At 56.7% G+C, this 202,672-nt stretch carries 197 protein-coding genes, 4 tRNA genes and 7 pseudogenes; 84 read left to right on the top strand and 124 right to left on the bottom strand.

Translation table 11 applies throughout. From position 1 onward, the window contains the following. The 11 genes and pseudogenes from H9646_RS14365 to H9646_RS14315 form a co-directional block, all read right to left on the bottom strand. The coding region (locus H9646_RS14365) for an autotransporter-associated beta strand repeat-containing protein (RefSeq protein WP_191724043.1) at nucleotides 1-3,341 on the bottom strand (3,341 nt) is incomplete at its 3' end. Between the two features lie 318 nt (nucleotides 3,342-3,659). Continuing rightward, nucleotides 3,660-4,109 carry a hypothetical protein gene (locus H9646_RS14360; protein ID WP_191724042.1) on the bottom strand — a complete coding sequence of 150 codons (450 nt, stop codon included), beginning with the start codon at nucleotides 4,107-4,109 and terminating at the stop codon, nucleotides 3,660-3,662. Continuing rightward, complete coding sequence (locus H9646_RS14355) at nucleotides 4,106-4,576, bottom strand: lysozyme (RefSeq protein ID WP_191724041.1); 471 nt, start codon at nucleotides 4,574-4,576, stop codon at nucleotides 4,106-4,108. The genes H9646_RS14360 and H9646_RS14355 overlap by 4 nt, the downstream gene beginning before the upstream one ends. A 92-nt stretch (nucleotides 4,577-4,668) precedes the next feature. Further along, nucleotides 4,669-4,791: a hypothetical protein gene (locus H9646_RS18595; RefSeq protein WP_263598956.1), complete on the bottom strand. Its 123-nt coding sequence runs from the start codon at nucleotides 4,789-4,791 to the stop codon at nucleotides 4,669-4,671. A gap of 216 nt (nucleotides 4,792-5,007) precedes the next feature. Beyond that, on the bottom strand, nucleotides 5,008-7,029 hold the full coding sequence (locus tag H9646_RS14345; protein ID WP_225214209.1) for an acyltransferase family protein: 2,022 nt from the start codon (nucleotides 7,027-7,029) through the stop codon (nucleotides 5,008-5,010). Nucleotides 7,030-7,104: 75 nt separating this feature from the next. Beyond that, nucleotides 7,105-8,232, bottom strand: a complete 1,128-nt coding sequence (locus tag H9646_RS14340) for a right-handed parallel beta-helix repeat-containing protein (RefSeq protein ID WP_191724039.1) — start codon at nucleotides 8,230-8,232, stop codon at nucleotides 7,105-7,107. A 236-nt stretch (nucleotides 8,233-8,468) separates the two neighbouring features. Continuing rightward, nucleotides 8,469-8,729, bottom strand: a pseudogene (locus H9646_RS14335) (hypothetical protein); the annotation flags it as partial. A 211-nt stretch (nucleotides 8,730-8,940) separates the two neighbouring features. Continuing rightward, nucleotides 8,941-10,128 (bottom strand): c-type cytochrome, encoded by a 1,188-nt coding sequence (locus H9646_RS14330; RefSeq protein WP_191724038.1) that lies wholly within the window; start codon nucleotides 10,126-10,128, stop codon nucleotides 8,941-8,943. Continuing rightward, the gene (locus H9646_RS14325) at nucleotides 10,128-11,000 is read right to left on the bottom strand and encodes an ABC transporter ATP-binding protein (RefSeq protein WP_191724037.1); all 873 of its coding nucleotides are present in this window, start codon (nucleotides 10,998-11,000) and stop codon (nucleotides 10,128-10,130) included. Before H9646_RS14325 ends, H9646_RS14330 begins: the two co-directional genes overlap by 1 nt. Then, nucleotides 10,994-11,998 carry an ABC transporter permease gene (locus H9646_RS14320; protein WP_191724036.1) on the bottom strand — a complete coding sequence of 335 codons (1,005 nt, stop codon included), beginning with the start codon at nucleotides 11,996-11,998 and terminating at the stop codon, nucleotides 10,994-10,996. The genes H9646_RS14325 and H9646_RS14320 overlap by 7 nt, the downstream gene beginning before the upstream one ends. Next, nucleotides 11,995-13,020, bottom strand: coding sequence for an ABC transporter substrate-binding protein (locus H9646_RS14315; RefSeq protein ID WP_191724035.1), 1,026 nt, complete (start codon nucleotides 13,018-13,020; stop codon nucleotides 11,995-11,997). The genes H9646_RS14320 and H9646_RS14315 overlap by 4 nt, the downstream gene beginning before the upstream one ends. Before the next feature lie 227 nt (nucleotides 13,021-13,247). Between H9646_RS14315 and H9646_RS14310 the strand changes: the two genes are divergently transcribed. From H9646_RS14310 to H9646_RS14300, 3 genes are read left to right on the top strand one after another with little or no spacing between them, the layout of a single operon-like run. Beyond that, nucleotides 13,248-13,829, top strand: coding sequence for an OsmC family protein (locus H9646_RS14310; RefSeq protein WP_191724034.1), 582 nt, complete (start codon nucleotides 13,248-13,250; stop codon nucleotides 13,827-13,829). Next, nucleotides 13,826-15,181, top strand: coding sequence for an O-acetylhomoserine aminocarboxypropyltransferase/cysteine synthase family protein (locus H9646_RS14305; protein WP_191724033.1), 1,356 nt, complete (start codon nucleotides 13,826-13,828; stop codon nucleotides 15,179-15,181). The genes H9646_RS14310 and H9646_RS14305 overlap by 4 nt, the downstream gene beginning before the upstream one ends. After that, complete coding sequence (locus H9646_RS14300) at nucleotides 15,178-16,278, top strand: isopenicillin N synthase family dioxygenase (RefSeq protein ID WP_191724032.1); 1,101 nt, start codon at nucleotides 15,178-15,180, stop codon at nucleotides 16,276-16,278. Before H9646_RS14305 ends, H9646_RS14300 begins: the two co-directional genes overlap by 4 nt. Nucleotides 16,279-16,595: 317 nt before the next feature. On the opposite strand, the gene H9646_RS18665 is transcribed toward H9646_RS14300, so the two are convergent. The 8 genes and pseudogenes from H9646_RS18665 to H9646_RS14265 all read right to left on the bottom strand — a co-directional run bounded on the left by H9646_RS18665 (nucleotide 16,596) and on the right by H9646_RS14265 (nucleotide 25,880). Next, on the bottom strand, nucleotides 16,596-17,198 hold the full coding sequence (locus tag H9646_RS18665; RefSeq protein WP_318244928.1) for an alkylhydroperoxidase domain protein: 603 nt from the start codon (nucleotides 17,196-17,198) through the stop codon (nucleotides 16,596-16,598). 72 nt (nucleotides 17,199-17,270) lie between these two features. Further along, nucleotides 17,271-17,888, bottom strand: a pseudogene (locus H9646_RS18660) (CMD domain protein); the annotation flags it as partial. Between the two features lie 15 nt (nucleotides 17,889-17,903). Beyond that, entirely contained in the window at nucleotides 17,904-18,998 is a 1,095-nt protein-coding gene (locus tag H9646_RS14290) for a putative FMN-dependent luciferase-like monooxygenase (protein WP_191724076.1), read from the bottom strand. Next, nucleotides 18,931-20,682, bottom strand: coding sequence for a dipeptide ABC transporter ATP-binding protein (locus H9646_RS14285; protein WP_191724030.1), 1,752 nt, complete (start codon nucleotides 20,680-20,682; stop codon nucleotides 18,931-18,933). Before H9646_RS14285 ends, H9646_RS14290 begins: the two co-directional genes overlap by 68 nt. Further along, complete coding sequence (locus tag H9646_RS14280) at nucleotides 20,679-21,467, bottom strand: ABC transporter permease (protein ID WP_225214225.1); 789 nt, start codon at nucleotides 21,465-21,467, stop codon at nucleotides 20,679-20,681. The genes H9646_RS14285 and H9646_RS14280 overlap by 4 nt, the downstream gene beginning before the upstream one ends. Nucleotides 21,468-21,627: 160 nt before the next feature. Then, nucleotides 21,628-22,569 carry an ABC transporter permease gene (locus H9646_RS14275; RefSeq protein WP_191724028.1) on the bottom strand — a complete coding sequence of 314 codons (942 nt, stop codon included), beginning with the start codon at nucleotides 22,567-22,569 and terminating at the stop codon, nucleotides 21,628-21,630. 15 nt (nucleotides 22,570-22,584) lie between these two features. Then, complete coding sequence (locus H9646_RS14270; RefSeq protein WP_191724027.1) at nucleotides 22,585-24,252, bottom strand: TIGR04028 family ABC transporter substrate-binding protein; 1,668 nt, start codon at nucleotides 24,250-24,252, stop codon at nucleotides 22,585-22,587. Between the two features lie 11 nt (nucleotides 24,253-24,263). After that, nucleotides 24,264-25,880, bottom strand: coding sequence for a TIGR04028 family ABC transporter substrate-binding protein (locus H9646_RS14265; protein WP_225214208.1), 1,617 nt, complete (start codon nucleotides 25,878-25,880; stop codon nucleotides 24,264-24,266). A gap of 294 nt (nucleotides 25,881-26,174) precedes the next feature. Between H9646_RS14265 and H9646_RS14260 the strand changes: the two genes are divergently transcribed. The 4 genes from H9646_RS14260 (at nucleotide 26,175) to H9646_RS14245 (ending at nucleotide 29,614) form a co-directional block, all read left to right on the top strand. Next, a complete protein-coding gene (locus H9646_RS14260; RefSeq protein ID WP_191724025.1) occupies nucleotides 26,175-26,987 on the top strand; it encodes a VOC family protein in 813 nt (270 codons plus the stop codon). Between the two features lie 80 nt (nucleotides 26,988-27,067). Further along, nucleotides 27,068-27,895 (top strand): MetQ/NlpA family ABC transporter substrate-binding protein, encoded by an 828-nt coding sequence (locus tag H9646_RS14255; RefSeq protein WP_191724024.1) that lies wholly within the window; start codon nucleotides 27,068-27,070, stop codon nucleotides 27,893-27,895. Between the two features lie 8 nt (nucleotides 27,896-27,903). Continuing rightward, nucleotides 27,904-28,977, top strand: a complete 1,074-nt coding sequence (locus tag H9646_RS14250; protein ID WP_191724023.1) for a methionine ABC transporter ATP-binding protein — start codon at nucleotides 27,904-27,906, stop codon at nucleotides 28,975-28,977. Then, complete coding sequence (locus tag H9646_RS14245; protein ID WP_191724022.1) at nucleotides 28,961-29,614, top strand: methionine ABC transporter permease; 654 nt, start codon at nucleotides 28,961-28,963, stop codon at nucleotides 29,612-29,614. Before H9646_RS14250 ends, H9646_RS14245 begins: the two co-directional genes overlap by 17 nt. 68 nt (nucleotides 29,615-29,682) lie before the next feature. On the opposite strand, the pseudogene H9646_RS14240 reads toward H9646_RS14245, so the two are convergent. From H9646_RS14240 to H9646_RS14225, 4 genes and pseudogenes are all read right to left on the bottom strand, one after another. After that, nucleotides 29,683-29,943, bottom strand: a pseudogene (locus H9646_RS14240) (TRAP transporter large permease subunit); the annotation flags it as partial. 180 nt (nucleotides 29,944-30,123) lie between these two features. Further along, nucleotides 30,124-31,677 (bottom strand): galactarate dehydratase, encoded by a 1,554-nt coding sequence (gene garD, locus H9646_RS14235; protein WP_191724020.1) that lies wholly within the window; start codon nucleotides 31,675-31,677, stop codon nucleotides 30,124-30,126. 106 nt (nucleotides 31,678-31,783) lie between these two features. After that, entirely contained in the window at nucleotides 31,784-32,785 is a 1,002-nt protein-coding gene (locus tag H9646_RS14230) for a Bug family tripartite tricarboxylate transporter substrate binding protein (RefSeq protein WP_191724019.1), read from the bottom strand. Between the two features lie 53 nt (nucleotides 32,786-32,838). Beyond that, complete coding sequence (locus H9646_RS14225; protein WP_191724018.1) at nucleotides 32,839-34,134, bottom strand: glucarate dehydratase family protein; 1,296 nt, start codon at nucleotides 34,132-34,134, stop codon at nucleotides 32,839-32,841. A 185-nt stretch (nucleotides 34,135-34,319) separates the two neighbouring features. Between H9646_RS14225 and H9646_RS14220 the strand changes: the two genes are divergently transcribed. From H9646_RS14220 to H9646_RS14185, 8 genes are all read left to right on the top strand, one after another. Continuing rightward, nucleotides 34,320-35,132, top strand: a complete 813-nt coding sequence (locus H9646_RS14220; RefSeq protein WP_191724017.1) for a FadR/GntR family transcriptional regulator — start codon at nucleotides 34,320-34,322, stop codon at nucleotides 35,130-35,132. A gap of 327 nt (nucleotides 35,133-35,459) precedes the next feature. Next, on the top strand, nucleotides 35,460-36,437 hold the full coding sequence (locus H9646_RS14215) for a Bug family tripartite tricarboxylate transporter substrate binding protein (RefSeq protein ID WP_191724016.1): 978 nt from the start codon (nucleotides 35,460-35,462) through the stop codon (nucleotides 36,435-36,437). Between the two features lie 36 nt (nucleotides 36,438-36,473). After that, on the top strand, nucleotides 36,474-37,385 hold the full coding sequence (gene kdgD, locus H9646_RS14210; RefSeq protein ID WP_191724015.1) for a 5-dehydro-4-deoxyglucarate dehydratase: 912 nt from the start codon (nucleotides 36,474-36,476) through the stop codon (nucleotides 37,383-37,385). 54 nt (nucleotides 37,386-37,439) lie between these two features. Continuing rightward, on the top strand, nucleotides 37,440-38,399 hold the full coding sequence (locus tag H9646_RS14205; protein ID WP_191724014.1) for a Bug family tripartite tricarboxylate transporter substrate binding protein: 960 nt from the start codon (nucleotides 37,440-37,442) through the stop codon (nucleotides 38,397-38,399). Between the two features lie 233 nt (nucleotides 38,400-38,632). Beyond that, nucleotides 38,633-39,598, top strand: coding sequence for a 2-hydroxyacid dehydrogenase (locus H9646_RS14200; RefSeq protein WP_191724013.1), 966 nt, complete (start codon nucleotides 38,633-38,635; stop codon nucleotides 39,596-39,598). 37 nt (nucleotides 39,599-39,635) lie between these two features. Continuing rightward, nucleotides 39,636-40,973 (top strand): enolase C-terminal domain-like protein, encoded by a 1,338-nt coding sequence (locus tag H9646_RS14195; protein ID WP_191724012.1) that lies wholly within the window; start codon nucleotides 39,636-39,638, stop codon nucleotides 40,971-40,973. 50 nt (nucleotides 40,974-41,023) lie between these two features. Next, on the top strand, nucleotides 41,024-42,124 hold the full coding sequence (locus H9646_RS14190; protein ID WP_191724011.1) for an SMP-30/gluconolactonase/LRE family protein: 1,101 nt from the start codon (nucleotides 41,024-41,026) through the stop codon (nucleotides 42,122-42,124). 32 nt (nucleotides 42,125-42,156) lie between these two features. Further along, entirely contained in the window at nucleotides 42,157-43,605 is a 1,449-nt protein-coding gene (locus tag H9646_RS14185; RefSeq protein WP_191724010.1) for an aldehyde dehydrogenase family protein, read from the top strand. Nucleotides 43,606-43,813: 208 nt separating this feature from the next. Here H9646_RS14185 and H9646_RS14180 read toward each other — a convergent pair whose 3' ends face one another. Continuing rightward, nucleotides 43,814-44,224 (bottom strand): VOC family protein, encoded by a 411-nt coding sequence (locus H9646_RS14180; protein ID WP_191724009.1) that lies wholly within the window; start codon nucleotides 44,222-44,224, stop codon nucleotides 43,814-43,816. 406 nt (nucleotides 44,225-44,630) lie between these two features. Between H9646_RS14180 and H9646_RS14175 the strand changes: the two are divergent. After that, nucleotides 44,631-44,933 (top strand): annotated as a pseudogene (locus H9646_RS14175) (helix-turn-helix domain-containing protein); the annotation flags it as partial. Nucleotides 44,934-45,077: 144 nt separating this feature from the next. Here the strand turns inward: H9646_RS14175 and H9646_RS14170 are convergent. The 9 genes from H9646_RS14170 to H9646_RS14130 all read right to left on the bottom strand — a co-directional run bounded on the left by H9646_RS14170 (nucleotide 45,078) and on the right by H9646_RS14130 (nucleotide 53,959). Further along, the gene (locus H9646_RS14170) at nucleotides 45,078-46,331 is read right to left on the bottom strand and encodes a L,D-transpeptidase family protein (protein ID WP_191724008.1); all 1,254 of its coding nucleotides are present in this window, start codon (nucleotides 46,329-46,331) and stop codon (nucleotides 45,078-45,080) included. 43 nt (nucleotides 46,332-46,374) lie between these two features. Further along, nucleotides 46,375-47,043: a DsbA family protein gene (locus H9646_RS14165; protein WP_191724007.1), complete on the bottom strand. Its 669-nt coding sequence runs from the start codon at nucleotides 47,041-47,043 to the stop codon at nucleotides 46,375-46,377. Next, nucleotides 47,040-47,459 (bottom strand): disulfide bond formation protein B, encoded by a 420-nt coding sequence (locus tag H9646_RS14160; protein ID WP_225214205.1) that lies wholly within the window; start codon nucleotides 47,457-47,459, stop codon nucleotides 47,040-47,042. Before H9646_RS14160 ends, H9646_RS14165 begins: the two co-directional genes overlap by 4 nt. Nucleotides 47,460-47,679: 220 nt before the next feature. After that, nucleotides 47,680-47,943, bottom strand: coding sequence for a hypothetical protein (locus H9646_RS14155; RefSeq protein WP_191724006.1), 264 nt, complete (start codon nucleotides 47,941-47,943; stop codon nucleotides 47,680-47,682). Nucleotides 47,944-48,461: 518 nt separating this feature from the next. Continuing rightward, on the bottom strand, nucleotides 48,462-49,517 hold the full coding sequence (locus tag H9646_RS14150) for a sensor histidine kinase (protein WP_191724005.1): 1,056 nt from the start codon (nucleotides 49,515-49,517) through the stop codon (nucleotides 48,462-48,464). A gap of 12 nt (nucleotides 49,518-49,529) precedes the next feature. After that, nucleotides 49,530-50,327: a hypothetical protein gene (locus H9646_RS14145; protein ID WP_191724004.1), complete on the bottom strand. Its 798-nt coding sequence runs from the start codon at nucleotides 50,325-50,327 to the stop codon at nucleotides 49,530-49,532. 594 nt (nucleotides 50,328-50,921) lie between these two features. Continuing rightward, complete coding sequence (locus H9646_RS14140) at nucleotides 50,922-52,205, bottom strand: TRAP transporter large permease (RefSeq protein ID WP_191724003.1); 1,284 nt, start codon at nucleotides 52,203-52,205, stop codon at nucleotides 50,922-50,924. Nucleotides 52,206-52,238: 33 nt separating this feature from the next. Next, nucleotides 52,239-52,754 carry a TRAP transporter small permease gene (locus H9646_RS14135; RefSeq protein WP_191724002.1) on the bottom strand — a complete coding sequence of 172 codons (516 nt, stop codon included), beginning with the start codon at nucleotides 52,752-52,754 and terminating at the stop codon, nucleotides 52,239-52,241. A gap of 218 nt (nucleotides 52,755-52,972) precedes the next feature. Next, on the bottom strand, nucleotides 52,973-53,959 hold the full coding sequence (locus H9646_RS14130; protein WP_191724001.1) for a TRAP transporter substrate-binding protein: 987 nt from the start codon (nucleotides 53,957-53,959) through the stop codon (nucleotides 52,973-52,975). A 349-nt stretch (nucleotides 53,960-54,308) separates the two neighbouring features. On the opposite strand from H9646_RS14130, the gene H9646_RS14125 reads away from it, so the two are divergent. Further along, nucleotides 54,309-54,677 carry a hypothetical protein gene (locus H9646_RS14125; protein ID WP_191724000.1) on the top strand — a complete coding sequence of 123 codons (369 nt, stop codon included), beginning with the start codon at nucleotides 54,309-54,311 and terminating at the stop codon, nucleotides 54,675-54,677. Nucleotides 54,678-54,795: 118 nt separating this feature from the next. Here the strand turns inward: H9646_RS14125 and H9646_RS14120 are convergent, their stop codons facing one another. Continuing rightward, complete coding sequence (locus tag H9646_RS14120; RefSeq protein ID WP_191723999.1) at nucleotides 54,796-55,347, bottom strand: NADPH-dependent FMN reductase; 552 nt, start codon at nucleotides 55,345-55,347, stop codon at nucleotides 54,796-54,798. Nucleotides 55,348-55,486: 139 nt separating this feature from the next. Here H9646_RS14120 and H9646_RS14115 point away from each other — a divergent pair, with 139 nt between their 5' ends. Next, nucleotides 55,487-56,227 (top strand): energy-coupling factor ABC transporter ATP-binding protein, encoded by a 741-nt coding sequence (locus tag H9646_RS14115; protein WP_191723998.1) that lies wholly within the window; start codon nucleotides 55,487-55,489, stop codon nucleotides 56,225-56,227. 3 nt (nucleotides 56,228-56,230) lie between these two features. Then, a complete protein-coding gene (locus H9646_RS14110) occupies nucleotides 56,231-56,824 on the top strand; it encodes an energy-coupling factor transporter transmembrane component T family protein (RefSeq protein ID WP_191723997.1) in 594 nt (197 codons plus the stop codon). Nucleotides 56,825-57,051: 227 nt separating this feature from the next. Here the strand turns inward: H9646_RS14110 and H9646_RS14105 are convergent, their stop codons facing one another. From H9646_RS14105 to H9646_RS14090, 4 genes are all read right to left on the bottom strand, one after another. After that, nucleotides 57,052-57,489, bottom strand: a complete 438-nt coding sequence (locus tag H9646_RS14105) for a universal stress protein (protein ID WP_191723996.1) — start codon at nucleotides 57,487-57,489, stop codon at nucleotides 57,052-57,054. A gap of 98 nt (nucleotides 57,490-57,587) precedes the next feature. Further along, complete coding sequence (locus H9646_RS14100; protein ID WP_191723995.1) at nucleotides 57,588-58,358, bottom strand: 2OG-Fe dioxygenase family protein; 771 nt, start codon at nucleotides 58,356-58,358, stop codon at nucleotides 57,588-57,590. A gap of 130 nt (nucleotides 58,359-58,488) precedes the next feature. After that, on the bottom strand, nucleotides 58,489-60,180 hold the full coding sequence (locus tag H9646_RS14095; protein ID WP_191723994.1) for a long-chain fatty acid--CoA ligase: 1,692 nt from the start codon (nucleotides 60,178-60,180) through the stop codon (nucleotides 58,489-58,491). Between the two features lie 289 nt (nucleotides 60,181-60,469). Continuing rightward, complete coding sequence (locus H9646_RS14090) at nucleotides 60,470-61,039, bottom strand: hypothetical protein (RefSeq protein ID WP_225214204.1); 570 nt, start codon at nucleotides 61,037-61,039, stop codon at nucleotides 60,470-60,472. 231 nt (nucleotides 61,040-61,270) lie between these two features. On the opposite strand from H9646_RS14090, the gene H9646_RS14085 reads away from it, so the two are divergent. Further along, nucleotides 61,271-62,269, top strand: coding sequence for an SDR family oxidoreductase (locus H9646_RS14085; RefSeq protein ID WP_225214203.1), 999 nt, complete (start codon nucleotides 61,271-61,273; stop codon nucleotides 62,267-62,269). Nucleotides 62,270-62,434: 165 nt separating this feature from the next. Continuing rightward, nucleotides 62,435-62,899, top strand: a complete 465-nt coding sequence (locus tag H9646_RS14080) for a GNAT family N-acetyltransferase (RefSeq protein WP_191723993.1) — start codon at nucleotides 62,435-62,437, stop codon at nucleotides 62,897-62,899. Nucleotides 62,900-63,285: 386 nt separating this feature from the next. On the opposite strand, the gene panC is transcribed toward H9646_RS14080, so the two are convergent. The 6 genes from panC to H9646_RS14050 all read right to left on the bottom strand — a co-directional run bounded on the left by panC (nucleotide 63,286) and on the right by H9646_RS14050 (nucleotide 70,966). Further along, a complete protein-coding gene (gene panC, locus H9646_RS14075) occupies nucleotides 63,286-64,134 on the bottom strand; it encodes a pantoate--beta-alanine ligase (RefSeq protein ID WP_191723992.1) in 849 nt (282 codons plus the stop codon). 37 nt (nucleotides 64,135-64,171) lie between these two features. Further along, the gene (gene panB / locus H9646_RS14070; RefSeq protein WP_191723991.1) at nucleotides 64,172-65,065 is read right to left on the bottom strand and encodes a 3-methyl-2-oxobutanoate hydroxymethyltransferase; all 894 of its coding nucleotides are present in this window, start codon (nucleotides 65,063-65,065) and stop codon (nucleotides 64,172-64,174) included. A gap of 107 nt (nucleotides 65,066-65,172) precedes the next feature. Then, complete coding sequence (gene panD, locus H9646_RS14065; protein WP_191723990.1) at nucleotides 65,173-65,553, bottom strand: aspartate 1-decarboxylase; 381 nt, start codon at nucleotides 65,551-65,553, stop codon at nucleotides 65,173-65,175. A gap of 260 nt (nucleotides 65,554-65,813) precedes the next feature. Further along, entirely contained in the window at nucleotides 65,814-66,317 is a 504-nt protein-coding gene (locus H9646_RS14060; RefSeq protein WP_191723989.1) for a hypothetical protein, read from the bottom strand. A 124-nt stretch (nucleotides 66,318-66,441) separates the two neighbouring features. Beyond that, nucleotides 66,442-70,503 carry an ATP-dependent RNA helicase HrpA gene (gene hrpA / locus H9646_RS14055; RefSeq protein ID WP_191723988.1) on the bottom strand — a complete coding sequence of 1,354 codons (4,062 nt, stop codon included), beginning with the start codon at nucleotides 70,501-70,503 and terminating at the stop codon, nucleotides 66,442-66,444. 109 nt (nucleotides 70,504-70,612) lie between these two features. Then, the gene (locus tag H9646_RS14050; protein WP_191723987.1) at nucleotides 70,613-70,966 is read right to left on the bottom strand and encodes a hypothetical protein; all 354 of its coding nucleotides are present in this window, start codon (nucleotides 70,964-70,966) and stop codon (nucleotides 70,613-70,615) included. Between the two features lie 240 nt (nucleotides 70,967-71,206). On the opposite strand from H9646_RS14050, the gene H9646_RS14045 reads away from it, so the two are divergent. Next, a complete protein-coding gene (locus H9646_RS14045) occupies nucleotides 71,207-72,379 on the top strand; it encodes a metallophosphoesterase (protein ID WP_191723986.1) in 1,173 nt (390 codons plus the stop codon). 74 nt (nucleotides 72,380-72,453) lie between these two features. Here H9646_RS14045 and H9646_RS14040 read toward each other — a convergent pair whose 3' ends face one another. The 6 genes from H9646_RS14040 to H9646_RS14015 all read right to left on the bottom strand — a co-directional run bounded on the left by H9646_RS14040 (nucleotide 72,454) and on the right by H9646_RS14015 (nucleotide 80,134). Next, nucleotides 72,454-74,667 carry an FUSC family protein gene (locus H9646_RS14040; protein WP_191723985.1) on the bottom strand — a complete coding sequence of 738 codons (2,214 nt, stop codon included), beginning with the start codon at nucleotides 74,665-74,667 and terminating at the stop codon, nucleotides 72,454-72,456. Continuing rightward, on the bottom strand, nucleotides 74,664-75,194 hold the full coding sequence (locus H9646_RS14035; protein ID WP_191723984.1) for a MarR family winged helix-turn-helix transcriptional regulator: 531 nt from the start codon (nucleotides 75,192-75,194) through the stop codon (nucleotides 74,664-74,666). The genes H9646_RS14040 and H9646_RS14035 overlap by 4 nt, the downstream gene beginning before the upstream one ends. A 164-nt stretch (nucleotides 75,195-75,358) precedes the next feature. Continuing rightward, nucleotides 75,359-76,477: an ABC transporter permease gene (locus tag H9646_RS14030; protein ID WP_191724072.1), complete on the bottom strand. Its 1,119-nt coding sequence runs from the start codon at nucleotides 76,475-76,477 to the stop codon at nucleotides 75,359-75,361. Between the two features lie 29 nt (nucleotides 76,478-76,506). Next, on the bottom strand, nucleotides 76,507-77,682 hold the full coding sequence (locus H9646_RS14025) for an ABC transporter permease (RefSeq protein WP_191723983.1): 1,176 nt from the start codon (nucleotides 77,680-77,682) through the stop codon (nucleotides 76,507-76,509). Beyond that, nucleotides 77,682-78,692: an HlyD family secretion protein gene (locus tag H9646_RS14020; RefSeq protein WP_191723982.1), complete on the bottom strand. Its 1,011-nt coding sequence runs from the start codon at nucleotides 78,690-78,692 to the stop codon at nucleotides 77,682-77,684. The genes H9646_RS14025 and H9646_RS14020 overlap by 1 nt, the downstream gene beginning before the upstream one ends. A gap of 2 nt (nucleotides 78,693-78,694) precedes the next feature. Next, nucleotides 78,695-80,134: a TolC family protein gene (locus H9646_RS14015; protein WP_191723981.1), complete on the bottom strand. Its 1,440-nt coding sequence runs from the start codon at nucleotides 80,132-80,134 to the stop codon at nucleotides 78,695-78,697. A 341-nt stretch (nucleotides 80,135-80,475) separates the two neighbouring features. Here H9646_RS14015 and H9646_RS14010 point away from each other — a divergent pair, with 341 nt between their 5' ends. Continuing rightward, nucleotides 80,476-81,417, top strand: a complete 942-nt coding sequence (locus H9646_RS14010) for an alpha/beta fold hydrolase (protein WP_191723980.1) — start codon at nucleotides 80,476-80,478, stop codon at nucleotides 81,415-81,417. Here the strand turns inward: H9646_RS14010 and H9646_RS14005 are convergent. From H9646_RS14005 to H9646_RS13990, 4 genes are all read right to left on the bottom strand, one after another. Further along, complete coding sequence (locus tag H9646_RS14005) at nucleotides 81,414-82,994, bottom strand: PhnE/PtxC family ABC transporter permease (RefSeq protein WP_191723979.1); 1,581 nt, start codon at nucleotides 82,992-82,994, stop codon at nucleotides 81,414-81,416. The two genes, H9646_RS14010 and H9646_RS14005, sit on opposite strands and share 4 nt — an antisense overlap. Beyond that, entirely contained in the window at nucleotides 82,994-83,812 is an 819-nt protein-coding gene (locus tag H9646_RS14000; protein ID WP_191723978.1) for a phosphonate ABC transporter ATP-binding protein, read from the bottom strand. The genes H9646_RS14005 and H9646_RS14000 overlap by 1 nt, the downstream gene beginning before the upstream one ends. Nucleotides 83,813-83,966: 154 nt before the next feature. Further along, complete coding sequence (locus H9646_RS13995; RefSeq protein WP_191723977.1) at nucleotides 83,967-84,848, bottom strand: putative selenate ABC transporter substrate-binding protein; 882 nt, start codon at nucleotides 84,846-84,848, stop codon at nucleotides 83,967-83,969. 153 nt (nucleotides 84,849-85,001) lie between these two features. Then, the gene (locus tag H9646_RS13990) at nucleotides 85,002-85,232 is read right to left on the bottom strand and encodes a hypothetical protein (RefSeq protein ID WP_191723976.1); all 231 of its coding nucleotides are present in this window, start codon (nucleotides 85,230-85,232) and stop codon (nucleotides 85,002-85,004) included. 136 nt (nucleotides 85,233-85,368) lie between these two features. Between H9646_RS13990 and H9646_RS18585 the strand changes: the two genes are divergently transcribed. The 3 genes from H9646_RS18585 (at nucleotide 85,369) to H9646_RS13980 (ending at nucleotide 89,807) form a co-directional block, all read left to right on the top strand. Beyond that, nucleotides 85,369-85,494: a hypothetical protein gene (locus H9646_RS18585; protein ID WP_263598955.1), complete on the top strand. Its 126-nt coding sequence runs from the start codon at nucleotides 85,369-85,371 to the stop codon at nucleotides 85,492-85,494. 215 nt (nucleotides 85,495-85,709) lie between these two features. After that, complete coding sequence (gene argA, locus H9646_RS13985) at nucleotides 85,710-87,056, top strand: amino-acid N-acetyltransferase (RefSeq protein ID WP_191723975.1); 1,347 nt, start codon at nucleotides 85,710-85,712, stop codon at nucleotides 87,054-87,056. A gap of 369 nt (nucleotides 87,057-87,425) precedes the next feature. Then, nucleotides 87,426-89,807: an adenosylcobalamin-dependent ribonucleoside-diphosphate reductase gene (locus H9646_RS13980; RefSeq protein ID WP_191723974.1), complete on the top strand. Its 2,382-nt coding sequence runs from the start codon at nucleotides 87,426-87,428 to the stop codon at nucleotides 89,805-89,807. Nucleotides 89,808-89,986: 179 nt separating this feature from the next. Here H9646_RS13980 and ccmI read toward each other — a convergent pair whose 3' ends face one another. From ccmI to napE, 14 genes are read right to left on the bottom strand one after another with little or no spacing between them, the layout of a single operon-like run. After that, nucleotides 89,987-90,868, bottom strand: coding sequence for a c-type cytochrome biogenesis protein CcmI (gene ccmI / locus H9646_RS13975; RefSeq protein WP_191723973.1), 882 nt, complete (start codon nucleotides 90,866-90,868; stop codon nucleotides 89,987-89,989). After that, entirely contained in the window at nucleotides 90,865-91,323 is a 459-nt protein-coding gene (locus H9646_RS13970; protein ID WP_191723972.1) for a cytochrome c-type biogenesis protein, read from the bottom strand. The genes ccmI and H9646_RS13970 overlap by 4 nt, the downstream gene beginning before the upstream one ends. Then, nucleotides 91,320-91,841, bottom strand: a complete 522-nt coding sequence (locus H9646_RS13965; protein WP_191723971.1) for a DsbE family thiol:disulfide interchange protein — start codon at nucleotides 91,839-91,841, stop codon at nucleotides 91,320-91,322. The genes H9646_RS13970 and H9646_RS13965 overlap by 4 nt, the downstream gene beginning before the upstream one ends. Then, nucleotides 91,838-93,841 (bottom strand): heme lyase CcmF/NrfE family subunit, encoded by a 2,004-nt coding sequence (locus H9646_RS13960; RefSeq protein WP_191723970.1) that lies wholly within the window; start codon nucleotides 93,839-93,841, stop codon nucleotides 91,838-91,840. Before H9646_RS13960 ends, H9646_RS13965 begins: the two co-directional genes overlap by 4 nt. Beyond that, the gene (gene ccmE, locus H9646_RS13955; RefSeq protein WP_191723969.1) at nucleotides 93,838-94,281 is read right to left on the bottom strand and encodes a cytochrome c maturation protein CcmE; all 444 of its coding nucleotides are present in this window, start codon (nucleotides 94,279-94,281) and stop codon (nucleotides 93,838-93,840) included. The genes H9646_RS13960 and ccmE overlap by 4 nt, the downstream gene beginning before the upstream one ends. Continuing rightward, a complete protein-coding gene (gene ccmD, locus H9646_RS13950) occupies nucleotides 94,278-94,409 on the bottom strand; it encodes a heme exporter protein CcmD (RefSeq protein WP_191723968.1) in 132 nt (43 codons plus the stop codon). The genes ccmE and ccmD overlap by 4 nt, the downstream gene beginning before the upstream one ends. After that, a complete protein-coding gene (ccmC, locus tag H9646_RS13945) occupies nucleotides 94,409-95,167 on the bottom strand; it encodes a heme ABC transporter permease CcmC (RefSeq protein WP_191723967.1) in 759 nt (252 codons plus the stop codon). The genes ccmD and ccmC overlap by 1 nt, the downstream gene beginning before the upstream one ends. Before the next feature lies 1 nt (nucleotide 95,168). After that, nucleotides 95,169-95,825 (bottom strand): heme exporter protein CcmB, encoded by a 657-nt coding sequence (gene ccmB, locus H9646_RS13940; protein WP_191723966.1) that lies wholly within the window; start codon nucleotides 95,823-95,825, stop codon nucleotides 95,169-95,171. Beyond that, complete coding sequence (gene ccmA / locus H9646_RS13935) at nucleotides 95,819-96,511, bottom strand: heme ABC exporter ATP-binding protein CcmA (protein ID WP_191723965.1); 693 nt, start codon at nucleotides 96,509-96,511, stop codon at nucleotides 95,819-95,821. Before ccmA ends, ccmB begins: the two co-directional genes overlap by 7 nt. Before the next feature lie 4 nt (nucleotides 96,512-96,515). Further along, complete coding sequence (locus tag H9646_RS13930) at nucleotides 96,516-97,157, bottom strand: cytochrome c3 family protein (RefSeq protein WP_191723964.1); 642 nt, start codon at nucleotides 97,155-97,157, stop codon at nucleotides 96,516-96,518. 14 nt (nucleotides 97,158-97,171) lie between these two features. Beyond that, nucleotides 97,172-97,660 (bottom strand): nitrate reductase cytochrome c-type subunit, encoded by a 489-nt coding sequence (locus H9646_RS13925; protein ID WP_191723963.1) that lies wholly within the window; start codon nucleotides 97,658-97,660, stop codon nucleotides 97,172-97,174. A gap of 17 nt (nucleotides 97,661-97,677) precedes the next feature. Continuing rightward, on the bottom strand, nucleotides 97,678-100,170 hold the full coding sequence (gene napA, locus H9646_RS13920; protein WP_191723962.1) for a periplasmic nitrate reductase subunit alpha: 2,493 nt from the start codon (nucleotides 100,168-100,170) through the stop codon (nucleotides 97,678-97,680). Then, the gene (locus H9646_RS13915; RefSeq protein WP_191723961.1) at nucleotides 100,167-100,439 is read right to left on the bottom strand and encodes a chaperone NapD; all 273 of its coding nucleotides are present in this window, start codon (nucleotides 100,437-100,439) and stop codon (nucleotides 100,167-100,169) included. Before H9646_RS13915 ends, napA begins: the two co-directional genes overlap by 4 nt. Before the next feature lie 14 nt (nucleotides 100,440-100,453). After that, nucleotides 100,454-100,612 carry a periplasmic nitrate reductase, NapE protein gene (napE, locus tag H9646_RS13910; RefSeq protein WP_191723960.1) on the bottom strand — a complete coding sequence of 53 codons (159 nt, stop codon included), beginning with the start codon at nucleotides 100,610-100,612 and terminating at the stop codon, nucleotides 100,454-100,456. 365 nt (nucleotides 100,613-100,977) lie between these two features. Between napE and H9646_RS13905 the strand changes: the two genes are divergently transcribed. Both H9646_RS13905 and H9646_RS13900 read left to right on the top strand, forming a co-directional pair. Next, a complete protein-coding gene (locus H9646_RS13905; protein ID WP_191723959.1) occupies nucleotides 100,978-102,210 on the top strand; it encodes an NnrS family protein in 1,233 nt (410 codons plus the stop codon). A gap of 18 nt (nucleotides 102,211-102,228) precedes the next feature. Continuing rightward, nucleotides 102,229-102,666 (top strand): RrF2 family transcriptional regulator, encoded by a 438-nt coding sequence (locus H9646_RS13900; RefSeq protein ID WP_191723958.1) that lies wholly within the window; start codon nucleotides 102,229-102,231, stop codon nucleotides 102,664-102,666. A 314-nt stretch (nucleotides 102,667-102,980) separates the two neighbouring features. Here the strand turns inward: H9646_RS13900 and H9646_RS13895 are convergent. Further along, a tRNA-Pro gene (locus H9646_RS13895) sits at nucleotides 102,981-103,057 on the bottom strand. Between the two features lie 185 nt (nucleotides 103,058-103,242). Between H9646_RS13895 and selD the strand changes: the two genes are divergently transcribed. Beyond that, entirely contained in the window at nucleotides 103,243-104,313 is a 1,071-nt protein-coding gene (selD, locus tag H9646_RS13890; RefSeq protein WP_191723957.1) for a selenide, water dikinase SelD, read from the top strand. Nucleotides 104,314-104,395: 82 nt separating this feature from the next. On the opposite strand, the gene H9646_RS13885 is transcribed toward selD, so the two are convergent. From H9646_RS13885 to H9646_RS13870, 4 genes are all read right to left on the bottom strand, one after another. Next, on the bottom strand, nucleotides 104,396-104,722 hold the full coding sequence (locus tag H9646_RS13885) for a hypothetical protein (protein ID WP_191723956.1): 327 nt from the start codon (nucleotides 104,720-104,722) through the stop codon (nucleotides 104,396-104,398). Nucleotides 104,723-104,866: 144 nt separating this feature from the next. Further along, nucleotides 104,867-106,273 (bottom strand): HD-GYP domain-containing protein, encoded by a 1,407-nt coding sequence (locus H9646_RS13880; protein WP_191723955.1) that lies wholly within the window; start codon nucleotides 106,271-106,273, stop codon nucleotides 104,867-104,869. 102 nt (nucleotides 106,274-106,375) lie between these two features. After that, complete coding sequence (locus H9646_RS13875) at nucleotides 106,376-107,014, bottom strand: 3-oxoacid CoA-transferase subunit B (RefSeq protein ID WP_191723954.1); 639 nt, start codon at nucleotides 107,012-107,014, stop codon at nucleotides 106,376-106,378. A gap of 2 nt (nucleotides 107,015-107,016) precedes the next feature. Beyond that, nucleotides 107,017-107,736: a CoA transferase subunit A gene (locus H9646_RS13870; RefSeq protein WP_191723953.1), complete on the bottom strand. Its 720-nt coding sequence runs from the start codon at nucleotides 107,734-107,736 to the stop codon at nucleotides 107,017-107,019. Nucleotides 107,737-107,813: 77 nt separating this feature from the next. Between H9646_RS13870 and H9646_RS13865 the strand changes: the two genes are divergently transcribed. Together H9646_RS13865 and H9646_RS13860 are read left to right on the top strand one after the other, a co-directional pair. Continuing rightward, nucleotides 107,814-108,359 carry a PAS and helix-turn-helix domain-containing protein gene (locus H9646_RS13865; RefSeq protein WP_191723952.1) on the top strand — a complete coding sequence of 182 codons (546 nt, stop codon included), beginning with the start codon at nucleotides 107,814-107,816 and terminating at the stop codon, nucleotides 108,357-108,359. Between the two features lie 288 nt (nucleotides 108,360-108,647). Further along, on the top strand, nucleotides 108,648-110,096 hold the full coding sequence (locus H9646_RS13860) for a catalase (RefSeq protein ID WP_191723951.1): 1,449 nt from the start codon (nucleotides 108,648-108,650) through the stop codon (nucleotides 110,094-110,096). A 175-nt stretch (nucleotides 110,097-110,271) separates the two neighbouring features. On the opposite strand, the gene H9646_RS13855 is transcribed toward H9646_RS13860, so the two are convergent. After that, nucleotides 110,272-110,763, bottom strand: coding sequence for a DUF6882 domain-containing protein (locus tag H9646_RS13855; protein WP_191723950.1), 492 nt, complete (start codon nucleotides 110,761-110,763; stop codon nucleotides 110,272-110,274). A 119-nt stretch (nucleotides 110,764-110,882) separates the two neighbouring features. On the opposite strand from H9646_RS13855, the gene H9646_RS13850 reads away from it, so the two are divergent. Beyond that, nucleotides 110,883-111,464, top strand: a complete 582-nt coding sequence (locus tag H9646_RS13850) for a peroxidase-related enzyme (protein ID WP_191723949.1) — start codon at nucleotides 110,883-110,885, stop codon at nucleotides 111,462-111,464. A 60-nt stretch (nucleotides 111,465-111,524) separates the two neighbouring features. Here H9646_RS13850 and H9646_RS13845 read toward each other — a convergent pair whose 3' ends face one another. Further along, a complete protein-coding gene (locus H9646_RS13845; RefSeq protein WP_191723948.1) occupies nucleotides 111,525-111,944 on the bottom strand; it encodes an acyl-CoA thioesterase in 420 nt (139 codons plus the stop codon). 257 nt (nucleotides 111,945-112,201) lie between these two features. On the opposite strand from H9646_RS13845, the gene H9646_RS13840 reads away from it, so the two are divergent. The 4 genes from H9646_RS13840 (at nucleotide 112,202) to H9646_RS13825 (ending at nucleotide 116,916) form a co-directional block, all read left to right on the top strand. Next, complete coding sequence (locus H9646_RS13840; RefSeq protein ID WP_191723947.1) at nucleotides 112,202-113,908, top strand: electron transfer flavoprotein-ubiquinone oxidoreductase; 1,707 nt, start codon at nucleotides 112,202-112,204, stop codon at nucleotides 113,906-113,908. A 267-nt stretch (nucleotides 113,909-114,175) separates the two neighbouring features. Continuing rightward, complete coding sequence (locus H9646_RS13835) at nucleotides 114,176-115,141, top strand: ABC transporter substrate-binding protein (RefSeq protein WP_191723946.1); 966 nt, start codon at nucleotides 114,176-114,178, stop codon at nucleotides 115,139-115,141. 67 nt (nucleotides 115,142-115,208) lie between these two features. Beyond that, nucleotides 115,209-116,093: an ABC transporter permease gene (locus tag H9646_RS13830; protein ID WP_191723945.1), complete on the top strand. Its 885-nt coding sequence runs from the start codon at nucleotides 115,209-115,211 to the stop codon at nucleotides 116,091-116,093. 28 nt (nucleotides 116,094-116,121) lie between these two features. After that, nucleotides 116,122-116,916, top strand: a complete 795-nt coding sequence (locus tag H9646_RS13825; protein ID WP_191723944.1) for an ABC transporter ATP-binding protein — start codon at nucleotides 116,122-116,124, stop codon at nucleotides 116,914-116,916. 90 nt (nucleotides 116,917-117,006) lie between these two features. Here H9646_RS13825 and H9646_RS13820 read toward each other — a convergent pair whose 3' ends face one another. After that, the gene (locus tag H9646_RS13820) at nucleotides 117,007-118,467 is read right to left on the bottom strand and encodes a cryptochrome/photolyase family protein (protein ID WP_191723943.1); all 1,461 of its coding nucleotides are present in this window, start codon (nucleotides 118,465-118,467) and stop codon (nucleotides 117,007-117,009) included. 342 nt (nucleotides 118,468-118,809) lie between these two features. Beyond that, the gene (locus H9646_RS13815; protein WP_191723942.1) at nucleotides 118,810-119,364 is read right to left on the bottom strand and encodes a DUF3455 domain-containing protein; all 555 of its coding nucleotides are present in this window, start codon (nucleotides 119,362-119,364) and stop codon (nucleotides 118,810-118,812) included. A 365-nt stretch (nucleotides 119,365-119,729) separates the two neighbouring features. Here H9646_RS13815 and H9646_RS13810 point away from each other — a divergent pair, with 365 nt between their 5' ends. The 6 genes from H9646_RS13810 (at nucleotide 119,730) to H9646_RS13785 (ending at nucleotide 124,731) form a co-directional block, all read left to right on the top strand. Next, nucleotides 119,730-120,305 carry an RNA polymerase sigma factor gene (locus H9646_RS13810; protein ID WP_191723941.1) on the top strand — a complete coding sequence of 192 codons (576 nt, stop codon included), beginning with the start codon at nucleotides 119,730-119,732 and terminating at the stop codon, nucleotides 120,303-120,305. Between the two features lie 18 nt (nucleotides 120,306-120,323). Beyond that, nucleotides 120,324-121,127 carry an anti-sigma factor gene (locus H9646_RS13805; RefSeq protein ID WP_191723940.1) on the top strand — a complete coding sequence of 268 codons (804 nt, stop codon included), beginning with the start codon at nucleotides 120,324-120,326 and terminating at the stop codon, nucleotides 121,125-121,127. Between the two features lie 371 nt (nucleotides 121,128-121,498). Continuing rightward, nucleotides 121,499-121,984, top strand: a complete 486-nt coding sequence (locus tag H9646_RS13800) for a YfiR family protein (protein ID WP_225214201.1) — start codon at nucleotides 121,499-121,501, stop codon at nucleotides 121,982-121,984. Then, nucleotides 121,981-123,228, top strand: a complete 1,248-nt coding sequence (locus tag H9646_RS13795) for a diguanylate cyclase domain-containing protein (protein ID WP_191723938.1) — start codon at nucleotides 121,981-121,983, stop codon at nucleotides 123,226-123,228. Before H9646_RS13800 ends, H9646_RS13795 begins: the two co-directional genes overlap by 4 nt. Before the next feature lie 13 nt (nucleotides 123,229-123,241). Next, nucleotides 123,242-123,739, top strand: a complete 498-nt coding sequence (locus H9646_RS13790) for an OmpA family protein (RefSeq protein WP_191723937.1) — start codon at nucleotides 123,242-123,244, stop codon at nucleotides 123,737-123,739. A gap of 593 nt (nucleotides 123,740-124,332) precedes the next feature. After that, on the top strand, nucleotides 124,333-124,731 hold the full coding sequence (locus H9646_RS13785; protein ID WP_191723936.1) for a COG4315 family predicted lipoprotein: 399 nt from the start codon (nucleotides 124,333-124,335) through the stop codon (nucleotides 124,729-124,731). A 544-nt stretch (nucleotides 124,732-125,275) separates the two neighbouring features. On the opposite strand, the gene H9646_RS13780 is transcribed toward H9646_RS13785, so the two are convergent. Beyond that, nucleotides 125,276-126,346 carry a GGDEF domain-containing protein gene (locus H9646_RS13780; protein ID WP_191723935.1) on the bottom strand — a complete coding sequence of 357 codons (1,071 nt, stop codon included), beginning with the start codon at nucleotides 126,344-126,346 and terminating at the stop codon, nucleotides 125,276-125,278. Between the two features lie 250 nt (nucleotides 126,347-126,596). Next, the gene (locus tag H9646_RS18580) at nucleotides 126,597-126,722 is read right to left on the bottom strand and encodes a hypothetical protein (protein ID WP_263598954.1); all 126 of its coding nucleotides are present in this window, start codon (nucleotides 126,720-126,722) and stop codon (nucleotides 126,597-126,599) included. Nucleotides 126,723-127,042: 320 nt separating this feature from the next. Between H9646_RS18580 and H9646_RS13775 the strand changes: the two genes are divergently transcribed. Continuing rightward, on the top strand, nucleotides 127,043-127,645 hold the full coding sequence (locus H9646_RS13775; protein ID WP_191723934.1) for a TetR/AcrR family transcriptional regulator: 603 nt from the start codon (nucleotides 127,043-127,045) through the stop codon (nucleotides 127,643-127,645). 73 nt (nucleotides 127,646-127,718) lie between these two features. After that, the gene (locus H9646_RS13770) at nucleotides 127,719-128,876 is read left to right on the top strand and encodes an MFS transporter (RefSeq protein WP_191723933.1); all 1,158 of its coding nucleotides are present in this window, start codon (nucleotides 127,719-127,721) and stop codon (nucleotides 128,874-128,876) included. 77 nt (nucleotides 128,877-128,953) lie between these two features. Here the strand turns inward: H9646_RS13770 and H9646_RS18575 are convergent, their stop codons facing one another. Further along, nucleotides 128,954-129,076 (bottom strand): hypothetical protein, encoded by a 123-nt coding sequence (locus H9646_RS18575; protein ID WP_255501862.1) that lies wholly within the window; start codon nucleotides 129,074-129,076, stop codon nucleotides 128,954-128,956. A gap of 1,520 nt (nucleotides 129,077-130,596) precedes the next feature. Here H9646_RS18575 and H9646_RS13765 point away from each other — a divergent pair. From H9646_RS13765 to H9646_RS13750, 4 genes and pseudogenes are all read left to right on the top strand, one after another. Continuing rightward, nucleotides 130,597-131,154 carry a hypothetical protein gene (locus H9646_RS13765; RefSeq protein WP_191723932.1) on the top strand — a complete coding sequence of 186 codons (558 nt, stop codon included), beginning with the start codon at nucleotides 130,597-130,599 and terminating at the stop codon, nucleotides 131,152-131,154. An 843-nt stretch (nucleotides 131,155-131,997) separates the two neighbouring features. After that, a pseudogene (locus tag H9646_RS13760) lies at nucleotides 131,998-132,243 on the top strand (transposase); the annotation flags it as partial. Between the two features lie 1,309 nt (nucleotides 132,244-133,552). Beyond that, complete coding sequence (locus H9646_RS13755; protein ID WP_191723931.1) at nucleotides 133,553-134,722, top strand: GGDEF domain-containing protein; 1,170 nt, start codon at nucleotides 133,553-133,555, stop codon at nucleotides 134,720-134,722. A 995-nt stretch (nucleotides 134,723-135,717) separates the two neighbouring features. Continuing rightward, nucleotides 135,718-136,038 carry a bacteriocin gene (locus H9646_RS13750; protein ID WP_191723930.1) on the top strand — a complete coding sequence of 107 codons (321 nt, stop codon included), beginning with the start codon at nucleotides 135,718-135,720 and terminating at the stop codon, nucleotides 136,036-136,038. Between the two features lie 128 nt (nucleotides 136,039-136,166). On the opposite strand, the gene H9646_RS13745 is transcribed toward H9646_RS13750, so the two are convergent. The 16 genes and pseudogenes from H9646_RS13745 to H9646_RS13675 form a co-directional block, all read right to left on the bottom strand. Further along, nucleotides 136,167-136,628 carry a hypothetical protein gene (locus H9646_RS13745; protein WP_191723929.1) on the bottom strand — a complete coding sequence of 154 codons (462 nt, stop codon included), beginning with the start codon at nucleotides 136,626-136,628 and terminating at the stop codon, nucleotides 136,167-136,169. Beyond that, the gene (locus tag H9646_RS13740; RefSeq protein WP_225214200.1) at nucleotides 136,618-137,238 is read right to left on the bottom strand and encodes a lysozyme; all 621 of its coding nucleotides are present in this window, start codon (nucleotides 137,236-137,238) and stop codon (nucleotides 136,618-136,620) included. The genes H9646_RS13745 and H9646_RS13740 overlap by 11 nt, the downstream gene beginning before the upstream one ends. After that, a complete protein-coding gene (locus H9646_RS13735) occupies nucleotides 137,235-137,567 on the bottom strand; it encodes a hypothetical protein (protein ID WP_191723928.1) in 333 nt (110 codons plus the stop codon). The genes H9646_RS13740 and H9646_RS13735 overlap by 4 nt, the downstream gene beginning before the upstream one ends. 41 nt (nucleotides 137,568-137,608) lie before the next feature. Then, a complete protein-coding gene (locus tag H9646_RS13730) occupies nucleotides 137,609-137,845 on the bottom strand; it encodes a hypothetical protein (RefSeq protein WP_191723927.1) in 237 nt (78 codons plus the stop codon). Next, on the bottom strand, nucleotides 137,842-139,740 hold the full coding sequence (locus tag H9646_RS13725) for a hypothetical protein (protein WP_191723926.1): 1,899 nt from the start codon (nucleotides 139,738-139,740) through the stop codon (nucleotides 137,842-137,844). Before H9646_RS13725 ends, H9646_RS13730 begins: the two co-directional genes overlap by 4 nt. 3 nt (nucleotides 139,741-139,743) lie before the next feature. Continuing rightward, nucleotides 139,744-140,187, bottom strand: a complete 444-nt coding sequence (locus H9646_RS13720; RefSeq protein WP_191723925.1) for a hypothetical protein — start codon at nucleotides 140,185-140,187, stop codon at nucleotides 139,744-139,746. Next, nucleotides 140,184-141,863, bottom strand: coding sequence for a WD40/YVTN/BNR-like repeat-containing protein (locus H9646_RS13715; protein ID WP_191723924.1), 1,680 nt, complete (start codon nucleotides 141,861-141,863; stop codon nucleotides 140,184-140,186). The genes H9646_RS13720 and H9646_RS13715 overlap by 4 nt, the downstream gene beginning before the upstream one ends. Before the next feature lie 2 nt (nucleotides 141,864-141,865). Continuing rightward, a complete protein-coding gene (locus tag H9646_RS13710; RefSeq protein WP_191723923.1) occupies nucleotides 141,866-142,336 on the bottom strand; it encodes a hypothetical protein in 471 nt (156 codons plus the stop codon). Further along, nucleotides 142,333-142,731: a terminase gpA endonuclease subunit gene (locus tag H9646_RS18655; protein WP_318244927.1), complete on the bottom strand. Its 399-nt coding sequence runs from the start codon at nucleotides 142,729-142,731 to the stop codon at nucleotides 142,333-142,335. The genes H9646_RS13710 and H9646_RS18655 overlap by 4 nt, the downstream gene beginning before the upstream one ends. 54 nt (nucleotides 142,732-142,785) lie before the next feature. After that, nucleotides 142,786-143,414, bottom strand: a pseudogene (locus H9646_RS18650) (phage terminase large subunit family protein); the annotation flags it as partial. A gap of 191 nt (nucleotides 143,415-143,605) precedes the next feature. After that, the gene (locus H9646_RS13700) at nucleotides 143,606-144,148 is read right to left on the bottom strand and encodes a hypothetical protein (protein WP_318244925.1); all 543 of its coding nucleotides are present in this window, start codon (nucleotides 144,146-144,148) and stop codon (nucleotides 143,606-143,608) included. Nucleotides 144,149-144,272: 124 nt separating this feature from the next. Then, on the bottom strand, nucleotides 144,273-144,734 hold the full coding sequence (locus H9646_RS13695; protein ID WP_191723922.1) for a hypothetical protein: 462 nt from the start codon (nucleotides 144,732-144,734) through the stop codon (nucleotides 144,273-144,275). 2 nt (nucleotides 144,735-144,736) lie between these two features. Continuing rightward, nucleotides 144,737-145,678 (bottom strand): helix-turn-helix domain-containing protein, encoded by a 942-nt coding sequence (locus tag H9646_RS18480; RefSeq protein WP_225214199.1) that lies wholly within the window; start codon nucleotides 145,676-145,678, stop codon nucleotides 144,737-144,739. Nucleotides 145,679-145,708: 30 nt separating this feature from the next. Continuing rightward, the gene (locus tag H9646_RS13685) at nucleotides 145,709-146,047 is read right to left on the bottom strand and encodes a hypothetical protein (RefSeq protein ID WP_191723921.1); all 339 of its coding nucleotides are present in this window, start codon (nucleotides 146,045-146,047) and stop codon (nucleotides 145,709-145,711) included. A gap of 34 nt (nucleotides 146,048-146,081) precedes the next feature. After that, nucleotides 146,082-146,912 (bottom strand): hypothetical protein, encoded by an 831-nt coding sequence (locus tag H9646_RS13680; RefSeq protein WP_225214198.1) that lies wholly within the window; start codon nucleotides 146,910-146,912, stop codon nucleotides 146,082-146,084. A gap of 1 nt (nucleotide 146,913) precedes the next feature. After that, the gene (locus tag H9646_RS13675) at nucleotides 146,914-147,441 is read right to left on the bottom strand and encodes a phage regulatory CII family protein (RefSeq protein ID WP_191723920.1); all 528 of its coding nucleotides are present in this window, start codon (nucleotides 147,439-147,441) and stop codon (nucleotides 146,914-146,916) included. Between the two features lie 27 nt (nucleotides 147,442-147,468). Here H9646_RS13675 and H9646_RS13670 point away from each other — a divergent pair, with 27 nt between their 5' ends. Both H9646_RS13670 and H9646_RS13665 read left to right on the top strand, forming a co-directional pair. Next, on the top strand, nucleotides 147,469-147,711 hold the full coding sequence (locus H9646_RS13670; protein ID WP_191723919.1) for a hypothetical protein: 243 nt from the start codon (nucleotides 147,469-147,471) through the stop codon (nucleotides 147,709-147,711). 96 nt (nucleotides 147,712-147,807) lie between these two features. Continuing rightward, complete coding sequence (locus H9646_RS13665; protein WP_191723918.1) at nucleotides 147,808-148,014, top strand: hypothetical protein; 207 nt, start codon at nucleotides 147,808-147,810, stop codon at nucleotides 148,012-148,014. On the opposite strand, the gene H9646_RS13660 is transcribed toward H9646_RS13665, so the two are convergent. Together H9646_RS13660 and H9646_RS13655 are read right to left on the bottom strand one after the other, a co-directional pair. After that, complete coding sequence (locus H9646_RS13660) at nucleotides 148,001-148,501, bottom strand: hypothetical protein (RefSeq protein WP_191723917.1); 501 nt, start codon at nucleotides 148,499-148,501, stop codon at nucleotides 148,001-148,003. The two genes, H9646_RS13665 and H9646_RS13660, sit on opposite strands and share 14 nt — an antisense overlap. Beyond that, nucleotides 148,494-148,721 (bottom strand): hypothetical protein, encoded by a 228-nt coding sequence (locus tag H9646_RS13655; RefSeq protein ID WP_191723916.1) that lies wholly within the window; start codon nucleotides 148,719-148,721, stop codon nucleotides 148,494-148,496. The genes H9646_RS13660 and H9646_RS13655 overlap by 8 nt, the downstream gene beginning before the upstream one ends. Nucleotides 148,722-148,801: 80 nt before the next feature. Here H9646_RS13655 and H9646_RS13650 point away from each other — a divergent pair, with 80 nt between their 5' ends. Beyond that, nucleotides 148,802-149,038, top strand: coding sequence for a hypothetical protein (locus H9646_RS13650; protein WP_191723914.1), 237 nt, complete (start codon nucleotides 148,802-148,804; stop codon nucleotides 149,036-149,038). 47 nt (nucleotides 149,039-149,085) lie between these two features. Here the strand turns inward: H9646_RS13650 and H9646_RS13645 are convergent, their stop codons facing one another. Further along, nucleotides 149,086-149,334, bottom strand: a complete 249-nt coding sequence (locus H9646_RS13645; RefSeq protein ID WP_191723912.1) for a hypothetical protein — start codon at nucleotides 149,332-149,334, stop codon at nucleotides 149,086-149,088. An 82-nt stretch (nucleotides 149,335-149,416) separates the two neighbouring features. On the opposite strand from H9646_RS13645, the gene H9646_RS13640 reads away from it, so the two are divergent. Both H9646_RS13640 and H9646_RS13635 read left to right on the top strand, forming a co-directional pair. Continuing rightward, nucleotides 149,417-150,112 carry a LexA family transcriptional regulator gene (locus tag H9646_RS13640; protein WP_191723910.1) on the top strand — a complete coding sequence of 232 codons (696 nt, stop codon included), beginning with the start codon at nucleotides 149,417-149,419 and terminating at the stop codon, nucleotides 150,110-150,112. Between the two features lie 225 nt (nucleotides 150,113-150,337). Next, nucleotides 150,338-151,471: a hypothetical protein gene (locus H9646_RS13635; protein WP_191723908.1), complete on the top strand. Its 1,134-nt coding sequence runs from the start codon at nucleotides 150,338-150,340 to the stop codon at nucleotides 151,469-151,471. Nucleotides 151,472-151,909: 438 nt separating this feature from the next. Here the strand turns inward: H9646_RS13635 and H9646_RS18570 are convergent, their stop codons facing one another. After that, on the bottom strand, nucleotides 151,910-152,032 hold the full coding sequence (locus tag H9646_RS18570; RefSeq protein WP_263598953.1) for a hypothetical protein: 123 nt from the start codon (nucleotides 152,030-152,032) through the stop codon (nucleotides 151,910-151,912). Between the two features lie 307 nt (nucleotides 152,033-152,339). Continuing rightward, nucleotides 152,340-152,714 (bottom strand): hypothetical protein, encoded by a 375-nt coding sequence (locus H9646_RS13630; protein ID WP_191723907.1) that lies wholly within the window; start codon nucleotides 152,712-152,714, stop codon nucleotides 152,340-152,342. 1,193 nt (nucleotides 152,715-153,907) lie between these two features. Between H9646_RS13630 and H9646_RS13625 the strand changes: the two genes are divergently transcribed. The 5 genes from H9646_RS13625 (at nucleotide 153,908) to H9646_RS13605 (ending at nucleotide 157,307) form a co-directional block, all read left to right on the top strand. Next, nucleotides 153,908-154,072, top strand: a complete 165-nt coding sequence (locus tag H9646_RS13625; protein WP_191723906.1) for a hypothetical protein — start codon at nucleotides 153,908-153,910, stop codon at nucleotides 154,070-154,072. A 164-nt stretch (nucleotides 154,073-154,236) separates the two neighbouring features. After that, nucleotides 154,237-154,905 carry a hypothetical protein gene (locus H9646_RS13620; RefSeq protein WP_191723904.1) on the top strand — a complete coding sequence of 223 codons (669 nt, stop codon included), beginning with the start codon at nucleotides 154,237-154,239 and terminating at the stop codon, nucleotides 154,903-154,905. Between the two features lie 297 nt (nucleotides 154,906-155,202). Beyond that, on the top strand, nucleotides 155,203-155,706 hold the full coding sequence (locus H9646_RS18475) for a hypothetical protein (RefSeq protein ID WP_225214197.1): 504 nt from the start codon (nucleotides 155,203-155,205) through the stop codon (nucleotides 155,704-155,706). Continuing rightward, a complete protein-coding gene (locus H9646_RS13610) occupies nucleotides 155,703-156,968 on the top strand; it encodes a type II toxin-antitoxin system HipA family toxin (protein WP_191723903.1) in 1,266 nt (421 codons plus the stop codon). The genes H9646_RS18475 and H9646_RS13610 overlap by 4 nt, the downstream gene beginning before the upstream one ends. Before the next feature lie 78 nt (nucleotides 156,969-157,046). Continuing rightward, the gene (locus H9646_RS13605) at nucleotides 157,047-157,307 is read left to right on the top strand and encodes a hypothetical protein (protein ID WP_191723902.1); all 261 of its coding nucleotides are present in this window, start codon (nucleotides 157,047-157,049) and stop codon (nucleotides 157,305-157,307) included. Nucleotides 157,308-157,505: 198 nt separating this feature from the next. Here the strand turns inward: H9646_RS13605 and H9646_RS13600 are convergent, their stop codons facing one another. Continuing rightward, nucleotides 157,506-157,721, bottom strand: a complete 216-nt coding sequence (locus H9646_RS13600) for a hypothetical protein (RefSeq protein ID WP_191723901.1) — start codon at nucleotides 157,719-157,721, stop codon at nucleotides 157,506-157,508. 126 nt (nucleotides 157,722-157,847) lie between these two features. Here H9646_RS13600 and H9646_RS13595 point away from each other — a divergent pair, with 126 nt between their 5' ends. The 4 genes and pseudogenes from H9646_RS13595 (at nucleotide 157,848) to H9646_RS13580 (ending at nucleotide 162,046) form a co-directional block, all read left to right on the top strand. Beyond that, nucleotides 157,848-159,704 carry a tetratricopeptide repeat protein gene (locus H9646_RS13595; RefSeq protein ID WP_191723900.1) on the top strand — a complete coding sequence of 619 codons (1,857 nt, stop codon included), beginning with the start codon at nucleotides 157,848-157,850 and terminating at the stop codon, nucleotides 159,702-159,704. 322 nt (nucleotides 159,705-160,026) lie between these two features. Then, a complete protein-coding gene (locus H9646_RS13590; protein WP_191723898.1) occupies nucleotides 160,027-160,770 on the top strand; it encodes a BRO-N domain-containing protein in 744 nt (247 codons plus the stop codon). 116 nt (nucleotides 160,771-160,886) lie between these two features. Continuing rightward, nucleotides 160,887-161,018: pseudogene (locus H9646_RS18730) on the top strand (helix-turn-helix domain-containing protein); the annotation flags it as partial. Nucleotides 161,019-161,032: 14 nt separating this feature from the next. Continuing rightward, nucleotides 161,033-162,046 (top strand): tyrosine-type recombinase/integrase, encoded by a 1,014-nt coding sequence (locus tag H9646_RS13580; RefSeq protein WP_225214196.1) that lies wholly within the window; start codon nucleotides 161,033-161,035, stop codon nucleotides 162,044-162,046. Between the two features lie 68 nt (nucleotides 162,047-162,114). Here the strand turns inward: H9646_RS13580 and H9646_RS13575 are convergent. From H9646_RS13575 to tolB, 5 genes are all read right to left on the bottom strand, one after another. Further along, a tRNA-Lys gene (locus H9646_RS13575) sits at nucleotides 162,115-162,190 on the bottom strand. 81 nt (nucleotides 162,191-162,271) lie between these two features. Continuing rightward, nucleotides 162,272-163,096, bottom strand: coding sequence for a tRNA threonylcarbamoyladenosine dehydratase (locus H9646_RS13570; protein WP_191723895.1), 825 nt, complete (start codon nucleotides 163,094-163,096; stop codon nucleotides 162,272-162,274). Next, nucleotides 163,096-163,848, bottom strand: coding sequence for a tol-pal system protein YbgF (gene ybgF, locus H9646_RS13565; protein ID WP_404813104.1), 753 nt, complete (start codon nucleotides 163,846-163,848; stop codon nucleotides 163,096-163,098). Before ybgF ends, H9646_RS13570 begins: the two co-directional genes overlap by 1 nt. 3 nt (nucleotides 163,849-163,851) lie before the next feature. Continuing rightward, nucleotides 163,852-164,373, bottom strand: a complete 522-nt coding sequence (gene pal / locus H9646_RS13560; RefSeq protein WP_191723894.1) for a peptidoglycan-associated lipoprotein Pal — start codon at nucleotides 164,371-164,373, stop codon at nucleotides 163,852-163,854. 72 nt (nucleotides 164,374-164,445) lie between these two features. Then, a complete protein-coding gene (gene tolB, locus H9646_RS13555) occupies nucleotides 164,446-165,768 on the bottom strand; it encodes a Tol-Pal system beta propeller repeat protein TolB (protein WP_191723893.1) in 1,323 nt (440 codons plus the stop codon). A 167-nt stretch (nucleotides 165,769-165,935) separates the two neighbouring features. Here tolB and msbA point away from each other — a divergent pair, with 167 nt between their 5' ends. Further along, nucleotides 165,936-167,687 (top strand): lipid A export permease/ATP-binding protein MsbA, encoded by a 1,752-nt coding sequence (msbA, locus tag H9646_RS13550; RefSeq protein WP_225214195.1) that lies wholly within the window; start codon nucleotides 165,936-165,938, stop codon nucleotides 167,685-167,687. A gap of 110 nt (nucleotides 167,688-167,797) precedes the next feature. On the opposite strand, the gene H9646_RS13545 is transcribed toward msbA, so the two are convergent. The 6 genes from H9646_RS13545 to mltG all read right to left on the bottom strand — a co-directional run bounded on the left by H9646_RS13545 (nucleotide 167,798) and on the right by mltG (nucleotide 172,483). Then, complete coding sequence (locus tag H9646_RS13545; protein ID WP_191723891.1) at nucleotides 167,798-168,475, bottom strand: ankyrin repeat domain-containing protein; 678 nt, start codon at nucleotides 168,473-168,475, stop codon at nucleotides 167,798-167,800. Next, nucleotides 168,472-169,281 carry a TatD family hydrolase gene (locus tag H9646_RS13540; RefSeq protein WP_191723890.1) on the bottom strand — a complete coding sequence of 270 codons (810 nt, stop codon included), beginning with the start codon at nucleotides 169,279-169,281 and terminating at the stop codon, nucleotides 168,472-168,474. Before H9646_RS13540 ends, H9646_RS13545 begins: the two co-directional genes overlap by 4 nt. Nucleotides 169,282-169,358: 77 nt before the next feature. Beyond that, on the bottom strand, nucleotides 169,359-169,712 hold the full coding sequence (locus tag H9646_RS13535) for a PilZ domain-containing protein (protein WP_191723889.1): 354 nt from the start codon (nucleotides 169,710-169,712) through the stop codon (nucleotides 169,359-169,361). 24 nt (nucleotides 169,713-169,736) lie between these two features. Then, entirely contained in the window at nucleotides 169,737-170,726 is a 990-nt protein-coding gene (gene holB / locus H9646_RS13530; protein ID WP_191724067.1) for a DNA polymerase III subunit delta', read from the bottom strand. Between the two features lie 14 nt (nucleotides 170,727-170,740). After that, nucleotides 170,741-171,418 (bottom strand): dTMP kinase, encoded by a 678-nt coding sequence (gene tmk / locus H9646_RS13525; RefSeq protein ID WP_191723888.1) that lies wholly within the window; start codon nucleotides 171,416-171,418, stop codon nucleotides 170,741-170,743. A gap of 69 nt (nucleotides 171,419-171,487) precedes the next feature. Then, nucleotides 171,488-172,483, bottom strand: a complete 996-nt coding sequence (mltG, locus tag H9646_RS13520; protein ID WP_318244924.1) for an endolytic transglycosylase MltG — start codon at nucleotides 172,481-172,483, stop codon at nucleotides 171,488-171,490. 45 nt (nucleotides 172,484-172,528) lie between these two features. On the opposite strand from mltG, the gene ygfZ reads away from it, so the two are divergent. Beyond that, entirely contained in the window at nucleotides 172,529-173,434 is a 906-nt protein-coding gene (ygfZ, locus tag H9646_RS13515; protein WP_191723886.1) for a CAF17-like 4Fe-4S cluster assembly/insertion protein YgfZ, read from the top strand. Between the two features lie 68 nt (nucleotides 173,435-173,502). Here ygfZ and H9646_RS13510 read toward each other — a convergent pair whose 3' ends face one another. Continuing rightward, on the bottom strand, nucleotides 173,503-174,597 hold the full coding sequence (locus tag H9646_RS13510) for an NAD(P)-dependent alcohol dehydrogenase (protein ID WP_191723885.1): 1,095 nt from the start codon (nucleotides 174,595-174,597) through the stop codon (nucleotides 173,503-173,505). 329 nt (nucleotides 174,598-174,926) lie between these two features. Between H9646_RS13510 and H9646_RS13505 the strand changes: the two genes are divergently transcribed. The 7 genes from H9646_RS13505 to H9646_RS13475 all read left to right on the top strand — a co-directional run bounded on the left by H9646_RS13505 (nucleotide 174,927) and on the right by H9646_RS13475 (nucleotide 180,743). Continuing rightward, a tRNA-Pro gene (locus tag H9646_RS13505) sits at nucleotides 174,927-175,003 on the top strand. A gap of 97 nt (nucleotides 175,004-175,100) precedes the next feature. Beyond that, on the top strand, nucleotides 175,101-175,451 hold the full coding sequence (locus tag H9646_RS13500) for a single-stranded DNA-binding protein (RefSeq protein ID WP_191723884.1): 351 nt from the start codon (nucleotides 175,101-175,103) through the stop codon (nucleotides 175,449-175,451). Nucleotides 175,452-175,567: 116 nt separating this feature from the next. Then, nucleotides 175,568-176,359 (top strand): MetQ/NlpA family ABC transporter substrate-binding protein, encoded by a 792-nt coding sequence (locus H9646_RS13495; RefSeq protein ID WP_191723883.1) that lies wholly within the window; start codon nucleotides 175,568-175,570, stop codon nucleotides 176,357-176,359. 543 nt (nucleotides 176,360-176,902) lie between these two features. Beyond that, nucleotides 176,903-178,303 (top strand): APC family permease, encoded by a 1,401-nt coding sequence (locus H9646_RS13490; protein WP_225214193.1) that lies wholly within the window; start codon nucleotides 176,903-176,905, stop codon nucleotides 178,301-178,303. A 414-nt stretch (nucleotides 178,304-178,717) separates the two neighbouring features. Beyond that, a complete protein-coding gene (locus tag H9646_RS13485) occupies nucleotides 178,718-179,314 on the top strand; it encodes a TetR/AcrR family transcriptional regulator (protein ID WP_191723882.1) in 597 nt (198 codons plus the stop codon). 117 nt (nucleotides 179,315-179,431) lie between these two features. Further along, entirely contained in the window at nucleotides 179,432-180,247 is an 816-nt protein-coding gene (locus tag H9646_RS13480) for an alpha/beta hydrolase (protein ID WP_191723881.1), read from the top strand. Between the two features lie 289 nt (nucleotides 180,248-180,536). Then, entirely contained in the window at nucleotides 180,537-180,743 is a 207-nt protein-coding gene (locus H9646_RS13475; RefSeq protein WP_191723880.1) for a hypothetical protein, read from the top strand. Nucleotides 180,744-181,093: 350 nt separating this feature from the next. Here H9646_RS13475 and H9646_RS13470 read toward each other — a convergent pair. The 3 genes from H9646_RS13470 to H9646_RS13460 all read right to left on the bottom strand — a co-directional run bounded on the left by H9646_RS13470 (nucleotide 181,094) and on the right by H9646_RS13460 (nucleotide 182,978). Then, nucleotides 181,094-181,170, bottom strand: a tRNA-Pro gene (locus H9646_RS13470). A gap of 85 nt (nucleotides 181,171-181,255) precedes the next feature. Then, complete coding sequence (infA, locus tag H9646_RS13465; protein ID WP_191723879.1) at nucleotides 181,256-181,504, bottom strand: translation initiation factor IF-1; 249 nt, start codon at nucleotides 181,502-181,504, stop codon at nucleotides 181,256-181,258. Nucleotides 181,505-181,784: 280 nt separating this feature from the next. After that, nucleotides 181,785-182,978 carry an HPP family protein gene (locus H9646_RS13460; protein ID WP_191723878.1) on the bottom strand — a complete coding sequence of 398 codons (1,194 nt, stop codon included), beginning with the start codon at nucleotides 182,976-182,978 and terminating at the stop codon, nucleotides 181,785-181,787. Between the two features lie 164 nt (nucleotides 182,979-183,142). On the opposite strand from H9646_RS13460, the gene asd reads away from it, so the two are divergent. Beyond that, complete coding sequence (gene asd, locus H9646_RS13455; protein ID WP_191723877.1) at nucleotides 183,143-183,994, top strand: archaetidylserine decarboxylase; 852 nt, start codon at nucleotides 183,143-183,145, stop codon at nucleotides 183,992-183,994. 36 nt (nucleotides 183,995-184,030) lie between these two features. Here the strand turns inward: asd and H9646_RS13450 are convergent, their stop codons facing one another. Further along, nucleotides 184,031-184,237, bottom strand: a complete 207-nt coding sequence (locus H9646_RS13450) for a hypothetical protein (RefSeq protein ID WP_225214190.1) — start codon at nucleotides 184,235-184,237, stop codon at nucleotides 184,031-184,033. A gap of 177 nt (nucleotides 184,238-184,414) precedes the next feature. Between H9646_RS13450 and H9646_RS13445 the strand changes: the two genes are divergently transcribed. From H9646_RS13445 to H9646_RS13400, 10 genes are all read left to right on the top strand, one after another. Beyond that, the gene (locus H9646_RS13445) at nucleotides 184,415-185,395 is read left to right on the top strand and encodes a bile acid:sodium symporter family protein (RefSeq protein ID WP_191723875.1); all 981 of its coding nucleotides are present in this window, start codon (nucleotides 184,415-184,417) and stop codon (nucleotides 185,393-185,395) included. Nucleotides 185,396-185,566: 171 nt separating this feature from the next. Then, the gene (locus tag H9646_RS13440; protein WP_191723874.1) at nucleotides 185,567-185,923 is read left to right on the top strand and encodes a ComEA family DNA-binding protein; all 357 of its coding nucleotides are present in this window, start codon (nucleotides 185,567-185,569) and stop codon (nucleotides 185,921-185,923) included. Nucleotides 185,924-186,054: 131 nt separating this feature from the next. Beyond that, nucleotides 186,055-188,985 (top strand): monovalent cation/H+ antiporter subunit A, encoded by a 2,931-nt coding sequence (locus H9646_RS13435; RefSeq protein ID WP_191723873.1) that lies wholly within the window; start codon nucleotides 186,055-186,057, stop codon nucleotides 188,983-188,985. Further along, nucleotides 188,985-189,350 (top strand): Na+/H+ antiporter subunit C, encoded by a 366-nt coding sequence (locus tag H9646_RS13430; protein ID WP_191723872.1) that lies wholly within the window; start codon nucleotides 188,985-188,987, stop codon nucleotides 189,348-189,350. Before H9646_RS13435 ends, H9646_RS13430 begins: the two co-directional genes overlap by 1 nt. Beyond that, nucleotides 189,347-191,059: a monovalent cation/H+ antiporter subunit D gene (locus H9646_RS13425; protein ID WP_191723871.1), complete on the top strand. Its 1,713-nt coding sequence runs from the start codon at nucleotides 189,347-189,349 to the stop codon at nucleotides 191,057-191,059. The genes H9646_RS13430 and H9646_RS13425 overlap by 4 nt, the downstream gene beginning before the upstream one ends. Continuing rightward, nucleotides 191,056-191,547 (top strand): Na+/H+ antiporter subunit E, encoded by a 492-nt coding sequence (locus tag H9646_RS13420; RefSeq protein ID WP_191723870.1) that lies wholly within the window; start codon nucleotides 191,056-191,058, stop codon nucleotides 191,545-191,547. The genes H9646_RS13425 and H9646_RS13420 overlap by 4 nt, the downstream gene beginning before the upstream one ends. Continuing rightward, nucleotides 191,544-191,822: a K+/H+ antiporter subunit F gene (locus H9646_RS13415; RefSeq protein ID WP_191723869.1), complete on the top strand. Its 279-nt coding sequence runs from the start codon at nucleotides 191,544-191,546 to the stop codon at nucleotides 191,820-191,822. The genes H9646_RS13420 and H9646_RS13415 overlap by 4 nt, the downstream gene beginning before the upstream one ends. Further along, nucleotides 191,819-192,226 carry a monovalent cation/H(+) antiporter subunit G gene (mnhG, locus tag H9646_RS13410; RefSeq protein WP_191723868.1) on the top strand — a complete coding sequence of 136 codons (408 nt, stop codon included), beginning with the start codon at nucleotides 191,819-191,821 and terminating at the stop codon, nucleotides 192,224-192,226. Before H9646_RS13415 ends, mnhG begins: the two co-directional genes overlap by 4 nt. 53 nt (nucleotides 192,227-192,279) lie before the next feature. Beyond that, entirely contained in the window at nucleotides 192,280-192,651 is a 372-nt protein-coding gene (gene crcB, locus H9646_RS13405; protein ID WP_191723867.1) for a fluoride efflux transporter CrcB, read from the top strand. Nucleotides 192,652-192,743: 92 nt separating this feature from the next. Beyond that, the gene (locus H9646_RS13400; protein WP_191723866.1) at nucleotides 192,744-193,628 is read left to right on the top strand and encodes an LOG family protein; all 885 of its coding nucleotides are present in this window, start codon (nucleotides 192,744-192,746) and stop codon (nucleotides 193,626-193,628) included. 83 nt (nucleotides 193,629-193,711) lie between these two features. On the opposite strand, the gene H9646_RS13395 is transcribed toward H9646_RS13400, so the two are convergent. The 6 genes from H9646_RS13395 to H9646_RS13370 all read right to left on the bottom strand — a co-directional run bounded on the left by H9646_RS13395 (nucleotide 193,712) and on the right by H9646_RS13370 (nucleotide 200,669). Beyond that, entirely contained in the window at nucleotides 193,712-194,920 is a 1,209-nt protein-coding gene (locus H9646_RS13395) for an MFS transporter (protein WP_191723865.1), read from the bottom strand. Nucleotides 194,921-194,924: 4 nt separating this feature from the next. Continuing rightward, nucleotides 194,925-196,322 (bottom strand): DNA recombination protein RmuC, encoded by a 1,398-nt coding sequence (locus H9646_RS13390; RefSeq protein WP_191724065.1) that lies wholly within the window; start codon nucleotides 196,320-196,322, stop codon nucleotides 194,925-194,927. Between the two features lie 120 nt (nucleotides 196,323-196,442). Beyond that, nucleotides 196,443-197,450 (bottom strand): 2-hydroxyacid dehydrogenase, encoded by a 1,008-nt coding sequence (locus H9646_RS13385; protein ID WP_191723864.1) that lies wholly within the window; start codon nucleotides 197,448-197,450, stop codon nucleotides 196,443-196,445. A gap of 5 nt (nucleotides 197,451-197,455) precedes the next feature. Next, a complete protein-coding gene (locus tag H9646_RS13380; protein ID WP_191723863.1) occupies nucleotides 197,456-198,868 on the bottom strand; it encodes a sodium:proton antiporter in 1,413 nt (470 codons plus the stop codon). Further along, the gene (gene pncB / locus H9646_RS13375) at nucleotides 198,865-200,079 is read right to left on the bottom strand and encodes a nicotinate phosphoribosyltransferase (protein WP_191724064.1); all 1,215 of its coding nucleotides are present in this window, start codon (nucleotides 200,077-200,079) and stop codon (nucleotides 198,865-198,867) included. The genes H9646_RS13380 and pncB overlap by 4 nt, the downstream gene beginning before the upstream one ends. A gap of 110 nt (nucleotides 200,080-200,189) precedes the next feature. After that, on the bottom strand, nucleotides 200,190-200,669 hold the full coding sequence (locus H9646_RS13370; protein ID WP_191723862.1) for an acyl-CoA thioesterase: 480 nt from the start codon (nucleotides 200,667-200,669) through the stop codon (nucleotides 200,190-200,192). Between the two features lie 277 nt (nucleotides 200,670-200,946). Between H9646_RS13370 and H9646_RS13365 the strand changes: the two genes are divergently transcribed. After that, nucleotides 200,947-201,495: a phasin family protein gene (locus H9646_RS13365; RefSeq protein ID WP_191723861.1), complete on the top strand. Its 549-nt coding sequence runs from the start codon at nucleotides 200,947-200,949 to the stop codon at nucleotides 201,493-201,495. 251 nt (nucleotides 201,496-201,746) lie between these two features. Then, complete coding sequence (locus tag H9646_RS13360; RefSeq protein ID WP_191723860.1) at nucleotides 201,747-202,505, top strand: 3-hydroxyacyl-CoA dehydrogenase; 759 nt, start codon at nucleotides 201,747-201,749, stop codon at nucleotides 202,503-202,505. Nucleotides 202,506-202,672: the final 167 nt, after the last annotated feature.

Below are 202,672 nucleotides of genomic sequence, written 5' to 3'. Positions count from 1 at the left end.
CCCGTCAGCGTCAATGCGCCAGCACCGGTCTTGGTCAGGCTGCCGCTGCCGCTGATGGCTTGCGCCAAGGTGGCATCAGTTGTTTGGTTCAACTGCAGCGCTGCGTTGTTGACGATAGCGCCGCTGCCCAAGCTACCGGCTGAGGCTAACAAGGAACCTTCAGAGATGGTGGTGGTGCCCGTAGAGGTATTGGCGCCAGTTAGCGCCAGCGCACCAGCGCCTGTCTTGGTCAGGCCGCCGCTGCCACTGATGGCTTGCGCCAAGCTGCTGGCCGTAGCTTGGTTCAGCACCAACTCAGCATTATTAACAATGGCTCCTTTGCCCAAGAGCTCTGCAGAGGCCATCAAGGTACCTTCACTGATGATGGTGCCTCCGGTGAAGGTGTTGTTACCAGTCAGCGTCAGCGTGCCTGTACCAGTCTTGATCAAATTACCGCTACCAGTGATGGCTTGCGTCAAGGTACCGTCAACAGACTGGTTCAACTCCAGCGCTGCATCGTTATTGATGAAGCCGCTGCCCAAACTGCCCACAGAAGCCACCAACTTGCCAGCGTTGATGGTGGTGCCACCAATATAGTTGTTCGCACCGCTCAGCACCAAGGTAGCCGATCCGTTCTTTGTCAAGCTGCCATTACCAGTCACATCACCTGTCAGTGTCAAATCATTGCTGCCTGCAACCGTCAAAGCACCATTGAGCATCACATCATTGGCCAAACTCACCGTCTTGTTGCTGTCCAGCAAAGTGCCGCCAGCAGTAGTCAATGTACCGGTACCCAGCGCTGCATCGCTGCCAACCACAAGCGTGCCGCCGTTAAGCGCTGTACCGCCTGTATAGGTGTTATTGCCTGAAAGCACCAGCGTGCCCGCACCCGCCTTGGTCAGCGTGCTACCGTTCCAGTTGCTGTTGGATGCTTGGTCCGTCAGTGCCGCACCCACATCAAACTGGTCAGTTGCCTGAGCCAATGTGAACGTGCCATGGGCCAAATTGTTCTTCGCCCCCCAAGCCATCTCATGGGTAGCAACATACTGCTTGCCGTCTTGCGATTTTTGGGTGACCAGCGTGAGGTAATCCACCGCCCCACTAAAGCCACCAATGTTAACGGTGCTGAAATCACCAGTAATTCCCGACAAGGTTGATATCAACACATGATCCGCCGTATAGCTGCCGATGCCCGCAAGGTTGAACTGCACGCCGTTCGCAATACCCAGACTGCCAGCAGTCAATGAAGGAGCTGTTGCCCCTGTGGCATCCAATGACAGCGTGGAGTTATTAGCCAGCGTCACCGCACCCTGCACTGAAGTGGTAGCTTTAATGCCCAGCGCCGCGTCACTGTTCACGGTCATCCCGCTACCCAGTTGATGGCCGGTACTACCCGCAAACACCAAGGTGCCAGAGGCCACTATGGTGGTGCCGCTATAGCTGCTATTGCCACCCAAGGTCGTAGTGCCACTGCCGTTTTTGATCAGGCCACCACCCGTGCCACTGATGTTGCCAGCAAAGGTGGTGCTAACGGCAGAACCAAAGGTCAAAGTGTTGGCACCCAAAACTAAATTCGAGCCCGCCGCACCAAGCAGCGCGCCCACGGTTTGATTACTGCCATTCGACATGTCGAATGTGCTGCCCGCACCAGACAGGCTTAGCGCGCTTGTTGCCGACAAGCTTCCACCAGCACCCAAGGCCAATGTGCCAGCTTGGATGATGGTGCCACCGGTGTAGCTGTTGGCGCCGCTCAGGGTCAGGGTACCAGACCCGGTTTTAACCAGCGAGCCACTGCCGGAGGTAGCACCACTCAAGGTCAGTGCGGCTCCATTACTCACAGTCAGCCCAGCGTTGAGTTGAATGTTGTTGGCAACCGACATCCCCGCGCTGTTTTGCAAGGTGGAAGCACTGTTGACAGTGACCGTGCCGCTACCAAGCGCCCCGGCATTACCCAGTTGTGTTACACCGCCAGCTAACGTGGTAGACGCATGGCTATTCCAGCCATTCAGAATCAGGGTACCGGTGCCGCTCTTGTTCAGCGCGCCACTACCACTGATTGCGCCATCTAGTGTCAGCTTGTAACTGCCAGAAACAGTCAGGCCAGTGCCGCTAATGTCAATGAGGTTGTTCAGCGTCACCGCAGGCGCGCCGGCCAGCAGGTTGCCGCCAGCGCTAGCGATGGTTCCAGTCCCTAGGGCCGCATTGTTGTTGATCGCCAGGATGCCGCCATTGAGCCTGGTGGATGTAGTACCGGTCAGCACTTCACCATCCATCGACCAGGTGCCACTATTTACTGTCAGATTGCTGAAGTTGACATAAGTCGCGTTGGAAATCGTGCCACTTCCGTTTGTACCCGCACCGGTACCTGTCTCACTGTTCTGCAGGACTAGGATGTTGGATTTGCCGGCACCGCCATCGATCGTGCCGGTCGCGGCGAAGTTGACCAGCGAGAAGCCGACCACGGGCAAGGACTGGCCCAAACCTGCTCCCTGCTTCACTTGCGAGCCAGTTACAGCCACAAATCTGTTGACAAGGCCATTGGCCCCCAAGGACAAACTGCCAGTCAGGGTACCGGCGTTGATGAACGAGTTGCCGTAGACCCCTTCTGGGGAGGACGTACCTTGCGCTGTGCCTTGAAACGCGATGCGGCCGGTAATATCTCCGCCAAAGGAGTTTGTGAAAATCACCTTACCGCCACCTTGGACCGAAATCACCGGGATGTCAGGCTCAAACACGTTCCCCCCGATGAGCGGTTTAGCTCCAATTGTCCCGCTGTTAGTAATTGTGGTTGTCCCCCCCGCGCCGTTCTGTGCCTGAATCGCCATACCACCAAGGCCAAGCAGAGCAGGACCCTGTGTGCCCGATGTGCCGAGAATTACCCCGGAATTGTTGATGTTCAAAATGTTGTTGTTGGCATTGCCGATCACCACTGCCGTGCTCAACGAGGGCGCCGACGAGAGCAACGAGGGGTCAATCGTGCCCTTGTTGTCGAGTGTGGTGTGATTGCCAGTGAGAGTCAAAGAAGTGCCAAGTCCATAGATCTGAGCACCCGGCTCCACCGTGACCCTCATATTGCTGAGCGCACTGTTCACGTTCACCATCACGCCAGTGCAACTGGTGCTTACGGCAGTGGAGAAGAACGGAGTACAAGCCGCCAGCGCGACTGGTACGGCACCCCATAAACCCCATACAGCTGTCAGTGCAACCGTCAATTGTTGCAACCGCGCCTTGCGGCGTTGCGTTGGCTGGCCACAAGAGATGCTTTCGTTGACGCAGCCTGCACCTGCTGTGCGGGCCGTTTCAGGAGCTGCAACCCAGCAGCCCAGCGTGGCGTTCCAAATAGATCGATAAATGTGATTCATACAGACAGACCTGTCAGTGTTGATTTTTTATGCATGTGCACCAAAGGCCAGTTGCTCACGGACTTTGGTTATTTCAAACGGACAGAAAATTAACAACTTTTTACAACCACGTCTATCACTGAAACCAGTTATTTTGGGGTGATGTGCCATACAGACAGTCACGCTATTGGTTGATTGCGCTTCATTGAAAAATCATATAGATCACCAAAATCCAACAGCCTGTGCTATGCGCTAACAAAAGAAAAACCACCCTCCACTGCGCTTGCTCACAGCGATTAAGGCTGGTCATTTTTTCTTTTTCCGTACATTTTATGGAGGTCAATTCACAGGCCATGCTGCCCTGCAGACTCTTGCATCAAGGGCGTGACCGTCAGCTTTTGCAGCCAGTTCTGTGTATCGCTGGCTGCACTGTCCGAGTAGCTTGTTTGCGGTTGCGGCATAGTCTCTGACGGCGGCGGAGGAAGCCGTGGCAATGCGCTTGTCGGCTTCAGTGAGTTGCTCGCGCAGCCGGCCAGCATTGCGAGTGGCAACAGCAGCAGCGCCAGCCAGGCGTGCTTGTTCTTGAATAGATGCATTGAGTGCCCCTTGGTAATTGGTATCGATGGCTTGGGCCACAGCAAAGGTGCCAGCATCACGTGCGGCCAGCTCTTGGGTGTGGGCCAGCTTGGTCTGTGCAATGTCTTGGCCCAGCCGCCAGCCGTTGGCTGCCCAGCCACCGCCAAAGATGAAAGCGGCCCCCACGACGGCAGCAATGGTTTGTGGCTTCATGCCAAGCCCCCTTCACACATCTGGCGCTCTGCAGCACGGCGCTGAACCAGCCCTGGCAGCTGCTTGCCGCCGGCAAACGTCCAGCGACTGAGTTCTGCACACGCACCTTGCATGTCGCCCGTATTGGCTTTGCGCACAAGGGTGGATTTGCAAAATGCACCCTCCCCCACGTTGAATGCAAAGCTGAGAAAGGCGGCGCGCTGGTCATCTGTGAGCGGTTGGGAGATGCAGCCCAGCGCATCGGCATGCTGCACCAGGTCTTGATAGAGCATGTCCTGGCACTGCTGGCGCGTGAAGGTTTGGCCCATGCGCAGCTCTGGGCCTGTATGGCCGGTGCAGGCGGTGATGATGCCAATGGGGTCACGGTAGGTGCGCAGCACGGTGCCTTCGTACGTGGCCACCAAGGGCACCACAGATACGGCGGCGGCAGCGCCGATGGCGGCGATGAGTTTTTGCTTGAAGTTCATTTGGGGTAGATCCCTTTTGCTGCATTCCACGCGGCGACAAGGGTTACGCCCAAAGCAACGATGGCAGCAGTTGGCCGAGCCAGCTTGCCAAATCAGTTGAGCACCTTGAATGCGCCCTTCATCGCAATGAAGAATTCCAGCAGTTCAGCCAGTTGCTGCTTGAGTTCACTCAATTCCTGGCGCGTCTTACCCAGCTCCCGCTCAATTGCTGCCATGCGCTCACTCCCTTTGTCGAATCGTTCGTTGATCTGGCGACGCGTGAGCGCCGGCTACTCGTTGCCGTAATCGTCCATAGCCCTCCCGAGCCTTAAAAAAGCTTTGCGTGCGTCAAATTCGCCTTGTGCTGGTGCAATCCACAAAGGACTGCGCTGCACGCGGGCGTAAAAAAACCCGCCGTAGCGGGTTTAAATTTGATATTGGATGCGATGCATCTATGGCTTATTTATCAATTTATAAAGTGAATCCCCCAAGTACTTAGATCCATCTTTCGACAAATGCTGTCCATCTCTATAAAGCATTTTCCCATCTTTTATTGGAGAGCAAAAATCTCCATCTTTATCGCACAGAGCTTCAGCAGGATCAAAAACCCTAATTTGAGGAAATTTCTTTATCAAATCGTCAAGCAATTGATTATATTCAAGGCCATATTGAACATGGCTCGAGTATTTCTCCCCGCATAAACTATTGTCTTTTTGCCGGAATGGTCTAGTGATGCAATTTTTCAATTCAAAGGAAAGATAAGGATTGTTTTTTACGAAAACAACTGTCTTTCCTTTGGAAATAATTTCATTCATAACCCCAGAGAATGTGGTATTTACGTGATTATTAAAATCGATTCTTGAAGAAAATTTTTCTTTGCTACCCAATCCATATCCAAGGTCAAGAGGGTGCGCATCTTCAGAATATACACGGGGGAAAGATGAAAAAACAACAGTATTAATATTACTGTCATTCTTAGCAAAATCTAGCATCTTCTTGGTTACACGAAGGCAGCTATCAAAATCAAACCTATTAGAGAAACCAAAGAATGCAGCACAACCGCCTTGCGTATACGCAAGAACTGATTCCTCTGAATTTTTTGTTTGTTCCTCTAGGCCAAAATAATACTGCCAAGCAATAGAATCCCCAATTAATAGAATAGATGGATTTTTATCTTTAGAAATTCTGCAAAATTCTGCATCCTCACCTATTTTATTTTGGCAAAGAATGTCTTTTTGATCACCGTTCCAGCCAAATTGCGAAATCATGCTATTTGTATTTGCCGGTCTATCAGGGAACCCGTCAAATTTGTATATAAAAACTCCTACCGCAAAAACCAAACAACCCAAAAAGACAAGAATCGACGTCTTCAGAGCACCACCATGACGCATTGGCTTTTCAATAAATTTGAATGTTACCCATGATAAAATCAATGCAGCTACTACTGACAACGACCGTACAAGAATAGACGGTGTATCTCCCTGTATTATTCTTGGAAAGACAAGCAGCGGCCAATGCCAGAGATATAGAGGAAAGCTTATTAAGCCTACCCAGACGAACAATTTGCTAGATAAAACAACTCTATTTATCCATGCATTTTCACCCGCCAATATAACAAAAACAGAGCCCAAGACTGGGTATATTGCCCACCACCCCGGAAATTTCTTTGTCTCATCTATTGCATAAAAACCCAATAGAATAAGAAAAACACCAAATATAGAAAATATATTTTCTAGTGTTCTTTTACCTTTATACGCTTCTGCATTGAAAATTATTCTTGAAATAAAAATATTAATTTTTAGCTTCAAGGAATTTTTATTCTCTTTCTTTGAAAGAATGAAGCAAGCAAGAATTCCGCCAGCAACCAACTCCCAAGCTCTATAAGGAAGCAGGTAAAATACCGTTTCTGGAATGATTTTTATATTAATTAAATTCAAGGTCAGAGAAGCCAAAAAAACTCCAACCATAATAGTTAGAATATTTAATCTAAGCCTCCAGGAGATCCAGATTATCAGAGGAAACAATAAATAGAATTGTTCTTCTATCCCAAGGCTCCACAGATGTAAAAGCGGCTTCAGTTCTGCTGAAGAATCAAAATATCCAGACTCGCTCCAGTATGCAATATTGGACACAAATCCAATGCCTGAGCTTATATGCTTCCCAAGCTGCTTGTATTCATCAGGAAGTAGCGAAAACCATCCAAACACTACGCATGAGATCAGAATAAAAATTAATGCGGGAAAAATTCTCTTTATCCGCCTAGAATAAAAATCTATAAAGCTAAAAGAACCATGGTTTAGATTTTTTATAATAATTGATGTTATTAAAAACCCAGAGATTACGAAAAAAATATCTACACCAACGAATCCACCTCTAATTGCATTAGGAAAAGCATGGAATAATACCACTGCCATTACCGCCACTGCCCGCAATCCATCTATGTCCGGCCTATATGCAGAACGATTAATTTCCATGCTCATTTAGTAACTTTAAAAGTTTTTAGAATCAAATATTTAGAGCCGCCATCAAGATCAATCATGGAGGCTCTGTTATGTTTCAACACGCCCAAAAGGCCTCCACCCACCCGGCGATCCTCCATTCACACATACCCAGCCCATCGGGCCACCCGGGGCGGGATACAGACTGTGCACCCTGCTACCTTGCCGCCATGTGCCGGATGTGGGCGCTGCTGCGCCGAAAAGCTCCCCAGGCATCGTCCCGCGCTGCAAATCACTTGGCAAATTGTAGATGGCATCATCACCCTGAGCGCTCGACATCGGGCCAGGCAGGAGGAATCGGATCTGTCCGCCATGAAGACGCAAGGAAGGCTCTGCCCCCCCAGATAGAGCGTTGTCTATCACTGTGAGTGATTCACCTCCTTGTGCGATCCACATTGCATAGCTCATGCTTTCTGTGCCGCGCACCACGTTGCTTGCTATGAAGTGCTCTGTCCCATCTTGAACAAATATCCCCACTTGGTAATCGACACCACGCAACCCGGCTCCGGGATTGATGATGGTGTTACCAACATAAGTCATGTCGCCACTGGCTGCATCAAAAATGCCACATTCCTCTGCATTCATCGTCGTGTTTCCAGTCCCAGTGACGCCGCCGCAACCGATGAACTCATATCCATGGCGACCGGATGAGTACACAGAATTCCCGCAGACTGCTGCTCCGCGAACGTAACGCAACGAGATGCCGTCTTGGCCTGCGGCATAGACGGAATTTCCTGTCACCGACACAGCAGACGTGGCCCTCTGCGGAAGTGGTGCTGTGTTTATGACGCAGATCGCAGTGTTGCCCGACGAATAGACGCTGTTGCCCGTGATATTGATGTTGTTGGCGTCTAGACCAAAGCCGTCATACAGCTGCACTTTGATGCCAGTTCCGTGCCTACCGGTATTGCGAATCACGTTGCCGGAAACCACAACAGCAGAAAGCCCTGTATCAGGGTAAAGCCCGTGCTCATTGACGAGGTCATGGATAGTGTTACAAGTCACCGCAACATTCTGCGAACCCTGCGTGATAATGCCGCCCTGCGTCGTTCCAGTGACCAGATTCCCCGTCACGATGACGTTCGTCCCGCCGAGTGTGAACCCGGTTGTATTGCGCATGCTGATGTCCGAGAAGTAGTCCGGCCCCGACCCCCTCACGCGATTTTTTCTGAAAGTCACGTTGTTTGCACCGGCAGTAAGCCGTTTATTTCTCGTTATTAACGCTTATTCCCAATACAAAACAATCACTTATGCAAAGTTAATCACAGCCCAATCACCCTGTGGATTGTGTAAAACTGCACTAATAAAATCAAATACTTGTGCATTAGTTAGGGGACACTTTGCGATAGCCCCTCACGCTCGATACAACGCCCCGATGCAATTAAGCACCGGGGCGTTTTTTTATTTATAGAACTTTAGGGACTTGTCATCACTGGCCAAGCTGCCCGACAGGTTCGCGCATCAAGTGCGTGTCCATCAGCCCCGGCCGTCTGAGGGCGGCCCAGTCCAGTCAATCGATTCAATGTGGCTGCTCGGATGCGCAGCTCGTTGACTTGGCGCTCAAAGGTGCGAGACATCACTCGCTCGTCCAGCCTTTTGATGCAGTTCATCTTCGCTTGCACCAGACTTCGCCGGTGGTAGCCAATCCAGCGCTTTCAGATACTGCGCCCCAAGCGCCCAGAGAAGCCCGGGCGTCGCCCGCGTTTGCCACTGGTAGTGGCAAACCAGGCCATGCGCTTGTCCAACCCAATTGACAGTGATCCACGGGCCTTGAGGGGGGCGTTGTACTGCTTTTCCAGTTCGTGGCCCGGTAGCGAGGCTTGTTGGGAGGGCTCATGCCGCTAGCCTACGGTTTGTGGCACAGCGATTTATGCAACAACGCCCCCATCACTGCAGCCCATGTACGCTCCCGCCTTTGACATAGACAAGAGGCTGGCTGTCCATGCTGCGCAGCAACCGGGTCAAGCTATCTTCTTGTGTCGCTCCTTGCACCACTTCGTTCACACGGCATACCAAATCTGCTTCACTCCAACTGTCTGCACCACGATCATTGCGCGCACGTAACCAGCCAGCTTTATCGGCCAATAACTGCGTTTGCGTAAAATTTTCCGTTCCTGTCAGCCAGAACAATGCCTGCCGTGCTTCCGTCGCCGAAGCGACGACGCAATCGATTTGCGCGGGAATGAAACTGGCACTTTGATCTGCAGGAGGCAGCCACACGGTGAGCATGCGTGGATCAGGCAAAACACTTTTTACATCGGCCAAACCGACCAAACGAACACGCTGCTGCTGCAGATCACTGACCTGTTGCCAAGTTTGGCCCGGGCAGTGAAGTTGCATATTCGGCAATGCAATCGGCATGACCCAGTTACCCGACAGTTGCAGCAGCTGCCCTGCAGCCTGCGCTCGCAAAAAATGCAGCAATTCCCACGTTTGTGCCACCGTCATTTGTGATGCAAAACTAGGCATGCGCTGCTGACCACTGTGCGTAAAAACGCCTTGTCGCACGGTATGAAGCAAATCGCCATCGGTACGCCGCCACAGCAATGGGCCCGTGAAGCTTGGGGGCCATACCGCTTGTTGGGCAGCGATGGGGCCTTGGCCATTACCTGTTGCACCATGACAATCCATGCACAGACGTTGATAGTGCACTGCACCTCTTGCAATAGCCGCATCACTGAACGGCAGCGGATTGTGGTGAAAGCTGCTGGGACTGGCAGGAGTCCAAATCACCTGCGACTGTGGCCACGGAGTGGCAATAACGATCAGCAGCGCGGTCACTAGCAGCGATCCGCGTTTTTTGGAATGGCGCCACCACAAGGCCGCCAATACAAGCAGGCAGATAATTACGACGACGGCCAGCAAGCTCCACGCCATAGCACGGGCTTGGCCAACGTCCAGCAGCAAGTTCTCACCGGCAAGGCGTCGTGACCAAGGCCATGCAGGCTGCCCATCGACGTCTGGCGTCAACCCGACACTGTGCAAAATTTGCAAGAGTGCTTCTTGGCCCGACTGCATGGCATTCAATAGCCACAGCAGCCAAGGCGCATCCTGCGCAACACGATCAGGACTCATCAGGTCACGTCACTCAAGCCCAAATCACGCAGCAGCTGCTGGCGCAACTGTACAAAGCGGGGATCGGTGCGGTGGCGTGGATAAGGCAAATCGACCTGTAGCTCGGCCACCGTTCGTGGGGGACGTGGTGAGAACACTATCACGCGGTTGGCCAAGAAAAGCGCCTCTTCCACGTCGTGCGTGACCAGTAGCACCGAAAAACCTGCTTTTTGCCACAATTTGAGCAACTCGCCTTGCATGGTGAGGCGTGTCAAAGAGTCCAGTTTTCCCAGTGGCTCATCCAAGATGAGCAGTTTCGGCTCATTGACCAAGGCGCGCGCCAGTGCCGCACGTTGCGCCATACCACCTGACAGTTGGTGCGGATAACTACTGGCAAATTCAGTCAGCCCAACCAAGGACAGCGCCTCATCGACCCGCACATACTGCTCCTTGGGGACTTTGCGAGCCTGTAAACCCAAGGCCACGTTGTCACGCACCGTTCGCCATGGAAACAGCGTTGGATCTTGGAACACCACAATACGGGATGGATCGGGCTGCTTGATCGGCTGCTTTTCTTGTGTGATATGCCCTGCACTTGGGGGCTCCAAACCAGCCACCAAGCGCAGCAATGTCGATTTACCACAGCCGCTAGGGCCCAGTAGCGCCACAAACTCGCCGGGCTGCACCTGCAAGCGGACACTATCGAGCACAGGCAAATTGGCGTTGCTCTCTGCGGAACCATTTTTGTGGTTCTGTGCAAAGTGGTGCGACACATTCTTTATGTCAATGAACGCACCTTGCTGTGTCGGGCTGCTGGACTGGACAGCCACGGAATCCAAGGTAGCAGCATCCGAAGACGTTTCCTGCAAAATTTGACGCAGAGCATTCACCATTTCACGGTTCCTTTCTGCCAGCTCAGCAAGCGATCACGTACCGTAAACAACAACGTAATCAAGCCTGAGCACAGCACCGCCATCACCAGCAAGGCACCGTACATATTTGAATAAGCTGCCCAGCCTTGCGCCCACTGCAAGTACCAGCCAAGGCCAGCTTTCACCCCCATCATCTCTGCTGTGATCAGCACCGAGAACGAAGCGCCCAGACCCATGAACAAGCCTACAAACACTTGCGGCAAAGCAGCGGGTATTGCCACATGCAAGACCAAAAACCACTCCGAAGCACCCAGCGTACGGGCAACGTCGTAGTAGCTTTTGCTCACATTGGCGACCCCAGACCATGTCAGCACGGCCACCGGAAAGAAAGTGGCCAGCGCAATCAAAAACACGGCGGCACTGTAACTACTCGGGGCAAAAAAGAATGCCAGAGGCAGCAGGGCTGATGCCGGCACTGGCCCCAAGAAGCGCAGCAATGGGTGCACCCAGTACCCAGCTATGCGCGACCACCCTACCCATACACCCGTGAAAAATCCCACAATACTGCCCAGCACAATGCCGTGCACCAGCAGGCGCAACGAATGTGCTATCGACGTGCCCAGCCTTGCCGTATCGTCCAGATAGACCTCTAGCAAACTTTGCGGAGGTGCAAAAAACGGTGGCGGCAGCACCCCTAGTTTGGCGGTCAGCAATTGCCACAACCCTAGCAAGAGCGGTGCGGCAATCAACCATGCGCCAGCAGCATGCAGCCGAGGCAACCATCCACGCAGTGCAATCAGTGCCAAAGCCACGGCAATTGCCAGTGACAGCACGGCGAACTCGGTGGTATACGCCCAATCGCTAAAGCCAATAGGCTTGTTGGGCCACAGCAAGGTCAACGCACCCAGCAAAGCCCACGCCAAGGCCGCTACTACACCTTGGCGCCATAGGCCCAGGGTTTGCAAGGCTGTGGCCGTGGAGAAGCTCGCTGCCTCCAAGGATGTATGTGCACCGGTCATGACAGGACATCCTGAGTGATGTGGTGCGCAAAACGCACAGGATCGGTACTCTTTTTCAGAATGCCCGCCTCGCGGAAGTCTGCTGCAAACGCCTGCACCTCATCCTGCAGGCGACCACCATGGGGGTGATGTTTGTACGTCAACTCAGCGATCAAGCGCTGCAAATCACTGACCTCAAACTTGGGCGTGTAACGCGCAAAAATCTTGGCAGATTCATTGGGGTTCTCGGCCACGTAATTGGAGGCCTGCGCCAAGGCCCGCACCACGGCAGCAGCACTCTTGCGGTCTTCACGCACAAACTTGGCCCCAGCACCCAGTACGCAGCAAATTTTCTCGGCATACTCGCCCGTTGCACTATTTCCTAGTTCGGCAAACACCCCTGGATTGCGCTTTTCGATGAGGTACAGGTTGGGGTCCCCGTCGGCAATGGCATGGATTTCCCCCTTTTTCACAGCCACATCCAACAAATCGGCCGGAAACACGCGCCACTCAATGTCTTTGTCGATATCTACGCCCTTCTTGGCCAAGTGAATGCCGTAGAACTGCTTGGCAGGACTATTGAGGTCCGATACACCAATCACCTTGCCTTTGAGGGTACGCAAGTCAGTGGTCACACCTGCCGACTTCACTCCAACTAGACGTAAGCAGCCTCCGTGCACGCTGCCCACAATCTTCACATCCAGGCCAGCTTCCAGTGGTTTGATCCAGCGGTGGATCAAACCCACCCCAACTTCCGCCTTGCCAGTGGCCAGTGCTTCCAGCAGCTGGTCAGCCGCGCCACCCCAATTCAACACCTCCACATCCAGACCATTTTGCGTAAAGAAACCACGCTCCAAAGCGATTGGTACGGGCACTTGGCAAAAACTGGCTTGGCTCCAAGCCAAGGTAATCTTGCGCGGCTGTGACCGTGCGACCTGAGGCAGCAGGCCACTGGCAGCACCCACGGTGGCCACACCCGCAGCGGCACCCAGAAAGTGACGGCGCTTCCAAGCATTGCGTTGTTCTTGCGAAAAATCTGCCATATCGTCCCTCGTGATGAAGATAGAAAGTGCTACCACGATAGGTTGCACACCCCTTTGTCACAAGCAACGAAAACAGGTATCGATATACGGAAAACTTCACGTTCTGCCAGGTCTAATTGCTCACAAAAAACGCATAAGCAAACACGCAAAACTTCGTAGCTTTCACCGCGGGTGTGCCCAACCATGGCGTCTTTCCAACCGGTTTACCCATCACACGGAGCATCACCATGGGCCTCAACAACTATCTTTCCCACAAGCGCACTGCCGTCTTGGCGCGCCAGCAACGCGTTGCCGATGGGACCGCTCAGGCCAATCAGCTGCACGCCCACGTCACTGCGGAAGGGCGTAGCGGTATACGCCGTTTGCGCATTCGTGAGCACCAGATCATCAGTGACAGCCCCCATGACTTCGCTGGTTTCAACCTCGGACCATCCTCGCCCGAGTTGCAACTCGGCGTGTTGGGCACCTGTGTGACCCACATTTTTGAAATTCAGGCCGCATTGCTGCAAGTGCCGCTGGACAGCATTGAGGTGGATATTCACGGCACCATTGATCCGCGTGCCGGTCAGCCCGGTCATGAGGCGACGCCCATCTGGCCGCATGACATTCACTACGAGGTGCAACTGCAATCCAGCGCTACTGACACGCAACTGCAAACATTGTTTGATGCCGTGGAAAAGACCTGCCCCATCCTGAACCTGCTGCGCAATCCCCAACAAATTTCGGGCTCATGGGTACGCCAATCAACAAGCGCGACCACCACCGCTCCTACCGCCAGCGCGCACCACCCCGAAGCACTGCACGCATGAGTCAGTCGCCTGCCTCCCACTGGCATGCGGACACCTTGGTGCTGCATTCTGGTTATGACGGCTTGCAGCACCAGCGTAGCGCTGCAGTACCGGTTTACCACTCCACCTCGTACCTGTTTGAGAATGCCCAGCAAGGCGCTGAGCTGTTTGACCTGGTGCAGGAAGGCCACATTTACGCCCGCACCAGCAACCCTACCCAGAGCGTGCTGGAGCAACGCATCACGCAATTGGAAGGTGGCACAGCTGCTCTAGCCGTGGCATCTGGGATGGCGGCGATCGACATTGTGCTGGCCACTTTGGCGCAAGTGGGGGATCACGTCATCGTGGCTTCGACCTTGTACGGAGGCTCACACAATCTGATTGCGCATGTGTTGCAAGGTCGGGGCATCCACAGCACCGTGGTGGCACGGAGCGATCCTGATGCGCTGCACCAAGCGATCACTCCACAGACTAAAGCCGTGTTTGTTGAATCTGTGGGTAACCCATCGGGCGATGTGGCCGATGTGGCCCATATCGCCCACATCGCCCACGCCCAAGGCGTGGCCGTGGTGGTAGACAACACCTGTGCCACACCACTGCTGATCCGCCCCTTCCAACACGGGGCAGATGTGGTTGTGCATTCGGCCACGAAGTACATCGGCGGTCATGGCGTGGTCATGGGGGGCTTGATTGTAGATGGTGGCCGTTTCGACTGGCAGGCACACGCCCAACGCTACCCGCAGCTAACACAGCCAGAACCCGCCTTTCACCAAGTGGTGTTCACCGAACGCTACCCTGAAGCCCCCGTCGTTGCCCGTGCACGCACCGTCATGCTGCGCAATGCCGGCGCCACGCTGGCAGCCAACTCTGCCTTCTTGCTGCTACAGGGATTAGAGACGTTGGCACTGCGCATTGACCGCATCAGCAGCAACACGCGTGCAGTACTGAATTTTCTGCAGGACCTCCCGCAGGTCAGCCACATCCAGCATGTAGCCCACCCCAGTCACCCCGACTATGCCCACGCCAGGCGCTATCTGCACGAGGGCCGCATTCCTGGCTTGCTATCGTTTGAATTGCATGGTGGCCGCGCCAGCGCTCAGCGTTTTTATGATGCCCTGCAACTGTTCCAGCGGTTGGTGAATATTGGTGACAGCAAATCACTGGCCGCCATTCCCGCTGAGACCACCCACCACCTACTGACCGATGCAGAGCTGGCGCGCGCCGGCATTGCACCGGGCTTGGTACGGCTGTCGATGGGCATTGAGCACCCTGACGACCTGCTGGGCGACCTGCGCCAAGCGCTTGCGCACTGTCACACAACCACTTCGGCCACCGTTTCTTCTGCACCTTTCGATTTTCAGGAGTCCTTATGAGCACCATTGCTTCCGCCTTGGCCGCCAGTGCCGCCGTCAATGCCCTGCCGGTCATCAATCTGGAAGAGCTGGGTGACAGCGAGCAACACACGCCCGCGCACAGCCGCCTGGCGCACATTGCGCGTGAGACCGGGTTCTTCTACCTTGAAGGGCACGGTATTTCGCCTGAACACATTGCCCACCTGGAAGCTGCAGCCCGGCAGTTTTTTGCGCTGCCCGCTGCCGCCAAGCAGCAAATCGCGATAGCGCAGACCCGCCACTTTCGTGGCTACACCGGCGTCGGCGGGGAAATCACCCGCCTGCAACCCGACCTGCGCGAACAAATTGACTTTGGTGAAGAGCTGCCGGCCGTGCCACCAAGCCCCGAAACGCCACAGTGGTGGGGACTGCAAGGCCCGAACCAGTGGCCCCAAGCGCAGCCCACTTTGCAATCAGAAATTCTGCTCTGGCTGGACACGACACGTGCCGTGGCACAGCGCCTGCTCAAAGCCTTTCTGGTAGCCCTAGAGCAACCGGCCACTGCACTGAACCAACTGGTGGCCTCGCCGCACAACCATCGCCTCAAGATCATTCATTACCCGGGCCAAGGCAGTGGCCAGCCCGACCAAGGCGTTGGCCCGCACAAGGATGGCGGCTTGCTGACCCTGCTGCTGCAAGACCAAGTCGGTGGTTTGCAAGTGCAAACGCCACAAGGCTGGCTGGATGTGCCACCCCGCAAAAATGCTTTTGTCATCAACATCGGGGAAATGCTGGAGCTGGCTACCAACGGCTACCTGCGCGCCAATGTGCACCGCGTGCGCTCACCCGGCGCCGGGGTCAGCCGCTACTCCATCGCTTACTTCTTTTCACCCAGTCTGCATGCGCACGAGGTGCCGCTTTTAAGCCTGCCCGCGCACCTGGCCAGCCAGGCACGCGGGCCAGAGAGCGATCCGCTCAACCCCTTGTTCAGTCATATTGGCACCAATGCGCTGAAGGGCCGCGTGCGCTCGCACCTTGATGTGGCCCAGCGCTTTTACCCGCAGCAGTATGCAGAGCATCTGGCTGCGCTCGCCAGTCTGGACCCAGTGCAAAAAGAAGCCGCACAGGCTTATGCTTAATAATACTCATCAGATATGCACCTGACCCAGTATTCATAAGCGCTATCAGCTATCAAAATTAAAAGGCAGCTGCAGCTGCCTTTTTTTATCTTTGTCATAACCCCACGGGGTCAAATCACGAAACAGGGACCCGCGACGCTTTAGTCCAAAGTCCTGGCCTCCGTTGATTCGCTGCACGAAAAGCACCACTAGCAACGATGCAAGCACAGCGCCCACCCTGTGCACAATCTCAAACGCCTATTGCTTCATGGGTGAATCATGGGCAAAAAACCTCGATCTCCAACATCGGAGATCGGGGAAATAGGCAACAACCAGAGTTATGCGTACTGAGGCTCACCCAGCGACAGCATCAGGCGGTTGGCCCAGTTAAAGAATGCGGCTGCATGCACCAAATCTGCAGCAGCCTGGGCATCCAGGCCTTGGTTGCGCAAAGCGGCAATGTGATGTGCATTCAAACGCGGTGGGGTTGCGCTCAAAGCCACGCTGGCATCCACAATCGCATTCCAGCGCGGATCCAGGTTGACCTGCACACCCTCATCCAGCAAACGCTGGACATCGTCCTTGCGCCGCGAAAAGTGGCTGGCAAAGCGGGCGTGCACCGAGGCACAGTAAATGCAGCCGTTGTAGCGCGAGGCTGCTGCCGCTGCCAATTCACGTTCTGCCCGCGGCAAGCCCGCCTCAGGGTTGTAGAAGATGTCTTTGTCGGTACGGGTGCGTGCACCCAGTGTGTCCGGATCGCGCGCCAGCAGCCGGAAATACGGCGATTTGGCTCTGGCCGCATCCACAAGGCCAGCAAAGTGGCGCTCTGTCAGAGCGCTCTCATCCAGCGGTTCCAGCCAAGCCTGCCATTGCAGTTCAGCCTGAGTGAAAACGACGGGTGCAGCACCCGCAACAGAGCTTGGCGGAGGGCCTGCGGACACTGTCTGAGAGACGGCGCTACGGGTAGCTGGGACAGCAATAGCCTCGTCCCAGCCTTCCACCAGCACCCGCAGACCCGCCACTACCCGCAGTTGAAAACTCAAAAAAGCAACCAATTGAGACAGCACGACAATGTCGTCAGGCAGCCAGCCAGCAGCCTCCAGCGCACGCACACGTTCGGGCGCCGCGTCACGGGGGTGGAACACCAGAAAATGCGCGTGGTGGAAGGCCGCATACAAACGCTCGCCCAGCACAGCGCGCAGCGCATCAGACAGCTGCAGCTCCAGCCCTTCTTGGTTTTCAATGCTCAGTGGCCCGGCAGGAAATTTCCCGTACGGCCCTTGCGTCACACCGGCAGCCACTGCACTGCGCACCGCAGAAAACCAGGTGGGAGACAGCTCCTGGAGCAACTGCAAATGAAAGTCTGCCGCCTCCGCTTGCTGGTGCAGCAGTGCGACAAAGGCTGCCACTGCATGGCGTTCAGCACGGGTAACCTGGCCCGCAATAGGCTGCGCAGGCGTGAACAACGCATCATGGCTTTTTTGCGCCTGGGAACGCGTTTCCGGCCGAGTGCGGCGCAGATGGTCCAACCAGTCTCCCGGAACAATGTCAGCCAGAAAATCGATCACATCGACATGGTCAATGCGCAATCCCGCCACAACGCCGGATTTTGTATGCGATAGCTCGGTCATGGTTTAACTCCTGTCTTACGCGGGCTGCAGTTCAGATTCGACGGCAGACACGGATGGATTGGCAAAAGCTGGGTTGGAGGCCGTCCATCCCAAAGCTGGCGCCACATATTTGGCAGTCAGCTCCAGTGAACGCAGGATGGCCTCATGCGGTGGATCGATGGAGTGCACCTGGAACACCAGATCGGTCGTGCGCGCCAAGGCGGTATCGGCTTGCAAGGACGCAATCACCTCATCCGGGGTGCCGATGTGCACGTCATAGGCCCGAATCAGCTCTTCCAGCGGTGCATCTGGGCTTACACGTGGGAAAGGTCCTGGCGCTGGCTTGGCATGGCGCACAGCCAAGCGGCGCAAGCCTGTTTCTGCCCAACGCAAGGCATCTTCTGTGCGATCAGTGACGAGCAAAGAACGAGAACCCAGAATGCGTGGAGCCTGCCCTTGCGGCAAAGCGGCCAGATAGGCATCGATGATGGGGTTTTGAATGTCCGACAACGTCAAATGCGGCGCTTGCTCAGGGCGCGGCTGGGTGCGTGAGAGCATCAAACCTTCGCCAGCGGCACCTGCGCGCTGCCCGCCCTCCACAGAGAACGTGGCTTGCCATACGCGCTGCAGCAAATGGGGTGCTGCGGGGTAGATACGCACCCCGCCTTGAAGCGCATCACCACGCCAGGCCGCACGCAAAATCTCGAGATTGCGCCCATACACAGCGCCCCGTTCATGGCTGGCCACACCAAAGGCTTCAAACGACTCCGCCGTACCGCCCGTGCCCAGCCCCACTTCCAGCCGCCCACCAGACAGCAGATCCAGCACTGCGGTGTCTTCGGCCACGCGGATGGCGTTTTCCATGCTCAATGTCACTACACCCGTGCCCAGCCGGATGCGCTGCGTACGCTGCGCGACATGGGCCAAAAATACCAGGGGAGAGGGCAAGCCGCCCTCGTTTTCATGGAAATGGTGCTGTGCCACCCATGCAGAGTCAAAGCCCAGCGCCTCGGCGTGTGCAATCTGCTCGGTCACCAAGCGATAGCGCTCGGCGGCAGGCACATCATCCAGCAAGCGGCTGAAGTAGCCCAGGCGTTTCTTCGGGAATGGGGTGAGATTGGACAAAATCAGTACTCCTTGTGCCAGGAATGGCAGCGATCAGTTCACGGGTGTAATGGCTGCGTGGGTGCAGAAAGACCTGCTCCACCGAGCCCTGCTCTACCACCTTGCCGTGTTGAAGCACGGAGACGGTATGGGCGATCTGGCGCACCACCGATAGGTCATGCGTAACAAACACATAGGTCAATTGCAGTTGCTGCTGCAACGTTTCTAAAAGCTTCAAAATCTGCGCCTGCACGGTTACATCGAGGGCAGATACAGCTTCGTCAAGCACCAATACTTCAGGCTGCAGTACCAAAGCACGGGCGATGGCAACGCGCTGACGCTGCCCGCCAGACAATGCATGGGGCTTGCGCGTCTGTAGCTCACTGGCCAGCGCCACACGGGCCAACGTCTCTTGAACACGCTGACGGCGCACCGCCACAGGCAAGCGATCGAAATTGCGCAACGGCTCTTCAACAATGTCGAACACCGACTGGCGCGGGTCCAGCGATGCGAAAGGGTTCTGGTACACCAGTTGCACCTTGCGCCGAAATTGCCGCAACGCCTCACCACGCAAAGCGGTGACATCCACGCCTGCAATGTGAATCTGCCCTTGCGTTGGCCGCAGCAGTCCCACCAGCGCACGAATAGTGGTGGTCTTGCCCGATCCTGACTCGCCCACAATCGCATGCGTACTGCCACGCTGTACCTGGAAAGACACGCCATCGACCGCCTTGAAGGGTTCAACGTGACCGGGCACCACAAACTGCTGGCGCAGTCCCTGCACCTGAACAGCCCAGTCATCCGTCGTGTTTTCAGGCAACGCTGCCCGGGCAGGCGGAGCAGACAAGGCGGGCGCATCGGCCAGCAACTGGCGTGCGTAGCTGCTTTGCGGCTGGCGCAGCACCTTCAAGGTTTCACCGGCCTCCTGAATACGGCCATGGCGCAGCACCACGATGCGGTGCGAGCGGTCAGCCGCCACACCCAAGTCATGGGTCACCAACAGCACGGCCGTGCCCGTCTCGCGGCGCAGGGTGTCGATCAGATCCAGAATACGACGCTGTACGGTGACGTCCAATGCACTGGTGGGCTCATCCGCAATGATCAGCGCTGGTTTCAAAGCCACGGCCATGGCAATCAATACACGCTGCTTCATGCCCCCTGAAAGTTCATGCGGGTACTGGCGGTAGCGCAGCTCAGGTCGTGTCATGCCCACCTTTCGCAGCAGATCTACCACCTGTTTTTCAATGGCTGTAGCATCGCGCCAGCCATGCAACTGCAGCACCTCAGCCACCTGAGCGCCAATGGTGCGCACCGGGTTCAAAGATGCGCCAGGGTCTTGCGGCACCAGGCTCAACACCCGCCCACGCAGGCTGCGCCACTGCGCCTGCCCGGCATAGGTCACGTCCTGGCCGAGAAGGCGAATGCTTCCACCCACGACCTGACCATTGCTGGGCAGCAGGCCAATAGCGGCCTGCGAGGTGGTGGATTTACCCGAACCCGACTCACCCACCAAGGCCACCACCTCGCCAGGACGCACTGTCAGAGACACACCATGCACAACCTGCCGCAGCTGATCACCTTCACGGTAGGCGATTTGCAGGTTGTCGATTTCCAATACAGCATCGACACCTGAAACCGTAACTGCGGGGAGAACAGGCGGCTGCCCAGCCGTACGCAGCAAACGTTGCCGCCAGAATTGCCAAGCGCTCATGGTTGGCCTCCTGACAATGAAGCGCTGATGCGATTGACCGCCAGCACCATTGCCACGACCACCAGCCCAGGCGCAGTGGTCAGCCACCACGCAGTAGACAAGTAGTTACGCCCCTCTGCAATCAACAGCCCCCACTCGGGAGTGGGTGGTGGAGCGCCATAGCCCAGAAAACCCAGCGTGGCGATCGCCAAAATGGCCGTCCCGAACTGCAGTGCGGCCAACGCCACCACCGATGTCAGCGAATTGGGCAGCACATGCCGCCACAGCACGGCGCTGAAACGTCCGCCGCTGCCGAAGGCCGCTTCCACATACTCCGTTCTGCGCACCCGCACCACCTCTGAGCGCACCAACCGCGCAAAACTGGCCACCGAGGCCACGCCCACGGCAATCGCGGCATTCACCGTACCAAAGCCCAGGACGATGATGATGGTCAGTGACAGCAACAAAGAAGGCACTGCCAGCAGCACATCAACCAGACGCATCAGGGCATCGTCGATGCGCCCTCCTAGCGCACCAGCCAGCAAACCCAAAGTTGTACCCACCACCAAGCCCACACCCACCGCCACCAGTGCCCCAGCCAGCGAGTGCACAGCGCCATGAACCACGCGAGTCCAAACGTCGCGCCCCAAAGCATCCGTCCCCAGCCAATGGCCAGAGCCCGGTGCCTGTAACTGCTGCCCCGCCTGACCGACGAGCGGATCATGGCCGCTGAACCAACCGGGCAAGACGGCCCACAGCAGCACCAAAATGACCACACTCCACGCCAGCCACAATCCTAGAGGCATGCGCGCGGCGCGTCGCAATGCAGCTTGCAAGGCCGGGCGATAAGACCAAGGCACAGTTTGTACTTTCTCGACTTGCTGGAGTTGCTGATGGGCCTTGCCCTCAGTGACTGAAGACGCCTGTAGCACCAAATCTTCGTTGTGTGTGAATGCATTCATCGCATCAGCCTCCTACCGCATTGCGCAGCCGTGGATCCAGCCAGGGATAGAGCAGATCCACCATCAGATTGATCATCACAAAAGCCGTTGCCGACACCATCACCACGGCTTGCAGCACGGCGGTGTCTTGGTTGCCAACGGCCTGCTGGGTCAGACTGCCCAGACCGTTGAGACCGAACACGGCTTCGGTCACCACGGCACCCGCCAGCAACTCACCAAACAGCACACCAGCCATGGTCAGCACAGGCAGCAAGGCATTGGGAGCGGCATGACGCAGCAGCACATGCAACTGCGATGCCCCTTTGGCACGTGCCACAGCCACATAAGGCTGGGCCATGGCGGCATCCAGATTGCGCATCAAAATCTGCGCCAACGGTGCAGAAATAGGCACCGCCAGCGTCAGCGTTGGCAAGATCAAGCCTTGCCAGGGGCCAGGATTGATTACCGGCACCCACCCCAGCCGGAAGGACACCCACTGGATCAGCATGATGCCCAGCCAAAACACCGGTATGGACACAAACAGCGAAGGCAGCGACTGCAGCAATGCGCGCACACTTTGAACCCGCACCACACTGGCCGCCAAGGCCAGTGCCAGTGCCAGCAGCAAGGCGACGGCCAACCCCAAAGCCGCCAACCGCAAGGTTGGAGGCAAGTTGGTAATCAGCCCTTCACTGACGGGCACACCGGCCTGCAGCGAATACCCAAAATTTCCTGTCAGAAACTGGCCCAGCGTATGCAGGTACTGGCGCCAGGCGGGCTGATCCGTTCCGTAGGCGGCCTGTATCTCGGCAATCTGCTCTGGCCCCAAACCCAGATCAGGATTGAGAAACTTGATCAACACCGCATCGCCTGGCATCAACTGCAGCAACACAAACGACGTGGTGAACGCGGCCCACAACACCAGCAGAGCCTGACCGATGCGGCGTAAGAGATAGGTGTTCATCATGCGCAGGCCTCCGTCTCAGTGCTTGTCAAGCCAAGTGGCATAAAAACTGGGGCGGCCCACCGATTCAAAAGCCACATCCTTGACCCAAGGGGCGCCCGCAAAAACCTGGGGCTCCTCAAACAAAGGAATCACGTAGGCTTGATCCACCAGATAGTGCTGCACCTCACGCGTCAGCTCCAATCTTTGGGTGGTGACCGGTTCCCGGGCAATGGCATCCAACAAGCTGTTGAGCCGGTCGTCGACAAAATTGTTGACCTTCTGGCTCACACCGCCTTTTTGCAGCAACAGATTGCGGTTGGTCGGGTAATAGTTGCTCTTGATCACGTCCGGATCGGCGCGGCCTACCATGGCCGGAATCACGGGGGTTTTGAGCGGATCCAAACTGTCCAGCGTCTTGCTACCTGAGTCGCCCGCCAACACATTGAACCTGACACCCACCTGCGCCCATTGCTGGGCGATCAGTTGCAGCACTTCTTTGTTCTGCACATAGTTGAGCGACTCATAGGTTGACAGCACCAGAGGCTGGCCGTCCTTCTCGCGCACGCCACCGGGGCCGGGCTTCCAGCCCGCTTCATCCAGCAGCGCCCTGGCCTGTTCTGGGTCGAATTTCAGCTTGTCCGACAGATCCGCATAGCCCGCCGCCGTGGACACGATGACACCTGTGGCCTGCGGATAGTGCTCAGAGAACAGTGTCTGTACGATCTGCTGGGCATCAGTGGCGTGCAATAAGGCCTTGCGCACGCGGACATCAGCCACCAACGGGTTGTCAGGGCGGAAGGCCAGACTGTCGTTTATCCCCCGTGTCGATGAGGCATAGATGGGAAACTGCTTTGCCTGCACACGCTTTTCGTCATACGCCTGAATCTGGCGAATAAACCCCGCTTGCCCTGCCAGCAGCGCACCAATGCGCACACCGTCTTCGGGGGCCACCACAATCTGTATGCCATCCAGCCTTGCACGCCCCTGGTGCGCCAGTTTGATGGGCCCCCACGCATAGTCCTTGCGCGCAGCCAGATGCAGCTCTTTACCCAAGGTTTCGCGGGCTACCACAAATGGGCCAGAGCCAATAACCTTGGTTGCATCCCCCAACTCATCCAGCGGGTGAGCCAGTGTTGCAGGCGACACCAGGCCCGAGCCGATCACCGAAGTGGCTTGCAGAAAACCCGGCGAAGGCTGGCTGAAATAGAACTTGACGGTGTGTGCATCCACCACCTCACTGCGCTGGTAGTTGTTGATGACCTCGGATACCGAGTGCTTAAGCGCCTTGTTGCCCAGCCCGAAGGTGTCGAAGTTTTTGGCGACAGCGGCAGCATCCAGCGGGGTACCGTCCGAGAAAGTTACGCCTTCACGCAACTTGAAGCTGTATTCGGTGGCATCGTTGCTGATCGTCCATGCCTGGGCAATCCAGGGTTCAATCTCCAGGGTTTCAGGGTTCTGATAAGTCAGTTTGTCTGTGATCTGATTCAGAATGCCGCCGTTTGGATAAAAGCCCCCTGCTGGCGGATACAGGCTGGTGTGGGCCTGCTGCTCCAGATACACGAGCGTGCCACCCGGAATCGGCGCGCCGGCCTGCACTTGCGCATCTTCAGCAGCACCGCTCTTGGGCGAGCAGCCCGACAGCCACAGGCCAGTTGCCACAACCCCTGTTAACAGCCATGTGTGGCGGTATTTTTTGTACACCATGATTGAGGCCCTCAATGCTTGCTCAACCAGGTGGCGTAGAAGCTGGGGCGGCCCACGGATTCAAAACCAACGTCCTGCACCCAGGTGGCGCCAGCAAAGGCCTGTGGTTCTTCAAAAATCGGAATCACATAGGCCTGCGCAATCAGGTAACGCTGTACATCGCTGGTGAGCTGCAGGCGCTGGGCGGAATCGGTTTCGGCAGCAATTGCATCCAGCAAACCGTTGAGCTTGTCATCCACAAAGCTGTTGACCTTCTGGCTCACCCCCCCCTTTTGCAGCAGCGCATTGCGATTGCTGGGGTAAAAATAGCTCTTGATCACATCGGCGTCAGCACGGCCCACCATTCCGGGCGTTACCGGTGTCTTGGCCGGGTCTAGGCTATCCACAATGCGGCTGCCCGCATCACCAGCCAGCACATTCAGCTTGACACCCAGCTTGCCCCACTGCTGCGCCACCAATTGCAGGGTTTCTTTGTTCTGCGGCTGTGGCAAGGCCTCGTAGGCGGTCAGCACCAGATCTTGACCATCTTTCTGTCGCAGCCCTTGGTTGCCCAGCGTCCAGCCTGCTTCGTCCAGCAGACGCTGCGATTTTTCAGGGTCAAACTTCAGCTGTGCTGCCAGATCCACATAGCCCGCTGCTGATTGAGCCACCACCGATGTCGCCTGGGGGTAGTTCGCAGAAAACAGTGTCTGCACCACTTCGGCCGTATTTGTGCCGTGCAACAGCGCTTGGCGCACACGCAGATCTGCGACCAACGGGTTGTCAGGGCGGAACGCAATGCTGTTGTTCACACCGCGTGTGGAAGGCGCATAAATTTGAAATTTCTGGTCCTGCACACGCTTTTCGTCATACGCCTGCACTTGACGGATCAAACCAGCCTGCCCAGAGAGCAACGCTCCGATGCGCACGCTGTCCTCGGGGGTCACCACAAAGCGGATGCTGTCCAGACGCGCCCGCCCCTGGTGTGCATGTTTGCTTGGCCCCCAGTTGTAATCCGCCCGTGCCCTGAGCAGTAGTTCCTTGCCTAACGTTTCACGTTCCACGACAAAGGGGCCGGAGCCAATGATGCGGGTGGCGTCTCCCAACTCTTCAAAAGGTCGTGCCAAGGTGGCCAGAGACACCAGACCCGAACCAATCACCGACGTCCCTTGCAAGAAGCCAGGAGAAGGCTTGCTGAAGTAAAACTTGACGGTCAGCGGATCCAGCACCTCACTGCGCTCGTAGTTGTTGATGACTTCCGACACGGGCAACTTCAAAGCTTTGTTACCCAAGCCATAAGTGTCGAAATTCTTCGCAACGGCCGCTGCATCCAAGGGCGTACCGTCCGAGAAGCTCACGCCGCTGCGCAGCTTGAAAGTGAACTCGGTGGCGTTATCGTTAATCGACCAAGACTGTGCAATCCAAGGCTCAATTTCCAGCGTTTTCGGATCTTGGTAAGTCAGCTTGTCGGTGATTTGGTTGAGTACGCCGCCATTGGGATAAAAGCCGCCCGCTGGGGGATACAGGTTGGTGTGTGCCTGTTGCTCCAGATAGACCAGCTCACCGCCTTGCGCTGCACCGCCCTGCCGCCCTGCAGTCTCTGTAGCGCTTTGCTGGGTGCAACCGGCCATCCAAACCCCTGCGACCATGGCTACGAGCCACCAACCTTGACGTTTGCTTCTGCTTTGTTTCTGCACGAGACCATCCATCCTTCATGCCGTTGCGGCGCTGTAATGCAAGAACTGGGAAAGAGAAATCCCCCACCAGCTGCCATGAATGCAAGGAAGTTCACTCGCTTTTCTGAAGCGATGTTTTCGCAGTTAGATATGCGCGAAACAGATATGCGTGCAGTGATGCCGAGCGCATAAACAAACACATTTTTCGCATTTGTGCTCCGTGCCTGCAGACGCCATGCTGGCGTTTTCAGCAACCGGAGAAAAACCATGTCCTTGCCTTTGGACCACATCGTGATCGCTGTGAATGACTTGCAAAAAGCCATCAGCGACTACCGCCATCTTGGATTCACCGTCACGCCCGGTGGAGATCATCCCGGACGCGCCACACACAACGCGCTGGTTGTCTTTCACGACGGTGCCTACTTCGAGCTGATCGCGTGGAAAGCGCCAGAAGCACACCATCCGTGGTGGCCCAAGCTTCAACAATTTGGCCCTGGCATCGTGGATTTCGCTCTGCTGCCCAGCACCACGACAGAGACCGTGGCACAGGCGCTCTCTCGGGGTCTGGCTTACCAACCGCCTGTCAACGGCGGCCGCTTGCGCCCGGATGGCGTGGAGCTGCGGTGGCAAAACGCCCGCCCGATCACGGCTGATCTGCCATTTCTATGCGGAGACGTCACGCCACGTGCCCTGCGTGTGCCTGAGGGCGATGTCCGAAACCATGCAAATGGCGTCCATGGTGTGGCACAGCTGCGTATCGCGGTGCATGACCTGGCCGCATCGCTGAAACGCTACCAAGCTTTGCTAGGTTTAGACAGCGCTCCAGATCTTGTCGATGAGTTTGCCAGCCTGCACTTGGGCACTACGGTGCTGCAGCTTGAAACAGCCAAGGCCACCCCCGAAGCCGCAGCACAACTGGCACATCAGGGAGAAGGTCCGTTTGCAATTGGCCTTTACACCCCACATGCCGCTCAGCTACAAAAAGCCTCACTAGAACATAGCTACGGCGCTGCGATCACCTGGATACCCGCCGCTGGCACATCAACGCACGCGCTTCATGCAAACACCGCATTTGCATAGTTGAAAAGCTTTGTTGCCCCGCTCTGCGGGGCTTGAAATACTGGCGCCCTTACCTGCCTATCTTGATCGGAGCACCAGAAATGAATAAACGCGACTTTCTTCGTACATCCGCAGCATTTCTGCTGCCTGCAGCAGTGGTCAATCTTCCATCGCTCGCTTTGGCATCTGCTGCATCACCACCCGTGATTCGCGTGGGAGTGCGGGGCGGTGTGGATGAAGAGATTTGGGAAGTCGTCACCAAAGTGGCCAAAGAGAGCGGGTTGAACGTCAAAGCCGTAGTCCTCAGCGGGGCCATCAGCCCAAATGAGGGTGTACACAATGGTGATCTGGAAGTGAACTCCTTCCAGCACATTCCCTTCCTGCGCGATCAGAACCAGCAACGCGGCTATCAACTGGTTTCGGCAGGCGATACCTATATCTCACCGATCGCGTTTTATTCACGCAAATACAAACGTTTAAGTGACTTACCCGCAGGCGCTCGCGTTGGCATACCGAACGACCCAAGCAACCAGACGCGAGCCTTGGTGGTGCTGCGTGATCAGGGTGTATTGAACTTACGCGCTGATTTCGACCCCTTTACCAGCACAGCTTCACTAGCAGACATCACAGCTTTGCACCAAAAAATTGAACTGGTGGAAATAGCTTCGGTTGTCCTGGCACGATCATTGGATGACTTAGCGGCAGCGGCCATCGTCAACAGTTTTGCCTACCAAGCTGGCCTGGTTGCAACGCGCGACGGTATTGCCGTGGAGAAACGCGAGCGCAACCCTTATGTCAACATCATTGCTGTGCGCGCTGCAGACAAAGAAGCACCATGGACACGCCAGCTGGTCGCCGCTTACCAGTCTGAACCTGTGCGCCAGTTCATTCAGCAGAAATACCAAGGCTCGGTCATTCCAGCGTTCTGACTGACTGCATGACCACCCTCCCCCCTGCCGTGCAATTGGCACCGCACATTGTTTTTGACAACGTTGGTAAATCCTATGCAGGCCATAGCGGCCTGGTCGAAGCGCTGAGTGCCGTGAGCTTTGATATCCGCCATGGCGAAGTGTTCGGCATCATTGGTCGAAGTGGTGCCGGCAAATCCACACTGCTGCGAACCATCAACGCGCTGGAAACGCCGACATCCGGTCAAGTACAGGTGCACGGCATCAATCCGGCCAAGCTCGACGAAGAAGCGCTGGTCACGCTGCGCCGCCGCATTGGCATGATTTTTCAGCATTTCAATCTGCTCTCTGCCAAGACCGTGGCTGAGAACATTGCCCTGCCGCTGCGTGTGGCCGGCGAGCGCCCTGCACTCATCAAGCGTCGCGTAGACGAACTCTTGAACTTGGTCGGACTGACCGACAAAGCCAACGTCTACCCAGCACAGCTATCAGGTGGACAAAAACAGCGCGTCGGCATTGCGCGGGCATTGGTGCATGCCCCAGAGGTATTGTTGTGTGACGAAGCCACATCCGCGCTTGATCCAGAAACTACGCAATCCATCTTAACGCTGCTGCGCGATATCAACCGACAGTTGAAACTGACCGTCGTGCTGATCACGCATGACATGGGTGTGATACGCGCCATCTGTGATCGCGTTCTGGTTCTGGACCGTGGGCAGGTGCAAGAAGTCGGCAAAGTCTGGCGCGTCTTTGGCGCGCCACAAGCCAAAGCCACACAAGCGTTGCTGCGCCCTTTGCAGCAAGACCTGCCGCCCGATCTGGCACAGCAATTAATGAGCGCACCAACCGAACCGCTGGACCGAGCCGTGTTCAGTCTGCGCTTTGCTGGCTCCCGGCACGCACAAGGTTTGCCGTTGCAAGCCCTTGCCGCATTGGGCCCGCTGGTGACACTGTTGCACGGAGGTCTGGACCGACTGGACGGCCATGCACTGGGCCAGTTGCTGATTTCAGCGCCCGTAGCAAATCTGCCGTCCCTCGAAACATTGCACCATGCCACGGGTGCTGACCATCTGGAATTACTGGGTTATGTCCGCACCAATTGACAAATATTTGCAAGCTTTTGCCGAGACCTTGCTAATGGTGGCATCCGCCTCGCTGATTGCCATCAGTCTGGGGTTAGTGCTGGCTGTCGTGCTCACAGTCACGGGACCCCGCGGTTTGTATGCACGCCCGCACTTTTACAGGGGGCTGTCTATCACGGTCAATATTTTTCGTGCCATTCCTTTCATCATTTTGCTTGTGGCCTTGTTGCCCGTGACACGCAGCATCGTCGGCACCACGCTGGGTACTTGGGCAGCCGTCGTACCTCTGTCGGTGAACCTGATTCCGTTCTATGCACGCATTGCCCAAGTCAGCCTGAGCGACGTGGACCCCGGTCTGGTCGAAGCAGCGCGCGCCATGGGCTGCAAACGCTGGCATATCGTGCGCCACGTCCTGCTGCCAGAAGCACTCCCTGGCATCATCGGAGGCATGACAGTCAGCGTCATCGCCATCGTCAACGCATCGGCCATGGCGGGTGCAGTCGGCGCTGGAGGGTTGGGTGATCTGGCGATCCGCTATGGTTATGAACGCTACGAGACCAAGGTCATGTTCGAAGTCATCGTGATTTTGGTCGCACTGGTCTCTCTCGTGCAGTTTGCAGGCGAATTTTTGTCCCGCAAAGCCAACCACAGACATTGAGCCAACTATTGTGAAAATAAAAAAGCCCGGAACTTCCGGGCTTTTTTGATGCGCAAGCGCTGTGAATTGAAGCCAAACGCGTGTGGCAACGATGTTGATAGCGCAGGTACAAAAGTCAAAATCATCAGCATCAGCAGTTGCGCGACGATAAAGATGGGCAACTCTCGTGTCAGGGCAGCAACCGGTGTGCGCGTGGCAACGCCAGTCACAAACAGCAAGCCACCCACGGGTAGCGGGACCATAGCCATGGTCAGATTCACAATCACGATCATGGCAAAGTGCAGCGGGTCAATCCCCAAAACCGCAGAGATGGGTGCCAAGATGGGCATCTCCTGCTTCATCATCCAACGTGACTTGGAAGTACTGAACTACTCAGCGTTTGTGGGCAACAAGCGGCCTGCCCCTGTGATCTGATCAAGTCACAAGTGGGCTTACATCAAAAAACGCTGCCTCAACAGCGTTTTTTGCATAGTAAAAATCCATATCGGCTAACCAAGCAGCTGCCCGTTTCAGGTCACTGGCGCTGGATTGAACAGCACCAAGGCGTTGTGCAGTTTCCACTGCTCAGCCCAGGTTTTTTTCTTACCACTGGCCACATCCAGCATCAGTTGGAAAAGCTCCCAGCCCATGCCCTCAATCGTGGCGCAGCCTTCGGCAATCCTTCCGGCGTTGACGTCCATCAAGTCGTGCCAGCGGCGTGCCAGATCGGTGCGTGTCGCCACCTTGATCACAGGGCATGCGGCCAGTCCATAAGGAGTGCCACGGCCTGTAGTGAAAACGTGCAAGTTCATGCCTGCAGCCAGTTGCAAGGTGCCGCAGATAAAGTCAGACGCGGGCGTTGCGGCATAGGTCAGACCTTTTTGCTGCAACTTCTCGCCCGGTGCCAAAACGCCGGTGATGGGCGCAGATCCAGACTTGACGATCGAGCCCATGGCTTTTTCCACAATATTCGACAGCCCGCCTTTTTTGTTACCGGGGGTGGTGTTGGCACTGCGGTCCACGCGGCCCTTGTTCAGGTAGTTGTCGTACCAGGCCATCTCGCGGATCATTGCCTCGGCCACTTCGGGCGTAGATGCACGCGAGGTCAGTTGATCGATGCCATCGCGCACCTCGGTCACTTCCGAGAACATCACCGAAGCGCCGGCGCGCACCAGCAGGTCTGTGCAAAAGCCCACGGCAGGGTTGGCTGTGAAACCGCTGAACGCATCGCTGCCACCGCACTGCACGCCCACCACCAGCTCGCTAGCGGGTACGGTTTCGCGGCGGCGTGCGTTCAGCCGCTGCAGGTGTTGCTCCGCCTGGCGCAGGATGGATTCAACCATCGACATGAAACCCACATGGGCCTCGTCCTGCAAACAAACCACATCCAGCGCCGACTCGCGCTCGTCCACGATGGGAAAGCTACCCGGCGGCAGAAGGCGGTCAGGTTGCAGTTTCTCGCACCCCAGGCTGACCACCATGACTTCCCCGCCGAAATTCGGGTTCAGGCTGAGGTTGCGCACGGTTCGGATCGGAATCACGGCATCGGGTGCATCGATGGCCACGCCACAGCCATAGGTGTGGGCCAGTGCCACCACATCATCCACATTCGGGTACTTGGGCAGCAGCTCTGCCTTGATGCGTTGCACAGCGAAATCGGTCACACCAGCCACACATTGAACGGTCTGGGTGATCGCCAAAATATTGCGCGTACCAACCGAGCCGTCGGCATTGCGGTAGCCCTGAAAGGTGTAGCCCTCCAGCGGCGCCTGCACAGGCGGCTTGACTGTGGAAATGGGCAACCCTTCCAGCGAGCGTGCGTCGGGCATCTGCACCAGCTTTTCATGCACCCAGCTACCTGCCGGGATGGGTTTGAGTGCGTAGCCGATCACCACGTTGTAGCGGCGTATCACCCCGCCTTCAGGTATGTCCACCAGCGCAACCTTGTGCGCCTGTGGCACATGATCGACCAGAACCTGTCCACTGGACAACACCGTGCCGGCCGGCAGACCGCCGTCGTTGGCGATGATGGCTACGTTGTCGGCCGCATGCATGCTGATGGAAAAAGGGGTGGGGGTACTCATAGCGATCTCATCTCAGTTATCCGGGGTTCAGCACATACTGCCCTGCGCACCGGTGTCACCATCCTCATGGCAGTGGCACCGGCGTGCATGGCATGGCTTGGCTTGATCAGTCAGCCTTGATACCAGCCGCCTTGATCACCGCTGCCCACTTGGCCACTTCGGTTTTCTGAAACTCAGCCAGTTCAGCAGGCGTCATGCGTGAAGGCTGCATGCCAAAGCTCTTGAGCCGTGCCTGCACCTCAGGTGTGGCGATAACTTTCAAGATCTCGTCATGCAGGCGATCAACGATGGCTTTAGGGGTTCCAGCAGGTGCAAAAACGGCCTGCCAAGAACCCATGTCGAAGCCCTTTTCACCGGATTCTGCAACCGTGGGTACATCAGGCAGCGATTCCAAACGCTTAGAACTGGTCACAGCGATAGGACGCAGTTTGCCCGCCTGAATGTGCGGCCCAACCACCAATCCGGTGTCAAACATCATGTCGACCTGGCCACCCATCACATCCTGCACGGCTGGACCGCTGCCCTTGTAAGGCACATGGGTGAACTTCACGCCGGTTTGGTAAGCCAGCAACTCCAGCGCCATGTGGTTGGAGGTGCCACTGCCTGGAGAGGCCGAGGACAAGCCACCCACCGCAGCCTTGGCCTTGCTGCCAGCCAGCACTTCGGCCAAAGTCTTGTAAGGGCTGGACGCAGGCACGACCAGCACCAGTGGGCCGGAACCGATCATGGCAATCGGCGTGAAAGACTTAATCGGGTCGTAGTCCAGCTTGGAATACAGGCTCACATTGATGGCGTGCGAGCTGATGGTGCCACCCAGAATGGTGAAGCCGTCCGCTGGTGCGCGCGCCGCCAAAGCTGATCCCACGCTGCCACCAGCACCACCCTTGTTTTCAATGATGACCGACGTGCCCAGCGCCTTGTTCAGTGGCTGGGCAATCACGCGGGCCAGCGTATCGGTATTCCCTCCGGGTGGAAATGGCACGACATAGGTAATGGGTTTGCTTGTGGGCCAGCTGCTTTGGGCCATTGCAGAGGTGGTCACTACGGTTGCACCCAGCAACAAAGTGCTGGCGGCCAAGGTATGCTGAATCAGAGTACGGCGTTGCATGGTTGTTGTCTCCTGTTGAATAAAAGCGTCTTTTTGCGCTGTGGATGGTGGAATCAAAAGCGGGGTTGCTTGCCGGTAAAGGCCGGGTCGTACCTGCGCATCTGCCCCAGGTCGTCCCGGTTGCGGATACCGCAGTGCAAATAGTTGTCGTGCAAACGGGCGAGCGCCGTGCGGTCCAGCGTCACACCCAGACCTGGCGTGGTCGGCACACGCAAACTGCCTTGCTCAAACTGCAGGCGACCACCTTCGACCACCTCTTCGTCCTGCCAGGGGTAATGCGTATCGCAGGCATAGGTCAGCAACGGCACGCTGGCGCACAAATGGGTCATGGCCACCAGACTCACTCCCAAATGGGAGTTACTGTGCATGGACAGACCGAGATCAAAAGTGCGGCACAAGGTGGACAGGCGTTGCGTAGCGCGCAGACCACCCCAGTAGTGGTGGTCGCTGAGGACGATCTTCACGGGGCAGCCCATGTCGGCGTTGCGGCGAAACTCAGCAAAATCTGTCACCACCATGTTGGTGGCCAGCGGTATATCGCACTCGCGCGCCACAGCGGCCATGCCGTCCAGGCCCGGGGCCGGGTCTTCGTAGTACTCAAGCACACCCTTCAACTGCTGCACGATCTTCAGGCTGGTCTCTACCGTCCAGTTGCCATTGGGATCAATGCGCAGCGGTGTGCCGGGGAAGGCTTCGGCCAGTGCCAAAATGCCTGCGGCCTCTTGCTCGGGCGGCAGCGTACCGGCCTTGAGCTTGATGCTCTGAAAACCATACTGATCAATCATGCGCCGAGCCTGGGTCACGAGCTGGGCAGGCGTGAGCGCTTCACCCCAGGCGTCGGGCGCGTAGGGCTGGCCCACGTGCTCTGCGTACTTGTAGAACAGGTAAGACGAATAAGGCACCCGATCGCGCGCTGCACCGCCCAGCAGGTCAACAATGGGGGCCTGAGCCATCTGGCCTTGAAGATCCAGCATGGCCACTTCAAAGGCGCTGACCACCTTGGCCACGGTCTTGGATACATGGGTGCCAGGGGCCAACGACACCTGCTGGCCCAGAAACTCGGAGGCTGTGAGCTTAGGTGGTGTGACCAGTGCCGCGACACGGACCTCCATCTCGTTGAGCGCCCAGGGCGACAAGCCCACCAAGGCCGGTGCGGCCTTGGCCAGCGCATCTAGCATGGGCTGGTCGCCATAGCTTTCGTTGATACCGACCAGACCCGAGGCGGTCTCGATCTCGATGATGGAGCGCAAGGCCCAGGGCTCGTGAATTCCCGCAGCATTGAGCAGCGGCGGGTCACGGAAGGCGATGGGCGTGATGCGGATGTGACGGATCGCGTGGGAAGTACTCATCATGGACGATCAGAGAAAGGTATCGGGCACTGGCTTGTGTGTCAGCACTGAGTGCGTACCGGCGCCGTGTACAACCCCTTGGTCAGCCAGTGAGCGGCAAGGGGGAAAAACGGTGGTGACAAGGAGTGCTAGCATGGGCTTCAAGGTACGTTGTCATACAACATAAATCGATTATCATCATTCACATGCGCACCACGACATCGGAATTACCCCAAGCTCCCTCACTTTTTGTGCAGACAGATGGCGCCTCTTTGCGCAGCAAGGCTGGGCGTGGCAGCCGCAACTTGGCCAACTTGCTCTTTGAAGAGTTCAGCAACAAGATTCGACAAGGCCTTTTGAACAAGGGGGACAAGCTCCCCACCGAATCAGAACTGGTGCGCAGCTATGACGTTAGTCGCACCGTGGTGCGCGAGGCTTTGTCCAAGCTACAGGCCGCTGGTTTTGTTGAAACCCGCCACGGCATTGGCACTTTTATTCTCTCGACACAGCCCAGCAATCCAGGGCCCATGCTGAGCGACCGCGAACTGAGCGAATCGGTCGACGTTTTGGCCGTCCTGGAGCTGCGCATCAGTCTTGAGAGCGAAGCCGCAGGCCTGGCTGCGCATCGCCGCCAGCCGGCCCACCTACTCACCATGCGCGAAGCTCTGCAAGGGTTTGAGTACCACTTTGCACGCGGTGAAGACACGGCGACCCATGATTTAGCGTTTCATCTCAGCATTGCGCACGCCACAGGCAATCGCTACTTTCAAGACATCCTGACCCATTTCGGCAGCCTGCTGATTCCGCGCAATCGCATCACTTCCATTCACACTTCTGCGCGCGACCCGGACTATTTGCGCCGCGTCAACCGTGAGCACGAAGAGATCTTCTCGGCGATTGAGCGGCAAGACGCAGATTCAGCCCGCGCTGCCATGCGCATTCACCTGACGAATTCCCGCGAACGCCTGCGCTTGGCACAGCGTCTGAGCCAAATGCCTGCAGCGCCCGCCATTGACTGAGCGCCAAGAACCAAGCACAAGCAGCGCCGTCAAGCCAAACGGCCACCCCATGAAGGCAAGGCCCACCGAGAGCCATTCTTCATACCTCCAGCACACCTTGCTGCCAGAGCAATCTGATACCCACGCCCTGATTCGCCACACGTTATCAATAAAAAAATAGCTCTCTACGCCCTTCCCACAAGGGCTAGAGGCTTATTTCCTTTAAATCAGTCAAAAGACTGATTGCACATTTAGATGCAAGTTCAGCGTTTCCCCTAGGAGTTCAGAGATTGGATTCTTTGATCTCTAGTTGTATGATGACTGATCACAATAAGGAGACACTTCGTAATGATCCGACGCTCTCGCTTTCTGCGCTCTGTACTGGCACTGGCTGCCGGTAGCTTGTTGTCCACATCGTTGCTGGCAAGCGATGCATGGCCGAACAAACCCATCCGCTTGGTGGTGCCCTACCCACCGGGTGGCAGCTCTGACATCATTGCCCGCTCTATCGGCCAACTGATCTCGCAGGAACTCAAGCAGACGGTGATCATTGAAAACAAACCCGGCGCCAACGGCAATCTGGGTGCTGAATTCGTCGCCCGCTCCCAGCCTGATGGCTATACCTGGTTGCTGTGTGATCTGGGTGCCCTGGCCATTTCTCCTTCGGTCTATACCAAGCTCAGCTTTGATCCATCCAAGGACTTGCGCGGCGCTGGCATGCTGGCCTACTCCCCGCACATGCTGGTGGTGCACCCTTCTGTGCAGGCCAACAACCTCAAAGAGCTGGTTGAACTGTCCAAGAAGCAGGATTTGAACTTTGCCGTCACCGCTACCGGCAGCGCCCCGCATCTGGCAGGCGTAGAGCTGGCCCGCCTGACAGGCGCCAAATGGGTGTATGTGCCTTACAAGGGCGGTGTGCAGTCGGTGCAAGACACCGTCGCCGGTCAAACGCAGGTGCTGATGAACGGCATGCTGGCCACGTACCCCCACGTACAAAGCGGCAAGCTCAAGTTGCTGGGCATTTCCAAGAGCACGCGCATGCCTGTGATTGCCGATGTGCCCACCCTGGCTGAACAAGGCGCACAGGGCTTTGACTCTGGCACTTGGCAAGGCGTAGTACTGCCAGCCAAAACGCCTGAGGCCGTGGTGCAGCGCGTTCACCAGTCGCTGCTGCGAGCGATCCGCTCCCCCGAAGTGCGTGCACGCCTGACCGCTCAGGGCGCAGAAGTGGTCACGATGACCCCTGCTGAAACCGACAAATTCTTCAACGCTGAACGCGCCCGCTGGCGCACCGTGGTGCAAACCGGGAACTTGCAGCTGGATTGAGCTGCAGCCATTTTTTTTCTTTTTTCAAGGATGACCATGACCCCCCAATACCTCAAAGACGTGATGAGCTCCGGCTTGCTGTCCTTCCCCGTGACAGACTTTGACGCCCATGGCAATTTCAACGCCAAGTCGTACGCCGCCCGCCTCGAATGGCTGGCGCCCTACGGTGCCAGCGCACTGTTTGCTGCAGGTGGCACGGGCGAATACTTTTCGCTGTATGGCGACGAGTACGGCCAGATCATCAAGACCGCTGTAGACACCTGTCGTGGCAAAGTGCCGATCATTGCGGGTGCTGGTGGCCCCACCCGCACCGCCATCGCGCATGCCCAAGAAGCTGAGCGCCTGGGTGCCCACGGCATTTTGCTGCTGCCCCACTACCTGACCGAAGCCGGCCAAGAAGGCCTGATTGCCCACGTCGAGCAGGTGTGCAAGAGCGTGAAGTTTGGCGTCATCGTCTACAACCGTGACCGCAGCCGCTTCACCCCTGAATCGCTGGCCATCCTGGCCGAGCGCTGCCCTAACCTGGTGGGTTTCAAGGACGGCTTGGGCAACATCGAGACCATGTCCTCCATCTTCATGAAGATGGGTGACCGCTTCGCCTACCTGGGTGGCCTGCCCACCGCTGAAGTCTATGCCGCTGCCTACAAGGCTTTGGGCACACCGGTGTACTCCTCGGCTGTCTTCAACTTCATCCCCAAGACGGCGATGGATTTTTACGAAGCTGTGCGCACCGATGACCAAGCCACGCAGCACAGGTTGCTCAAGGACTTCTTCATGCCTTACCTGAATATCCGCAACCGCGTTGAAGGCTACGGCGTCAGCATCATCAAAGCCGGCGCCAAGATCGTGGGTCACGACGCCGGGCCCGTGCGTGCCCCGCTGTCGGACCTCAAGCCTTCGGAAGTCGAAGAACTCAAGGCCCTGATCGACAAGCTCGGCCCCCAGTAAGCCGAGCCCAGCAGGCGCCGTTGCCGGTGCCTGCTGGTTCAAGGAGACAAATACATGAAAAAAATACTGCTCGCACTGGCTGCCACACTCGCACTCACGGCGCAGGCTTCTGGTAATTTCCCCGAAAAAGCTGTCAATGTGATCGTGCCCTTTCCGGCTGGTGGCTCCACCGACATGGTGGCACGTGCCATAGCCCTGAGCATGGGCGAGCAGCTGGGCAAGTCCTTTGTGGTGGAAAACCGCCCCGGTGCCACAGGCACCATCGGTGCAGGCGCGGTCAAGCGTGCGCCCGCCGACGGTTACACACTGCTGGTTGCCTCCTTGGGGCCCTTTGTAGTTACCCCGCATTTGGTCAAAAGCGTCCCCTATGACGCGACCAAGGATTTCGACTACATCACTATTCCCGTGCAGGCGCCCAATGTGCTAGTAGCCAGCACTGCACAAAAAGCGCGCACCACGGCAGAAGTCATTGCCGCGCTCAAAGCCTACCCCGGCAAGATCAGCTTCGCCAGCTCAGGCAATGGTTCTTCAGACCACCTGTCGGCAGAGTTGTTCTGGCAGCAAACGGGCACCGAGGCCATGCACATTCCTTACAAGGGCGGCGCTCCGGCCATCACTGATTTGTTAGGCGGTCAGGTCGATTTTTCCTTCCAGAACGTCAACGCCGTACTCCCCCACCTGCGCAGCGGCAAGCTGCACGCCATCGCAGTCACCGGCACACAGCGCTCGCCTGTGCTGCCCGATGTGCCCACGCTGGCCGAGTCAGGCGTCAAAGGTGCCGAGGTCTACTCCTGGCAAGGCATGGCCGCCCCCAAGGGCTTACCGGCTGACGTGAAGGCCAAGCTGGCCAAGGCTGCCATCGCCGCCGTACAGCAGCCCGACATTCGCAAGCGTTTTCTGGAACAAGGCCTTGAAATCGTCGCAAACACGCCCGAAGAGTTCACACGCTTTCAAGCACAAGAGAGCGAACGCTGGAAACAACTGATCCAGACCCGAAGGATCACCGCAGATTGAAATGAGGCTGGCGTTGGGACTTCGCTCTTTCGTGCAACAAACGAAGAGGCAACTTCCAAGGCACGCCTTTTCTCTAGACCTTTGCGCTGTGTTTCAACCCACTGATTTGACGCTGAATACAGCGGATAACGGAGATAAAACTGTGGACTGGCCTCTGGCCATCTTCACAGGCCTGTTTTGCAGGCCTTTTGCAACGGGGCCGCGTGCCCCGCAAGATTCAAGGATTTCCCGGTATGACGCTCTCCCGACCACGCGTTCTTCAATACGGCAAGATGCCGCTGAGCCAGCTTGACGCCGAACTGGCCCAAGCCTACGACGTGCATATCCTTTCGCAGCAGGCCGACCCCCAGCGTTTCCTGGCCGAGCACGGCGCACAGTTCGAATACGTGGTCACCTCGGCGGCCATGGGCCTGCCCGCCCATGTGGTCGACGCCCTCCCCAACCTCAAGTTTGTCAGCAGTTTTGGTGTGGGTTTCGACGCTTTGGACAAAGACGCCCTGCTGCACCGTGGCGCCCGCGTAGGCTACACGCCCGGCGTACTTGACGACTGCGTAGCCGACCTGGCTTTTGCCCTGCTGCTGGACGCAACGCGCGGCCTCAGCGAATCTGACCGCTTCGTGCGCCGTGGCAACTGGAGCCAGGGCCGTTTTGGCATCCGCACCCGGGCCAGCGGCAAGCGCCTGGGCATCTTCGGCATGGGCCGCATTGGCTCCACCGTGGCGCGCCGCGCCTCGGGTTTCGACATGGAAGTGGCCTACCACAACCGCCGTCCCGTCGAAGGCTCGCCTCACCAGTACCAGCCCTCGCTGCTGGAGCTGGCGGGCTGGGCCGACATCCTGGTCATCACCGCTGCCGGCGGCGAAGGCACGCGTCACCTGGTGAACGCCGAAGTGCTGGCGGCCCTGGGCCCGCAGGGCTTCCTGGTCAATGTGGCGCGCGGCAGTGTGGTGGACGAAGCCGCCCTGGCCGATGCACTGACCAACCATCGCATCGCCGGTGCCGGGCTTGACGTGTTCGAGGACGAGCCCCGTCCCCTGCCAGCGCTGCTGGCCCTGGACAACGTGGTGCTGGCCCCCCACATCGCCAGCGGCACCCACGAAACCCGCCGCGCCATGGCCGACCTGGTGCTACATAACCTGCAGCAGTACATCACCACAGGCCGCCCTGCGGCCGAGGTGCCCTGGTCCGCAGCGCAGTGATTTCCTTTTTCCTCCGAATCTGTTGAAAAGCCTTCCCATGTCCACTACTCCGACCATCAACGCCATTGAAGTCATTCCCGTCGCCGGCCGCGACGGCATGCTGATGAACCTCAGCGGCGCGCACGCGCCCTACTTCACCCGCAACATTGTGCTGGTGCACGACAGCGCGGGCCACACGGGGGTGGGTGAGGTTCCGGGCGGGGAAGGCATTCGCCAGGCTCTGGAGGACAGCAGGCACGTGCTGATCGGCCGCTCTGTCGGCCAGCACCTGCAATTGCTGCAGGAAGTGCAAAAGTCGCTGGAAGGCCGCGATACCGGTGGCCGCGGCCTGCAGACCTTTGACCTGCGCATCGGTGTGCACGCCGTGACTGCCATCGAATCCGCCTTGCTGGATCTGCTGGGCCAGCATCTGGGCGTACCTGTGGCGGCCCTGCTGGGCGAGGGCCAGCAGCGCGATCGCGTGGAAATGCTGGGCTATCTGTTCTTTGTGGGCCCCTCGGACAAGACCGGCCTGGACTACGTCAAGCCCGGCCAAGACAAGCTGGGCTCGGACGACTGGACCCAGGTGCGCCACATGACAGCCATGACGCCCGAGACCATCGTGCGCCAGGCCGAAGCCGCCTACGCACGCTACGGCTTCAATGATTTCAAGCTCAAAGGCGGCGTGCTGGCCGGCGAACAGGAAGTTCAAGCCGTGACGGCCCTGGCCCAGCGCTTCCCTGAAGCCCGCGTCACGCTGGACCCCAACGGGGGCTGGTTGCTCAAGGATGCCATCCGCCTGATGCGCGACATGCGCGGTGTACTGGCCTATGCAGAAGACCCCTGTGGCGCCGAAGGCGGTTTCTCGGGCCGTGAAGTCATGGCGGAATTTCGCCGCTCCACCGGCCTGCCCACAGCCACCAACATGGTCGCCACCGACTGGCGCCAGATGGTGCATGCCCTGTCGTTGCAATCCGTAGATATCCCCCTGGCCGACCCACATTTCTGGACCATGGCTGGCTCGGTGCGCGTGGGTCAGACCTGCCGCGACTGGGGCCTGACCTGGGGCTCGCACTCCAACAACCACTTCGACATCTCGCTGGCCATGTTCACCCACGTCGCCGCCGCCGTTCCCGGCAAGGTTACGGCCATCGACACGCACTGGATCTGGCAGGACGGCCAATACCTCACCCAGAACCCGTTGCAGATCCAAGGTGGCTTCGTCGAAGTACCCAAGACCCCGGGCCTGGGCGTCACCGTGGACCGCGCCGCGCTGCAGCGCGCTAACGCGCTGTACCAAGAACACGGCCTGGGTGCACGCGACGATGCGATCGCCATGCAACACCTGATCCCCGGTTGGAAGTTCGACAACAAACGCCCTTGCATGGTGCGCTAAGACTGCTGTCCGATGCCAGCCACTCCAACCTCCACCACAGGAAATCAGCTATGAACCAGACCATCAGCCGCCGTCGCTTGCTTGAAGGTGCCGGCGTTTCTGCATTGAGCGCACTGGGTGCAGCAGCGGGGGCGCAATCCTTCGACTTCAGACCGAATCAACGCTACCCCGACCCGGCTGTCTACCTACTGGATCCAAGTTTTGCCAAATACCGTATTTACAGCAGTACCGTCGAACAACTCGGCACAGGGATGCGCTGGGCAGAAGGGCCTGCTTACTTCCCTGAAACAGACATCCTGATTCTGTCGGACATCCCCAACAACCGTTTGATGCGTTACGAGGAAAAAACGGGACGCTTCCTGGTGCACAAAGAAGGGGCGAACTACGCGAATGGCAACACCCGTGACCGCCAAGGCCGACTGGTGACCTGCGAGCATTCCATTACGCGCCGCGTGGTTCGCACAGAAAAAAATGGCAGCACCACCGTCTTGGCAGATCGCTTTGAAGGCAAACGCCTGAACGCGCCCAATGATGTAGTTGTCAAGTCGGACGACAGCATCTGGTTTACTGATCCGCTGTTCGGCATCAACGGGGAGTGGGAAGGCTCTCGTGCCTCCCCTGAACAGGCAAGCACGAACGTCTACCGTATCGACAAGGACGGCAGCATCACCGCAGTCGTCACAGACATCGTCAACCCCAACGGTCTGGCCTTTTCGCCGGATGAGAAAAAGCTCTTTGTGGTTGAGTGGAAAGGCACGCCCAACCGCAGCATCTGGAGCTACGACGTATCCCCAGATGGACGCCAGCTGTCCAACAAAGTCAAGCTGATCGATGCAGACGGCCCAGGCGCGCTGGATGGTTTTTGCGTGGATCGCGATGGCAATCTGTGGTGCGGCTGGGGCTATTCTGGCGCGGTTGCCCTGGAAGCCTCCGACATTGGCGGTGGCATGAAAGCTCACTTGCCGTTAGGTCGATCCGAAGAGATGGATGGCGTCAAGGTCTTCAATGCACAAGGCAAGCCCATTGGTTTCATTCGCTTGCCAGAACGCTGTGCCAATCTGACTTTTGGCGGCCCCAAACTCAACCGGCTCTACATGGCCAGTAGCCATTCTCTCTATGCGCTTTACGTCGAAGCACATGGCTCCGTGTGAAACACATCACTCTCAATCAAGAAATTCCAGCTATGCAACAACATAACAACCTCATCAACGGCCAATGGACTGCAGGCCAGACCGTTGCTCCCAACATCAATCCCAGCGACCTGTCCGACGTGATCGGTGAGTACGCCCAAGGCAATGCTGCAGACGTTGACACCGCCGTCGCTGCAGCCGCGGCGGCCTTCCCGGCCTGGAGCACATCGGGCATTCAGGCACGCTCCGATGCACTGGACAAAATCGGCACTGAAATTCTGGCACGCAAAGAAGAGTTGGGTGATCTGCTGGCGCGTGAAGAAGGCAAGACCCGCGCTGAAGGTATTGGTGAAGTGGCCCGTGCAGGGCAGATATTCAAGTTCTTTGCGGGCGAATGTCTGCGCCTGTCCGGCGAGACCCTGCCTTCTGTGCGTCCCGGCATCGGTGTTGAAATCACACGCGAACCCATCGGCGTGGTCGGTTTGATTACACCGTGGAACTTCCCCATCGCCATCCCTGCCTGGAAGATTGCCCCCGCTTTGGCGTTTGGCAATTGCGTGGTGTTGAAACCTGCCGATCTGGTACCCGGCAGCGCTTGGGCGCTGGCTGACATCATTCACCGCAGCGGTATTCCCGCCGGTGTCTTTAACCTGGTGATGGGCCCTGGCCGCGTGATTGGTGAGGCCTTGGTACAGCACCCTGGCATTGCGGCCATCAGCTTCACCGGCTCGGTAGGCGTGGGCCGTGGCATTGCCGCAGCCTGTGCGCAAAATGGCAAAAAAGTCCAACTGGAGATGGGTGGTAAAAACCCACAAGTGGTGCTCGATGATGCCGACCTGACCCAGGCGGTTGAGCTGTCGGCGCAAAGCTGCTTTTACTCCACCGGTCAGCGTTGCACGGCATCCAGCCGCCTGATCGTGACCGACAAAATTTATCCCGCGTTCATCGAAGCACTGCAAGCGCGCATGGCCAAAATCAAGGTGGGTGATGCGCGCGCTGCGGGCACCGACATCGGCCCTGTGGTCAGCCAAACCCAGCTGGAACAAGACTTGAGCTACGTGGAAATCGCCAAGGCCGAAGGTGCGGTGCTGGCAGCAGGTGGTGGCCGCGTGGCATGCCACACCGGCAGCGGCAAGGAAGGTTTTTACATGCAGCCCGCGCTGCTGGTGGACTCCACAGCAGGCATGCGCATCAACCGCGAAGAAGTGTTTGGCCCTGTGGCCAGCGTGATCCGCGTGCGTGACTATGAAGAAGCTTTGTTGGTGGCCAATGACACAGAATTTGGCCTGTCTGCAGGCATTGCTACCACCAGCCTCAAATACGCCACCCACTTCAAGCGCCACAGCCAAGCAGGCATGGTGATGGTGAATCTGCCCACCGCAGGCGTGGACTACCACGTTCCATTTGGTGGCCGCAAAGGTTCGAGCTACGGCCCCCGCGAGCAAGGCCGCTATGCGCAAGAGTTCTACACAACGGTCAAGACAGCCTACACCTTGGCTTAAACCACAAGGAACTTCTCTTTTGACCGGGCCTTGTGCCCGGTTTTTTTATGTACTGCGCTACATGGCGAAGCGCAAAGCACGGCTGAGGAGTGCTGGTGGTGCACACCCTCTGCATCGCGCGTTAGCCCGCAGTGGATGCAACCACAGATGTCGCCTCTTACAAAGACATCTGGTTCTCTGGCGTGCGTGGATGCAGCTGTGACAGGTGTCAGCCCTGGGGCATCTGGCTCATGTCCATGAACATGATTTCCCAGATGTGACCATCCACGTCCTCGAAGCTGCGGCCATACATGAAGCCGTGGTCTTGCACAGGGTTGACGTCCGCTTTGCCGCCGTGAGCCGATGCAGTCTCAACCATGGCGTCGACGGCCGCACGATCTTCGGCGCTTAGGCAGAGCATGACTTCGCTTGCAGCATGGGCGTCGACGATAGGCTTTGGGGTAAACGTGGCCCACCTCGGATGGGTGAGCAGCATCACGTAGATGGTGTCGGAGACGACCATGCAGGCGACGGTGTCATCGCTAAATTGCGGGTTGTTGACAGCGCCGATTGCCTCATAGAAAGACCTGGCCTTGTGCAGATCTGCGACGGGCAGGTTGACGAAAATTTGTTTGGGCATTTGAGACTTTCAAGGTCTGTGCTGTGAGGCATTCTCAGGTCGTTGGCGAGAGGCGTCAACAGCTTGCCCAGACTCTGCATGGTGGATGTGAGCCCGATAAAGGTAACGCTCTCAGCATCAGCCGGCTGACAGTACGCTGGTGGCTTCGGTCTGTGTCGCGACTACCAGAAGGATTCAATGAATGAACACCTAAAAGGTGAAATCTGACAATTACCCAACAAACTGCATCCATCTCAAACGACCAAAAGAGTGGGCACGAAATTTAGTTGCAACTCATCCACGTGGCCCATGGCGAACACCGAAGATGAAAGCATGTTTTGGATCGATTCTCGACTGTCGCAGATCGACTGTGGATTCAACTGATCAATGCAACACAATGCCCGCCACTTGCGAAAGGAGTGTTTGCATGAAGCAAAGACCACCGATCTACTACACAGCAGGCCAGAAGGCATTAATGTGGGACCGCTGGAAAGCTGGCGATACCCTGCATGAGATCGGCAAGCTGTTTGACCGTCCACACACATCCATTCAGAACATACTGAGTGATGCATGCGGCATTAGGTCGCCGGATAGATATCGCTCTCGCTTGGTCTTGTCGATGGCCGAGCATGAAGAAATCTCCAGAGCACTGGCAGCAGGCGAATCCATTCGCTGCGTTGCCAAGCAACTAAAACAGGCTGCATCGACCATCAGTCGAGAGCTTGGTAGATGCAGCTCAGCTGCGTTGCCATGCAGCACCAGGTTCTGAGAGAGCATGTACTGGCACTGCTGGCGTGTGAAGGTATGGCCCATACGCAGCGAAGGCCCGGAGAAACCACCTATGGATAGTGCGGGCGCTGTAAGTTTGGTTATTTCAGACCATTCCATCAAAAAACAAGCGCCAGTGCCCATCGTCTTGAGACCAGTATTGGCGCCGGTCAATGCTGCGCGCCCGGGAGGATGCAGACACAGTCGTGTAGTTGACGATTGCCACATCGCCTTGGTGCTTCCAGCGAAAGACGGAGACATTGCGCCACTGTGCCTGTGCCTGTGCCTGTGCACGGACCTCTTTAATGCCCGTCTGAGCTGCGGCCGTGGCCGACGCTTGGCGCGGCGCTGGCTGTGTTGTGCGTGCGTTGTAGTCAGGCGTCTGCAGTGCGCTTAAGGTGTCAATATCGCCACGTGCGTGCGCTTGACGCCAGGTAGAAAGAACCGCGTCCAACGCATTGCGCTCGGTGGCTTGCTCATCGGGGTGTACCCAATGCAATTCATTAGCAATGATGACAGGCGTGCGCCGCAATTGCAGCGTATGCATCAGGTAGGCCATATCGTCGTTGGCAAGGGCGACGCAGCCTTCGGTTGAGTAAGGGCTGCGCGCATAGCCTGTCCGAGGTACGCCATGTAACCATATTCCACTGCCAGTACGGCCTAAGCGCCGATCATGCTCATTGGGATAGTTCAGTGGCAGTGCCCCGATGCCATAGATCTCCTGCAGCTGTATTTCTTCCAGACGGCTGGTTATGAAGTAGACCCCAAGAGGGGTACGCAGATCGCCTTCAACCTGTTTGTCAAAACCACCTTGACCAATGGATGCGTAGAAGCTGCGGATGAGTTCAAGCCCGGCACTTGTGTTCATGAACACATAGACGCGTGAGTGGCTGGCATCCACAGCGATGAGGTGGCGCACGTTGGAGGCAAGGCGCACAAGTTGCCGCGGAATTAAGCCGGGCTCTGGTGTTTCACGCAGCCATTGCAAGCGACGCCATGCTTCTTCATGCAGCAGCTGCAGTGATTTGCCGTGGGTCGGCGTGATGTCTGCTGCGGAGGAAAAACCATTCAATTTTCCACTGCGCGTCAGCAGCAGGTCACCATATACCAGCTGCCCCAATTGAAAGCGAGGCATGTCACGGACAAGTGCATGGGCCAGATCCAGCGAGGCAGAGTCTCCCGCAGCAATAGCACGATAGATGCCAATCAACCGTGCCTCGGGCGAATCGCGCTGCACACCACTGAGTAATGCGCCAGCAAAGGATGCATCTGAAGCGCCAGCGTTGACCTGCCGAAGCGGCAAGCCAAGGCCTGCGCCAGCCAGCAGTGCCTGAGCCAAGAACTTTCGACGATTTGGCAAAGCGTTCTCACAAGGAGTTGCTGAGATGCCGTGTGGCCTCAAATCACTTCCCCGGCATCGCTCTTGCTTGTGCGACCGCGTCGGCCACCAGATCCCGCAACTGGGCTTCACCAAAACTTGGCAGAGCCCGGCCATTGACAAAAAAGCTGGGCGTTTTGGTGATTTGGAGTGCCACGAGGTCTTCAACATCGAGCTTGAGCACCGCCTGCACGTCAGCGCGCTGCGCGTCCAGTTTGGCTTTCTCAATATTCAAGCCCGCACGCTGTGCTTGTTGCTCGGCCAGATCAATGCGGGGCTGACCGTGGTCGGCCCACTGCGGCTGGCTGGCCAGCAAGGCTTCCAGCACTGGCTGGTATTTATCTTGAAGCCTGGCCGTTTCAAGCATCTGAATCACCTGATCGGAGCCAGCGTGAAAAGGCGCGTAACGAATGACCAGACGCACTTCTTGCGGGTACTGCCGGAGAATGTCTTTGACGATGGGGTAGAAGGCGCGGCAAGTTTCGCAGGCAGGGTCAAAGAACTCAACGATGGTCACTGGCGCTGATGCAGGACCAAACGCTGGAGCATGCGGACGTACCAGGCGGTCGGCTTGCTGCTCAGCAGCTTGTGTCTGCGCTTTCTTTACGCTTTGCTGGTACGACCAGATGCCCAGACCAAACAAGGCAAGAATGAGCAGTGCAAGCAGGGATACAGCGAATTTTCTGCGGTTCATCGGGCGGTCTTTCTTAGATAAGTAAAGAGAAGAAGTACAAGTACGGTGAATGCGGCAAGCGAAAGCCAGGGGATCTGAACTGCGCCGTTAAACAGATCGAGCCGCTGATTGGCACATGAAACGCCGCTGCCGCAAGGTGTCCATGTTCTGGGTATCCAGCCCGCCACCAGCAGCGTGTGATACGCGGCAAGGCACAGCCCGCCCAGAGCAAGCCAGAGGGCATAAATCGCACCTTGTCGGTCATTGAGATAGGCGGCAATGCCCAGCACGATGGCGATGGGAAACATGAAGATGCGCTGGTACCAGCACAGCACGCAAGGCGTCATTCCCATGACTTCGCCTAAGAACATGGCCCCCAAAGTTGCCACAGTGGCCAGCAGCCATGCAAGCATCAACAGTGTCCAGTGGCGGTTCATTGGCGCCCCCCATGTTCAGTGGTTGAGAGCGACAGCATCAGGGCTTGCATGAGTGCGCCGAGCACAGGCAATGCGCGGCAGGCAAGCACCTGCCGGAGTAAAGAAAACATGAGCGTATCCCTGGAACATGAAAATCCTCCAGCTGCAAAAGCTGGGGCGATTCACAGGGATCAGTGCTAACAGCCGACGTTAGCGCGCCGGATGGCAGGCTGAACCCTGGTCAGGCCAGGGTGCTCCACTGTGGCCGTTCAGGCCGGCTGACCAGCAGCGCTTGCACCCATGCGTGCAGCGCAGTCTGTATGGAGGTGCTGGGGGTGTCTGCGCAAAAGTAGATGGTGCTCAGCAATGCCAGCGCACCGCTGTGGCAGCTGACACAGTGCGTGTGGTGCTGCGCATGGATCTCATCAGTGTGCTGTCCGGCAGAGATGGCTGGCTCACCGGGGAGTGAAAGACTGAATGGCTGGGACTGGCAATGCTCAAGCAAGCACGGTACAGCTGTTGCAGTGGCTGCCGCAATTGCGCCCGGCCACTGCAGTGGCAAGCATAAGAGCAGCAAAAGAGCAAACAGGTAAGTGCGCATCGAAGCGCAATTGTACGGTGCCGATTCTGGCCTTCAAACAGCGCTGTCACGCCATGGCGTTGAATGGAAAATTCTCTGAGAAACAGGCATCGAATGCCCATTGCCATTGCCATTGCCATTGCCATTGCCACGGCCCAGACCGACCGCCCTGCCAGCAGCACCCCAATGGCAGGGGTAACCCGTGCAAGCGTCAGAAGTCCGCACCAAAGCAGCGCAAGCCCAAAGTCAGCCCTGCCGTGGATGGTGCTCGCCCCGCCGGCTAAAAAGAGCGACAGCACCATATCGACCACGCCAGCATGGATGCCTGGCGCGGTCCTGCAAGCAGCTAATGCGTTCGGTTGGCTTGTTTGAGCAGACGTGCTCCCAGCGGTCTTTGACTTTCAGCCTGATGCCCGCCGAGCGGCATCCGCTTGAGCGGCTGCCTAGCTGGGCTGGCTCAGCGCCAGCCGCACTGTCAGCAACGTGCAGCCGGGCCGAGAGTCGATGTTCAGCACACCACCCACACGGGCGATGCGCACGGCCATGGAATGCATGCCAATGCCCAGGCCCGAGGCTTTGACTGCGGGCACATCGAAGCCAATGCCGTCATCTTCAATCTCAAGGACCAGTGCATCCGGCTCGGGCTGTACGAGGCACAGGCGCACCTGGCGCGCCTTGCTGTGCTTGATGACGTTGGTGAGTGCCTCTTCGATCAGGCGCGACATGGCCAGATACTGGTAGGCGTTAGGGGGGGTGCGCCAGTTCTGTGCAAATTGCCAGTGGCAGGTGATGCCCAGCACATCGAACAGGTTATTGAACCGGTGGCGCAATGGTGCCACCCAATCTTGAAGCGACTCGGGAACACGAACCTGTGTCGACGTATTGGTGTCAATGGTCAGCCGCAGGTCATTGCGAATGAGCTTGAGCATGGACAGCACCTGGGGTTTAGCAAGCACCTCATTGCCCTGCTCTACCAAGGCAATCATGTGTACCAGCGCGCCACCCAGGCCGTCATGCAGATCGTGGGTCAGGTTCAGGCGCTCTTGCAGGCGCACGTTGGAGAGCTTTTGCGCCTCCAGCATCTGCTCGCTCTTCTTTTGCTTGCTGATGTCAAAAGTGAAACCGATCAGGGCCGAGGTCTGGCCATGCTCATCGCTCAAAACGTGGACCACTTCTCTGACCCAGATGAAGCTGTTGTCACTGGTCAGCGCCCGGTACTCAGCCTCATGGTCAACGCCGGCGATGGACAGCTCCACACAGCGCGTGACTGTGCGCTCGCGGTCATCGGGATGAATACGCGCTACCCAGTCGTCCACCGTCTGCCAGCTCTCCGGACTCCACCCCAGCAAGGGTTCGATCTGCGGCCCGACGTAGGTGTATTTTTTGCTTGCCCAGTCAATCCGAAATGGAATCGCCAGCGTTGACTCCAGCAACGTCTGGTACAGGCCGTTGTCTGTATTTGGTTCAAGTGTGCGCAAGCGCGTAAGCGTATCGAGCATGTTTCGTTGTGGTTACTTCAAGAGAGGATGGATCGTAGGCAGTTCATTCCAGAACCAATGGAAATAACCACCATCTACCTGAAGCAAGGTTTGCGTCTGGATGCTGGAGCGCTCAATGCCCCGCCAGCAGGCAAGCGCAGAATTGCGGTTGCCGTGCAAGTGTACGAACTCTTGTCCCTTGGCCCTGGATCGGGGGGGAATGTAAAGGGCACTGCCAGATGGCACCCACAGGTCTGCCAGAAAGATTTTCTTGAACCTGGGCCAATAGCGTGCTACCGAAATTACCAGCGGCAGTTCCGGGTCGATCGAAGCGAATACATGGGGGAAATCGTGGTGCTCCAGATCGGTACAGACCATGCCCAGCAAGCGGTATCCCGTGCCCTGATAGGGAGACCTGTGGCCTGCAAACATGCCGTACTCATAGTCAATTTGCTTGAGCTTGTCCTCTGGGCTGCTGACGCGAATGCCCTGCCCTTTTTGCACCAGCGTGATACCGAATGCAGCAGCTACGCTGCTGGTAACCCACATGGGTTCGTACACCACCTCGTTGGCAACCAGCGTCAGCTTGGTTTGCTCTCCGTGCTCTGGATCTGGTGTCTCCGTCTTCGCATCAATGACCTCGTACTCCCTGCCGATGGGAATGTAGGGGTCGCTGCTTGCTGGCTCCAGGGGTTCAACATACGGGGGCAGCGCCTTCACATAGGTTGGGCACCCATTGTTGTTGTAGAAAAACGGTGTCTCCACAAGATTGACATCGTTTACGGCTCCCTCTTTGATGAAAAGCGGCGCGTCAAAATACTCTTTTGTCATTATCGAAAGCTCCAAATTAGTTCATCTGATGACGGATGACTGACTAACCCCTCAAACTGCCGCCGTCCCATGTCTTGCTTGCACTATTGCCACAAAAGCAAAGCAAGGCCGTTCTTCATTGACGGCATATGTACCTAAAACGGAATAAACGCAAACAGATGCTACACACCCGAGGATGGGGGCACCATCACTGCTTTCAGGTATTTTTCGTATTTATGCACGGTTGTTGCGCAAATCGATTTTTGAGGCAAGGCTGCCCTGACCTGCACCGTATCCATGCCACCCATGGCAGCCAGAAGAAGAAAACAATGCAGCAAGCTGCCCCACTATGGCTGCAGCCAATTACAGGTCATTGACTTGGCGCCAGAACGCTCAGAGCGTTGCCCTCTTGCCCAAACACACGGCTTGAATGGGCGGTGCGGGTCCATGGTGCTGGCCTGCTGCCGGAGATAGCCGGTGACAGCCAGTGGGAGCCAGTGATACATCGCAGCAGCTAAGCATACGATCACGCCACGGCAGAGCCCTCGTTACTCACGCTGAAGTTGAACAAAAAAAGAGCCCCTGCTGGGGCTCTTTTGCGGGTCGACTCACTGCCTAAAAACCCAAGGCGTGCGGCAAGGCCGTCGACAAGGTTGGCACAAAAGTCAGAATCGCCAGCACGATCAGCTGCGCCACGATGAAGATGGGCAGCTCGCGCGTGAGTGCAGCGATGGGCGTGCGCGTAGCCACAGCCGTGACGAAGAGCAGGCCCCCCACAGGCGGCGTCACCATACCCATGGTCAGATTCACAATCACGATCATGGCAAAGTGCAGCGGATCGATCCCCAGCGCCGCAGAGATAGGTGCCAAGATGGGGACCAGGATCATGATCCCCGGCAAGGGCTCCATGAAAATGCCGAAGGCCAGCAGCAAAATATTGACGGCCAGCAGGAACATTACGGGCGTCAAATGCCAGCTGATGATCAGCTCAGACAGATATTGCGGAATGCCCTCCACCGTCAGCACCCAGGCAAAGGCTGCAGAGGCAGCCATCACAAACAACACTGAAGCGGTCAGCAGCGCAGAGCGCGCTGCAATAGCAGGCACTGCGCTCCAGTGCAGCGTGCGATATACCCACTTGCCGCAGGCAAAGGCATAGAACACAGCCACCACCGATGCTTCAGTGGGCGTAAAGATGCCAAAGCGGATACCGACAATGATCAGCACCACCAGCATCAAGGCGGGAATGGCTTTGAGGCTGTTGATGATGATTTCGCGCGTACTGGGGCGCGCCTCTGTCGAGCGGTAATTGCGTTTTTTGCACACCCACCAGTTCACAGCAGCCATGGCCACAGCGATGACCACACCGGGAATGACACCCGCCATGAACAGGCCACCCACCGAGACACTTTCATCTTGCAGGGTGTAGATGATCATGCTGATAGAAGGCGGAATGATGGGGCCGATGATGGCGCTATTGGCCGTCAAGGCGGCTGCATAGGGGCGGTCGTAGCCGGCCTTTTCCATCATCTTGGTCATCATGGCACCGGGGCCTGCCGCATCTGCCAGTGCAGAGCCTGACACGCCAGCAAACAGCACCGAAGACAGCACGTTGGCATAACCCAGACCACCGCGCAGGTGGCCCACGAACTGCGCCGCAAAGCGCAGCAGCACCTTGGTGAGTGCGCCCCCGGACATCAGCTCGGCAGCAAAGATGAAAAACGGCACAGCCATCAGCGGAAAGCTGTCAATGCCAGTGAACATCTCCTTGAACACCACCAGCTGCGGGTAGCGGCCACCAACAAACACGGCCAGTGCCGCCGAGATGGCCAGCGCAAAGGCCACGGGAAATCCCAGTGTCATCAACACCAGGATAGATACAAACAAAGTCACAGCCATGGGATTTCAGTCCTCAACAATCACAAACATGGCCTAGATCGATGAGGCGGCATCGCCGTCCATCTCTTCTTCAGCAACGTACTGGCCCTGCATCACATAACGGCGTGCAATAAAGGCCAAATGCACCAGCACCAGCACAAAGCCCACAGGCATGGCGGCATAGATGAAGGAAATAGGAATGTCCGTGGCCGCCGTTGTCTGAAAACGCGTGCGCCAGACATAGTCGCTAGAGGCCACCGCCATGAACACGCAAAACAGCGCAATACCCACCGCCACCAAGCCCCGCAACATACGTGCTGCCCTGGTGCCTACCGCGGTGTGCAAGTTGTCGATAGCGACGTGCCCACCGGTGCGCAGGACCAGACCCGCGCCCAGAAAGGTCACCCAGATCATCATGTGCCGCGAGACCTCTTCAGCCCAGAAGATGGAGTCACCCGTGGTGTAGCGCAGCACCACGTTCGAGAAAATGATGCAGGCCATGGCCAGCAGCAACACAATCAATATCCAGCGGTTGATGGCTACCAGCCACCGTTCAATGCAGTCGAGCATAGGTCGTCGGTGTACAGCCCGCATGCATTCAATGGCATGCACTGCACAACGCTTTCTTTAAAAAGTCGATCCCTTCCTGCACACGGAAAAAGCTCCATGCACAGGCTTGCGATGCGCGGCGGACAATCATGCGCTCCAAACGGCAAAAGCCTGCGGGCTATCTACAGCGCACGCAGGCTTTGCACCACACAGAGCGGTACAACGGAAGCCGCGCTTCCTTACTTCACGTTGGCAATAGCGTCCAGTGCGGGTTGACCGAACTTCTTGGCGTACTGCTTGTAAGCAGGCTCCAAGGCCGTGCGAAAGGCTGCAGCGTCAACTTTCTCGACCACTTGCATGCCGTGGCTCTTGGCCAAGGCCACGCCCTTGGTTTCCACATCATCGACAAAGGCGCGCGAGGCTACTGCACCCGCCTTGGCGCCTTCGGTAAAGGCTGCCTTTTGAGCGTCATTGAGGCCGCCCCAGAAAGTGGGCGACACGATCAGCACCACAGGTGCGTACACGTGGGCAGTCAAGGTCAGGTGCTTTTGTACTTCCCACAGCTTGGAGGAAGTGAGCACGGAAATGGGGTTTTCCTGACCGTCGATCGTGCCTTGCTGCAAGGCGCTGATCACTTCAGGCCATGACATGGGGGTGGGCGATGCACCCAGCGTGCGAAAAGCCGTGATGTGCACGGGGTTCTCGGTCACGCGAATCTTCAGGCCCTTGAGGTCGGCCACGCTCTTGACGGCTACCTTGTTGTTGGTCAGGTGGCGAAAGCCTTGCTCGCCCCAGGCCAGTGCAACCAGACCGCGCTGCTTGAATTTGCCCAGCAGGTCCTGACCGAACTTGCCATCCAGCACCGCACGCGCATGGGCCGTGTCACGGAACAGGAACGGAATATCGACGATGCCCACATCGCCTACAAAGTTGCTCAGCGCGCCGGTAGAGACGATGGCCGCTTCTACCGTACCCAGTTGCAGACCTTCGATCAGCTCACGCTCACCGCCCAGGGCGCTGGAAGGAAACTGCTTGACGGCAAACGCACCGTTGGTGCCCTTTTCAACCGATTCAGACCATGCCTTGGCTGCAGCGCCGTAGTGCGAGTTGATCGCCAGCGCATAGCCCAGCTTGACTTCTTTGGGGGCAGCAACCGCGCTGCCCGCAGCCATAGCCACAGCAGCCGTGGTGCACGCGGCGATAAAAGTACGGCGAATCATGACCATGGAATGTCCCTCGTTGTCTAAAAATAGAAAGGCTTTGGCTCGTGCATGCAGGTGGCCCGCAACGGCAAAGCTCTAGATTTGTGAATCTAGCAACGATTGTAAAAACTTTGGTCCTCACCCATATCGGGCAATACCCAGCCAGCAGCGTCCATAAAGACGAATTAAAACAGGCACTTAAACAGGCAAGAAGCGCCATTCGGTGCATATAAGGGTTTGTACTCACATACCCAAAAACGAAGGCTGCGTATTCACCCTGATCAAGCCCCTGTCTGCTACTGCGGCAAACCGTTACACATTGTGTCTTGACCTCTACAATTGTTGCATTAGCAGGTTGATACGAAAGAGATGCATGGCTGTACGCAAACCACTCCCCGTTCAAAAAAATAACGACTCCACACTCGTTTCCTGGCTGGCTGGCACGGTGGTGGTACTGGTTGGCGTGCTGATTGTGGGTGGCTACTGGATGCAGCAGCAGCGCATTGACCAGTCAGCACTGAGCCAGCAAGCTGATGTGTATGACGCTTACCAGCAATACACCCGCAGCAATGCCGCCGCCCGAGCTGCCGAAAAACCGCCTGCAGTCAGCGAAGCGCAGGAAACCCGCAAGTACCTGCTGGGCCACCCTGCTGTGACCCCAGGCTCGGGTTTTGACAAGCCCGGCGTACAGGCTACCGGCAAAACCATTGTGAAAGCCATCGATCAAGCCAAGGGGCTTTAAGTAAAGCAATCAAATAAAAGAGCTGCTAACGCTTACCAGCTAAAGGTTTCAGCATCATTTATATCTGAAACCTAGCACTAATAAGCGTTAGCAGCTCTTGTTTTTAATAATCCTTGGATTATTTCTTGTGTTGCAGCACCCAGGATGCAAACTGGTCTACAAAATTTTGTACGTAGGCATTGCTGTTTTCGCCAATGCTGCCGTCGGCGTTGAAAAAGCCGTCTTTGGCCTGCAGGAACATTTCAGGCTGACCCAGAGTGGGCATATTCAGATAAGCCAGTATGTTGCGCAGATGCTGCTGCGCCAAAGCCGTACCAATCGCCCCGACCGACATGCCAATCACCGCCGCAGGCTTGCCATCCCACACACTCTGGCCATAAGGGCGTGAGCCCTGGTCCACCGCATTTTTGAGTACCCCCGGAATGGAGCGGTTGTACTCGGGCGTCACGAACAGCACGGCATCAACACTGCGCACGGCATCGCGAAACTGCTTGACCACCGCCACCTCCTGACCATCGGCATCCTGGTTGTACAGCGGCAGCTGGCTGATATCCACGCTGGTGAACGTCCAGCCTGCAGGTGCCATCTTGGCAATCGCCTGTGCCAGCTGGCGGTTGAAGGACGCTTTGCGCAGACTGCCCACAATGATGGCAACTTGGTATTGGCTCATAACAATCACTCCATGGTTAGGGATGCCAGTGATTATGGAACCTGACCCCGATCTTCAGCGTGGGCACCCACCTACACGCACAGGCCGTGCACCCTCCATCAGGCACAATGCGGCCTGTTTTGCGCCGTTGAACCCTTGAATGAATTCCCACACTGTCGTCACTGATTCCTCCACCGCAGCCGCTTTGGCGCTGCAGCAAGTGCGCCTGCAGCGCGGGCGCACGCAGGTTTTTGATGGGCTGAGCCTGCAACTGCACGAGCCGCGCATTGGCCTGATTGGCGATAACGGCGCAGGCAAAACCAGCTTGCTGCGCTTGCTGTGCGGTCTGGAAGTGCCCGACAGCGGGCAGGTACTGAGCCAGGGTCAAGATTTGCACGCCGCAGGCGCCCAGCGTGCACGCTGGGTGGGCATGATGTTTCAAAACCCCGACGACCAGATCATCTTCCCCACCGTGGTGGAGGAGCTGGCACTGGGGCTGCAGCCCCAAGGGCTGAAAAAGAAAGAAGCCAAGGCGCAGGCGCTGCAATTTCTGCAAAACCGAGGCTTGCAGGACTGGGCTGACCGGGCTGTCACCAGCCTCAGCCAGGGCCAGCGCCAGCATGTGTGCTGGCTGGCGCTGCTGCTGGCGGGCCCGCGCAGCCTGCTGCTGGACGAGCCTTTTGCCAGCCTTGATCTTCCCGGTCAGGCCCGCCTGGCGCGGGACATTGCACAGACTGCGCAGCAGGTCATTGTCTCCACCCATTTGCTGGAGCATGTGCGCAACTTTTCGCGCGTGATCTGGCTGGAGCAAGGCCGAGTACTGGCAGACGGCGCAGGCAGCACCGTCTGCGCCGCCTACGAAGCCAGCGTGCGCGCACGCGTTGCAGCCATGGACAGCTAAGCCATGGGCAGTCTTTACAGCGAACACATCACGTGGCTGCACCGCGTCAGCCCGGCGCTCAAGCTGGCGCTGATGGCGGTGCTGGGCACGCTGCTGTTTCTTTTGCAGTCGCCCACCATCATGGGGGTCTGCGCCCTGGCATGCCTGCTGCTGTGGCTCAGTCTGGGCCCAGCCACACGTGTGGCACGCCGGCTGATTGTCTCGGTGCTGATTGCAGCTTTGCTGATTGCCGTTTTCCACGCATTCATGGGCAATTACGAGCTGGCAGCCATCAGTTCACTGCGTCTGGCCTGCGCCTCTACGCTGGGGGTGGCACTGACAGTCACGACACACCCTAGCCAGATTTTGCAGTTGCTGGAAACGCTGCTGGAGCCGCTGTCCAGGCTGGGCTTTCCATCACAGCGTTTTGCACTGCAGCTGGCTTTGATGCTGCGTTTCATTGAACACTTCTTTGTGCAGTGGAAGCGTCTGGACGATGCCTACCGCCTGCGCACGGGCAAAGCCGGCGGCTTTCGGCTGCTGGCACCACTGAGCATCCAGATGCTGCAGACGGCCAAGCGTGTGGGCGATGCCTTGTTTGCCCGCCTGGGGCAGTAAGCGCCGCCAGCACCACCGCTGAAACACCGCTGTCTGTAGTTGTCGTGCATCTTTGTACATCTGTACTGCCTGCTGCTTTATGGCCGGGGTTCACGGCTGATCTTGCCCGCGCATCAGCGATGCTGCGGGTGGCATTCACCGCTTTGAGCGTGCAAGCACTTGACGGCTTTCGTGCATAAAAAAACGCTGCCAGTGGCAGCGTTTTTGACAGGGACGGCGCGAATGACTTAGTCGCGCACTACCAGCACGGGGATGCGGGTGGTCTGCAGCACGCGCTGTGCCACGCTGCCCAGCACCAGCTTTTCCAGACCACGGCGGCCGTGCGAGCCCATCACGATCAGGTCAGCACCCACGTTTTCGCTCACGCGGGCAATGCCTTCGTGTACGGCGTGGCCTTCGCCCACCAGTGTCTTGACGGCCACGCCGGTATCGGCCATGGCCTTGTTTACATCTTCCAGTGCCTTGTTGGCTTCTGCAGTTGCTGCGCTCAGGTACTGGGCCTGACCGTAGGCAAAATCAGCGCCAACGCCCGTAAAAGGATAGGGGTCGAGCACATAGACCGCAGTAACTTCGCTGCCAAAAGCCTTGGCCAGCTCTGCGGCCCTGGAGACAGCTTTCAACGAGGTTTCCGAACCATCGACAGGAACCAGAATGTGCTTGAACATGAATAACTCCTCTTTATGTAAAACAGCGGCTGGCTTTGAACCAGCCTACAGATGCAGTCTGCACCCGTAGTACACCGCCCACCTTGACACGTGTCAAATCAGCCAGATTTCTTGCCTTCATCTCCCTGAAATCCTTGGCCACGGCAAGTAATGACCAAAGTATCACGCGCACCGTGCTCGGCATCTCCCAGCGGCTGGATGGGCGTGGACTCATGAATCATGCGCGCGTCATCGAGCAGCATCAGTGACCAAGGCTCAGTCAGGGTAAAGCGCAGGCCGCTGGGGCCCTGGGCCTCAAACACGCGGGTCTCCCCGCCTTTGACGCCACGTCGCCCTACCAAAAACACAGCCACCAAGTCCACACCATCGCGGTGCGCGCCTTCGGGCGTGGGGCGGCCAATGCCATCGGCAGTATCAATCCGAAACTGGTGCGCCTCAACAAAACAGGGGGTGTCCATCGCCTTGCCACACAGTTGCTGCGAAAGATGCGCCAACCGGGCAACCAGCTGCGTCCACACGGCTTGTTGCGTGGTGGATGCATGCATGGGTGCAAACCAGCGCTCCATGCCACCGTGCAAGGCGTTGTACTTGACAGGCTGCCAGTGCGCACGGTGCGCCACTTGCGTGACCGTGTCACCCACCACCTCAAAACTGGCGTGGCGGCGAAAGCGATAGCGCCCCCCATCCTTGAGGAATTCGTCTGGCGGCAGTGATTCCCAGTCGGGGGTCAGCGCCAGCAGGGCTGCCAGATCACATTCCAGCCAGGCGGCGGTATCTGCAGGCTGCAGCACGACATAACCGTGATCGCGCAGCTGCTCAGTCACGCGGTTGGGAGAATGGTATGGGGGAGGAAAAGTCACATGGGCCATAAGGTATGCAAGCTTACTCCCAGCCAGTGACTGCGCGCAGGTTTTCAGCCTCAAATTACTGAATCTGCTAGCCACATTACCCAAAAAATACCGGCACCTGATGCAGGTGCCGGTTCATTCAAGCTGTGTCTCATGCAGGCGCGGTCTGGGCCTCTTGCAGCAGGCGCCACATCACCTTGCCGCTGCCGCTCTTGGGCAGTGCATCTACAAAAGTGACCAGTCGCGGCACTTTGTAGGCGGCCATGTTGTCTCTGCACCATGCGGTAATGTCTTCCTCTGATACCTTGCCCTTGTAATCCTGGCGCAGAACCACCACCGCTTTGACTGTCTCGCCACGGTAAGCATCTTTGGCCGAGATCACGCAGGCTTCCTGAATCGCCGGATGGCGGAACATGAGCACTTCCACCTCGGCAGGCCAGACCTTGAAACCGCTGGCATTGATCATGCGCTTGAGGCGGTCGGTGATAAAGAAGTAACCCTCTTCATCCATGCGCCCCAGATCACCGGTGCGGAAAAAACGCTTGCCATCGATCTGAACAAAGGCAGCGCGGGTGGCAGCTTCGTTGCGCCAGTAGCCTGAAAACACCTGGGGGCCGCACACCATGATTTCACCCTGCTCACCAACAGGCACCTCTTGCAGAGTGTCGGGATCGATCACCCGGCTGTCCGTGCCAATGAACGGGACGCCCAGACACTGCTGCTTGGCCTTCTCTGGCGGGTTGTTGTGCGAGGGTGCCGCAGTTTCGGTCAGGCCGTAGCCTTCCTGATAGCGCAGCCCGTATTCTTCAAACAATCGCTGAGCCACCGCCTGCGGCATGGCCGCACCGCCACCGCCGATATAGGTCAGGCTGCTCAGGTCAAACTGCTTGAAGTTAGGGCTGGCAAACAGGTCAATCACCATGGTGGGAATGTTGGTCCAGTTCGTCACCTTGTATTGCGAGATCAGGCGCCCGGCCAGCTCACGGTCCCAGCGCGGCATCAGCACCATGGTGGCGCCTACGTAGATGCTCGAATGCATCATGGACACCATGCCTGTGATGTGGAACATGGGGATGACGGCCAGCGTGACGTTCTCACTGCACCCACTGCCCCATACGGCAGAGGCCACCGTGTTGAACATGATGCTCGAATGCGTGTGCACACAGCCCTTGGGCAAGCCAGTCGTGCCGCTGGTGTAGGGCAGCACACTCATGTCCTGCGGCCCGACTTCCAGCGCAGGCGCCGGGGCAGAGCACGCCAAGGCCTGTTTCCACAGCACCACCTCGCCGCCGTTGAGCACGGGCACCGCACGCTCTGTCGTCAGCCATGCCTGCCAGACATCTGGAATCGGCTCGCGCTGCGCCTGTGGCGGCAGGTATTCACCCAGCTGCGTCACCACCATCTGCTGCAAGCCTTGGCCTGCGGGCAAGGCATTGCTGGCCTTGACCAGCTCGTCCGCCAGATCGGCGGTGGTGAAGGCCAGCTTGATGCTGCCATCGGTGATGTAGTGCTCCAGCTCCTGCGCCAGATTCATCGGATTGACAGGCACCACGACAGCATTGGCACGCAGGATGGCAAAGTGCGCCATCACCAGCTGCGGCAGGTTTTGCATGAGCAACATGACACGATCGCCCTTGCGCACGCCTGCTGCATGCAGGTGTGCGGCCAGCCGCTCGGCACCATCTGCCAGTTCTCGATAGGTGATCGAGCTGCCAAAAAACTGCAGCGCTGCTTTAGCGGGATAACGTCGGGCACTGGTGGCCAGGTTGTCCCACAGGGACGTATCCAGCAAGGTCAATGCATGGGGAACACGGCGTGGCCAATGATTAAAGTGCGGGCGCATAACAGCAGTTCCATCTCAGGTTGCGAATGCCTTGAAACTATCGCCTCTGGCGGAGTCTGACATTCGGGAAGCACCCCACGGGCGGTCACTTGCGCGACCCGGTCAGAATGTTTCGCTGTGCGGAACTACCAAATCAAACAATTACCAAAAAGCGCTACAAAAGATCATCTTTTTGCCTCGTGCTCTTACCCGCCTTATGGCATCAGCTATCTAAATATGAGCACTGCATACGCCTTGGTGACAGACGGTCGTGCGATGGCATGGCAGAGAAACAGGCACATCAGAAATTTCAGCGCTTTCCCATCCGCTGGCGCAATCTGCCAGCACGCACTGCCACAACTAATAAAGCATGTGACGCAAGCGGCTGACCCGCCACTTGCGCCTGCACGCAGTCTTGCCACATCTGCCCTTGCTGCTCAACGCTGGCACGCCAGAACTGCCTTAATTGCCCAGCAGCACTGCTGCAGTTGCTGTAGCTATAGGGATCACGGCCTTGCAGCAGCCATTGACACTGCAAAAGCAATGCTTGGCGAGTGACAGGCTGCTTTTGCCTGCGCTGAAGGACGTGCAGGAGTTCGTGGGCAACAATGCCTGCCACCACAGGGTCGCTCAAGCGCAGTGACTGGCGCATGCCACCTGCCTCAAACATGGCGGCAGGAAACGATAGCCAGCCACCATTGAGCGACAGCGCACGCCTTGTATCCCCTAAGCGGCGCTGACCCAAGCGCACATGCCCAGCCAGCCAGGCGCCCATCACATCACCAAAGATGGTGCGGACAAAAAAGTGCTCCTGCGGCAGTAAACGCCGCCAGTAACGCGAGGACATGCGCTGCCATAGCGCCCCATAAAAACGATGCATACCCGCCCATGTTGTACCAGCACAGGAGATGCCAGCGGTCAGGGGGTATTGATCGAAGAAGAAAACGCTGACAGCAAGGCATCGGCAGCAGCACCACCACATTGGGTGCGCCTTTGTGCCAACCCAGAAACAGCCCCTCTCCTACTGCCGCGATCTAGATTTGCCCCCACATCGTTCGAGGTGCCTTGGCAAAACTGAAAACACCCCCCAGTGCTAGCCCAAGGAGAAAGCATGGCAACGAAGATGGCCACCGCCAAAGCGCAAACAACTGCCCAGCGACAAAAGCGCTTGCAAAAAGCCCAGAAGGCCCTAGACGCACAAGCGAGCAAGAAAAAAACAACGCGCAAAGCAGCGGCACCGGGCCCTGGCCATGCACTGCCCAGCAATCCCATGCCCGCGCAAAGCCTGGACAAACCCGGGCACGAGCATTTGATGGAATGCCCTCCACAGTTTGCAGCACCCAACTACCATGGCAGTGGCAAATTGCAGGGCATGACGGCACTGATCACGGGGGGCGACTCGGGCATTGGCCGCGCCGTAGCCGTACTGTTTGCGCGCGAGGGCGCCAACGTTGCAATTGCATATCTGAATGAGCATAAAGATGCCAAGACCACCTGCAAACATGTCAAGGCCGAGGGCGCGCAATGCATGTCGATTGCAGGCGATGTACGTGACAGCTCCTACTGCGAGCAAGCCGTGCGCAAGGTGGTGAAGAAATTTGGTGCGCTCAATATCCTCGTCAATAACGCCGCGTTCCAGGAACATGCAGAAAGCCTGCAAGACCTGTGCGATGCGCGCATTGACGAGACCTTCAAAACCAACATCTACGGCTATGTGTACATGGCTCGCGCCGCTGTGGCGCATATGCAGCGCGGCGACTGCATCATCAACACCGGTTCGGTCACAGGCCTGCGCGGCAGTACCTACTTGCTGGACTACGCCACCAGCAAGGGCGCCATTCACGCCTTTACCAAGTCACTGGCCTCTAACTTGGCCAGCCGTGGTATCCGTGTCAACGCCGTAGCACCCGGCCCAGTGTGGACGCCCCTGAACCCTGCAGACAAGACCGAAGACGATATCGCCAACTTTGGTGCAGACACGGACATGGGCCGCCCCGCACAGCCCGAAGAGATTTCTCCGGCCTATGTGTTTTTGGCGTCGCCAGTTTGCTCCAGCTACATCACCGGCACCGTGCTGCCCATCACCGGCAATGCAGGAGACGGCGTATAAGAAGCCACATCAGGCTGCGCCGTCTGGATGCAGGCCTTGTCTTGCCTCGCGCAACGCTAAACTGTGCCCCTTTGCGTGCTGCGCATTCTGAAAGACGTTGCATCGCTGTCTGAATGAATGCGGCAGGCACGCTTGCCGTTTAGCGTGGTACAGAAAGAGGCTGGCATGGAGATTCGCAGATTCAAGATGGGTGATGAAGCCGCGTTGTTTCATGTCTATTTCACGGCGATCCATGAAGTCGCCATCCGCAACTACACGCAAGAGCAAGTCAATGCCTGGGCTCCACCTGAAGTTGATCAGAAGATGTGGGCCCAGCTGGTTCAGAAAATTCAGCCCTTCGTAGCCGTGCTCAACGGTGTGATCGTGGGCTATGCCGATGTACAGGCCAGCGGCTATATCGACCATTTCTTTGTGTCAGGCCACTACCCACGCCAAGGGATTGGGACACAGCTGATGGCACGGATTCATGAAGAAGCCGAGTTTCTGAAGTTGACCGAGCTCACTTCCAACGTCAGCAAGACGGCAGAGCCATTTTTTGCTTTGCACGGTTTTAGCGTGCTGGAGCGCAGGTCTGAGGTCTTGCATGGTGTCACCCTGCAAAACGCACGCATGCGCAAAGCCTTAGCCTAAAAATACTGCCTGCTGTCGCTGGGCAACCGGGGCAGCACAACGCATGCACAGGGCCTTAAGCCGCCGGCTGTGGGCCCGGCTTGGGCGGCAGCTCGATGGGTGGCGTGCCATTGGGCGGTTCCTGGACAGGCACAGGCGGGGGCAAATCCTCTGGTGAAGGGTCTGTGTCCTGTGGCTGCCTGGGCATGGGCGGCACAGGCAAAACAGGTGCCGGCGAACTGAACGCTGCAACACGGCACGAGGATGATCGAAAATGCATGGCACATCCTTTCTGGACTGCCATTTTGAAGCGGCATGTGACTTGCGTATGTCAGCCCAGCCCGCATGTAAGACCGATCTCCTCTGCCCTTTTCACTTTGCTGCGCCTGTGGCGCAGCGTGGACTGCTTAAAACTCCAGGTTGTCGATCAGGCGGGTTGTTCCCAGCTTCGCAGCACCCAGCGCTACCAGGGGGGTCTGGCTGGCGTCCCCCTGTGCGGGTGGCAGCAGGTTGCCACGCTGGCGTACCGTCAGGTAGTCGGGCTGCCAGCCCAAGTCTGCCAGGCGCTGCATGGCCTGCGCCTCCGATTGCGCCAGTGGTTGCCCGCTTGTGCGCACCTGGTGCGCCAGCCATTGCAGCTGCTTGTGCAGGGCCAGCGCTTGCGCACGCTGCTCGGCGTTGAGATAGGCATTGCGCGAGCTCAGCGCCAGGCCGTCTGCGGCGCGCTCGGTATCCACGCCAATGATCTGCACGGGCAGCGCAAACTGCTGCACCATGTGGCGTATCACCAGCAACTGCTGGTAGTCCTTCTTGCCAAATACGGCCACGCCCCCCCCGGCAGTACCGAATACACAGGCAAACAGTTTCATCACCACCGTGCATACACCGGTGAAAAAGCCCGGGCGAAAGTGCCCTTCCAGAATGTCTGCCAGCGCTGGGTTGGGCTGCAGTTTGAAAGTCTGTGGCTGGGGGTACAAATCCTGCTCTTTGGGGGCAAACACCACGTCACAGCCCTGCGCCTGCAATGTGGCGCAATCGGCCTCAAAGGTGCGCGGGTAACTGTCAAAGTCTTCGTGCGGCAGAAACTGCAGGCGATTGACAAAAATGCTGGCCACGGTGATGTCACCGTGCTCGCGTGCATGGCGCACAAGGGACAAGTGACCTTCGTGCAGGTTGCCCATGGTGGGCACGAAGGCGGGGCGACCACGCCCTGCCAGTGTCTGGCGCAAGGCATCGATGGATTGAACGATCTGCATGGCGAAAAATCTCTCTGTAACTGGAGCGAAGACCGGCTTACCAGGCGTGCACGCGGTTGTCTGGGAACGTGCCTGCCTTGACGGCCTGCACATAGGCCTGCATGGCCCCCTGAATGCTGCCCGCATCGGCCATGAAGTTGTGCACAAACTTGGGCATCTTGCCCAGGTTCATGCCTAGCATGTCGTGCAGCACCAGCACTTGCCCGGCAGTGCCATTGCCCGCGCCAATACCAATCGTGTGGCAATGCGCCAGCTCTTGCGTGATGCGGCTGGCCAGTTGCTCTGGCACCATCTCCAGCACCAGCATGGTGGCACCAGCGCTTTGCAGCTCCAGCGACTGCTGGCGCAGCAACTGGGCTGCGGCCTCGTCACGGCCCTGCACGCGGTAGCCGCCCAGCGCGTAGACGGTTTGCGGCGTCAGCCCCAGGTGGGCGCACACGGGCACACCGCGTGCCACCAGAAATTCCACCGTCCTAGCGGTCCAGCCACCGCCTTCGAGCTTGACCATATGGGCACCGGCCTGCATCAGCAGGCAGGCATTGCGCATGGCTTGCTCGGCACTTTCGGCATAGCTGCCATAGGGCATGTCGGCCACCAGCCACGTTGTGCCCTGACTGCGGTGCAGTCCACGTGCCACGCTGGCCGTGTGATAGACCATGTCTTCGAGCGACACGCCCACCGTGCTGTGCCGCCCCTGGCAGACCATGCCCAGTGAGTCGCCCACCAAAATACAGTCCACACCTGCTGCGTCGGCCACCGCCGCAAAAGTGGCGTCATACGCCGTCAGCATGGCAATTTTCTCGCCCTGCGCACGCATATGGGCCAGCCGGGGCAGGCTGACCGGCTTGCGCGCAGGCATGGGTGATGCGGGTGGCAGCGTGCCGTAAGGGGTTGCGCTGTTGCCTGCTGTTTCTGTGTTCAAAGCCGTCATGGTTGCGATCCACTCCACCAAACGCTGGCGCAAGGCTGGGTGCACCAGCCATTGGCCGCCATTAAGAACTTGCGCAAAGACTGCGCAAAAGGCAAAAAGGTGCTGGTTTACAGCGTCTGTGTGGGCACGTGATGGCGCAGCTGTGTCTGGCGGTTGTGATCGTCCACAAACACCAGCTGTGGCTGGTGCTCTGCCACATTGCTTTCATGCACTTGCGCAAAGGACGCAATGATCAACAAATCGCCCACGGCAGCACGGCGTGCGGCAGAACCATTGACAGAAATCATGCCGCTGCCGCGCTGGCCCTTGATGGCATAGGTGACAAAGCGCTCGCCGTTGTCGATGTTCCAGATGTGGATCTGCTCGTTGTCGGCAATGTTGGCGGCGTCCAGCAAATCTTCGTCAATGGCGCACGAGCCTTCGTAGTGCAGCTCGCACTGCGTGGTCTTGACCCGGTGAATCTTGGACTTCAAAAGTGTGCGGAACATGGTGTCTCCCTTTGTCTTTGTATGTATCTGGCACGCCGCTGCAGCTTGTCACCAAGCACCCACTTGCGCCGCGCCCCCTTGTTTCGTGGGGCGCATTGTGCACATGCAGGCTTTCGGGTCAACCGCTGGGGGTGCAGGGACATGCACCGTGACTGCTTGACGGCCAGCATTGCACAAGGCAGGACGACCCAAGGCTGTCTGGACGCAACTGCCTCCTGGCTCCCCAGAAAAAAGCAAACCATGGCGAGACAGCCCTGCGCTTACAAGCCCAGGTCTTTGGCGGCTGCCTTGATTTCTGCGAACTGGTAGTCCTGTACCGTTTGGCGCGATGACACCACGCGATCGTGCGGCCCAGGCACCAGCAGCCATGCCGTGCCACCTTCTTGCGCAGGGTGTGGCATGGCAAACATCAAAAATTCACAGTCAATGCCCCACACATCATCGACCTGCATGGTCTGGCACTCGGCTGGCACATGCATGTAAGTGACCTGATCGGCCACAGCGCGCAGAAAATCTGCAGTCTGCGCAGCATCTGCGTCTGCAGCACCCTGCACGGGATTTACATGCCGAATCAACGGCGTGCTGCTGAAAGACTCATGCGCCCACGTATCTGCCTCGCGCTGGAACATCAGCGTCGCCTTGCCTGTGAAGGCAAAGCCCGCAGGGTCATCGCCCACGCAGTAGGTCCGGGCAGCGGCCACAGCCTGGTCGTAGCTGTCGTTGTCAATGGCAACCACGCGCAGGTCTTGGGTGATATCGGTCATTCAAAAATCTCTATGTCAAAACCCGATCCGGGGGGTGTGGACCGGGGGGTGTACCCGCCACCGCTCCTGCTGCGGTGGCAGTGGCGGTGGCAGTGGCGGTGGCGGTGGCGCAATACGAAAACGCTTACTGCTGCAGTTGCGCCCACACCTTGTCCAGCCGCTTGGCGCTGACGGGGTACGGCGTACGCAGCTCTTGCGCGAAAAAGCTCACGCGTAGCTCTTGCAGCATCCAGCGGTATTCCTGCATGCGGGCATCGACTGCGCCCTTGCGTTCGGCCACCAGACGCCAGTAACGCTGCTCCAGCGGCTGCAGCTCTTTGAGTTTGGCGGCATCACGCGCCGGGTCTGCGCGGTACTTGTCCAGCCGAATGGTGATGGCCTTGAGGTAGCGGGCGTAGTGGGCCAGCTGGCTCCAGGGGGCCACGGCAATGAAGTTTTTGGGCATCAGCTTTTGCAGCTGCTCGCTCGCATCCTTGGTGGCTTCCGGGGCGTTCTTGGTGTCCTTGATCTTGCGCGCAGCGGCGGCGTACTCCACCAAAATCACGCCGGCCATGCGTGCCACTTCGTTGGCAATCAACGTCAGGCGGCCACGGCCATCCTGCACGCGCTGCTTGAAGTCCGCCTCATTGGCGGGCAGCGGCTCCTGCAAAAATGCGCGGTCAATTGCCACATCAATGATCTGGCCGCGCAGCTCTTCCTGCGTGCCCAGCGGCATGTAGGCAACGGCCATTTTCTGCAGGTCTGGAATGTTCTTTTCCAGGTACTTGAGCGCATCCTTGATCTGCAGCGCAAACAGGCGGCGCAAGCCCAGACGGTGCTTGGCGGCGGCCACCTCGGGTTCGTCAAACACCTCAATGCCTACATCGGTGCCGTGATCGATCAGCGCAGGAAAGCCAATCAAGGTGGTGCTGCCCTTGCTGATTTCCATCAGCTCTGGCAGCTGGCCAAAACTCCATGCGGTGTAACGCTGGTCGGCCTTTTCAGGTGGCGGTGCAGTCGATGCCTTGGCGGCTGTCTTATCGTTTTTAGGAGCTACTATCGCTTGCAGTTGCTTGTTTTCAGATACTTTTTTATCTGAAACTGTTGACTGCTCTACGGTAGCAGCTACCTTTAATGATGCCAAAGCCTGAAACGCACCACGCGCCTTGACGCCCCACTCGGCCTTGAGCGCGCCCAGATTGCGGCCCTGGCCCAGCTGGCGGCCATGCTCGTCAACGATGCGAAAGTTCATGAACAGGTGCGGGCTGAGCATGTCCAGCTTGAAGTCAGCGCGCTTGACATCCAGCGAGGTTTCATCGCGCACCTGCTTGAGCAGCACATCAATCAGTCCACCCCTGGCCCAGCGCTCGCTTTGCGTAAACAGCTCGGCCAGGCGCGCTGCGCTTTCGGGCAGCGGCACAAAGCGGCTGCGCGGGCGCTGGGGCAGGCTTTTGAGCAAGGCCTGAATCTTGTCCTTGAGCATGCCCGGCACCAGCCATTCGGCCCGTTCCTCAGAGACCTGGTTGAGCACAAACAGCGGCACCGTCACCGTGATGCCATCGCGTGCATCGCCGGGGCTGTGTAGGTAGGTGGCGCTGCAATCGACGCCGCCGAGCTTGACGATCTTGGGGAAATTGTCAGTGGTGATGCCTGCCGCCTCATGGCGCATCAGCTCGTCTTTGGACAGGCGCAGCAACTCAGACTGGCCTTTGCTGGCCACGCGGAACCACTTGTCAAACGTGGCACCGCTGTAGATGCCCTTGGGCAGATGCTGGTCATAGAAGGCGAAGATCAGCTCATCGTCCACCAGCACGTCCTGGCGGCGCGACTTGTGCTCCAGGTCTTCCACCTTGCGCACCATCTTGATGTTGGAGGGCAGAAAGTGCCACTGCGTGTCCCACTGCCCCTCTACCAGCGCCTGGCGAATGAACATGGTGCGCGCGGCATCCGGATCGACCCGGCCATAGCTGACGCTGCGTCCGTTGTAGACCACCAGCCCATACAGCGTGGCGCGCTCCTGCGCCACCACATCGGCCTGTTTTTTGGACCAGTGTGGGTCCAGCAGCTGCTTTTTTAAAAGGTGCGCGCCCACCTCTTCGAGCCACTGCGGCTCAATCGCCGCAATGCCGCGCCCGTACAGGCGCGAGGTTTCCACCAGCTCGGCCGCCACAATCCAGCGGCCGGGCTTTTTGCTCAAATGCGCGCCGGGGTGCGGGTGAAACTTGATACCGCGTGCGCCCAGGTAGGCATCGCTTTCTTCGCCCTTGTAGCCGATATTGCCCAGCAGCCCAGACAGCATGGACAGGTGCACAGGCTCGTAGCCTGCGGGCTCGCTGTTGATGAGCCACTTGTGCTCTTTGATCACCGTCATCAACTGGCTGTGAATGTCACGCCACTCGCGCACACGGCGAATGTTGATGAAGTTCTGGCGCAGCAACTGCTCCCACTGGCGGTTGCTGATTTTGTGCGTGGCGTCTTCCACCACGTCGGCAGGGCTGAACAGCGCCAGTCGTTCTTCTACGGTGCCCTGCACCTGCGCGCCGCTGGTGCGCTGGCTGACGGGCAGGAATGCCTGGTTGCGCGCGCTGGGCCTGGCAGCAGGCTGGGTTTGCGCCGCCATCTCGGCACGGCTTTTGGCCACCACCTTGCCGCCACGGGCATCCTGCAGCCACTTCCACAGGCGCAGGTAGCCGCTGAATTCGCTCTTTTCGTCGTCAAACTTGGCGTGCTGCTGGTCGGCCTGCTGCTGCGCCTCCAAAGGCCGGTCGCGTACGTCCTGCACGCTCAGTGCTGAGGCAATGATCAGCACCTCGGCCAGCGCCCCGCGCTCGCGCGCCTCCACAATCATGCGGCCCACACGCGGGTCCAGCGGCAGGCGCGACAGCTCCTTGCCCATGTGCAGCAGGTTGCCGCGCTCGTCCACCGCGCCCAGCTCGGCCAGCAGCTGGTAGCCGTCGGCAATGGCGCGGCCCGAGGGGGCCTCAAGGAACGGAAAGTTCACCACATCGCCCAACCCCAGCGATTTCATGCGCAAGATCACGCCCGCCAGAGAGCTGCGCAGAATTTCGGGGTCGGTAAACGGTGTACGGCTGGTGAAATCAGCCTCGTCATACAGGCGGATACAGATGCCGTTGGCCACACGGCCACAACGGCCTGCACGCTGGTTGGCCGCCGCCTGGCTGATGGGCTCCACCAGCAACTGCTCTACCTTGCTACGAAAGGAATAGCGCTTGACACGTGCCGTGCCTGCGTCAATCACGTAGCGAATGCCGGGCACCGTCAGCGAGGTTTCGGCCACGTTGGTGGCCAGCACAATGCGCCGGCCCGTGTGACCATCAAAAATACGGTCTTGCTCGGCCTGCGACAGGCGCGAGAACAGCGGCAGCACCTCGGCACTGCGCAGCGCAGGATGGTGCTGCAGGTGCTTGCGCAGATGGTCGGCCGCTTCACGGATTTCGCGCTCGCCGGGCAGAAAGATCAGGATGTCGCCGCCCTTGGCACCACCGCTCCACAGCTCATCGACACCATCGGCTATGGCGTCGTTGAGGTCGTAGTCCTTCTTTTCCTCAAACGGGCGGTAGCGCATTTCCACCGGGAAGGTGCGGCCCGAGACCATGATCACGGGCGCCGGGCCTTCCTTGCCCGCAAAGTGCTGGGCAAAGCGGTTGGCATCAATCGTGGCCGAGGTGACCACTACCTTCAGATCGGGGCGCTTGGGCAAAATCTGCTTGAGGTAACCCAGCAAAAAGTCGATGTTCAGGCTGCGCTCGTGGGCCTCGTCAATGATCAGCGTGTCATACGCCTTGAGCAGCGGGTCCGTCTGTGTTTCGGCCAGCAAAATACCGTCGGTCATCAGCTTGACGGAGGCATTTTTTTGCAGCGTGTCCTGAAAACGCACCTTGTAGCCCACCAGCTCGCCCAGCGGGGTGTTCAATTCTTCGGCGATGCGCTTGGCCACCGAGCTTGCCGCAATGCGCCGCGGCTGCGTATGGCCGATGAGGTGACCGCGCACATTGCCGCTGGCATCTGGCTGCGCATTGATCTTGCCGCGCCCCAGCGCCAGGGCAATCTTGGGCAGCTGGGTGGTCTTGCCCGAACCCGTCTCACCACACACGATGACGACTTGGTGGCGCTCCATCACCTCCATGATTTCTTCACGGCGACTGGATACGGGCAGGGACTCTGGAAACGTGATCTTCAAGGGCATAAGGGGCTGGATTATCCCAGCACCAGCCCATCTGCGTTGAACATAGGTTTAGGCATAAAAAAATCCCCATGGCCACCACCATGGGGATTTTTCCAAGCGGCTGTAGCGGCTACTTTTTCGTGTCTACATAGCCGGCACCCACACCGAAATTCATACCCTGCTGTGCAAACGAGTAGCCCACATCAGCCCCCACATACACATTGTTCTTACCCAGATAAGCCACCCCCACATTGGGACGGAAGCTGCGATCGGCAAAGGAATAGTCCACCCCCAGCGAGGCTGCGGCCTTGTCTTGCCTGTCGGTAGAGAACACCTTCACCCCCAGCGCGGGGCCGGCAATGGGCTTGGGCCCACCAAATGTCCAGGTCAAGCCTGCGCCCACGCCTGTACCAGCCAGGGCCGATGTAGACAATGTGGCTGCAGCCAAGGCACTGCACGCGATAGCGATGATTTTTGCTGTCATCCAAACCTCCAGATTTCTCAAAACAAATCCGCACCCACCCGCTTGGACAGGTACAAGGTGTACTTTCTCGCGCTCAAGGCTCAAGCCTTGTCAGACAAGCCCTTGCTCGCATTTCCTTACATGGGGTAAGCCCAGGTGCACAGAACGTACACATCGCATTGCTATGCTTGCGCGCACCCTGCTTTTGGCAACTTCTTGGCACCGCGTCATCGCGCTTTACTGGTTTCTTGCACTGTTTTTATGGTTTCTTTGCTTGCGCTGCTCGCGCCCATCCTGTCGCTCTGGCTCTGGTATCCCCTGTTCAAAAAACATCGCCGCGCTTTCGTGTGGTGCGTGGCCATCACCACGCTGCTGGGCATTGCACCGGCGCTGCTGATTGTGGCCATGCGCCATGAATTCATGAACTTTGCCCTGGTCTCGCACCTGCAGGTCATCAGTGGCGGCCTGTTTGCTGCCATTGGCATGGGTGTGGTGCTGGCCATCGTGCGAGATGTGCTGTGGCTGGTGCTGCGTGCCACCGCAGGTCCAACCCGCGCAGCGCACATCCTGCGCCCACGCTGGACGGTGCTGGGCATGGCTTTGGCAGTGGGCTTGAATGCCTATGGCCTGACCCAGGGCGTCAAGCTGCCGCAAGTCAATGAGCATGAAGTGACCCTGCCGCGCCTGCCTGCCCAGCTCGATGGCCTGCGCATTGCCGTGCTGGCAGACATTCATGCCACGCCGGTGAACAACGCCGCCTACGTGCAAGCGCTGGTGGAACGCACCAACGCAGCACGCCCCGACATGGTGGTGCTGCCCGGCGATCTGATTGATGGTGATGCGCCCACGCAAGCTGGCAACATTGCCCCCCTGGCAGGCCTGCATGCACCTTTTGGCGTGTGGTCAGCGCCCGGCAACCATGAGTACTACAGCGGCTACGACGCGTGGGCCAGGGTGTTCAACCGCCTGAACCTGAACTATCTGGCCAACGAAGCACGGGTGCTGGATGTGCGCGGACAAAAGCTGGCGATCTCTGGCGTGGGTGACCCCGCGTATGGCCGCCTGTCTGAGCAAAACAGCGACCCCAACACCCCCGAGGGGGTGCCACCCGATGTACAAACCGTGGCACAGCAAGCCCGGGCAGGTGGTGCGCAAGTGCACATTTTGCTGGGCCATCAACCCAAGATGGCACGCAGCTATGCGCCCCACGGCATTGATCTGCAAATTGCCGGTCACACCCATGGCGGTCATATCAAGGGCATGGACCGCTGGATTGTGGCCCCGGCCAACGATGGTTTTGTCAGTGGCCTGTACGACGTAGGCCCCATGCGCCTGTTTGTCAGCAATGGCGCGGGGTTGTGGCCCGGCTTTGCCGTGCGTCTGGGTGTGCCCTCTTCCATCGATATTCTGGTGCTGCGCAGCGCCACAAAATAAGCCCACTGCGCTGCTGCAGCCGTCAACGTCAACCTAAGCGGCGCCAAGCCTGAACCACTGTGGTTCAGGCTTTTTTATGCCTGCGATTCGTGCAAGGCATGGCGCACCGCATCCAGCGCAGGAATGTCACGCTGCGCCAGGCACTGCGCTTGCTCAGCCAGTGCGGCAGGCAGGCAGCTTTGCTGCGCCAGTGCCTGCCAGGCAGCACGTGCGTTGCGGCTGGCGCTGGCCGATGGTGCCCCCGCACCCCACTGAACCAGACGGCGCAGCGCCACAACGGCCAGCCGCTCGGTGCGGCGCAATGCGGGGGTGACCAGGATGGTCTCGCGCCGCCACTGCTGCAGCTGCAGCAGCGTGGCAGGCATGGCGCGCAGCGACAAAGCCATGCGTGGCAGCACAGCGCGCTCGGGCCACTGCGTTTTGTCTGCCCAGCGCACCAGGCGCAGCAAACGATGGTGCAGCTGCACCTGCCAGCGGTTGCTGGGGTGCGCCGGCCGCACCTGCCACTGCACAGGCCTGCCGTCCTGCAGCAGACGGCGTGCCAAATCTGGCACCTCCTGCACCATCATGCGCGCAAGGGTTTGCAGGCGACGCTGGTCATTGGTGGGATACACCCAGCGGTACACCACCCACGCCAGCGCCGGGCCAGACACCACCACCAGCGCCATGCTCAGGTGCTGCCCGAAGCTGCCCGCTGCCGGAAAGACGGGGGCCAGCAAAATGAACATGGCCATGTTGGTGTCCATTGCACCAGCGGCCGTGCGCTTGTGGGCAAACACCAGCCCGCCCATCAGCGCAAAGGGCAGCAGCATCGCCACCATCTGCCAGCTCGACTGTGCCAGCGGCCACACCCAGCTTTGACACAGCAAGGCCAGCCCTGCACCAATCAGCTGCCCGCGCAGCACAAAGGCCATGGTGTGGCTGGGGCTCTCAAACGCAGAAAACACCAGCAGCATGACGGACAGACCCAGCATGCCGAAAGCGACCAGCCCGGAGCCCGTCCACGCCCACACCATGCCAAACACCAGCAAAGTACCGCCAGCGCGCAGGGCCGCTTGGCGTGCACCCACCCAGTCACGGTGCAGGGCCAGGGGGCTGTCATGGCGGCCATTGCAGCCTTTGCGGCCTTTGCCCCGCTGACCGCTGTGTCCACTGCGTGCAGGCAGGTTCAGGTCCAGCGCCTCAGCCCGCAGGCCACGGCGTATGGCTTGCAGCAGCAAGTACAGGGCATGCAAACCGGGCAGTGCCTGCTGGCCACCGCCTTGCAAGCTTGCAATCGACGCTTCACAGGCACGGATGGCCTGGTGCAAAGCGTGGTTCAGCCCTTGAGGGCTGGCAGCCTGGGCATGGGGTGCTGCGTGCATGGCCTGTGCCAGCTGGTCCACCGCATCGCACAAGGCCAGCCTCTGCGCCTGAATCTGAGCCGGTGCCAGCGCACCGCTACCCGCAGCAAGAATTGCGCTGGATGCAGATGCCTGCGCGCCTGCGCCCGCACCCGTATTGCCCTGTGCCTGCCCCAGCTGGTACACCAGCTCCATGGCGTAGTGCTGCTGCCAGTGCATGGCCCTGGAGGTATTGCGTGCCGTGCGTGAGCCTTCAGGGTACAGCTCCAGCAACTCTTCAACTTGCGCCAGACGGCTCAGCAGATGGCCTTGGTCCAGCGCCTGGCCTGCAGACGGCTGGCGCAATTGGGCGGCGGCGGCTTGCAGCACTTGAGCCAGCGCGCTGCGGCTTTGCGCAATCAGCACCGCAGCTTTGCGCCGTGGCGCAAAACACCACGAAATACACAGCGCAGCAGCCACCCCGGTGATCACCGTCAGCATGCGGTCCCACGCCAAGGGCCACACGCTGTCTGCCGGGCCATGGTGCAGCAGCACCACCATGGCCGCCGAATAGCCCGCCAGCATGCAGCCATAGACCAGATAGCCGCGTTGCAAGTTGCCCAGAAAAGCACACGCCGCCACCCACAGTGCCAGGCCGAATGCGAGTACCCACAGCGAATCTTGCGCCAGCAGCACCAGGGCCACGGCATACACCACACCGACCACCGAGCCGCCAAAGCGGTACAGGCCGCGAGAGAGCAAATGCTCGCGCATGGGCTGGCTGGCGGCCCAGGCCGACATGGCAGCCCAGTGCGGGTGCTCCAGCCCCATGGCGTGGGCCAGCGCTAAAGCGGCAAACGCGGCCAGCGCTGTACGCAGCGCAAAGGCCAGCACCGGCACATGAAAGCCCAGCGCTGCAGCGGCGCGCTGCCACCGTGGCCGGGGTTGAGCATCAGCAGCGTTCATTGCGCGGCCTTGTCCTGTGCCTGAATGGCAATCAGGCGGGTGTGCAATTGCTGCAGGCCGTGGCGCAGCGCTGCAGTGGTGGTGCTGTCCATGCCTTGCAGCAACTGGCCCTCCACCTGGTGCAGTTTGGCGCGCACATCGGCCACCACATGCTGGCCTTGCGCGGTCAGGCACAGCGATTTGCTACGGCGGTCGTGGGCATCGCTGTGGCGCACAAGCAAACCCCGCGACTCCAGCAAATCCACCACACGCACCAGGCTAGAGCTGTCCAGCCCCACACGCTGCGCAAGCTGCTTGAGCGTCAAGGGCGTACCCGCTGCCGCGTGCAGGTGAAACAGCGGCACCCAGGTGGCATCGGTCAACCCCAGCTCTGCCAGACGCACCTCCAGCACCTGACGCCAGGTGCGGCTGACGTTCATCAGCAAGTGACCAAACAAGGGGGCTTGAGGTACTGCAATGGGGTCAAAAAAAGGCTGTGCATCGCCCGCTACTTGGGCAGGAGAGGTGCTCAATTGAGAATTTGTCATTTATTTTGCAAACCAAATAGTTGGTATTGCAAATTATTTTAGACACAACGCAAAATTGCAGATTCCATCAGGGAGATATCAATATCAGTAGCTATCAGCGCTTACACTGCAACACTTTCAAATTGTTTTCATATTGAAACTATTGCTACATAAGCGCTGACAGCTCACTTTTCAGAAAGCTTGTGGCGGCTACCTATCCACAGCATGGCGGCCCAGCTGCTCAGTGCCATCAGCGCCAGCCACAGCATGGGCTGGGCTGCAGCCGCCAGCGGTGCCCCCATCTGGTTGAGCCGCAGTGATGCCTGAATGCCCGCCGTGCTGGGCGACAGCCAGCGCAGCCACTGCAAGGCGTCAGGCAAAGCCTCCACAGGCCAGGTAAAGCCCCCCATGAATGCCAGCGGAATGGACGTAAACAGCACCACCTGCAACGCACGCTCGCGGTTGGCCAGCCACCAGCCGAGCAAACTGGCGCAACCCGCTACCGCCGGTACAAAGCAGGCCAGCAGCAGCAAAGCGCCCCATGGGTTGCCGCCGTGCGGGTAGTCTTGCCAGATAAAAATCCAGCCAAAGTAAAACAGCCCAGCCAGCCAGCCCGGCACACACAGCGCCAGCAGCCGGGCCAGCCATTGCCTGACGCTGGCATGGGCCACGCCCTGCTCACGCCATGTGCCCACCAGCAAAGCGCCCCCCATCAGCAAGGTTTGCTGCAAGATCAAAATGGCTACGGCAGCCACCACAAAGCTGCCATAGCCTTCTGTGGGGTTGAACAGCGCCACGTTGTGCACATTGACGGGCGAGCGGCTGGCAGCCGATTGCAGCGCGCTTTGCCCGCTGGCTTGCAGGCGCTTCATCTCAACGCCCGCAGACACCGTGCCCACGGCCTCGGCAAATCCGTATTGCACCTGCTTGCTCACCAGCGGGTAGGCACCATTGGCGTACACGGGCACCACCACTTTGTCGCTGCGCAGTACATCGCGTTTGAAATCATGGCCAATCAAGGCGTAGCCCATGACCGTGCCGCGCAGCACGGCATCGCGCGCCTGTGCTTCATCGCCCGTGACCAGTTGCGGATCTATGCGCGGGCTGGCCTGTGCAAAGCGCAGCACCTGCCGCGCCAGCCCAGAGTTGTCTTGCACCACCACCGCAACGGGCACACGCTGCACCACCTGCTGCTGGTAGAACCACGGATAAAAAAACCCGTACAGCATGGGCGCACCAAACAGCAGCAGCACGGCCCCCTTGTCGCGCAGCAGCGTCAGCAGGCTGGCCCACCACAAGCGCATGAAACTGACCGCTGTCTGGCTGTCCATACTCAGCGCCCTCCCCAGCGTTCAGGCAGCGTACGTGCACGCTGCAAACCCCAGGTGGCCAGCGCCAGCAGCACCAGCGTTGCCAGCAGCAAGCCGCCCACCACCGGCACGGTCTGCGCCACGGGTGCACCCATTTGCCACTGCTCCATCTGCAAACGGGCGTAGTGCGTGTACGGCATTGCCAGCGCCCAGCCACGGGCAGAGGCACTCATGGACAGCAGCGGAAAACCTACGCCACTGAACGCAAAGGCGGGCGCTGACAACAGCCCCGCGCCAGACAGCGCCGTGCGCAAAGACAGTGTGACTGCCGCCAGTACCGCACCTGCGGCCAGACTCACGCCCACCAAAGCAGCCAAGCCCACGGCAATCCAGCCCATGCTGCCCGCCACATGCCAGCCACGCAGCTGTGCCAGATACAGCAGGCACAGCATGCCGCTGCCCCACAGCAATGCCGCAGGAATTGCCAGCTTGCCCAGCAGGGCTGCCAGCGTATCGAGCCCGCTGCTTGATGCCTGCAGCCATGCACCCAAAGAGCGGTCACGCAGCTCACGCCCCACGCACCACACTCCGGCTGTCATGGCCAGGATATGCACCAGGGCTGGCACCAGTGTGGCCGCCAGAAACTGCTCGTAATTGGTAGAGACGTTAAACAGTGCCACCAGCTTGGTGGTGATGGGCTCCATGCGCACCTGCAGCGCCTGGTGCGGGTCTCCGCGCTTGGCGCGTGCCTGCATCTCTGCCCCGGCAGACAAGGTGCCCACCACCTGCTGCAAATCGCGCTGCAGCAGGCTCGATGCCGTGGCCAGCTGGGCGTTGTGCATCAAGGTCACTGTGGCTGCGCCACCGCGCTTGACGTCGCGCTCCATGCCGGGGGGGATGTGCACCACGCCATACACCTGCATGCGCTGCAGGGCGTCGGCCGCTTCAGCGGGGTTCAATACGCTGTGCACCACCTCTAAACCGGGCGTGGCCTGAAGCATGCGCACCAGCTGACGTGACATGCTGGAGTGGTCTTCATTCCACACCGCAATCGGCAATTTATACGGCTGGCCTGCAGAGAAAATCCAGCACATCAAAGCCATGGACAGCAAAGGCACCCAGCTGACCATGGCCCAATCCCAGCGGCAAGCGCGCAAGCGCTGCCACTCACGCTGCAAGCTGGCAATGAACGGTGGCACTATGCGCCTTCCACCAGCACACTCATGCCGGGGCGCGCACCCACAATGGGCTGCGCAGGCCGTGCACGCACTTCGAAAGTGCGTGCATCAAAGCCCTGGCTGCCCCGGGTGGTGCGCCAGGTGGCGAAATCCGGGAGCACACCCAGGTAATACACCTCAAACTCTGCGCTCTGGTTATTCAACGCAGGCAGCTTGCCGGTAAAGCGGCTGCCAACGGCAAAGCGCTGCAAGAAGTCTTCACGCACATTGATGATCACCCACTGGTCAGTCAGGTCCACCACGGTCACGACCGAGACGCCCTGCGGTGACAGCTCACCCACCCTGGCCAGCACATTGGCCACCTCGCCCCCCACAGGGCTGCGCAGCTGCGTTTCAGCCTCTGCGGCCTTGACTTCGGCAATCACGCCATCAACCTGACGGGCCTGCGCAGCAGCGGCGCTTTTGTCTTCGGCACGCGCGCCCTTGGCCGCCATTTCGTACTGCGCTCTGGCCGCTTGGGCCTGCGCAGCAGAAGCGCGCCAGTTGGTCTGTGCCTCATCACGCTTTTGCGCAGACACCAGCCCCTGGTCGTACAGGCTTTGGACACGGTCGTAAGAGGTCTTGGCCAGATTGGCAGCCGCTTGTGCACGCTCCCAGCCCAGCCTGGCCATTTGCACTTCTTCGGGCCGTGCACCGTTGCTGGCTTTGTCAGCCACGGCCTGTGCCGCATCCTTGGCAGCCTCGGCCTGCGCCAGTTTGGCCTGCACCTCCGGGCTGTCCATCTCCACCAGCAAATCACCGGCCTGTATCTGCTGGCCTTCGGTCACCAGCACCTGGCGGATGCGCGCCGTCACCTTGGGGGCGATATCAGTCTCGCGCGCTTCCATCTGCCCTTGAAAATACGGTGCAGGAGGCTGGGCGGCTTTCCAGAACCCCCAGACAATCAACAGCAGCACCACCACACCAAGCACCACCAGCAGCCGGGACTGGCCTTGGGGCTTGCGCGAAGAAGAGGAAGAAGTCGTATTCATGCTTAGGGTGCGTCGGGGGTGATGACAATGTCTGCTCGGGCCATGTACTGCTCAAACGCAGCGGTTTGCCCCGAACTCTCCAGCAAAGCCGCAAGGGCTTGCACATAGTTGTTCGCAGCCGATGCGCGCTCGGTTTGCACCTTCGCCAGATTCAGCTGCGCATCAATCAAATCCAGGGATGTGCTGGTGCCTTCCTTCAAGCCGGCCACACGCAGGCGCAGCAAGGCATGCGCCAGGTCTTCCTGCGCCTGGCCCGACTGGTAGCTGGTGCGCGCTTGCTCCACCGCCAGCCAGTTCTTTTCCACCAGCAAGGCAATATCACTGCGCACCTGCGCGTCGGTCAGCTCAGCCTGCTCTACCGCACGCTGCCCAGCAGCGGCCAGCTTGTCGCGGTCCACGCTGTCCCACAGCGTCCAGCGTACGGCCATGCCAGCCACCCAGTTGGGCTTGCCCTGGGTGTTGACCTCGCGCATGCCAAACGCCAGCACCTGGGGCTTGCGCAATGCCTCGCTGGCGTCATGCAAGGCCTGCGCCTGCGTGTGCTTGGCCGCCACTTTGGTTAAACCGGGGTGGTTTTGCAGCGCCGCATCCTGAAACTCTTGCAGCGCGGGAAAAGCCTGCAGGTTGACAAACAGCGGTGTGCTGGGCTGCACCCCTGCGGCGCTGTGCACGGTACGCGCCAGGGCGCTGCGTGCCAGCCGGGCGTCGCTGTCCGCTTTCTCCGATTGCTGCTGGGCATCGGCCAAAGCCACACTGGCCTGCAAACGCTCCACCTGTGTAATCACCCCCGCCTGCAGCATGCGCTGTGCAGCATCATCGTGTGAGCGCACACCCGCCAGTGCCCGGCGACGCAGCGTGGCTGCGCGCTCGGCCAGTTGTGCGGTGAAGTAGCGCTGCACCAGCAAACTGTGCAACTGGTCTTGCGTGGTGGCTGCATCGGCCTGCGCTTCCTGGGCCTTGCCATCCAGCCCTTCACGCACGGCATCCGACAACCCCCCCACGTACACCGGCCACAGGGCAGACAGGCTGGCCGATGCATTGTTGTCTTTGCGCTGCAGGTTGTAGTTGCTGGGCAACTGCGGCATCTGGGCGATGCCCCCAACCACGCCGGGTGGCAGTTGTCCCAGGGCATTGCCCAGCGCATTGCGGGCGGGGTCCAGATCGACATCGACGCTTGCAGAATAACGGTAGGCCATTGCGGTAGCGGCCACAGAAGGGCCGCCCAGACCTTGCATGCCCTCACGGCGCAACTGTGCGCTCTCCACCGCTTTGCGGCTGGCTGCCAGTTGGGCCGACTGCGCATGCAAGGCGGAACGCGCCTGCGAAAAGCTCATGGTCTGCTGCGACACCTGGGCAAGCCCGCCCAGGCTCAGACTGCTGACGGCCAAGGCCAATGCCACGCGAGAGCCGTTCCATACAGTGCGAGAAAATTGAAAATGCATGTGGTTTTAACAGCTATGAATGCTTATCTATATTGCGCAAAATTCAATCGACACACCATTGCAAAGAGCCGCCACAAGCAGTCCCAAAGGGTACGGCAGCACAACGCAGCGGTGCATCAAGCTTAACGGCAGCAACCTGGGCGACCTTAGCACCTGCAGCGCCCTTACAGCGTCAGTCAGAAACGCAACTGCACTGCCCCGGCAGCATGGCCGCATGCCAGCACAGCGCTGCAGCCAGGCACTCGAGGCAGTGTGAGCGGGTATTGCGTCCATCAGGTTTTATCCCTTGAAGGCTTCCAAGCTTCGCGCCACACTGCACCATTGCCTTCAAGCTGCTTGACATGAACCACGACCTCCCCCTGGCTGACCCTGCTTTAGACCTGTTTGCAGATCTGCCTCATGGCATACGCATGTGCTATCGCACGTTTGGCCATCCGGGCCAGCCAATCATTGTGCTGATTGCTGGCCTGGGGCTGCAGCTGGTGTCCTGGCCCATGGCGTTCATTGAAGGGCTGGTGGCTGAAGGCATGCACGTCATCGTGATGGACAACCGGGACATGGGGCGCTCTACCCACATGTCCATGCAACCGCCTGCACGCTGGCGGTTATTGCTGGGCCGTCCCCCTGCGGGTCACTATCAGATCAAGGACATGGCTGATGATGTCGCAGCGCTGCTGGAGCAGCTGGGCGTTGCCCAGGCCCATGTGCTGGGCATGTCGATGGGGGGAATGATTGGGCAGAATTTAGCGGCGCAGTTCCCGCACAAAGTGCTCTCACTGATATCTATCTTTTCCACCACCGGCAACAAGCAGGTGGGGCAGCCTGCGGGCTCCACCCTGTGGCGCATGCTGCTCAGCAAGCCTGCATGGACCCTGCCTGAAGCACAGGACCGGTTCGTTGCCATGATGCGCCACATCGGCAATCCCGATGTACCGGACATTGAAGCCGTCTGGCGCAACTACATTGAACAAGCCTGGCAGCGCGACACACCTGTACAAGGCCTGCTTGGCTATGAGCGGCAAGTAACTGCCGTTGTTGCCTCAGGCGATCGAACCAACTTGCTGCACAGCATTCAGGCACCCACTCTGGTCATCCACGGCGATCACGATCGCATGGTGCACCCCAGCGGGGGTGAAGCCACCGCCCGGGCCATTCATGGGGCACTGCTGCACACTGTCTGCGGCATGCGCCACCAGATTGATGCCGCCATCACCCCGCAGCTGCTGCAGCTCATCGTTCCTCATGTCAGAGATGCAGAGCGCCAAACCCCGGTCAACGCCTAGCGCATCGCCCGTCGCAGCCATGCACTGGCCTGGTCCACTGCTATCGACAGCAGCAGCATGGCCATGATGACCGTACTGGCCTGCGCATAGTGAAACAGCGACAGCTTGACATACAGCAACTGCCCCAGACCGCCCGCCCCCACAAAGCCCAGAATGGCCGCCATGCGGATGTTCATCTCCCAGCGGTACAGGGTGTAGGCCAGCAATTGCGGCGCAGCGCCCGGCAAGGTGCCGTACAAAAAGGCCATGGCACGGTTGCTGCCAGCCCTGCGCAGCGCCTGGGCTGGCGCTTTGGGCGCGTTCTCCAGTGCCTCTGCATACAGGCGGCCCAGCACCCCGGTGGTGTGCAGCGCCAGCGCCAGCGCACCGGCAAACGGCCCCAGCCCCACGGCCAGCGCAGTGATGGTGGCCCACACCAGCTCCGGCACCGATCGCAGCACGTTCAGCACCACATTCCACGGGGCACGAAATCTGGGCAGAGCCAGCACCATGCCTGCTCCCGCAGCCAGCAAGGTGCCTACCACCGAGATGGCCAGCGTCTCCCAGACCCCCACCAGCACGGCCCACAGCCATGCGCTGCTGGTATCAGGCGGAAAGAACCCGGTGACAAAGTCACCCATGGCCGATGCGGCGCTGCCCGTAAACAAGGCCAGCAAATCCATGTCCAGCAGCTGCCAGCTGGCCACAAGGCCCGCGGCCAAAGCCAGGCACACCAGCACACTACGCCAGCCCCATGCACTGGGCTGCGGGGCAGGCTGCGCCTCCAGCGCACGGCGCAGTCCGTTAGACAGTGCATCGGCCAGCAGTACCAAAGCCATGAACACCAGCAAGATGGAGCATGCCTCGCCGCCATTGAGCATCTTCATGGCCTGGTCCATGAGCTGGCCCAGGCCACCCGCTCCCACAAAGCCCATCACCACCGAAGCACGAATGGCACATTCCCACCGGTACACGGTGTAAGAGACCAGTTCTTTGGAGGCCAGTGGCAGCAGGCCATACAGCAAGGCCACGGCCCGGGGGCTGCCCGTGCGCAGCAAAGCGCGCGCGGGGGCTGCGTCTTCGCTCTCTAAAATTTCTGCGTAAACCTTGCCCAGCATGGCCCCATACGTCAGCCCCAGCGCCAGCACACCGGCAGCCGGACCCAGGCCAAACACGCGCACAAATACCAGCGCCCACACCAGCTCTGGAATGCCGCGCAAGATGGTGAGTACCAGGCGTGCCACAGGGTTTTGCGTGGCTTTTTCACGCACCGCGCTGGTTGCCCAGTACGACAGCGGCACGGCCAAAATAAACGCCAGCAACATGCCGACGGTGGCAATAGCCAAAGTCTCCAGCGTGGCTTGCCACAGGTAGCCAGCAAAGTCGGCGCTGGTCTCTGGTGGCAAAAATCCCAGCAAGAAGCCACCAATGACCTGCACGTTTTGTGCATCAAACAAAGCGCCGGGCTGCACGCCTGCGCCTTGCAGCAGGGGCCACAGCACGATCGCAGCAATGACTACACCCCATAGGCGGCGCGGTGCAGCGGGGTCACGCTGTGCGTCGTGTGCGGCCAGCGCCAAAGGTCTGCGCTCAGACATCAGCGGCACCCATGGGCTGGCATGACCTGCCCATCCACGAGGAAACTGGGCTGGGGGCGCACGGTTTCAGCGGGCGCGGTCTCTGCCGCGTACAAGGATTGCAGCTGGGCGTCGGTGACTGCGTGTGCGGGCAGGTCAAACGCAATACGGCCATCACGGATTCCGACCAAACGGTCAAAGCAGCTGCGTGCCAAATCCACGGCGTGCAAGCTGGCAACCAAGGTGGCGTTGCGGGATTTGGCTTCCTTGACCAGCAGCTGCACGGTGTCCAGCGCCAACGTGGGGTCCAGCGCCGAGACGGGCTCGTCAGCCAAAATCAGTTGCGCTTCCTGATAGAGCACACGGGCAATACCAATGCGCTGCAGTTGCCCGCCGGACAACTGATCGCACCGCACAAACAGTTTCTCGCCCAAATGCACACGCTCCAGCACCTGGCGTGCACCTGCCATATCCTGGGGATAGATCAGACAAGCCAGCGACTTCCACACCGGCCACTGGCCCAGCTTGCCTGCCAAGATGGCCGTGACCACGCGCTGGCGCGCAGGAATGGGCGCAGCCTGATGCACCGTGCCTATGCGTGCACGCAGCTGGCGCAGCGCCCGTGCAGAAGATGCCTTGGGCTGCTGCCCCAGCACCGTCATGACGCCTTGCGTGGGCAGCAGCGCCGTGCCGATGGTGTTGAGCAGCGTGGTTTTGCCTGCGCCTGACGGGCCAATCAAAGCAATGTTTTCACCCTGCTGGGCGCGCAGCGTAATGGCGGCCAGCGCCATGTGTCCATTGCTGTGGGTCAGCCCCACTTCCTGCAGTAAAAAACTCATAGAACACTCCGCCGACCATAGCTGTCAGCGCTGAAGCCATCAGCCCTCAAGGGCCATGCGGCTTGCAAATTGGAAACACCACCACACCAATACAGCAAGCCAGCACGAGGGCTGGCTTGTGGGTGGCGACCGCACGGCAGGCGGTGCCGGATGATTACTTCAGCAGGCCAGCAGTCTTGGCGGCTTCTTCGATGCCCACGTAGTTTTTAGGCTCGGTGGCTACGAACTTGGAGGCGCGTTGCAAGTCCATGATGGCCTTGTCTTCAGGCTTGGAGGCATCCAGCTTCAAAAAGGCTTCGGTGAGCTTTTTGGTAATGGCGGGGTCCAGGTCACCACGCACGGTCCAGTTGTAGTCAAAGTACTCGGGCGTGGTGGCAAACACGCGCACCTTGGCGGGATCCACCTTCTTGGTTTCAACCAGCTTGTCCCACACCGAAGTGTTGAGCACGCCTGCATCGGCCTTGCCAGCGGCTACAAAGGCCACGGTGGCATCGTGCGCGCCCGAGTAGGCCACGTTCTTGAAGTCTTTTTCAGGGTTGATGCCAGCTTTCTGAATGAAGTAGCGAGGCATCAATGAACCAGAAGTGGAAGAAGGCGCGCCAAAGGCAAAGGTCTTGCCCTTCAAGTCTTCCAGTGTCTTGATATCAGGGTTGGCAGTAATGAAGCGCGAGGTGAACACGGCATCTTCTGCACGCTGCACGATGGGATTGGCTGTGCCTTTGGTGCGAATTTTGGCTTGCACATAGGTAAAGCCGCCCAGCCAGGCCATATCCAGCTTGCCCGTGGCCAGCGACTCCACCACAGCGGCGTAGTCGCTCACGGGGGTGAAGACCACATTCATGCCCGTCTCTTTGGACAGGTACTCGCCCAAGGGCTTGAATTTACGCTGCAGCTCTGTCGGGGCTTCGTCAGGAATGGCCGAAACGCGCAGTACCTGCTCAGCAGCGGAAGCCGAGAAAGCGGTCATTGCCGAGGTCGCGGCAACAGCCAGTAGCGCCTGCTTGATGACCAAGCGGCGGGCAAAAGATGTAGTCATGAATGTTCCGTTTTAAAAGCCACCACCGGACGGAAAAGCACGGCGGTTTAATCAGCGCCACAGCAAGCTGAGCGCCATCGGTAAAGGGCGGTACGACAGACCGCTGCGGACAATTCTCGCACTGCGCGCCAAAAATTGAGTGCCGTCAAGACATTAACCATGCCATTGAACACAGCCACCAGCTGCAGAAAACTTATCTAGAGCGCTATTTTTTTCAAAGCACCCGACGTAGCAATCACAATAAAATTCAGCAAGAGTCACCCGCAATCTCAATTCAATAAAGCGCAAAACGCTCTCTTTTAAATCCATCTGGCACCACCTGCCCGCCATGGCGTGATGCCATGCATACCGCGCCTTGTGCACAGCAACGTCTGTGCGTTGCATGCGCTGACATTCGCCAATGGCTGCAGACTGGGGTAGACCCTAGTGCAAACATAGCGATATGCCTACGCACAGCAGCGAGCTGTTTGTGTGACTCTTTGTACATGGGCTTTGCCCATGCGCCAGAAAGGAGGTTGCGATGTTCGACAACACCACACTCCATGAGATCCTCAGCGCGGTGCTGTATTACGGCAGTCCTTTGCTGATGCTGGCCGGCATTGCCGGCTTCGCCACCAGCATGACTTTGTGGGTCATCCGCAAATAAAGAAACGCGCAGAGGCTGCCCGCACACAGCTGGGCCCTGCTGGTCTGTACGGCCTGGGAGCTAGCCGGCAAGCTCCCGCCAGCCTCGCATTTCACGAGCTGGCGCTTGTGAAAAAAGCACCCCAGCGACCACTGGCAGCCGCTACACTTGACAACGGCTTGCATTCCACTGCGAATGGCAAGCCTTTTTTTCCTTTGCAGCCTGCACCTTTGTCCATGTCCTCTGTTTTCAATTTCACCTTTGTTCCCTGGTTTCGGTCTGTGGCCCCTTACATCCACAAATTTCGACACCAGACCTTTGTGGTTGGCATCACGGGCGAGGCCATTGAAGCGGGCAAGCTGCAAGGCATCGTGCAAGATTTGGCGCTGATTCAGGCCATGGGCGTTCAGATCGTTCTGGTGCATGGCTTTCGCCCTCAGGTCAACGAGCAATTGCGCGTCAAAGGCCAGGAGCCGCAGTACTACAACGGCGTTCGCATCACTGACAGCGTGGCACTGGACTGCGCCCAGGAGGCAGCGGGCCAGCTGCGATACGAAATTGAGGCCGCCTTCAGTCAAGGCCTGCCCAACACCCCCATGGCAGGTGCGCGCGTGCGGGTCATGTCTGGCAATTTTTTGACAGCGCGCCCTGTCGGCATTGTCAATGGCGTGGATTTCATGCACTCAGGCCTGGTGCGCAAGGTTGACGTGGAAGGCATTCGCCGCGCCCTCAATTCAGAGGCCATGGTGCTGCTGTCCCCCTTTGGTTTCTCGCCAACAGGCGAGGCTTTCAACCTGAGCATGGAAGAAGTGGCCACGCGCGTAGCCAGCGAACTGAAGGCCGACAAGCTGCTGTTCCTGACCGAAGTGCACGGCGTGCGCACACAGCCACTGGAGCCGGAAGGCGAAGACAACCCCATCGATACCGAGCTGCCACTGGCCCAAGCACGCAAATTACTGGCCCAGTTGCCACCTCCTCAGGTTCCAACCGACACGGGCTTTTATCTGCAGCACTGTGTACGCGCTTGCGAACACGGCGTTGAACGCAGCCACATTCTGCCGTTTGCAGTCGATGGTTCGCTGCTGCTGGAAATTTACGTACACGATGGCATTGGCACCATGGTGATTGACGAAAAACTCGAAGAGTTGCGCGAGGCCACGATTGATGACGTGGGCGGCATCATTCAGCTGATTGAGCCTTTTGAAAACGATGGCACGCTGGTCAAACGCGACCGCACAGAAATCGAGCGGGACATCTCCAGCTACACCGTCATCGAACACGATGGCGTGATCTTTGGCTGCGCCGCTTTGCACCTGTATCCTGAGGCCAATACCGGAGAGATGGCTGCCGTCACAGTCTCTCCCAAAGCCCAAGGCACAGGCGATGGTGAAAAACTGCTCAAACGCATCGAACAGCGTGCCCGCAACCAAGGTCTGGACTCGTTGTTTGTACTGACAACCCGCACCATGCACTGGTTTATCAAGCGGGGTTTTCAACCCGTAAGCCCTGAATGGCTGCCCGAGGCCCGCAAAGCCAAATACAACTGGGATCGCAAGAGCCAAGTACTGGTCAAGCAGCTGTAACACTCCCTTACCAGTTCGCCCCCAAATATATTTAGACAGAAGTTAGCAACAAATAGCGGAATCTTCATACTCACAGATGAAATACCGCTATGAATTTCATAATCCGAAGCCGACTAAGATACGTCCTTGGCTGAAAGCCAGCATCTGCACAAGTAACAGGCAGCACCACACACTGTGGCGCAAGTGCACCGAAGTCAGGGATGCCGTTTGGGGACCCATGAGAGTGCACAGAACGTATCGAGCCAAAGCATCACAGCCCTGCGATTGCTTGTTCACCGATGTCCGCAAACAGCCTCGCTTCTTTTCGCACCTTGTGCATGACTTTTGCTTGCACCAGGACTGTCCTCACACTTTTCCCATAAAGACGTAATGACTTCTTTGAACACTCAAGCCATCAGCCAAGACGTATTGGCCGAAAAATACTTGGCCGCAGGCGAGCAAACCGCAGAAGATCTCTTCCGACGCGTCTCCCAAGCTCTGGCAGACCAGGAAAAGCCTGAGCTGCGTCGCGAGTGGGCAGAAAAATTTTTCAAGAACATGCAGGCAGGCGCTATCGGCGCCGGCCGCATCATGGCGGCAGCGGGTCTGGACACCAAGGCCACGCTGATCAACTGCTTCGTGCAGCCTGTGGCCGATGCCACCAACGGGTTTGACGAAAACGGCAATCCCGGCATCTACACGGCACTGTCTCAAGCGGCTGAAACGATGCGCCGAGGCGGCGGTGTGGGCTATGACTTCTCCAACCTGCGCCCCAAAGGTGCACGTGTGAAGGGCACCAATTCGTACGCCTCAGGACCATGCTCTTTTATCGACGTATTTGATGCATCGTGCACCACGGTGGAGTCGGCCGGCGCCCGTCGCGGCGCCCAGATGGGCGTCATGCGCATCGATCACCCTGATGTGCTGGACTTCATCACGGCCAAACGCCAAAAGGGCCGCTGGAACAACTTCAATGTGTCGGTGGGCGTGACCAGCGACTTCATGCAGGCCGTAGAAAACGATGGCCCATGGGAGCTGGTGCACGTTGCAACGCCTTCTGATATTCAGATCGAAGGCGGTGCATACCAGCGCGACAATGGCCAGTGGGTCTACCGCACAACTACCGCTCGTGAGCTGTGGAATGCCATCATGAAGTCAGCGTATGACTTCGCAGAACCCGGCATTTTGTTTATCGACAACATCAACGACGATAACAACCTGTATTACGCAGAAACCATTGCAGCCACCAATCCTTGCGGCGAGCAGCCACTGCCTCCCTACGGTTGCTGCGATCTGGGTCCCATCATTCTGACGAAGTTCGTGCGCGATGCCTTCACCGCCAACGCACGCTTTGATGTCGAGGCCTTCCGTGCGGCTGTCACTATTCAGGTGCGCATGCTGGACAACGTGCTGGATGCCACCGTCTGGCCCTTGCCAGAGCAGCACAAAGAATCGCAACAAAAGCGCCGTATTGGCGTGGGCTTCACAGGCCTGGGCGATGCACTGATCATGCTCGGCCTGAAATACAGTGGTGCTGAAGGCGTGGCCCAGGGCGAAGCCATTGCACGAGAAATGCGTGACGCGGCGTACCTGGCTTCAGTCGAGCTGGCCAAGGAAAAAGGCGCGTTCCCACTGTTTGACGCAGACAAATACCTGCAAAGCGGATTTACCAAACGCCTGCCTGAAAGCATTCGCGCCGAGATCAAAAAGCATGGCATTCGCAACAGCCACCTGCTGTCGATTGCCCCCACAGGTACGGTGTCGCTGGCTTTTGCCGACAACGCGTCCAATGGCATCGAGCCGCCTTTCTCCTGGACCTACAACCGAAAAAAGCGCACTGCAGATGGCGGCAACGCCTACTACACGGTAGAAGACCACGCCTACCGCCTGTTCAAAGCCATGTTCGGCGAAGACGCTGCGCTGCCTGATTACTTTGTAAGTGCGCTGGAGATGAGCGCTGCTGAGCACGTCGCCATGATGCAGACTGTGCAGCCGTATATCGACACGGCCATCTCCAAGACAGTGAATATTCCAGCGGATTACCCGTTTGAAGATTTCAAGAACCTGTACATGGAAAGCTGGAAGGCGGGCCTCAAAGGCTGCGCCACCTACCGCCCCAATGACACGCTGGGTGCAGTGCTTTCAGTCGATGCACCCAAAGCGGCAGAGGCCGCCAAACCAGCAGCCGCTAACAGCAGCAACATCGCAGCCGTAGTGGAGCGTCGCCCCGAAGGTCCGCTCAATGCGGTGGTCGACAAAATCGAGTACTTCACACATGACGGTGCACGCCGCCTGTACCTGGTTGTGAGCTTCATGAACATCGACGGCGTCGAGCGCCCTATCGAGTTCTTTATGCCAGTGGGCCAAACAGGCGAAAGCCAGCAATGGATCACCGCCACCATGCGCAGCCTGTCTCTGGCAGCTCGCGGAGGCTTTTTGGACAAGGCTCTGGATGATCTGCGCAAGGTCGCCTGGGACCGCGGCCCCATCCGCTATGGCTGGATGGAAAAGGACGATGGCAGCCGCATGCCTTTGTGGCATGACAGCGAAGTGGCCCTGCTGGCTTACGCTATCCAAGCCATCATTGCCAACCGTGGTGAAGCACTGCCCACTCCCAGCACGGCAGCGGCCCCGGCTGCCGCACCTGCCCCTGCGGAAGGCAATCAGACCATCAGCGGCAAAAAATGCCCTGACTGTGGTGCCCATGCGGTGATCAAGAAAGACGGTTGCTCGTTTTGTACCGCCTGCGGCTACATTGGCGCTTGCGGCTAATGTCTGCTGCGTAAGCAGCTATAAAAACTGATGTTCTTATCGATGCCAGCTAGTGCTCAACTAGCTGGCATTTTTTTGTTTGAAGTACGTTGCTTGCCAGAGCGTCTGTCACGCATAAAGCATGCATGCGCATGGCGCAGGTGCTTTAGCCACTGTTTAGCCACTGGCAGGCATGCCTGTCACTTCGATGGTTCAAGCTGCTCCAGCCTGACCAGGTCATCTTGGATGCGCAAAGCAATATCGCTGCCCGGCTCCAGCAGCTGCAGCAGCGCTTGCCAATACTCTTTCGTCTTCTCTAAATCTCCGCGTGCCAGCGCAGCACTGCCGGCCAGAGCCAAGGCTTTGTGCTGTTGCGGGTAAAGCTGCAGGGCGTTTTCAAGTGCCAGCAGCACATCACCACTCAAATCGCCACCTTGCGCAGATGCCAGAGCATCCGCCTTGTCAGCCCATAGCCTTGCCTGGTCTTGCGCATCCATTTCCTGCGCTTTGGCAGCATCCACCGCCCGCTGATAGGCATCAGCTGCCTCTGCAAAACGGCCCATGGTTTCGTAGGAGCGGGCCAGCATGACCCAGCCAGGCACATTGTCTGGCTGCTCACGCAAGCGCAGCGCCAAGCCCTGCACCATGGCCTCCACCTGCCCTTCCATTGCGCTGTGCCCCACCTCCTGCGCCTGCGCCAATCTGGCTGCTGCCTGAGGGTCTCCGGCCTGCACATACAGAACGAGGGCTGCAACCGGGATGACTACAGCCAGCAACAAGCCACTTGCGCGTGGCAGCCATGGTCTTTGCCCCCATGCCTTGGGCTGCACACGATGGTCCAGCTCTATCAGCAGCCGAGATTGCAGCTCATCCTCAGCCTGGGCCAGATCAGTGTCGCTGAGATTGCCTGAGCGATGCTCACGCAAAAGCTCCTGCATCTGGTCTTGATAAAGGCCACGCAAGGCATCTTCACTGCTACGCTCAAGCGCCTTTGTTTCCTTGAGCAGACTGGGCAGCAAGACAGCCAAGGTGAGCAACACCAAGGACAGCGCACCCAACCACAAACCTTGCATGTCAGTCATGCGCTGTCCTCCTTGCCCGGGTTGTTCTGCGCTCGCTCCAGCCATGCTTTTGCACGTGCTCGCTCCTGCGGTGTCAAACGAGAATGCGGCAGCTGGCTGCGTTGACGCAGCGTCCGCCACAACACAACGAAACCTGCAGCCAAAGCGATAAAAGGCGCGCACCACAGCAGCCACGTCGAGGGCTTCCATGGCGGGGTATACCGAACAAAAGTACCGTAGCGCTGCTCAAAAAACGCCACCACTTCAGCATCACTGCGCCCTTGCTCCAGCTGCTCTGCAATCACACGCCGCATATCCTTGGCAATAGGCGCCTGCGACTCCGCCACAGTCTGGTTTTGGCAAACCACACAACGCAGCTTTGCAGCCAGCGCTGCTTCACGGGCCTCCAGATCAGCAGCGGCAAATACGCTATTGCAGGCCACGGCTGCACACAGTGCCACAGTCCATGCATTCATTGAACAGCCCTCACTACAGGCATGATTTTTTCTTCCCACACTTGCTGCGTCACAGGACCAAGGTGGCGGTAGCGCACACGCCCCTGAGCATCAATCACAAATGTCTCAGGCACCGCGTGAATGCCAAAATCCATTCCCACACGGCCATCAGCATCCACCGCAGAACCTACATAAGGGTTACCGGCCACCCGCAGCAATGCCTGCGCTTTGCTTGACTGGTCTTTGTAGTTCAGACCGTAGATGGCGACCTGGTCTTTGCGCGACATTTCCACCAATATGGGTAGTTCTTGGCGGCAAGGGGCGCACCATGACGCCCAGACATTGAGCAGCCACACCTTGCCACGCAGGGTTTGAGGTGCCAGGCGCGCATCTGACTGGCCCAAAAGCGGCAAATCGAAGACGGGAATTGGCTGGTCCAGTAACGCAGACTCCAGCGCACGGGGATCTCGCTGCAACCCCAGGCCCAGCATGACAGCCAACCCCAGGAAAACAGCCAGAGGGAGCATAAAACGCATCATCCCGCCTTTCGGGCAGCCACTGCCTGCACGCCACTTCGCACGCGCGAGCCGGCCATGCGAAAACGTTTATCCAGCAAGCTCAGACCTGCACCCAGCGCCATCATGCAAGTACCCAGCCAGATCCAGTCCATGAAGGGTTTGATCTGCAGCCGCACTGTCCATGCCAAACCTTCGTCATCCAGAGGTTCTCCGAGTGCAATGAACACGTCACGTGTCCAGCTGCTATCGATCGCAGCCTGACTCAATCCCATCGCCTGTACGCGGTAGGCACGTTTTTCAGGGTACATGTCCCACACCGCATCTCCACGACTGACGCGAAAGTGAGCGCGCTGTGCTTCGTAGTTAGGGCCTGATACCGCTTCCAGGCTGACAAAGTCAAAGTGATATTGCCCCGCTTGAACGCTTTGACCTTGGGCCACACTGGTCTCGCGCTTTGTTTCCAGCCCATTGGCCAGACTCACTGCTATGGCAAAGACACCTATGCCTGCATGCGCCATCAATGTGCCCCACCAGCCCCAGGGTTGACGAACCACGCGCTGCCAGACTGCACCCGGGTGCGCGCCAGGGTGCAGTCGCTGCCAGGCGTGGGCCAATGTACTCAACACACACCACAGGCCCAGGGCCAGACCCAGCAAGGTAGCTGGCGTAATGTGCCAGCCCCATGCACCTTGGGACAACATCAGCACCACAATGCCTGCAACGGTAAGCACCAAGGCCCCCCGCAAACGCCGCCACAGTTCTATCCCCGAGCCCTGCTTCCAGCGCGCCATCGTGCCAACGCCCATCAACGCCAGCGCAGGCAGCACCAAAGGCAAAAATACCGCTTCAAAATAAGGTGGCCCGACAGAAATTTTCTCATCTCGCAACACATCAAGTGCCAGCGGATACAGGGTTCCAATCAAGACTGCCAGCGCTGCGGCAGTAAACAGCACGTTATTGACCAGCAGCAAGGCTTCACGCGAGAGCAATGCAATCTGCCCACCGCCGCGCCCTAGTTCAGGCGCACGCCATGCGTACAGCCACAACGAAACACCCACTACCGCCACGATAAAACACAGGATGAACAGGCCACGACCGGGATCAACCGCAAATGCATGTACAGATGTCAGTACGCCTGAGCGCACCAGGAACGTGCCCATCAGGCACAGTGAAAAAGCACAAATAGCCAGCAATGCGGACCAGCTGCGAAACGCGCCACGCTGATCCGTCACTATCAAGGAGTGCAGCAACGCCGTACCGACCAGCCAAGGCATGAAGGAAGCGTTTTCCACCGGATCCCAGAACCACCAGCCCCCCCAACCCAGCACGTAATACGCCCAGGCACTGCCCAGCAAGATGCCCAGCGTCAGAAAGCCCCAGGCTGCCAGCGTCCAGGAGCGCGACCAACGCGCCCACGCGGCACCCAGCTCACCCGATATCAGCGCTGCCAAGGCAAATGCAAAGGGCACAGCAAAACCGACATAGCCCATGTACAGCAATGGAGGGTGAAAAACCATGCCAGGGTCTTGCAGCAATGGATTCAGGTCTTTACCTTCCAAAGCCGCTGGTACCAATCGCAAAAAGGGATTAGAGAGAAACAACAAAAACAGCAGCAAGCCTGCGCTGACCCAGCCCAGTACCGCGAGCACACGCGCCACAAAGTCTGCAGGCAATGCACGGCTGCACAACGCCACCGCAACGCTCCAGCCGGCCAGCAGCAATTGCCACAGCAGCATGGAGCCCTCATGTCCGCCCCAAAAAGCAGTCAACTTGTAGATCGCAGGAAGTTCGCTGTGCGAGTTGGCAGCCACATACAGCACTGAATAGTCGCCTACCCAGAAGCACCAGATCAAAATGCCGGTCGCAAGCAAAGACAGCAAGCACTGCAGCATGGCTGCCGGTCGCGCCAAACGCACCCATGCGGCAATGCCCAGCTGCGCACCAATCAATGGCAACGTGGCCTGTATGACCGCCACAATCAAGGCCAATACCAGCGCAAAGACACCCAGTTCAGCGATCATGGCAAGGCCTTTTTGGCACGCGCGGCCTCTTGCAGGGCCTTTGCAGCTTCTGGTGGCATATAGTTTTCATCGTGCTTGGCCAGCACTTCTGTGGCTTCAAAGAGGCCAGAGTCATGCAATTTTCCAGCCACCACTACGCCCTTGCCTTCTTTAAACAAATCGGGCAGCAGCCCCTTGTACTGCACAGCGACACGCTGCGCCTCATCCGTGACTTGAAATTGGACCTGAAGACCGTCTGCAGAGCGCTGGATGGACCCTCTTTCCACCAATCCTCCCACGCGAAATGCAGCCCCTTTAGGCGCCTCACCCGCATGAACCTGGCTCGGGCTATAGAAAAACATGACGTTAGCGTCCAATGCACGCAGTACCAAGGTAACGGCCAGACCGACCAACGCTACTCCGGCCAGCACCCACATCATGCGTTTTTTGCGAGGCTTCATAGCAAGTCTTTCTTTTTCTGAACAGTGCGCACCTTGCGCCAGCGTAGCCACAGAGAAATGACCTCTGCGACAAGCAACACAGCGCTGAGACCGTAGGCCAGCGCTATATAAAAATCATGGGTATGCATCAGAGCTTCTCCTGTGCAGCACGCTCGCGAATCAGGCATCGGGTGCGCACCAAACACACCGCCAGCGTATAAGCCCAGCAGGCCAGCACCATGAGCAGCATGCCAGCGAGCATGGTGTGCGTCATGCTTGGAGCCGCATCCATCCGGATGGTGGCCCCTTGGTGCAAAGTGCTCCACCATTGCACAGAGAAATAAATGATGGGTACGTTCACGACACCGGCCAGTAAAACGATGGCACCGGCGCTATCAGCCCGGCTCGTATCCTCAATAGCGGATACCACCCCGATATAGCCCAGATAGAGAAAAAGCAAAATCAGCTCTGATGTCAGCCGCGCATCCCACACCCACCAGGCACCCCAAGTAGGTTTTCCCCAGGCAGCGCCCGTCCACAAAGCAATCGCTGTAAACAGCGCCCCTGTGGGCATCAATGCGCGCGCCAGCATGGGTGACAGCCGGGTGTGATAGATCAAACCAAGGCCTGCATGCACAGCGGCGACCACATAGATAAACATGGACATCCACGCAGCAGGCACATGCAAAAAAATGATGCGATAAACCTCGCCTTGCTGATGATCGGTGGGCGCCAGTACAAATCCTGTCCACAGGCCTGCAATTGTCAGGACAACGGTCAAGGCGGCCAGCCAGGGCCACAGACGGCCCGCCCATACATCGAACACGGATGGTGCAGCCAGTTGACGCCAGCGGAAATCAACCACCGCAGCAGTTGCACAGGAAAGGGGGGGATCCGAGGGCTTCATATCATTCCAACGCTAAACGCAGCGCTGCAGCCACAGCCCACGGGCCAATCAGCACTGCCAGACACAAAAAAGCACCCAGCAAATTTAATGAGGGTGCCGCAGGCAGGCCTAGCGAAGCCTGCACGACCGCGTGACTGCCAAATATCAAAACAGGTATGGACAGGGGAAGCGCGATCAGGGCCAGCAGCAGTTGTCCGCGCACACCTAAAGTCAAAGCAGCGCCAAACGCGGCCAAGAGGCACAGGCTCGGTGTTCCAAGCACCAGTGACAGCAGCAAAACGGCAATGACTTCAGTCTCCATGCCGTATTGCCACCCAAGCAGTGGCGTGGCCAGGAGCACAGGGCCAACACCCGCCAACCACTGTGCAGCGGTCTTGAGCCCCACCAAAAGTGGCAATGGTGCAGCAGCCAGCATCCATTGCTCCAGTGTTCCGTCAGCGTAGTCGCTTTCAAACAGGCGATGCTGGCTCAGCAGCACAGCAAGCAAAGCGGCTATCCAGATAACACCTGGTGCTATCTGACGCAACAAGATGCTGTCAGGCCCCAGGGCCAGAGGCAGCAGGCTACCCACCATGATGAAAAACATCAAACCACTCAGAGCATCTGCGGGACGGCGGATGGCAAGACGCAGTTCTCGCGCGACGACCGCAATCAACATGCAATGCCCTGGATTGGAGTTGCGCCGGGGATGGGAAATGCCGCAGCACTTAAATCAAGCACCAGGGTGGGTGTGCTAGCCAGAGTGATTCCACGGTGTGTTGCCACAATGGCCATCCCACCTGCTCTGGCGTGGGCCTCTAAAACCTGCGCCAAAAGAGTTTCTCCATGACTGTCCAACGCACTGTCCGGCTCATCGAGTAGCCACAGTGACTTTTCACTCAGCATGGTGCGGGCAATTGCCAAGCGCCTGCGCTGCCCTTGTGACAAGCGTCCAAATGGCTGATCTGCCCACTCATACATTGAAAGTTGCTCAAGCACCGCCGCCACTTTATGCGGCTGCCAGGTGACATTCAGAAGGTTCAGTGCAAAGCGTAAATTCTCCAGCCCAGTCAACGCATCACTCATGCCGCACTGGTGCCCCAAATAGGACAAATGCTGCTGGTAAACAGCGCTGCGCACCTGAACCTCACAGCCACACCATGACAGCTGCCCGGCACGCCACGGCAAAAATCCAGCCAAGCTGCGCAACAAAGTGCTTTTACCTGCACCGTTACTCCCCCTGAGCAGCAGTACCTGGCCAGCGCTGAGCCTTAGGTCAATATGTCGCAGCAGCACGCGACCGCTACGGATACATCCAAAGCCTGAAAGCTGCAGGCTTTGGGGTGCGCAGTCCTCACACGCCATGAAATTAAGGCTTGCTGCTGACTACAGCTGAGGATGGAACAACCTGGCCGGGACTATCGCTGGGCCCCTGCCCCGCAGGAATATGCGGCAGATTGTGGGCAATGCCCTTGTGACAATCAATACACGTCTTTTCTTTGTTTGCCAGGTACGTGGAGTGCATGTTCTGTGCACGCAAGCTTTGCCGCGTGAAGTCCATGGAGTCATAGTTGTGGCAGTTACGGCACTCCAGCGAATCGTTGGCCTTGAAGCGTGACCATTCGTGCTGCGCCAGCTCCAGGCGCTTGGCTTCAAATTTTTCTGGCGTATCTACCGTACCAAAGATCTTTCCCCACACCTCTTTGGAAGCCTGCATCTTGCGAGCCATCTTGTCAGTCCAGTTGTGTGGCACATGGCAGTCAGAACAGATCGCACGCACACCCGAGCGGTTCGTGTAGTGAATGGTACTTTGTAGTTCCGCAAATACGTTATCGCGCATTTCATGGCAGCTCGTACAAAACTTCTCGGTGTTCGTAACTTCCATGGCTGTATTGAAGGCCCCCCAAAACAGGATGCCTGCAATAAAACCACCAATGGTTAAGAACCCAAGACTGAAGTGCACGCTGGGGCGGCGAATCACACCCCAGTAGCGCTTAAGTAGATTCAGCATGTGCAAGCCTTACGTCAGTGTTTTTTTGAAGAGTTCGCGGGGTTTTTCAACGCATTCAGGATCACGCTATCCACATCCTGAAATGTGTTCCCGACCAGGGGCTTCACATTATCTTGGCCGACATGACACTGCACGCAGAAGTAGCGACGCGTGGAAATCTGCCCCAGCGTATTGCCATCACGATCTTGGTAGTGTGTGATCGACACCGGAATCGCCTGTGAAATTTCCGCCTTGGAACGGGAATGGCAATCCATGCATTTGTTGAAATTCTTATCGATTTGGTAGCCATCGATCCTGTGCGGAATCACAGGCGGTTGCTGCGGATAGTTGCGTGTACGACGCACGTCATCATTGATGGCATTGCCAAGCACAGGAGGCTTAGGCGCTTCCAGCAAGGGGGTTGTGCCCCGCATTTTGTCGTACAAAGGCTCTGCCGAGACTGTGAAAGATGCAGCACCGACGCAAAGCATCAATGCAATACCCAGTTTTTGTATTAGCTTCATGGTGGGCCTCTCTGCTTTTAGACCTTGGTCAGTTTCACTGCGCACTTTTTGAAGTCGGTTTGCAGGGAAATTGGGTCAGTGGCATCCAGCGTGACCTTGTTGATCAATTGACTCGCATCAAACCACGGCACATAGACCAGACCACGTGGTGGCTTGTTGCGACCACGCGTCTCCACGCGCGAGCGAATAAAGCCACGGCGAGAAGCAATCTCAACTTCACTGCCTCGACGCATGCCAAGCTCCTTGGCATCTTCTGGGTGCATGTAGCACAGCGCATGAGGCATTGCGCGATGCAACTCAGGAACACGGCGCGTCATCGACCCTGAGTGCCAGTGCTCCAGCACCCGGCCAGTGGACAGCCAGAATGGGAAATCCTTATCTGGAGCCTCTGCGGCAGGCTCATAGGGCAGGCCAAAGATGATGGCTTTCCCGTCGCTATGGCCATAGAAATCAAAACCGCTCCCGGCCTTGACGTATGGATCCGCCCCTTCTCGATAGCGCCATTTGGTTTCTTTTCCATTCACCACAGGCCAGCGCATGCCACGGACCTGGTGATAAACATCGAATGGCGCCAGATCGTGCCCATGCCCACGGCCAAACGTTGCGTATTCTTCAAACAGTCCTTTTTGCGGATAGAAGCCAAAGAATTCTGCCTCGTGATTTTTATAGCCTTCTTCTATATCTGTAACTGGAAATTTATCAACCTGACCATTACGGTACAGCACATCAAACATGGTCTTGCCGCGGTATTGCGGGGCCTTAGCCAGCAACTCCTCTGGCCATACCTCTTCAATTTTGAAGCGCTTGGAAAACTCCATCAGCTGCCACAGGTCAGAACGTGCCTCACCGGGTGCCGGCACCAGCTGATGCCAAAAATGCGTGCGGCGCTCTGCATTGCCATACGCGCCTTCTTTCTCCACCCACATTGCAGTGGGCAAAATCAAATCCGCCGCTACAGCTGTCACCGTGGGATAGGCATCAGAGACCACAATAAAGTTATCTGGATTGCGATAACCGGGGTAGCCCTCTTCCACCATATTGGCCGATGCCTGCATATTGTTGGTCACCATGACCCAGTACGCATTGAGCTTGCTGTCTTTGAGCATGCGGTGCTGTTGCACTGCATGGTAGCCAGGCTTGTCGGGAATAGTGCCCTCTGGCAGCTTCCATATCTGCTCAGCAATTTTTCGGTGCTTGGGATTGGTCACCACCATATCCGCAGGCAAACGATGCGAAAACGTTCCTACTTCTCGCGCCGTTCCGCATGCCGATGGCTGGCCTGTCAGCGAAAACGGACTGTTGCCAGGCGTCGCAATTTTTCCTGTCAACAAGTGAACGTTGTAGACCATATTGTTGGCCCAGACACCACGTGTGTGCTGGTTAAACCCCATGGTCCAGAACGACACAACCTTGCGTTTGGGATCGGCGTACAACTCCGCCAGTTCTTTGAGCCGGTTGGCCGGGACTCCCGTCAGCTTGGTGGTGTAGTCCAGGGTATAGGTTGAGACGAACTTGGCGAACTCGTCAAAACTCATGTCCTGAGAGCCACCCGGATCTGCTGCATTTTTGGCAGCCTTTTGCAAAGGGTGCTCCGGCCGCAGCCCATATCCAATGTCGGTATTTCCACGGCGGAAATTACAGTGCTTGGACACAAACTCCTGATTGACACGCCCGGTTGTAATGATGTGATTGGCAATGTAGTTCAGTATGGCCAAATCCGTCTGAGGCTTGAAGGTCAGTTCAATATCAGCCAGTTCATACGAACGATGCTCAAAAGTTGAAAGAACAGCCACCTTCACATGCGATGCACTCAAGCGTCGGTCCGTGACGCGAGTCCATAGCACCGGGTGCATCTCAGCCATGTTTGAGCCCCAAAGCACAAAGGTGTCGGTAGCTTCAATGTCGTCATAGCACCCCATGGGTTCATCCATGCCAAACGTGCGCATGAACCCCGCGACGGCAGAGGCCATACAGTGGCGCGCATTGGGGTCAATGTTATTGGTACGGAAACCCGCCTTGAAAAGTTTGGACGCAGCGTAGCCTTCCCACACCGTCCATTGTCCCGAGCCAAACATGCCGACACCGGAAGGCCCCTTTTCCTTGAGCACTTTTTTGAACTTATCGGCCATCACATCAAAGGCGGTATCCCAGCTGACATGCTGGAATTCACCATCCTTGGCGTACTTGCCGTTCTTCATCCGCAGCAATGGCTGCTTGAGCCGGTCCTCGCCATACATGATCTTGGAAAGAAAGTAGCCTTTAACGCAATTGAGCCCGCGGTTCACCTCCGCCAGGGCGTCTCCTTGTGTAGCCACTACACGATCATCTTTTACAGCGACCATCACTCCACAGCCTGTTCCACAAAAACGGCAGGGAGCCTTCGACCATTTCATGGAGCCATTCGCACCGGCTCCTGCTTCTTGCGATGCAGCATAAATAGGAATACCAGCTACAGCGCCTGCTGCGGCTGCGGCTGACTGTCGAACAAAATCGCGACGGGTACTGGTCATGAAGTGACTCCCTCGTTGAGTGAATGCAGGGGTTCGGTGTGCTGATACACCAAGGAAACATTAATTACGCCGGCAATCTGTCGAATCAACGCCACTTGATCCATGATGAACGCCGCGCTGGGGCCTTCTAAAGTAATCACCAGCTTCCCATTGGGATGGGTTCCATGCACGTGTGCCGCTTCAACTGCAGCCATGGCTTGCGCCACCTGTTCTACTGTTGCTGGGAGCACATGGATCACCAGACTGGCGATGTGAAGTTCCTCATTCATAGAGCCACCTCTTTTTATGCGTGTGGCGGCCCAGCGAACATTTGGTAAAACCAAACAATGAAGCCATACGCTGCAATAAGCAGTCCAGCAAGCACTGGCGCCATCACCACCGTCAGAAACGCAAAACTGCGTAACTCTTCTGATGCTGAATCGTGAGAATTTTTATTAGGCATAGCTACCTTTCTTGGTGATTTCTCACCACTTTCATCTGAGCTTCAAAAAGTTGAGTCAAGTTGCCTCAACCCTGCACTGCCGACGTTTATTTATTCAATTACTCTACGCGTAGATCAGAACGCGGCTTTTGTTTGATGTCAAATCGATATTCAAATGATCGCAAAACACTCAAGTACTAGAAAATTCCTAAAAAACATCCACAAGTACTTGATAAAAAAAGAATTTCATTGGATTTTAAAAATAAAAAGTCAATCAGCCGCGCAAACAGGTTGATATAAATCAAATCGAAGTCACTTGGCGACCAAAAAATCATGGAAATATCTATTCTGTATAGATGTTCAGTTATTTCGGTTTATTCTGAAAAATGTCGCCACTCATGCAAATTCAAGAGCCCGCTGGTGCCAGAAAAAAGAGCTCTCCCTCTTGGACTGCTTTTCTGGAGTTGGGCTTCAGGCCTCTTTACTTGGCTGCATGCGCTTGGGCTGTCATCGCGATTGGGCTGTGGATTTTCTTGCCAAGTCTGATCTCAGCCCCAATTGCCACGGTTTACTGGCATGCACATGAAATGCTGTGGGGGTTTGTTGGCACTGTGGCCATTGGATTTCTTCTCACAGCAACCAACAACTGGACGGGAATCAACCCCCTTCACGGGCGCGCACTGGGCGGCTTATTATTTTTGTGGATCATTGCCCGAGTTTCGCTGCTGCTGCCCTACCAAGCATCACTGCTGATTGCCCTCATAGCCAACTTGCTGTTTTACACCGCCGCCGCCTTGGCCGTGGCGCGCTGCGTTTTTCAAAAAAGAAATCCTCAGAACTATGGATTTGCGCTGCTCATGCTGGTCATGGGCGCAAGCAGTGCAGCTTATTTATGGCAGTTTCATCAAGGCACCGACCACTCTTCGGTCGTGCAGCAGTACGCAACCGGCATGCTGTGCATGGCGAGCATTACGACGCTTCTAGCGCGGCGCGTTATCCCCTTCTTTGCCAGCCGCGCAGTTGAAGGTCTGGATATCAATCGCCACACCCTCACGGGTCAATGGCAGACAGCATTCAGTGCCTTAGCCATCGTGTGCTGGATCTTCAAGTGGCCCCTAGGCGCTGGACTCTTTCTGAGCGGTGCTGCAGCGATTGCACTGTGGCATCTGTTTGCCTGGCACCCCTGGGCTGTGCGCAAGCATCCATTGCTATGGATTCTTTACGCTGGCTATGCTGGTCTAGCAATCGGCTTGCTGAGTACTGCGGCATATTGCTTTGGCTGGATTGCTACTTTTGCCATCCCCATTCATGCATTGGCTGTGATGGGTTTCTCGACTTTGATCATGGGCATGATCACTCGAACGGCTTTGGGACACCTGGGTCTTGCCTTGCGCGCAAATCGGCATATTTTGTACTGCTATGCAATGGTGCTGGGGGCCGCCGTCTTGCGTTTAGCGGCATTCATCGATCACCGCTTGACGACCCCACTCATTCATACCAGTGCGTTACTGTGGATGCTGGCTTTTGCCCTCTACATCTACCACTTCTTTCCTCTTCTGATCAGACCACGGGTTGATGCACCTTCCGGCAAGCCTGTTGTCGTCAAACGCACCCCTTAGTGCTCTTGCAACGACATCATGCGCCTTACCGCTCTTACCGATTACGCACTTCGCGTGTTGCTTTTTGCAGGCTTACACCAAGATCGACTCTGCACACTCAGCGAAATCGCACAAAGCTACGCCATTTCGCACTCGCACTTGATGAAAGTCTCACAGCTGCTGGCACAGAACGGATGGATCACTACTGCGCGCGGCAAAAATGGAGGGCTGCGCCTGAGCAGGCACCCATCAGAAATTAACTTGGGGCAAGTCATACGCAGCATTGAGCCGGACTTTGCACTTGTTGAATGCCTGGGCGCCAACAACCAATGCCAGTTGAATGGAAGCTGTGCACTCACTTGCATCCTGCAAGGTGCGCTCAGAGCTTTCTGGCAGCACCTGGACTGCTATACGCTGGCCGATGCGATCTCCAATGGCGCCTGGACAAACCTGACACAGCTGCAGCCAGCAAAATGAGGCAGGCTCATGCAGCAGATCCACAGCACTTGCGATGGCCGCAGCTTGCTGAGAAAAAATGAGCGCTGGCATAAATGCCCCCATCTACCTGAATCGTGGCCTCAGACAAAAAGAAGCTGCAAGCATTGCTTCAGACGGCAGTCTGCACAAATGCCAAAGGCACCATGGCTCGCAAAAACTCAGGCTTGGCAGCCAATGCTTACTTGTCTGCAGACTGATTGAATGGACCAGCAAGACAGCAATTGGAGTGCAGCCACCACCTTCAGAAACGAAAAAAGGGTCTAGCACTTTTCAATGCTAGACCCTTGATATCGTGGTCGGAGCGGCGGGATTCGAACTCGCGACCCTCTGCTCCCAAAGCAGATGCGCTACCAGGCTGCGCTACGCTCCGACAAGCTCAAAGTATAACCCAAATCCGAGGGCCTATTTACAAATAGTCCGACTCCATTGCACCATCCTCAACTGCAGTCACTCATTGCGTGAACTGGCGCACAATGCCCAAGGCACCTGAGCCGGTGCCTTTTCATATTTAACGTGCAATCAAGCCCCCGTGCTGCGTGCAGCCTTTGAACCACCATGACCCAAGCTCCTGATACCACATCCACTATCGCACCTCGTCTCACTTCGCTGTCGCATGGCGGTGGCTGTGGTTGCAAGATTGCCCCTGGTGTATTGGCCAAACTGATTGGTCAAAGCACTTTGCCAAAACAGTTCTTCCCCGACCTTCTGGTGGGCACAGAGACTGCCGACGATGCAGCGGTTTACCGCATCAATGACGAGCAGGCGATTGTTGCAACCACTGACTTTTTCATGCCCATCGTGGATGATCCGCGAGACTTCGGCCGCATTGCTGCCACCAATGCCTTGAGTGACATCTACGCCATGGGTGGCACACCGTTGATGGCACTGGCCATTGTGGGCATGCCGATTAACGTGCTCCCCCATGAAACTATCGCAGCCATTTTGGAAGGCGGTGCTTCCATTTGCCAGGAAGCGGGCATTCCCCTGGCCGGTGGTCACTCCATTGACTCGGTCGAGCCTATTTATGGCTTGGTGGGCATTGGCATCGTCAACCCCAAGCAGATCAAGCGCAATGCAGACGCCAAGGCGGGCGACGTACTGATACTGGGCAAGCCGCTGGGTGTCGGCATTTACTCTGCAGCACTCAAGAAAAAGCTGCTGGACGAGACAGGCTACCAGGCCATGGTGTCAGCCACCACCCAGCTCAACCGCCCGGGTATCGATCTGTCCAGACTGGAAGGTGTACACGCGCTGACAGATGTCACCGGCTTTGGTCTGCTGGGCCACAGCTTGGAGCTGGCGCGCGGTGCCAAGCTGGCTGCGCACATTGATGCTGATGCCCTGCCCGTACTGCCAGGAGTGATGGCGCTGGCCGAGCAAGGTATCTTCACCGGCGCATCGGGGCGCAACTGGGCGTCGTATGGTGATGCTGTGCGCCTAGACCCAGGCATTACCGAAATTCAGCGCGCTTTGCTGACCGACCCCCAGACCTCAGGCGGCCTGCTGGTGTCTTGCACGCCTGAGAGTGCGCAGCAAGTGCTGGAGATTTTCCGCAGCAACGGTTTTGCCAACGCCGCCGTCATTGGTCACATGGCTGCAGGCGAGCCACAGGTACACGTCGCCTAAGCAAATCTGCCACAGCAAAAAAGCCCTTGGCTCAAGCGCCAAGGGCTTTTCTTATTTACATCCCGCAAGTACTTGCCGACGCTCAGGCAAGTGATTTGTGCTTCATCCAATGACTGGCTTGCTCCATGGCATAAGCCACAGCATTTTCTGCTGACGCAAAAACAGGCTTGAAAGTAAAAAAACGTTGATAGCGCGCAGTGCCTTCGCCGCTGTCGATGCTGAGCTGAGAGACAAAGCCAGCATCTTGCGCTTGCTGAGCGCGTGGCACAAACGTGAAACGATCCATGGTGATGGTGCCGGGGTGCGCAGGGTGCATAAAACAAGCCTTTTGAATTTGGCGACTCAGCGCCAAAGCACCGTCGCTCACGATGGTGCTATATGTTGATTTTTGGTTCTCAACATTCAGCATAAATGGTGCTCATGTCTTTTTGATGACACGAAAAAGAGAGCATCCTGCGCAGTCACTGCTTGAAAATAGATAACAAAACATACTAAAAATCAGTATTCATCTGCTCTATCCGCTCCTGAAACTGATTGGTCTTGCTGGTTCGTTTCAATTTTGAGAAAGATTTTCTGTCGCCTCCACCACTTGCGCTGCAGGTACGCCTGCAACCTCTTTCCCAAAAACACTGCGGCAGTTGACCAGCCAGTCATTGAGCGCTTCTGCCAGCACATCTGAAGGCTGCAGCAATTGCGGCCAGCGGCGCATGCAGGTTTGCACACAGCTTTCGGCCTGCCATAGCGCCTCTTTGTTGATGAGTACCAGCTCAGCCATGCTGGATGGATCTTCCTCGAACATCTTCAACCAGTCAGCCTGCTGGCGCGGGTGCGAGCCCGATTCCGCCAAAGACTTCTCCAAGGCCTGCATACGCAAATCCACATATACACCCGCCCGCCCGCTGGCCAGCGTTTGCCATTTCTCCGGGAATTTGCGCTTGCATACGGCCCAGTGCTGCATGACTGCGGCCAGCATTGCAACCACTTGCCGCACCTGCGCACTCGAGTGCGCTAACGCCAGCGGCTGCGCGCTGTCTGCCGGCTGCTCATGAGATAACAATGCATGCACATGCTGTGTCAGCCGGTGGTCAAAGCGGTTGTGGTTCATGCGCAGCACCAGTGAAAGGCGCTGCGCTGGCATGTCGCTGAACTTGCCATAAAAGGCCGACACCACCTCGGCCAGCATCAAAATGCGTCCCCACAGCGAAATGGCATCTCCTTTGGTATGGCCAGGGTAGCCACTGCCATCCAGACGCTCATGGTGCTCCAGCACGGCATCCTCTGCACGGCGTGAATAGGCCTGAGTGGACTGCACGACCAGCATGGCGGTGATGGAGTGCACAGCCAATTGCTTGCGCTCATTGAGCGTCAGCTTGTGCTGCACGTTCTCCCAGCCCGGTGGCATGTACAGCATGCCGATATCGTGCAGCAAAGCTGCCGCTGCAAGTTCTGCGCAATCGTCCTGCGACATCTCTTCTTGCAGCGCCAAGCTCACGGCCACCATCATCATCAAAACACTGTGTTCAAACAATTGCGGCAGCTGGTGGCGCATCACTGTCATTTTGAAACTGGCACGCTGCGGCCACTTCATGTGCTGCACAACCTGCACCAGCCGAGGGTGCCTGTCACCCAGCCACTGCGCCAGTTGCCGTCCCAGCATCGTGCTATCTGACAACCGCTGTACCTGCGCTGCAATGCAGTGAATATCTACGGCATCACTGGTGGAGAGCTGGTCATCGACTTCACCTGCCAACCTGTGCTGAATCAACCGCTCATACAAGCGGCTGTCAATGCGTACACCTTTGTCCAGCAGCTTGATGCCACTTTCCGAATAAATAGCACTTTCGGCGACCACCACCTGACTTTCTGCCATTGCCGTCACGGCACGCAGGTAATGCGCATCGTTAGACAACGCCGAAGGATCCAAAGGTGTTTCACTGTCGCCAGTGGTGGGCAAGTTCATGCGATAAAAGCAAGTTGTTTAAGCCAATATTAACGATAGAACAGACACAAACTAAAAACCCGCCATATGGCGGGTTTGACACATATTGACTATGCCAAAAGGTCACGTCAAAAGCGGCACTCCGGTTTTAGACTGAATCTCCTGCAGCGTCACGCCCGCAGCCAGCTCAACCAGCTTGAGCCCTTCAGGCGTCACATCCATTACGCCCAGATCGGTGATGATGCGATCAACCACCCCGACACCCGTCAGTGGCAGCGTGCACTGGGGCAAAATTTTCAGATCGGTCGTGCCATCTTTCTTCTTGGCCACATGCTCCATCAGCACAATCACGCGCTTGACGCCCGCGACCAGGTCCATCGCCCCGCCCATTCCCTTGACCATTTTTCCGGGAATCATCCAGTTCGCCAGGTTACCCTTTTCAGACACCTGCATGGCCCCCAGAATGGACAGGTTGATCTTGCCGCCGCGAATCATCGCAAACGACTGGTCAGAGCCAAAAATGGCCGAGCCTGGAATGGTGGTGACGGTCTGTTTGCCCGCATTGATCAAGTCAGCGTCCACCTGGTCTTCGGTCGGAAATGGGCCAATACCCAGCATGCCGTTTTCCGATTGCAGCCACACCTCCTTATCCCCGGTGTGATTGGCCACCAGCGTGGGAATGCCAATGCCCAGGTTCACATAAAAACCATCTTCGAGTTCTTGCGCCGCACGCGCGGCCATCTGGTCTTGGGTCCACGGCATGGTCAGGCTCCTGCTTTTTGAGTAGTGGTTTCAGTGATGGTGCGTTTTTCAATGCGCTTTTCTGGCGTGGCGTTGTGCACGATGCGGTTCACATAGATGCCCGGCAGGTGGATATCGTCTGGTGCAATGTCACCCACCTCCACCAGCTCCTCCACTTCCACAATGCAGACCTTGCCGCAGGTGGCCGCTGCCGGGTTGAAGTTGCGTGCGGTCAAGCGGAACTGCAGGTTGCCACTCTTGTCGGCACGCCAAGCCTTGACCAGCGACACATCGGCCACGATGGCGCGCTCCATCACATAAGTTTCGCCATCAAACTCGCGCAGCTCTTTGCCTTCAGCCACCAGCGTGCCCACACCGGTCTTGGTGAAAAAGGCCGGAATACCGGCACCGCCAGCGCGCATCTTCTCGGCCAGCGTACCTTGCGGTGTAAATTCCAGCTCCAGCTCACCGGCCAGATACTGGCGCTCAAACTCTTTGTTCTCGCCCACGTAGCTGGCAATCATTTTTTTGATCTGGCGGGTTTCCAGCAACTTGCCCAGACCAAAGCCATCCACACCGGCGTTGTTCGAGACCACCGTCAGATTTTTCACTCCGCTGTCGCGCAGTGCATCAATCAAGGCCTCTGGAATGCCGCAAAGGCCAAAGCCACCCACCGCCAGCAATTGCTCGTCGGCCACTACGCCCTGCAAGGCTGCGGCCGCAGAGGGATAAAGTTTTTTCACATCGTCTCCTTGTTGTCTAAGCACGCTTCAAAGATACTACGTAACCACGTACGTAGTTTTTCCTAGAGTGTTGCACCATGAATCTGGATCACCGTTTGGCTTTCGAGCTGGCCCCTGTGGGGCTGGTGATCTCGCGCAACCGCATCATGGTCGATTGCAATCAGCGTGTCTGCGAGATGTTCACCACCTCGCGCGAACTCTTGCTGGGTCAGTCATTTCAAATACTTTACCCCTCTGCCGACGAGTACGAACGTCTGGGTGCGCGCATGGCTCCCATTCTCAATGCCAAGGGAACATATTCAGACAACCGGATCATGAAACGGGCCACAGGCGAGACGTTCTGGTGCCACGTCAGCGGCCGCGCTTTGGACCGTCTGAACCCGCATGCTGAAGGCATATGGAGTTTTGAAGACCTCAGCGAGCAGCGTCCTGTCAAAGCCACGCTCACAGGCCGCGAGCGTGAAGTGGCAGCCAAATTGCTGGAAGGCCTGACCTCCAAAGAAATCGGTCGCACCCTGGGCATCAGCCATCGCACCGTAGAAATCTACCGCGCACGCCTGATGCGCAAATACGATGCCAGCACCACCGCAGATCTGGTGCACAAGCTGGTATCCGCCAGCTGAAAGCACAGCAGCACCGTTGATCGCTTTGTGCAATGTTGCGCTATATCTGCGACTTGCTCTGACATTCGCAATAGCATGAGAGTGCGCAAAATATCTGCATGCCACCCCCCGATAGCGTGCGCAGAGCCTTAATCGGCGCGATTCATAAAACCAATCAATTGACAATTATTTTTGATAGTTTCTAGTTAAGAATAACTACAGCTCTTGAGTTGCACACGCAGTCAGCAAAGCGGACAGCCTTTCTGCGTAGCCCTTCCAGTCTGTCCCTCCATCAAAAGGAAGCTTGCGATGAACCGCCTCACCACCGCAGCCGGCGCACCGGTACCCAACAATCAGGATTCTCTGACCGCAGGCCCACGCGGCCCCATGCTGCTGCAAGACTTGTGGCATCTGGAGAAGCTGGCGCACTTTCACCGCGAAGTGATTCCAGAGCGTCGCATGCACGCCAAAGGCTCAGGTGCTTTCGGCACCTTCACCGTCACTGGTGATATCACCCAGTACACCCGTGCCAAGGTGTTCTCAGAAATTGGCAAGAAAACAGAGCTGTTCGCACGCTTTTCCACCGTCGCTGGTGAACGAGGCGCAGCAGATGCCGAGCGCGATATCCGTGGCTTTGCCGTCAAGCTGTACACCGAAGAAGGCAACTGGGACCTGGTGGGCAACAACACCCCCGTCTTCTTTTTCCGCGATCCACTCAAGTTCCCCGACCTGAACAAGGCCGTCAAGCGCGATCCATACACCAACATGCGCTCGGCCGAGAACAACTGGGATTTCTGGACCGGCCTGCCCGAAGCGCTGCACCAGATCACTATCGTGATGAGCGACCGTGGCATTCCTACGGGTTACCGCCACATGCATGGTTTTGGCTCACACACCTACTCCTTGATCAACAAGGACGGCCTGCGCCACTACGTGAAATTCCACTGGCGCTGCCAGCAGGGCATTCAAAACCTGAGCGACGCAGAAGCCGCTGCTGTGGTTGCCGGCGACCGTGAATCTTCGCAGCGCGATTTGCTGGAGGCCATTGACCGCGGTGACTTCCCCAAGTGGACGCTGTGTGTGCAGATCATGACCGAAGAGCAAGCGCAAACCTACCGCTTCCACCCCTTCGATCTGACCAAGGTATGGAGCAAGAAGGACTTTCCGCTGATCGAAGTAGGCGTGATGGAACTGAACCGCAACAGCGACAACTACTACGCTGACGTCGAGCAATCAGCGTTCGCGCCCTCCAACCTGGTACCTGGCATCGGCCCTTCGCCAGACCGCATGCTGCAATCGCGCCTGTTCTCTTACGCAGATGCAGCACGCTACCGTCTGGGTGTGAACCACCACCAGATTCCCGTGAACGCACCGCGCTGCCCTGTCAACCAGTACCACCGCGATGGTGCCATGCGCGTGGATGGCAACTTTGGCCGCACGATTGCCTATGAACCCAACACCAAGGGCGCATGGAAAGAGCAGCCTGAGTACGCTGAGCCAGTAGAAAAGCTGTACGGTGACGTGGCCCGCTGGGACTATCGTGAAGACGACAGCGACTACTTCACCCAGCCGGGTGACCTGTTCCGCCTGATGACACCAGACAAGCAGCAATTGCTGTTTGCCAACACCGCACGCAACATCAATGGTGTGTCGCAGTACATCATCGACAAGCACATTGAGCACTGCACCAAGGCAGATCCAGCGTACGGCGCAGGCGTAGCAGCCGCGCTGCAAGCCCTGCGCGCTGGCAAGCTGTAAATCAGCCAGCCTAATGGCAGACACAAGCCCTCTTTGCCTTGCGCAGGAGGGCTTTTGCATTACGGCTCCAGCACGCGCAGCGTGCCATATCCACTTCGCTGATCTGTGCGCCGTAACAAGAAAAAACGCTCCGAAGAGCGTTTTTTTCTTGCACAGCAAGACACCTGAACCAGCGTCAGTTCACCAGCACCCCTTCATCGCCCGCCACCTGCAAATGCAAAATGGTGAAGTACAGCGTCACGTCGCCTTGCTTGTCAATGAACGTGCCCACCGCGCGCTGCAAACGCCCCGCAATACACAGGCACTCCGTCGCTTCCGGGCGACCACCCACAATGCGGGGCGTGGTCAGCAACGCCAGATCATTGGCCTGCCCAAACTCACGCACCACCTGCAAGGCTTCGCTGTGCTGGGCAGGAATGGCATCGTTGGCCCAGCTCCATAAAAAGCTGCCTTCACTGTCACTGGTGGTGCCCACCAGACACACGGTGGCCACTACCTGGTGCAGGGGCGCCTGCAGCACCAGCGTGGCCTTGTCCAGATCCCAGCGGTAGCTGGGCGCTTCGAGCAAGCCAAACTGGCGTGGCCATTGCGCGTTGTGGGCCATCATGGCTTCTACCGCCTCGCGACTCCAGGCGGCCCAGTCGGTGCTTTGATTTCCTTCGCTCATTCCAATTCCATTGTTCTGCAATAGCCGCCATTGTCGGTCACGGCGAATGCTTGTCGGTATGCTGCGGATAGCCATCGCCAAGATGGCGCCGATAAAACCAATATACGGAGACAAGCACCATGACCACTACCCGCTACCCTTTTCCAGATATCAGCACGCTGCCGGAAGACCTGCGCAGCCGCATTCTGGAGGTGCAAGAGAAGGCGGGATTTGTTCCCAACGTCTTCTTGGCCTTTGCACGCCGGCCGGCAGAGTGGCGCGCATTTTTTGCCTACCACGACGCGCTGATGCTCAAAGAAGACGGCAACCTGACCAAGGGCGAGCGCGAAATGATCGTCACCACCACCAGCGCCGCCAACCAGTGCCTGTACTGTGTGGTGGCGCACGGTGCCATCTTGCGCATCTACGAGAAAAAACCTCTGCTGGCCGACCAGGTAGCGGTCAACTACCGCAAGGCAGACATCACTGCGCGCCAGCGTGCCATGCTGGATTTTGCGATGAAGGTCAGCCAGGACAGCCATGCGCTGCAAGACGCCGACTTTGCCGCCTTGCATGCCCACGGCTTTGACGATGAAGACGCCTGGGACATTGCAGCCATTACGGCGTTCTTTGGCCTGTCCAACCGCATGGCCAGCTTTGCCGGCATGCAGCCCAACCCAGAGTTTTATCTGATGGGCCGCGTACCCAAAGCCAAGGCTTAAATAAAAATGAGCACTTATCGCTTGCCTAACAAGGACTTCAGATACTTTTATATCTGAAAGCTAAGATACAAGCGCGCTAAGTGCTTCTGGAAGTGAAGCAGCCTTCTGGCGCGCCGTATCAATCCAGATCACCGTTGCGCCACCGGCTGCGCACAGTACTCCGGGCTCGCTCACACGCTCCATCGTTGTCCAGGTGTCAAACGTGGCGCGTGCTGGGTCACTCACATACATCTTGAGCAACACGTTGTCTGGGTATTTAAGCTGCCGTTTGAAGTTGCAAAACGCATTTGCAATCACGGGCCCCTGACCATTGGGCAGCAGCAAAAAACCAATCTGGCTGAACCAGTCCACACGCGCGTGCTCCATATATTTGAAGTACATCGCGTTGTTGACATGCCCCATGGCATCCATATCCCCCCACTTCACAGCAAAGCTCGTTTCATAGACCAGCTTTTTGTGCTCTGGTATTTCCAGTTTCATTCCCTTTGCTCCTGCTTGTTCGCCAGTAGGCTCATCTTGTTCAAGTGCGTCAGCCTAACCCAGTGCGATTGCGTCTGTATGGCGTCACCTAGGTGTCACAGATGTGTCTAAAAAGTCGATATGGCCCGCAAATCACGCCCTGCCAGCCTCAAGTTTTTGGGCAGAAGCGATCTGGACGCATAAAATCAGCCCCAAATTGTGGCCATCCGCACGAGCGTGCCATTTAGATTTTTATTATTCCCAAGAGAGACACCCCGATGACAAACGCAGAAATCTTGGCGCAGTACGGCCCGCGAGAGGCTATGGAATACGACGTAGTGATCGTCGGCGGCGGCCCTGGCGGTCTGGCAACGGCCATTCGCCTCAAACAGCTGGCAGCCGAGAAAGGCCAAGACGTTTCGGTGGTGGTTCTGGAAAAAGGTTCAGAGCCTGGTGCGCACACGCTGTCCGGCGCCATCATGGACCCCAAGGCACTGACGGAGCTGATCCCTGACTGGAAAGAAAAGGGAGCCCCCCTGAACCAGCCCGTCACCGAAGATGCCATGGTGTTCTTCAGCGAAAAAAGCTCGCTGCGCACGCCCAATTTCCTGCTGCCCAAGTGCTTTCACAACGAAGGCAACTTTGTGGTGCGTCTGGGCTTTGTCACCAAGTGGCTGGCCGACCAGGCAGAAGCACTGGGCGTAGAAATTTTCCCCGGCTTCGCTGCTGCGGAAGTGCTCTACCACGAAGATGGCTCCGTCAAAGGCATTGCCACCGGCAACATGGGCGTAGGCAAAGATGGCGAGCCCACGGGTGACTTCCAGCTGGGCATGGAGTTGCATGGCAAATACACCATCTTCTCTGAAGGCTCACGCGGGCATCTGGGCAAGCAACTGATTGCCAAGTTCAATCTGGACGAGGGCAAAGATCCCCAGGCCTATGGACTGGGCATTAAAGAGCTGTGGGAGATCGACCCCGCACGCCACAAACCCGGCATGGTGCTGCACACCGGCGGCTGGCCCATGGACAGCAAAACCTATGGCGGTGGCTTTCTGTACCACCTGGAAGACAACCTGGTCACACTGGGCTTTGTCACGGGCCTGGATTACGCCAACCCCTACCTGTCTCCGTTCGAGGAAATGCAGCGTTGGAAGACCCACCCCAACATCCGCTACTACCTGGAAGGTGACGAAGCCAAGGGCATCAAGCCAGCCAAGCGCATCTCGTACGGCGCACGCGCCATCACTGCAGGCGGTATTTTGAGCCTGCCCAAGCTGGTGTTCCCCGGCGGTGCGCTGGTGGGCTGTGACGCTGGCTTCTTGAATGCCTCGCGCATCAAGGGCAGCCATGCTGCAATCAAAACCGGCATGCTGGCTGCTGAAGCAGCGTACGACGCCATCGTCGCCGGTCGCCAGGGCGACGAGCTGGCGGCCTACGAAACCGCGTTTGAAAACAGCTGGCTCTACGAAGAGCTGTGGAAGGCACGCAACTTCAAGACCTGGTTCAAGAAGGGCCTGTCAACCGCAACCGTCATGAACGGCCTGGAGCAATTCCTGCTCAAAGGCTGCATTCCATGGACGCTGCACCGCGACAAACCTGACCACGCCTACCTCAAGCCTGCGGCCGAGTGCCAGCCCATCGCCTACCCTAAGCCCGATGGAAAATTGACGTTTGACCGCCTCTCCAGCGTCTTCATCAGCAACACCAACCATGGCGAAGACCAGCCTGCGCACCTGACGCTCAAAGACGCCTCTGTACCCGTGAACATCAACCTGGCCAAATATGCCGGGCCAGAAAGTCGCTACTGCCCTGCGGGCGTCTATGAGTTTGTTGCGGACACAGACAAAGGCGGCAATGCACAGCGCCTGCAGATCAACGCACAAAATTGTGTGCACTGCAAAACCTGCGACATCAAGGACCCCACACAGAACATCGTGTGGGTGACCCCGGAAGGCGGCGGCGGCCCGAACTACTCGGGCATGTAACGCCACGCATGCTTCATGCAAAAAAGACCCGCTTTGCGGGTCTTTTTTTCCAATATTTGCTGCACAAAATCTGAGCAACTGCACCAATCAGGTTCATTACGCACAAAAACTGCGCCGTGTTGACAAACTGTCACAGCACACGTCTTTGCCCAGCAATGACCAAGACCTGCTGCTATAGACTTGTTCGGCGCAAAGAGCAGACAACTGGCCTGTTCCTTGCATGCATAAATGCCTTCTAGGCTTCATAACAATGGTGGAGAAAACGCAATGAATTTCAAGTCCTGGGCACCTCTGGGTGCTGTCGCCCTGGCCATCGCTTCCATGACAGGTGCACACGCTGCAGACAAGTCTGTCGCGGTGACCGCCATCGTGGAGCACCCTGCACTGGATGCCGTGCGTGACGGCGTTCAGGCCGCACTCAAAGCAGAAGGCTTTGAATCTGGCAAGAACCTGAAGTGGCAATACCAAAGCGCCCAGGGCAATACCGGCACGGCAGCGCAAATCGCTCGCAAATTTGTGGGAGACAAGCCCGATGCCATCGTTGCCATTGCCACCCCTTCGGCCCAGGCCGTCGTAGCCTCCACCAAGAGCGTGCCCGTCGTGTTCTCTGCTGTGACTGACCCCGTCGTTGCCAAGCTGGTTCCCAGCTGGGAAGCGTCCAAAACCAACGTGACCGGTGTTTCCGACTTGCTGGCGCTGGACAAGCAGATGAACCTGGTCAAGCAAGTGGTGCCCACTGCCAAGCGCGTTGGCATGGTCTACAACCCCGGCGAAGCAAACTCTGTGGTGGTGGTCAAAGAGCTGCAAAAGCTGCTGCCTACACTGGGCATGACATTGGTTGAAGCAGCGGCACCTCGCTCGGTGGACGTCAGCAGCGCTGCCCGCAGCCTGATTGGCAAAGTGGATGTGATTTACACCTCCACCGACAACAACGTCGTGTCTGCCTATGAAGCCCTGGTCAAAGTGGGCCAGGACGCCAAAATTCCATTGGTCGCTTCGGATACTGACTCCGTCAAACGCGGTGCTGTCGCTGCGTACGGTATCAACTACCGTGACTTGGGCGAACAGACTGGCCGCATGGTGGCCCGTATTCTGAAGGGCGAAGCACCGGGCACGATCAAGCCTGAGGTGAGCACCAAGATGGAACTGTTTGTGAACCCGAGTGCTGCCGAAAAGCAAGGCATCAAACTGTCTGACGCACTGGTCAAGAGCGCCGCGCAAGTGGTGCAATAAGCCCGCATAGCACCAAGGCAGGCGCCAACTTTCTGGCCCTGCCTTTTTTCATTGAAGTTTTTTCACTATGTCTCTGTTTTCACTGCTCGGCGCCGTTGAAATTGGCCTGATCTTTGCCCTGGTCGCGCTGGGTGTGTACATCTCTTTTCGATTGCTGCGTTTTCCCGATCTGACTGTAGATGGCAGCTTTCCCCTGGGTGGCGCTGTGTGTGCCGTCTTGATCTCTACGGGCACCAACCCCTGGGTGGCTACCCTGGCCGCCACGGCTGCAGGCGCTGCCGCCGGCATGGTGACCGGCTGGCTGAACGTCAAGCTCAAAATCATGGACTTGCTGGCCTCCATCTTGATGATGATTGCGCTGTACTCCGTGAACCTGCGCATCATGGGTGGCCCCAACATTCCCCTGATTAACGACCCCACCATCTTCAACATGCTGCAGCCCGAAGGTATGGACGACTACGTCTTCCGCCCTCTGCTCCTGCTCGTCATTGTGATTGCCGCCAAGCTGCTGCTGGACTGGTTCTTCGCCACCGAGCGGGGCCTGGCCATTCGTGCCACGGGCTCTAACGCCCGCATGGCTCGCGCTCAAGGCGTCAATACAGGTGGCATGATTTTGCTGGGCATGGCCGTCTCTAACGGTCTGGTAGGCTTGGCGGGCGCCATGTTTGTGCAGACCCAAGGTGGCTCGGACATCTCCATGGGCATCGGCACCATCGTGATTGGTCTGGCAGCAGTGATCGTGGGTGAGTCCATCTTGCCGTCGCGCAAAATCATCTGGGCCACGCTGGCTGTCGTAATTGGTGCCATCGTCTACCGCTTCTTTATTGCTGCTGCATTGAACAGCGATTTCATCGGCCTCAAAGCACAAGATCTGAACCTGGTCACCGCCGTACTTGTGACCATTGCCCTGGTCATTCCACAGCTCAAGCGCAAGCTGAGCCGCAAGCCTTGATGCGCCCACAGAAGAAAGTTGTGAACCTATGTTGAGCGCACAAAACCTCGAACTCACCTTCAACCCCGGCACCCCGATTGAAACGCGCGCGCTGCGCGGTCTGTCGCTGGAAATTCCTGACGGCCAGTTTGTCACCGTCATTGGCTCCAACGGAGCGGGCAAGTCCACCTTCTTGAATGCGGTCTCTGGCGACCAGAGCGTGGACAAAGGCAGCATCCATATTGCCGATGAAGACATGACCCGACGCCCTGTCTGGGACCGTGCCCACCGCGTGGCCCGTGTTTTTCAAGACCCCATGGCCGGCACTTGCGAAGACCTGAGCATTGAAGAAAACATGGCGCTGGCACACTGCCGTGGCACCTCACGTGGCTTGTCTTTGGCAGTCAAGAACGAGCACCGTGCGCTATACCGCGAGCGCTTGGCTACGCTGGGGCTGGGTCTGGAAAACCGTCTGACCGACCGCATTGGTCTGCTGTCTGGCGGCCAGCGTCAGGCCGTAAGCCTGCTGATGGCTGCACTGCAACCTTCACGTATTTTGCTGCTGGACGAGCACACTGCCGCGCTCGACCCCCGTACCGCAGACTTTGTGCTTCAGCTCACAGCCCGCATTGTCAATGAGAGCAAGCTGACCACCATGATGGTCACGCACTCCATGCGCCAAGCGCTGGACGTGGGCGAGCGCACCGTCATGCTGCACCAGGGCCAGGTGGTGCTGGATGTCTCGGGCGAAGAACGCTCCAAGATGGATGTCACCGATCTGCTGCACATGTTCGAGAAAGTGCGTGGCGAAAAACTGTCGGACGACGCCCTCTTGCTCGGTTGACGACTGACTGGTGCTAGCCACAAAAAATAGCTGCCAGTGCTTGCTTGCCAAGTGTTGGCAGCTATTTTTGTTTTCATTCAGCACAGACCTTCAGTCGGCATCATCACGTAGAAAATGAAATCGCATCAAGGTTCTCTGGCGCGCAGCAGCATGATCGACCACGGGCAATGGGTAGTTTTGCCCCAGCTGTACGCCGCAAGCCTGTAGCTCCAGCGGTTTCATGGCTGCAGGAAAATGAATGTGCTTGTCAGGCACCTTCGCCAGTTCAGGGACATAGCGGCGGATGAAACTGCCATCTGGATCAAACCGCTGGGACTGCGTGACCGGATTGAAAATCCGAAACCATGGCTGTGCATCGCAGCCCGTAGAAGCGGCCCACTGCCAGCCACCGTTGTTGGCCGCCAAATCAAAGTCATTGAGGTGCTGCGCAAAGTGTGCCTCTCCCCTGCGCCAGTCCACTCCCAAGTCTTTGGTGAGAAAGCTGGCCACCACCATGCGCAAACGGTTATGCATATAGCCCGTCTGGTGCAACTGGCGCATGGCCGCATCCACCAGTGGATAGCCTGTTTTTGCCTCACACCATGCCTGCCATAGCTCAGGGGCATCGTCCCACTGCACGCGGTCATAGGCCTGCCGAAATGATTGCCTCACAACACGCGGGTGGTGCCACAAAATCATGAAATAAAAGTCACGCCAAGCCAGCTCTGACAGCCAGGTCTGCGCCCCCTCATCACCTAGCCGAGATTGCTGCTGCGCCAGCGCTGCCACCTGGCGAATGGAGACCGTTCCAAAACGCAAATGCACAGACAGGTACGACACCCCTTTTCGCCCCGGGTAGTCACGTGCTTCATGGTAGAGCGACATGCGCGGAACAAAGTCGCGCAACAGCTGCTGAGCACCTTGCATACCGGTTGGCAGGCGCAGCGCATGCAAGTTGCTGGGGGCAAAGCCCAGTGCTTGCAAGCTGGGTATCTGCTCCACACAAGGAGGTGGCGCCAGATGGTGCGCATACCGTTCAACGGGATAAGGCTTGAGCTGAAAAGCATCCAACTTCTGCAACCATGCCCGCTTGTAAGGCGTGAACACACTGTAAGGCTGGCCCTGCTGCGTCATCACCTCCTCTTGCTCCAGCAGCACCTGGTCTTTGTAGGCACTCAATGCAATGCCTGCTGCCTGCAAAACTTGAGCAGCACGTTGGTCACGTGCAATGGCCTGAGGCTCATAGTCGCGATTGACCAGTACTTCTTGCACACCCAGTTTTTGTGCAAGTTGCACAATGCAATCTACCGCTGGGCCATGCAGCACGATCAAGCCACTACCGGGTGCGCCGCTGCGTTCTGCCAGCGCCTTCAGCCCGCTATCGAGCTCCAGTACGCTGGCATGAATGAAATCCACACGTCGATCCTGCCTGCTGGGCAGTGCATCCAAAATATCTGTGTCAAAGACAAAAGCACAATACACCCGGTCAAAACGGCGCAGTGCGTGGTACAGCGCAGCGTGGTCATCACAACGCAAATCGCGCCGCAGCCACACCAGAGCACTAGAGGTCATGGTTGGTTTTTCGTTAGTGATTATTTGCTGGATGGCGAATGCTTCAGCCCTCTGCAACAGCGGCAGTCACATGCTCCAACGATTGAAGCACAGCTTGAATGCACCGCCGTGCTCACGGCGTTTGAGCACCGCATTCTGACGGCATCAACGACACAACGTTCCGCATGGGAAGTGCCAGAACCAGCCAAAGACAATGCGGGGCTAACCCCGCATTGTTATTTGAATATTTCGCTACTCAGAAGCAAAAATTGACAGCCATGGCTTGCTTTAACGGCTGCGAAAAGCGGCCCTGCACCAGGCTGCGCTGGAACATGCAGCCTTGCGTTGCCGCTATTGAGAACATCAGCTGGCTTTCCAGAATATGTAATCTGCTTGGTACGGCACGATTTGCTTGCTACCCATGTTGCCAGCATTGCATGCCATGGCTGGCGCAATACCTCCGCGCGTATTCACTCGCTGAATATAGGTCACGCCCTGCATCGCCCCCATGCCCGTGGCTGGGTTGGCCTTGACTAACTGCACAGGAATATCCCCCATGCCGGCGGGCGCTACCGCCACCTGCGTTGCGGTGACTTTGGAGCCATCGTTATTTTCCCATGTGGCAGGAGGACCCCAATACCGGCCAATGACGGCGCCACTGCGTGTCTGCAACTTGGCCTCAGGCCCCACAAACACCCACTCATGCGCCCCCGCCATGTCTTTTTTAGCGCGACATTCATAAGTGATTTGCCCCACACCCACTGTCTCCATCACTACCTTGTGCCCCCCCGGAACTTGCACGGCAGCAGGCAGATTTGCCTGGGAGTACATCGAATGCCCACCCATGCTCGAACACGCTGACAAACCCACAGCCAGAACACAGAGCGCAGACACCCGAAGGATCAACGGATATTTCATGAAGGTCTCCTTTAAAAATCCAAAAAGACAGAACTCACAAAACGCAACGCGCTGAAGTGACAAAGTGGCACTTACGCCAGGCGCCAAGCTACAAGGAATTTGTAAGCAGAGGCCATGCCATGCGATGAATCCGTGTGAGTCTGCAGCGGCATCAGATTACCTACCGGCACTGACACTATGAATACGCAGCTGGCAGGCAACTGGATGCAATTATTTTTTTGCATGTACTTCAGCTACGTCATGCATCTGAAAGGCGGGAAGCTGCGTACATGGAGATAGGCCAACTACGCAAGACAAAACCATGTGACTTGGCAGCAATCCAACAATTGATCCAACCAAGAACGCTTCTCATCACAATGGCATGCATGAGCCCCCAAACACCAGATCACACGCTGATAGCACTTCTGGACCGCGTTGCGGCCCAGGATGAGGCGGCACTCAAGCACTTATACGATCAAACCGCTTCACGGCTGTATGGTCTGGCTCTGCGCATTGTTGGCAACCGTGAGTGGGCAGAGGATGTGCTGCAGGAAAGCTTTCTGGGAATATGGCGCAATGCAGGTGATTACCGCAGCTCCCTCAGTCCTCCGCTGGCATGGATGGGCTTGCTGGTACGCAGCCGGTCTCTGGATTTTTTGCGCCGCCGCCGTGCCGAACGCTTGCATGCGAATCTCCCACTGGAGGACACTGACTCGCTTTCTGATCACCCTGATGCCAAGAGCCCCATGCAACTGGTGGAGGCCAGCGAACAAGCGGCAGCGCTTCACCAGTGCATGCAGCGCCTGGAACAAGAACAACGCCAGGTAGTGAGCTTGGCGTACCTGCGTGATCTGAGCCACAGCGAGTTGGCAACGCACCTGAAGCTCCCCCTGGGAACTGTCAAATCGTGGATACGTCGCAGCCTGGAGCAACTGCGCAAATGCATGAGCCGCCATGTTTGAGCAGTACGAGGTACAGCCATGAACTTAATGAACAACCCCGAGCTGCTGGACCGCCTTGCCTCAGCCTATGCACTGGGCACACTGCGCGCAGGAGCCCGCAGCCGCTTTGAGCACCTGGCACGTGAGCATTCGCCAGTGCGTGCCGCAGCCCTGCTGTGGCAAGGCCGCTGGGCAGCCTTGTCAGAAATGCAAGCACCTGTGCAGCCAGATGCCAGCGTCTGGATTCGAATCAACAACCTGCTTGAAGCTGAAAAATCTGCTGCCGTGCAAAACCGGCCACAAATAGCCAGCAGAAAAAACCCAGCGGCACACGCACTGGCCTGGTGGCGCAACGCTGCACTGGCTGGGGGCTTGGCTACTGTAGCTGCCACAGCAGTAGGATTGTGGACACACCAAGCACTCAAACACACCGCACAACAGCAATTGTCCAGCCTGCAAACACAGCTGCAAACTACACAAGCCGCATTAGAGGCTGCGCCACAGATTCAGTACGTGGCAGTGCTGGCAGACGCAAAAGCCGGGCCATCCATGCTCGTCACCTTCGACGCCAATCACAGCCAGTTAGTACTCCAGCGTGTGGGGGCGGTGCAAGAAGCTGCGAACCAGTCCCTTCAGCTATGGGCTTTGCCGCAAAAGGGAGCACCACGATCACTGGGAGTGCTAGGTCGCGGGGAGGTTGAACAACTCACCGCCCACGAAGCTGAAGTACAGGCCGTGCCCACACTGGCCATCAGCCTGGAGCCCAAGGGTGGGGTGCCCAGTGAAACCGGCCCTACTGGGCCTGTGCTGTTTACTGGAGCACTCATTCGCCGCCAACTGTGATCAGCAGCAAGAAACAACGCAGTTCCAGCCATTTATGACTTGGTATTGTTTTACTCCTTTGCTCAATCACTTGGGCTAGCTAACATCGACGTTATGTAGATGGCACAAGTCTTGATGCGCTGCAAGCAACCCCAGATCCAGTACTTTAGGAGCCTCGATTTGCATTGCCACCAATGCCGAGGTAGTTTCAACCCAATGAAGGGCTGTCCAAACAATAAACATTGCCCGGCCATGTGATTCATCGACTGCTGGCTCTCTGACTTCAGGCACGCTTCGCTCTCAGTCACTCCAGAACAACCTTGGCACTAACGCCCATGTATTTTTTGCGCAAGATTTTTTCAGTCTTACTTCTTCTACTTTCTGGGTTGATCTTGCCTGCAACTGCGTGTGCGCAAGACATCGCAACGGATGAGCGTTCTCAAGGTGTCGCACAGGCTGTCTTTGGCATCGTCAGCTACACACGCTGGCCTGCTGACCCTCCCAGCATCCGGTTGTGTGTGCTGGGGCCCACAGAATACGCCGACGAAGTCCTCAAGGGAGCCCAGCTTGCTGGTGAACGCAAAGTCGTGGTTCGACGAATGAGGCTGGATGATCCCGAGCTTGCGACCAGCTGCGACGGCATTTATGTAGGTACGGTGCCTGAAGGTGCCTGGAAACAACTGGCAGCTCGCTTTACAGGGCAACCCGTGCTCTCCATTAGCGAGCAGCAAGAACCCTGCTCAATTGGAGGCATGTTCTGCTTAAGCGTGCGTCCAGGCAATGTGTCTTTTGAAGTGAATCTCGACTCTGTGGCCCGAAGCGGCGTACGCGTGAATCCACGGGTACTACAACTGGCCAGACGCAAGGGCAAGCCATGAGTGCTGACCTTGATAGAGCGAACGCCCCGACCTTGGGGGGGGTTGTACGCCGCGCACACCGACGCATGGCCTGGGCATCTGTTGCCATGGCTGGCTGTCTTGTGCTGCTAGCGGGGGTCATAGCATTGCGGATGTACATCGACAACAACCTTCGCCTCGTTGCGCGCTCACTGGCCTATACCGTTGAAGCCGCCGTAGTGTTTCGAGACGCAGACGAAATCGATCAAACACTCGGCAGCATGCTGCAAGGCGAAGGCATTGCATTTGCTCGTATCCGCGATGCAAAAGGCCAGGTACTCGCCCAATGGGGGCATCAGGATCAGGGCCTCATCAGTGAGCTGGGTGAATGGCTGGGTCGACAAATATTAACAACCCCAACGGTCAGTGAAATCCACCACGATCAACATGTCGTGGGCCAAATCGAGCTCAGTGGCGATGGTCGGGGTCTGCTCGGTTTTCTGCTTTCAGCCATTGCAGCACTGCTGGTGTGCATGGCAGCAAGTGGTGCGATGGGGACATGGTTGTCTCGACGAATGCTGCGTGAAATAGTTACGCCTTTGCATTCACTGGCAGAAGTAGCCAAAGCCGCGCGCTACGAACGCGATCTGGCATTGCGCGTGCAACCTGCTCGTATTCTTGAACTGCGAGAACTTGGCAATGACTTCAATACGCTGCTCGATGAGCTGCAGGATCGGCAAACCCAGCTTCAGCACAAGAACACAGCACTGGCGCATGAAGCAAGCCATGACAGTCTGACAGGACTGCCGAACCGGGCACATTTCGAGCACCGCCTACAAACTGCGCTGGCCCAAGGTCAGCACGAAAACTGCACTTTTGCCGTCTTGTTCCTGGATAACGACCACTTCAAGCAAGTCAATGACACCTATGGGCATGAGGCAGGCGATGCATTGCTGATTGAGGTGGCGCATCGAATACGTTCTCAGTTGCGTGCATCAGATGTTGTCGCAAGACTGGGAGGTGATGAATTTGCCGTCCTTCTGACTCCCATTCTGGGCAATGACGAAGCCACACAAATCGCTGACAACATTCTCAAGGCCATGCGCCCCCCACTTCCACTGCAAAGCAGCGGGTTCCTGCAACCCTCGGTAAGTATCGGCATCGCCGTCTATCCTGTGCACGGACAGGACATGTCAACGCTATTGCGTTCAGCAGATACCGCCATGTACCGCGCCAAAGCACAGCGACGTGGATCACAGCATTTGGCCATCGGCAGCACAACGTAAAAAGGAAACCAAGATGAAGAAACTACTGCAGGCATTCGTTCGTTGCACCCCTTTGGCGATAGCTCTTTTTTTAAGTGCATGCCAGTCTCCACCCGCCGCAACGGGGCTGTCATCCCAGCAAGTCAATGTTCTACGTGAATACGGTTTCGAGCAAACCGACGAAGGCTGGGAGCTCCAAATGCCTGGAAAATTGTTGTTCGACTTCAATGTTGACAAGCTGTCTGGCGAGCAGAAAACCAATGTGGAAAAAATGGCCCGCTCACTCCATAGCGTAGGCATCAACCATCTTCGCGTAGAAGGTCATACCGACGATGTGGGAGCCGATGCATACAACGAACAACTGTCCCTGCGCCGTGCTCAGGCAGTTGCTCAGGTATTGGTCAATGCCGGCATCCCCCAAGCCAACATTTCGGTACAGGGCTACGGCAATAGCAAACCACTTCCAGCAAGCAACGCCAGCGCGGTGCGCAAGGAAAATCGAAGAGTTGCCGTCATCGTCCCTGTTCAATAAGCGCGTTTTAAAAGAGACGACCCCAAAATTATTGTTCCTCGATGAACAAGCGCCTAGAGATGATCCATATGTCTATCTATGGCGTTTCATCAAAAAAGCGCCACAGTCTTAACGACTACAGCGCTTTTTATTCTCAGATCCAAGCACACAGCAAAGCTGCCTAATCGCAGTCAGCACCCGCAGATCTTGCTGTCCACAAAGCCCCGCGATTGCTTCAGCCAACTAGGGGGTTGCACTTTCAGTGCGCTCACCACGCCTGCTGCGCTGCGTCTTAGCAGCAGACTTTAGTACAGGCCGTATTTGTTCAAAAAATACAGTGCCGCCAGGATGCCAATGATGGCAAGAATGGTCATTGTCCGGTTCATGCTGACCTCTCTTTGGAAAGTGCCCATCTATCCTAGCACTTGGCACTTGCTGGCTAAAAGGGTCAACGTTCAAGCAACCCGCGCACCATACCCATCCCACATGGCAAGGGGTACTGCCCGCTGACCCCAAAATCTCATACTCCCTTACGTAAATGCAGGATGCACTGACTGAAAAATCATCTACACCTGAGCCCACCTAGCTTGGTGCTGATCTTTAAGGAGTATTCCATGAGACTTTTAGCTTCCATCACTTTAGTGGCTGCCATAGGGTTGACGGCCTGCAGCACTGCGCCCGCCAGCAAACCGCCCATGGCGCAGGCCTCACCAGCCACAGTCATGAACGGCAAGCTCGTTGGACCCAACCAGATGACCCTCTACGTCTTTGACCGAGATACGGCTGGCAGTGGCAAAAGCGTATGCAATGGCGGGTGTGCCACCAACTGGCCACCATTGATGGCTCCTGCTGGAGCAGCACCCATTGGCAACTGGAGCGTTATCACGCGTGACGACGGCAACAAGCAATGGGCCTACCAAGGCAAACCTCTTTACTACTGGGTCAAAGACAGCAAACCCGGAGACATCACTGGGGATGGTGTCGGCAACGTCTGGCGTGTCGCCAAGCCGTAATCGTGATTAGCAAAGGCTGAACCTGATACCGTGGGCGACGTGCTGAGTCACAAGCTGGGCATCAGCACTAAGCGCTACTGCTACGAACTACAAAAATTCTGTTGCGTTGTAGGCAGAAAAATCTGCACAGCAACCCAAAGAAAAGCCGCGTAAAAGCAGCTGAACCGCTCAACTCAGAGTAAAAAACAGCCCCGCGTATTGCTACAAGGGGCTGTAATCTTTGATGGGCCCAGCAAGATTCGAGCTCGCGAACAACGGATTAAAAGCCCGCATCACAATCAAGCACCCATGCGGGTTTGCATCGTTGAGTGGGAATATTTCAAGTTTTAGATCCAAAGCCACATGCGCCCTCTAGGAACTTATTGCCACAAGAGCTGCCGCCCTTGTCAGCCCCATCACAGGCACCTTTGACGGCAACACAAGCACCGCTTGCGGCACACAGCCAAGTCTGTGCAAAGTCAGGCTGCAAGGCACTGATGCAGCTGAACGCAAACAGCGCTAAAGCAAGCGGGCAAACCAAGCTCTCTGGGCTGAATCAAATGGATCACGCCGAGACGAGCTGGCCTGCTGGCTCATCGGCAACCGGGGCACTCACCACTTTGTTGCGGCCTGTTTTTTTGGCTAAATACAGCAAGGCATCTGCTTGATTGATCGCTGATTGCAGTTGCTGCGCCGATTCAATCACCACTACGCCAAAGCTGGCGGTCAGCTTTTGGCCCATAGCAAGCCGCACCTCGGCAAACTGCTCACGCATGCGCTCTGCCGCCACACAGGCACATTGCAGGCTGTCGCAATTGAGCAGCACAACGAACTCTTCTCCTCCCAGCCTCACAACAAGGTCCGTATGCCGAGTATTGCGCAACAGCACCTTGGCCACAGACCTGAGCACCTCATCACCCGCAGCATGCCCCAAGGTGTCATTGATCTGCTTGAAGTGGTCCACATCGCAGATCAGCAAGGCCCACAAGCCATTTCTGGAGCGCTGAATGCGCACCGGTGCCTGTTCAAAAAAAGCACGCCGATTCAAAAGATGGGTCAACGAATCAAGGTCACGCTCTTTCTTCAGCGTAAGCAAAACTTCCCTGAAGGTCACCACCAGCAAGACACCAATGAACCAAAGGCTCAACAGCAAATTGGCCGCCAGCATCAGCAGCCACATTGGTGACTGCGTAAGCTCCACCGATGGCCCCTGTTCAATAGCTATAGCTATGACGAGTGGCCGAATCAACGAATAGGCCACAAAGCACAAGTACGAGCCTCGCAATATGCGTTCAAACAAGTCCGCGGACTTTTGGCCTCTGTACACAGCCGCTACACCCAGGAGCACCAGCAATGCCATTGCAATGTTGAGTATCAGCATTCTCACGTGGAGATCGTCAACCACCTGAGAAAAGTAATACAGCCCCACTAAAGCTACCAAGCTGATCAGTAGCGCAATTTTCGGATAGGCACTGCCCCCCGATCTCTGTGCCATCCCCTGTGCAATGGCCCACAGGCCAAACAGGTAAAAGCACCCTAACACCACAGAAGTCTGAGCCAACTGCTGGTTGGTCTGCATACTCTGCACCGCAATGGCAAACGCTGGCAAGATGTAAGCAGCGGCCAGCCAGATCAAATACTTGTGCCTTCTCAATACAGCCCAGCAACCGACCAAAGCAGCTCCCAATAAGACGCCGCACAAAGGTACGACGAGAGCGAAATACTGATTGGCTTGCAATGAGGCTCCGAAGTGAGAAAAAAGTAGTCTGAACGAAGTACTCTGCAGTCTGTTCACTGCAAGTTGGCTCAATTTTTAAGCGAGTTTATTATTAAAAGCCCCCTGCCAGCTTGCACCGGCAGGGGGCTTGCATTGAGCGCCAGCCGTTTTAGAACGGCACGCGCAGGCCCAGTCGCAGGCTGCCCACGTAGGCACTGCTCTGGTCAATGTTGGTGGTGTACTCCACCCCCAGCTCAACACCGCTGCGCAGCAGCAGGCGGCCACCCAGGCCCACGGTCCAGCGGCCTGTGTCAATGACGCTCTACCAACGGAAGCCAGCTCTGACAACATCAACACTGTGGATGTGTACTCAATGGCGACCATCAGCTTCGTGCACTGATACGTGTGGCGCTGGCATGGAGTGGCAAAAGCTATGACCTGAGAAACCCAAAGCTCCTCACCCAGAAATCCGCCACAGGTCGTAATGAGCCTTGAAACCATCCTTCATCAGGGCAAGTACGATTTGAGTAAAAGCTCAGGCCTGAATTTGACTGATCGTTCAAAAAACAACTACAATACATGATTTGACCAAAGTCAAACCCCTGTCAATTCTTAATGAATACTGAAAAAACCAATCAACCTGGCCGCCCAAGACAGTTTGATGATGAAGGGGTTATTGATGCCGCCGTGGCGGTTTTTAGCGTCAATGGCTATGCCGGCACCTCAGCCCAGAATTTATGCGAAAGCACAGGATTAGGCAGAGGCAGTTTGTACAACGCTTTTGGTAGCAAGCAGGCCTTATACGAACAAGCTTTGCTGCGCAGCCACGAGCAAACTATGTCGGCGCAATTAGGAATTCTCAGGCAGTGCGGATTAGTAAAGGATCGGTTGCGATCTCTTTTACTATGGGGAATTTCGGAAGATCTCTCTCAATCGGAACAGCATGCCGCCATGGTTTTGTTTTCTGCATTGGAGATGGGCAGCAAAGATCAGGCAGTTGCCAGCCTGAATCTGGAATATCGACAGCGCTTAGAAAAAACACTATTTACAGTGTTCACCGAAGGCCAAAAAAATGGCGAACTAAGCACCAAAGCCTCTGCCACAGTGATGGCCAGGGGGTTTTTGGCTGGCTATTACGGTTTGCGCGTGCTAAGTAAAAATATTTCAGACAGAGATACTCTTGAAGATGTCGTCAATGGCATCTTGATTAATTTCTAAAAATATTTCAATCGAAATTTTTTATTAAATATTTTTGTAACGATCGTTAAAATAAAAAGGATGTGGTACGGGTATGCCGTTAGCAGTGTATATTTTGGGGCTGGCAATTTTTTCAATTGGCACAGCAGAGTTAATGGTGGCCGGCATGACGTCTACTTTATCTGAGGCCTTCGGCATCACAGTGGGTGAGGTGGGGCATTTAATATCATATTATGCATTTGGTGTAATGCTAGGTGGTCCAGTATTAACCTACTTTTTTTTAAAGTTTAAGGTACCATATCGCAAAGTATTGCTTTTACTATTAACTTTATATGTCGTCGCACAAGGCTTAAGTGCCTTTGTCTCTAGCTATTCGGTTTTAGTTTTTATTCGTATTTTTACTGGTGTTCTGTGCGCTGGCTGCTTAAGTCTTTCGCTGGCAACAAGCATGGCAATGGTTTCACCCGAAAAACGTCCTCGTGCAGCATCAGTAGTTATTGGTGGCTTCATGATATCCAACGTGTTTGGCGTACCACTTGCAACCATCATTGACCAACGCTGGGGCTGGCAAATAACTTTTGGTTTAGTTGCTGTTTTGGTTTTTATCTGTCTACTTGCTTTAAAACGTCTATTACCAACCATCACCAGTAGTGGTGGGGAATTAAAGATGGAAGATGAGTTAAAAGCTTTTAAAAACGCAGCCTACTGGAAAGCATGTTTGACCAGTTGCCTTATCCTCGGCGCCAGTTTTGCTGCATTTAGTTATTTCGTACCAGTCCTGGTTGATGTAACTGGGTTCAGCATGAAAGATATACCATTTATTCTTATGATTTTTGGTTTATCCAATATCGTGGGAAATATTATAACTGGGCGCTTAGCACATGCACATAGCTTAGCAATTATGGTAGTTGGTTTAACGATTCTTAGCGCCTCATTGCTAGTTATGGCATTGTTTGCCGAGTACAAATCTATTGCGATTATCTCAATAATATTGATAGGCTTGACCGGCGTTCCCATGAACCCCGCAATGATGGCAAGAATTGTCAGCGTGGCGCATCCTGGCCCAATGGTTAACTCCGTACACACTTCAATTATTAATATTGGTCTTGGTGGTGGCTCCTATCTGGGTGGGGTAGCAATAGTTTCAGGTTATGGCTTGAGTTCTCCAATGTGGATTGGGTTCATACTGGCCATACTAGCGCTGGCCTCAATTACGCCATACTTGCGACGCAATAAGCAGGGATGGGATTAAAAGTTAATGCAGCCTAGCGTACGAGTGCAAGACTGAATTGCAAACCAAAGCCCGCCTCGTGCGGGCTTTGTTGTGCACTAAATATTTGGCTCATCCACGGGTTCTCCTGGCAGCTCTACTGGCGGTGCATCGCTGGGGGGATCAATTGGCTCAGGCTTGGGCTCCTGCTCTTTGCGGGGTTCTTTGTGGTTCAGTTGCATGGCGGCACCTCCTGGGCAAGTTGTAGCCCAAACCCATAGAAGCATCTGTCAGATGCAACCACTACGCTCAACTTGATGCATATTTTTAATGCGTCCTTGGCAGTACCAACGGCGAAAGACCTAAGGCAAGCAATCCGCTCCACAGCGTGCGGCAAGGTGGCAAGGTGGCAAGGTGGCAAGGTGGCAAGGTGGCAAGGTGGCAAGGTGGCAAGGTGGCAAGGTGGCAAAGTGCTCCCGCTCTGGGCACCACGGCATTGACTGGACGCTTGCCCCTCGGCTTTTCACAAGCTGCTTTCGGTGCGGCTCCATAAGGCCTCCCGTCAAGCTAGGGACTCCGCGCAGCGTCCCGCCATCTCCTGTTGCCAAAGTGCTTACACGATCAAAGGCTGAGGCAAACCGGGTTGCCAACAACAGTGAAGCCCACAGCGCAAGTAGCATTGCCCTCTGCACGACAGTAGAGAGAAAGTCCAAGCGCCTTTGCGCAAGGGGTTGCGGAACTGCGTAGCAGTTCAGTCAGAAAGGCAAGCCGGCGGCTTTATAGCGCTTCACCCCTGCCAACAAAGCCAGATCCACGCGGACAGCATTTGGTTCGAACCTCAACCCACTGACCTCCTCACTCAAGCCTGCTCACTGACAGTGTTTACTTGCTTGTGCAATGGTGGTTGCTATGTCTTGCACCGACACGTTTTTCAAAGGTGATGACATGTTCAACACTCCGGTTCGTGGGCACCACCAGCCTGCAAAGATCTACAACCGGCCTGCCTTACCCCTGCCCCCCGCATGCATTGAAAAAAGCCACAGGGATTGAGAACAGGCGGCAGTTCTTTCCCAGGCAACTGGAATGGGCCAAAACGCAGCGCACTTTCCCGCTGCCAACAGACTTTACACAGCCACCCAGCGAAGAAAGTACAAAAACCTGATTGAACTTTTGCCAATCGGCTCTATCTATCAACAGCAAGCGCAAGCTTTACAAGTTTCAAGCCGGGCTACGGGCACCTCCTCCCTCCCTCTTATGCAATCCCATAGCACGCCGCAAGGCACCGGCCTTTTATTCCAAACCCACCATCTGGTGGGTTTTTTTTCGCCTAAGGAATTGAAATAGCAGCCAGAAAGCTGCTGGCGGGCAACATCACTCACCCACCTCCACCTCGGCGCAGCAGTAAGCACCTCTCAGTTTTACATTTTTTTGTTTCAGTTTGATACAAAATGGTCGATAAACTGAAAGTAACTGGATAAGCACAAGGAGACATCAATGAGGCTATGCATCATCAAAGTGGCAGGGGCGTACTACACGGCTCTGTTCCCCAGCACTTTCGCTGCGCTGGAAGATGCCATGAAACGTTTCCCCAGAGCCGCAGCCATTAGCGTTCAGGCTGCTCGGCACTAAGCACACGCCAAGCTACTAACTCAGCCCCGACACCCTAAGCCCGCCACTGTGCGGGCTTTTTTGCGCCCATACACAGAAGCCACGTCATGCACCGGGTTCCCCACGTTTGACTCTTGCAGCAGCAAACAAGCACATGCGCTTAACCAGCCACACCGTCAAAGAGCCCCAAGCTTACGCCCTGCCCCCGGACGGGAACCGCCACGTGGCATGTCCGACATCACTTTTTGAATGTTTGATTTCTTTGATTTCTGCCCCCAGAAATAAAACAAACAGGGGGGATTTTTTTGCGCATGCGGTACAGGGCGGTCTAGAGGAGCAAGCCCTACAGACTTTGGCCCCCGCCTGCGTCTTTCCGGTAATGGCAATGCTGCTCATCTATGATGAAGTTCAGCGAACCACGGAGGATGCAATGCACTACGCAATATTCGACACTGGCCCTGGACTTCTGCAGTGGATGGATGAAGCCAACGGCCCAAAGGCCGCAATCAAAGCTTTGTACGCAGAAAACTCCGAGTTTGTGAAAAGCGATCAGGATGCCAGCGAACCGTTCATCACCGTCTATGCACTCCAAGAAGCGGAGGTCGCAAAGATTGATGGCTTACTCACTAAAGGCGAGCACATCTTTCAAGACTTCAAGGATGAGGGCCTAGAGTTCAGCCTGGCTCAAATACGCCAGATCATTAGCTCATAAGCCCTACATCGCCTCTTCGCGCTGCTTGTTTCGTGCGTGGTGAGTAGCGAGATAACGGCTGCCAATTGCTTCGGCGCCAGAACAACTTCTGCTCACCGTGGTGTGGAATCTTGTGGTCGACCATTGTGCCGACCTCTACCCTAGCTTCTGCATCGCACATCACGCACAGTGGATGCTCATGAAGAAAGTCTAGCCCGGCTTGCTGCCACTTGTAGCCGTAGCTACGCTGGGTGCTGGTCATTCCCTCTGTGCGCCAACTTCCAGCCTGCATCGTTGGCACGCGCCTGGTTTCAAGCACCAGCAATCTAGGCTTAAGTGTTGGCAGCCTTGCCGGATGAGTTGCCATGACTGGGCCGTAAATGGAAAAACCACCATAAGGTGGCTAAGCATTGAGATTGGTGGCTGCTTTTATGTTGAAAGTCCGACAAGCGGTAGGTTACCCCTTACGGCGATGTACCCCTTCAACGCACAACGCACCGCGCATACCCAAGATAAGGTGGAACCATCCCAGGATTTGACCTGGCTACTAGGAGTTCACATGCCCATTTTGCTCTGGCTACTCGGCGTACCCATTTCGGTTGTTTTGCTACTGATGCTATTTGGTGTTTTTTGACCTACAGCACTCCAAAAAGACTCGCATTTCGTTGAATCAATGCGAGTTTTTTTGTTTGATCTGAGCTCCAAACCTCCAGCACAGCAGCTTCATTTGCGGCCTTTGGCTTGCGACCAGCATCGGATGTCCAGCACCTGCACTCCAGGCTGAGAGTCTGCAGCTTTACCTTACTCATCCTTCAGCAGGCGTTGTTGCATAAATCGCTGTGCCGCTAGCCTACGGCTTGCGGCATGAGTCCTCCCAACAAACCTCGCTACCGAACCACAAACTGGAAAAGCAGTACAACGCAGCCCTCAAGGCCCGTGGATCACAATCAATTTAGTTGGACAAGCGCATGGTCTGGTTTGCCGCTACCAGCGGCAAAGCCGGGCGAAGCCCAAGGCGATGCTGCCATCCAGTTTTGTTTGACCCTTAAAAACTTGTTTGGCTTGCCGCTCAGGCAAACCACAGGCTTGGTGGAGTCGATACTGCAACTGCGCGACCGTTTTGATGCAGCCAGAGAAGCGGCAGGAATTCCAAAGGCGTAGTTTCAGTTCCGCGATCTGCGAGCCACTGCCACGACCGCCCTTGATGAAGCCGTTGGAATCCGCGAAGCCCAGGCACTGTTGGGGCATACCACTGAGGGGCTGACAGCCCATTACATCCGGCACAAGATCGGGCAAAAGGTGAAGCTACTCAGGTGAATTGCAGAACAGCGGGGCTTATTCAGTGAGCCGGATTGCTTTACTATTGGGAGCAAGAAAAAGCCCCGTGTATTGCTACACGGGGCTGTAATCTTTGGTGGGCCCTGCGAGATTCGCACTCGCGACCAGCGGATTAAAAGCGGCGTGCGGACTGTACGCGATCACGCTTTACCTATAAGAATGCAAGCGCGCAATACGCATGTAGCGCACGATATGCGTGCCGCAAGTCAAAAATCCCCGCACAGATTTCTACTCTCCCATGAAATGCCCTGGTGCGGTTCTGGCTAAGGTTGCCCCAAGCATGGCGCACACCCACCAAGCACGCGGGTGTCTTTAGCTGCCAGCACTAAGTCACTGTGCATACGCACACCCAGTGATGCGGCAGGTGCCACGGCTAAAGGCCTGTGCCTGTATACATCGCAGCGCTGTAGCTGATGATGTCGGCACAAGCATCACGGCTTTGCCCTTCAGTAGTCCTGCTCAGCACTGCGAGCAGGCTGCAAACGCCGGGCCTTTTTTACCCGTACTGTTGGCGCTTTACTTGGATCCACTAGAACCGTCTTAACGTGCCAGTTCGGATCTAGTTCATAGTCATCATCTGAAGTTGTATGACTGTCGATGTCTTGCAATCGTGTTTGCGGTGTTTCGGTGTAGGTAACAGGTTGGGATGGGATGTGCATATTTGCCTCCGGTCTAGGCAGATCGGGAGCGACCAACCTGTACAGACAGTACGCCGTTTTGAACTTAAAAACCGTTTTAACTCAATCTCTTACATCCTTGGCGCAGGCGTACGCATCAAATCCAAGAGGAGGAAAACTCTTTCACGCCTGCATATGACTGCGGATTTACACACAAAAACTATTGGCAGTAGTAAAGAATTTCGGCCATTTTTTACATGTATGTACGCCAAAAAATAACCGCTCATCAGGAAATGCCGGATTCATGAACTTAGTTATGTGGCTTTAACGCATCACATATATAAACTGAGCTTTCTAAAACTGCCGCGATCTTGATTCACATGTGAAGGTGTATTGCTCATGGCTGGTTTGTAACCCCTGCGGGTTCTTGTCAGAAAGCAGGCTTTGCTTGCGAAGGACTCACCATGGCTGTGAACAATGTCCAGACCTACTTGCTAGTAGCGCCAGCAGTCATCGTGATGTTGAGTGCAGCACTTTTTATTGTCTGGCGTTTAAAACGCGATCAACGCTACCTGTTGTGGATGGGTTGTGCGCTGGCATGTATGGGGTCAGCACTGATATTTCAGACAACTCTTGATCAAATTCAGGTCGCTACGTGGAGTGTGCTTACAGGACTGGGTTATTTGTGCGGTGCATGGTTTGGAGCCTTGGCTATGGGCTCCATATATAGCGTCTCATCACACCCTCGCCTAGGCGCAGCGATTGGTTTGACGGCGTTGGTCATGCTTGGGTACTTCAGCCTGATTAAAGACGATATTGTTGCTAGCGTTCATGTGCTGAGCATGGCTCTGGGGCTGATACAAGTGCTTCCAGCACCTGCAATTTTGCGCCAACTACGAAAGCACGAACATCTAGAAATTGCTTTGTACTCAGCCTATTTGCTGTTTTGTTTTTACACCCTTTCAAGGCCCGCTATCGTCCACGCGATTGGCTATGCTGAACTCAATAACTATGTGTACTCCCAATATTGGATTGTGACAACAATGAGTTCCATGGCCTTCAGCTTGTTTTTCACTTTCTTGCTATTAGGCTGCGCTGTAAAAGGAGCCGTGAACAAGTTGAGCGATGAACGAGATCATGATCCGCTGACAGGGTTACTAAATCGACGTTCATTTAATGAGGCTGCTGAGTCTTTGATCAGAGACCGGCGTTTACAGCCTATTTCTCTGCTTGTTGGCGACATAGATCATTTTAAAAGCATCAATGACAGCTGGGGACATGAGTGCGGCGACATGGTTTTACAAAATGTCTCGCTGGCGATGATGAACAACGTGCGAAATAAAGATTTAGTGGCGCGTTTCGGAGGTGAAGAGTTTGTACTTTTACTTGTAAATTCAGATATAGAACGCGCAAAACAAGTCGCAGCTCGCATTCGTGAACAGGTCAGTGCAAACGCCGCTGGATTGCCAGCCGGCAAGCCGTTAACAATCAGCTTTGGAGTTACCGTTTTAAAATTTGAAGGAAACTTGCAGGAATCACTCGGTCAAGGTGACAAACTTTTGTACAAAGCCAAAGATTCTGGCCGTAACTGTGTATGCGTTGATCCTGATGTTGGATTTCTTGCCATCGCATAGCTAAAAGCAAAGCCTCTTAAATAAATATTTCTCAGATCTTTTTTCTTTTATTTTTAATTTTCAAAAAAATCCATCACCCCTAAATCAGTTAAAAACTCAAAAATATAAAAACCCGCTATGCGCGGGTTCCGTTACTACATTCCAAACTGGTAAACGAATCAGTTACCTGAAAGAGGAGCAAGCGTTAGCTGGGTTGCTTTGGCTTGTTGTCCTGTTCCTTGTTTGGGGTCTGCCCTGGCTGCGGCTTGTTTGGGGCTGATTGCTCAGCCTGGCCGGGTTTTTGGCTAGGGTTGTTTTGGCCTGGTTGGTTAGATTGTGTCATTGCAATTTCTCCTGAGAGTTAGTGGAAGACCAAATCGGCTTCCACGTCTTCACAATGAGGCTTAATGCATACCTGCGTTGTATGAATACGTAAGTAACAGCCTTGAATGGAAAGTGGATAAAAGGCCCTCAGTTCAAGCGGCATAAGTCAAAAGACCTTCGCAAGCAATAATTTTTCTTCAATACGTGAAATTTTAATTTGGCATTTGTTATTTTTTGCAACTATTTTCTTGATCTTCTTTTTTTGATCTATCGTCAATAGATCGGTGCGCGAAATCGTTGCATTGATGAAAGGTTGACTTATGGAATACAAATCCCACAAAGACATGCTAACGCAAGCACGCATAAATAAGCTCAAGTCTGAAGGTTCACAAATACTTTTGTCCATCATGATAGACAAGTCACCAGAGCATATGAGGCTTTGTTTGATTGATGCAAAATTAAATCGACTCTCTGCAGGTTTTTCTTTCCGTGCTCGCTGAGAGCAGCGTTAACAGGTTAATTTTTTAATGCCAAAGCCCGCAATATGCGGGCTTTTTATTTGTCGTGAAAAGTAAAGGGGTTGTTAGCTGACGTTCATCTGGCTGGATAGACCGCGTTCTAAACCAGTACAAGGAGTTAAAACAAATATCCAGAAGCCAATCAAGCTTTGGGAATTTGCCTAAGGAGCAGTCATGACAACCGACCACAATCCGAACTTTAGCGAAAGAAAAACAGACCCTGATATTGATGAACAGGCATTGCCTGGTCATGGGGTTCCGTCGCAAGACCCAGATCCGAATGCTCAACTTGGTATGTCACCCAGTGAAACACGTCGTGAGAAGTCTTCCACGTTTGTCATCGGCGGGGCTCTGGTCGGCCTGGCTGCAGGAGCGGTGATTGGTGCTGCAGTGTCTGGCCCGATGGGTGTGCTTGTGGGTGCAACACTAGGCTCAATTGCTGGTGCACTCGGCGGCAGCGCAGCAGGCTTGAGCAATGCATCAGCATGCTTTTGATCTAGAAGGCGCAGTGGATTCCTCAATCAAAAAGAAATGATTCAAACTACCGCCTAACTGCTCTGCGCTGAACTGGATCACAGCGATTCATGTTGGTAGTTTTTTGTTTTCCCGTATGTTTATGACGGTCAATTCACTGGCCAAGCTGCCCTGCAGACTCTTGCATCAAGGGCGTGTCCATCAGCTTTTGCAGCCAGCTCTGTGTATCGCTGGCTGCACTGTCCGAGTAGCTGATTTGCGGTTGCGGCGTACTCTCTGACGGCGGCGGCGGAAGCCGTGGCAATTCGCTTGTCGGCTTCAGTGAGCTGCTCGCGCAGCCGGCCAGCATTGCGAGTGGCAACAGCAGCAGCGCCAGCCAGGCGCCCTTGTTCTTGAATGGATGCATTGAGTGCCCCTTGGTAGTTGGTAGTGATGGCCTGGGCCACAGCAAAGGTGCCCGCATCGCGTGCTGCCTGCTCTTGGGTATGGGTCAGCTTGATTTGCGCAATGTCTTGGCCCAGTCTCCAGCCGTTGGCCACCCAGCCACCAGCAGCCCCTAAGGCAGCCACACCCAGCCACAGCCAGAGTTTTGGCAGTCGATCAGCGAGCATTGAGCCCCCCTTCCGACACCAGCACGGCTGTAAAGTGGCCATCACGCCCCCAGTCACGGCAAAGCTCTTGCGTGGTGGCGCGTCGATCAATCAGACCAGGTAGGGACACACTCTGGCCGTTCACAGTGCCGCGCACCCACCGCGGCATTTGCGCGCAGGCACCCAGCAGGTCACCGGCATTAGCCAGCCGGACCATCGAGCTGACAGCCACGGCAGGCTCGCCCAGGTTGTAGATCATGTCGATGAAGCTGGCGCGCACCCACACGTTGTACTGCCCCCAGTGTTTGAAGATGCGTTTGGCAGCTTTTTCTGCAGCCAGGTACTTGGGCAGCTCCAACCGTTGGCAGTCTTCTTTTGTGTAGTACTGGCCCTTTTGCACCTCTGGACCAGTGACTCCGTTACAGACCGTCAGGGGCTGCCCCTTACCCAGCTTGTCCACATAAGGCACACCAATGTGACGGCCACTGCTTTCGTAGTGCGCGCCCAGCTCCATCGCCAGCTGTACCTCATGGCTGGGTGCTTGCACTGACATATATGCGCTAGTACCAGCGGCAAAACCAATGGCCATCTGCATCAGCTTATTGCGCAAGATTGCAGGCACTTTACTCATCGCAGCCCCCTCCAGGCGCTCCACGCCGTGATGCACGCCGCCCCCAAAGCGACAATCGCCGTCATGGGCTTGGCCAACTTACCCACCCAGTTAAATACCTTGATGGCTCCTTTCATAGCCACGAAGAACTCCAGAAAGTCAGCCAGTTGCTGCTTGAGCTCATGCAGCTCCTGCCGCGTCTTTGCCAGCTCTGCGTTGTTCTCACCCAGTCCACGGTTAGCGTCGTTTACTCCCCGCTCAATAGCAGCCATCCGCTCACTCCCTTTATCGAATCGATGATTGATTTGCTCCCGTTCCATCACCGGCAGCTCGTTTCCCCACTCATCCATGCGCGCCCTCTCTTTCTGATTTATGTGGTTGTTGGTGGTGTTCAGACTTCAATCAGTACGTAAGGCAGATCAGGCGCTGGCCCTGTGATAGCGCCACCCTTTACATAGGCACGCGTACCGCTGGCCAGCAGCAAGGGGTTGCGGGCGCGCAGCAAGCCATGGCCGCCGTCTTGCGTGACTTCTGCAGTGCCATCGGCGTACAGCACGGTGACGGTTCCGGTGAGCACAGGGGCCTCTGGCAGCAGTGCCTTGAGGCGTTTGTAGAGATTGGTGCTCATGCGGCCACCCTTTCAACAGTGAGTTGCTGGCGCACCTTGGGCAGTGCGGCACTGACGTTGACGCCGCGCACCAGGCCACGCCATGTGCCGTCGGTGTCTGCTACCTCCAGCAGTTGGCCGGGGCGCACGATGCCGGGGTTGGTGCCGCCGGTGAGCACGGGCATGCTGATGGTGTGCAGCAGCTTGTTGCCACTGGCTGCCAGCGCCCACTGGCCGCGCATGCGGGCGGCGTCTGCATGGGTGATGAGGTCGTCTTGCACGCTAGGAGCCAGCTGGTTGCGGGCGCTTGCGCTGCGCACGACGTGGCCCTGTACGCCGCCCACGCTGCCGCCTGTCACATATATGGCGTTGTAGTCGGCCCGTGGCTCGGGCCGCAGTTCGTCGGTGGCGATGACGGCGGCGGGCATTTGCACATCAGGCACGGCATCTGCCCACTGCCACGGCAGCACGGGGTAGCGCGGCGCAATGATGAGCTGCTCTGCCGTGGGATGGCTGCGCACGACCGCGCCCACGCTTTCTGCCACGCGCAGCACGGCCTGCAGTGGGGTGCCCTGAAAGCTCCACGCCCCTGCGGGCACCAGCCAGTCGGCAATCTGCCAGTCCAACCCTACCCCGGTAAATTCCAACGCCTGCACGGCCAGTTGCTGGGCGGTGGCCGGTGCACTGCTCAGCCAGCTTTGCTGCGGCATGTAGGGCGTGCCCAGCATGGCAGTGACGCTGACGCCCTGCACCGCCACACGGTGGCGCGCAAAACTGCGGCTGCGGGCAGTGCTGGTGATGGCAAACACAAAGGCCATGCCATTGAGCACGACCTGCACGCGGGTGGGCAGGCCTGCTACAGGGGCCAACTGGTCCATCAGATGTTCTGGGCCGTTGGCCATGAGGCTCCAGCCGTAGCCATCGTCGTCAGCGGCCAGGGCCACATCGGTCAGAACCACGGGTTCCATGCTGGGCAGCAAATGTGCCGTGAGTTGGTGAACTTGCATATAGGCAGGCAGTAAGGGGATGACGTAGTGCGGGCTGGGTTGTGGGTCTGGCGTTTTGCAGGGGCAGCGAAACACCAGCGCAGCGGGCAGACCGGGGGCGTATGCCTGGTCAAACACCAGCGCTGCAGGCAAGCCGGGCACGTAGCACGGCTGGGGCTTGGGCGGTTGCAGAGGCCACAGCCAAACACCGGGGCCGGGTTTGGTGGTCTCTTGGTAGCGGCCTTGCAAGTCAATACGCACCGGCAAGCCGTAGCTAAAGCTTGTGAGCCAGTGGCCTGCGGTGGGCATGCCCTGCTGCATGCGGTTTTGTAGGGCGGCGCGCAGGCGCTGGGCTTGTTCAAACCCCGCCAGCGTGGCTGCACGCAGGGCCAAGGCGTCTTGCATGGCAGTGCGCACAGCGGTGTGCAACCGCAGGGCTTGCTGGTAGTTACTGGTGGTAGCAGCACGCACGGGGGCTGCGTTCTGCATGGTGTCCTGCCCCATGCCGCGCAGTGGCTGCGCCTGCTGCCACAGACTGCGCACTTGCTGGGATACGTGCTGCGCGTCTTGCCAGATCTGCGCGACCGCGTTGTGCGTGCGCTGCGATTGTTGCCACACACCCTGCACGGCTGCGCGCAAAGGCTGGGCTTGCTGGGTGCTGTCAGTGATCTGTGCCACGCTGGGGCGGCTGACATTGACATTCCAGACCATGGCAACGGTGCCGCGCAGGCCGGTGATGCGGCCAACCGCCACCAAACGCTGCACAGTGGCCAGACGCACGGCACCACGCATACCAAGGGTGATACGACCCACAGCCCTGACCATGTATTGCTGCTGGGGCGGTGCACCGCCATCTGCTCCAAACACCAGCGGCACGGGATTGCCCGCGCTGTGGTTTGACTGGTTGAAGACAAGGGGCGTGCTGGCCATACATTACCCCAACGCTGTACCAGCCAGGGTGATCAGACCACCGCCGTAGAACATGGGGGAATTGTCACCCTCAGGCGTTTGCCCGCCTGCCACTTGAAAGCAGCCGTCATGGCCTACGTCCGTGACACCACCATCAGTAAGCACCGTGCCATCGGCCGCAACCAGCTCTCCCCATCGGGGAATGCCACTTTCCAGCACCATAACGCCGCTCGCAGACTGCGCAATCAGCTCCAGCAGACCGTTTTCAGAGACTGTTCCGCTAGGCTTGGCCAGCACGATCTCAGCCATGGGGGCAATACCTGCCCCCACTGCATCCTGACGCACACTCTTGTAGAGGTTAATTTTGGCGTTGCCAGTGCCAGCATCCAGCCGGACCAGCGTGGCTTCAAGCTGGGCAAGCACCAGCGCAGATGCGACACGCCATTCGTTGACTGCAGGGGCTGTCATGGCATGACCTCCGGCTTGAGGTTGTTGGCGATGACAGAGCGATAGGACATGTCATGGTCCCACGCGATCACGTCGTACTCATAGTTCAGGCTGATGTGCGTAAACGCATAGCTGCCATCTGTATGACTCCAGGTTTCGCGCACCAGCATGCCGTCCCGGCTGCGGTGCAGACGCACGCGCCGACGCAGGGGCACGTTGGCGGGGGTTACTTGGCGCTCTACCGTGCCGTAGATCTGCCCATTGCCCCCAAATTCAAAATCGTTAAATGGCCGCGCATCAAGGCACGTTGTCGAGGTTCGCCCTTGCGCTTGCAGTGCAGTACCAGTGGCAAACAGAACACCATGGGCCACACCACCTTGCACGGGAAAGCTGGTGTAGATCCGATCACCATCCATCGATAGATACAAACCGCCGCCGTACTTGCCAGTCATCAGCATCAGGCCGTCTGCGGACACTGCAGCACCCACCCAAACGCCTGAGCCCAGCGAGGACTGCATAGACCATGTCGCCCCTTTGTCTTTCGACAACCAAAGGGGTGCACCTGATTCTGACGCAGCAAGCAACGTGCGACCATCTGCAGAGACCGAGCAGCTATACCAATTGCGGGTTCCTGCCACAGTTTGTGCACTCCATGAAGAGCCTGCGTCTATGGTCAACCATGGCGTGCCATTGGAGTCAACTGCAAAAAACGTCAACCCATCCGCTGACACCGCGCACCCTCGCCAAAATCGTGAACCCGCTGCGTTTTGTGTGTCCCATGTAGCACCTGCGTCTTTGGACAACCACAGGTAATGGCCTTGTGCTGCGCAGAGCAGTGTCTTTCCATCTGCAGAGATTGCACAACCAAACCAGTTGCGCGAACCCATTGCAGATTGCGCTACCCATGTCTGGCCAGCGTCTTTCGACAACCAAGGAGTTGTGCCGTATGCCGTAGCAATCAATGTTTTACCGTCTGCAGACACTGCGCAGGCCATCCAATCGGCTCCAACGGCGGCAGTTTGTGCAATCCAGGTCTGACCGCCATCTTTGGACAACCAAGGGCTACCACCCACAGCTACAGTCAGCAAAGTCATTCCATCTGCAGAGACTGCGCAGCCGCGCCAATTGCGAGAGCCTGCCGCTGTTTGCGCCGCCCACGTCAAGCCTCCATCTCTGGACAACCAGGTGGTACTTCCATAGGGTGTTGCGAACAGCGTCGCGCCATCTGCCGACGCAGCGCAGCCAAACCAGTTTTGGCTACCTGCTGCAGGCTGCTCTAGCCACAGGCCCGCTTCGTTAGTGAAGACCAGTGCTTTCGAGGGTGCCGGGCTCAGCACTCCGTCAGATAACCACTGCACGCGCTTCAAGGAGGCAGAGAGCACACCAGTTGCCACGGCATGCTGGACAGGCCATGTACTGGCGCTAGGGCCAGCAAACCTGAAGCCCCACACGTCAACCTCTTGCGCAAAGGTGAACTCAATGGCAAAGCCAGGTTTTTGAACGTCAACTCCAGCGAATACACACTGAGCGCTGCTGTCCACAGCAAGGTTAGCCAGCGCTCCAGAGATCGGCGCAAACGTACTGGAGATGGCTGTGGGCGTGATCGCTCCCAGCGCGCCCCAAGGGACAATCCGGCTCAATACCAGATCTTGACCCAGCGTATCCACCCCGCGAATCTGCCATGTGGTGCTTGCCATGGCTAGGCCTCGCGCCAGGGGCCGGTGATGTCGATGAAGCCGGTACCTTGCTGCGCAGTGCTGCCGTCGATCCTGGTCACCACCTGCAGGCGCAGCAACGTTTTGCCCGCGTAAACGCCCGTGCCGCTGATCTGTCCGATACCAAGGCCCACCACACCAGGCACTCCACTCTGAATGCTGCACAGTGCACCGGGCAGCTCCCCGCGTGGGCCGTTACCCGCCAGGGTCCCTCCATCGGAGACAACAATGGGAGCCAGGAACAGACCATTGTTGACGCCAGCAGGGGCTAGGCCGAACGCACCGTTGTTTCCGCTGATCGTTGCACCGTAAGCTGTGCGCTCACATGTTTGCGAGGACCCAAGGCCGTTGGCACGCCGCATCACCGAGCGCGTGGTTGCTGGCTCGTTGTCAAACACATTGCCGTACACACTGGCGTTGCTCGCGCTAGACGCAGAGGCGTTACCACCCGTCAAGAACCCGCAAAACGCGTCTGCACGTCTACCCCGGCAAAGAGCATGAGACCGCCAACGGGCACGGTGTGCAGGGCGTAGGGTTCTGCCCGTGCTTGCAGTACGTGCTGGTCTGCGCCCTCGCCTTTCAACTCCCAGGCCTCGCCCAGTGTTTCATTGGTGAAGGTGGTCATGGGCCCGGCGTCGCCTTCTACCAAGGCGCGGCTGGCTTTTTCATACTCATCCACGATGGATGACCATGGTCGCTGGGGGCTGTACGCGGCCCACACGTGTACGCCCAGCGTGCGCGGTGGCGCGCAGGGCTGGCCGCGGGCATCACGCCATGTCTGGTCTGCGCCAAAGCGTTTGCCAGATTTGCGGCAGACCCATGCGCCAGTCAACGGCCAGCCGCCGGGCATGTAGTCGGCCTGGGTGATGGCTTGGCGGCAATGCGGGCAGATGTGGCAGACGGTGTCGGGCTGGCCCGCCTCCCACTTGAAACCGTGCAGCACCTCGGGGCCACCCCATGTCAGGGCGTGCTCGATATCACAGTGCGGGCATTCGATGAGGTAGGTGACTTCGTCGTCAGCGTCTTCACACGCGCGGCTGACGTGGCAGAAACCTTTGATGCCGGGCGTGCTGCCGCCCACAAACTTGGGGTACGGGGCGCCTTCCAGCCGGCCCTTGGCCAAGCTACCGGGCGAGCCAGAGGTTTTGTCTTTGCTGGCGCCCACGGTTTGGTCAAAGGCAGTCCACTCATCCAGAATGGCAACGGCCACGGTAATACGGCGGTAGGCCCGGGCGGCCTTGCCACCCAGCAGGTGCAGCACGCTGTCGCGAAAGGCTTTGTACTTGATGGTTTCTTCAATGCGACTGCTGCGCTTGCGGGCGGCAATGACGGCGGGCACTCCGTCTTTGGGGTCAAGCAGCGGCTCAATCTCTGACTTGACGAAGCTGTCGCGGTCGTCATCGGTGGGCTGCACAGCGCCTGTTTGCGGCGGCGGTGCGCAATGTTGTAGCAAACAAAGGCGGTGATCATCTTGGAGTAGCCCACGCGCTTGGACTTTTTAACGGCCAGCTCTTCAATGCGGTCATCGCTCATGAAATCCAGAATGCCCACCTGAAACGGCCACGCCACCCAGCCGCCCTTTTGGTGGCTAGATTCCCCGGCCAGCAGAAAGTGCTGGGCGGCCCATTCAGACAGGGTCATGGGTGAATCAGCGCTGAGGCTGGACAAGCCCAAGTCAACGGCAGCTTTGATGCCAGCCACGGCTTCTTTGGCAAGGCGGCGGCTCATGCGTCATCCTCGATATCAGGCTCTGCATCTTCGTCATCACCGGTCAGTGCCATGGCATCGATCTGGTCGCTCACCAGCTTGGAGGTAACGCGGATCCATTCATTGCGGGCATCGCCCATAACGCGCTTGACGGTGGTCATGGCCTCGATCGGCAACTGCGGGCAGGACTTGCGCAGCTGGGGCTCTACCTGGTCCATGCGGTCAACCACTGCCGAGCTGGCCGCGCCCAGCACATCAGCCAAGATGCCGACCGGCGCGAACTGCCCACGGGCGACAGCGTTTTTCATGTCCTGCGCTTCGCGCTGCGAGCGGGTGAGCAGCGCACGCTCCAGCACCAGATCTGCGCCACCCAGCCCAGAGCGGCCAGCCGCCTGGTCGCGCAAACGCTCGCAGTAGGCGATGAGCCAGGCGTGGGCCGTTTCGCCCCGGGTGAGCACGCTGTCGCTCACCAGCTGGCTGATACGGGCCTCGCTGACGCCAATCATTTCTGCAAACTCTGCTTGCGAAATAGGAGCATCCAGATAAGGCAGAACCTTCACTTAACCCCCTTAGGAACATCACACAACAGTCCGAACACGCGGTTCGAATTACCCGCTCTCAGGCTGGCTGGGAAGGACCCGCGACCACTGCGGCACGCTGGTCGGTGGATGCAGTCGGTGCCCATCACGGCTTGGCCTCCATGCCCAGCGCCATGCGGGCGGACATGGCGGCATAGCGCGAGATGCTGTTGTCGCCGTTGTTCAGCCGAGCCACCAGGCGGCGTGCCCACTCTTTGCTGTCCTCACGAGGGGTGATGGCCTTGCGGATCTCGGTCTGCTTTGCCAGCTGCTCAGCCACCACGGCGGGGTCAGCCGCTGGAGCGGGCAGTTGCTTGAACTCGGGCAGCGGGCACTGGTTGGCAATGGCACGGAACTGGATCACGTTGGGTGCACGCTCAGGCAGATGGCGCAAGGCGTAGCGCAGTGGTTCAAGGTTTTCGCCAAAGCCCACCAGCTCGCTGCCCCAGTCGCTTTTGACCAAGTTCATGTCGATGCCATCCCACTGGCGCAGCCACAATGCGCCGTAGCGCACGGCCAGCTTGGCAAAGATGGCATCGATCACCTCGGGAAACGATTCGACAGCCATGCTCAACCCCCAATCCGCTGCTGAACGGGCGTGACATCGGTCACATCGCCGCCGTTCATGAACGCCTGAGCACGCTCAAAAGCGCTGACCGCACCGGGCACTTTGCGGGCCGCCATGGGCGCAATCTCTTCCATGCGAAGCCGCGCCGCACGCTGGGCGAAGGTTTCTGTGCCCGCCTGCTGGTCAACCCGCTGCAGCTCCAGCTGCTTGCCCAGGTCTCGGGCATCGCGCTCTTCGCGCTCCACGATCGCCAAGGCGTAGGTGAAGGTTTTGCCCTTGTCCAGCGCCTTGCGGGCAGCGTCCTCGATCTGCCCGACCGAGACCCCGGCGTTGAGCAGCGCGTTCAGCTTTGCATTGCCCGGGTTGACCAAGCCCATGCCCATCCGCTTGAGCAGCTGGCACACCGTGCCTGCCAGCGCATGGCTGCCACCGGCCCCCGGTTGAGGCAGTTCATGCGGTTCTGGCAAAGCCTCGCGCTCGCCGCCCGCGCAGATGGCGGTTCTTTGATGGTTCCTATTACGGTTCAATGATGATTTGGGTGCGCTTGGCGCACCCCTGGGGTGCGCCTCCTGCGGGGGTACAGGTGCGCCTGGTTCACCCCCTGGTGCGCCTTGTGCGGGGGGTGCGCTATCTGCGGGGGGTGCGCCATCTGCACCACCTGCCTTTAAACGGCTGCGGGCAACGGGTGCTTTTGCCGGATCAAAACGCCCCGGCGTAATGGTGTAACTGGTGCTGGAGTTCAAGCGGTATTCGCGGTAAACCAGCCCTACTTTCTGCAGCCACGACAGTGCCTCTTGCACTGCACGCTCCGACAGGCAGGTGCGCCTGGCAATCGTGCCAATACCGGGCCAGCAAACGCCGTCGTCATTCGCCTGATCAGCCAGCGATATCAGAACGGCCTTTTGCGAGGGCGACATACCCTGCAGCGGCCAACAGGTGGACATGATGATGGTGCTCATATAACGCTTTCGATATCAGTCCAGACGCACCTGTCGCGCCTTGCAGCGCACAGGCATCACTAGCCGCTGTCGGCTGGACTGACTGCACATGCGTGCCTCGCCCTCTTCCAGCTTGCCTGCGGCCAGCAAGGCGTTGACCGTGCTGGCCACGCTGGACAGCTCCAGCCACTCGCCTGTCTGCTGGTGGTGGTAGCCACGCAGCTCACGGCGGCTCATGTCACGCGTGCCGTACTGGTGGGCATGGCGCAGCGACTCATACAGCCGCTCGTTCAGGCGGCGGCGCCCTTCGTTGCCCATGGCGGCAAAGGCTTCTGCGCTGGTGTCATGCCCGGTCACGGTGGGGTTGTGATACATGCTTGATCTCCTTTGATATCTGCGCACGCACTGGCTACACGCCAGCAACCTCACGCAGGCGATAACGAATGCGCCGGGCCAGATACGCCTCGGCATCGGCCCGTTGGGCCACCTTGTCCATGTCCAGCCGGGGCTGGTACGTGCCAGCCTTCACAAACAGCAGCACCGGTCGCAGATCTGCGCCGCCCGTGCCACTTACGCCCCAGATGCCCGGCTGCAGGTGGGCGGTGCGCTCATCTGCATCGCCTTTTTTGGTGATGCGTGGCCCACCACGCAGCGCGCCATACGCCACAAAGTAGCGCCGCCCTGCCTGCCGTTTGGTGCCTCGGTGCACGCGCTGGTAGCCCTTGGCGCTCATGTTGGCCTTGTAGCCCTGCTCACCAAACGCCCGGAAGTAGCTGATCAGCTGCACCAAAAATGCGCCACGCAGATTGCCCCTGCCGTCATCGCTGCCGGGGTACGGACCGCCCCGCTTTTCATCAGGAATGGCCGTCTGATATCCCGTGGGCAAGATGCCTGCACGGCGCAGGGCCACCTCACTGCGCTTGTCATGGCGGCGGCCACCCCAGGCCTGAGCATTCAGAATCTTTTGCGGGTCAACGCCCTTGCCGCCCATGTAGGCGGGCTCGATCGTCACGCTCAGCTTGTCTGGCTTGGCCATGCGCACACGCGGGCTGCGCAAGATGTAGCTGGTGGGCCGGTCAAACACCGCCCGCATCTCGTCCTGCATGGCACGGCGCACTTCAAAGCCCACATCGTTCAGCGCTTTGGCGTAGGCCCGTGCGGCCTGCTGGCCAGTCAGGCCGTGCAACTGCTTCAGCAGTTCGGCCTGGTTCATCACCTGGGCGCTAATTTGAATGTGCATATCAGCCCTCCCGCCTGGGCACACGGGCCGCAACGGCGGCCACCAGCGCACTGATGCCGGCAATCGCCTCATTGGCGTGATGCTCAACACGGCGGTGTGCATTGCCACTTACGGCACCGTTGCCGCGCAACGCATCGGCAGCCGCCGCAGTTAACTCACCCATCGCCTGCTGCAAAAAGCGGAATGCCTCCCAGGCATCACCCTCCGCCACATCCGGGCGAGAGCGCAGGCAAACATGGTCCAGCGCGGCCGACATGGCAAACAGCACATACGGCAGGCCAGACACCATCTGCAAGGCCACCGCTTCTTTCAGAGACAGGTGGTGCGTTGTGTTGTTGGGGTTGAGCTTGTGCTGCAACGTGTTGGGCGACACACCCATGCGCTGTGCCAGCACTTGCACACCGCCGGGTGTCTCTTGCGCAATCAGGAAGGCGGCATCCAGCACATCCATGCCACGGGCAATGTCGGCATGCGGCTGCTTTTCGCCATAGACCTGAAAAGCCGCGGCAGAGAAACTCAATCCCGTCACAGCAACACCCCCTGTTCAGGAGCCAGCATGCAAAACGAAGCACCAACGCCCACAGCACAAGAATTCGCCATCCTCAAACTGCGCGTTACTGCTTTGGAAGAGTTCCTCGCCCAAATGGCCACCATTCTGGAATGCGAACGCAAAGGCTTCACCGCTGACCGCATGAATGCCTGGCTGGACATGACCACCGCAAAAATGCAAATGACCAAAAGTGCCACGCTTGAGGAAGTGCAAGCCCTGCGCAGGCTGCAACGCATCGTGGTGGGGTAAGCGGCATGCAGGCCGCCCGTCATCTTCGAATAGGTGCCCGCCCCTGCCTTGGCTACGATGGGAGCTCTCACACAACCAACGCCAAGGAGGGCGGACATGAACGAAAGAAAAATGATGAGCGGAGCAGAATTCAAAGAAAAACTCGCAGAGCTTCTAGACACCCTCAAAGACGACGACAACGTGTACTTCGGCTCTGCAGACTCTCCTTTGACTCTGTACAGATTCAAAGATCGTGGCCCTGTAGACGGACCGCGCAGTGTGCAAATCGAGTTCAACGAGGTGTACAAAATCACTGCGGAGTAACTCCACACAGTCGCTCACGCAACTCAGCCAGCAATCCATTCACTTCCTTGCTCACTCTGGCATCTGCCGTCGGGAAATACGAAGCATCTGGCTTGCCGCCACACGTTGATGAAATGCTTGCACGGCCATCGGGCAGCAAGTTAATGACGATGAATGCGATAGCGCTATGTACTTCACCAGATTGCAGATGCACGTGCGCAGGTAGTGTTTGCGCAGCTTTGCGAACGTCTTCAGCTTGTAGAGGGCGATGGGCATCAAGAGGGCACAAATCCAACAGCACCGCAAGCCGCTCGCACTGCGATCGACAAATCGCGCCTGCCTCCCAAAGACTGATCAGCCAGTCACGCTCTGCCGTCACAAACTGCACCGCCTTGATGACCACCTTGCAAGGCACCCGCAATGCACGCGCTGTTGTGCTGGCGTTACCTGCAAATGCGCCGGTTATTGATTGCGCATCCAATCCATCACGCCTCTGTGGATCAGCCATGCGCCACCTCCTGCGCCGCAGAAGGCACGGGCACCTCACGCAACAACGCTGCAGGTACTTTTGGCGCTGGTGCACCTTTCTCGCACTGGCTGCTTTTGGGCCGGTCAAAACGATCAGGCCAAAAGTGGTGCAGCGCATTCGGAAGCAGGCCGCCAACCACATTGGACATAAACATGCCCCCAGAAAACGCAATCCAGAAAAAACGCTCGTTAGAACCCATAGACACCTACCTTCACCTGTCCACAAATACGCGTACTAGCTTTATTGACAGTCATCACCATTCCAAAAAAAGGAGCAACCATGTCTACTGAAAAGCCACTTAACGAAGACATTCATTACCTCCACGGTCAGATTGATGCGCTGACTGCGCTGCTGCTTGCAGTGGCCGAAAGCACGATGGACAAACACCAGTTCCGTGAATCGGGCCTGAAGCGGCTTCAAGCGGTGGAGACAGCGCTGCTGAACAAGACCGTTCCTGAAAGCCGCCTGATTGCAATTGACCGCATGCGCGATTGGCTCTCGCACGTAACGAGCTGACACCCCCGGCGATCAGCAACCCCAAGGCTTCCTTTTCTTTTTGAGGATCAATCCAGCCCATGCGCCACCTCCTGCGTCGCTTGGGGCAAGGGGGCATCGCGCAGGTAGGTACTACTGCGTATAAGGCTTCGCTCTTGGGCAATCCACGGGTTATCGCGTTCGATAGCAGCGGGAATGCCACGACTCTTCCAGTTCTGGACACGCTGAGCACCGCCTTTTTTAAGGTCAAAGCCCAAGCGCGTTGCGAACTTCACTACGCCGCCGAACCGAGTAATAAGCTTTTCGTCTTGATGCATGCGCAAATTAAACATTCGGTTTAAACAAAAGTCAAACATTGCGTTTAACAACATTTTGTTTACTAAACAGAAAATTTCACACATGCACGCTTCTACAGAACGGCTCTATCAAGCAGCCAAACAAATGCGAGATGTCTCCGGCCAATCGGCAGTCGCTCGCCTTCTCAACGAATCGCCTCAGACTGTGAAGAACTGGGAGACACGCGGCGTTTCACGCGCAGGTGCCATGACTGCTGAAACTGTGATTGGTGTGCGTGCCGCTTGGCTGCTCACTGGAGAAGGTTCAATGAGCGCTGGCTCGACGTCGCCGATAGTTATCAACCAGACACAGGCCGTGATGGAGTCTGAAGACTTGGTTCGCATCCCCCTGCTGGCCAATTGCGGCAGCATGGGCCCCGGCAATGAGATGCTGGATGCAGACTATGTGGTGGGCGATCTGGCCCTGTCATCGCACTGGATCAACCAGCACATTCGCCCCGGCAATATTCGAGAGCTGAAGTTCATCCACGCCCATGGCGAAAGCATGGCCCCCACCTTTAGCAGCGGTGATGTGCTGCTGGTAGACGTGGGCTCACGCGACCCATCCAGCATAGAAGGCGTGTACGTGCTCGAGGTGCGCGGCCAGCTCTACATCAAGCGTGTGCGCGTGCGCATGGATGGAGCCATGGAAGTCAGCTCTGACAACACCAACATCAAGACCGTAGATGTACTCAACGGTGACCACCAGTTGAACGTACTGGGACGTGTGGTGTGGGCGTGGAATGGGAAAAAGCTTTAGATACTCTGTGAATAAATGCATTAGTCACAGACTGCATCCGGCCAGGAGCAGACAATCATTTCGACATTGGCCTTCGTCCAGTCTAGACCAACTGCAATCTCAAAATATTTAGGTTTACCTAAAAAGTTGGCTTGTGATTGCTCACTCTAAAAAATGCAAATAGATTAATTTTTATAAGAACGACAAGCCTTTTTCGCTTGTCGTCTAAATCAAGTTAGGCCGCATATGAGCCAAGGTGCAGAAATGAAGGACTCGAATGAACTAATAGAGATCATTTGCGAGCATATAAGTGGGTGGATTGCGTCGTTTGATGCTTGGGCAAAGGAAAGCAACATCTTGCTGCCAATACTGCTATCAGTGGTAGCGGCAATTGTGTTCTGGTTGGCGTTCTCATACCTACCAGAAAAAAAACGTCGTAAGAAGCTAAGGCCGATAGTAGAGCTTGCGCTTTTTGACACGTACAAACAGCTCTTTTACTTGTTCGATCTAGTAATGCGCCATCGCTCGCACAGCCCGTCATTTTTCCAATCAAAAATTCGTGCTGGCAACCTTTCTGAAAATGACATCAAACTAGGGCTTCAGAACAAATGCCTAAACGAGTCTTATCTGTACGATCCAAATGTAAAGGATGCGCTTCTCGTTGTAGGAGAGGAAATCCTAGACCGGACATTAGATATCGACGAACTTGCAAACAAAGTGCTCAGCTTTCATACATACGCCACTGCTGAAGAACTTGTTTTACTTGAGAAAATTCGGGAAAAGATTCGTGTGTATGACTTTGGTGAACGACACATAAAGCGACCGTGTGGCTCCACTATCAACGGGAAGATGTTTCGTCCTGTAGACCCTTCTATTAGTTATCGCTACAAAAACTTTTTTGAGCTCTATCAGCTTTTCTGCCAATTGCAGAAGCTGGTTCTAAATCATCGCCCACTAGATCGGGACCGCTTCCTCTACAAAATGCAATCGCTGTACCACTCCGGCCAGTACAAACTTTGTTCTAAGTTGATTCATTCTGAAGGATCGCGGTTCGAGAAGGATTCAACGCTCTATAGAAACTACTTGGCATTGTGTGAGCGTGAACTAGGCAGAATGAAATTCTTTTACAAAATTATCGAAGACACATATAAATCCAGGCCATACGGTGGGTCGTTGGTCTCTTCGAGAGGCTTTTTTCAGGATCTCCTCTGTGACAATAAATTGATAGAGATCTTGGCGCAGTTTCATTCCTCAGCTGAAATTTCTGCGTTGATTACATCTGTGGAGGAGGATCAGAAGCATAAGGAAGCATTTGAGAGCGCAAATCATGCATTGGCTGCCCATTTCAGGCGGCAAGTGGCTAGCACAAGTGCGGCCTAACAATTTTAGGCAGTTCGCGACTTCGGCGCCGGATGCAACCTGCGGTTGCACCGCTGATGAAGGGCGCTAGCCTGCCTTTTATTCCTACCCATTTAAGCCCATGAATATCCAAACGCCATTTACTTTTTCAAGCGTTCATTCGTTGGGTGTTCGGCGCTGCGCTAGGCTTCGCCTGCGTGCCGCTGTGGTGGCTTTGGGTAAGTTATTGGTGTTTTTGGCCTCTAGCCCTTATTTCACTAGGGTTAGCAGTTATGGTTTTTGTAGTCCGTGGCCCGCGAGGCCATAGTTATTTTGTTGCGCTGGGTCTAACCCGGCGCTCAAGCCGACCCGCATACTGCGGTCGGCTTAGCTTATTCGTTAGTGGCTGTCTGCTTCGGGTCTATTACAGACAAACATCATCTCAATTCAAGGCCCGCCTAACGCGGGCTTTTTTACGCCCTAAATATTTGGCTCATCCATCGGATCGCCTGGCAGCTCTACCGGTGGGGCATCGCTGGGCGGATCAATCGGCTCAGGCTTGGGTTCTTGTTCCTTGCGAGGCTCTTTGGGGTTCAGTTGCATGGCAGCGCTCTCCTTCGGCAGTTGTAGCCCAACTCCTTTGCACTGCCTGTCGGATGAAGCCCATCACTTTTTTAAAACACCTTGTTTAAACAATATGTTTGACTTATTGATAAACATAGTGTTTAATAAATTCATCGCAGCACCAACCGCTACACGACCAAGGGGAAGCGATCCGCCCCGTACCGAATCGATGCAAGAGGAAGGTCTAGCGCCTCACAGCGCGCAGCAAGGTGCCACCGCGATGGGTGCCACGGCATTGACCGGGGCGTTGCCCCCGGTCTTTAACAAGAGAGTGGATAGGAAAGGGTTATGCGTCGTCCCGAATCAGGCTCAACGGGACAAATGCCGCCACGAACGCAAATAGCACCACCATGAACGCACAGGTAAGGCACCACATCGTCAACAGCGAAAACTGAAGCAAAGTGACGCGTGTAATGGGCTCTGACTGCGCGCTTGCATAAACCAGCCAGCCAATTGAAAGGAGCCACATGAAGAAAAACCCCGAAACATGTGTTTTGAACCACTTCCATCTTTGGGTCATTGGCGTATCAGCAGCCTGTTCTGCTGCTTTGGCTGCACTGATGTGGGTGCGCTGGAGCTTCAATGAGTTAACGCCTATCCAGACCGTCAGGATCAATGATGCAATTTGGATGCTTATTTCAATCCATTCCTTTGTTGTCATAGTTATCGCGACACTCCTGCACAGCCGCCGCCAGTAATGCAACTGTTATGGAGTCCCTCCTGTATGAAGTTTGAATGTTGGAACCTCAAATGTATTGCAGCGAGCGGACTCCACCCTTACCGCCTACGCCTCGCGCACCCTTGCCTATCCACTCTCGCCCTGCACCGCCGATGTTGCTCCCCAGCCAAAGTTTGGGGTTCGTCCGGCTCTATAGCGTCACCCGGCATGGCGGGTGCTCCGCGCAGTGTCCCGCTGTATCCAGTCGCCAAAGTGCGTACACGGTCAAAGGGTGAGGCATACCGGGTTGCCAAGAACAGCAAAGCCCGTCGTGCAAGCGATGACAGGTCGGAAAGCTACGACCGCAAACCAGAGCCTTGTGACAGAGGGCTGCGGTTTGAGACTCAAGCCTGTGTTACTTACGCATTGATACAACGCGGGTATTGCTTCAGGAGCATCGTGCAGACGTGAAAGCCCTGTTGGCTTTCTCTAACTTAAGGAGTTAGTCCAATGCAACACACATCCACTCTGGCCTGAACATCCTTGGTCAGAGACAAAGGTAAGAGCGACAAGCTGAGCGATCTTCGCCTGGTCTAAAGCAGCCAGGACAAACTCAGAACAAAAAGCAGCAAGACGATGCTTTGAAGCAGAAAATTCATTTCTGCAAGTCGCTCTTCCGTCTACCAAACCACCAGCCCGCATCGAGCGGGCTTTTTCATGCCCAAACACAAGCAGTTTCCCTCAGGAGGCTGTTTTTATTTGCCCAAGGAGCGCACCGTTTAAGTGAGCAAGCCCCGTGGGCACAAAGCACCGCCGCCTGCAGCGAGATGCAGGGCCATGAGGTGCATTTACTGACGCAGTGAATACACCTGATGGCAATCGTGACTGGTAGTCGCCCACCAGCAAGGCGTGAAAGTCGACCCCCTCCATCTTGTCGAAAAGCCGGGGCTCATACGGCGCCATCAACCTTTTTCCAGCCGGGTCGTGGGGGTCTCCTCCCTCCCTCTTCTTCTTCCCATGGCATGCCGAAAGGCACCGGCTTTTTTATTCTCAAGCCCACTACCCGGTGGGCTTTTTTTTGCCCTCATGCAGGAGCCACGCTATGCGCCACGCCGTTGCCTGGTTGATTGCTGCGGCCATCACGCTGGCCGTTGGTGCCATTGCAGCCTACCCCCTATGAACGCAGGAGCCACCCCATGCCCAAGCTTCGCAGCTACCACGTTGCCGTGTACACACCCCGCGGCCGCACCAGCTACATCACCCCGGCCCGCACTGGCGGGCATGCCTTCGACATCGCCTTTGGAATGTTTCCCGATGCCAAAGCCATCAAAGTCAAACCCGTCACACAGCACCGCGCTTGATGCACTGCTGGCCCACCTGCAGCAACAAGACAGTCGACGCAGCCGCATCCTGAACGCTATAGAAAACAAAGCTGTTAGCGCTTATCAGCATTTAGCTTCACTTCAAAACCACTTTAAAACCGAGCATTTGCATGCACAACGTGCTCATAAATTAAGAAACCACCATGCCACACCGCACCGCTAAACAGCCCATCATTCTTGGCATCACCGGCGATCACAACTGCGGTAAAACCACCGTCGCTCAACTGCTTGAAGCGCACGCAGATGCCCGCGCCATGGCATTCAGTGACGGCATATATGCCGAAGTAGCCAAAGCCTTTGGCTGCTGCATATTGGACTTGGCCAGCCGTCTGAGCAAAACCCAGCCGCAACGTTTGCTAGCCCTGCAAAACTGCACAGACAAAGACTTTGTACAGTGCGTTCAAGCCCACGCGGAAGGCGACCTGCAAACACCCCGCAGCCCGCTCCAAATTCTGGAATGGTGGGGCAGCGAATACCGCCGCACGCAAGCCCCCGACTACTGGCTTGAATACGTACGCAGCCGCATCGCCTACCTACGCATGCACAGCTGTCGCCGCCCTATCGTGCTGGCCGATGTGTACAAGCGCAACGAGGCAGAAATGATCCGCAACATGGGCGGCACCATCTGGCGCATCAAGCGCCCCGGTCATGAGCAGCGCACCACCCACGCCACCAGCACCGAACACCTGCAGATCCAGGCCGACCTTACCCTGCACAACATCGCAGACGTGGGCCACCTGCAGCACCTTGTGCTGACCCACTGGCATGAGCTGAAGCGCCATTGCCAGCCTGCTGCAGGCACAAGCTCTTGACTTAAATTATTCATAGATGAATATATTTATGAAAAACAAATACATCTATGGATTTAGTTTTAACTTCATGGTGCAGCATTTGTGTGCACCGCACCCATAAACAATTCATAGATTTACATGTTTCTGATAAAACACTAACATCTATGTATGCCACGCCAAACCACATCACCTGCCAACTACCCACAAGCCGTGCTCCAGCAAATTGAGCAGCTGGCACAAAACATCGTCATCGCCCGCAAGCGGCGTGGAGAGTCGCAGGCGCAATGGGCCAAAAAACTGGGCATCTCTCAGCCCACCATGGCGCGTATCGAGCGCGGCGACCCATCCGTGGCCATGGCTTCGTACGTGATGTGCATGTGGCTGATCAATCCAGCAACTGGCCTGGCCGACCTGATTGCTCCACAGAACGACCATGCAGCGCTGGAGAAGGAAGTGGCCAAGGTCCGGGCAAAGAAAAAACCAGCCGCCTTACCTTCAAAGGCCGCACAAGCTCCTGCGAGTTCCAATGAACATGCCCTAGCTGTCACTCAGAGAATGCCCGTCGCCCAAATTGGCAACACTATTAAAAACTTGCCTGCGATGCAGCTTGGGGAAACGATCTCAAAACTGCCCGCCGTTCAGGTGGACAAAGCATTTTCGCCAGCCATGAAGGCGGTAATGGACTTTCACAATTCACCGGCCATCAAGGCGGTAATGGGCTTTCACAATTCACCAGCCGGACAGCAGATTGCTGAAATCAGTAAAAAATCTGCAGGCCTAGCCGCCCTCCTGGCCAAGTCAGACCACCCTAAAAAGAAATGACCCAACCCAACGCCGTATCGCCCCGCACCTATGTGCCCCAAGACCGGCTCTACGTATGGGCCATGGTCAACCCCGCCGCGCCCACGCTGGTGGGCGAGGTGGCGCTGTCACAGCTTGTCTCCGATTGCGCCACCTTCACCTACGCGACAGAGTGGTGGAACTTTGCCCTCAGCGAAGACCTGCCCCTCATCCAGGGGCAAACCTTCACCACCGGCCAGAAAAACACCGCCCCCGGCGCCATCGACGACGCCCGCCCTGACCGCTGGGGCGAGCGCATCATCCGCCACATTGACCGCCCCGCGCGCCTGTCCATACTGGAAATGCTGCTCTTCGCCGGCGACGACCGCTTTGGCGCGCTGGGCATATCCACCTCAGCCGATCAGTACACACCCCGCCACCTCAGCCCCTATCCGCAGTTGAAGGATCTGGCGCAACTGGCCAGCGCGGTGGAAGACGTGCAGACCCAGGCCCCCATCACCGCAGAGATACAGCGCCTCATCCAGCCCGGCGTCACCCTGGGCGGCGCACGCCCCAAGGCCCTGCTGCAAACCGACAACGGCCCCTGCGTCATCAAGTTCAGTGAGCTGGACGACCCCGTAGACACCCCGCTCATTGAGCACGCCACCATGACGCTGGCCACCCAAGCGGGCCTATACGTTGCCAACACCACCGTGCTGCCGCTGCCCATGCGCCACGGCAAACAGCGCCATGCCCTCACCATTGAGCGGTTTGACCGTCTGGGCCCCTACCGCGTGCACTGCCAGTCCGCCAACACCGCATTGCGCGCTGCGGGGCTGGAGCAAAGCTACAGCAACCTGGCCACAATCCTGCTGCGCCTGGGCCACCCAGACCGGCAAGCCGCCATGCGCGAAGAGCTGTTCAAACGCATGGTCTTCAACATCCTCATGGACAACACCGACGACCACGAGCGCAACCACAGCATCAGCCTCAACCTGGCAGATGGCTACTACGACCTCACCCCTGCGTATGACGTCGTGCCCAGCCTGCAAAACCTGGGCTATCAAGCACTGGTCGTCGGCACCGCAGGCGCCGAATCCAGCCTGGAAAACGCGCTGACCCAGATCAACGAATACGGCATCAAAATGCCCCGCGCCGTTGAGCTGGTACGGCAGGTGGCCACCACCGTTGATGGCTGGGCCGCGTACTTCACCGCACTGGGCGTCAGCCAGTCCGATATGGAGCTGCTGGCCGCCAGCATCGACCGCGATGCACTCAGGCTGCAAAGGCAGGCGTATCTGTAAAAGCCAGCCCACGCCATCCAAACCAAAGCCCGCAAGGTTCCAGACCTAGCGGGCTTTTTTCATCACCAAGGAGATTTGATGACCGACAACACAGACCGGGACGAACTTGTGCGCATGGCGGGCGAGCAAGCCCTGCTCAAGCGTGATAACGACGCCCTCACCGCCGCCCAGCAGCGCGACCAACTGGCGCTGCGCAATCTGGTCAACAACCTCACCACCAGCCCCGACTGGCACGCACGCGGCACCGAACTGCTCAACCGCATCCAAGAGCGCCAAATGCAGACCGCACTTAACTACCAGCGGCTTGCCGAGCTATCCAGGCTCACCGGCATCCGCTAAACACTTCACCCACAAAAAAGCCCACCCGGCACCGCGCCGCGTGGGCTTTTGTTTTACACCTTCACTCAGGAGACCTTCACATGTTCATCAAATCACTGCTGCCGTTGATTGCGGTTTTCAAGTTCAAGTGCAACGGGCACGAAGGCAAATACTTCGGCAAAGAAATTGCGCAGGTCTACAAGGCGTGCAAGGAAGAGATCAATCCTCCTCAACATCAGTCAGTGGCTGCTCAGCCAAACCATCAATAAGCGTTTCTCTGAATTCGAGCAGCCTTTTAGCGTATAGCTCACCCGTTCCATCACCTGCAGAGTGGTTCGAAAGCAAAAGTTCAGGCTTGGTCGAAAGCACGATCTCAATGTAGCGATCAGCCAGTTCTGCAGCAGCCAGTTGGTCTGGTTCAAATTGATTTGCCATGGGTAGCCCTCTCGGGTTGAAGTTGTGGAACTTCAAACGTAGCCCGGGAGGGTGACCCACCCCTTACATCAGATCAAAATCTGTCTAGTTACAATTGTTGTAACAGAGACAACCGACCATATAGACATGCGCCAACTCCTGCTGGGCCTCAGCCTATGCATGGCTTTTATAGCCACTGCAGCACCCACTAAACAGCCGACTGAAATTCAGCAATTGCAGCAGCAAGTCCAAACGCTGCAAGCTACCGCGCCCCAGCAGCAAGAAGACATCAAGCAGCTTCAACAGCAGAATCAGAAGCTGATGAATGACGTTTCCGTTTTTACGCAAGTCAATGGCAAACAGTTTGACATGCAAGACAAGCGCATCAGTGACTTGAGTTTTTCAATATCCTTTTTTGGAACACTAATCACAGTGCTAACCCTGCTGGCTAGCTTAGGCACTTACTTCACCACTAAAGGACGCGCCAAACAAGAAGCCGAAGAAATATCAGAAAAATGGTTTGCAGATAACAGCTCTGAGTTCAAAGAAGAAATTAAAAACCTACGCAAAAAGGTAGAAACGGTTCAAAAAGAAGTAGAGGAGCATGCAGAAAAAACTAAACGAAAGATGGATGAAGATGGGCAAAAAATCGCAATAGCTGCCCAGTTAAAAATCACTTCCCCTGACGCCTCTACATCCTCAGAACCATCCCTCGCTGACCAACAAGCAGTAAACGCAGCCAATCAAGCCCTCAAAGCAAAACCGGAAAATGAGTACACCGCCAGAGATTTTTACGTCCGTGGCCTAAGTGAATACAGCGAGAAGCGCTTTGACTCTGCACTAGTCAACTTTGAAAACGCTTTTCAAGCAGCAGCAGAAGAAAAGCTTTCACCTGAAGAAGTCGCTAAGTTCATGCTTGCTGCTGCAAGTGCACATAGGCAACTGGGTAACTACAAAGAAGCCATCAAAGGCTATAACTGGATTGAAAGCCACTACCGCAAAAACCCAAACTCAGCATTACTCCACCTGGCTGCTGAAGCAATTCTCGCCAAAGGCGTAGCACTAGGTCTAATGGGAGAGCATAAGGAAGCAATCGCGGCCTTTGAGCAGCTAGAGCAACTGCACTATGACAATGATGACAGCCCTTTTTTGCACAAACTTGTGGCTCAATCCCTTTGCAACAAGGGCGTCGCACTAGAAAAATTAGGAAACCACGAAGAAGCGATTGCATTGTGCGACCGATTTGAGAAACGCTATGCCAGCGATGAAAGCCCTGCCATACGCAAGCTAGTCGCTCAAGCACTCAACATCAAGGGCAATGCACTCAGTCAGCAGGGACATCACAAAAAAGCAATTGTGGTTTATGACCTAGTCGAGCAGCGCTATGGCAATGATGGCAGCACAGTAATGCGTGAGCCACTCGCCCGCGCACTTGGCAACAAGGGCTCAGCGTTTGGGAAATTAGGCCATCATGAAGAAGCTATCAAAGTCTTTGACACACTGGAAAAGTACTATGGAAAATATGATGAACCTGTGCTGCGCAAACTAGCCGCTCAGGCACTTATCAATAAGAGCACAGCGCAAGGCAAATCCGGCAGTCACGAAGACGTTATTAAGACTTCAGATTTAGTAGAGCAACGTTATGGCAACGATCCAGAAATAGCTCTACGCGAGCACGTGGCTCAGGCACTTTTCAACAAAAGTGTCGCACTCTGGCAATTGGGCCGTAGCCCAGAAGCAATAAAAATAAGCGACCTGATTGACCAACGGTATAGAAGCGACCCCAGCCCAGTCTTGCGCCAACAGGTCGCTAAAGCTCTCTTCAACAAGGGCGCCGCACTGATGGGCGCAGACGACAACAAAGATGCAATCAATGCTCTGAACTTAGTCGTGCAAAGATACGCCGACGACAGCAAGCCTGAAATCCAATTAGTAGTTGGCCGCGCAATGCAGCTGCTGAACAAGCTGCAAAGCAGTGATGACGAAAACCCCACACCCGCTTAACCAGCAAACACCAACAGCCCGCTTAGCGGGCTTTTTTGCGTCTGTGCGGAAGTAGCGCTACACTCAACCCCGTCACGCCAGTAAAGCGTGATCGGGTTGGGAAGCCTGAAACATACCTGCGGTGACAACAAAGCCGCATCTGTACCGCAGTCGTGCGGCTTTGTCGTCTGTGGCCCCAGTTTTATGGTGGCTCGGAGGGGGAGCCGCAAGGCTCGCCGGTTTGCCGCAGGTTGTCCGGTCTTCCTACCCCTTCGAGTCACCGCCAATTGTTGGGAAGCGATGGGCGGTGGTTGTAGCAAAGTCACAACCTTCGGAGGCCGCTATGGCTGACATCACCACCCGCGCATCTGCGCTGTCTTTTCGCTCCACCCGATTCGAAATCATTGATCAACACGGTCAGCACTGGCTTAAAGCCAGCGACCTTGCACGTGCTTTGGGCTACGCACGTGAAGATGCAATCAGCCGCATCTACGAGCGCAACGCCGCAGAGTTTCGTGAGGACATGACATTGACCGTCAAATTGACGGTCAATGGAATCAACGACAGCAAACGCAAAAAAGAAGTCCGCATCTTCAGCCTGCGCGGCGCGCACCTGCTGGCCATGTTTGCCCGTACTTCGGTGGCCAAAGAATTTCGCACATGGGTGCTGGATGTGCTGGAGCAGCAATCCGGCAACCACAGCCAGCTGCCAGAAACCACCAGCCACATCGATCTGGCCCGCCAGCTGGCGCACGCTGCCACGGCGCAGGTGTACCAGGCGGTGTTTGATGCGGTGCTACGTGATGGTGAGCCGCCCCACTCCACCCGCCTGCTGCTGGGCTTTACGGGCAACAGCAACGCACTGGTGCCGCAAGTGCAGACGCTGGAAGAAGGCACGTTCGCCATGACGCTGGCGCAACTGACCAAGGCCATCCGCACCGACCTGATGGTGCCCGACACCACGCTGGCCAACCTTGCCACTGCCTGCACCCAGCGCCTTGCCAACCACGCCGAGGCCCAAGAGCGCCGCAGCACCCAGCAAGCCAGCACGCAGGGCCTGACGCAAAGCAAGTTGCAGCTGCGATAAATTCAAATTAAATAGCTACTAGCGCTTACTGCATAAGCGATAACAGCATATTTAACCTTTAACCCAACAGCCTGCCCGGTACATGCCGTGCGGGCTTTTTTGTTTCTGGAAGTCCAATGATTGACGCTAAAGCTGTTGCCAAGCTGCTTGGCCTGAGTGAACGCACCGTTTATGAGCTTGCCCGTTCAGGGCGCTTGCATTGCTACCGCTTTGGCGCGGCTGTGCGTTTTGATGAAACCGATGTTGAGGAGTACAAAAAATCATGCCGATCCGTTATGACGCACGCAACCAGCGTTGGCGCTTTGAGTTCGACCAGGTTATTGCGGGCCAGCGGCAGCGGGCTAGCCGCCTACTTCCAAAAGGCTACACCAAATCCGAAGCCCAAAAGTTCGACCTCGAAGAAACCAAGCGACTCCACTCCGTTGCGGCTGGCGTCAGCAAGCCAGAACCACTGATTGAAGATGCGGTTCTGCTGTATCTCAAGCATCACGCACCTGCCCTCAAGAGTTTTGAGAACATCGTGCGAGAGTTGAAAGCTTGCTACGACGCCTACGCTGGCAAGCCTTTTTCTGCTTTGCCAGCCATTGCATTGAGCTACAAGCCAGTGGACGCCAACAAAAAACCACTGGCTGCGGCAACAGCGCGAAACCGCCTGTCGTACCTGCGAGCGGCCTGCCGCTACGCATGGCGGCATCATGACCTGGGTGACAGCAATCCTGCAGAGCGGGTCAGCATGCCTAAGGTGCGCAACGAGCGCCACGTGTATCTTGGTCGCGCTGAGTTTCTCTCTATCTGCCAAAAGATAAAACCCGGCAAGGCCCGGGCAGCCATCAGGATTGCCTTTTACAGCGGCATGCGAGCAGCCGAGGTTGGCCTGGCCCAGGTCCATTTCGGCAGCGATATGTTTGAGCTGGGGGGCGAACACACTAAAAATGGTATGCCACGCGTGGTGCCAATTCACCCCAGAATTGCCCACGTAGTGCGCAACCCTAGCTTATGGCCAGTGAAACCCACCAAGTGGACGGTGAGCAAGGAATTCAAAGCCGGCGCTCGAGCTGCAGGTTATGGCCATGCCCGGTTGCACGATTTGCGCCACAGCACAGCAAGCGAGATGATCAATGCCGGAGTCGATCTCTACACCGTGGGCGGCGTGTTGGGTCACAAGTCTGCAATCAGTACCAAGCGCTACAGCCACCTTGCTACCAAGACCCTGCAGAACGCTGTTGGGCTGGTAGGCAAAAAAACCCGCACAACGCCCAAAAGAAAAGCCACTTAAAAGCGGCTGTACAACTAAAATGAGAGCAAGAAAAAGCCCCGTGTATTGCTACACGGGGCTGTAATCTTTGGTGGGCCCTGCGAGATTCGAACTCGCGACCAACGGATTAAAAGTCCGCTGCTCTACCGACTGAGCTAAAGGCCCTACCTGCCAATCAAACTATTCATCTGATCAGCGAATAAATCAATTGTAGCATCGCTTTTTTGGTGATTTTTCAAATTCGTGCTATTTTTTTAAGTTGCTCGCAATTTCCTCCAGGACCCAGCCTGCAGCGCATTGTCCAAATGTAGCAGTCACCGCAACCACTGACCCATAGCCACTGCAATTCAATGAACCGTCAGTCACTACTGCTTGGCATGAAGCACTGGGTTGCTGGACCGCCTCACGACTGAACACTGTCGTTACGCCTATTTTCTTGCCCTCTTTGGGAGCATTGAATTCTTTGCGCAAACGATAACGCAGTTGTGCCAGCAAAGGATCGTGCGTGACTTTGGAAAGATCATCGATCTCAACTTTGTGCGCCAGCCGCTTGCCCCCTGCCGCACCAACACTGACAAACATAGACTTACTGCGGCGCGCCCATTGCGCCATGGCAAGCTTGGCTTTGACCTGATCGCAAGCGTCGATCACGGCATCCACACCTGCGGGCAGAATTTTTGGCCAATTATCAGGTTCTACAAAATCTTCAATGCAGTGCACTGTGCACAGTGGATTGATTTGGGCAATGCGTTCGCGCATTGCTTCGACTTTGGCTTTACCCACCGTATCCGTCAGCGCATGAATCTGGCGATTGATGTTGGACTCTGCCACGTTGTCCAGATCAATCAAGGTCAACGTGCCCACACCACTGCGAGCCAGCGCCTCGACTGCCCATGAGCCGACGCCGCCCACACCAACTACCGCCACATGTGCTTGGCGAATTCGGGCCGCGCCATCGACACCGTAGAGGCGCTCCAGCCCACCAAATCGGCGCTGAAGATCAGCGTCTGCAAAAAAACCATCGCCGGCTAAGCCGGCGATGGTGTTGCTTGTTATCTCAGATGAACTCATCACTTCAAACGCTGAAGACGTTCCTTTGCTGTTGAAGCAGCTTCAGAGGCAGGATAGTCTTTGACCAAGTCTTGCAGTGTCTTTACCGCACCCTTGGTGTCTTTCAATTCCAGCTGGCAATTCGCAATGGACAAGGCTGCATCTGCAGCACGGGCATGCTGAGGTGCTGCTTTGAGCATGGATCGGAAGTTGGCAATGGCTTCTTTGTAATCACGCCCTGCGTATTGCGTGTTACCCAACCAAAACCTTGCAGATGGCACGTAGCCGCTACTTGGATAGGTATTGACAAAGCTTGCAAAGGTTTTGCGTGCCTCTGCGAACTCGCCTGCGCGGAACTTCTCCAACGCAGCGTCAAAATCACGCTTTTCCGCAGGGTCGGCAGTGAACTCCAGACCATCCAGTTGGACACGGACAGGTTCAAACTTACGCAGCCGGTCATCCACACCAGCAGCCAAATCTTTTTGACGGCGCTGGATTTCGGAGACTTCCCGCTCAAGCTGCTCCTTAGCACCATTGAGCTGAGCCATTTCGCGGCGCATGGATTCAATTTGCGACTGCAAATCCAGCATCCCCCGGCGCATTTGTGCGGCTTCCTCAGCACTGCTATCAAAGCGCTGACGCAATTCCAAGATGGCACGACGCGCTTCCGCATCTTCCAAAAAAGCGTATGCAGGATGAACAAATGCCGTGCACAGGCCAATCACAGCCAGTGCACGAACATTCATCCGCAAAAATCCATTGCGAATGCTCATGCTTTAACGGTAAGAAAGTTCAGCGCGACGATTCTGCGAGTAGGCAGCTTCGTTGTTGCCAGATACCGCAGGCTTTTCTTCACCGAAGCTCACCGCTTCAACCTGGTTGTCGCTAACACCCAGCAAGTTGAGCGAGCGGCGCACTGCTTCAGCACGCTTTTGACCCAATGCCAAGTTGTATTCACGGCCACCGCGCTCGTCGGTGTGACCTTCAACAGTCACTTTGCGCGAAGGGTCAGCCTTGATAAAGCGTGCATTCGCATCAACCAGGCCTTGAGCATCCGGCTTCACAATGAAGCTGTCGAAGTCAAAGTACACCACACGGCCAACGCCGCGAGGGCCGCCGTCAGCATCGATTTGGGAACCGGTCAAGTCCACGCCTGCCACACCGCTGGCTGCGCCAGAAGTGTTGGCGCCGCCGTTGGCACCAGCAGCGGCGTTTTCATCCAACTTCACGCCGGAAGAGCAGCCAGCCAACAAGGCAGCTACAGACAATGCGATAGAAACTCGCTTAAACGTAATCATCAAAAATTCTCCTTGCCTAGGTATGCTAGGTCACTAATAGAACGCAAGCCATTCACAAAGGTTTACGTAAATTCAATATTTTTGATAAGGACCCCAGTCAGGTTCACGAATTTCACCGCCCTGCCCAGCCAATCGCGCTTTGATCTTGCCATCCAAAGTGGTTGTCATCAATGCTTCACGGCCCCCTTGCTTGGTCGCGTAAACGATTAGACGGCTGTTGGGCGCAAAGCTTGGGCTTTCATCATCAGAAGTGTCGGTGACGGAAGTGGCATTACCCGACTCCAGCTCCATGACGAACAGCTTAAATGCACCACCTACGCGTGATATGTAGGCCAACCACCGGCCATCAGGGCTGACGGTAGGCGAAATGTTGTAGTTTCCGGAGAAGGTCACGCGCTGCGCGGACCCGCCCGTGGCTGCCACTTTGTAAATTTGTGGCGAGCCGCCACGATCACTGACAAAGTAAACGGTTTTACCATCGGCAGAGAAGGCGGGTTCTGTGTCGATACCGTTGCTTTGTGTCAGCCGTGTGGGCTGTCCGCCATGCGAGCTGATGCGATAAAGCTGCGAAAGTCCATCACGCGTCAGCGTTACTGCCAAAGTCGCACCATCTGGAGCCCAAGCTGGTGCGCTGTTAGATCCGCGGAAGTTGGCCACCAGACGACGGCGACCACTGGCTACATCGTGCACGTAGACCACGGGCTTGCGTGCTTCAAATGACACATATGCCAGCTCGCCGCCGTTGGGCGACCATGCCGGAGAAATGATGGGTTCGCTGCTCGACAGCGCAGACTGGGCATTTTCACCATCCGCATCTGCCACCCACAGCACATAGCGTTTGCCAGCTTTGGTTACGTATGCAATGCGTGTCGAGAAGATGCCGCGTTCACCGGTGAGTTTTTCGTAAACGAAATCAGCGATACGGTGAGCAACCAAGCGCAGATCAGCCTGCGTGACTGCAAACCCCTGTCCACCCAGATCCTGACCTTTGACAACATCCCACAAACGGAATCGCACGTCAAAACGGCCATCTGCCAAACGTGTCACGCTTCCGGTAACGAGTGCATCAGCGGCACGCTGGCGCCACTGGGCCATCTCAGGGCGCGAAGTTTCATCCAGCGCCACGCCTGCTGCATCAACATTGCGAAATTGACCGCTGCGCTCCAAATCGGCACGGATGATTTGGGAAATCTTTTGGGGAGCGCCCTCTTCGCCACGGAAGGCGGGCAAAGCGATCGGAAGCTGGGTGAGGCCAACGCCGGTTACTTCCACGCGGAACTGCGCCAGAGCAGGTAACGCTGACGTTGCAGCCATTGCGGCAAGCAAGGTTCGACGCGATGTGAGCGGTACGACCGCTCGGAGAGGGGATGTGAGAATTTGAGGTTCAGTATTCATGCGCAGCCATCATGTACCGGATCAGGCTCCCGGGACTTCCTATGATGTTACACACAGTTCAAGGCATGTGATCACATTGTTGCTGTGTCAATGTGTATAGCGAGGCTGCAGAGCGGGCACGTAGAATCACTTTCCACATGCAGACCCCAGAAAAAAATCACCATTTGATGACAAACACCCCCTCTGACTTGTCACTCAAGCAGCGTTTGCTGCGCGTAGCGCCCTACTTTGGCAACCAGAAGCTGGCGTGGACTGTTGCCATTGTGGCAACGCTGCTTGGCGCTGCCACCGAGCCCATGATTCCGGCCCTGTTAAAGCCCCTGTTAGACAGTGGTTTTTCTGAGGGAACGCTGAATCTATGGATGGTGCCCATAGCCATCATTGGGGTTTTTTTACTGCGGGGTGTTGCGCAGTTTCTGGCCCAGTACGCACTGTCGCAAATTGCCAATGACGCCATGCTGCGCTTGCGGGAGGTGCTGTTTCGCCGGGTACAGAACACCGACATGCGGCTGTTTCAGTCGCAAACTGCCAGCTCTCTGTCCAACACTGTGGTGTATGAAGTGCAAACGGGCGCCAACCAGCTGGTCAGCGCCTTCATCACGCTATCGCGCGATGGCTTCACACTGCTGGCCTTGCTGGGTTACCTGCTGTACCTCAACTGGCAGCTGACGTTGATTGTGGGTGTGGTGGTTCCAGGCGTTGCATGGATCATGCGCACCCTGTCCAAGCGGCTGTACCGCATTACCAAAAACAGCCAGAACTCGACCGATTCGCTGGCCTACGTGGTGGAAGAAAACTTTTTGGCCCACCGCATGGTGCGACTACACGGGGCACAGGCTGAACAAGAGCGCCGTTTTCAAGCCATCAGCCGCAAGCTGCGCGGCCTGGCCATCAAGTCTACGATTGCCTCGTCTGCCATGACACCGCTGACACAGCTGTTTGCCGCTTTTGCGCTGTCAGCGGTGATCTGCATCGCGCTGTGGCAAAGCCGGGCCAATCCTTCAGGGGATATTACGGTGGGCAGTTTTGTGGCGTTCATCAGCGCCATGCTGATGCTGATTGCCCCCATGCGCCGCCTGGCCAACGTGGCCAACCCCATCACGCGCGGTGTTGCGGCGCTGGAGCGCGGACTGAGCCTGCTGGACCACACCCTGCCTGAATCTAGCGGCACACAGCGCCCCAGTCACGTGCAGGGTGCGATTGAATTGCGCAATGTAGGAGTCTCTTTTGGGGATGACAAAGCGCCTGCGTTGCAGGACGTCAGCTTGCAAGTACACCCTGGGGAGGTGGTTGCACTGGTGGGTCCTTCGGGCGCAGGCAAAACCACACTGGTCAATTTGCTGCCCCGTTTTCTGAACCCGACTTCGGGTGAGATACGCATGGACGGCGTGCCCCTGCAAGACTGGGATCTGCACTACCTGCGCAGCCAATTTGCCATGGTCAGCCAGGACGTGGTCATGTTTAACGACACCGTTGCTGCCAACGTTGCACTGGGTGGCGAGATGGATGAAGCGCGCGTCTGGGCCAGCCTGGAGGCTGCGAATCTGGCCGAACATGTGCGCCTGATGCCACAAGGCATTCACACTGAGGTTGGCCACAACGCCGCGCAGCTGTCTGGTGGCCAGCGCCAGCGGCTGGCGATTGCGCGCGCCTTGTACAAGAATGCCCCGGTCTTGATTTTGGACGAGGCAACATCCGCGCTGGATACCGAGTCAGAACGGCTGGTGCAACAAGCGCTGCAAACCTTGATGCAAGGCCGGACCACCCTGGTGATTGCTCACCGCCTGTCCACCATTGAGCATGCCGACCGCGTGGTGGTCATGCAGCGTGGCCGCATCGCCGAGCAAGGCACGCACGCTGAGCTGCTGGCCCTGAACGGCCTGTACGCACGCCTGCAAGCGCACAGTGGCGGCCGCTGATCTAAATAATAAATGAGCAGTCAACGCTTTCACAGCAACACTTTGCGTATTAAATGTATTTGAAGTGCTTTCCGGGTAAGCGTTAGCTGCTCTTTTTATTGATTTATCAATTACCAGGAGGCCTTGCTTCTGCGCGTTGCCTGGTAAGCCGTGTCCAGCAGCTTGACCAAAAATTCCCGCTCGGAGCGGCGGGCAAAATCAACCGCCGTCAGATTCAGCTCATTGCGCAGCTGCACATCAGCCCCCGCATCCAGCAGCAGCTTGACCATCTTTTCCGAGCCATATTGGGCAGCCAGCATTAGCGGCGTGCTTTTGTTGGGCGATTCGGCGTCGATATACGCGTGTTGATCCAGCAGCAGCTGCGCAATGGCCACGCTGTGCTCTGTATCTGAACTGGCCACGTAGTGCAGCGGCGTCCAGCCCGGGTGATTGATGCGTGCGCCCAGCGCCAGCAACTGCTTGACCACATCAATGTGCCCCTTGATGCAGGCATGCATCAAAGCTGTCTCACCCGACGCGCTGGCATCATTGATACGTATACCTGGGGCCTTGATCAACTCCTGAGCCACGCGCAAAGACTCTAGCTGCATGGCCTTGACCAGCCCTGGCCGGCCGCGCTCATCCACGGTGTTGGGGTCCATGCCCTGTTGCAGCAGCTTGCGCATGCGCACGAAATCATCGCGCGTAATGGCGGTCTGAAAGTCGGTGAACGCATCGGCACGCGCTACCAGCACGGAGCCAGTTAGCGCACATGCACTGAAAGATTGCAACAAGGTACGCCGCTTCATCCCGTCACCACACCTTTAAACAGTTGGTCAAAATTATGGCTGGTGATGTCCGCCACTTCTTGCTCCGACAGGCCGCGCACCTGCGCCACCTGCCTGGCTACAAACGGCACGTATGCGGGGCTGTTGGTTTTGCCGCGATAGGGCATGGGCGCCAGATAAGGACTGTCCGTCTCGATCAGGAGGCGGTCAGCAGGCACAAAGGCGGCTACATCGCGTAAATATTGCGCACTCTTGAACGTCACAATGCCTGAAAACGAGATGTAAAAGCCCAGATCCAACGCCTGCTTGGCCACCTCCAGGCTTTCGGTAAAGCAGTGAAAGACACCACCTGCGCTGCCTGCAGAGCCGTCTTCACCCTCTTCCTTGAGGATGCGGATGGTGTCTTCCTGCGCCGCACGGGTGTGAATGACCAGCGGCTTGCCGCACTGTTGTGCAGCGCGGATATGGGTGCGAAAGCGTTCACGCTGCCACTGCATGTCGGCAATCGTGCGGCCGCCCTTGCGCTCTTCCATCCCGTAGTAGTCCAAGCCCGTCTCGCCAATACCCACCACGCGGGGCAAGGCGGCACGCTCGACCAAATCTTGCACGCTGGGTTCGGTCATGTGCTCGGTATCAGGGTGCACTCCCACTGTGCACCACAGGTTGTCATACGCCATGGCCAGGGCATGCACCTCAGGAAACTCTTCCATGGTGCAAGAAATACACAGCGCCCGTGTGACTTGTGCCTCGGCCATGGCGGCCTGAATAGCCGGCAGATTGGCGGACAGTTCTGGAAAGTTCAGGTGGCAGTGTGAATCGGTAAACATCAGTGATCGATCGTACAAAAAACAATGCCGGCTCAGGAGCACCCCAAGCCGGCATGGCAAGAAAAAACGCAGTTGGCCTACAGGGTCTGCGTGGGCCTGTCCGAAGCAATGGCAGTGCCCAAAATCTGTTCAATCTTGGCTTTCAGCTGCACAGATTTTTCATCTTTGGGAAAACACACCCCAATGCCCTGCGTGCGATTGCCCCCGGCACCGGCCGGTGTGACCCAGCCTACCTTGCCTGCAATAGGGTAGCGCTGAGTGTCTTCAGGCAGCGTCAACAGCACGTAGACATCGTCGCCCAGGCGAAAGTCTCGTGGGGTTGCAACGAAAATACCGCCATCCGCAAACAAGGGAATGTAGGCCGCATACAAAGCCCCTTTTTCTTTCAGGGCCAGTTGCAACACACTGGGGCGAGGGGGTGGGGTCTGCATGCTCATCAACTTGCTTCCATCGCGTTAAGTTCTGGAGTGTAGGACCGTGCGGGCCTGCGCAACAAGCGCTTCGGTCATTAAACCTGCATTAAATGGATGCTCAGCCGTGCGCGCCTCTTGCGCCAGCGACCTGGCCCACCGTGCCAGCACCATTGCAGAGGGAGCTTTAGGCAGGTCTTGCACGGCAAAATACCGCGGTGCGGCCCCTTGCGCCACACACATCAAGTCATGGCACAGCTTTTGTAGCCATTGCACAATTTCGGGTTGTGACATGTCCGAAAAAATGGCCACATCGCCCGCAGCAACCGCTTTGGGCAAGCGCTGAAACACATCCAGCCCCTTGCCAGCCCGCGCCATTGCCCAGGCATCCAAAGGACGCCCGCCCGCCGCACGCAGCCAGGCGTGTGCATCATCGGCCTGCAAGCCTTGCTGCTGCAGCCACTGCAGCATTTGTGCCTCTGCCGGCCACAGCATGGTGTGCGCCAAGCAACGGCTGCGAATGGTGGGCAGCAATTGGTGGGCCGCTTCTGTGGCCAGTACAAAGCGCACATCGCCCGGCGGCTCCTCTAGCGTTTTGAGCAGTGCATTGGCGGTAATCGCATTCATCTGCTCGGCCGGGTACACCAGCACCGCCTTGCCTCGCCCGCGAGCGCTGGTGCGCTGGGTGAACTCCACGGCATCGCGCATGGCATCCACACGAATTTCTTTGCTGGGCTTGCGTTTTTTGTCGTCAATATCTGCCTGCGCCTTTTCGCTCAAGGGCCAGCCACGCGCCAGCATATCGGCCTCTGGCATCAGCACACACAAGTCAGCGTGCGCGTGCACATCCACACTGTGACAACTGGTGCAATGCCCACAGGCACCCTGCTCAGTGGGCTGCTCGCACAACCAGGCGCGCACCATGGCCATGCCCAGCTCAAACTGCCCCATGCCTGATGGCCCTTGCAGCAGCCATGCATGACCACGCTGCGCAAGCAAGGCTTGGCGTTGCTGCTGCAGCCAAGGGGCCAGCATTCCCGTTGTTTCACTCACGCCGCGGCTCCTTGCACACCTTGGAGGTAGCCACGCGCTTGCAGCACATCCGCCACCTGCTGCCAGACAGCCTCGCGAGGCTGGTGGGCATCAATGCGGGCAAAGCGCTTAGGTGCAGCCGCACAGCGGCGTGCGTAGCCCGAGGCGACCGCTGCAAAAAAGTCTTGTGGCTGCGCCTCAAACCGATCGGGCACGCGCGCAGCCGCCAAACGCTCTGCGGCCACGGCGGCCGGCAGATCAAACCAGATAGTCAGGTCAGGCTCACGCATCAACTCGGCATTCGAGCCGCTACCCGTCTGAGCCATGCGCTCTAGGGTTTGAAGTTTTTCCCAATCGAAACCACGCCCTGCACCTTGGTAGGCAAAAGTGGCATCCGTAAAACGGTCACTGACGACCACTTCACCCCGGGCCAAAGCTGGCTCAATCACCTGCACCAGATGATCGCGACGAGCAGCAAAAGCCACCAGCGCTTCGGTCAACGGATCCATGGCATCGTGCAGCAGCAGGTTGCGCAGCTTTTCAGCCAAAGGCGTGCCTCCCGGCTCACGCGTCAGTGTCACCGTACGGCCGGCATCCTTGAAGGCTTGTGCCAGTGCAGCAATGTGCGAGGATTTGCCCGCACCATCAATGCCTTCAAAGCTGATAAACAAGCCTGTGCTGGGGGTGTTGTTCAAAACCAAACCCGATCTCTATAAGTTCTGCGCGACAAAGAAAGCATGGGGGCGTGCTGTAGCAGCGCCTCCTCAATTGCCGCCACGGATGTAACGGTTGACTGCGCGATTGTGCTCATCCAGATTCGGACTGAAATGGCTCGTGCCATCACCGCGCGAGACAAAATAATAGGCTTTGGTAGGCTCAGGGCGAACCGCAGCCATCAATGACGCCTTACCGGGCACCGCAATGGGTGTGGGCGGCAAACCAGCACGCGTGTAGGTATTCCAGGGCGTATCGGTCTGCAGATCACGGCGGCGCAGATTGCCATCAAATGCCTCGCCCATGCCGTAAATCACGGTGGGATCCGTTTGCAGCCGCATGCCCACGCGCATCCGGTTGATAAATACACCGGCAATCTGACCACGGTCACTCGCGTGGCCCGTCTCTTTTTCTACGATGCTGGCCAGGATTAGCGCCTCGTAAGGGCTTTGCAAAGGCGTATCTGCCGCACGCTGTGCCCATGCCTCATCCAGTCTGCGCTCCATCGCATGCAAGGCGCGGCGCAGCACAGCCAGTTCACTGCTGCCCTTGGCATAGGTGTAGGTGTCAGGAAAAAACATGCCTTCCGCAGCCAGCCCGGGCTTGCCCAAAGCGTCCATGATCTGCGCTTCGGTCATTGCAGCGGTGTCATGCTTGAGGAACTCATCCTTGGCAATCTGTGCTCGCATCTGGCGGAAGGTCCAGCCCTCTACAAAAATAATTGCTCGCAGGCTTTCTTCGCCACGCACCAGTTTTTGCAGCAAGCTGCGCGGTGTGGTGCCAGCCGTCAGCTCATAGTTGCCCGCGCGAATCTGGCGGCCTTGCCCTGACAGCCGGAACCAGTAGTACAGCCAGCGCGGGTCTGTCTGCACGCCTGCATCCGCCACGGCCTGTGCAACGCCACGCGGGGAGGTCCCTGGCTCAATCTCCAGCTCCAAGCTTGGGCTGGACATGCGCAGCGGCTGGCCCAGCCACCACGCCGCAGCGCCACCCACGGCAGCAGCCACGGCAACCAAAAACAACAGCACTATAAGTAAACGTCGCACAACCTTTTGCATCCTATGAAAAAGATCGGGGATCATAATTCACCCATGACCCAGACTCTCCAAGGCATTGCCCCCATTTCGCATCTGGGCGTCATCCGCGTACAGGGTGATGACGCCGCCAGTTTTTTACATGGCCAGCTGACCAACGACTTTGCGCTGCTGGATTTACAGCACGCACGCTTGGCCGCTTTTTGCTCCGCCAAAGGCCGCATGCAAGCCAGCATGATTGGTTTTAAACGCGCCCCAGACGACATTTTGCTCGTTTGCAGCCTTGATTTGCTGGCGCAAACCCTCAAACGCCTGTCCATGTTTGTGCTGCGCGCCAAAGCCAAGCTCACCGACGCCACCCAGGACTTTCAACTTTTAGGCCTGATGGGCAGCGCGGTACCCGATGCTGCGCAAGCTCCCTGGGCAGTCCAGACCATGGGGGATGCGCACCTCGTGCATCTCTACCCTGCAGCCGGGCAGCCACGAGCGCTGTGGGTGGCTCCTGCTGGCACAGCCGCACCACAGGGGCCAGCGCTGAGTGCACAACAATGGCTGTGGACCGAAGTGGCCAGCGGCATTGCCACCGTATCGCTTAGCGCGTACGAATTATTTGTGCCTCAGATGCTCAATTACGAATCTGTGGGCGGAGTTAATTTTAAAAAGGGCTGCTACCCAGGCCAAGAAGTCGTAGCACGCAGCCAATTTCGCGGAACGCTCAAGCGCCGTGCGTTCATCGTGCATGCAGCCAGTGAAATACAAGCAGGTGCTGAAGTCTTTGCCGCCAGCGATGCCGAGCAAGCCACCGGCACCATCGTCCAGGCAGCCCCAGCACCTGATGGCGGCTGGGACGCCATTGTCAGCATGCAAATCAGCTCTGCCCAGGAGGCCCTGACGGCGGGCAGCGCCAGTGGTGAGCCGCTGACTTTGCTGCCTCTGCCTTACGCCTTGCTGGAAGACATCTAAGCGTACTGACTGCACAATCCTCAATAAAAAGCCACCCTAAGGTGGCTTTTTATTGAGCAATCGACCTATCAGGGCTTGATCGCAATCTTGAGCACTCCATCTCTCTGATTGGCAAACAGGTCATAGGCCTCAACAATGTCATCGAGCTTGCGCTGGTGCGTGACCATCACACCCAGATCCAGCCTGTTGGCTTCAATCACACTCATCAGGCGTCGCATGCGCTCCTTGCCACCGGGGCACAGCGCCGTACGGATGGTGTGATCCCCCAAGCCTGAGGCAAACGCTGACATAGGAATTTTCAGATCTTCTGAGTACACACCCAGACTGGATACCGTCCCCCCCGGTTTGATCACCTTGATGGCCTGCTCAAACGTCATCTGCGTGCCCAGTGCCTCGATGGCGCTGTCTGCACCCCTGCCACCGGTGAGTTTGAGCACTTCAGAAATCACATCGACATTGCGGAAATTCAGCACCACATCCGCCCCCATCTTCTTGGCAATACCCAGACGGTGGTCATTGCCATCCACGGCAATGATGGTGGTAGCCCCCAAAAGACGCGCCCCGGCAGTGGCGCATAAGCCAATCGGCCCCTGGGCAAACACCACCACGGTGTCGCCTATCTTGATGTTCGCATTTTCTGCGCCCGCAAAGCCCGTGGACATGATGTCTGGACACATCAGCACCTGCTCATCCGTCAAGCCATCAGGAATGGGGGCCAAATTGGCTTGTGCATCGGGCACCAGTACGTATTGCGCCTGTGTGCCATCAATCAAATTGCCAAAGCGCCAGCCTGCAGTGGCCTTGTAGCCATGACAGCCACACAAGCCGCGCGCAACCAGATAACTGCCATCTTGGCTGGGGTAACCATCTTGGGCAGCATAGCTGTTGAAGTTGGGGCAAATTGCGCCAGCAATCACGCGCTGCCCCTCTTTGTAGCCCTTCACTTCGCTGCCCAGCTTTTCAATCACACCCACAGGCTCATGGCCCACGGTCAAGCCCTTGTCCACCGGATACTCACCCTTCAGAATGTGTACATCAGTACCGCAAATGGTGGTGGTCGTAATACGGATCAGCGCATCGTTAGGTCCAACATCAGGGATAGGTTTGTCAACAATTTCAATGCGCCCTTTTTCCAAAAAGGCCGCTGCTTTCATCATCGCCATACGTCTACTCCTTACTGTGTGTAAATCCGAGCTGCGCACACGCATTGGTTAGCAACTGAAAACTGCATGTGCTGCCTGTGACATGCTAGGAACATCATGCGCAGCTGCAAGTTTTAAGGGCAAAAAAATGATTCCCATCAAGAAGCTGACAACATAATTAACTGTTTGCCGTACACGCCCAAAAAGCTCGCTAAACTTGCGAAGTTGTTTTGCTAGCCATGCTCGGTCTTCACCAGCAGTCGCTAGCAACTCAAAGTTGGCCAGAGTCCTGAAACATTGCCAAACTACGGAGTTGGCATTTTTTTTTCGACATATAATCTAGGTCTTGTCGGCGTGTAGCGCAGCCTGGTAGCGCACTTGCATGGGGTGCAAGGGGTCGCGAGTTCGAATCCCGCCACGCCGACCATTGATATAGAAAAGGGCTAACAGTTCGCTGTTAGCCCTTTTTGTTTTTTATTTTTATTTTTAGTCTGCATTCGCAGACCACAAAGAGCGACAAAGAAATGATTGAAGGTTTGATTACAGGACGCTTGACCACTGACCCCAGCGAGCGCACAGACCGTTTTGGCAAGACGTTCATGGTTGCACGCATGCGCGCAACCGTGGGCGATGGGGGCTTGCGCGCCAACACCGGTGACGGCCCCAGCAGCCTGTTCGTGAATGTGGTGGCGTTTGACCCCGTACCTTGCAGCCAGTTGAGCGAATTACTGGAAGGCGACGTGGTGTCCCTGGTTGGCCCCATCACCCCAAAGGTGTGGACAGACCGTCAGGACATCAGCTACCCAGCATTGGACGTTGTGGCATACCGTGTGATGGCCCTGCCCAAGCCTGACGTGTCTGACTACAACATCTGATCCAAGCGGCTGGCGACGCTCTTCATCTCGAAACGCTATATAAAAATAAAAATATATTCTCTTGGGGAATATGGATGTCGTATTACAGTTCGACATCCATTCTTTGAGAGTTCGAGATGCTCAACAAACGCGTGTTCCTCCAAGCAGCACTGGCTATCGCCACCGCCAGTGCATTTAGCACCCAGGCGCAAGATGTCATCAAGGTTGGCGTCACTGCAGGCCCCCACGCCCAGATCATGGAGCACGTCAAGCAGGTTGCAGAAAAAGATGGCTTGAAAATTCAGATCATTGAGTTCAGCGACTACGTGCAACCCAATGCGGCCTTGTCCTCGGGTGACCTGCAAGTTAACAGCTACCAGCACACTCCTTACCTGGACGCACAGGTCAAAGACCGTGGCTACAAGATTGTCAAGCTGGCCAATACGGTCAACTTCCCCATTGGTCTGTACTCCAAGAAGGTCAAGCAGCTCAGCGAGCTCAAGCAAGGTGCCAAGTTCGGCATTCCCAACGACCCCACCAATGGGGGCCGCGTCTTGCTGCTGCTGCAAGAGCAAGGCCTGATCAAACTCAAACCCAACGCTGGTCTGAAAGCCACGCCACTGGATGTGGTGGAGAACCCCAAGAAATTGCGCTTTGTAGAGCTGGATGCCGCGCAACTCCCACGTTCTCTGGATGATCTGGATGCCTCTGCCATCAACACCAACTTTGCCATTTCAGCCGGACTGAACCCCAAAAAGGATGCGATTGCTCTGGAGCGCGCAGACGGCCCTTATGTCAACATCTTGGCCGTGCGTGAAGCAGACATCAAACAACCCTGGGCCGCAAAACTGGTCAAGGCCTACCAGTCAGAATCCACCCGCTCTTTTGTAGAGAAGCAATTTCAAGGCTCGGTCCTTCTGGGCTTCTAGACCCGGGTGTTCTGGCACACTTCCTGCAAGCCCTTGGCCTATGTCAAGGGCTTTTTTATTGCTACAGATAAAGAAGCGGTCAACGCGCTTGTTCCCACGCATATAGATACAAAACACATGCACTTAAAGACATACGCTACGCTCGCAGCTATCAAAACCAGAAATGCCTGAATGCACCGCGTCGCTTTTTAAAGACTGTTGCGAAGTAACGGGCGGTGCTAAAATCCGCCCCCTATCGCGCGCGCAAGTGCAAACATGGCAAATGTTCCAACACTGACTGCGCGAAAACGATTTCAAGGCCCCGCTATGCATCACTACATAGCGGGGTTTTTACGTCGCAATGTCACGGTTTCGATCAACGATACCTGCGGACAAACGCGAAATCCGATGAAAAAAACAGGCCCACAGAGGCCACTTTTTATGCCAGATGACAGTACACACCGCTTTTCCAACCACGAGCTGCATATGACTCAGCTTCCGCAACGCCCCAAGGCGAAGCCTCCCGAGTTCACCACTCCTTGATTCCTTAAGAGGTAGAGTAAATTGACCACCCATCATGATTCCCGTGGAGTCGCCAAACTCCAAAAGACACTTGTCCTGTGGCAAGTCATCATCATTGGACTGGCTTATATCCAGCCCATGACGTTGCTGGATACGTTCGGCATGGTGTCGCGAGACAGCCTGCAGCACGTACCCACGTCTTACATGATTGCGTTGATCGCCGTATTGCTGACATCGATCAGCTACGGCCACATGATCCGCAAGCACCCCTCTTCGGGCTCTGCTTATACGTATGTGCAAAAGTCCATTCACCCCAATGCGGGCTTTATGGTGGGCTGGTCCTCTTTGCTAGATTATTTGTTGTCCCCCATGGTCAACATCTTGCTGGCCAACATCTACCTCAAAGAGCTGTTCCCTGATGTCAACCACTGGATCTGGATCATCGGGCTGACACTGATCATGGTCGGCGTAAACCTGCGCGGTGTACGTTTTGTGGCCAATTTCAACAGCCTGATCGTGCTATTGCAGGTGCTGATCATCGGCATCTTCACCTACCTGATCTACACCAAGCTGCACGCTGGCGAGAACGCTCTGGGCAACATCGCCGAGCAAGGCGCTGATGCGCTGTGGAGCTTCAACCCCTTCTGGAGCGCCTCGACTGAAATCGGTGCCCTGGTGACAGGGGCAACCATTCTGTGCTTCTCCTTCACAGGCTTTGACTCATTGAGCTCACTGGCTGAAGAAACCAAAGACACCAAGAAGACTCTGCCCCGCGCCATTTTCCTGACTGCGCTGATCTCCGGCATCATCTTCGTCATCTCCACCTACTTCATGCAGTTGTACTTCCCCGGCAGCCCCGAGCAGTACTTCAAACTGGTGGACGAAACCCAGCCTGAAATTCTGCTGCTGGTCGGCGGTGCCTTCTTCCAGTCGGTGGTGCTGGCATTTGCCATTGTGACTGTGATGGCTTCCGGCATCTCTGCACACGCAGGTGTTTCGCGCCTGATGTATGTGATGGGCCGCGACGGCGTGCTGCCCAAGAAATTCTTTGGCTATATCAGCCCGAAAAGCTTCACCCCTTCGCTCAACATCTGGCTGGCGGGTGTAATTTGCCTGACCGCCGGTTTCCTGAGCCTGGAATTCGTGGTCGCCCTGATCTCGTTCGGGGCACTCACTGCGTTTAGCTTCGTAAATCTGTCAGTTATCTGCAGCTACTGCTTCCGCGATGGCCGCATGAAGACGCCCAAGGACATCCTGAACTTCTTCGTGATTCCGTTGCTGGGCTTTATCTCGATTGGCGCTTTGTGGCTGGAAGTCGAGGACACCTCACTCAAAGCCGGTGTAGCCTGGGCTGCTGTGGGTATCGTCTACTTGGCATGGATGACCAAAGGGTTCCGCAAATCCCCTCCCCAGCATCACTTCTCAGACGATGACCTGGAGTAACTCAGACATTCAAGCACGCCGCATTTAACCGGCGTGTCATGTGCACACTGTCATTAATGACCCGGGCTGATTCAGCTGCGGGTCTTTTTTTGCCCATTGGTTACCGCAAGGATGCAAAATTGGTTGATGGCAACCTGGGGTAGAGCGCAGCGCGCACTTGCAAATGCGGCCACGAGGCTGGAATGCTTCAATGCTTGATACACCGCCAGCTCATGCATTGCCAAACCAAACGTGCAAATTGAAAAGGTTCACTGCGCACCTCTTCAAACCCGCATTGATCAAAGAAACCAATCCACAACCCTGCGCCTGCGATTATTGGTGCAAGTTTGCAAAACAACTCCCAAGCAACATCGCCCACTCAAGCCAGCCTTCTGGACTTGTCAGCGGCAGCCACCTACCTTACAGTAGGTAGTTATGAAGCCAAGCATTTCTCGCCACACGCAAACCGACACGCGCGCACTGATACTTAAGCATGCCCAAACGCTTTTGCTGACTCGCTCGTACACAGGGCTGAGTTTTCAAGATCTGGCCAACCTCGTTGGCATTCGCAAAGCCAGCCTGTACCACCACTTTGCGTCCAAAGAGTTACTTGGCCTTGCACTGATTGACGCAACCGACACGCGCTTTATGCAATGGACACAAAGCGTGCAAAACAGCTCTCCCACCAACCAGTTGCAAGCCTATGTGCAAATGTTCCGCGATGGCATTGGGGCTGGCCAAAAAGTATGTCCTGTCGGGGCAACCGGCGGTGAATGGGACTGCTTAGAGCCAGCATTGCAAGACCGTATCCGGCAATTGCATCTGTCCCAACTTCAGTGGCTCACAGCCACGACCGCGCAACTGGACACTATCGCAACGTTGAAAAGCAGCGCTTTGCGCCTGCACGACGCTACAGCAAGGGCGCATCTGATTAATGCGCTGTGCCAAGGAGCCCTGCTCAGCGCCCGCTTGCATGGGAACGCACAGGTATTCGATGTCGCTACAGCCCACCTCAACAAACTGCTGCAATAGCGGCACGCTCTATGTACCCAAAGCAAAGCTCACCGGGCTGCATGGGTGCAAGCAACGCATTCAGCGCACGCATGGCAATTTTTAAATCAGCAACCTACCAACCAATAGGTAGTAAATATGCAGCACACATCCACACCGTTGACCATTACCCCAGCCATTGAGCAAGCCATTGGCTACTTTCTCACCCCACACCGCCCTGCCAAGAAAACTTGGTCGTCCAGCCTGCCACCACTTGAGCTCCAAGCCAAGGCAAGCATCGAGTGGCCAGACGGAGAAAGTATTCCATTTGTCTGCCACCGTCTGGGCTGCGGCCCTGATGTTTTGCTGGTGCATGGCTGGGAATCTCAAGCAACCGATTTATGGCATTTGGCCGATGCAATCGCTAAAGCAGGATTCAGCGTCTGGTGCCCAGACCTGCCAGCACACGGTCACTCGTCAGGCAGCATGCTTTCTATTCCACTCGCGACCCAGGCATTGCACAGCATTGCGCACAAAATTGATCACTTTCATGCCGTCATCGGGCATTCTCTGGGTGGCGCAGTGGTAGTCAATGCATTGGCAACAGGCTTGCCGGCAACCCAGGTCATTGTGATTGCTGCACCTACACATTACGGAGCTTATGCGCGCCAAGTTGCACATGCGTGCAGCCTGTCAGACAGTGACACAACGCAAATGCTTGATCGGCTGGAAGAAATGACAGGCACACACCCTGACCGCATAGCCATTCCTGAACAAGCAGCCACATTGAATCAGCGCTGCCTGTGGCTTCATGCCAATGACGATGATGTAGTGCCGGTAGAAGAAGGCATTCAAGCAGTAAATGCATGGAAACACGCCGAACTGCACCGATTCGATAACCTGGGGCACTTTCACATTCTCCAGGATGCAACCGTCTGCCACCAGCTACTGCAAGCTTTGGCACGACATTCATGACGCTTGATGGCGTCACGGAAAATGCCGGTACTGACCAGCAAACCGCCTGGAAAAAGATCCATCGCACACCATCAAGTCACTACCGCAGGTGAAGTTCACCCGTTTTAAAAAAGTTCTTACTCGCGGGTGAAATGAAAAAAATTCGATAACACCGCCAACAATGGCTCAAAAACAGCTAATAACTGGCCTACGTGCGGGTTTACTCAGGCAATGGAGACACCCAAGACACCCGTGTGCTGGCACACTAGACTATGGTTCAAATTGCTGATGACTATGGATAAGGATTCCCATGCCACCACAAAAGACCGCAGCTCTACCCAGCAGCGACACCCAAGCCAAGAAGGCTCGCAAAACGCCCGTGAAGATTCAAGCACAAACCGTGATACCTGAAGGACTCAAAGTTCAGGTGCATGAGCGAAAATCACCACCGGACAATTACCCCATCTGTAACGGCACAAGCTTCGAGCCTTATCGCCCTAAAACTTGGGGGCGCTAACTTTTACAAAGGCCCGCCTAGAGCGGGTTTCTTTTTTTGCAACCAGCCCTAAGAAAGCCCAGCTATCAGCTACCGAGTCTGCGCGCCTCACTGGCTAATGTGAATGCATCACTCAAATCACAGCCTGCAGCGCCAGCATGAATATGCGCGCTACATGCCTGGCGCAAATTTTTGACGGCTTCTGCGTTGAAAGCAAGCAGTGAGGCCTAGCGATTGGCTTGCATTCACGCCACATCGTGCTTCAAACTGCACCATGCCCAGCCTTGCCCATCGCTGCAACACAGGTAAAACCGTCAGCCCCATAAAGACAAAAGGACTTAGCTGATCTCTCAGCTAAGTCCTTGAATCAATGGTCGGAGCGGCGGGATTCGAACTCGCGACCCTCTGCTCCCAAAGCAGATGCGCTACCAGGCTGCGCTACGCTCCGACAAGACTTAGATTATATGCAATAAAAATCGGGCAAATTCGAAAAACTGAATTTATTTCCCTCTGCCCAAGGATTCTTCTCGAAATTAACGCGATGAAGGGCCTGGTCCGCGGTTGGGCAAGTGACGGAATGTGATGCGGCCTTTTGTCAGATCGTAAGGCGACATTTCCAAAGACACTTTGTCTCCCGCCAGGATGCGAATGTGGTGCTTACGCATCTTGCCACCGGTGTACGCAATCAACTGGTGACCGTTTTCCAAGGTCACGCGGAAACGCGAATCAGGCAGGACTTCAGTCACAGAGCCTTGCATTTCAATCAGTTCTTCTTTTGCCATGTTCAATAAACTCGTTAGGAATAGGTATCTGCTAGCGGCGCCTTTGTTTCACCCCATATACCTATGGCGAGGACTCTGTCGCAATGCAAGAGTACAAAGTTTGCACCGTGCATGAACAGAAGTTCTCAACGGAAATGCGGCATATCTAGCTGCAAAACAGCTGTTAATTGTAGCTGTTTAGACATATTTCGAATGCAAGCCAGCAAAGCTACTCTGGAAGAACCCATCAAATAGTGAGTACATAGGCAGTGCTGATGCCGCAGTACAACAGCTGATTCTCTCAGCTACGCTCGGGAACGCTGATTGCACCACTGAGGGCGCGAATCAAGTCTGTCTGGGTCACGATGCCAACCAGCTTCTTGTGTTCATCCACAACCGGCATATGGTGACAACCTCCGGCAGAAAACAAGGGCAGCAAATCGACCAGCAAACAGTCAGACCGGACCACTTGCGCTCCACTGTCCATCAACGCTTCAACTTTTGCTTTACTTGCACTGCGCCCGGTTACCAAATGGCGAATGCGCTGCGCCATACCCTCTGAGGCATCCAAAGTTGCCTGTCGAACGAAATCTGATACTGCCAGCATCCCAAGGACTACCCCGTCTGCATCCACCACGGGCAACGCCTTGACTCGCTCTTGGCGCATGAGTGCCCACGCCTCTTTTTGAGGCACACCAGGCTCAACAGCGAAAACAGGCCGAGACATGATGTCCTCGCAACGCAAATTACCAAAATTGCGATTAAAAGCAGAGCGTCCTGCAATATGCAGCAACCCTTCTAGATCCGATCGGCTAACGTCCAGCACTTGGTTGTAGTGCTTCAGCGCCGCATCCAAGTCTTCAGGAGCAAAGACATCGCTGCCATCCGGATTGAATGCGCGCTTCAAGCTGTGTTGTGGATGCGGGTAACGCTTGCCTGTCACTGCGTTGTAGAGCACCGCACAGACGACCAGCACCGCCACATTAAAAAAAATGGGGAACGCAATCAAAGTCACGCCATTGACGTGCTCTAGCACGACATAGGCGGCAAAACCTGCTCCAGGAGGATGCATGCACCGCAGAGGCACCATCAACATCACAGACAACCCAACTGCCACAGCACACGCAATCGCTGTATCCGATATTGACGCCTGCACGGCAGCACCGATCAAGGCAGACAGAACGGTTCCCATCAGCACAGGCCATGGCTGCGAAAGCGGACTGGCAGGCATGCCAAAAAGCAAGACAGCGCTCGCGGCCAGCGAAGATGCCATCCACATACTGTTTGCTTCTCCGCCCCACCAGCGAGAAAGCAATCCGGTGACCAGCAGTCCAAAAGCAATGCCGACAGACATGCGCAATGCCTCGGCGTACCCCACTCGCACAGATGCAGGCAAAAAATTTCTCAGCCACAGCCCCCAGCGACTCAGCTGCGCACGGCTGGCATCCAAAGTATTTGCAGAATTTGCAGAAGAGTTCTTGAAAGGGTCAAGCATTAAGCACCTCAAAGCATCCTCTCAAGCCACCAGCCAAAGATTCGCACAGATAGATCACGGCCTTTGATTGTGCCGTCCACCTAACTGCTTGGTATCAAACCTAGGGATGACCTTAGACGCTACCGATAGAATCCATTCCTTTGCCTCTTACTCAATCATTACCCGTGTCTGATCGCATCTCGGTCCTGCCCCAATACCTTCTCCCCAAGCAAGCCCTTACCCGGCTCATGGGACATCTGGCCAATTTGCAAGGAGGCGCTGCGACTACAGCTGTCATTCGGTGGTTTATCAAGCGCTATCAAGTCAATATGGCAGAGGCGCTCAACCCGGATCCAGCCTCCTACCCTAGCTTTAATTCATTTTTCACGCGCGAACTTCAGCCCGATGCGCGCCCTTTAGCCAATGCCGCGTGGATCTGTCCTGTCGATGGTGCAGTCAGCCAACTAGGCGCAATCAAGGGTGATCAGATTTTTCAGGCCAAAGGGCACCATTACTCGACGCAAGCGCTTTTAGGTGGCGATGCACAATTGGCAAGTCAGTTTCAAGACGGTCACTTCGCAACCATCTACTTAAGTCCTCGTGACTACCATCGCATTCACATGCCATGCGCAGGCAAGTTACTGCGCATGATTCACGTTCCTGGCGATTTATTCTCCGTCAACCCGACAACCGCACGCGGTGTCCCAGGCTTATTTGCGCGCAATGAACGGGTTGTGTGTATTTTCGAAGGACCTTTTGGACCTTTTGCCATGGTGCTCGTAGGGGCTACCGTGGTTGGCAGCATGGCAACGACATGGCATGGCGTGGTGAATCCGCCCCGCCCTGGAAAAGTACGTGACTGGCAATACGAAAATCAAGACATTCAGCTGCCTCAAGGCGCAGAGATGGGTCGCTTTTTACTCGGTTCAACCATCGTCCTTTTGACGCCCAGAAACACCCTGCAATTTAACAACACCTGGCAAGCCGCAACTCCTGTGCGCCTGGGTGAGGCCATGGGCAGCCAGAGTGCCCAATAAATAAAAAGCTCCGATTCGGAGCTTTTTATTTATGCGTTACAGATACCAGTTCAACGCTTCCGGGCGTCGCGTGGTCGTGAACCAGGTTGGCACCAAACTTAACCGATCAGGTTTGACTGGCTCTTCCTTGCCAACCAAATACACCATCATTTCACGGCGACGTAAAACAACATGGCTTACAGTTTCCTGCCGATTGCCTTCTATCACTTGGACACCTGGCTTGAAAACTGGCATTTGAAACATGCTGGACCGCTCATGGTGCACGTGAGCAGAATCTGCGGAATCGGGGCTAACTAGCAACATAGGAGCATGCCTTCATAGATACGAACACCGTTCATATCGACACCTGACACAAAAAATTAAGTGTTTTTTCTAAAAGAATGCCGATTTCCGGTATCCCATTGAGATCAAAGTGAATCCATGAGCACTGCAGCCCGCCTACGCCCTGATAACTTCACGCTGGCTTTGGCAAGTACCGTCCTCCTTGCAAGCTTGCTGCCAGCATCTGGCCAGTTCGCAAATGCCCTGGAGAAAATCACAAATGCCGTCATTGTTTTACTTTTCTTTTTGCATGGCAGCAAGCTTTCTCGCCAGGCAATCTGGACTGGCATTAAGCACTGGCGTCTGCATCTGCTGGTGACGGTCACCACTTTTTTATTCTTTCCGCTACTTGGCTGGCTACTGCAGCCCATGCTCAACCACCTGTTGCCGCAAGAGCTGGTGCTGGGGGTCCTCTTTTTATGCACACTTCCAGCGACAGTCCAGTCGGCCATTGCCTTGACCGCGCTTGCGCGAGGCAATGTTCCTGCTGCTGTCTGCAGTGCCTCAGGCTCTACGTTGATGGGTATAGTTTTCACCCCATTTCTAGCAGGCATCTTGCTGTCGTCCTCGGCCCACATTGACATCACCTTGGACGCTTTTGTCAAAATCGCCATGCAGCTGCTTTTGCCTTTTGCTGCAGGCCATTTGCTGCGTCCGTGGACAGAAAAAACACTTCAACAGCTTGGCAGCAAGATCAAAATTGTGGATCAAGGCTCTATCTTGCTGGTGGTTTACACCGCTTTTAGCGGCGCAGTGATCGCAGGACTTTGGCAACAAATGCCATGGACAGCAATGCTTGGCTTGTTTGCCGTCTGCGCACTCATCTTGGCCTGCTCAATGAACTGGTGCATCTGGAGCAGCCGCCGCCTGCACTTCAGCACCGCTGATGAAGCCACTGTTGTCTTTTGTGGCGCACAAAAGAGCTTGGTCAGCGGAATTCCAATGGCTCAGGTCTTGTTCTCTGCTGCAATGGTTGGCCCCATGGTTCTGCCCGTCATGCTTTTTCACCCGATGCAACTCATGGTGTCAGCGGCCGTTGCAGCACGTTATGGCCGCAAAGAAGGAAGCCCTCAAATCTAGCGCAAAGAAAGTGGTTGACGAGGCCTTCAGTCCAGCAAATGCCGGTCAGCCAGAAGTTTAAGAACCCCAATGTCCTTTGCCTGGCAAGCTTCTTAGCATGTTGGTGGTCTTTGGTGCACTTGCACTGCTTACACCCCAACCTTTCTAAAAGGGAAAAAAGGAAATAGTCCTATGCTCAAGAGAATCATTGCGGTCTTCTTTGCCTTGTATGCAGCACTTGCATTGGCGGCTGTCGATGTCAACAAAGCCAGCCACGCTGACCTGACGCAAGTCAAAGGCATCGGTCCTGCCACTGCCACACGCATCATGGATGCGCGCAAGCAAGGCCCATTCAAAAATTGGGATGACTTGATTGGTCGCGTCAAGGGTATTGCACAGACCTCTGCCGGCAAGCTCTCTGAAGAAGGCCTAACCGTCAATGGCCAAGCTTACAAAGCCGGACCTGCATCTTCCAGCAAACCAGCAAGCACTACAGAAAAATCAGCAAAACCTGCTCAAACTGCAGGCAAAAAACAAGAGAAGAGTTGAATTTCTCCTTTATGCTTACAAAGCGCCCGCCCTTGGCGGGCTTTTTTTATCGCTGCGTTACATAGAAAACCCTTTGTAGCTTAAGTTTTCATAGCACTCGAAGAGACCACTGCCCCATAGAATAAAAATTCATGCCTCTGATCTCGCTCATTCTTCTCCCCTTTATCGGCAGCCTTCTAGCCGCCGTTTTGCCTGCGAACGCACGGAATACCGAATCCACGCTTGCGGGAATCATTGCTCTTGCCTGCGTCATACAGGCCGCCCTGTTTTTCCCAGAAATAGCAGACGGAGGCGTGATACGCCAAGAATTGGTCTGGTTGCCTGCGCTTGGGCTGAATTTTGTCGTCCGCATGGATGGTTTTGCATGGATGTTCAGCATGCTGGTGCTTGGCATTGGCTCTTTAGTGGTGCTTTATGCGCGCTACTACATGTCACCAGCAGATCCTGTGCCACGGTTTTTTTCGTTCCTTCTGGCATTTATGGGGGCGATGTCTGGCGTTGTTCTTTCCGGCAACATCATTCAAATGGTGTTCTTTTGGGAGCTAACCAGCCTCTTTTCGTTCTTACTGATTGGCTATTGGCACCATCGCCAAGATGCACGCCGCGGCGCACGCATGGCTTTGACCGTGACGGGTACAGGTGGGCTGTGCATGTTCGCGGGCATGTTGATCCTGGGTCATATCGTTGGAAGCTATGACTTAGAGAACGTTTTGGCAGCAGGTGAACAAGTCCGGGCACACGACCTGTACACCCCCATGCTGGTTCTGATCTTATTAGGCGCCCTGACCAAAAGCGCTCAGTTTCCTTTTCATTTTTGGCTGCCCCATGCCATGGCAGCGCCCACACCCGTATCTGCTTACCTGCACTCAGCCACAATGGTAAAGGCGGGGGTCTTTCTGATGGCCCGTCTATGGCCAGTGCTGTCCGGAACGGATGAGTGGTTTTGGCTCGTCGGCGGCGCCGGAGCCATTACCTTGCTGCTGGGTGGATTTTTTGCCATGTTTCAGCGAGATCTCAAGGGATTGCTGGCCTATTCCACGATTTCTCACTTGGGCTTAATTACTTTGCTGCTGGGGCTCAATAGTCCTTTGGCGGCAGTGGCAGCGGTGTTTCACATCATGAACCACGCCACGTTCAAAGCCTCGCTGTTTATGGCGGCTGGCATTGTCGACCATGAAAGCGGCACCCGCGACATGGACCGGCTGTCCGGGCTGCGCAAGATGATGCCTGTCACAGCGACCTTAGCCTGTGTTGCCAGCGCAGCCATGGCAGGCGTTCCATTGCTTAACGGATTCCTGTCAAAGGAAATGTTCTTTGCAGAAACCGTTTTTGTCGATGCAGATCACTGGGTCAGCATCGCACTGCCACTGGCGGCGACTATTGCGGGCATGTTCAGTGTGGCGTACTCGCTGTGCTTTACCGCTGATGTTTACTTTGGCCCCAAAGCCACTGATTTGCCACGCAAGCCCCATGAACCGCCCCATTGGATGCGTGTTCCGGTTGAGCTGCTGGTGCTGATCTGTTTGCTCGTCGGCATCTTCCCGGCCTGGGCTGTTGGTGATTTCCTCAACGCTGCGGCACTGCCTGTGGTGGGCGGCAACCTGCCTCACTTCAGCCTGGCCGTGTGGCACGGCATCAATACGCCATTGATCATGAGTGTGGTGGCCTTGATTGGCGGCATTGTGCTGTACACCGCATTGCATTGGTTACGCAAGCAAGGCGTACTCAAAGACGGCGTACCACTTTTATTCAATCTCGACGGCAAGCGCATCTTTGAAAATGTGATGGCTCGCCTGACGCTGCTTGCACGAGATACCCGGCGCTTGCTCAATACACAGCATCTGCAATGGCAAATGCTGTGGCTGGTGTTGGTCGCGTTGGGCGCTGGTGTGCTGCCGTTGTGGATACGTGGGCTAGAACTCGGCAACCGCGCTAACTTGCCTTTATCACCGGCCTTCATCTTGCTGTGGACGGTGGGGAGCCTATGCGCCCTGGCAGCGGCATGGAAAGCCAAATACCACCGGATGGCTGCGCTGATCATGCTCGGCGGTGCTGGCCTGTGCACCTGCATCACATTCCTGTGGTTTTCTGCACCCGATCTGGCCCTGACGCAATTGGTCGTTGAAGTTGTCACCACCGTACTCATCTTGCTGGGTTTGCGGTGGCTCCCCAAACGCGACAAAAACTTGCGCATCCCTGTGTTGTCCACCGAGTTAACGGCGCGCGCCCGCCGCATGCGCGACTTGCTGATTGCCTTGGCTGCAGGCGGCGGTGTGGGCTGGCTGGCTTTTGCCATGATGAGCCGCCCTTTCCCGGAGAGCACATCGACCTTTTTCCTGGAACGCGCACTGATTGAAGGTGGCGGCACCAACGTTGTCAACGTGATGCTGGTGGACTTCCGAGGCTTTGATACCTTTGGTGAAATTGTTGTGCTGGGTGTTGTGGCCCTGACGGTTTATGCATTGCTGCGCCGTTTCCGGCCTGCACGCGAAACCATGGACATTCCAGAGCAGCAACGCTATGTGCCTGGTGACTTGCAAACCGATCTGATCAACCCGCGTCACGCTACCGATACTGCCGTAGGTTATTTGATGGTGCCTGCGGTGCTGGTGCGCTTGCTGCTGCCCTTTGCCACGCTGGTTTCGGTCTATCTCTTCATGCGCGGGCACAACGAGCCCGGTGGTGGCTTTGTGGCGGGTCTGGTCTTTTCCGTTGCGCTACTGCTGCAGTACATCATTTCGGGAACGCACTGGGTCGAAGCACACATGCCGCTGTTCCCTCGCCGCTGGATTGGCTTTGGTCTGTTGTTCGCCATCTTGACTGGCCTTGGATCGCTCGTCGCGGGCTATCCATTCATGACAAGCCACACCTTCCACTTCAGCTTGCCTTGGCTGGGTCAGATTCACCTGGCCAGTGCTACGTTCTTTGATATAGGAGTCTTTACTTTGGTTGTGGGTTCTACCCTGCTGATTTTGACGGCCATCGCTCACCAGACGGTGCGCGGCCATCGCTACCACGCACGTATGCAAGAAGAGCAAAACGCTCGCGAAGGGGATCGTTAATGGAAACCGTTCTAGCGATTGCCATCGGTGTACTGGCCGGCTCAGGAGTCTGGCTGCTGCTGCGCCCTCGTACCTTCCAAGTAATTGTGGGCCTTTCTTTGCTGTCGTATGCAGTGAATCTGTTCATTTTCAGCATGGGCCGTCAAGGCCTTGCCATCGACAAAGAACCCGTGCTGCGACCCGGTATCCCAGAGACATTGGCACACTACGCCGACCCTATGCCCCAAGCCTTAGTACTCACCGCGATCGTGATTGGTTTCGCGATGACTGCACTTTTCTTGGTGGTCCTGCTCGCTTCTCGCGGCATGTCCGGCACCGACCATGTGGATGGCGTGAAATCTCGTGACATGCAGGAGATGCCATGAGCTTGGTTCTCGAATGGCTGGCATCTTTGATGCCGCATCTCATGCTTGCCCCCATTGTGCTGCCCATGCTGGTGGCAGCCATCATGCTGCTACTCAAAGAAGAGCAGCAACAGGTCAAAATGGTGATGAACGTTGCAGCTACTGCGCTGGGCCTTCTGGTCTCGGTTGCGCTGCTGCTATGGACCGACCAAGCTGGCTCCAGCACCACCATGGGCGTGTATTTGTCTGGCAACTGGCAAGCTCCCTTCGGGATTGTGCTTGCCGTTGATCGACTGACCGCATTGATGCTGGTTCTTTCTTACAGCATTGCCTTGGCTGCCAGCCTTTTTTCCACTGCACGGTGGCACAAGGCGGGGGTGCACTTTCATCCCTTGTTCCAGTTGCAGCTCATGGGCCTGTCAGGCGCGTTTCTCACGGCTGATTTGTTCAATTTGTTTGTGTTCTTTGAAATCATGCTGGCAGCCTCTTATGGCCTGCTGCTGCATGGTTCTGGCCGCATGCGCGTGCAAGCTGGTTTGCATTACATCGCCATCAACTTGGCTGCGTCATCGCTGTTTTTGATTGGTGTGTCCATGTTGTACGGCCTGACCGGCACGTTGAACATGGCTGATTTGGCCCAGGCCATTCCCGAGGTCTCGGCCGCAGACCGCGGCTTGCTGCACGCCGCAGCCGGCATTCTGGCCACTGCCTTTTTGATCAAGGCTGCCGTCTGGCCGTTGAACTTCTGGCTCGTTCCCGCCTACAGCGCAGCAACTGCCCCCGTGGGTGCTTTGTTTGCCTTGATGACCAAGGTAGGGATCTACACAATTTTGCGTTTGTGGACGCTCATGTTCTCCAGCGAAGCTGGGGACTCCGCCCTCTTTGGTTCAACATGGCTCATTGTGGGCGGCATGGTCACCATGGTGTTTGGCGGCATTGGCACATTGGCAGCCACACGCCTGACCCATTTGGCCGGGTACGCGGCCATTCTGTCTTCAGGCACCTTGCTTGCGGCCATTGGCTTTGGGCAGAACATGTTGACCGCAGGTCTTTTGTATTACCTGCCCAGCTCGACGCTGGCGGTTGCCATCTTGTTCATGCTGGCTGACATCATGGACCGCTGGCGCAACGACGGCAATGTGGATATTGATGACGAGGAAGCCCCCTTCCTCAACTCTGAGCTGGTTCCCACTCAGAGTCTCAATCTGGACGAAAACGAGCAGGTCCTGATTGGGCGAGCCATCCCTGCATCGGCTGCGTTTTTGGGTCTGGCGTTCATCATGTGCACCCTGGTGGTCGCTGGCTTGCCACCGCTGTCCGGGTTCATTGGAAAATTTGCCATGCTCAGCAACCTCATCAACCCAGTCGGCCTTGGGCAGTCAGCGGGCTATCAGGCCGGGCACTGGGGCTGGGTGCTGATGGCGCTGATGATTGGCACCGGTCTGCTGGCACTGATTTCTCTGACTCGCGCAGGCGTTCGCCATTTCTGGGCGACCCATGAACGTGGCACCCCTGAGCTGCGCATCTCCGAGGGGCTGCCCATTGCCGCCCTGATGGCGCTGTGCATCGTGCTGACCGTCAAGGCGGACTACGTGATGCAATACACACAAAATGCGGCCAACACACTGCATTCGCCCGATATTTATATTCAAGCAGTGATGGAAACCCAGCCCATTGCGAACCCAGCACCTGCGGCACCCGCCACCGCAGCACCGGGAGCCAAGCCATGATGAAATTAATTTTTCCAGCGCCGCTGCTGTCTGTGGCTTTGTTTGTGCTGTGGCTGCTATTGAACCACTCGGTCAGTGCAGGCCACCTCGTACTGGGTGCATTGCTGGGGCTGCTCATTCCTGTACTGACACGAGGTCTTCGTCCTTTACCAGTACGTGTGCGCCACCCCTGGATTATTTTCAAGCTGGCTATCACCGTGGTGGCAGACACCTCTGTGTCCAACTTTCAGGTCGTGCGCTTTTTGCTCTTCCCATCGTTGCGCAAACACCCGGCCGCATTTGTGCACATTCCTTTGCAGTTGCAAGACCCCAATGGCCTTGCCGTGCTGGCCATGATCACCTGCATCACACCTGGTACCGCATGGGCCGAGATATCGCGCGACCGTTCTATGCTGCTGCTGCATGTTCTGGAAGTCGAGGATCCGCAAATCATCATTGACCATGTCAAAACCAAGTACGAGCGCCCACTGATGGAGATCTTCGAATGAGTCAATGGCTGATGTGGGCCTTGTCCGCTGCCCTGTTTCTGCTGGTTCTGGCCATGGCCTGTACGCTGACGCGCCTGCTCAAAGGCCCATCTGCCCAAGACCGGGTACTGGCTCTGGACTGCATGTACCTCAACGGCATGCTGGTCATGCTGGTGCTGGGCATCATGTACAGCTCTTCCATGTACTTTGAGGCGGCGCTGCTGATCTCCCTGTTCGGCTGCGTCAGCTCTACAGCCATGGCCAAATTTTTGCTGCGTGGCGAGGTGATTGAATGAACGAAGTTCAACTGCCCATGTGGGCCGAGATTCTGATTGCCATTTTTGTTCTGGGTGGCGCCACTATTGCCTTCCTTGGCTCGCTGGGTTTGATGCGCTTAAAAAGCTACTTTGAACGCGTGCATGCGCCTTCCATCATTGCCACCATGGGATGCTGGCTGATCATGTGGGCCACATTTGTATTTTTCAGTGCCACCGGCCAAGGTCTGGCGCTGCATGCACTGCTGATTGCCGTATTCATCGCCGTGACCGTGCCTATCACCACCATCTTTTTGATGCGCGCAGCACTGTTTCGCGCGCGCAGAGCTGGCCGTGATGTACCGCCCAGCGTCAGTCGTGTCGTGCCCAATCAGCCACAGGCAGAAGAAGCGTCTAGCGCAGAGTCTGAAACACCCAACAAATAAGCGGCCATCGCTGATCCGCACAATGGGCAGCGCCAGCTTTCATCTAAAAAACCATGCACCACGTCATCGCCATTTGCACAGGAGCCAGCCTTGGCGCCTTGGCGCGCTGGCAGCTGGGCCTGTGGCTGACCGCTCACGGGCATCTGGCCTGGGGCACCTTGGCCGCCAATGCCATCGGCGGCTACGGCATTGGCCTGGCCGTTGCCTGGCTGAATGCCTCACCCCAGCTTGATCCAATCTGGCGTCTGGCCATCATCACCGGTTTTTTGGGTGGGCTCACCACCTTCTCCAGCTTTTCGGCTGAAGTGGTTGGACTGCTTCAAGCACAGCGCTGGGGCATGGCCATGGCGTGGACAGCTGTCCACCTCTTTGCCTCTTTAAGTTTGACCATTGCCGGTATTTACACCGTGCATGCGCTGCGTTAACTCTATCGAGCTTCTCGAACTTTTTGCACTGCAAGCGCTGCGCAATCTGCGAAGATTGCAGCTTGTCCCTGTGATAGTGCAATTGGAGATTTATGGACACGAAAACATCCCTGCACGAGCGTTCGCTGGAAGAAGACTTAGCCCCGCTTGACGCTCCCGCAGCCGCCCGTGAATCTGTGGTGGCTGACCCTATGCTGCCCGACGCCTACCGACTGGCGTTTGCCGACCCCGAGTTCATGGCTCGGCGTGAGGCGCGTGGCATCCGTTTTCAGCTGGAGATGCTCAAACCCGATCTGGGCCAGCAGGCCCACGGCATTGAGCACACTGTGGTGGTCTACGGCAGCGCCCGTTTTGTTGATGCACAGACGGCGCAAGCACGTTTGGCGACAGCACAGGCCAATGGCGATGCCGCGCAAATTCGCGCTGCAGAGCGTGACGTTCGCAACGCTGACCGCTATGAAAATGCTCGCGCATTTGCGCGTCTGGTGGCCGAGCACAGCCAGCACCAGCCGCAAGATCAGCGCATCTACATTTGCACCGGCGGAGGCCCCGGCATCATGGAAGCGGCCAACCGTGGTGCTTTTGAAGCCGGTGCAGACAACGTGGGGCTGAACATTTTGCTGCCCCATGAGCAGCAAGGCAATCGCTATATCACGCCAGAGCTGAGCTTCAAATTTCACTACTTTGCGCTGCGCAAAATGCACTTCATGATGCGCGCCAAAGCCTTGGTTGCCTTCCCTGGTGGCTTTGGCACGATGGACGAGCTGTTTGAAGTGCTGACACTGGTACAGACCACCAAGGTCAAGCCCGTTCCCATCATCTTGTTTGACAGCCAGTTCTGGAAACAGGTATTTAACTTCGATCTGCTGGTGCAAGAAGGCATGATTTCCCCACAAGACTTGGCGCTGTTTCACTTTGTCGACACCCCGCAGGCGGCGTGGGACATCATCAAAGATTTCTACCAGTTAGCCGATTAAAGCGGCCCCATGAAAAAAGCAGCCTCAGGGCTGCTTTTTTTAATCTTCAGCGAGCACACGTACACCGCCTGACTTGCTGGCCGCTATTTGCCGGCACCCATGTGCGGCAATACGTTGTGCGCCTTCATGTCCTCTTTACCCAGAAGCCAAGGCAAACGTGAAGAGCCGCCCACCACGGCCCCGACCGCCCAGAACAGGGCCGAGACTCCGACCACCGTACCTATGGAGCCAAACAGCACAGGCATGATCACGCTGGAGCCGTTAATGGCCATCATGCGCAGGCCCAATGCTTCGCCTTGTCGATCGGGCGGTGTAATTTGGTGAATCATGCTCATCACCATCGGCTGCACCGAACCGAGCACCAGACCCAGCACGATCGAACACCCCATCATGGCCCAGGCGTTAGACATGAAGGGGTATAGCGTGAACAGCAGGCATGCGCCCAGCATGGCCCCCATGACGACCTTCCACTCACTGATGCGCTCCGACAGCAGCGGAATCAGCACACGAATGGCTGCCGCCGCAATCGCAAACGCACCCAGGATGGAGCCAATCACCGAGGCCGACAACCCACGCTCATGCCCCAGGATGGGCACCACAAAGGTGTGCACATCCCAGCACGAAGACAGCGCCCAGTTCATCAGCAGCAAGCGGCGAAAGCCCTGGTTTTGCAACATGTCCCACGCCGTGGTTTTCTTGCTCCCCTCGGGCTTGGGTGCAGGCTTTTCTTCTTGCAGCGTACGCACCCACAGCCATGCACTCAATGGCAGCAGCGCCATCAGCAAGAATGCAGCCCTAAAACCGGTGTCGCTGGCCGCTTCACCACCTGCGTAGTCAATCAGCAAACCAGCTAAAAATGGCCCCAGAAAGTTGGAGACCGCTGGGCCAATCGCCAGCCAGCTAAATACTTTGCGCAGCGTGACCGTGTCATGCGCTGCACGCCCTACATGCCGCTGCAACGCAATGATGGCAGCGCCCGATGCGCCACCACTGAGCAGCGCCGCCAGACACAGCACGGGATAGATGGGAAAGAACACCGCAGCACCCGCGCCCACACTGGCAGTCACCACGCTGATAGCCAAAGGGCGCTTCAAACCATGTCGGTCTGCATAACGGCCTGCAGGCAGCGAAAGAAACACCTGTGTCAGCGCAAACAGCGCCAGCAGCACGCCCACGGCAGCAGGGCTATAGCCTTCGCGCAGCGCCAGCAAGGGGGTGGCCATGCGCATGCCCGTCATACAGGCGTGGATAGAAATTTGCGCCAGTATCAGGCGCATTAACGACCAGGTCACAGATTCATTCGTCCTCAGGGTCAGCGGCCGCCAAAGGCGCAGCCCATGCACTTTCTGGGTTCAGCGGCTGCATCAGCTCTGCCGTGCTTGCGGCACTGGGCAGCTCTTGCACCGTGCGCAAACGGCGTTGAATGGCGCGTGTGCGCACATCTACTTGTTCAAAACGCTTGGCCGCCGCATCGATCGATTTGCGCGTGGCTTCCACCACTTCGCCAAACTTGGCAAACTCGGTTTTCACCTGCCCCAGCACGCCCCACACTTCCGATGAGCGCTTTTCAATCGCCAGCGTTTTGAAACCCATCTGCAGGCTGTTGAGCATGGCCGCCAGATTGGCTGGGCCGGTGATGACCACGCGGGATGCATTTTGCACTGCCTCCACCAACCCTGGCCGGCGCATGACTTCCGCAAACAAGCCCTCTGAGGGCAGGTACATGACGGCAAAGTCGGTGGTAAATGGCGGCTCTACGTATTTGGAAGCAATCTTTTTCGCCTCATTGCGGATGGAACTTTCCAGGGCATTGCCTGCTGAAATAACACCCGCCTTGTCCACGGCATCCAGCGCATCTTGCAGCCGCTGGTAATGCTCCACCGGGTACTTGGCATCAATGGGCAGCCACACTGGATGCTCGTCATCGCGGCCCGGCAGGCGTATGGCAAATTCGACCAGCTCATCGCTGCCCGGCACGGTTTTGACGTTGCGTGCGTACTGCTCGGGCGTGAGCACGTTGTCGATGATGGCACCCAGTTGCACCTCGCCCCAGGTGCCACGCGTTTTCACATTCGTCATCACGCGCTTCAAATCGCCCACGCTGCTGGCCAGTGACTGCATTTCACCCAGGCCCTTGTGCACCTGCTCCAGGCGGTCACTCACCAGCTTGAAGGATTCGCCCAAGCGCTGCTCCAGCGTGGCATGCAGTTTTTCATCAACCGTGCGGCGCATCTCTTCAAGCTTGGCCGCGTTGTCGGCCTGGATGGTGGCCAGCCGCTCATTGAGCGTGCCACGCAGCTGTTCGGCCGTTTGGTGGCTGTCCTGATTGAGTCTTTGCAGTTGCTGCGCCAGCGCTTGCTGCAAGGTGTTGAAGTGTTGCTGCAGCTCTTGCCGGCTGTCGCGTGCCTCCTGCAATTGTCGTGACATGTGTGCATCAACCAGTTGGCGCAAGCTGTCGGCGGCCGTGGTCTGGTTGTGGCCCAAGGTATGGACCAGGCCCTGCACTTGCTGGCCCATGCCAGCCAGCGCGCCGTCGCTTTTAGACACCGCCATTTGCGTCAGCTGCTGGGCCTGCTCCAGGTGCTCCAACCGCTCCAGTAAATCCAGATCCACCGGCGCAGGCCGTGGAAGGAGCCAATGCACAAGTTGCAGGACCACGATCAGTATCAGCAGGGCCAGCAGTAGCCAGGGCATCCAATCCACACAAACTCCTTAAAAATATAGCTATCAACGCAAGCCAGCTCTAGTTTTCAGATAGTTTTATATCTAAGAACACCACTACACAAGCGCTAACAGCTATCTTTTTACTTATCTTTATTCACTATTCCAGCGCAAAGACTTCGCTGTGGCATCGGGCGTATTCACCGGTGTAAGTGGTAGCTCACCACCTAGCACCGCGACCAAATTGTCTGCCGCCAGCTTGCCCATGGCACGGCGTGTGGCCACCGTGGCACTGGCAATGTGTGGAGTGAGCACTACGTTAGGCACGGTGAGCAAATCTGGATGTACCTTGGGCTCGCCCTCAAACACATCCAAGCCAGCAGCGGCAATGCGCTGTGCTTTCAGGGCTTGCGCCAGCGCTGCGTCATCCACAATGCCGCCACGCGCAATATTGATCAGCGTGGCGGTAGGCTTCATCTGCGCCAGTTCGGCCGCGCCAATGGTGTGGTGACTCTCGGGCGTGTACGGCAGCACCAGCACCACGTGGTCAGCGGTTTGCAGCAGTTCGTCCTTGCTCACATAGCGGGCCTTGCATTCAGCTTCCAGCGCAGGGCTGAGGTGAGAGCGGTTGTGATAAATCACGTTCATGCCAAACCCGTAAGCACCGCGCTTGGCAATGCCCTGGCCAATGCGCCCCATGCCAATGATGCCCAGCGTGCTGCCGTGCACCTCAGCACCTGCAAACATGTCGTAGCTCCACTTGCTCCACTTGCCCGCGCGCAGGTAGTGCTCGCTTTCGGTGATGCGCCGGGCCGTGGCCATCAGCAGGGCAAAGCCAAAGTCCGCAGTGGTTTCTGTCAGTACATCCGGGGCGTTGGTGCCTTGCACACCAGCTTGCTCCATGGCATCGACATCAAAATTGTTATAGCCCACTGCCATGTTGGCCACCACTTTGAGCTGCGGGCAGGCGGCCAGCACCTGTGCACTGATGCGTTCGGAGGACGTTGTCAGCACCCCATCCATTCCCTGCAACTGCTGCGCCAGCTGCTCGGGCGACCAGACAGTATCTGCATCGTTGGTGTGCACTTCAAAGTGCTGCTTCAAAAAGGCCACCACGTCAGGATGGATGGCACGGGCAATCAAGATACGGCGCTTTGTCATTGGGCTTAGAACCAGATAAATGTCATTACGATAAACAGCGGCACCAGAATGCCGACCGACCACAGCATGTAGCCAAAGAAACTGGGCATGCGCACGCCTCGGTCCTCGGCAATGGCTTTCACCATCAGATTGGGTGCGTTACCGATATAGGAGTTGGCGCCCATGAACACAGCACCCGCGGAGATGGCAACCAGCGTGGGAGCCAAAGCCGTCATCAGCAAGGCCGGATCACCACCTGCAGTATTGAAGAACACCAGGTAAGTGGGTGCGTTATCCAAAAATGAAGACAGCACCCCCGTGGCCCAGAAGTACATGGCCACATTGGGCGTTCCATCCGGGTTGGTGACCGCTCGCACAATAGCCGCAAAGGGGCCATCGACCCCCGCCTTGAGCATGGCAATCACAGGAATGATGGTCAGGAATATGCCGGCAAACAGCTTTGCAACCTCCTGCATAGGGCCCCAGCCAAACTGGTTGTTCGCGTGCACCGCCTTGGGAGTGAGCGCCAGCGACAGCAATGCCACCGCAATCAGGCCCACATCACGAACCATGCCTGGCAGGCCCACATCAGTGCCAGCAATATTGAATGCCACGCCGGACTTCCACATGCCACTGAGCAGCACCAGCCCCACCACGACACCCAGCAGGACAAAGTTGATCTTGCCGTCAAAACCCAGCGACTCGCGCGCGTCATGGCCTGGCTGTGCAGACAGCTGATTGGTGTCGTTCTTGCACAGCCAGCTGTCCAGCACAAAAAAGATGGCCAGCAGCGCACTCACCAAAAACAAGGCCTGAGGCCAGATGTGCAGCAACGTCCAGCTGAAATCCACGCCCTTCAAGAAGCCCAGAAACAGCGGAGGATCCCCCAGCGGCGTCAGCGAGCCACCAGCGTTGGAGACAATGAATATAAAAAACACCACCACATGCACCACGCGCGAGCGGTGTGCGTTGGCGCGAATCAAAGGCCGGATCAGCAGCATGGACGCACCTGTGGTGCCCATGAAACTAGCCAGTACCGCACCAAGGGCCAAGATTGCAGTGTTAAGCCCAGGCGTGCCCGTCAAACTGCCGCGAATGTAAATACCACCGGCCACGACATACAAGGCGGTGAGCAAGATCACAAAAGGCAAATACTCCGCCAGCAGCGCATGCACAAAATTAGCGGTGGCAGCCCCCATGCCATATATCAGCACCAAGGGAATCAGAAATGCCAGCGACCAGGCTGCCGTTACCTTGCCAAAATGGTGGTGCCAAAAGTCAGGCGCCAGCAAAGGCATCAGGGCAATCGACAGCAGCAAGCCCGCAAAAGGTACTGCCCACCAAAGCCCCAGGCCTGCACCGTCGAGCTCAGCAGCCTGGGCCCATGCTGGCAACCCCGCCATCAGGCCAGCCACAGCAGCAGATCGCACATAGTTCATTCGTTGGTCTCCTCGGGAATCTCGAACACCTGGCGCAGGTAGGCCAGGTACTTTTTATCTTCACACATGCTCTTGCCCGGGGTGTCTGACAATTTGGCCACCGGCTGGTCATTGCACCGCGTCATTTTGATCACAACCTGCAAGGCTTCATAACCCAGGTCATTGGTCAGATTGGTGCCAATGCCAAAGGCCAGCTGGCAGCGGCCATGAAAGCGCTGGTACAGCTCAATCGTGCGCGGAATGGTCAGCGCATCGCTGAAAATCAGCGTCTTGTTGAGCGGGTCCACACGGTTGGTACGGTAATGCTCCAGCAGACGCTCACCCCACACAAAAGGGTCTCCACTGTCGTGGCGCGCACCATCAAACAACTTGCAGAAATACAGGTCAAAGTCGCGCAAAAAAGCACTCATGCCGTACACATCTGACAAGGCAATGCCCAAGTCGCCACGGTACTCTTTGGCCCAAGACTCAAACCCGAACACCTGGCTGTCACGCAAACGCGGGCCCAATGCCTGGCAGGCTTGCAAAAACTCATGGGCCATGGTGCCCAAAGGGGTGATGCCCAGTCGCATGGCATACAGCACATTGCTGGTGCCTGCAAACTGCCCGGGGCCGTGGCCTGGTGCGGGGCGCTGAGGGCCTGTGCCCAGCTTGCCGCACAGAACGCGCAGCACTTCTTCATGCCAGGCACGGCTAAAACGGCGACGCGTGCCGTAGTCCGCAATCTTCAAGCCCTCCAGCGTATCGCCACGCAGCAGCTTGATTTTTTCATCCAAACGGCGGCGCCCCTCCAGGAAGTCAGGTACAGGCTGGGTATTGCGAAAATAGACCTCATTGACAATGGCCAGCACCGGAATCTCAAACGGAATCACGTGCAGCCATGGGCCTTTGATGGTGATATCGATCTCGCCGTTTTCAAGCGCCTTGATCGTGATGTACTTTTCATTGAGCTTGAAAAGGCTCAGAAAATCCACAAAGTCACTCTTGATAAAACGCAGTGAGCGCAAATACGCCAGCTCTGCATCCTGAAAGTGCAATTGACACAGCGCGCGTATTTCATCGCGAATCTCTTGCACATAAGGTGCCAACTGCACACCGGGGTTGCGGCATTTGAATTTGTATTCAACCTGTGCCCCGGGAAACTGGTGCAGTACCGCCTGCATCATGGTGAACTTATACAGGTCGGTATCAAGCAAGCTGGTAATAATCATGGCATGCGGGCCGGATGCGAAAGCCACAGTGTAGGCCATACACCGAAGGCTTTGGTGCAAGCCTTATGCATTCAAACTAGCCAATTTCCTTGATGTGCAAGCACCAGGCGCTATGAAGTTTCACCCTCGGCAATAGGCAGCACCAGCGGCTGCAGTGCGGCCCGTAAAACTGCTGACAATTGGCAGGGGCGGCGCGTCGTCTTATCTACATAGACATGGACAAAATGCCCCACCGCCGCACTCATTGCCTCGCCTTGTGCAAACAGGCCTATCTCATAGCGCACACTGCTGTGCCCTAGTTTGGCAACCCTGATCCCCGCCTGCACAATTTGCGGAAAAGCAAGGGGGGCAAAGTAGTTGCACTGGGTTTCAATCACCAGGCCAATTGTCTGCCCCTGGTGAATATCCAGGGCACCCTGCTCTATCAGATAGGCATTCACAGCGGTATCAAACCAGCTGTAATACACGACGTTATTCACATGACCATAGACATCGTTGTCGGCCCAGCGCGTGGGAATGTCACGAAAAACGCAAAATACACTGCGCGGCTGTGCCTCGGGACGTGCAGCAAAAGAATGAGCTTGAGTCATCGCCGCATTTTGGCTGCGCACTGTTGATTGCGCATGCATACAGGTGACAGGCTCGCTACGTCTTAAGCAGCACCCTTGCCGCACATCGCTACCGTCTGCACCCGCCTTTTGTCTGATTCAACGCAAAGAATGCTGCAGTGCACAAAAAATTACTTGCACCAAATTGAAGCTTGCGGAAGAATACATCCATGCTGCGCTGCAACATGGTTTTTTGGATTCACAAGTGCAGCTGCCGTTAACACCCCTGTCAGCTTTTTTTATTGATGGAGAACTCACCATGGCACTCACACCTGAACAACTCACCGCAGCCCACAAAGCCAACCTCGAAACCCTGTTTGGTCTGACCACCAAGGCTTTTGAAGGCGTTGAAAAGATTGTGGAACTGAACGTTGCAGCTTCGCGCGCCGCATTGGCAGAAGCCGCCACCCACAGCCAGGCCCTGCTGAACGTGAAAGACGCGCAAGAGCTGCTGGCACTGCAAACCAGCTTTTTCCAGCCCCTCGCTGAAAAGACTGCTGCATACAACCGCCACCTCTACAACATCGCCACCAGCACCAGCACCGAAGTGAGCAAAGCACTCGAAGCCAAGGCTGGCGAATTGCAGCAAGGTTTCAACAACTTGGTGGAATCGACCACCAAGAACGCTCCTGCTGGCTCCGAAACAGCTGTGGCCGTGATGAAGAGCGCCGTTTCTGCAGCCAACAACGCTTTTGAAGGCGTTCAAAAAGCCGTCAAGCAAGCATCTGATCTGGCCGAAGCCAATCTGAAGGCTGTGACAGCCACTGCAACAAACGCAGCCCAGGCCCCTGCAAGCCGTAAATCCTGATTTTTTTCAGCTTTTTAAAGCTGCGATCTAGACAAGGTCTAGGGTTTACCCTAGAATACGCACATCGACCAGTTCACCTGGTTACCAGTTGTCTCCTTGGATCCTCTCGAAACCCCCGTTTCTTGGATCCATTTAAGCCCGGCTTTATCGCCGGGTTTTTTTTCGTCTGCATGCAGCGCAAGTGACTGGTATTTAGAAGCAGCACCTTTCATAATTGACGTTTACGTTAACGAAAAACAAGGAGCACAAGCATGGACATTCAAGGCAAGGTTTTCATTGTCACGGGGGGAGCATCTGGCTTGGGCGAAGGCACAGCACGCATGCTGGCTGCCAACGGCGCCAAAGTAGTGATTGCCGATATGCAGGCAGACAAAGGCCAGGCCGTAGCCCAAGATATTGGCGGCGTTTTTGTGCCATGCGATGTCAGCAGCGAGGCCGACGGGCAGGCCGTGGTGCAGCAGGCCACAGCAATAGGCAAGCTCATGGGATTGGTCAATTGTGCAGGCATTGCGCCTGCAGAAAAAACCGTTGGCAAAAATGGCGCCCACAGCCTGGCTGTCTACCAAAAAGTCATTCAAGTGAACCTGATTGGCAGCTTCAACATGATTCGCCTGGCTGCACAAGCCATGAGCAAAAATGAGGCTGAAGCCACGGGAGAGCGTGGCGTACTCATCTCCACAGCCAGCGTGGCTGCTTACGACGGCCAAATGGGTCAAGCGGCCTATGCTGCATCCAAAGGCGGCGTGGTTGGCATGACCCTTCCGATTGCCCGCGACTTAGCACGCAACGGCATTCGCAACATGACCATTGCGCCCGGTATCTTTGGCACCCCGATGCTGTTTGGCATGCCTCAAGAAGTGCAAGATACATTGGCCGCAGGTGTGCCCTTCCCCAGCCGTTTAGGAACCCCGCAAGACTATGCCAAGCTGGTCAAGCACATTATTGAAAATGACATGCTCAACGGTGAAGTGATTCGCCTGGATGGTGCTATTCGCCTTGCTCCGAAATAATCCAGTGACCACCCAAGAGCTTCGAACTGAACATTTTTTCGAAGTTTAAAAAACAAAAAGCCGCATTAATGAAAATTAATGCGGTTTTTAAAAACTGGCGGAGTGGACGGGACTCGAACCCGCGACCCCCGGCGTGACAGGCCGGTATTCTAACCAACTGAACTACC

This window comes from Comamonas avium, from assembly GCF_014836675.1.
GTDB lineage: Bacteria > Pseudomonadota > Gammaproteobacteria > Burkholderiales > Burkholderiaceae_C > Comamonas > Comamonas avium.
This window is presented reverse-complemented; position numbering and strand designations above follow the sequence as displayed.

Coding starts and splice junctions, on each gene's coding strand:
- H9646_RS14360 (WP_191724042.1), bottom strand. CDS start 4,109: ATGAAGCCACAAACCATTGCTGCCGTCGTGGGGGCCGCTTTCATCTTT.
- H9646_RS14355 (WP_191724041.1), bottom strand. CDS start 4,576: ATGAACTTCAAGCAAAAACTCATCGCCGCCATCGGCGCTGCCGCCGCC.
- H9646_RS18595 (WP_263598956.1), bottom strand. CDS start 4,791: ATGGCAGCAATTGAGCGGGAGCTGGGTAAGACGCGCCAGGAATTGAGT.
- H9646_RS14345 (WP_225214209.1), bottom strand. CDS start 7,029: ATGGAAATTAATCGTTCTGCATATAGGCCGGACATAGATGGATTGCGG.
- H9646_RS14330 (WP_191724038.1), bottom strand. CDS start 10,128: ATGAGTCCTGATCGTGTTGCGCAGGATGCGCCTTGGCTGCTGTGGCTA.
- H9646_RS14325 (WP_191724037.1), bottom strand. CDS start 11,000: ATGGTGAATGCTCTGCGTCAAATTTTGCAGGAAACGTCTTCGGATGCT.
- H9646_RS14320 (WP_191724036.1), bottom strand. CDS start 11,998: ATGACCGGTGCACATACATCCTTGGAGGCAGCGAGCTTCTCCACGGCC.
- H9646_RS14315 (WP_191724035.1), bottom strand. CDS start 13,020: ATGGCAGATTTTTCGCAAGAACAACGCAATGCTTGGAAGCGCCGTCAC.
- H9646_RS14310 (WP_191724034.1), top strand. CDS start 13,248: ATGGGCCTCAACAACTATCTTTCCCACAAGCGCACTGCCGTCTTGGCG.
- H9646_RS14305 (WP_191724033.1), top strand. CDS start 13,826: ATGAGTCAGTCGCCTGCCTCCCACTGGCATGCGGACACCTTGGTGCTG.
- H9646_RS14300 (WP_191724032.1), top strand. CDS start 15,178: ATGAGCACCATTGCTTCCGCCTTGGCCGCCAGTGCCGCCGTCAATGCC.
- H9646_RS14285 (WP_191724030.1), bottom strand. CDS start 20,682: ATGAGCGCTTGGCAATTCTGGCGGCAACGTTTGCTGCGTACGGCTGGG.
- H9646_RS14280 (WP_225214225.1), bottom strand. CDS start 21,467: ATGCCTCTAGGATTGTGGCTGGCGTGGAGTGTGGTCATTTTGGTGCTG.
- H9646_RS14275 (WP_191724028.1), bottom strand. CDS start 22,569: ATGATGAACACCTATCTCTTACGCCGCATCGGTCAGGCTCTGCTGGTG.
- H9646_RS14270 (WP_191724027.1), bottom strand. CDS start 24,252: ATGGTGTACAAAAAATACCGCCACACATGGCTGTTAACAGGGGTTGTG.
- H9646_RS14265 (WP_225214208.1), bottom strand. CDS start 25,880: ATGGTCGCAGGGGTTTGGATGGCCGGTTGCACCCAGCAAAGCGCTACA.
- H9646_RS14260 (WP_191724025.1), top strand. CDS start 26,175: ATGTCCTTGCCTTTGGACCACATCGTGATCGCTGTGAATGACTTGCAA.
- H9646_RS14255 (WP_191724024.1), top strand. CDS start 27,068: ATGAATAAACGCGACTTTCTTCGTACATCCGCAGCATTTCTGCTGCCT.
- H9646_RS14250 (WP_191724023.1), top strand. CDS start 27,904: ATGACCACCCTCCCCCCTGCCGTGCAATTGGCACCGCACATTGTTTTT.
- H9646_RS14245 (WP_191724022.1), top strand. CDS start 28,961: ATGTCCGCACCAATTGACAAATATTTGCAAGCTTTTGCCGAGACCTTG.
- garD (WP_191724020.1), bottom strand. CDS start 31,677: ATGAGTACCCCCACCCCTTTTTCCATCAGCATGCATGCGGCCGACAAC.
- H9646_RS14230 (WP_191724019.1), bottom strand. CDS start 32,785: ATGCAACGCCGTACTCTGATTCAGCATACCTTGGCCGCCAGCACTTTG.
- H9646_RS14225 (WP_191724018.1), bottom strand. CDS start 34,134: ATGAGTACTTCCCACGCGATCCGTCACATCCGCATCACGCCCATCGCC.
- H9646_RS14220 (WP_191724017.1), top strand. CDS start 34,320: ATGCGCACCACGACATCGGAATTACCCCAAGCTCCCTCACTTTTTGTG.
- H9646_RS14215 (WP_191724016.1), top strand. CDS start 35,460: ATGATCCGACGCTCTCGCTTTCTGCGCTCTGTACTGGCACTGGCTGCC.
- kdgD (WP_191724015.1), top strand. CDS start 36,474: ATGACCCCCCAATACCTCAAAGACGTGATGAGCTCCGGCTTGCTGTCC.
- H9646_RS14205 (WP_191724014.1), top strand. CDS start 37,440: ATGAAAAAAATACTGCTCGCACTGGCTGCCACACTCGCACTCACGGCG.
- H9646_RS14200 (WP_191724013.1), top strand. CDS start 38,633: ATGACGCTCTCCCGACCACGCGTTCTTCAATACGGCAAGATGCCGCTG.
- H9646_RS14195 (WP_191724012.1), top strand. CDS start 39,636: ATGTCCACTACTCCGACCATCAACGCCATTGAAGTCATTCCCGTCGCC.
- H9646_RS14190 (WP_191724011.1), top strand. CDS start 41,024: ATGAACCAGACCATCAGCCGCCGTCGCTTGCTTGAAGGTGCCGGCGTT.
- H9646_RS14185 (WP_191724010.1), top strand. CDS start 42,157: ATGCAACAACATAACAACCTCATCAACGGCCAATGGACTGCAGGCCAG.
- H9646_RS14180 (WP_191724009.1), bottom strand. CDS start 44,224: ATGCCCAAACAAATTTTCGTCAACCTGCCCGTCGCAGATCTGCACAAG.
- H9646_RS14165 (WP_191724007.1), bottom strand. CDS start 47,043: ATGAACCGCAGAAAATTCGCTGTATCCCTGCTTGCACTGCTCATTCTT.
- H9646_RS14160 (WP_225214205.1), bottom strand. CDS start 47,459: ATGAACCGCCACTGGACACTGTTGATGCTTGCATGGCTGCTGGCCACT.
- H9646_RS14150 (WP_191724005.1), bottom strand. CDS start 49,517: ATGCTCGATACGCTTACGCGCTTGCGCACACTTGAACCAAATACAGAC.
- H9646_RS14145 (WP_191724004.1), bottom strand. CDS start 50,327: ATGACAAAAGAGTATTTTGACGCGCCGCTTTTCATCAAAGAGGGAGCC.
- H9646_RS14140 (WP_191724003.1), bottom strand. CDS start 52,205: ATGGCTGTGACTTTGTTTGTATCTATCCTGGTGTTGATGACACTGGGA.
- H9646_RS14135 (WP_191724002.1), bottom strand. CDS start 52,754: ATGCTCGACTGCATTGAACGGTGGCTGGTAGCCATCAACCGCTGGATA.
- H9646_RS14130 (WP_191724001.1), bottom strand. CDS start 53,959: ATGGTCATGATTCGCCGTACTTTTATCGCCGCGTGCACCACGGCTGCT.
- H9646_RS14125 (WP_191724000.1), top strand. CDS start 54,309: ATGGCTGTACGCAAACCACTCCCCGTTCAAAAAAATAACGACTCCACA.
- H9646_RS14120 (WP_191723999.1), bottom strand. CDS start 55,347: ATGAGCCAATACCAAGTTGCCATCATTGTGGGCAGTCTGCGCAAAGCG.
- H9646_RS14115 (WP_191723998.1), top strand. CDS start 55,487: ATGAATTCCCACACTGTCGTCACTGATTCCTCCACCGCAGCCGCTTTG.
- H9646_RS14110 (WP_191723997.1), top strand. CDS start 56,231: ATGGGCAGTCTTTACAGCGAACACATCACGTGGCTGCACCGCGTCAGC.
- H9646_RS14105 (WP_191723996.1), bottom strand. CDS start 57,489: ATGTTCAAGCACATTCTGGTTCCTGTCGATGGTTCGGAAACCTCGTTG.
- H9646_RS14100 (WP_191723995.1), bottom strand. CDS start 58,358: ATGGCCCATGTGACTTTTCCTCCCCCATACCATTCTCCCAACCGCGTG.
- H9646_RS14095 (WP_191723994.1), bottom strand. CDS start 60,180: ATGCGCCCGCACTTTAATCATTGGCCACGCCGTGTTCCCCATGCATTG.
- H9646_RS14090 (WP_225214204.1), bottom strand. CDS start 61,039: ATGCATCGTTTTTATGGGGCGCTATGGCAGCGCATGTCCTCGCGTTAC.
- H9646_RS14085 (WP_225214203.1), top strand. CDS start 61,271: ATGGCAACGAAGATGGCCACCGCCAAAGCGCAAACAACTGCCCAGCGA.
- H9646_RS14080 (WP_191723993.1), top strand. CDS start 62,435: ATGGAGATTCGCAGATTCAAGATGGGTGATGAAGCCGCGTTGTTTCAT.
- panC (WP_191723992.1), bottom strand. CDS start 64,134: ATGCAGATCGTTCAATCCATCGATGCCTTGCGCCAGACACTGGCAGGG.
- panB (WP_191723991.1), bottom strand. CDS start 65,065: ATGACGGCTTTGAACACAGAAACAGCAGGCAACAGCGCAACCCCTTAC.
- panD (WP_191723990.1), bottom strand. CDS start 65,553: ATGTTCCGCACACTTTTGAAGTCCAAGATTCACCGGGTCAAGACCACG.
- H9646_RS14060 (WP_191723989.1), bottom strand. CDS start 66,317: ATGACCGATATCACCCAAGACCTGCGCGTGGTTGCCATTGACAACGAC.
- hrpA (WP_191723988.1), bottom strand. CDS start 70,503: ATGCCCTTGAAGATCACGTTTCCAGAGTCCCTGCCCGTATCCAGTCGC.
- H9646_RS14050 (WP_191723987.1), bottom strand. CDS start 70,966: ATGACAGCAAAAATCATCGCTATCGCGTGCAGTGCCTTGGCTGCAGCC.
- H9646_RS14045 (WP_191723986.1), top strand. CDS start 71,207: ATGGTTTCTTTGCTTGCGCTGCTCGCGCCCATCCTGTCGCTCTGGCTC.
- H9646_RS14040 (WP_191723985.1), bottom strand. CDS start 74,667: ATGAACGCTGCTGATGCTCAACCCCGGCCACGGTGGCAGCGCGCCGCT.
- H9646_RS14035 (WP_191723984.1), bottom strand. CDS start 75,194: ATGACAAATTCTCAATTGAGCACCTCTCCTGCCCAAGTAGCGGGCGAT.
- H9646_RS14030 (WP_191724072.1), bottom strand. CDS start 76,477: ATGCGCTTGTGGTGGGCCAGCCTGCTGACGCTGCTGCGCGACAAGGGG.
- H9646_RS14020 (WP_191723982.1), bottom strand. CDS start 78,692: ATGAATACGACTTCTTCCTCTTCTTCGCGCAAGCCCCAAGGCCAGTCC.
- H9646_RS14015 (WP_191723981.1), bottom strand. CDS start 80,134: ATGCATTTTCAATTTTCTCGCACTGTATGGAACGGCTCTCGCGTGGCA.
- H9646_RS14010 (WP_191723980.1), top strand. CDS start 80,476: ATGAACCACGACCTCCCCCTGGCTGACCCTGCTTTAGACCTGTTTGCA.
- H9646_RS14005 (WP_191723979.1), bottom strand. CDS start 82,994: ATGTCTGAGCGCAGACCTTTGGCGCTGGCCGCACACGACGCACAGCGT.
- H9646_RS14000 (WP_191723978.1), bottom strand. CDS start 83,812: ATGAGTTTTTTACTGCAGGAAGTGGGGCTGACCCACAGCAATGGACAC.
- H9646_RS13995 (WP_191723977.1), bottom strand. CDS start 84,848: ATGACTACATCTTTTGCCCGCCGCTTGGTCATCAAGCAGGCGCTACTG.
- H9646_RS13990 (WP_191723976.1), bottom strand. CDS start 85,232: ATGCAACGCACAGACGTTGCTGTGCACAAGGCGCGGTATGCATGGCAT.
- H9646_RS18585 (WP_263598955.1), top strand. CDS start 85,369: ATGTTCGACAACACCACACTCCATGAGATCCTCAGCGCGGTGCTGTAT.
- argA (WP_191723975.1), top strand. CDS start 85,710: ATGTCCTCTGTTTTCAATTTCACCTTTGTTCCCTGGTTTCGGTCTGTG.
- H9646_RS13980 (WP_191723974.1), top strand. CDS start 87,426: ATGACTTCTTTGAACACTCAAGCCATCAGCCAAGACGTATTGGCCGAA.
- ccmI (WP_191723973.1), bottom strand. CDS start 90,868: ATGACTGACATGCAAGGTTTGTGGTTGGGTGCGCTGTCCTTGGTGTTG.
- H9646_RS13970 (WP_191723972.1), bottom strand. CDS start 91,323: ATGAATGCATGGACTGTGGCACTGTGTGCAGCCGTGGCCTGCAATAGC.
- H9646_RS13965 (WP_191723971.1), bottom strand. CDS start 91,841: ATGATGCGTTTTATGCTCCCTCTGGCTGTTTTCCTGGGGTTGGCTGTC.
- H9646_RS13960 (WP_191723970.1), bottom strand. CDS start 93,841: ATGATCGCTGAACTGGGTGTCTTTGCGCTGGTATTGGCCTTGATTGTG.
- ccmE (WP_191723969.1), bottom strand. CDS start 94,281: ATGAAGCCTCGCAAAAAACGCATGATGTGGGTGCTGGCCGGAGTAGCG.
- ccmD (WP_191723968.1), bottom strand. CDS start 94,409: ATGCATACCCATGATTTTTATATAGCGCTGGCCTACGGTCTCAGCGCT.
- ccmC (WP_191723967.1), bottom strand. CDS start 95,167: ATGAAGCCCTCGGATCCCCCCCTTTCCTGTGCAACTGCTGCGGTGGTT.
- ccmB (WP_191723966.1), bottom strand. CDS start 95,825: ATGTTGATTGCGGTCGTCGCGCGAGAACTGCGTCTTGCCATCCGCCGT.
- ccmA (WP_191723965.1), bottom strand. CDS start 96,511: ATGGCGTGTGAGGACTGCGCACCCCAAAGCCTGCAGCTTTCAGGCTTT.
- H9646_RS13930 (WP_191723964.1), bottom strand. CDS start 97,157: ATGCTGAATCTACTTAAGCGCTACTGGGGTGTGATTCGCCGCCCCAGC.
- H9646_RS13925 (WP_191723963.1), bottom strand. CDS start 97,660: ATGAAGCTAATACAAAAACTGGGTATTGCATTGATGCTTTGCGTCGGT.
- napA (WP_191723962.1), bottom strand. CDS start 100,170: ATGACCAGTACCCGTCGCGATTTTGTTCGACAGTCAGCCGCAGCCGCA.
- H9646_RS13915 (WP_191723961.1), bottom strand. CDS start 100,439: ATGAATGAGGAACTTCACATCGCCAGTCTGGTGATCCATGTGCTCCCA.
- napE (WP_191723960.1), bottom strand. CDS start 100,612: ATGCCTAATAAAAATTCTCACGATTCAGCATCAGAAGAGTTACGCAGT.
- H9646_RS13905 (WP_191723959.1), top strand. CDS start 100,978: ATGTCGCCACTCATGCAAATTCAAGAGCCCGCTGGTGCCAGAAAAAAG.
- H9646_RS13900 (WP_191723958.1), top strand. CDS start 102,229: ATGCGCCTTACCGCTCTTACCGATTACGCACTTCGCGTGTTGCTTTTT.
- selD (WP_191723957.1), top strand. CDS start 103,243: ATGACCCAAGCTCCTGATACCACATCCACTATCGCACCTCGTCTCACT.
- H9646_RS13885 (WP_191723956.1), bottom strand. CDS start 104,722: ATGCTGAATGTTGAGAACCAAAAATCAACATATAGCACCATCGTGAGC.
- H9646_RS13880 (WP_191723955.1), bottom strand. CDS start 106,273: ATGAACTTGCCCACCACTGGCGACAGTGAAACACCTTTGGATCCTTCG.
- H9646_RS13875 (WP_191723954.1), bottom strand. CDS start 107,014: ATGCCGTGGACCCAAGACCAGATGGCCGCGCGTGCGGCGCAAGAACTC.
- H9646_RS13865 (WP_191723952.1), top strand. CDS start 107,814: ATGAATCTGGATCACCGTTTGGCTTTCGAGCTGGCCCCTGTGGGGCTG.
- H9646_RS13860 (WP_191723951.1), top strand. CDS start 108,648: ATGAACCGCCTCACCACCGCAGCCGGCGCACCGGTACCCAACAATCAG.
- H9646_RS13855 (WP_191723950.1), bottom strand. CDS start 110,763: ATGAGCGAAGGAAATCAAAGCACCGACTGGGCCGCCTGGAGTCGCGAG.
- H9646_RS13850 (WP_191723949.1), top strand. CDS start 110,883: ATGACCACTACCCGCTACCCTTTTCCAGATATCAGCACGCTGCCGGAA.
- H9646_RS13845 (WP_191723948.1), bottom strand. CDS start 111,944: ATGAAACTGGAAATACCAGAGCACAAAAAGCTGGTCTATGAAACGAGC.
- H9646_RS13840 (WP_191723947.1), top strand. CDS start 112,202: ATGACAAACGCAGAAATCTTGGCGCAGTACGGCCCGCGAGAGGCTATG.
- H9646_RS13835 (WP_191723946.1), top strand. CDS start 114,176: ATGAATTTCAAGTCCTGGGCACCTCTGGGTGCTGTCGCCCTGGCCATC.
- H9646_RS13830 (WP_191723945.1), top strand. CDS start 115,209: ATGTCTCTGTTTTCACTGCTCGGCGCCGTTGAAATTGGCCTGATCTTT.
- H9646_RS13825 (WP_191723944.1), top strand. CDS start 116,122: ATGTTGAGCGCACAAAACCTCGAACTCACCTTCAACCCCGGCACCCCG.
- H9646_RS13820 (WP_191723943.1), bottom strand. CDS start 118,467: ATGACCTCTAGTGCTCTGGTGTGGCTGCGGCGCGATTTGCGTTGTGAT.
- H9646_RS13815 (WP_191723942.1), bottom strand. CDS start 119,364: ATGAAATATCCGTTGATCCTTCGGGTGTCTGCGCTCTGTGTTCTGGCT.
- H9646_RS13810 (WP_191723941.1), top strand. CDS start 119,730: ATGAGCCCCCAAACACCAGATCACACGCTGATAGCACTTCTGGACCGC.
- H9646_RS13805 (WP_191723940.1), top strand. CDS start 120,324: ATGAACTTAATGAACAACCCCGAGCTGCTGGACCGCCTTGCCTCAGCC.
- H9646_RS13795 (WP_191723938.1), top strand. CDS start 121,981: ATGAGTGCTGACCTTGATAGAGCGAACGCCCCGACCTTGGGGGGGGTT.
- H9646_RS13790 (WP_191723937.1), top strand. CDS start 123,242: ATGAAGAAACTACTGCAGGCATTCGTTCGTTGCACCCCTTTGGCGATA.
- H9646_RS13785 (WP_191723936.1), top strand. CDS start 124,333: ATGAGACTTTTAGCTTCCATCACTTTAGTGGCTGCCATAGGGTTGACG.
- H9646_RS13775 (WP_191723934.1), top strand. CDS start 127,043: ATGAATACTGAAAAAACCAATCAACCTGGCCGCCCAAGACAGTTTGAT.
- H9646_RS13770 (WP_191723933.1), top strand. CDS start 127,719: ATGCCGTTAGCAGTGTATATTTTGGGGCTGGCAATTTTTTCAATTGGC.
- H9646_RS18575 (WP_255501862.1), bottom strand. CDS start 129,076: ATGCAACTGAACCACAAAGAACCCCGCAAAGAGCAGGAGCCCAAGCCT.
- H9646_RS13765 (WP_191723932.1), top strand. CDS start 130,597: ATGCGCTTAACCAGCCACACCGTCAAAGAGCCCCAAGCTTACGCCCTG.
- H9646_RS13755 (WP_191723931.1), top strand. CDS start 133,553: ATGGCTGTGAACAATGTCCAGACCTACTTGCTAGTAGCGCCAGCAGTC.
- H9646_RS13750 (WP_191723930.1), top strand. CDS start 135,718: ATGACAACCGACCACAATCCGAACTTTAGCGAAAGAAAAACAGACCCT.
- H9646_RS13745 (WP_191723929.1), bottom strand. CDS start 136,628: ATGCTCGCTGATCGACTGCCAAAACTCTGGCTGTGGCTGGGTGTGGCT.
- H9646_RS13740 (WP_225214200.1), bottom strand. CDS start 137,238: ATGAGTAAAGTGCCTGCAATCTTGCGCAATAAGCTGATGCAGATGGCC.
- H9646_RS13735 (WP_191723928.1), bottom strand. CDS start 137,567: ATGGATGAGTGGGGAAACGAGCTGCCGGTGATGGAACGGGAGCAAATC.
- H9646_RS13730 (WP_191723927.1), bottom strand. CDS start 137,845: ATGAGCACCAATCTCTACAAACGCCTCAAGGCACTGCTGCCAGAGGCC.
- H9646_RS13725 (WP_191723926.1), bottom strand. CDS start 139,740: ATGGCCAGCACGCCCCTTGTCTTCAACCAGTCAAACCACAGCGCGGGC.
- H9646_RS13720 (WP_191723925.1), bottom strand. CDS start 140,187: ATGACAGCCCCTGCAGTCAACGAATGGCGTGTCGCATCTGCGCTGGTG.
- H9646_RS13715 (WP_191723924.1), bottom strand. CDS start 141,863: ATGGCAAGCACCACATGGCAGATTCGCGGGGTGGATACGCTGGGTCAA.
- H9646_RS18655 (WP_318244927.1), bottom strand. CDS start 142,731: ATGCCCGGCGGCTGGCCGTTGACTGGCGCATGGGTCTGCCGCAAATCT.
- H9646_RS13695 (WP_191723922.1), bottom strand. CDS start 144,734: ATGGCTGTCGAATCGTTTCCCGAGGTGATCGATGCCATCTTTGCCAAG.
- H9646_RS18480 (WP_225214199.1), bottom strand. CDS start 145,678: ATGTCCACCTGTTGGCCGCTGCAGGGTATGTCGCCCTCGCAAAAGGCC.
- H9646_RS13685 (WP_191723921.1), bottom strand. CDS start 146,047: ATGTATCACAACCCCACCGTGACCGGGCATGACACCAGCGCAGAAGCC.
- H9646_RS13680 (WP_225214198.1), bottom strand. CDS start 146,912: ATGCACATTCAAATTAGCGCCCAGGTGATGAACCAGGCCGAACTGCTG.
- H9646_RS13670 (WP_191723919.1), top strand. CDS start 147,469: ATGCAAAACGAAGCACCAACGCCCACAGCACAAGAATTCGCCATCCTC.
- H9646_RS13665 (WP_191723918.1), top strand. CDS start 147,808: ATGAACGAAAGAAAAATGATGAGCGGAGCAGAATTCAAAGAAAAACTC.
- H9646_RS13660 (WP_191723917.1), bottom strand. CDS start 148,501: ATGGCTGATCCACAGAGGCGTGATGGATTGGATGCGCAATCAATAACC.
- H9646_RS13655 (WP_191723916.1), bottom strand. CDS start 148,721: ATGGGTTCTAACGAGCGTTTTTTCTGGATTGCGTTTTCTGGGGGCATG.
- H9646_RS13650 (WP_191723914.1), top strand. CDS start 148,802: ATGTCTACTGAAAAGCCACTTAACGAAGACATTCATTACCTCCACGGT.
- H9646_RS13645 (WP_191723912.1), bottom strand. CDS start 149,334: ATGCATCAAGACGAAAAGCTTATTACTCGGTTCGGCGGCGTAGTGAAG.
- H9646_RS13640 (WP_191723910.1), top strand. CDS start 149,417: ATGCACGCTTCTACAGAACGGCTCTATCAAGCAGCCAAACAAATGCGA.
- H9646_RS13635 (WP_191723908.1), top strand. CDS start 150,338: ATGAGCCAAGGTGCAGAAATGAAGGACTCGAATGAACTAATAGAGATC.
- H9646_RS18570 (WP_263598953.1), bottom strand. CDS start 152,032: ATGCAACTGAACCCCAAAGAGCCTCGCAAGGAACAAGAACCCAAGCCT.
- H9646_RS13630 (WP_191723907.1), bottom strand. CDS start 152,714: ATGACAACAAAGGAATGGATTGAAATAAGCATCCAAATTGCATCATTG.
- H9646_RS13625 (WP_191723906.1), top strand. CDS start 153,908: ATGCCCAAGCTTCGCAGCTACCACGTTGCCGTGTACACACCCCGCGGC.
- H9646_RS13620 (WP_191723904.1), top strand. CDS start 154,237: ATGCCACACCGCACCGCTAAACAGCCCATCATTCTTGGCATCACCGGC.
- H9646_RS18475 (WP_225214197.1), top strand. CDS start 155,203: ATGGCGCGTATCGAGCGCGGCGACCCATCCGTGGCCATGGCTTCGTAC.
- H9646_RS13610 (WP_191723903.1), top strand. CDS start 155,703: ATGACCCAACCCAACGCCGTATCGCCCCGCACCTATGTGCCCCAAGAC.
- H9646_RS13605 (WP_191723902.1), top strand. CDS start 157,047: ATGACCGACAACACAGACCGGGACGAACTTGTGCGCATGGCGGGCGAG.
- H9646_RS13600 (WP_191723901.1), bottom strand. CDS start 157,721: ATGGCAAATCAATTTGAACCAGACCAACTGGCTGCTGCAGAACTGGCT.
- H9646_RS13595 (WP_191723900.1), top strand. CDS start 157,848: ATGCGCCAACTCCTGCTGGGCCTCAGCCTATGCATGGCTTTTATAGCC.
- H9646_RS13590 (WP_191723898.1), top strand. CDS start 160,027: ATGGCTGACATCACCACCCGCGCATCTGCGCTGTCTTTTCGCTCCACC.
- H9646_RS13580 (WP_225214196.1), top strand. CDS start 161,033: ATGCCGATCCGTTATGACGCACGCAACCAGCGTTGGCGCTTTGAGTTC.
- H9646_RS13570 (WP_191723895.1), bottom strand. CDS start 163,096: ATGAGTTCATCTGAGATAACAAGCAACACCATCGCCGGCTTAGCCGGC.
- ybgF (WP_404813104.1), bottom strand. CDS start 163,848: ATGAGCATTCGCAATGGATTTTTGCGGATGAATGTTCGTGCACTGGCT.
- pal (WP_191723894.1), bottom strand. CDS start 164,373: ATGATTACGTTTAAGCGAGTTTCTATCGCATTGTCTGTAGCTGCCTTG.
- tolB (WP_191723893.1), bottom strand. CDS start 165,768: ATGAATACTGAACCTCAAATTCTCACATCCCCTCTCCGAGCGGTCGTA.
- msbA (WP_225214195.1), top strand. CDS start 165,936: ATGACAAACACCCCCTCTGACTTGTCACTCAAGCAGCGTTTGCTGCGC.
- H9646_RS13545 (WP_191723891.1), bottom strand. CDS start 168,475: ATGAAGCGGCGTACCTTGTTGCAATCTTTCAGTGCATGTGCGCTAACT.
- H9646_RS13540 (WP_191723890.1), bottom strand. CDS start 169,281: ATGTTTACCGATTCACACTGCCACCTGAACTTTCCAGAACTGTCCGCC.
- H9646_RS13535 (WP_191723889.1), bottom strand. CDS start 169,712: ATGCAGACCCCACCCCCTCGCCCCAGTGTGTTGCAACTGGCCCTGAAA.
- holB (WP_191724067.1), bottom strand. CDS start 170,726: ATGCTGGCCCCTTGGCTGCAGCAGCAACGCCAAGCCTTGCTTGCGCAG.
- ygfZ (WP_191723886.1), top strand. CDS start 172,529: ATGACCCAGACTCTCCAAGGCATTGCCCCCATTTCGCATCTGGGCGTC.
- H9646_RS13510 (WP_191723885.1), bottom strand. CDS start 174,597: ATGGCGATGATGAAAGCAGCGGCCTTTTTGGAAAAAGGGCGCATTGAA.
- H9646_RS13500 (WP_191723884.1), top strand. CDS start 175,101: ATGATTGAAGGTTTGATTACAGGACGCTTGACCACTGACCCCAGCGAG.
- H9646_RS13495 (WP_191723883.1), top strand. CDS start 175,568: ATGCTCAACAAACGCGTGTTCCTCCAAGCAGCACTGGCTATCGCCACC.
- H9646_RS13485 (WP_191723882.1), top strand. CDS start 178,718: ATGAAGCCAAGCATTTCTCGCCACACGCAAACCGACACGCGCGCACTG.
- H9646_RS13480 (WP_191723881.1), top strand. CDS start 179,432: ATGCAGCACACATCCACACCGTTGACCATTACCCCAGCCATTGAGCAA.
- H9646_RS13475 (WP_191723880.1), top strand. CDS start 180,537: ATGCCACCACAAAAGACCGCAGCTCTACCCAGCAGCGACACCCAAGCC.
- infA (WP_191723879.1), bottom strand. CDS start 181,504: ATGGCAAAAGAAGAACTGATTGAAATGCAAGGCTCTGTGACTGAAGTC.
- H9646_RS13460 (WP_191723878.1), bottom strand. CDS start 182,978: ATGCTTGACCCTTTCAAGAACTCTTCTGCAAATTCTGCAAATACTTTG.
- H9646_RS13450 (WP_225214190.1), bottom strand. CDS start 184,237: ATGTTTCAAATGCCAGTTTTCAAGCCAGGTGTCCAAGTGATAGAAGGC.
- H9646_RS13445 (WP_191723875.1), top strand. CDS start 184,415: ATGAGCACTGCAGCCCGCCTACGCCCTGATAACTTCACGCTGGCTTTG.
- H9646_RS13440 (WP_191723874.1), top strand. CDS start 185,567: ATGCTCAAGAGAATCATTGCGGTCTTCTTTGCCTTGTATGCAGCACTT.
- H9646_RS13435 (WP_191723873.1), top strand. CDS start 186,055: ATGCCTCTGATCTCGCTCATTCTTCTCCCCTTTATCGGCAGCCTTCTA.
- H9646_RS13430 (WP_191723872.1), top strand. CDS start 188,985: ATGGAAACCGTTCTAGCGATTGCCATCGGTGTACTGGCCGGCTCAGGA.
- H9646_RS13425 (WP_191723871.1), top strand. CDS start 189,347: ATGAGCTTGGTTCTCGAATGGCTGGCATCTTTGATGCCGCATCTCATG.
- H9646_RS13420 (WP_191723870.1), top strand. CDS start 191,056: ATGATGAAATTAATTTTTCCAGCGCCGCTGCTGTCTGTGGCTTTGTTT.
- H9646_RS13415 (WP_191723869.1), top strand. CDS start 191,544: ATGAGTCAATGGCTGATGTGGGCCTTGTCCGCTGCCCTGTTTCTGCTG.
- mnhG (WP_191723868.1), top strand. CDS start 191,819: ATGAACGAAGTTCAACTGCCCATGTGGGCCGAGATTCTGATTGCCATT.
- crcB (WP_191723867.1), top strand. CDS start 192,280: ATGCACCACGTCATCGCCATTTGCACAGGAGCCAGCCTTGGCGCCTTG.
- H9646_RS13400 (WP_191723866.1), top strand. CDS start 192,744: ATGGACACGAAAACATCCCTGCACGAGCGTTCGCTGGAAGAAGACTTA.
- H9646_RS13390 (WP_191724065.1), bottom strand. CDS start 196,322: ATGCCCTGGCTACTGCTGGCCCTGCTGATACTGATCGTGGTCCTGCAA.
- H9646_RS13385 (WP_191723864.1), bottom strand. CDS start 197,450: ATGACAAAGCGCCGTATCTTGATTGCCCGTGCCATCCATCCTGACGTG.
- H9646_RS13380 (WP_191723863.1), bottom strand. CDS start 198,868: ATGAACTATGTGCGATCTGCTGCTGTGGCTGGCCTGATGGCGGGGTTG.
- pncB (WP_191724064.1), bottom strand. CDS start 200,079: ATGATTATTACCAGCTTGCTTGATACCGACCTGTATAAGTTCACCATG.
- H9646_RS13370 (WP_191723862.1), bottom strand. CDS start 200,669: ATGACTCAAGCTCATTCTTTTGCTGCACGTCCCGAGGCACAGCCGCGC.
- H9646_RS13365 (WP_191723861.1), top strand. CDS start 200,947: ATGGCACTCACACCTGAACAACTCACCGCAGCCCACAAAGCCAACCTC.
- H9646_RS13360 (WP_191723860.1), top strand. CDS start 201,747: ATGGACATTCAAGGCAAGGTTTTCATTGTCACGGGGGGAGCATCTGGC.